140 protein-coding genes and 3 pseudogenes are annotated in these 175,780 nt (G+C 73.3%); 80 read left to right on the top strand and 63 right to left on the bottom strand.

Translation table 11 applies throughout. The annotated features are described in order from the left end of the window. The 4 genes and pseudogenes from LDL48_RS28195 to LDL48_RS28180 all read right to left on the bottom strand — a co-directional run. Positions 1-280: pseudogene (locus LDL48_RS28195) on the bottom strand (glycoside hydrolase family 11 protein); the annotation flags it as partial. A gap of 302 nt (positions 281-582) precedes the next feature. Further along, entirely contained in the window at positions 583-1,230 is a 648-nt protein-coding gene (locus LDL48_RS28190) for a DNA alkylation repair protein (protein WP_255629243.1), read from the bottom strand. Between the two features lie 210 nt (positions 1,231-1,440). Further along, positions 1,441-2,574 carry an RCC1 domain-containing protein gene (locus LDL48_RS28185; protein WP_225258253.1) on the bottom strand — a complete coding sequence of 378 codons (1,134 nt, stop codon included), beginning with the start codon at positions 2,572-2,574 and terminating at the stop codon, positions 1,441-1,443. Between the two features lie 265 nt (positions 2,575-2,839). Continuing rightward, positions 2,840-3,847 carry a CE1 family esterase gene (locus LDL48_RS28180; protein ID WP_225258252.1) on the bottom strand — a complete coding sequence of 336 codons (1,008 nt, stop codon included), beginning with the start codon at positions 3,845-3,847 and terminating at the stop codon, positions 2,840-2,842. Positions 3,848-4,002: 155 nt separating this feature from the next. Here LDL48_RS28180 and LDL48_RS28175 point away from each other — a divergent pair, with 155 nt between their 5' ends. The 3 genes from LDL48_RS28175 to LDL48_RS28165 all read left to right on the top strand — a co-directional run bounded on the left by LDL48_RS28175 (position 4,003) and on the right by LDL48_RS28165 (position 6,915). Then, on the top strand, positions 4,003-5,622 hold the full coding sequence (locus LDL48_RS28175) for a methyl-accepting chemotaxis protein (protein ID WP_225258251.1): 1,620 nt from the start codon (positions 4,003-4,005) through the stop codon (positions 5,620-5,622). Positions 5,623-5,698: 76 nt separating this feature from the next. Beyond that, entirely contained in the window at positions 5,699-6,457 is a 759-nt protein-coding gene (locus tag LDL48_RS28170; RefSeq protein ID WP_225258250.1) for a hypothetical protein, read from the top strand. Positions 6,458-6,459: 2 nt separating this feature from the next. Beyond that, positions 6,460-6,915 carry an SRPBCC family protein gene (locus LDL48_RS28165; RefSeq protein WP_225258249.1) on the top strand — a complete coding sequence of 152 codons (456 nt, stop codon included), beginning with the start codon at positions 6,460-6,462 and terminating at the stop codon, positions 6,913-6,915. A 31-nt stretch (positions 6,916-6,946) separates the two neighbouring features. Here the strand turns inward: LDL48_RS28165 and LDL48_RS28160 are convergent, their stop codons facing one another. The 5 genes from LDL48_RS28160 to LDL48_RS28140 all read right to left on the bottom strand — a co-directional run bounded on the left by LDL48_RS28160 (position 6,947) and on the right by LDL48_RS28140 (position 10,614). Then, complete coding sequence (locus tag LDL48_RS28160) at positions 6,947-7,453, bottom strand: GNAT family N-acetyltransferase (protein ID WP_225258248.1); 507 nt, start codon at positions 7,451-7,453, stop codon at positions 6,947-6,949. 64 nt (positions 7,454-7,517) lie between these two features. Next, positions 7,518-8,996, bottom strand: coding sequence for an outer membrane protein assembly factor BamB family protein (locus LDL48_RS28155; protein WP_225258247.1), 1,479 nt, complete (start codon positions 8,994-8,996; stop codon positions 7,518-7,520). Continuing rightward, complete coding sequence (locus tag LDL48_RS28150) at positions 8,986-9,510, bottom strand: SigE family RNA polymerase sigma factor (protein ID WP_225258246.1); 525 nt, start codon at positions 9,508-9,510, stop codon at positions 8,986-8,988. Before LDL48_RS28150 ends, LDL48_RS28155 begins: the two co-directional genes overlap by 11 nt. A gap of 79 nt (positions 9,511-9,589) precedes the next feature. Continuing rightward, positions 9,590-10,093, bottom strand: a complete 504-nt coding sequence (locus tag LDL48_RS28145; RefSeq protein ID WP_225258245.1) for an NUDIX domain-containing protein — start codon at positions 10,091-10,093, stop codon at positions 9,590-9,592. Between the two features lie 95 nt (positions 10,094-10,188). Further along, positions 10,189-10,614 (bottom strand): Hsp20/alpha crystallin family protein, encoded by a 426-nt coding sequence (locus LDL48_RS28140; protein ID WP_225258244.1) that lies wholly within the window; start codon positions 10,612-10,614, stop codon positions 10,189-10,191. A gap of 185 nt (positions 10,615-10,799) precedes the next feature. On the opposite strand from LDL48_RS28140, the gene LDL48_RS28135 reads away from it, so the two are divergent. The 4 genes from LDL48_RS28135 to LDL48_RS28120 all read left to right on the top strand — a co-directional run bounded on the left by LDL48_RS28135 (position 10,800) and on the right by LDL48_RS28120 (position 12,860). Further along, positions 10,800-11,264, top strand: coding sequence for a YybH family protein (locus LDL48_RS28135; RefSeq protein ID WP_225258243.1), 465 nt, complete (start codon positions 10,800-10,802; stop codon positions 11,262-11,264). A gap of 102 nt (positions 11,265-11,366) precedes the next feature. Further along, positions 11,367-11,804, top strand: a complete 438-nt coding sequence (locus LDL48_RS28130; protein WP_225258242.1) for a hypothetical protein — start codon at positions 11,367-11,369, stop codon at positions 11,802-11,804. A 16-nt stretch (positions 11,805-11,820) separates the two neighbouring features. Beyond that, the gene (locus LDL48_RS28125; RefSeq protein ID WP_225258241.1) at positions 11,821-12,405 is read left to right on the top strand and encodes an RNA polymerase sigma factor; all 585 of its coding nucleotides are present in this window, start codon (positions 11,821-11,823) and stop codon (positions 12,403-12,405) included. Then, positions 12,402-12,860, top strand: coding sequence for a hypothetical protein (locus LDL48_RS28120; protein ID WP_225258240.1), 459 nt, complete (start codon positions 12,402-12,404; stop codon positions 12,858-12,860). Before LDL48_RS28125 ends, LDL48_RS28120 begins: the two co-directional genes overlap by 4 nt. A gap of 15 nt (positions 12,861-12,875) precedes the next feature. On the opposite strand, the gene LDL48_RS28115 is transcribed toward LDL48_RS28120, so the two are convergent. The 3 genes from LDL48_RS28115 to LDL48_RS28105 all read right to left on the bottom strand — a co-directional run bounded on the left by LDL48_RS28115 (position 12,876) and on the right by LDL48_RS28105 (position 15,965). Further along, positions 12,876-13,943: a MerR family transcriptional regulator gene (locus LDL48_RS28115; RefSeq protein WP_225258239.1), complete on the bottom strand. Its 1,068-nt coding sequence runs from the start codon at positions 13,941-13,943 to the stop codon at positions 12,876-12,878. An 81-nt stretch (positions 13,944-14,024) separates the two neighbouring features. After that, positions 14,025-14,717, bottom strand: coding sequence for a TetR/AcrR family transcriptional regulator (locus tag LDL48_RS28110; protein WP_225258238.1), 693 nt, complete (start codon positions 14,715-14,717; stop codon positions 14,025-14,027). Between the two features lie 30 nt (positions 14,718-14,747). Continuing rightward, positions 14,748-15,965, bottom strand: a complete 1,218-nt coding sequence (locus LDL48_RS28105; RefSeq protein WP_225258237.1) for an FAD-dependent monooxygenase — start codon at positions 15,963-15,965, stop codon at positions 14,748-14,750. A gap of 91 nt (positions 15,966-16,056) precedes the next feature. Here LDL48_RS28105 and LDL48_RS28100 point away from each other — a divergent pair, with 91 nt between their 5' ends. Further along, positions 16,057-16,500 carry a MarR family winged helix-turn-helix transcriptional regulator gene (locus LDL48_RS28100; RefSeq protein WP_225258236.1) on the top strand — a complete coding sequence of 148 codons (444 nt, stop codon included), beginning with the start codon at positions 16,057-16,059 and terminating at the stop codon, positions 16,498-16,500. A gap of 3 nt (positions 16,501-16,503) precedes the next feature. Here LDL48_RS28100 and LDL48_RS28095 read toward each other — a convergent pair whose 3' ends face one another. Further along, on the bottom strand, positions 16,504-16,995 hold the full coding sequence (locus LDL48_RS28095) for a DinB family protein (protein WP_225258235.1): 492 nt from the start codon (positions 16,993-16,995) through the stop codon (positions 16,504-16,506). Beyond that, entirely contained in the window at positions 16,992-18,008 is a 1,017-nt protein-coding gene (locus LDL48_RS28090) for an alpha/beta fold hydrolase (RefSeq protein ID WP_225258234.1), read from the bottom strand. Before LDL48_RS28090 ends, LDL48_RS28095 begins: the two co-directional genes overlap by 4 nt. Positions 18,009-18,087: 79 nt before the next feature. Here LDL48_RS28090 and LDL48_RS28085 point away from each other — a divergent pair, with 79 nt between their 5' ends. Next, positions 18,088-18,666 (top strand): helix-turn-helix domain-containing protein, encoded by a 579-nt coding sequence (locus LDL48_RS28085; protein ID WP_225258233.1) that lies wholly within the window; start codon positions 18,088-18,090, stop codon positions 18,664-18,666. 50 nt (positions 18,667-18,716) lie between these two features. On the opposite strand, the gene larC is transcribed toward LDL48_RS28085, so the two are convergent. Genes larC through larE form a run of 3 tightly spaced genes read right to left on the bottom strand, consistent with a single transcriptional unit; the run spans position 18,717 to position 21,493 of the window. Further along, positions 18,717-19,988, bottom strand: coding sequence for a nickel pincer cofactor biosynthesis protein LarC (gene larC, locus LDL48_RS28080; protein WP_225258232.1), 1,272 nt, complete (start codon positions 19,986-19,988; stop codon positions 18,717-18,719). Between the two features lie 10 nt (positions 19,989-19,998). After that, positions 19,999-20,679, bottom strand: coding sequence for a nickel pincer cofactor biosynthesis protein LarB (gene larB / locus LDL48_RS28075; RefSeq protein ID WP_225258231.1), 681 nt, complete (start codon positions 20,677-20,679; stop codon positions 19,999-20,001). Next, positions 20,672-21,493: an ATP-dependent sacrificial sulfur transferase LarE gene (gene larE / locus LDL48_RS28070; protein ID WP_225258230.1), complete on the bottom strand. Its 822-nt coding sequence runs from the start codon at positions 21,491-21,493 to the stop codon at positions 20,672-20,674. Before larE ends, larB begins: the two co-directional genes overlap by 8 nt. A gap of 85 nt (positions 21,494-21,578) precedes the next feature. Here larE and LDL48_RS28065 point away from each other — a divergent pair, with 85 nt between their 5' ends. Then, positions 21,579-22,679 carry a LacI family DNA-binding transcriptional regulator gene (locus LDL48_RS28065; RefSeq protein ID WP_225258229.1) on the top strand — a complete coding sequence of 367 codons (1,101 nt, stop codon included), beginning with the start codon at positions 21,579-21,581 and terminating at the stop codon, positions 22,677-22,679. Here the strand turns inward: LDL48_RS28065 and LDL48_RS28060 are convergent. From LDL48_RS28060 to uidA, 3 genes are read right to left on the bottom strand one after another with little or no spacing between them, the layout of a single operon-like run. Next, on the bottom strand, positions 22,580-23,827 hold the full coding sequence (locus tag LDL48_RS28060) for a lactate racemase domain-containing protein (protein WP_225258228.1): 1,248 nt from the start codon (positions 23,825-23,827) through the stop codon (positions 22,580-22,582). The two genes, LDL48_RS28065 and LDL48_RS28060, sit on opposite strands and share 100 nt — an antisense overlap. 45 nt (positions 23,828-23,872) lie before the next feature. Continuing rightward, positions 23,873-25,258: a glucuronide transporter gene (uidB, locus tag LDL48_RS28055; protein ID WP_225258227.1), complete on the bottom strand. Its 1,386-nt coding sequence runs from the start codon at positions 25,256-25,258 to the stop codon at positions 23,873-23,875. A gap of 5 nt (positions 25,259-25,263) precedes the next feature. Then, on the bottom strand, positions 25,264-27,039 hold the full coding sequence (gene uidA, locus LDL48_RS28050) for a beta-glucuronidase (RefSeq protein WP_225258226.1): 1,776 nt from the start codon (positions 27,037-27,039) through the stop codon (positions 25,264-25,266). 158 nt (positions 27,040-27,197) lie between these two features. Here uidA and LDL48_RS28045 point away from each other — a divergent pair, with 158 nt between their 5' ends. From LDL48_RS28045 to LDL48_RS27975, 15 genes are all read left to right on the top strand, one after another. Further along, positions 27,198-27,830, top strand: a complete 633-nt coding sequence (locus LDL48_RS28045) for a cytidylate kinase-like family protein (protein WP_225258225.1) — start codon at positions 27,198-27,200, stop codon at positions 27,828-27,830. A 72-nt stretch (positions 27,831-27,902) separates the two neighbouring features. Beyond that, positions 27,903-28,517: a TetR/AcrR family transcriptional regulator gene (locus LDL48_RS28040; RefSeq protein ID WP_225258224.1), complete on the top strand. Its 615-nt coding sequence runs from the start codon at positions 27,903-27,905 to the stop codon at positions 28,515-28,517. A gap of 256 nt (positions 28,518-28,773) precedes the next feature. Beyond that, the gene (locus LDL48_RS28035) at positions 28,774-28,983 is read left to right on the top strand and encodes a hypothetical protein (protein WP_225258223.1); all 210 of its coding nucleotides are present in this window, start codon (positions 28,774-28,776) and stop codon (positions 28,981-28,983) included. 100 nt (positions 28,984-29,083) lie between these two features. Continuing rightward, positions 29,084-30,460 (top strand): glycosyltransferase family 2 protein, encoded by a 1,377-nt coding sequence (locus LDL48_RS28030; RefSeq protein WP_225258222.1) that lies wholly within the window; start codon positions 29,084-29,086, stop codon positions 30,458-30,460. After that, positions 30,461-31,480 carry an ABC transporter ATP-binding protein gene (locus LDL48_RS28025; protein ID WP_225258221.1) on the top strand — a complete coding sequence of 340 codons (1,020 nt, stop codon included), beginning with the start codon at positions 30,461-30,463 and terminating at the stop codon, positions 31,478-31,480. Continuing rightward, positions 31,477-32,271, top strand: coding sequence for an ABC transporter permease (locus LDL48_RS28020; protein WP_225258220.1), 795 nt, complete (start codon positions 31,477-31,479; stop codon positions 32,269-32,271). The genes LDL48_RS28025 and LDL48_RS28020 overlap by 4 nt, the downstream gene beginning before the upstream one ends. Position 32,272: 1 nt before the next feature. Further along, positions 32,273-33,070 carry an ABC transporter permease gene (locus LDL48_RS28015; protein WP_225258219.1) on the top strand — a complete coding sequence of 266 codons (798 nt, stop codon included), beginning with the start codon at positions 32,273-32,275 and terminating at the stop codon, positions 33,068-33,070. A 46-nt stretch (positions 33,071-33,116) separates the two neighbouring features. Beyond that, on the top strand, positions 33,117-35,531 hold the full coding sequence (locus LDL48_RS44695) for a TauD/TfdA family dioxygenase (RefSeq protein WP_225258218.1): 2,415 nt from the start codon (positions 33,117-33,119) through the stop codon (positions 35,529-35,531). After that, entirely contained in the window at positions 35,528-37,336 is a 1,809-nt protein-coding gene (locus LDL48_RS28005; protein WP_225258217.1) for a TOMM precursor leader peptide-binding protein, read from the top strand. Before LDL48_RS44695 ends, LDL48_RS28005 begins: the two co-directional genes overlap by 4 nt. Continuing rightward, positions 37,333-39,192, top strand: coding sequence for a TOMM precursor leader peptide-binding protein (locus LDL48_RS28000; protein ID WP_225258216.1), 1,860 nt, complete (start codon positions 37,333-37,335; stop codon positions 39,190-39,192). Before LDL48_RS28005 ends, LDL48_RS28000 begins: the two co-directional genes overlap by 4 nt. 141 nt (positions 39,193-39,333) lie before the next feature. Further along, positions 39,334-43,002 (top strand): nitrate reductase subunit alpha, encoded by a 3,669-nt coding sequence (locus tag LDL48_RS27995; protein WP_225258215.1) that lies wholly within the window; start codon positions 39,334-39,336, stop codon positions 43,000-43,002. Continuing rightward, positions 43,002-44,639 carry a nitrate reductase subunit beta gene (gene narH / locus LDL48_RS27990; protein ID WP_225258214.1) on the top strand — a complete coding sequence of 546 codons (1,638 nt, stop codon included), beginning with the start codon at positions 43,002-43,004 and terminating at the stop codon, positions 44,637-44,639. The genes LDL48_RS27995 and narH overlap by 1 nt, the downstream gene beginning before the upstream one ends. After that, positions 44,636-45,256 (top strand): nitrate reductase molybdenum cofactor assembly chaperone, encoded by a 621-nt coding sequence (gene narJ, locus LDL48_RS27985; protein ID WP_225258213.1) that lies wholly within the window; start codon positions 44,636-44,638, stop codon positions 45,254-45,256. Before narH ends, narJ begins: the two co-directional genes overlap by 4 nt. Beyond that, positions 45,253-46,005 carry a respiratory nitrate reductase subunit gamma gene (narI, locus tag LDL48_RS27980; RefSeq protein WP_225258212.1) on the top strand — a complete coding sequence of 251 codons (753 nt, stop codon included), beginning with the start codon at positions 45,253-45,255 and terminating at the stop codon, positions 46,003-46,005. Before narJ ends, narI begins: the two co-directional genes overlap by 4 nt. A 25-nt stretch (positions 46,006-46,030) precedes the next feature. Next, positions 46,031-47,242: an MFS transporter gene (locus LDL48_RS27975; protein WP_225258211.1), complete on the top strand. Its 1,212-nt coding sequence runs from the start codon at positions 46,031-46,033 to the stop codon at positions 47,240-47,242. A gap of 141 nt (positions 47,243-47,383) precedes the next feature. Here LDL48_RS27975 and LDL48_RS27970 read toward each other — a convergent pair whose 3' ends face one another. Continuing rightward, positions 47,384-47,680 (bottom strand): hypothetical protein, encoded by a 297-nt coding sequence (locus LDL48_RS27970; protein WP_225258210.1) that lies wholly within the window; start codon positions 47,678-47,680, stop codon positions 47,384-47,386. 280 nt (positions 47,681-47,960) lie between these two features. Between LDL48_RS27970 and LDL48_RS27965 the strand changes: the two genes are divergently transcribed. The 3 genes from LDL48_RS27965 (at position 47,961) to LDL48_RS27955 (ending at position 52,061) form a co-directional block, all read left to right on the top strand. Next, positions 47,961-50,342: a phosphoketolase family protein gene (locus LDL48_RS27965; protein WP_225258262.1), complete on the top strand. Its 2,382-nt coding sequence runs from the start codon at positions 47,961-47,963 to the stop codon at positions 50,340-50,342. 104 nt (positions 50,343-50,446) lie between these two features. Continuing rightward, entirely contained in the window at positions 50,447-51,568 is a 1,122-nt protein-coding gene (locus LDL48_RS27960) for a hypothetical protein (protein WP_225258209.1), read from the top strand. A 34-nt stretch (positions 51,569-51,602) separates the two neighbouring features. Beyond that, on the top strand, positions 51,603-52,061 hold the full coding sequence (locus tag LDL48_RS27955; RefSeq protein ID WP_225258208.1) for a winged helix DNA-binding protein: 459 nt from the start codon (positions 51,603-51,605) through the stop codon (positions 52,059-52,061). A 4-nt stretch (positions 52,062-52,065) separates the two neighbouring features. Here the strand turns inward: LDL48_RS27955 and LDL48_RS27950 are convergent, their stop codons facing one another. Further along, complete coding sequence (locus LDL48_RS27950) at positions 52,066-53,079, bottom strand: hypothetical protein (RefSeq protein ID WP_225258207.1); 1,014 nt, start codon at positions 53,077-53,079, stop codon at positions 52,066-52,068. 110 nt (positions 53,080-53,189) lie between these two features. On the opposite strand from LDL48_RS27950, the gene LDL48_RS27945 reads away from it, so the two are divergent. After that, positions 53,190-53,807, top strand: coding sequence for a TetR/AcrR family transcriptional regulator (locus tag LDL48_RS27945; RefSeq protein ID WP_225258206.1), 618 nt, complete (start codon positions 53,190-53,192; stop codon positions 53,805-53,807). Positions 53,808-53,915: 108 nt separating this feature from the next. Then, positions 53,916-54,818, top strand: a complete 903-nt coding sequence (locus LDL48_RS27940; protein ID WP_308016505.1) for an alpha/beta hydrolase family protein — start codon at positions 53,916-53,918, stop codon at positions 54,816-54,818. Positions 54,819-54,981: 163 nt separating this feature from the next. On the opposite strand, the gene LDL48_RS27935 is transcribed toward LDL48_RS27940, so the two are convergent. Beyond that, positions 54,982-57,219, bottom strand: coding sequence for a rhamnogalacturonan lyase family protein (locus LDL48_RS27935; protein ID WP_225258205.1), 2,238 nt, complete (start codon positions 57,217-57,219; stop codon positions 54,982-54,984). 284 nt (positions 57,220-57,503) lie between these two features. Here LDL48_RS27935 and LDL48_RS27930 point away from each other — a divergent pair, with 284 nt between their 5' ends. Next, a complete protein-coding gene (locus tag LDL48_RS27930; RefSeq protein ID WP_225258204.1) occupies positions 57,504-58,523 on the top strand; it encodes a LacI family DNA-binding transcriptional regulator in 1,020 nt (339 codons plus the stop codon). Positions 58,524-58,699: 176 nt separating this feature from the next. Further along, positions 58,700-60,226, top strand: coding sequence for an FG-GAP repeat domain-containing protein (locus LDL48_RS27925; RefSeq protein WP_225258203.1), 1,527 nt, complete (start codon positions 58,700-58,702; stop codon positions 60,224-60,226). Between the two features lie 10 nt (positions 60,227-60,236). Here the strand turns inward: LDL48_RS27925 and LDL48_RS27920 are convergent, their stop codons facing one another. Then, positions 60,237-61,262, bottom strand: coding sequence for an aldo/keto reductase (locus LDL48_RS27920; protein ID WP_225258202.1), 1,026 nt, complete (start codon positions 61,260-61,262; stop codon positions 60,237-60,239). Positions 61,263-61,326: 64 nt separating this feature from the next. Here LDL48_RS27920 and LDL48_RS27915 point away from each other — a divergent pair, with 64 nt between their 5' ends. Further along, positions 61,327-61,659: a PASTA domain-containing protein gene (locus LDL48_RS27915; protein WP_225258201.1), complete on the top strand. Its 333-nt coding sequence runs from the start codon at positions 61,327-61,329 to the stop codon at positions 61,657-61,659. A gap of 6 nt (positions 61,660-61,665) precedes the next feature. Here the strand turns inward: LDL48_RS27915 and LDL48_RS27910 are convergent, their stop codons facing one another. Both LDL48_RS27910 and LDL48_RS27905 read right to left on the bottom strand, forming a co-directional pair. Next, positions 61,666-64,680, bottom strand: a complete 3,015-nt coding sequence (locus LDL48_RS27910) for an FtsX-like permease family protein (protein WP_225258200.1) — start codon at positions 64,678-64,680, stop codon at positions 61,666-61,668. Continuing rightward, the gene (locus LDL48_RS27905; RefSeq protein ID WP_225258199.1) at positions 64,677-67,682 is read right to left on the bottom strand and encodes an FtsX-like permease family protein; all 3,006 of its coding nucleotides are present in this window, start codon (positions 67,680-67,682) and stop codon (positions 64,677-64,679) included. Before LDL48_RS27905 ends, LDL48_RS27910 begins: the two co-directional genes overlap by 4 nt. Before the next feature lie 169 nt (positions 67,683-67,851). Here LDL48_RS27905 and LDL48_RS27900 point away from each other — a divergent pair, with 169 nt between their 5' ends. The 6 genes from LDL48_RS27900 (at position 67,852) to LDL48_RS27875 (ending at position 75,186) form a co-directional block, all read left to right on the top strand. After that, complete coding sequence (locus LDL48_RS27900; protein WP_225258198.1) at positions 67,852-69,732, top strand: dynamin family protein; 1,881 nt, start codon at positions 67,852-67,854, stop codon at positions 69,730-69,732. A 23-nt stretch (positions 69,733-69,755) separates the two neighbouring features. Next, complete coding sequence (locus LDL48_RS27895) at positions 69,756-70,679, top strand: C39 family peptidase (protein WP_225258197.1); 924 nt, start codon at positions 69,756-69,758, stop codon at positions 70,677-70,679. Continuing rightward, complete coding sequence (locus LDL48_RS44690; RefSeq protein WP_225258196.1) at positions 70,676-71,101, top strand: nucleotide exchange factor GrpE; 426 nt, start codon at positions 70,676-70,678, stop codon at positions 71,099-71,101. Before LDL48_RS27895 ends, LDL48_RS44690 begins: the two co-directional genes overlap by 4 nt. Beyond that, positions 71,089-73,167, top strand: a complete 2,079-nt coding sequence (locus LDL48_RS27885) for an Hsp70 family protein (RefSeq protein WP_225258195.1) — start codon at positions 71,089-71,091, stop codon at positions 73,165-73,167. The genes LDL48_RS44690 and LDL48_RS27885 overlap by 13 nt, the downstream gene beginning before the upstream one ends. A gap of 76 nt (positions 73,168-73,243) precedes the next feature. Beyond that, complete coding sequence (locus LDL48_RS27880) at positions 73,244-73,717, top strand: hypothetical protein (protein WP_225258194.1); 474 nt, start codon at positions 73,244-73,246, stop codon at positions 73,715-73,717. A 2-nt stretch (positions 73,718-73,719) separates the two neighbouring features. Beyond that, the gene (locus tag LDL48_RS27875; protein WP_225258193.1) at positions 73,720-75,186 is read left to right on the top strand and encodes a dynamin family protein; all 1,467 of its coding nucleotides are present in this window, start codon (positions 73,720-73,722) and stop codon (positions 75,184-75,186) included. Positions 75,187-75,188: 2 nt separating this feature from the next. On the opposite strand, the gene LDL48_RS27870 is transcribed toward LDL48_RS27875, so the two are convergent. Beyond that, positions 75,189-75,710, bottom strand: coding sequence for an RNA polymerase sigma factor (locus LDL48_RS27870; RefSeq protein ID WP_225258192.1), 522 nt, complete (start codon positions 75,708-75,710; stop codon positions 75,189-75,191). A 158-nt stretch (positions 75,711-75,868) separates the two neighbouring features. On the opposite strand from LDL48_RS27870, the gene LDL48_RS27865 reads away from it, so the two are divergent. Together LDL48_RS27865 and LDL48_RS27860 are read left to right on the top strand one after the other, a co-directional pair. After that, complete coding sequence (locus LDL48_RS27865; RefSeq protein WP_225258191.1) at positions 75,869-76,141, top strand: hypothetical protein; 273 nt, start codon at positions 75,869-75,871, stop codon at positions 76,139-76,141. Positions 76,142-76,295: 154 nt separating this feature from the next. Continuing rightward, complete coding sequence (locus LDL48_RS27860; protein WP_225258190.1) at positions 76,296-76,877, top strand: calcium-binding protein; 582 nt, start codon at positions 76,296-76,298, stop codon at positions 76,875-76,877. Positions 76,878-76,894: 17 nt separating this feature from the next. Here LDL48_RS27860 and LDL48_RS27855 read toward each other — a convergent pair whose 3' ends face one another. Further along, complete coding sequence (locus tag LDL48_RS27855; RefSeq protein WP_225258189.1) at positions 76,895-78,088, bottom strand: sugar efflux transporter; 1,194 nt, start codon at positions 78,086-78,088, stop codon at positions 76,895-76,897. A 147-nt stretch (positions 78,089-78,235) separates the two neighbouring features. On the opposite strand from LDL48_RS27855, the gene LDL48_RS27850 reads away from it, so the two are divergent. Together LDL48_RS27850 and LDL48_RS27845 are read left to right on the top strand one after the other, a co-directional pair. After that, positions 78,236-79,078, top strand: coding sequence for an NAD(P)-dependent oxidoreductase (locus LDL48_RS27850; RefSeq protein ID WP_225258188.1), 843 nt, complete (start codon positions 78,236-78,238; stop codon positions 79,076-79,078). A 100-nt stretch (positions 79,079-79,178) separates the two neighbouring features. Continuing rightward, on the top strand, positions 79,179-80,384 hold the full coding sequence (locus LDL48_RS27845; protein ID WP_225258187.1) for a S8 family peptidase: 1,206 nt from the start codon (positions 79,179-79,181) through the stop codon (positions 80,382-80,384). Positions 80,385-80,437: 53 nt separating this feature from the next. On the opposite strand, the gene LDL48_RS27840 is transcribed toward LDL48_RS27845, so the two are convergent. The 7 genes from LDL48_RS27840 to LDL48_RS27810 form a co-directional block, all read right to left on the bottom strand. Then, the gene (locus tag LDL48_RS27840; protein ID WP_225258186.1) at positions 80,438-83,350 is read right to left on the bottom strand and encodes a fumarate reductase/succinate dehydrogenase flavoprotein subunit; all 2,913 of its coding nucleotides are present in this window, start codon (positions 83,348-83,350) and stop codon (positions 80,438-80,440) included. Beyond that, complete coding sequence (locus LDL48_RS27835) at positions 83,344-84,141, bottom strand: ABC transporter ATP-binding protein (protein WP_225258185.1); 798 nt, start codon at positions 84,139-84,141, stop codon at positions 83,344-83,346. The genes LDL48_RS27840 and LDL48_RS27835 overlap by 7 nt, the downstream gene beginning before the upstream one ends. After that, positions 84,138-84,974, bottom strand: coding sequence for an ABC transporter permease (locus LDL48_RS27830; RefSeq protein ID WP_225258184.1), 837 nt, complete (start codon positions 84,972-84,974; stop codon positions 84,138-84,140). Before LDL48_RS27830 ends, LDL48_RS27835 begins: the two co-directional genes overlap by 4 nt. Further along, positions 84,971-86,374 carry an ABC transporter substrate-binding protein gene (locus tag LDL48_RS27825; RefSeq protein WP_225258183.1) on the bottom strand — a complete coding sequence of 468 codons (1,404 nt, stop codon included), beginning with the start codon at positions 86,372-86,374 and terminating at the stop codon, positions 84,971-84,973. The genes LDL48_RS27830 and LDL48_RS27825 overlap by 4 nt, the downstream gene beginning before the upstream one ends. 8 nt (positions 86,375-86,382) lie before the next feature. After that, the gene (locus LDL48_RS27820; protein ID WP_225258182.1) at positions 86,383-86,610 is read right to left on the bottom strand and encodes a 4Fe-4S dicluster domain-containing protein; all 228 of its coding nucleotides are present in this window, start codon (positions 86,608-86,610) and stop codon (positions 86,383-86,385) included. A gap of 67 nt (positions 86,611-86,677) precedes the next feature. Continuing rightward, entirely contained in the window at positions 86,678-87,460 is a 783-nt protein-coding gene (locus LDL48_RS27815; RefSeq protein WP_225258181.1) for a GntR family transcriptional regulator, read from the bottom strand. Positions 87,461-87,642: 182 nt separating this feature from the next. Next, positions 87,643-87,933: a hypothetical protein gene (locus LDL48_RS27810; RefSeq protein ID WP_225258180.1), complete on the bottom strand. Its 291-nt coding sequence runs from the start codon at positions 87,931-87,933 to the stop codon at positions 87,643-87,645. A gap of 173 nt (positions 87,934-88,106) precedes the next feature. Here LDL48_RS27810 and LDL48_RS27805 point away from each other — a divergent pair, with 173 nt between their 5' ends. Then, positions 88,107-89,723 carry an FAD-binding oxidoreductase gene (locus LDL48_RS27805; protein ID WP_225258179.1) on the top strand — a complete coding sequence of 539 codons (1,617 nt, stop codon included), beginning with the start codon at positions 88,107-88,109 and terminating at the stop codon, positions 89,721-89,723. Positions 89,724-89,736: 13 nt separating this feature from the next. On the opposite strand, the gene LDL48_RS27800 is transcribed toward LDL48_RS27805, so the two are convergent. Next, positions 89,737-91,167 carry a serine hydrolase domain-containing protein gene (locus LDL48_RS27800; protein ID WP_225258178.1) on the bottom strand — a complete coding sequence of 477 codons (1,431 nt, stop codon included), beginning with the start codon at positions 91,165-91,167 and terminating at the stop codon, positions 89,737-89,739. Between the two features lie 78 nt (positions 91,168-91,245). On the opposite strand from LDL48_RS27800, the gene LDL48_RS27795 reads away from it, so the two are divergent. The 3 genes from LDL48_RS27795 to LDL48_RS27785 are packed head-to-tail and all read left to right on the top strand — an operon-like array spanning position 91,246 to position 93,868. Continuing rightward, on the top strand, positions 91,246-92,493 hold the full coding sequence (locus tag LDL48_RS27795; protein ID WP_225258177.1) for a sensor histidine kinase: 1,248 nt from the start codon (positions 91,246-91,248) through the stop codon (positions 92,491-92,493). After that, complete coding sequence (locus LDL48_RS27790; protein ID WP_255629171.1) at positions 92,490-93,146, top strand: response regulator; 657 nt, start codon at positions 92,490-92,492, stop codon at positions 93,144-93,146. The genes LDL48_RS27795 and LDL48_RS27790 overlap by 4 nt, the downstream gene beginning before the upstream one ends. Next, positions 93,143-93,868: a hypothetical protein gene (locus LDL48_RS27785; protein WP_225258176.1), complete on the top strand. Its 726-nt coding sequence runs from the start codon at positions 93,143-93,145 to the stop codon at positions 93,866-93,868. Before LDL48_RS27790 ends, LDL48_RS27785 begins: the two co-directional genes overlap by 4 nt. On the opposite strand, the gene LDL48_RS27780 is transcribed toward LDL48_RS27785, so the two are convergent. Further along, the gene (locus LDL48_RS27780) at positions 93,808-95,247 is read right to left on the bottom strand and encodes a glycoside hydrolase family 6 protein (protein ID WP_225258175.1); all 1,440 of its coding nucleotides are present in this window, start codon (positions 95,245-95,247) and stop codon (positions 93,808-93,810) included. The two genes, LDL48_RS27785 and LDL48_RS27780, sit on opposite strands and share 61 nt — an antisense overlap. 385 nt (positions 95,248-95,632) lie before the next feature. Here LDL48_RS27780 and LDL48_RS27775 point away from each other — a divergent pair, with 385 nt between their 5' ends. From LDL48_RS27775 to LDL48_RS27765, 3 genes are read left to right on the top strand one after another with little or no spacing between them, the layout of a single operon-like run. Then, positions 95,633-96,892 (top strand): ABC transporter substrate-binding protein, encoded by a 1,260-nt coding sequence (locus tag LDL48_RS27775; RefSeq protein ID WP_225258174.1) that lies wholly within the window; start codon positions 95,633-95,635, stop codon positions 96,890-96,892. 7 nt (positions 96,893-96,899) lie between these two features. Beyond that, positions 96,900-97,808 (top strand): carbohydrate ABC transporter permease, encoded by a 909-nt coding sequence (locus tag LDL48_RS27770; protein ID WP_225258173.1) that lies wholly within the window; start codon positions 96,900-96,902, stop codon positions 97,806-97,808. Then, positions 97,808-98,695, top strand: coding sequence for a carbohydrate ABC transporter permease (locus tag LDL48_RS27765; RefSeq protein WP_225258172.1), 888 nt, complete (start codon positions 97,808-97,810; stop codon positions 98,693-98,695). Before LDL48_RS27770 ends, LDL48_RS27765 begins: the two co-directional genes overlap by 1 nt. 3 nt (positions 98,696-98,698) lie before the next feature. On the opposite strand, the gene LDL48_RS27760 is transcribed toward LDL48_RS27765, so the two are convergent. Continuing rightward, entirely contained in the window at positions 98,699-101,860 is a 3,162-nt protein-coding gene (locus LDL48_RS27760; RefSeq protein ID WP_225258171.1) for an SMP-30/gluconolactonase/LRE family protein, read from the bottom strand. Between the two features lie 113 nt (positions 101,861-101,973). Next, positions 101,974-102,357 carry a MarR family winged helix-turn-helix transcriptional regulator gene (locus tag LDL48_RS27755; protein ID WP_225258170.1) on the bottom strand — a complete coding sequence of 128 codons (384 nt, stop codon included), beginning with the start codon at positions 102,355-102,357 and terminating at the stop codon, positions 101,974-101,976. Positions 102,358-102,457: 100 nt separating this feature from the next. Between LDL48_RS27755 and LDL48_RS27750 the strand changes: the two genes are divergently transcribed. After that, a complete protein-coding gene (locus LDL48_RS27750) occupies positions 102,458-103,921 on the top strand; it encodes an MFS transporter (protein ID WP_225258169.1) in 1,464 nt (487 codons plus the stop codon). Positions 103,922-104,413: 492 nt separating this feature from the next. Here the strand turns inward: LDL48_RS27750 and LDL48_RS27745 are convergent, their stop codons facing one another. After that, positions 104,414-105,658 (bottom strand): CobW family GTP-binding protein, encoded by a 1,245-nt coding sequence (locus LDL48_RS27745; RefSeq protein WP_225258168.1) that lies wholly within the window; start codon positions 105,656-105,658, stop codon positions 104,414-104,416. A 307-nt stretch (positions 105,659-105,965) separates the two neighbouring features. Between LDL48_RS27745 and LDL48_RS27740 the strand changes: the two genes are divergently transcribed. The 3 genes from LDL48_RS27740 to LDL48_RS27730 are packed head-to-tail and all read left to right on the top strand — an operon-like array spanning position 105,966 to position 109,618. Further along, the gene (locus tag LDL48_RS27740) at positions 105,966-107,279 is read left to right on the top strand and encodes a serpin family protein (RefSeq protein WP_225258167.1); all 1,314 of its coding nucleotides are present in this window, start codon (positions 105,966-105,968) and stop codon (positions 107,277-107,279) included. A gap of 59 nt (positions 107,280-107,338) precedes the next feature. After that, entirely contained in the window at positions 107,339-107,815 is a 477-nt protein-coding gene (locus LDL48_RS27735) for a nitroreductase family deazaflavin-dependent oxidoreductase (RefSeq protein WP_225258166.1), read from the top strand. A 60-nt stretch (positions 107,816-107,875) separates the two neighbouring features. Further along, positions 107,876-109,618, top strand: a complete 1,743-nt coding sequence (locus LDL48_RS27730; protein ID WP_225258165.1) for a protein kinase domain-containing protein — start codon at positions 107,876-107,878, stop codon at positions 109,616-109,618. A 7-nt stretch (positions 109,619-109,625) separates the two neighbouring features. Here LDL48_RS27730 and LDL48_RS27725 read toward each other — a convergent pair whose 3' ends face one another. Further along, entirely contained in the window at positions 109,626-112,673 is a 3,048-nt protein-coding gene (locus tag LDL48_RS27725) for an EAL domain-containing protein (protein WP_225258164.1), read from the bottom strand. 352 nt (positions 112,674-113,025) lie between these two features. Between LDL48_RS27725 and LDL48_RS27720 the strand changes: the two genes are divergently transcribed. The 3 genes from LDL48_RS27720 (at position 113,026) to LDL48_RS27710 (ending at position 115,007) form a co-directional block, all read left to right on the top strand. Then, complete coding sequence (locus tag LDL48_RS27720; protein ID WP_225258163.1) at positions 113,026-114,222, top strand: MFS transporter; 1,197 nt, start codon at positions 113,026-113,028, stop codon at positions 114,220-114,222. 171 nt (positions 114,223-114,393) lie between these two features. Further along, entirely contained in the window at positions 114,394-114,570 is a 177-nt protein-coding gene (locus LDL48_RS27715; protein ID WP_225258162.1) for a hypothetical protein, read from the top strand. A gap of 92 nt (positions 114,571-114,662) precedes the next feature. Then, a complete protein-coding gene (locus tag LDL48_RS27710) occupies positions 114,663-115,007 on the top strand; it encodes an STAS domain-containing protein (protein WP_225258161.1) in 345 nt (114 codons plus the stop codon). 103 nt (positions 115,008-115,110) lie between these two features. Here the strand turns inward: LDL48_RS27710 and LDL48_RS27705 are convergent, their stop codons facing one another. Next, positions 115,111-115,893 (bottom strand): bestrophin-like domain, encoded by a 783-nt coding sequence (locus LDL48_RS27705; RefSeq protein WP_225258160.1) that lies wholly within the window; start codon positions 115,891-115,893, stop codon positions 115,111-115,113. 131 nt (positions 115,894-116,024) lie between these two features. On the opposite strand from LDL48_RS27705, the gene glgX reads away from it, so the two are divergent. After that, positions 116,025-118,148: a glycogen debranching protein GlgX gene (gene glgX, locus LDL48_RS27700; RefSeq protein WP_225258159.1), complete on the top strand. Its 2,124-nt coding sequence runs from the start codon at positions 116,025-116,027 to the stop codon at positions 118,146-118,148. A 116-nt stretch (positions 118,149-118,264) separates the two neighbouring features. Next, positions 118,265-120,325, top strand: a pseudogene (locus LDL48_RS27695) (AGE family epimerase/isomerase); the annotation flags it as partial. A gap of 99 nt (positions 120,326-120,424) precedes the next feature. Here the strand turns inward: LDL48_RS27695 and LDL48_RS43750 are convergent. Beyond that, positions 120,425-120,868 carry a DUF305 domain-containing protein gene (locus LDL48_RS43750; RefSeq protein ID WP_504786079.1) on the bottom strand — a complete coding sequence of 148 codons (444 nt, stop codon included), beginning with the start codon at positions 120,866-120,868 and terminating at the stop codon, positions 120,425-120,427. A 470-nt stretch (positions 120,869-121,338) separates the two neighbouring features. Here LDL48_RS43750 and LDL48_RS43745 point away from each other — a divergent pair, with 470 nt between their 5' ends. Beyond that, a complete protein-coding gene (locus LDL48_RS43745; protein ID WP_308016504.1) occupies positions 121,339-122,049 on the top strand; it encodes a DivIVA domain-containing protein in 711 nt (236 codons plus the stop codon). A gap of 146 nt (positions 122,050-122,195) precedes the next feature. Then, a complete protein-coding gene (locus LDL48_RS27680) occupies positions 122,196-123,032 on the top strand; it encodes an LLM class F420-dependent oxidoreductase (RefSeq protein WP_225258158.1) in 837 nt (278 codons plus the stop codon). Between the two features lie 101 nt (positions 123,033-123,133). Here the strand turns inward: LDL48_RS27680 and LDL48_RS27675 are convergent, their stop codons facing one another. From LDL48_RS27675 to LDL48_RS27655, 5 genes are all read right to left on the bottom strand, one after another. Beyond that, positions 123,134-123,685: a GrpB family protein gene (locus tag LDL48_RS27675; protein WP_225258157.1), complete on the bottom strand. Its 552-nt coding sequence runs from the start codon at positions 123,683-123,685 to the stop codon at positions 123,134-123,136. A 35-nt stretch (positions 123,686-123,720) separates the two neighbouring features. Further along, positions 123,721-124,632, bottom strand: a complete 912-nt coding sequence (locus tag LDL48_RS27670) for a phytanoyl-CoA dioxygenase family protein (RefSeq protein ID WP_225258156.1) — start codon at positions 124,630-124,632, stop codon at positions 123,721-123,723. A gap of 246 nt (positions 124,633-124,878) precedes the next feature. Beyond that, entirely contained in the window at positions 124,879-125,508 is a 630-nt protein-coding gene (locus tag LDL48_RS27665; RefSeq protein ID WP_225258155.1) for a GNAT family N-acetyltransferase, read from the bottom strand. 9 nt (positions 125,509-125,517) lie between these two features. Next, complete coding sequence (locus tag LDL48_RS27660; RefSeq protein WP_225258154.1) at positions 125,518-126,537, bottom strand: hypothetical protein; 1,020 nt, start codon at positions 126,535-126,537, stop codon at positions 125,518-125,520. Between the two features lie 138 nt (positions 126,538-126,675). Beyond that, entirely contained in the window at positions 126,676-128,181 is a 1,506-nt protein-coding gene (locus LDL48_RS27655; RefSeq protein ID WP_308016503.1) for a S8 family serine peptidase, read from the bottom strand. A 140-nt stretch (positions 128,182-128,321) separates the two neighbouring features. Between LDL48_RS27655 and LDL48_RS27650 the strand changes: the two genes are divergently transcribed. From LDL48_RS27650 to LDL48_RS27625, 6 genes are all read left to right on the top strand, one after another. Beyond that, positions 128,322-129,953 (top strand): tetratricopeptide repeat-containing diguanylate cyclase, encoded by a 1,632-nt coding sequence (locus LDL48_RS27650; protein WP_225258153.1) that lies wholly within the window; start codon positions 128,322-128,324, stop codon positions 129,951-129,953. A gap of 100 nt (positions 129,954-130,053) precedes the next feature. Next, on the top strand, positions 130,054-131,766 hold the full coding sequence (locus LDL48_RS27645) for a YncE family protein (RefSeq protein ID WP_225258152.1): 1,713 nt from the start codon (positions 130,054-130,056) through the stop codon (positions 131,764-131,766). An 84-nt stretch (positions 131,767-131,850) separates the two neighbouring features. Continuing rightward, positions 131,851-133,005, top strand: coding sequence for a hypothetical protein (locus LDL48_RS27640; RefSeq protein ID WP_225258151.1), 1,155 nt, complete (start codon positions 131,851-131,853; stop codon positions 133,003-133,005). Between the two features lie 267 nt (positions 133,006-133,272). Next, positions 133,273-133,977: a hypothetical protein gene (locus LDL48_RS27635; protein ID WP_225258150.1), complete on the top strand. Its 705-nt coding sequence runs from the start codon at positions 133,273-133,275 to the stop codon at positions 133,975-133,977. Between the two features lie 219 nt (positions 133,978-134,196). Then, on the top strand, positions 134,197-138,930 hold the full coding sequence (locus LDL48_RS27630; protein ID WP_225258149.1) for a DUF6531 domain-containing protein: 4,734 nt from the start codon (positions 134,197-134,199) through the stop codon (positions 138,928-138,930). A 21-nt stretch (positions 138,931-138,951) separates the two neighbouring features. Further along, complete coding sequence (locus tag LDL48_RS27625) at positions 138,952-140,160, top strand: hypothetical protein (RefSeq protein ID WP_225258148.1); 1,209 nt, start codon at positions 138,952-138,954, stop codon at positions 140,158-140,160. 572 nt (positions 140,161-140,732) lie between these two features. Here the strand turns inward: LDL48_RS27625 and LDL48_RS27620 are convergent. Further along, a complete protein-coding gene (locus LDL48_RS27620; RefSeq protein ID WP_225258147.1) occupies positions 140,733-141,374 on the bottom strand; it encodes a TetR/AcrR family transcriptional regulator in 642 nt (213 codons plus the stop codon). Positions 141,375-141,428: 54 nt separating this feature from the next. Here LDL48_RS27620 and LDL48_RS27615 point away from each other — a divergent pair, with 54 nt between their 5' ends. Further along, positions 141,429-142,178 (top strand): class I SAM-dependent methyltransferase, encoded by a 750-nt coding sequence (locus LDL48_RS27615; protein ID WP_225258146.1) that lies wholly within the window; start codon positions 141,429-141,431, stop codon positions 142,176-142,178. 56 nt (positions 142,179-142,234) lie between these two features. Here LDL48_RS27615 and LDL48_RS27610 read toward each other — a convergent pair whose 3' ends face one another. After that, the gene (locus tag LDL48_RS27610) at positions 142,235-142,867 is read right to left on the bottom strand and encodes a DUF4360 domain-containing protein (RefSeq protein ID WP_225258145.1); all 633 of its coding nucleotides are present in this window, start codon (positions 142,865-142,867) and stop codon (positions 142,235-142,237) included. 258 nt (positions 142,868-143,125) lie between these two features. On the opposite strand from LDL48_RS27610, the gene LDL48_RS27605 reads away from it, so the two are divergent. Then, the gene (locus tag LDL48_RS27605) at positions 143,126-144,304 is read left to right on the top strand and encodes an acyl-CoA dehydrogenase family protein (protein WP_225258144.1); all 1,179 of its coding nucleotides are present in this window, start codon (positions 143,126-143,128) and stop codon (positions 144,302-144,304) included. A 46-nt stretch (positions 144,305-144,350) separates the two neighbouring features. Here LDL48_RS27605 and LDL48_RS44255 read toward each other — a convergent pair whose 3' ends face one another. From LDL48_RS44255 to LDL48_RS27565, 6 genes are all read right to left on the bottom strand, one after another. Then, positions 144,351-146,198 (bottom strand): protein kinase domain-containing protein, encoded by a 1,848-nt coding sequence (locus LDL48_RS44255; protein ID WP_308016502.1) that lies wholly within the window; start codon positions 146,196-146,198, stop codon positions 144,351-144,353. A gap of 118 nt (positions 146,199-146,316) precedes the next feature. Beyond that, on the bottom strand, positions 146,317-147,051 hold the full coding sequence (locus LDL48_RS27585; protein WP_225258143.1) for an FMN-dependent NADH-azoreductase: 735 nt from the start codon (positions 147,049-147,051) through the stop codon (positions 146,317-146,319). A 154-nt stretch (positions 147,052-147,205) separates the two neighbouring features. After that, positions 147,206-147,823 carry a TetR/AcrR family transcriptional regulator gene (locus LDL48_RS27580; protein WP_225258142.1) on the bottom strand — a complete coding sequence of 206 codons (618 nt, stop codon included), beginning with the start codon at positions 147,821-147,823 and terminating at the stop codon, positions 147,206-147,208. Continuing rightward, positions 147,816-149,759 (bottom strand): ATP-binding protein, encoded by a 1,944-nt coding sequence (locus LDL48_RS27575; protein WP_225258141.1) that lies wholly within the window; start codon positions 149,757-149,759, stop codon positions 147,816-147,818. The genes LDL48_RS27580 and LDL48_RS27575 overlap by 8 nt, the downstream gene beginning before the upstream one ends. 5 nt (positions 149,760-149,764) lie before the next feature. Beyond that, positions 149,765-151,363 carry an acyl-CoA carboxylase subunit beta gene (locus LDL48_RS27570; protein ID WP_225258140.1) on the bottom strand — a complete coding sequence of 533 codons (1,599 nt, stop codon included), beginning with the start codon at positions 151,361-151,363 and terminating at the stop codon, positions 149,765-149,767. Further along, a complete protein-coding gene (locus LDL48_RS27565; protein WP_225258139.1) occupies positions 151,360-153,045 on the bottom strand; it encodes an acyclic terpene utilization AtuA family protein in 1,686 nt (561 codons plus the stop codon). The genes LDL48_RS27570 and LDL48_RS27565 overlap by 4 nt, the downstream gene beginning before the upstream one ends. 77 nt (positions 153,046-153,122) lie before the next feature. On the opposite strand from LDL48_RS27565, the gene LDL48_RS27560 reads away from it, so the two are divergent. Together LDL48_RS27560 and LDL48_RS27555 are read left to right on the top strand one after the other, a co-directional pair. Continuing rightward, on the top strand, positions 153,123-154,271 hold the full coding sequence (locus LDL48_RS27560) for an acyl-CoA dehydrogenase family protein (RefSeq protein ID WP_225258138.1): 1,149 nt from the start codon (positions 153,123-153,125) through the stop codon (positions 154,269-154,271). A 29-nt stretch (positions 154,272-154,300) separates the two neighbouring features. After that, the gene (locus LDL48_RS27555) at positions 154,301-155,548 is read left to right on the top strand and encodes a PP2C family protein-serine/threonine phosphatase (protein ID WP_225258137.1); all 1,248 of its coding nucleotides are present in this window, start codon (positions 154,301-154,303) and stop codon (positions 155,546-155,548) included. A 46-nt stretch (positions 155,549-155,594) separates the two neighbouring features. Here LDL48_RS27555 and LDL48_RS27550 read toward each other — a convergent pair whose 3' ends face one another. The 4 genes from LDL48_RS27550 to LDL48_RS27525 all read right to left on the bottom strand — a co-directional run bounded on the left by LDL48_RS27550 (position 155,595) and on the right by LDL48_RS27525 (position 162,538). After that, positions 155,595-155,936 (bottom strand): TraR/DksA family transcriptional regulator, encoded by a 342-nt coding sequence (locus tag LDL48_RS27550; RefSeq protein ID WP_225258136.1) that lies wholly within the window; start codon positions 155,934-155,936, stop codon positions 155,595-155,597. A gap of 654 nt (positions 155,937-156,590) precedes the next feature. Next, positions 156,591-158,852, bottom strand: a complete 2,262-nt coding sequence (locus LDL48_RS27545; RefSeq protein ID WP_225258135.1) for a catalase — start codon at positions 158,850-158,852, stop codon at positions 156,591-156,593. Positions 158,853-158,987: 135 nt separating this feature from the next. Further along, positions 158,988-162,149 (bottom strand): ATP-binding protein, encoded by a 3,162-nt coding sequence (locus LDL48_RS44250; RefSeq protein ID WP_272493096.1) that lies wholly within the window; start codon positions 162,147-162,149, stop codon positions 158,988-158,990. Then, complete coding sequence (locus tag LDL48_RS27525) at positions 162,146-162,538, bottom strand: response regulator transcription factor (RefSeq protein WP_225258134.1); 393 nt, start codon at positions 162,536-162,538, stop codon at positions 162,146-162,148. The genes LDL48_RS44250 and LDL48_RS27525 overlap by 4 nt, the downstream gene beginning before the upstream one ends. 157 nt (positions 162,539-162,695) lie before the next feature. Here LDL48_RS27525 and LDL48_RS27520 point away from each other — a divergent pair, with 157 nt between their 5' ends. Both LDL48_RS27520 and LDL48_RS27515 read left to right on the top strand, forming a co-directional pair. Next, the gene (locus LDL48_RS27520; RefSeq protein ID WP_225258133.1) at positions 162,696-165,119 is read left to right on the top strand and encodes a SpoIIE family protein phosphatase; all 2,424 of its coding nucleotides are present in this window, start codon (positions 162,696-162,698) and stop codon (positions 165,117-165,119) included. A gap of 9 nt (positions 165,120-165,128) precedes the next feature. Further along, entirely contained in the window at positions 165,129-166,649 is a 1,521-nt protein-coding gene (locus LDL48_RS27515; protein WP_225258132.1) for a PP2C family protein-serine/threonine phosphatase, read from the top strand. Positions 166,650-166,676: 27 nt separating this feature from the next. Here the strand turns inward: LDL48_RS27515 and LDL48_RS27510 are convergent, their stop codons facing one another. Then, positions 166,677-167,081, bottom strand: a complete 405-nt coding sequence (locus LDL48_RS27510; protein WP_308016501.1) for an ATP-binding protein — start codon at positions 167,079-167,081, stop codon at positions 166,677-166,679. Next, a complete protein-coding gene (locus tag LDL48_RS27505) occupies positions 167,074-167,406 on the bottom strand; it encodes an STAS domain-containing protein (RefSeq protein WP_225258131.1) in 333 nt (110 codons plus the stop codon). Before LDL48_RS27505 ends, LDL48_RS27510 begins: the two co-directional genes overlap by 8 nt. A 415-nt stretch (positions 167,407-167,821) precedes the next feature. Here LDL48_RS27505 and LDL48_RS27500 point away from each other — a divergent pair, with 415 nt between their 5' ends. Genes LDL48_RS27500 through LDL48_RS27490 form a run of 3 tightly spaced genes read left to right on the top strand, consistent with a single transcriptional unit; the run spans position 167,822 to position 171,410 of the window. After that, positions 167,822-168,280 carry a (2Fe-2S)-binding protein gene (locus tag LDL48_RS27500; protein ID WP_225258256.1) on the top strand — a complete coding sequence of 153 codons (459 nt, stop codon included), beginning with the start codon at positions 167,822-167,824 and terminating at the stop codon, positions 168,278-168,280. Next, positions 168,277-169,257 (top strand): FAD binding domain-containing protein, encoded by a 981-nt coding sequence (locus tag LDL48_RS27495; RefSeq protein ID WP_225258130.1) that lies wholly within the window; start codon positions 168,277-168,279, stop codon positions 169,255-169,257. The genes LDL48_RS27500 and LDL48_RS27495 overlap by 4 nt, the downstream gene beginning before the upstream one ends. Continuing rightward, positions 169,254-171,410, top strand: coding sequence for a xanthine dehydrogenase family protein molybdopterin-binding subunit (locus tag LDL48_RS27490; RefSeq protein ID WP_225258129.1), 2,157 nt, complete (start codon positions 169,254-169,256; stop codon positions 171,408-171,410). Before LDL48_RS27495 ends, LDL48_RS27490 begins: the two co-directional genes overlap by 4 nt. On the opposite strand, the gene LDL48_RS27485 is transcribed toward LDL48_RS27490, so the two are convergent. Further along, entirely contained in the window at positions 171,385-171,672 is a 288-nt protein-coding gene (locus LDL48_RS27485; RefSeq protein ID WP_225258128.1) for a hypothetical protein, read from the bottom strand. The two genes, LDL48_RS27490 and LDL48_RS27485, sit on opposite strands and share 26 nt — an antisense overlap. A gap of 151 nt (positions 171,673-171,823) precedes the next feature. Between LDL48_RS27485 and LDL48_RS27480 the strand changes: the two genes are divergently transcribed. The 4 genes and pseudogenes from LDL48_RS27480 to LDL48_RS27460 all read left to right on the top strand — a co-directional run. Further along, positions 171,824-172,582, top strand: a complete 759-nt coding sequence (locus LDL48_RS27480) for a TetR/AcrR family transcriptional regulator (RefSeq protein WP_225258127.1) — start codon at positions 171,824-171,826, stop codon at positions 172,580-172,582. Between the two features lie 89 nt (positions 172,583-172,671). Further along, positions 172,672-174,075: a hypothetical protein gene (locus LDL48_RS27475; RefSeq protein ID WP_225258126.1), complete on the top strand. Its 1,404-nt coding sequence runs from the start codon at positions 172,672-172,674 to the stop codon at positions 174,073-174,075. Between the two features lie 74 nt (positions 174,076-174,149). Further along, positions 174,150-175,142 carry a hypothetical protein gene (locus tag LDL48_RS27470; RefSeq protein WP_225258125.1) on the top strand — a complete coding sequence of 331 codons (993 nt, stop codon included), beginning with the start codon at positions 174,150-174,152 and terminating at the stop codon, positions 175,140-175,142. Between the two features lie 382 nt (positions 175,143-175,524). Then, positions 175,525-175,780, top strand: a pseudogene (locus LDL48_RS27460) (glucuronyl esterase domain-containing protein); the annotation flags it as partial.

The following is a 175,780-nucleotide window of genomic DNA, read 5'->3' as shown; positions in this document are numbered from 1 at the left end:
TGCCGCCGACCCAGTTGTTGGTGCTCCTGCTCCACTGGCTGGTGTAGCGGCCGTTCTCGCGCAGCGTCATGCTGGCGTCGCCGCTGTCCTTCCAGAACGAGAAGTAGAACCCGTTGTGGGTACCGGTCGTGTTCGAGGAGAGCTGGCGGTCGGCCTCGGCGTGGGCGTTGCCGGCCAGCGTCACGCCGGAGACGGCGACCGCTGCGGCGCAGGCGGCGCCGATGAGCATGCGGATGCCTCTGCGGCGGCGGCCCCTCGGCGGGGCGAGGTCTTCGGTCATGTGGTGCTCCTCCTGGGGATCAGCCCCACGGGTACGACAACCCGGCCAAGTGGGGATGCCGTTGGTTGCCGTACCCGTGACGGGGTTTGGGCCATCGAGGCCGGTCGTTGCAGAGCCTGGCTCGGCGGCTGTCCTGTTGTCAACAACTTCCGGAAATGTTTCGGAAATATCGAGAGCGCACGGGGGTCGGCTTGGAGGCCATAACCGCTGCTCAGGCGCGATGTATGCATCCCGGGTGCAAACTACAGTTTTCGAAGACTCGATGGCGCCCGCAGCGGCATTGGCAGAATGTTTGCCGAAACTTACGGAGCGTCGTGCTGTCGCCGCACCATCTCGTTGATCCAGATCGGTGCGAACGGCGACGTGCAGTTCGGCGGAGTGGGGTAGTCCTTGAGCACTTCCAGGCGCTCGCCGATGTCGAGCGCGCGGGCGCGGAGCCCGGCGTGCTCGATCCCGATCTGCGCCAGGCAGTGGTTCATCGCCCACTGCAGGCGGTCCGGGGCGTCCCGCATCTCGGCCTCGATGACGTCGAGCAGGCCCGCCAGGTCGAGGCCCTCGGGCTTCTTCGCCACCCGTTCGGTGGTCAGCGCCCAGCCGGCGCTCGCCACCACCGGGTCCGGATCGGCGAACCACGCCACCCGCAGTTCCTCGGCGTGCGAGCTCTTCTTGACCACGTAGTTGACCAGCCAGTCGTGCACCTTCGGAGTGCGCGCCCCGCGCAGCATGGCGTCCAGTTCGTCCCGGGTGAACGCCTTCGGGCGGCAGATCAGCAGCGCCAACAGCTTCGCCGCGGTGTCGTCCGTCGCCCAGAGCCGGCGCGCGAGCTCCGGCTGCGTCTTCAGTCGCTTGGCGAGCGCGCGCAGACTGCCCAGGTTCACGCCGTGGTCGTCGCCGTGCCGGGCGTTCACCTCGCGCGCCTTCGGGTCCTCGAGCGCGGCCAGCTCGGCCATCACCTCGGCCACCGTCGGGTCGGTCACGGTCGTCTCCGGCACCTCGGCCTCCAGCTCCACCGGCTCGCCGTCGACCACCACGGCCCGGCGGACGTCGCGGATGCCGCCAGCCTACGAGGAAGACGAGAAAACCGCGTCGCCGACCGGCACCACCGCTGGGGGAGGAGGTGCCGGCCGACGGCGCGGCCGGGGGGACTCAGGCTTGGTTGGTCAGCTCGGCAGGCTGACCTGGGCCGGCGTGGAACGGTCGGTGGTGGTGCCGTCGCCCAGCTGTCCGGACAGGTTGTTGCCCCAGCACCACAGGTTGCCACCGCTCTGGGCACCGCAGGTGTGGTACGTGACGACGAAGCTGCCGGTCCAGCTGGTGGCCTGGCCGACCCGGACGGGAGCGGACCGGTGGGTGGTGGTGCCGTCGCCCAGCTGCCCGGCCATGTTGTTGCCCCAGCACCAGAGGCTGCCGTCGGTACGGGTCGCGCACGTCGTGCTGAAGCTCGCGTTCACCCGGGTCCAGGTGGCGACGCTGCCGGCCTGGACCGGCGTGGGCTGGAACGTGGTGTTGCCGGTACCCAGCTGCCCGTAGCCGTTGGCGCCCCAGCACCAGAGCGTGCGGTCGGTGCGCACGGCGCAGGTGTACGTGGATCCGGCGGTCACGTCGGACCACGAGGTGGCGGTCCCGACCTGCCCCGGCGTGGCGCGGTAGCTCAGGGAGCCGCCGCCGAGCTGGCCGTTGCCGTTGTTGCCCCAGCACCAGAGCGTGCCGTCGGTGCGGACGGCGCAGGTGTGCGCGTTGCCGGTGGTGACGCCCGACCAGGTGGTCGCGGTGCCGACCCGGGTCGGTGTGGTCGTGTAGTACACGCTGCCGCCGATGCCGAGCTGTCCGTGCCGGTTGAAGCCCCAGCACCACAGGCTGCCGTCGGTGCGGACCGCGCAGGTGTGACTGTCGCCGGCGCTGACGTTGGCCCAGTTGGTGGCGTCGCCGACGCGGACCGGTGCGTTGCGGTTGTCGGTGGTGCCGTCCGCGAGCTGGCCGTTGCCGTTGCTGCCCCAGCACCACAGGCTGCCGTCGGTCCGGATCGCGCAGCTGTAGCTCGTGCCGGCGTCGATGCTGGCCCAGGTGGTGGCGTCGCCGACCTGGACCGGGGTGGTGGAGGCGGTGTTGGTGCCGTTGCCGAGCTGGCCGACGCCGTTGCTGCCCCAGCACCAGAGCGTTCCGCCGGTGCGGACCGCGCAGGTGTGCGAGTAGCCGGCGGCGACGCTCGAGGGTGTCGGGGCGGCCGCTGCCGGGCCGGCGGTGAGGCCCAGGGCGGTCATCGCGATTGCGCTGCCGGCCGCCACGACGACCATGATCGCTCGCGCGGCACGCCTCCCTCGAGCGAGCAGCCGACCTTTATGAAATCTACTCATGTGTTGTCCCCAAGCGCGATCGATGCCGGACGGTGGGTGGCGTCGTTGCCCCGGGTCGCGAACGACCTACCATTTCATAGCAGCGTCTTTAGAGATTGACTAGTGGCAATGCTGAACCGGTTCAGGGTTTGACCGCTAACGACCAGGGAAAGGACCCGTTACTGCCGTAAGTATGGGTCTTTGGGAGTTGACCCAGGTCAATGCGTTACCCGTTGGGAAGGCGGAAGCGTGCGAAGAAGTCCCAGAGGGTTCGCGAGGCGTCGAGCTCGGTGCCCGGTTCGCTCGCTCCGGGCCATACGTGCCCTCCGTTGCTGATCCGGTAAAGCACCACCTCGGCCCCGCGCCGGCAGTCGGTGTACGCCAGCCGGGTCACCTGCGCGGTGACGATCGTGGCCTGCGGGCCGGACCGGCACCCGTTCAGTCGCGCCCAGGTCTGTGCGGCCACCGGTACGGAGTAGCCCCACCGGAGGTCGCCGCTGCCCGGGTAGGGGTTGACCGAGTCCTGCTGCCCGTGCCAGGTCAGCACCGGCACCGGACGCCCGGGACGGCAGTCCTCCACCTCGGGCACGCTCACGTCGTCCGGGTCGGGCCGGCCGGCCCGCAGCCCGGCGCCCGCGGCGATGGCCGCGATCCGTCCGGAGAGGTGGCAGGCCAGCGCGGACGACATCCGCCCACCGCCGGAGTGCCCGGTGGAATAGGTACGCCGCAGATCCGTGCAGAACCGCGCGGACACCACGTCGATCACCCGGCCGAGATACCGCACGTCGTCCCGGGCGTCCGGGGGCGGCAACTGACCGGCGGTGGTGGGCACGCCCGGCACGTTCCACGCCCAGCTGCCGCCGGCCGGCATCGGGTTCTGCGGCAGCGGGATCGCGCCGTCCGGCGCCGCCACGACGAAGCCGTTCTCGCCGGCCACCGCGCGCAACCCGGTGTAGTCCATCTGGCCCGCCCCGTTGCCGCTGCTGCCGTGCAGGTTGAGCACCAGCGGGACCCGGGCGGTGCCGGAGAGGGCCGCGGGTACGTGGACGAGGACCGGATAGCTCCGGCCGTCGAAGTCCACGTCGACGGTGGTGTCCCCGGCGGCCGGCGGACGGGAACAGTCGTCCGGCGCGGCACCGCGGCCGGTCGCGGACGCCGGTGCGACGAGGGCGGGGGCGATCGCCACGGCGGCGGCGACGGTCAGGGCGGCTCGGCGGAACGGGCGGTCAGGCATCATCGGCTCCCGGGGTGCTCGCGGCGCTGATCCGATTCGGCCACGGATCGGCGTAACTCTATGTCCTGATGCCCGCTCGTCGATTCCCGAGCGTGCGCGGCATCCGCCGACCTAGGCTGAGTCCCGAGCCGTTCGATGGGATGTGTGCCGTATCAATGACTGGTCTCCTGCGTGCCACCCGCCTGCGCGTACGCCTGTTCGGAGCCTTCGGACTGGTCTGTGGGCTGCTCGTGGTGGTGACGGCGTTCGGGGTGGCCGGACAGCGCCAGCAGCAACGCGCGGCGGGCAAGGCGGCGGCCGTCCAGGTCCTGAGCCGGCAGACGATGGAACTCAAGTTCCTGAACGCCGACATGAACAGCTGGGTCATCGCGTACTTCTCCAACCTGCAGGCCGGAGCCGGTACGCCGGCCCAGGTGGTGGGGCCGGGCAGCAACCGCGACGACGCGGTGAAGGCGAAGAAGGCCGCCGTGGCGGTGCTCGCCGACATGGACCTGAGTCACCTGAGCAGGACCGACCGGGAGACGTTCGACCAGCTCAAGCAGCAGTTCACCGCGGTGGACGCGGCCGAGGAGGAGATGGCCGGGTTCCTGCGCGAGGACACCAAGGCGGGCGCGGACAAGGCCATCGGCATCCTGAACAAGACCTACATCGACGGCGTACAGCAGATCAGTGCGCTGACCACCAAGCTCGCGGACTCGACCACCAGCGGCAGCGACGACGCGGTGGCCCAGGCGGACCGGTCCGCGACCCGGGGCCAGATCCTGATGGCGGCCGGTTGCGGGCTGGCCCTGCTGCTCGCGATCGTGCTGGCGTTGTTGCTGACCCGGAGCGTGACGGTGCCCGCCCGGCAGGTGGTGCACGCGCTGCGACGGCTGGCCGACCGGGACCTGACGGCGATGCTGGAGGTCCGCGGCCGGGACGAACTCGCCGAGATGTCCGAGGCGTTCAACGCCGCGGTGCGCGAGGTGCGGGGTGCACTGGGTCTGGTGTCGGCCCGCACCGAGGGGCTCACCGGGGCGTCCCGGGAACTGTCCGCGTTGTCGTTGCGGATGGGCGGCACCGCCGACGGCACCAGTTCGCAGGCGCTGCTGGTCTCGTCCGCGGCGGAGCAGGTGTCGGCCAACGTGGCCGGCATCGCGACCGCCGCCGAGCAGATGGACGCCTCGATCGGCGAGATCGCCCGGAACGCCGGAACCGCCGCCATCATCGCGGACAAGGGGGTGACCACGGCGAGCAGCACCTCGGACGCGGTCAGCAGACTCGCCCAGGCCAGCGAGGAGATCGGGGCGATCGTCAAGACGATCACCTCGATCGCCGAGCAGACCAATCTGCTCGCGCTCAACGCGACCATCGAGGCCGCCCGGGCCGGCGACGCCGGCAAGGGGTTCGCCGTGGTGGCCGGCGAGGTCAAGGATCTCGCCCTGGAGACCGCTCAGGCCACCGAGGACATCACCACCAAGATCAAGGCGATCCAGCTGACCACCGGCAACGCCACCGGGGCGATCGGTGAGATCTCCGAGGTGGTGGGCCAGATCTCGGAGATCCAGTCCACGATCGCCACGGCGGTGGAGGAACAGGCGGCGACCACCGCGGAGATCGGCCGCAGCGTCGCCGAGGTGGCCGGCGGGACGCGCCAGATCGCCGAGAACATCTCCGGCGTGGCGTCGGACGCGAGTTCCACGAGCGCCGGCGCGAACGACACCCAGCAGGCCGCCCGCGATCTCGCCGGGATGGCCGACGAACTCACCGAACTCGTCGCCACGTTCCGGGTCTGAGCAACCGCCGGGTGGGCGGCCTCGACGGACCTGCGATACCCTCCGTCGCCGGCTCACGGGGGACGCGGAGGATCTGATGAGGACCAGGACGAACAGGGTTGCCACGGTCGCGCTCGCGGCGGCGGCCGCGGTGCTGCTGACCGGCTGCCAGAACAGCGCCGACGCCGACGGGGACCCAGCCGTCCCGGCCGCGGCGTCCGCGACACCCTCGGCGGCCGACAACGGCGTCGCGGCCCTGACCGCCGACCAGATCCTGGCGCGCGCCAGGACCGCCCTGGGCGGCGCGCCGTCCTACCGGATCAACGGCACCATGAACAACGACGGTCAGCGGGCCACGCTCGACGTCACGGCCAGGGGCAGGGACCTCAGCGGTGCGATGGCGATGGGCCCGGCGAAGGTGCAGCTGCTGGCCGTCGGCGGGCAGCAGTACATGAAGCCGAACGAGCAGTTCTGGGCCCTGATGGGCGACCCGAAGAAGGCGAAGGACATCGCCAAGCTGGTGGGGGACCGGTGGGTCAAGGTCCCCGCCGACGACAAGAACCTCGCCGGACTGTTCAGCGTCGCCAGCGTCGGGGAGGTCCTGGACAACTCGGGCACGGTCACCAAGGGCCCGACGAAGAAGATCGACGGTGTCCCCGCGGTCGGCCTGGTCGACGACGGGACGGACGGCGGCACGCTGTACATCGCGACGGTCGGCGAACCGTACCCGCTGCGGATCGAGGCGCCGACGGCCGGCGACGGCCGGGTCGACTTCTCCGATTTCGGTGCGGCCATCCCGGAACTCACCGCCCCCGCGGAGGCCGACGTGATCGATTTCGTGGAACTGGCCAGGTAGTCGTGTACTCCACCCGGGCCTCGCGGACCATCCCCGCCGCACGCAGCGCGATCTACCGGGCGCTGCTCGATCCAGACGCGATCGCGAAGTGGCGCGTGCCCACCGGCATGACCAGCCGGGTGCACGAGTTCGAGGCGCGCGAGGGGGGTTCGTTCCGGGTCTCGCTCATCTATACCGCGCCGGACGGTGTCGGCAAGTCGGCGGAGTCCACCGACACCTACCACGGCCGTTTCCTCCGGCTCGTCCCGGACGAGCGGGTGGTCGAGGAGATGGAGTTCGAGACCGCGGACCCGGCGCTGCGCGGCACGATGACGGTGACCACCACGCTCGCCGACACGGCCGGCGGCACCGTCGTCACCATCCTGCACGAGGGCGTGCCGGACGCCATTGCGGCGGCGGACAACGAGGCCGGCACCGCCGAGGCACTGGCCAACCTCGCCCGGCTGGTCACCCCGTAGACCCGGCCGGTCACGCTGGAGAACGGGCCGGTCACGCCGTGGGCGAGGGACCGTCCAGGCGCAGGATCGTCTCCACGATCTCGGCGTCCCGGGCGTTCGCATACGAGAGCTCGGTGCCGACGACCACGAACCCAGCCCTCGTCAGCACCCTGATCGATCCCACGTTGTCACTGGCCGCCCGCGCGAGCAGGGGCCGGGTGCGCACCGTGCCGAGCAGCAGGGCGAGCGCCCGGCCGGCGATGCCCTGTCCCCAGCAGGCCCGGTCGATCCAGTAGGTGACCTCGGTGTCCCCGCCGACGCGGAAGCTCGCGATGCTGCCGACGAGGCGCCCACCGGCGGTTATCGCGCGCATGGTGACGTCCGGCCGGGCCCGGACCCTCGCCATGTGGGCGTCGAAGGCGGCCCGGTCGTCCGGGTCGGCGGCGGTGAAGGCGGCCATCCGGACCGACTCGGGCTCGCGCATCTGGTCGAACAGGACGTCGAGGTCTGCGTCCAGGATCGGCCGCAGCGCCACATCGTTTCCGCGTGCTGGTGGCATACGACGAGCCTGCCACCCGGGTACGACAGAAACCGGGCCGCCCCGACCGGTCCGCAGGCGCCGCCTAACCGGAGAGATCCCAGATCTGGAGCCGTTCCGGGCCGGCGCAGGCCAACCGGCCGGCGGTGTAGGCGCACTGCCAGGTCGGCTCCGCGAAGCCGCGCACCCGTACCGATCCGTCCGCCGCCGCGAGGGTGGCCACGTTCGGCGGGATCTGCCGCTGGTCCATGTGCCCCTGCAGCCCGGGCAGGTAGATCAGCGTGTCCGCGCCGGCCCAGAACAGCAGCGCGTGCCGGTCGGCCGGGCGGAGCAACTGCCGGCCAGCCGGGTCGTAGAGCGCGGAGTGGTCACCCGCGCTGCCGTCGCCGTCGCCGGTCACCAGGAGCCGGTCGTTCCGGAAGTCCATCGAGGACGATCCGGGCGGTGCGGCGGTGCGCCACACCTCCAGCCCGGTCCGGGTGTCGATCGCGGCGATCTCGGAGAAGCGGAAGGATCCCCGGGCGTTGTCGATGACGCAGATCCGGTCCGGACCGCAGGCGGCGAGCGAGGTGAAGGACCGGCCGGACGGGCCGCGGTAGACCATGCCGGCGCCGCCGTCCAGGCCGGTCACCCGGACCCGGTACGGTTCGCCCACCGCGTCGGTGCGGTCCGCGTGGAAGAGCCGGTTCTGGTACGCCAGCAGGGTGTCCTCCGGCGTGACCCCGCCGCCCACCACGGTCCGTACCCGCAGCCCGGTCCGGACGTCGCGGGCCAGCACCTTGCCGCCCGCCGTCACCTGCACCAGCCGGTCGCCGGTGTACTCGTCGGCGGACGGGCCGCCGGACCGCACCGGAACGCCGGCCACGGCCTCGCCGAGCACCAGGGTCACCGCCTCGCCGGCGCCCGGTGCGTCCCACAGGGCCCGGCCGGTGACCCAGTCCCGGGCCCGGGTGGCGCCGGTCCGGCGCGAGGTGATCACCAGCCGGTCGGCGTACCGGGTCAGCTCCTGCTCGGCGGTGTCCAGCGACAGCTGCCACCGGGTGGTGCCGGTCTCCGGGTCCAGGACGTGGATCCGTTGCCGCTGCGCGGCGTTCCGGTCCGGTGTGACGGTGACCAGGACCCCGGCCCGGTGCGCGTCGACGCCCTCGAAGTCGTCGAACGTGCCGAGCGTGCGGGCCGGCCAGGCGGGGCGTCCGGTGGTCAGGTCGATGCCCCGCACCCGGACCGTGCCGTCGGCCGTCCGCCATCCGGTGAACGCGCGGTCCGGCGTCACGCTGACCTCGGACCGGTCCGGTGTGCCGCCGAACCCGACCGGCTCGCCGACCGCGGCCAGCGGCGCCGCGGGGGCGGTAGCCACCGGCGCCCGCCGGGTGTCCGGCTGCTCGTGCCGGGTCGTCACGCCCACCCCGGCGCCGATCAGGAGGACGGTGGCCGCGGCGGCGGTGGCCGCACGGGTCCCGGTCCGGCGGTCGCCCCGCCGGCGCGCGTCCGCGGCCGTGCCGAGCGGCACCGCGTCCGCCGTGCGGCGCAGCGTCCCGAACAACTCGTCGAGGTCAGTGGGCATGCGGGGCACCTTCCGCGAGCGGGGCGGGGGAGACGGGGTCACCGAGCGATTCGGCCAGCGCGGCGCGGCCGCGGGACAGCCACGACTTGACCGTCCCGCTGCTGACGCCGGTCTCCGCGGCGATCTCCGCGACCGACCGGTCCAGCAGGTAATGCAGGGCCAGCGCCCGGCGTTGGGTGACCGGCAACGCGCGCATCGCGGACACCAGCAGCACGGTGTTCTCGGACGGTTCCGCCGACGGCTCGGCCGGGCGGTCCGCGGCGGTCCGGTGGCGCTGCACCCTGAGGCGGCGCCAGCGGTCGGTGGCCAGCCGGTTCACCACGAGCCGCAGCCACGCCTCCGGGTCCTGGTATCCGGCCAGCCGCCGCCAGCGCTGCCAGGCCCGGGCGTACGCCTCCTGCACCAGATCCGGTGCCTCGGACGCATCGCCGGTCAGGCCGTACGCGTAGCGGAGCAGGCGCCGGGACGTGTCCCGGTAGAACGCGTCGAACTGCCCGGCTCGTGTCTCGGTCATACCGGTAGACACGGGGAGCCGGCCCGCCCGGTTGCAGGTGACTCCGGGTCACCCGGTACCGGGCTCGGGCACCGGCCGGTCACCGGCCGGGATCCCGGCCGTCATGCAGATACGCGGTGGCACCGGTGCGCAGTGCGGCGCCGGCCGCGTGCAGCCGGCGGACCAGGCGCGCGATGAGCAGACGGTCCCATTCGCCGGGACCGGCCAGGCGCCACTCGCGCAGCTCGCCGGTCTGCAAGCGGACGTGCCGCTCGGCGTGCCCCGCGGTGATGCGGCCGCCGTCGAAGAGGTAGTTCGCCAGCGCGGGGCGGCCGTCGGCTTGCGGCGGGACCCAGTCCACGACCAGCAGGCGGCCGGGCCGGACGTCCAGGCCGAGTTCCTCGCCGGCCTCGCGGCGCGCGGCGTGCCAGGGGAACTCGCCCTCCGCCAGCCCGCCGCCCGGGATCTCCCAGGTGTCGTCGCGGTAGGCGGGCCGCACGAGCAGGAACCGGCCGGTGTCGTCGTGCAGGATCACGCCCGCGCCGGTGATGCTCCTCGGCAGGCCGGCGTAGTACTGCGCGGGGGGTACGTGGGCCGCGCTCATGACGCACGACGCTAACCGGTCACGTACCGGTGCGGTCCGGACGCGATCCGGTCCGGCGCCCGCGGCGTGGGCGCCGGACCGGGTTCCGCGAGGGTTCAGCCCTTGATCTGGCGGCGGCCGCCGTCGCCCGAGGCGATGCTGATCTTGCGGGGCCGGGCCCGTTCGGACACCGGGATGCGCAGCGACAGCACGCCGTCGGCGTAGGTGGCCTCGAGGTGGTCGGTGTCCAGCGTGTCGCCGAGGAACAGCTGCCGGCTGAACACGCCCATCGGACGTTCGGAGATCACGGTTTCCACGTCGTCCTTGAGCTGGCGCCGGCGCTCCGCCCGCACCGAGAGGACGTTGCGCTCCACGGTCAGGTCGATCGAGTCGGGGTCGACGCCCGGCAGGTCGAAGTAGACGTTGATCCAGTCGCCGTCGCGCTCCGCGTCGACGTGCATCACCGCGGGGCGGCTGGAGGAGCCGGCGAGTTGTTCGAACACGCGGTCGATGTCGCGGAAGGGGTCGGTACGCATCAGCATGGTCATCCTCCTTGGTGCTCCCTCACCAAAGCCTCGCCGGTAGGCCCGGCGTTGAGTCTCCTTGACTCAACTTTCTTCCATAGATAGGACGGGCGCGCGCCGATGTCAAGTGCTCTTGTTTAGAGGACACTGTTCCGTTAACCTCGCGGTGATCATCATCCATGGCAATCCGGAGGTTCCGCTCGATGACATCGCCGCAACTCGGCCTGGCCACCGTGGTCGACGACTTCGTCGCCGCCTTCAACGACAACGACCTGGACCGGGTCATGTCGTTCTTCGCGGACGACGCCGAGTACCGCCCCGGCGACGGCGCCGTGCACCGCGGCCGCGCGGCCATCCGGGCGGAGCTGGCGCCGCAGTTCGCCGGCCGGTACGGGGTGATGCGCTTCGACGTCTACGACCAGCTGGTCGACGAGCCCCGGCGGCGGGTGGCGATCCGCTGGGCCTGCCGGATCGACATCACCGGCGCGCGGGGCCGATCCGTGCCCGCCGGGCTGCGGCTGCTCGGCCGGCTGCGCTACGGCACACGGATGCGCTGGCACGGCATGGACGTGTTCCACTTCGACGCCGCCGGGGCGATGGTCGGCAAGTACTCGTACGCGAACTTCCGCATCCCGCCGATGGAGCGCGACCCGGAACCGGCGTGGTGACCGCCGGTCAGGTGTGACCCAGGTCACTTCTGGGGAGCCAACCTTCCGCCGCGCCGCGCGTCTACTCCAGCGACAACCGTCCCCGATCGCAGGAGTTCCGTGATGCGCTTGACCGCCCGTACCGCCGCATTCGCCGCCGCCGCGGCCACCGTCGCCTTGATCGGTGGGGTGTCCGCCTCGCGGGCGTTCGCGGACGAGTCGGCGGCGCCCGCCAAGCCGCCGGCAGCACCCGCCGAACGGCCGGCCGCGACGCCGGAGCCCGCCGACCCCGCAGCACCGGCGCCCGCACCGGCCACCTCCCCGGCCGCCAAGCCGGCGGCGACCGTGTCGCTCCGCCCCGGCCAGACGGCCGCGCCCCGGCCGAGGACGACGACGGCACCCCGGCCGAAGGCGACGACGGCACCCCGGCCGAAGAAGGCCGGTCCCAGGGAGACCGCGGTCCCCCGCCCCGACGCGACGGTGGACGCGCCCGCTCCGGCGCCGACCGCCACCACGGTTCGGCCGCGCCTGCTAGAGTCCCCGGCCCCGGCCCGCCGCTGACCAGACCAGGAGCGGTATGACTCTCGTCCTTCCGTTGCCCGCGCCGTTGCGGCGCTGGTGGCGGTCGGTCACGTCCGGTGGTTCCCCGGCGGTGCGCCGCACCGCCGGGGACGGGCCGCCGGCCATCAACGAGCTTTACCAGACCCGCCGGCTGAGCCTGGTCCGGCTGGCCGTGCTGATGGTCGACGACCTGCCCACCGCCGAGGACATCGTGCAGGACGTGTTCGCCGCGCTGTACCGGCGGCACGGTGCCGATCTGCGTACCGTCGACGATCCGCACGCGTACCTGACCACCGGGGTGATGAACGCGGCGCGGTCGGCGTTGCGCCGCCGGCGGAGTGCCCGGGCCTACGTGCCACCGCGCCCGGGCCGGGCACCGGCCGCGGAGGACGAGGCGCTGCTCTCCGAGGGCGACCGGGAGGTGCTCGACGCGCTCGCCACCCTGACCGCGAGGCAGCGTCAGGTGGTGGTGCTGCGGTACTGGTCGGAGTTGTCCGAGCAGGAGATCGCCGACGTGCTGCGGGTGTCCCGCGGCACCGTCAAGTCGACCGCGAGCCGGGCCCTGACCATTCTGCGCGGACTGCTGGGGGAGAGACGATGAGCACGGACGTGGAAGACCGGCTACGCCGGGCACTGCGCGCCCGGGCGGGTCAGATCACCGCGGACCGGCTGCAGCCGGCCGTGCCGCCGACGGCGACGGCCGTGCCCCGGTCCTGGCGCCGCTGGTGGGTGCCGCTGGTGGTGGCGGCCGCGCTGGCCGCGGTGTTCTTCGCGGTACGGCCGGACGGCACGCTGCCCCGCCCGGTCCCGAACCCGCCCGCGGTCCCGGTCCCGTCGGAGCCACCGGCGCCCGTGGAGCCCAGCCCCGCGCCCCCGAAGATCACCGCGACCATGCCCAGGGCCACCACGGCGTCGTCGGCACCCACCCCGTCGCAGACGACCCTGCGGCCCCGCCGGCCCCCCGCCACGGTCGACGGGGGACCGGAACCCGCGCCCGGCACCACGAGCACCGGCCGGCCCGACGGCGCGGCGCCCGCGCCCACCCCGGGCCGCTGAGGCCGTACCCCGCCGCTATCCGGCGACGAAGTCGGCGACGACGCAGGCGATGTTGTCCGGGGCGCCCGCGGCGTACGCGAGATCGATCAGCCGTTGCGCCGTCGCCTCGGGTGCGCCGCCCTCGGCGAGGGCGGTGTGCAGGTCCGGCCGGCTCACCACGGCGGACAGCCCGTCGGAACACAGCAGGTAGCGGTCGCCGGCCAGGGCGGTGCGCAGCGCCAGGTCGGCCTCGACGGGCTGGCCGCCGGCGCCGAGCGCCCGGCTGAGCAGGGCGCGCTGCGGATGGGCGGCGGCCTGATCGGGGCTGAGCTTGCCGTGGTCGACCTGGCTCTGCACCCAGGTGTGGTCCTGGGTGAGCTGCGCGAGGTCACCACCGCGCAGCAGATAGACCCGGGTGTCGCCGATGTGGACCAGGGCCAGTTGCGAGCCGCGGCGCACCACCGCGGTCAGGGTGGTGGCCGCCTGGTCGTCGTCCGGGCCGGCGGCGCGCACCGTGCGGTCGACGTCGTCGATGGTCGCGGCCAGCATGGCGAGCAGGTCGACGGCCGGCTTGTCGGCCAGTTCGAGCGCCTTGAGGGCGTTCACCGCGGCGGTGCTGGCGGCGGCGCCGGCACCGCGGGTGCCGTCGGCGACGGCCAGCAGCCGGTCGCCGGCGTAGGCGACGTCCTCGTTGCTGTCGCGCCCGAGGCCGGGGTCGCAGCGCACGGCGTACCGGACGGTCAGGGTCGGGTGGGTGTCGGACATGGTGGCGCCCTTCCTGGAGAGGTGCTCGACGAGTCGGGCGACGTGGTGCGCGCGGGTCGCCGTGTCGGCGGCGACCCGCTGCCAGTACGCGTTCACCGCGGCGGCGGCCGCATCCGGTGCCAGGCCGCACACCGTGTGGATGTCGGCCAGCGGCATGCCGATGTGGCGCAGCCGGGCGATCAGCCGGGCGTGCGCCAGCTGGTCCGGGTGGTAGAACCGGTATCCGGACTCGGCATCGACCGCGGCGGGGGTCAACAGACCCACCTCGTCGTACAGGCGCAGTGCCTTGGCCGTCAGCCGCGCCGCCCGGGCGAACGCGCCGATCGTCAGCAGCTCCACGGTGTGATCCTCCTCGTGCCGGCCGGGTGGCCGGCACGAACCACGGTGAGGCTTACCCGAGGGTGAAGGTCAAGCGCGGGATCACCGGGCCGGCGCGGGCGGGTCGCCGGTCGGGGCGCCGGGCCGGCGGACGAGCGGCAGGCCGGCGGCGGTGGCGGCCAGCATGTGGCGCAGCGTCGCCGGGAACGGCGGGAAGGCGGCGGCGATCTCGGGGTTCTCCGCGTACAGCTGGGTCAGCGCCGGCGTCGGCCGGGTGAGCGGGTAGAGCCGGGCGACGTACGCGGCCGCGGCCATCACCAGGGCGCTGCCCTCCCGCGGGGCGAGTTCCGGCCAGGCGGTGGCCAGCTGCCCGCCGATCCGGGCGTGCATGGCGAGGTTCCATTGCTTGAAGGTGCGCAGCGCCGGCACCGACGCGTTCACTTCCAGGCTGGTCATCATGTGGGTGGTGAGGTCGCAGTAGAGCGGTTCGGCGGCGAGCGTCTCGGCCAGCGCGTCGACCGCCTCGTGCATCCCGCGGGCCCGCTGCAGTCGCTCGCCCAGTGCGGCCGCCCACCGGTCTCCCTCGGTCATGGTGAGCTGAAGGTAGATCTCCTCGCGGGTGGCGAAATAACGCAACACGTTGGACTTGGCCAGACCCACGGCGGTGGCCACGTTGCCGAGGCTGACCTGCGAGACCCCGGACCGCACGGCCAGCTGGCGGGCCGCGGCGAGAATGCTCTCGCGCCGCTGGCTCTTCTGATCGGGTCGCCGGGCCCGGAGGAATCCTGGTTGCATCCCGTCCGGATAGTAACAGCACGGCGTCTGTCAACCGCCGTGCGCGGCGCCGGCGCCGGCCGGGAAGAAGTCCGGCAGGGTGATGTTGTCGGCGGGCGGGGCGGCGAGTCTGTCGGCCAGCGCGAGCCGCTGTGCCAGCGGGTTGCCGGCCAGCTTCGCCAGCGAGCGCAGGGTGCGGATGCCGGCGCGGGAGCTGGGGTACGCGATGCCCGGCGTGCCCGGCGGAAGCTTCTGCGCCCCGGCGACGTAGGGGCGCATGGTGGCCTCGAACCCGTCGAAGGCGCGGGTGTGGTCGGTCGCCGTGGCCAGCTCGGCGGCCAGCACGTACGCGCCGACCAGGGCGAGGCTGGTGCCCATGCCGCTCAGCGGCGCGGCGCAGTAGGCGGCGTCACCGACCAGGCCGATGCGCCCCTTGCTCCAGCGGGGGATCCGGACCTGTCCGACGGCGTCGAAGTAGTAGGGCGCGTCGTCCAGCCCGTCGAGGACGCGCGGGGTGACCCAGCCGGCACCGGCGAACGTCCGGCGCAGGATGCTGGTCTGGTCCCGCTGGTCGAGGTCCTCGAGGCCGCGCACGTTGGACATGAAGGCGAGCGTGGCCCGGATCGTGCCGACGTTGTCCGGCCGCAGGGTCACCTGACGCCGGCCGGTCGCGTGGAACCACCGCCAGCAGTCGTTGTCCTCGCCGGTGCGGGGGATGGTCAGGTATGCCAGGTACAGGTCGAGGTTCCTGATCCGGGCGTCCGGCAGGACCATCGACCGGGTACGGGACGTCAGGCCCTCGGCGACGACGACGATGTCGAAGGACCGCGGCGGTGCGTGCCGGAAGGTCACGTCGACGCGGTCGCCCCGGTCGTCGAGGCCGGTGATCTGGTCGCCGAACAGGTACTCGGTGCCGGGCAGCGTGCTCTGGTAGATGATCCGGGACAGTTCGCCGCGCAGGATCTCGAGTTCGGCGGTGGCGCCGTCCACCCCGCCGGCGCTCTTCGGGAAGGACGCGACGACCCGGCCCCGTTCGTCGACGACCTCGGTGCCCTGCTCGCCGGTGGCGTTCGCGAACAGCTCCTCCTCGATGCCCATCCGGCGGACGATCTCGCGGGACGCGCCCCGCACGTCGATGTTCTGACCGGCCTCGCGCAGGCCGTCGAAACGCTCGACCACGGTGGTGCGCCAGCCCGCGGCGTGCAGCCAGTAGGCCAGGGCGGGTCCGGCGATGCTGGCTCCGGAGATGAGGATGCTGGGTGCGGACATCGTGCGGACACGTCCTTTGGTAGAAGATCGGGCGACGGCCCGCATAATCTATCGCTTTATCTAGTAACTAGGCAATGGAGTGACCGAGCTCATGAGCGACCAGGTACCGGACCTGCCCGAACTGGCCGAGGCCACCATCGCGATGCAGCACCTGATCGGCGCGTCGCGGGAACTCGCCGCCCGCGCCTCGCGCGAACTGGGCATCAACGCCACCGACATGGGCGCCCTGTCCCTGCTGGAGCAGCACGGGCCGATGGGTCCCGCCGAACTGGCCACCCGCCTGGGGATCCGGACCGCATCGGTCACCGTGCTGATCGACCGCCTGGAACGCGCCGGTCACGTGGAACGCTCGGCGCATCCCCGCGACCGCCGCCGCGTCACCGTGGCGGCCACCCCGTCGGCGCACCGGGCCACCCTGGAGTTCCTCCGCCCGTCCATCCTCGCCGTCGACGAGCTCAGCCGGGCGCTCGACCCCGAGGCCCACCGCATCGTCACCGAGTTCCTCCAGCGGTCCACCCGGGCGATGCAGCGGTAGGCGTCAGCCTGCGGATGCCGCCCGGCGGCGGCTGAGGATCTGCTCCCGCAGAATGTCGGCGTGCCCGCAGTGCTGCGCCAGCTCGCTGAGCATCTGCAGATAGATGGCCCAGACCGAGCGCACCTTGCGGCCGGTGACCACCGCGTCCAGCCCGAGCGCCGCGACGTTGCGGCGCGACTCCACGCAGGCGGCCCGGTGCGCCGCCCGTACCGACTCGATCGTGTCCTGCCTGGTCAGCACGAACGAACGGGTCGGGGTGGAGGCGACGCCGAGTTCCTTGAGCGTCCGGCCGGTGATCGCGTGGTCGAAGTAGAACCGCTCCACGTAGGTGGCGTGCTTCACCAGGCCCAGCAGCGTGGTGCGGGACGGGACCAGCGACGCCCGAGCCTCGTCCTCGGTGAGCCGGTTCAGGCAGTCGTGCAGGGCCCAGCGGTGCTGGTCGAGCAGCGCGTCGAGGCGGGCCCGCAGGTCCGGGGTCCACGGCGGCTGTCTCATCGGCCCGCCAGGAACGCCAGCAGTTCCGCGGTGACGAACCCCGGGTTCTCCTCGGGCAGCCAGTGGCCGGCCTTCGGCACCTCGACCGTACGCACGATCGCGGACATCCGGGGCGCCAGCGTGGTGCGGACGAACGCACCCTGGCCCTCGGCGGTCATCAGCAGGGTCGGCACGGCGACCGGCGCGGCCGCGATGGTGTCCCGCTCGTCGGCGTCCAGCGTCCGGTACAGATTGAATCCGCCGGTGAGCACCTGCGGACGGCGGTACGTGCGGGCGTACTCGTCGATCTCCCGGCGGTCGAACGGCGACTCCGCGCCCGGTCCGCCGAAACTCGTGCCGCCGTAGGCCACCTGCGGGTAGAACAGGGCCAGGTACTCGCGAACGTCGTCGTCCACCACGGCCTCCGGGATCCGCTCCTGGGTGTGGAACGCCATGTGCCAGCTGAACGTCCGGTACTGGGCGGCGCTCAACGCCGGCCCGGGCAGCGGATAATCCAGATGCGCGTACGCGACCACGTCGTCCGGATACTGCGCGGCGTACTGGAATCCCACCCCGGCGCCCAGATCGTGGCCCACCAGCCGGATGTCGTCGAGGCCGAGCCGGTCGGCGAGCAGGCCGTGGACGTACCGTGCGAGGGTCTTCTTGTCGTATCCGCTCGGAGTGCCTTGGCTGTCACCGAGCCCCGGCAGGTCGAGCGCGTACACGGTGTACCGCTTCGCCAGCTCGGGCATGATGCCGCGCCACTCGTACCAGGACTGCGGCCAGCCGTGCAGCAGCACCAGGGGAGCCCCGGTGCCGCCGGTCACGTAGTGCATCCGGACGCCCTGCACGTCCGCGAACCGGTGCGTGAACCGGCGGTTGAACTCCGTGTCGTGCCGCGTGGCGGCGTCGAATCCGGACGCCTGGGCGGCGGCGGGCCGCACCCCGGCGGTGCCCGGGGTGCCACCGCCCGCCAGGACCACCGTCGCCGTGCCGGCCGCCAGTACCCGTCGCCATCTGCTTGTCACCATCATCGGGTGTCACCTCCGCGCCCAGCATCACGGGCGCCGCGACGGATGGGCAAAGATCTTTGCCAGATGGCAAAATGGGGCCGTGGACGACGACGAGCAGGACGTGCTGGCCGGCGTCGGGCCCCGGCTGCGGTCGCTGCGCCGGGCCCGCGGGGCCAGCCTCACCGACCTGGCCGCGGAGACCGGCCTGACCCCCAGCACGCTGTCCCGCCTGGAGAACGGCAAACGGCGCCCCACCCTGGAACAACTGCTGCCGCTGGCCCGCGCCTACCGGGTACCCCTGGACGACCTGGTCGGCGCGCGGCACACCGGGGACCCCCGGATCCACCTGCGCCCGGTCACCCACCGCGGCATGACGTTCGTGCCGCTGACCCGGCACGCGGGCGGCATCCAGGCGTACAAGGTGATCTACCCGCCGGCCTCGCAGTGGGGCCGGCCGACCCCGCGCACCCACGAGGGTTACGAGTGGTTCTACGTGATGCGCGGCGAGGTCGACTTCCGGCTCGGCGACCGCCGGTTACGGATGGGGCCGGGCGAGGCGGCCGAGTTCGACACCCGCGTCCCACACTGGATCGGCAGCGCCGTCGAGCAACCCGCCGAACTGCTCACCCTGATCGGCGTCCAGGGCGAACGGGTGCACCTCGCGCTGTCCGACGACTGACCGGCACCGGCCGGGAGCCGGCGGCGGCGCACGGTGCTGACCCGCGGGGGTCAGCCGGGGCGGACGTTCCCGGGCACCGGCGCACCCACGACGAGCCCCGCCGCCGCGGCGGCCGCCGCCGCGGCCGCGAGTACCTGCCGCTCGGACCGGCCGAGCCGGCGGGCGAGCGCGGCCACGTCGCCGAACTCCGGCATCACCTGCACGATGACGCCGTCGCGGTGGCCCAGCTTGACGGCCACCGTGCCGTCGGCCACGCCGATGTCGGCGAACGCCCGCGGCAGCACGTGCTTGCGCACCCCGGACTCGCGGACGCCGAGCGTGCTGGTGTCGCGGAAGATGCGGTCCCGCAGCGCCGCGGTCCGGTCCGGGCGGCACAGCACGCTCAGGGTGTGCGCCGGCCGGCCCTTCTTCATCACGATCGGCACCAGCCAGGCGTCCGCCGCGCCGTCCCGCAGCAGCCCGGCGAGGACCTCCGGCCACAGCCGCGGGTCGAGGTCGTCGACATTCGCCTCCAGCAGGACGGCGGACTCGGCGCGCACCGGGTCGGCCGGCGCCGGCGGCGGGACGGCGCCGACGAGGACGCGCACCACGTTGGCCCGCCCGGGGGTGTCGCGGCCACCGGCACCGACGCCGACCGTGTCGACCCGCATCGGCGGCAGGTCCTCGCAGTGCGTGGCCAGTGCCCGGATCACCGCCAGGCCCGTCGGGGTGGCCAGTTCGCCGGTACCGCCCGCGCGCACCCGCCAGCCGCGGGCCAGCTGCGCCACCGCGGGCACCGGGACCGGAAGTTCGCCGTGCGCGGTGCGGATCCGGCCGGAGCCGACCGCCACCTCGCCGGCGCTGAGGGTCGCGACGCCCAGGTCCTCCAGGGCGGCGCAGACCCCCACGATGTCGGCGAGCGAGTCCAGCGCGCCCACCTCGTGGAAGTGCACGTCGGCGGCGGCGATGCCGTGCACGTGCGCCTCGGCGTCGGCGAGCCGGGCGAAGACGGCGGTGGCCCGGTCCCGGACGCGCTCCGCGAGCCCGGCGCCGGCCAGCAGGTCCCGGATGGTCGCCCAGGTGCGCCGGGGCGCGTCGGCGATCAGCGGCTCGACGTCCACGTGGACCGCGTGCAGACCGGCCCGGGTGACCGTGGCCGGGGTGATCCGGACGGCGCCGGGCACGACCGCGTCCACGGCCCGCCGGACCGGGTCCGGGCCGGCGCCCGCGTCGAGCAGGGCGCCGAGGAGCATGTCGCCGGCCACCCCGGCGGACGCGTCGATCCACGCGTGCCGGTCACCGGTCATGCGCCGGCCGCCGGTGTGCGCGGCGATCCCTCGCACCGTTCGCCCTTCACGCGTCGGCCGCCGGTGCCGGGGCGGCGATCTGGGCGGCGAGGTGGCCGGCGCCGTACCCGTTGTCGATGTTGACCACGGCGACCCCGGGGGCGCAGGAGTTGACCATGGCGAGCAGCGCGGCCAGGCCGCCGAAGGCGGCACCGTATCCGACCGACGTGGGCAGCGCGACCACCGGCACCGCGACCAGGCCGGCGACGACGCTGGGCAGGGCGCCGTCCATGCCGGCGGCGACCACCACGACGCGGGCGCGGCGCAGGACGTCGAGCCGGGCCAGCACCCGGTGCAGGCCGGCCACGCCGACGTCGACGATCAGTTCGGTACGGCGGCCCAGGTACCGCGCCGTCTGCAGGGCTTCCCTGGCGACCGGCAGGTCGGAGGTACCGGCCGCCACCACGACCACCAGCCCGCCGGCCGGTTCCGGCGGCTCCGGGGGCCAGGCCAGCAGCGCCGCGGCGGTGTCGTGGCGGGCGTCGGGCAGCTCGCGCAGCACCGCCGCGGCGTGGTCCGGGCCGGCCCGGGTGAACAGCGTGACGACGTCCGGCCGGTCGCGGACCGCGGCGGCGATCGCGGCGACCTGCTCGGGTGTCTTGCCCGCGCAGTAGACCGCCTCGGGGTAGCCGCGCCGCGCGGTCCGGTCCAGGTCGAGGTCGGCGAAGGCGGACAGGTCGTCAGGCATGCGCGGACCGGACCAGCGGCAGGGTGAACGCGCCCGACTGCACGCCGGCCAGGTCGACGGCGGCGAAGCGGAAACCGGCCGCCACCACGGCGTCGCGGATGGCGCCGCGGACCGGGTCGGTGACGGCGCGGGGCAGGTCCGCGGCCGGTAGCTCGATGCGGGCGATCTCGCCGTGGTGGCGTACCCGTAATTCGGTGAAGCCCAGCCGGTGCAGGGCCGCCTCGGCCCGCTCGATCTGTCGCAGTTTCTCCGGGGTGACGTCGGCGAAGTGCGGGATCCGCGACGCCAGACACGGCGCGGCCGGCTTGTCGGCGCACGGCAGTCCGAGGTCGTGCGCGACGGCGCGTACCGCCGCCTTGTCGAGCCCGGCGTCGGCGAGCGGGCGCAGCACCCGGTGGGAGACGGCGGCGCGGGCGCCGGGCCGGTCCGGCCGGCGGGCGTCGTCGGCGTTCTCGCCGTACGCGACCGCGTCCAGCCGGTGCGCGGCGACCACCTCGTCGGTGATCCGGGTGAACAGTTCGTCCTTGCAGTGGAAGCACCGGTCCGGCCCGTTCGCCCGGTACGCGGCCCGGTCACCCTCGTGCGTGGTCACCTCCACCACCGGTACGCCGATGTGCCCGGCGACCCGGTGCGCGGCGGCCCGCTCGTCGGCGGCCAGGCTGGGGGAGACGCCCAGGATGGCGACGACCCGGTCGGCGCCCAGCGCCCGGGTGGCCAGCGCCAGCAGCACCGAGGAGTCGACCCCGCCGGAGAAGGCGACGCCGAGCCGGCCGATGCCGTCGAGCCGGTTCGTCACGCCTGCCGTGTCAATCATCGAAGTCCCTTCGGGGCGAGCGGTTGCCGGACGTGGTGCCGATCACTAGCGTCGGTGTGGACCGCCTCGGCTCTGGAGGTGCGGTGTGGACGATGCCGGGCCGGGCCGCGCGCCCCGGTCACCCACGATCGACGATGTCGCGAGGGCGGCGGGGGTCGCACCGTCGACCGTATCCCGTGCCTTCTCCCGGCCGGGACGGGTGAGCTTCGAGACCAGCGAGCGCATCCGCCGGGTGGCCGCCGAACTCGGATACCGCACCACCTCGCTGGCGCGGGCGTTGCCGACCGGGCCCACCTCGATGATCGCGCTGGCCATCTCGGACATCACCAACCCGTTCTACAACGAAATCATCCGGGGCGCCCAGGTGGCCGCGTCCGAGGCCGGGTACACCATTCTGCTGGCCGACACCCAGGAGTCGGGTACCCGGGAGCGCACGGCCCTGGACCGGGCGGCGGCCACCGTCGAGGGCATCGTGCTGGCCACCACCCGGATGTCCGACTCGGCGATCCGGATGACCGCGAAGCGGCGACCGGTGATCGTGCTGAACCGGGCGGTCCGCGACGTGCCGTGTGTGGTCACCGACAACCCCCGCGCCGTGCGCCGCGCGGTGGAGCACCTGGTCGAGCTGGGACACCGGCGGATCACCTACCTGGCCGGGCCGGAGGCGTCCTGGGCGGACGGCATGCGGTGGCGTTCCCTGCGCGAGTCGGCGCTGGAGCTGGAGCTGCAGGTACGCCGGATCGGACCGTTCCCGCCGACCGTGCCGGGCGGTGCCCGGGCGGCGGCGGAGTTCGCCACCCACCCGACGTCGGCCGTGATCGCGTACAACGACCTGGTCGCCATCGGGGCGATCCGGGCCCTGACGTCGATGGGCGCGGCCATCCCGCGGGACGTCAGCGTCATCGGCTTCGACAACATCTTCGCCGCGGAACTCGTCACCCCGCCGCTGACCACGGTGGCCGCGCCGCTGGGCGCGATGGGCCGCACCGCGGTGGGCAACCTGCTCGCCATCGTGCGGGGTGCCCGGCCCCGGGCCGAGGCGCCGGTGAGCCTGCCGTGCCGGCTCGTGGTGCGGGAGTCGACCGCTCAGCGCAGGCGGTACAGGACCTCGCCGGCCTGGGCCACCACCAGCGTGTCCGGGTCGGCGGCCAGCACCGCCGGATCGACCGACGCCGGATCCAGGTAGTCCAGGTTCGCCGCCCGCACCACGTCCTCGGCGATACCGGTCGCCAGGGTGACCGTGACCCGCCCGTGCTCGCCGCGCACCGGGTCGTACGTGCCGGCGCCGCGCAGGTGGGTGGAGTGCGCGAGCACGCCCCAGTGGTGGTGCGCGAACCGGTCCCACTGCTTCAGGAAGTAGTCGCGGCAGTGGTAGCCGATCTGCTCGATCTCCGGGTGCATCGCCGAGATCCGGGTGATGTGCGGGGCGTACACGATGACCTGACCGCCGTCCGCGACCACCGGCTCGACCTTGTAGAAGCCCTTGGCGCCGGTCCACATGTCGTCGTACTTGGTGGGCACCACCGAGACCACCCGGCGGACCGGGGCGTCGAGGTAGCGCACATGGGTCCGTGCGGACACGTCGGCGCACGCGGCCCAGGCGGCCTCCGGCGGTCCGAACGACGCGGCGTGCAGCTCGCCGGTGCCGGACCGGACCACCAGGCACAGTGCGAGGCGGCGGCTCGGGATCATCGACGCGGCCTGGTCGATGAGCGCCCGGACCGGGGTGATGCCGCGGGTCCCGATGATGTCGGCGCTGGTGATCAGCGCGCCCAGCCAGTGCGAGAAGTCGATGATCTCCTGGCCGGCGACGCCCGGGAAGAAGTACTTGTTGCCGCCGGAGAAGCCGACCACCTCGTGCGGGAACACCGGGCCGACCACCAGGCAGACGTCGTGGTCGACCACGGCCCGGTTGAGTGCCACCCGCACCGGCTGCTTCAGCCGGCCCTCGGACAGCTCGGCGACCCGGTCCGCGTCGATGTCGCCCAGGCCGACGAACGTCTCGGGTTTCCACCACTCGTGGTTGAGCACCGTGAAGCCGGGGTACGGGCCGCCGAGGTGGCGGGCGATCTGCGCGTCGGTCATCGCGGCGTGGGTGCCGAGCGCGAGCAGTACGGTGACCCGGGTGGCCCGGCCGTGCAGGGCCTCGTGCACCGCGGCGAGCAGCAGCGGCAACGGGCAGCTGCGGGTGGCGTCCGGCACGATCAGGCACACGCTGCGGCCGTCCAGGTCCGCGCCGGCCAGCGACCGGGCCACGAACGCGCGGACCCGCGCCTCGTCGAGAATCTCGTCCGGACCGCCGATGCGGTCCGCGTCCCGCGGCGTGTCGCTCATACCTGCACCCTGCGCCGGGACGCCCGCGGACGCAAGGCGACCGGCTCAGCGCGCCGCACGGCGGGCCTGGGTCTCGGCGACCATGGTGGCGAACGTCTGCTCGGTCAGCGGGTACCGGAAGAAGATCAGCATGCCCAGCGCGATGAACGCGACCGGGATGAAGCCGGAGGCGTACCGGATGGCGTCCAGGGCGTTCTGGTCCTGGATCGCGGCGCCGCCGACGTAGCCGCCCAGCGCGATCGCGTACGCGGCCACCGCACCGCCGACCGCCTGGCCGAGCTTGCGGGTGAAGGAGAACAGCGCGTACGTGATGCCCTCGGTGCGGACGCCGGTCTTCCATTCGCCGTACTCGACGGTGTCCGCCTCCAGCGCCCACATCAGGATGTTCACGCCGGCCGTGGAGATGCCCATGATGCCGAAGAAGGTCATCGACACCCAGGGGGTCGAAGGCGGTGACAGCGAGATGCCCACGCCGGCCAGCAGCCCGATCCCGCCGAACGACAGGAACGCCCGCTTCTTGCCGATCGCCCGGACCAGCCGGGGCATCAGCGGCGCGATGACCAGGATCGACCCGACGCTCAGCACGGTCAGCGCGGTCAGCAGGTTGGCGTTGCCGAGCACGTCGCGTGCGTAGTACACCTGCACGGTCTGCAGGGAGAACATCGCGGTGAGGAATGCCAGCGAGGCCAGGCAGAGCATGATCAGGGGTTTGTTGCCCTTGAGCGTGGTGAAGCTCTGCCGGGCGCTGACGCTGGGTACGTCGCGCTGGACTGTCTCCCGGGCGGTGGCGAACAGGAACAGGTACAGGGCGAACCCGACGACCGCGAAGACGACGGTGGTGATCAGCAGGGAGCGCTGGAAGCCGTCCGGGTCGCCCCGGTACTGCTGGATCTGCGGCGACACCACGAAGGCCAGCATGATGGTGGTGACCGCGGTGCCGATCATCCGGAAGCTGGCCAGCTTGGCGCGTTCGCCGGAGTTCTGCGTCATCGCCGCGGCCAGCGAGCCGTACGGGATGTTGACCAGGCTGTACGCCAGCCCCAGCAGGCCGTAGGTGAGGTACGCGAGCAGCAGTTTGGTGCCGTTGCCGTCGGCCAGCCCCGGCACGGTGAACGTGGCGACGCTGAGCAGCAGCACCGGCAGGCCGGCGAAGAGGAAGAACGGCCGGAACTTGCCCCACCGGGTCATCGTCTTGTCGACGACCCGGCCGGCGAAGATGTCCGCGAACCCGTCCCAGATCCGGATCACCAGGAACAGCGTGCCGGCCGCGGCGGCGCTGATTCCGACCACGTCGGTGTAGTAGATCAGCAGGAAGAACGACGTCATGGAGAACGCCAGGTTGTTCGCCGCGTCGCCCGCGGCGTACCCGAGGAACTGCAGGGCGCCCAGCTTGCGGGTGGCGGTGGCCGGCGCGGCGGTGGTGGCGGTCATGGCGCTCAGACGTCCTTGCGCCAGCGGCGGCGCAGGGCGTGCGCGGCGGCCTTGGGGTGCCGGTCGCGGGTGAAGACGCCCTTCCGGTTGCCGCCGACGCGCATGATCCCGGAGGTGGTGGCGAAGTCGGCGAAGTTCCAGACCTGCTCACCGACGACCGCGTCGATCCGGTCGAAGACCCGGTGGTTCATGTCGAGGTACGCGACCTGGTACTCCTCGCTCCACGGCTCGGCGCCCACCGAGTGCAGACCGGGGTAGGTGTCGGCGCCGTACTCGGTGATGATGATCGGTTTGTGCTCGCTCGCCCAGCCCCGCAACTCCTGCTCCCAGGCCAGCTCGGCGGCGGGCAGGTCGCCGGTGTTGACGTACCAGCCGTAGTAGCGGTTGAGCATCAGCACGTCGGCGAACTGCGACACCCGGCATTTGCCGTACGGCGCGAGCATCACGTTGACGAAGCCGACCGGCCGGCTCGGGTCCAGCTCGCGGGTCAGCTCGAACAGCGGCCGGAAGTAGTTCTCCGCGCCCTCGGTGTCGCTCTCCGGCTCGTTGGCGATCGACCACAGCACCACGCTGGGGTGGTTCTTGTCCCGGGCCACGAGTTCCCGGATGGCCTGCGCGTGCACCTCGCGGGACGCGTCGTTGACCGTGTCCGGGCTGAACGTGGTGTACCCCTGAGATCCGAAGATGCCGCCGCCCAGGCCCATGTTGAGGCCGACGGCCGCGGTCTCGTCGATGAGCACGATGCCGTGCCGGTCCGCGTAGTCGAGGACGTCCTCCGAGTACGGGTAGTGCGAGGTGCGGAACGAGTTCGCGCCGATCCACTCGAGCAACTCGAAGTCGTGCACCAGGAACGCGTCGTTGTGCCCCTTGCCGATCACCGCGAGGTCCTCGTGCTTGCCGAAACCGGTGAAGTAGAACGGTTCGCCGTTGATCAGGAACCGGTTGCCGCTGACCTTGACGGTGCGCACGCCGACGCTCTGGTGGTAGCTGTCCCGCACGGCCCCGCCGTCGCCGGTGAGCTGTACTTCGAGGTCGTAGAGGTAGCCGTCGCCGGGCGCCCACCGGTGCACGTTCGGCACGGTCAGGGTGCCGTTCGCCCCGCTGCCCTCGGCGACCTGCCGCCCGTCCGCGTCCCGCAGCACCACTCGGGTCCCGGCCGCGCCGTGCGACTCGGTGGTGTATCCGACGGTGCCGTTGGCGCCGTCCAGACCGGTCACCACGGTGACGTCGGTGAGGTGCACCGGGTCGGTCTGGTAGAGCCAGACCGACCGGTGGATGCCGGCGTAGTTGAAGAAGTCGTGCCAGTAGCGCTGCCGCTTGCCGGCCGGCGTGTCCTCGACGATGCCGGGCGGTATCGACTGGAAGCTCAGCGTGTTGTTCACCACGGCGGTGACCCGGACCGGCTCGCCGGCACGCACGTGGGCGGTGACGTCGGCCTCGAACGGCGTGTAGCCGCCCTCGTGCGAGACCACCTCGACGTCGCCGACCCAGACCGTGGCCCGGTGGGTGGCCGACTCGAAGTGCAGCACGATCCGCCGGCCGTCCCAGCCGCGCGGCACCCGCACCACGGTCTGGTACCAGACGTCGCCGAAGTATTCGCGGACCGCGGGATCGGCCACGATGTCGTTGAAGCTGGCCGGCACCGCCATCTCCCGGGCGTCCGCCAGCGGGCCGGCGAACCAGCGTGCGCCGCGGCCCGCACCGGCCGGGTCGAGGGCGAAGCTCCAGAGGCCGTCGAGGCGCTTGCGCTCACGGGTGGCGGTGTCCTGGGGTCGAAGCACGGCGGGCCTCCAAGGTCGGTGTTCGCGGGTGTTCCTCCATTGGGCGCGCCCGGATCCATCGAGGTCAACGGATTGCCATCTCTTGCCTACGCCTTGTACTGCGACCCGGCGCGGCGCACGATGGGGACGGCCGCAATGCCCCGCCGGTAGGAGGTCGCGTGTCACCGTCGACGCCTCAACCCGACCGCGCGACCCGGCCGGTCGTGACGATCTTCGAGTCCTACGGCTCCGGCGCGGACGAGGTCGGCCCGCGGGTGGCCGAGGCGCTCGGGGTGGCCTTCCACGCCCAGGCGTTCTCGTCGGAGCAGCTGGAGGAGCCCGCCGAGCGGGCCGACGAGGGCCTGCTGTCCCGGGTCCTGACCGCGATGGGCGGGTCGTACGCCGCACTGGACGGGCCGGCCGTGGCGATGGCCCAGCGGGACGACCACGAGCTGGTCCTGCGCAACACCCGCTGGGTCACCGACGCGGCCCGCGCGGGGGCGGTGATCGTCGGCCGCAACGGGGCGATGATCCTGGCCGGGTGGCCGGAGGCGCTGCACGTGCGGCTGGACGCGGCGGTGCCGTGGCGGGTCGGGCGGGCGGCGCGGGCCGCCGGGATCACCCCGGACCGGGCCGCCCGGCGGCAGCGCCGCGAGGACGAGCTGCGGGCGGACATGTCGATCCGGCTGTACGGCTGGGATCCGCGCGTGCCGACCGGGTACGACCTGGTGCTGAACACCGGCACGCTGGGCGTGGACGCCTGTGCCGACGTCATCGTGCAGGCCGGCCGGGTGAAGGCGCGCGCCGCCTGACCGCGCCTCCCGCAGCCGCGTTCGCCGGGCCGGTAGGCTGCAAGGGTTCGGCCGCCGGGATGAGGGGGACGGGTGAAGGAAGGCGCTCAGGCCCGTCCGGGAGGGCGTACCGCCCGGACCCGGGACGCGGTGCTGGCCGCGACGCTGGCGGAGATGTCCGAGCACGGGTACGGCGGGCTCAGCGTCGAGGCGGTGGCGGAGCGGGCCGGAGTGCACAAGACCACGGTGTACCGGCGCTGGGCCACCAAGGCGAGTCTTGTCGTCGACGCCGTGTCGGTGTTCGCGCAGTCGTCGGTCGGGGTCCCGGACACGGGCGATTTTGCCGAGGATCTCCGTCTGCTGGCCCAGGCGATCCGCTTGGCCCTGTCCGGCCGCGACGGTGGCGGGGTGGTCCGGGCGCTGTTCAGCGGCGCGAGCGAGGCGCCCGAGGTGCGGGCGCTGCTGCACCGCTTCTGGGCCGTCCGCCTGTCCCAGGTGCGGCCGATCGTCGAGCGCGCCCTCGCGCGGGGCGAGCTGCCGGCCGGCACCGACCCGGACGAGGTGTTCAAGCATCTCTGCGCCCCGCTGTACTCGCGGCTGCTGGTGACCGCCGAGCCGATCACGCCCGACGCCGCCGACCGTGCCGCGGCCGCGGCTTACCTCGTGGCCCGCGCGGGCATCCTCGTCCTGCCGCCGGTGGCGCCCTGAGCCGCCCGCGCGCTTCATGCAACTGCTAGTTGCGTTAGGGATCCACCTCGCCTAGTCTTGCGGGGCGGGTGGCGCGGTGCGTCCGTCCGATCCGGACGGTTTGCGTGCGCATTATGGGAATCGGAAGAAATGGTGGGTCGTCGACGCCATTAATTCGGGGGTCGATTGCCATTTCCGGTCGGTGTGACCGGCCGATTCTGCACCATTAGACCGCGAATTCTCACCCGGACCATACCGTCCGACAATGGAGGTACGCATGCCCATGAATTCTGTCCTGGATCTGTCCGGCCTGGACCTGGACGACGTCGAGATCGTCGACGACAACGAGAACCAGGATCTCGGCACGGTCGGCGCGCCGAACTCGGTGTCCTACGTGAACTCCGGCGCCAACGGCCGCAACTGCGCCGGTGGCGGCGGGTGCGGGCTGGGCCGCCCGGCCGGCGGCGGAATGTGCGTGTGCCACTGACCGTGGCAGGCGCTTGACCGGCCAACCAGACCGGTCACGGGTCCGGCATCGCATGCCGCGGTGCCGGACCCGTGCCGGGCGACAGCACAGGGAGACATAGATGACGGCGACGCACACGGGCACGGACGCTCCGCCGCCGGCGCTCAGCGTGGTCATTCCGACGTTCGAGGACGCGCAGAGCCTGGAACTGACGCTGCGGTCCCTCGGACGGCAGACTCTGCCCGCCGACCGGTTCGAAGTCATCGTGGCTCGCGACGGTGGATCCGGCGACGACTACAGCGCCGTGAGCGACTTCGCGGCGGGACTGAATGTGCAATTCGTCGAATTGCCGGAGCAGGGCGGGCGGTCGGCCGCTCGCAATGCCGGCATCCGGCGGGCGCAGGCGGCGACGGTCCTGTTCCTGGACAGCGATTCGTACGCCTCCCCGAGTCTGCTGGAACGACATTTGGCGTTCCACGAGGCGGCCACGGCGCCGGGCGTCCTGATCGGCCGGCGCAACGAGCTCGGCCTGGCGCACCTGCCCGCGGTGCTGACCGGCCGGCGGATCAGCGAGAGCGCCCACTGGCGTGCGCACGACGGTGGCGACCTACGGTTCCCGGCCGGAGAGCCGTTCGGCACGCACTGGCTCGGCGCGGCCTGGCTGTTCGCCTTCGGGCACAACGTGTCCGCGCCGCGCGCGGTGGTGACCGCGATCGGCGGGTTCGACGAGACCTTCGGGCTCCGCTGGGGCTGGGAGGACATCGAGATGTTCTACCGGGTCGACCGGTATCTCGGGCCGGAGAAGCGGGCCTTCCGGTACGACGCCGAGGCGCTCTGCTACCACCTGCCGCACTACCGGGACATCTACCAGATGTGGCAAGACTACGCGGGCAACGACGACGTGATCCGGGCCAAGTACCCGACTGTCGACTGGGAGTTCGTCGGCATGTCCGATCCGTTCGAGTCCGCCGAGCGGATCGCGCACTACCGGGCCGCCATCGCGGACTGCGTGTCCCGCGAGGCGTGCCGGATCGGCCCCGCCTGGCAGTGGTTGCACCCGCAGCTCGGCGGTGACCGAGCGCTGTGGATCGGCACCGGCAGCGCCGACGCGCCACTCGGCGACAAGTCGGTGACGTTCGACTACGCCGCCCCCGCCGGGGAGACCAACCACCACCTGATCGGGATGAAGCCGCCGATCCCGCCGGACAGCCTGGACGCCGTGGTCAGCGTCGACTTCTGGCGGTACCTGCACTGGCAGGACCTGTGCCTGTTCCTGTCCAGCGCCGCCCGCCTGAGCCCGGAGATCTTCCTGGTCAGCACGGACACCACGCTGTCCGCCGGTGCGCCGCAGACCGCCGCGGAACTGCGTTACCTGGCGCGGACCCTGCGCCGCAGCTTCGACGTGACCGTGCTCGGCGGCGAGGAGCCGGCGGCGCCCCGCGCACTGCGGTTGCGTCCCCGGCCGCGCCCGGGCACCCCCGGCGACGGGGCCGAGTAGGTGACGGTGATCGAGGCCCGGGGCCTGACGAAGGTGTTCCGGCGCGCCGACAAGCCGCCCGGCCTGGCCGCCTCCGTGCGGCACCTGGTCCGGCCCCGGTACGCCGAGCACACCGCGGTCGCCGGCATCGACCTGAGCATCGGGGCCGGTGAGGCGGTGGCGTACGTCGGCCCGAACGGAGCCGGCAAGTCCACCACGGTCAAGATGCTCACCGGCATCGTGCACCCGACGGCCGGCGAAATCCGGGTCTGCGGCCTGGACCCGCACCGCAACCGGCACGCCAACGCCCGCAACATCGGCGTGCTCTTCGGTCAGCGCACGCAGCTGTGGTGGGACCTGCCGGTACGCGACTCGCTCGCCCTGCTGCGCGACATCTACCGCATCCCGGAGCGGCGGTACCGCGCCCGGCTGGACGAACTCGAACCGGTGCTGGGACTGGCCGGCCTGCTGCCGGTGCTGGCCCGCAAGCTGTCGCTGGGCCAGCGCATGCGCGCCGACCTGGCCGCCGCCCTGCTGCACGATCCGCGGGTCGTCTACCTCGACGAACCGACGATCGGCCTGGATGTCACGGCCCGCGACGCGATGCGCGGTTTCCTGCGGGACCTGCGCCGCACCGGCACCACCTTGATGATCACCACGCACGACCTCGGCGACATCGAGGAGGTCTGCGACCGCATCGTCATCCTGGACGCCGGGCGCATCATCTACGACGGTCCGGTCACCGCCATCAAGGACCGGCTGGCCCGCGACCGCGCCGTGCACTTCACGCTGGCCGACGCCTGCCCCGGCGTGGACCTGTCCACCGACCTGCCCGGCTCCCGGACCGTCGCCGGGGAGGACGAACGGCGGGTGTCGGTGGTGTTCGACCGGTTCGTGCACGGCGCCGGGGACGTGCTGGCGGCGATGGCACGGCACGCGCGGGTGGTGGACCTCAGCATCGACGAGCCGTCGATCGACGACGTGGTCCGCCGGGTCTACGCCGGGGCGATCGGCGACGCCCTGCCGGACCGCGTCCGATGAGGGCACACCACCGTACGCTGACCCGCCTGGCCTGGGGCACCGTGCTCGCCTACCGCGCGGATTTCGTCCTGCAACTGCTGGGCGTGGCGGTGCAGACCGTCGCGGTGATCGCGGTGTGGCGGGTGGTGACGGCCGGCGGCACCGGCTCGGCGGCCGGGCTGACCTGGGACCAGCTCAAGGCGTACCTGCTGATCGCGTTCGCCACCGGCACGTTGATGTCCGGGTTCACCGACTGGCAGCTGGCGGAACGGGTGCTCAGCGGCAACGTCGCGCTCGAGCTGGTGAAACCGGTGGACTATCAGCTGGCCCGGTTCGCCGAGGCCCTCGGGTACGTGGCCGGGGAGGTCGTGGTCGTGCTCGCCATGGGCACGGTCCTGCTGGTCGCGTTCGGCGGGGTGCCGGTGCCCGGGGGAGCGCAGGCGGTGCTGTTCCTGATCAGCCTCCTGGCGGTGATCCCGCTCAAGTTCGGGCTGATCTACCTGAGCGGGATGGCCTGCTTCTGGACCGAGAGCTACTACGGCGTGGGCGTGGCGCGGGTCGCCGTCACCAACATCCTGAGCGGGGCCCTGGTGCCGATCGCGCTGTACCCGGACTGGTTGCAGGCGCTGTGCCGGCTGTCGCCCTTCCCCGGCATCGTGTCCACGCCGGCGCTGGTGTTCCTCGGCGAGGTGGGCGTGGCCGAGGCGGTACGCCTGATCGCCTGGCAGTTCGTCTGGATCGCGGTGCTGTGGCTGGGCGCCCGCACGGTGTGGCGGCTCGCCGTCACCCGCTTCTCGGCGCACGGCGGCTGAGATGCGTGAAGCCGCCGCCCTCGCGCGGATCTACCTGCGGATGCTGCTCGGCTACGTGCGCGCGGTGCTGGAGTACCGCACCGACGCGCTGATCCTGGTGCTCGCCTCGGTGCTCACCCAGCTCGCCGGGATCGTCTTCCTGACCACCGTCTTCGCGCAGGTGCCCGCGCTCGGCGACTGGCAGCGCTGGGAGGTGATCTGGATCTTCGCGATGGTGGTGCTCGCCGAGGGCATCGGCTCGCTGTGCTTCGAGGGCACCTGGCATCTCGCGTTATACATCAACCTGGGTGGACTCGACTACCTGATGGTGCGCCCGTACCCGGTGGCGTTGCAGGTGATGGGATCGACGCTGGGACCGAACGGGTTCAGCAACGCGGTGCTCGGCCTCGCCCTGCTCGGGGTGGCGGCCACCCGGGTCGACGTGGACTGGGGACCGGTGACCGTCGGGTGGGCGGTGCTGCTGATGCTCAGCGGGGTCCTGGTCAAGCTGGCGATCAGCCTGGCCAGCAACACGACGGCGTTCTGGCTGCGGAGTCCGTCCAGCTCACCGGCCGGCACCGTGCACACGCTCGGCGACCTGGCGCGGTATCCGATCACGGTGTATAGCACCGGGGTCCGGGCCGTGCTCGTGGTGATCCCGTTGGCGTTCGTCGGCTACTTCCCGGCGGCGAGCCTGTTCGGCAAGGGCACCGCGGGCACGATCGGCGCGTTCACCCCGCTGGTGGCCGCCGCCTGCATCGCCGGCGCCTGGGCCTACTTCCGCGCCGGCATGCGCCGCTACGACAGCGTGGGGAACTGACGTGGCGGCCGGCGGACCCGCAGCCGTCCGACGGTACGAGGCGGCCGTGGCCGCTCACCCGCCGGTGCGCGTGCCGGGCAACCCGGCGCCGGCGAAGCGTTATCCGGGCAGCCGCAGGGTGCCGCTGGAGTGGCCCGGCCCGGGCCGGCCGCCGCTCGCCGGGAACGAACTCGGACGGTTGAGCGCCATGCTGCTGGGCTTCGGGCCGACCCGGGTGGAGGAGGTGACCGAGGCCGCCGTCGCGGTCATCACCGGCCGCCCGGTGTCCGGCCCCGACGCCTACCGCCCGATCGGCAACCCGCTGCGCCGGGGCGTGCCCTCCGGTGGCGCCTTCCACCCGGGTGAGGTCTATCTGGCCTGGCAGGGCAGCCCGGCCCTGGCCGCCGGACTCTACCACTACGACCCGGTCCACCACGGTCTCGAGCTGCTGCGGGCGGGTGCTCCCGGGCCGCGTCTGGCCGCCGCGCTGGGCCGGCGGCGGGACTGCCACCACGTGCTGCTCGCCTGCCGGCCGTGGAAGAACGGCGACAAGTATCCCTTCGGCTACCGGCTGTCCGCGATGGACGTCGGCGCACTGGTCGCACAGGCCGAGGCCGGCGGAGCGGCCGGCGCGGTGCACGTCGCGTTCGACAGCGCCGCGGTGGACGCCCTGCTCGGGCTCGACCGCGCGGTGGAGAGCGTCTACGCCGTGGTGGAGCTGTCCGCGACCGGGCCGCCGGCGGCCACCCCCCTGGACACCACGGCACCGGTGCCGCCGGCGTGGGGGCTGGACCACGACCGGCGTACGGCCGGGACGGTGCACCCCGACGCGGTCGCCCTGCACCGGGCCGCCCTGCACCGGGCCGCCCTCGCCGGCCGCCCTCCGGTCCGTCCGGAGCCCGCACCGGACGACGGCACCGTGACGCCGGTCGTGCTGCCGCTTCCCGTACCGGCGGCGGCGGACCCGGACGAGGCCGTGACGGCGCGCCGGTCGGCCGGGGCGATGCGGCCCGGACTGCGGCCGGACCAACTCGCCGGCGTGCTCGCCCGGATCGCCCGGTCCGGCTCGCTGGAACGGGCGGCACCCGAGCACCTGCGACTCGCGCTGTGGTGCGCCGTGAGCCGGGTGGACGGTCTGCCGGCGGGCGCGTACCGGTACGAACCCGGGTCGCACACCCTGCGGGCGGCCGGCCCGGGACGCCCGGTCGCGCGGGAACTGGCGGACGCCACCACCGGCATCGCCACCCGGCTGCTGACCGCGGGCGCCACGATCTACGCGGTCGCCGGGCCGGGCGCCGACCCGTCCGCCCAGGACCCGTGGAGCTACCGGTTGCTGCATCTGCTGTGCGGCGCGTTCGTACAGCGGGCCGGCCTGGCCGCGGCGGGTGTCGGTGCCGCCGCCCGCCCGGTGCTCAGCTTCGTACCGTCCGCGGTGCACGCCCTGCTCGGGCTGGACGCCGGGCACACCGTGGTGATGCAGGTGCACCTCGGCGTACCCGGCCGGTGTCCCGGGATGTTGTCAGCCAGGCTCGTCGGACCGGACCGGGCCGGTCCGGCGTGCGGAGAGGAGAGCGACATGGACACTAGTCCGATTCCGGTCCTCGTCGACCACTCACCCCGGGCGGTCCTCGACGGGGTGGCCGCGCACGGCGCCGTGCTGGTGCGCGGCGGGCCCGCTCCCCGGGAGAGCTTCCACGCCATCGGCGACGCCCTGATGGACCCGTTGCGGTACGAGAACCCGTTCCGGGCCGAACGCGAGGTGGTCGACGGCGACACCACCACGACCACGGTGACGTCGGGCACCCGGGCGATCGCGCTGCACCGGGAGTCGTCGTATCTGCCCGGCGCGCCGGACCTGCTCACCTTCCACTGTGTACGACCGGCGGCGGCCGGCGGGGAGACCACCCTGTGCGACGGCGTCGCCCTGCTGGCCGCGCTGGAACCGGGCCTGCGCGACGACGCGCGGAACCTGCGCCTGGTGTGGGAGACGCGGATCGACACCGAGCAGTGGCAGGCGATGACCGCCGGCACCGACCCGGCGGAGGCGGTCCGGCAGGTCCGGCAGTGGCGCGACCACCTGCCGCCGTGGCAGACGATCGACGCCGACGTCACGGACGGCGTCATGACCATCGCCTTCGGCACGGCGTGCACTCCGCCGACGATGTTCGGCGGCGTGCCGTCGTTCTGCAACTCGCTCCTGATCACCGATCCGCGCGACGGCGAGTACGCCGAAGGGCGGCTGCGGGTCGGATCGGCCGACGGCGGCCCGGTGCCCGCCCGCCTGCTGACCGAGGTCCGGCGGGTGGCGGAGTCGCTGACCCGGGCCGTGCCGTGGCGCGCAGGCGACACCGTGGTGGTGGACAACACCCGGTACCTGCACGGCCGGCGGTCCTTCGACGACCCCGGCCGGTCGGTGCTCGTCCGGATGGGATACCTGCGGCCGGAATGGCTGCCGGCGCCGGCCGGGCCGGTGGCCGGATGAGACCGAAGCTGCGCGACGACTGCACCTACCTGGCCGTCGAGGACGGCGTGTACCTGGAGGCGGCGACCGGGTCGGCACGCCTCACCGGCCGTGCCGCGTTCGGGCTGGTGGACCGGTTGGCGCCGCACCTGACCGGTGAGCGCACCCTGGACGCGCTGACCGCCGGACTGCCCGGCCCGCACCGGCGTGCGGTCACCGACCTGGTCGCCGAACTGCTGCGCCGCGGGCTCGCCCGCGACGTCGACACCGACCCACCGCACGGGCTCACGACCGCCGAGCTGGACCGGTACGCCGACGAGATCGCCTTCGCCGAGCACGTCGGGAACGCACCGGTCAGCCGGTTCGAGGCGTTTCGCACCAGCCGGGTGCTGCTGGTCGGGGCCGGGCACGCCATGGCGGCGCTGGTGCAGTCGCTGCTGTCGCTCGGACTGCGGGCACCCACCGTCGCGGTGACCGGTGAACCGGCCGGCGACCCGGACGATCTCCGGCGAGTCCTGCACCGGTGCCGGGACCGAGATCCCGGCCTGGAGCTGAATCACCTGACGGAACCGGACCGGCTCTGGCACGGCGCGCCGGCCGGGCGGATGCTCGCCGGGTACGACGCGGTGCTGCACTGCACGGACCGGCCGATGCACGTCCGGGCGCGGGCGCTGACCCGGGCCGGCCGGGCCGCCGGGGTGCCGGTCCTGCACGCGCTGCCGCTGGCCGGAGACGGCTGGATCGGCCCGGTGGGCGCCGGAGCCTGCTGGGAATGCGCGTGGTGGAACCTGCGCGGTGCGATGATCCCGGGCGACCCGGCGTGGCGCGAGTCAGCGGCCGACGACCCGGACCGCCCGGTGCCGGACCTGTCCGGGCCGCTCGCCGCGGTGCTCGGCACCAAGCTGGGCTTCGCCTACTTCCGCCGCGCCATCGGCGTACCCGAGCCGGCGGCCCGCATCACCCGGCTGGACCTGCGGTCCGCGATGACCACCGAGCACACCGTCGTCGCCCACCACCGGTGCCCGGACTGCGGCGGCGGTGACGACGCGGATGCTCCGCCGTCCGGTCCGGAGGAGTTCTCCCGGGCGGCGGCGGCGCTGGTGGACGACCGGCTGGGACCGTTGCTGCGGCTCGGCACCGGGAACCACGCCCAGCTGCCGCTGAACGTCGTCGATGCCGTCCTGCCCGACGTCACCGGGACCGGCCGGGGGACCCGGGTGGTCACGGCGGTGGGCGCTAGCCGGGCCGAGGCGTTGCGCCGGGCCGCGGTGGTGGCGCTGGAGTCGATCGCCGTCGCGGTCGATGCGGAGCCCGGCCTGCGGCCGGCGGCGGTGGCCGGCGGCTTCAGCTGGGCCGAGGCGCAGGGCCGTGCGCTGCTCCGGCTGCGGTCCGGCCGGGCCCGGCCACCGCGCGGCGGGCCGGGCGACGCCGGGTGGCCTACCGGCACCTGGCCGGAACCGGCCCGCCGGCTGGCCGACCGGGCGGCCGTCCTCGGCACCGAGCTGTACGCGTGGAGCGACCGCTCCAGCATCCCGACCGTCTTCGTCGGCGGCGCCGGCACCTGGCTCGCCCACTGCTGCTCGGTGGACACCGACAGCGCCCTGACGGCCGCGACCCAGGCGGCGCTGGCCGCCCTGACCGGCCGGACCGCCCCGGGTTGCGACGTAGGCGTCGAACCCGGCGTGGTGTCCGGATGGCCGGACCTGCTTCCGCAGCTGCTGGCCGGGCCGGGCGAGCCGGTGCTGCTGCGGCGGTGCGACGGCGGGCCGGCGCTCCGGTCCGTCCTGCCGTACGTCGCCGCGGTCGTGCCGGGAGGCCCGGCATGACCGCGCTGCGGGTGCGGGGTGACGGACCGCTCGCCGGCGTGTTGCGTGCCGCCCTGGCCGACATGGTCGCCGCCGGGGACGGCCCGGCCCTGGACGTGGTGGTGCGGCACGATGACGATCCGTCCACGCCGGACAGCAGCGGCCGGCGCCTGGTGGTGTCGATCGCACCGGACCGGGTCCGGGTGGGTCCCCTCGTCGCCGGCGGACCGGGTTGCGACCGGTGCGTGCAGACCCGGGAACGGCAGAACCGTGCGGTGCGTGAGCCGCACGAGCGGGAGCCGGGCCGGCCGGTGCGCGCCGGGCACCGCACGCCGATCGGCGGCCCGGTGCGCGAGGTCGTCGCGGCACTGGTGCGCGACGAGGTCCGGGCGGTCCGGGACGGCGACCCGCCCCGGACGGCGGGCGCGGTGCTGGACGTCACCGTTGCGACGGTGCGGATCAGCCGGCACACCTTCCTGCCCGACCCGTGCTGCCCGGTGTGCGGCACGCTGCCGGACGACACCGCCGAGGCCGGCCGGATGGTCCTGAATGGACGGCCCAGGCCGGAACCGGGCGGCTACCGGGCCCGCGACCTGGCGGCGGAGACTCCGGAACTGCTGCGCACCCTGGTGGACGCGAAGACCGGGGCGATCGCCTCGGTGTACGTGCGCCACCACGATCCGATGGTGGTGGCCGAGGCGCTGTGCGGACCGGTGTGCTGCACCGAGTTCTCCGGCTTCGCCCGTACCTTCGGGTACCCGCAGAGCGTCGCGGTCGCGGTCGCCGAGGCACTGGAGCGGCTCGGCGGCATGCGGACCCGGGCGCGGCGGACCACCGTCCGGTCCTCGTTCCACGACCTGGGCTCAGACCGGGCGATCGACCCGTCGACCCTGGGCCTGCCTGCCGCCCCGCCGGACAAGCATGCCGTCCGGTACCACCCCGACCTGCCGCTGGAGTGGGTCCACGCCTATTCGTTCCGGCGCGACGGCCCGGTGCTGGTGCCGGAGTCGCTGGCCTACTTCGGCTCCCACGCGACCGGATTCGGCGGTGAATGCTCGAACGGCTGTGCCATCGGCGGCTCCCTGGAGGAGGCGATCCTGCACGGCATCTTCGAGGTGGCCGAGCGGGACGCCTTCCTGTCGGCCTGGCTGACCCGGCGCCCGGCGCGCCGGGTGGATCCGCGCACCAGTTCCCGCACCGACACCCGAATGCTGGTCTCCTGGCTGGAAGACAGCACCGGCGGGCGACTGCGGGTGTTCGACATCACCATGCCGGAGCGGCTGCCGGTGCTGTGGCTCATGCTGGTCGACCCCGACGACCGCGCCGGTGAGCCGAAGGTGCTGTGCGGTGCGGGCGCCCACCTGGACCCCGAGCGGGCGCTGTACTCCGGGCTGGTGGAACTGGCGGCCGGCGCGGACACCTTCCGGGCCGGATTCGATCCGCGCCGTGCCGACGAACTGTTCGACCACCCGGAGCTCGTGCACAAGATGGACGATCACGCGGTGCTCGCCGCCGCCCGGCGGAGCTGGCCGCGCTTCGGCTTCCTCGACCACGACGGCGACCCGGCCGCCATGGCGGAGGCGTTCCCGCCGGCCGAGCGGCACCGGCCCGCGGCGACCCTGCGCGACGATCTGCTCGACGTGGCGGGACGCTACCCGGACGTCGTGGTGGTCGACCAGACCGCGCTGGAGCACACCGCGGTGGGGCTGCACAGCGTGAAGGTGCTCGTGCCGGGAACCGTGCCGATGGCGTTCGGCCATGGCAACCGCCGGGTGGGCGATCTCGACCGGTTGCTGCACCTGCCGGTGCGGCTCGGGTACCGCCGGGACCCGCTGCGCTCGGACGACCTCAACCCCTTCCCGCACCCCTTTCCGTAGACCGGGTCGATTCGGGACCTTCGGCCCAGGCGCCGGGGCCAGTTTCGTAGTGGAGTGGGGACACCTGCTTGTTTCGGTTGCGTGAACGCGCGCCCGGCGGCAAGGTGGCGATAACGGTCATTAACCATGAAACGAGGTCAGATGGCGAGCGCGACCGAGAGCGCGGGACGGGCCCTACTGGCGGTCGGCGGGCTGGTGCGCCGGGCGGAGGTGTCCGGCGACGGCCGCACCCTGCACCAGATCGGCGGGCGGGAGGCGGACAGCTTCTACCGCGACCGGTGGTCGTACGACAAGGTGGTGCGGTCGACCCACGGGGTGAACTGCACCGGGTCGTGCTCGTGGAAGGTGTACGTCAAGGACGGCATCATCACCTGGGAACAGCAGCAGACCGACTACCCGTCGGTCGGCGCGGACCGCCCGGAGTACGAGCCCCGCGGCTGTCCCCGGGGCGCCGCGTTCTCCTGGTACACCTACTCGCCGACCCGGGTGCGGTACCCGTACGCCCGGGGCGTGCTGGTGGAGATGTACCGGGAGGCCAAGGCGCGCCTGGGCGGTGACCCGGTCGCCGCGTGGGCCGACATCCAGGCCGACCCGGTGCGCCGGCGCCGCTACCAGCAGGCCCGGGGCAAGGGCGGGCTGGTGCGGGTCACCTGGGACGAGGCACAGGAGATCGTCGCCGCCGCGCACGTGCACACGATCGGCACGCACGGCCCGGACCGGGTCGCCGGTTTCTCGCCGATCCCGGCGATGTCGATGGTCTCGCACGCCACCGGCGCCCGGTTCCTGTCGCTGATCGGCGCGTCGATGCTGTCGTTCTACGACTGGTACGCCGACCTGCCGGTCGCCTCGCCACAGATGTTCGGCGACCAGACCGACGTGCCCGAGTCGGGCGACTGGTGGGACGCCTCCTACCTGGTGATGTGGGGCTCCAACGTCCCGGTCACCCGGACCCCGGACGCGCACTGGATGGCCGAGGCCCGGTACCGCGGCCAGAAGGTCGTGGTGGTGTCGCCGGACTACGCCGACAACGTCAAGTTCGCCGACGAGTGGCTGCCCGCGCAGCCGGGCACCGACGGCGCCCTGGCGATGGCGATGGGCCACGTGATTCTCAAGGAGTTCTTCGTCGACCGGACGACGCCCCGGTTCGCCGACTACGTGTCGCGCTACACGGATCTGCCGTACCTGGTGGCGCTGGAGCCGGTCGAGGGCGGCGGATACCGGCCGGGCAAGTTCGTCACCTCCGCCGACCTGGGTGCCACGGACGCCGAGGCCGCCTTCCGGCCGGTGCTGTGGGACAGCGCCACCGACGCGCCGGCGGTGCCCAACGGCTCGCTCGGCGACCGGTTCGGCCCGGCCGGCGTCGGCAGGTGGAACCTCGACCTCGGCGACATCGTGCCCCGGCTCAGCTGCGCCGGCGGCGACGGGGTCCCGATCTCGCTGCCCCGCTTCGACAACGACAATCCCGAGCTGATGCTTCGCGGGGTGCCCACCGCACGGGTCGGCACCACGCTGGTCACCACGGTCCTCGACCTGATGCTCGCCCAGTACGGCGTCGCCCGGCCGGGGCTGCCCGGCACCTGGCCGACCGGCTACGACGACGCCGCGGTGCCGTACACGCCGGCCTGGCAGGAGCCGATCACCGGCGTACCCGCGGCGGCGGTGGCGCGGATCGGCCGGGAGTTCGCCGACAACGCCGACCGGTCCGGCGGCCGGTCGATGATCCTGATGGGGGCCGGTACGAACCACTGGTTCCACTCCGACACCACCTACCGGGCCATGCTCACGCTCACCACGCTGACCGGCTGCCAGGGTGTGAACGGCGGCGGCTGGGCGCACTACGTCGGGCAGGAGAAGTGCCGCCCGGTGACCGGCTGGGCGCACCTGGCGTTCGGGCTGGACTGGTCCCGGCCGCCGCGGCAGATGATCGGCACCGCCTTCTGGTACACCCACACCGACCAGTGGCGCTACGACCAGTACGGCGCGGACGTGCTGGCCTCGCCGCTGGCCAAGGGCGAGTTCACCGGCCGGCACACCGCCGACCTGCTGGCCAAGTCCGCCCGGCTGGGGTGGATGCCGTCGATGCCGACGTTCGACCGCAACCCGCTGGACGTGGCCGACGAGGCGCTCGCCGCCGCCCCGGACGATCCGGCCGGGCACGTGGCGCGGGAACTGGCCGACGGGCGGCTCGGGTTCGCCTGCACCGACCCGGACGCGGAGCAGAACTGGCCCCGGGTGCTCACGGTGTGGCGGGCGAACCTGCTCGGCTCCTCGGCGAAGGGCAACGAGTACTTCCTGCGGCACCTGCTCGGCACCGACGCGTCGCTGCGCGCGGCCGAGGCGCCGCCGGAGAAACGCCCGCGGGACGTGGTGTGGCACGACGAGGCACCCGAGGGCAAGCTGGACCTGCTGCTGTCGCTGGACTTCCGGATGACCTCCACCACGCTGTTCTCCGACGTGGTCCTGCCCGCCGCGACCTGGTACGAGAAGCACGACCTGAACACCACGGACATGCATCCGTTCATCCACGCGTTCACCCCGGCGATCAGCCCGCCGTGGCAGACCCGCACCGACTTCGACGCGTTCCACGGCATCGCGAAGGTCTTCTCCGAGCTGGCCGGCCCGCGCCTCGGCGTCCGCCGGGATCTGGTCGCGGCGCCGCTGCTGCACGACACCCCGGACGCGATGGCGACCCCCGGCGGGGTGGTCCGCGACTGGCGGACCGGCGAGGTCCCGGCGGTGCCGGGCCGGACCATGCCGAAGTTCGTCGTGGTCGAACGCGACTACGGCGCCGTCGCCGCGAAGCTGGCGTCGCTGGGACCACTGCTCGACCGGCTCGGCACCACCACCAAGGCGGTCACCGTCGACGTCAACCCGGAGGTCGAGTTCCTCAAGAAGATCAACGGCACGGTACGTGGCGGCGTCGCCGACGGCCGGCCCCGACTGGACACCGACATCCGGGCCTGCGAGGCGATCCTGGCGCTCTCCGGCACCACCAACGGCCGGGTCGCCACCGCGGGCTTCGAGTTCCTGGAGCGGCGCACCGGGCAACGGCTCGCCGACCTGTCCGCCGAGCACGAGGGCAAGCAGATCCGGTTCGCCGACTGTCAGGCGCGCCCGGTGCCGGTGATCACCAGCCCGGAGTGGTCCGGCAGCGAGCACGGCGGCCGGCGGTACTCGCCGTTCACCATCAACACCGAACGGCTCAAGCCCTGGCACACCCTGACCGGGCGGCAGCACTTCTATCTCGACCACGACTGGATCCAGGAACTGGGCGAAGAACTGCCGGTGTTCCGGCCACCGCTGGACATGCACAAGCTGTTCGGCGAGCCGCGGCTCGGCGCCAAGGGCGAGCTGGAACTGACGGTGCGCTATTTGACCCCGCACTCGAAGTGGTCCATCCACTCCGAGTACCAGGACAACCTGATCATGCTGACGCTGTCCCGCGGCGGACCGACGATGTGGATGAGCGAGAAGGACGCCGCCACGATCGGGGTGACCGACAACGAATGGATCGAGGCGGTCAACCGCAACGGCGTGGTGGTGTGCCGGGCCGTCGTGACGCACAAGATGCCCGCGGGCACGGTCTACCTGTACCACGCCCAGGAACGGGTGATCGACGTGCCGAAGTCGGAGACCAACGGCCGGCGCGGCGGCATCCACAACTCGCTGACCCGGCTGCTCCTCAAGCCCAGCCACCTGATCGGCGGGTACGCCCAGCTGTCGTTCGCGTTCAACTACCTCGGCCCGACCGGTAACCAGCGCGACGAGGTCACCGTGATCCGCCGCCGATCGCAGGAGGTCGAGTACTGATGCGCGTGATGGCCCAGATGTCGATGGTGATGAACCTCGACAAGTGCATCGGCTGCCACACCTGCTCGGTGACGTGCAAGCAGGCGTGGACCAACCGCTCCGGCGTGGAGTACGTGTGGTTCAACAACGTCGAGTCGCGCCCCGGGCAGGGTTATCCGCGGACGTACCAGGATCAGGAGAAGTGGCAGGGCGGGTGGACCCGGACCCGGACCGGACGGCTGAAGCCGAAGGCCGGCGGCCGGCTGAAGAAGCTCCTCAGCATCTTCGCCAACCCGAAGCTGCCGGCCATGCAGGACTACTACGAGCCCTGGACGTACGACTACGAGCACCTGCTCACCGCGCCGGCCGGCGACGACACCCCGGTGGCCCGGCCCAAGTCCCTGCTGACTGGCGAGGACACGAAGGTGACCTGGTCGGCGAACTGGGACGACTCACTGGCCGGGGGCAACGAGATCGCGGCCGGCGACCCGGTGCTGCGGCAACTGTCCGAACAGGTGCGCCAGGAGTACGAGAAGGCGTTCCTGTTCTTCCTGCCACGCATCTGCGAGCACTGCCTCAACCCGTCCTGCGCCGCGTCCTGCCCGTCCGGAGCCATCTACAAGCGGGCCGAGGACGGCATCGTGCTGGTCGACCAGGACCGCTGTCGTGGCTGGCGGATGTGCGTGACCGGCTGCCCGTACAAGAAGGTGTACTTCAACCACCGCACCGGCAAGGCCGAGAAGTGCACGTTCTGCTTCCCGCGCATCGAGATCGGGCAGCCCACCATCTGCTCGGAGACCTGCGTGGGTCGGCTGCGCTACCTCGGGCTGGTGCTCTACGACGCCGATGCCGTCGGCCGGGCCGCGGCGGTCAAGGACGAACACGCCCTGTTCGAGGCGCAGAAGTCGGTCTTCCTCGACCCGCACGACCCGGCGGTGATCGCCGCCGCCCGGGCCGCGGACATCCCGGAGGACTGGATCGCCGCGGCGCAGCGGTCGCCGATCTGGGACCTGATCATGAAGTACGAGGTGGCGCTCCCGCTGCACCCGGAGTACCGCACCATGCCGATGGTCTGGTACATCCCGCCGCTGTCACCGGTGGTCGACATCCTGCGCGACACCGGCCATGACGGCGAGGACGTGGGCAACCTGTTCGGTGCGGTGGAGGCTCTGCGGATCCCGGTCGACTACCTGGCCGGGCTGTTCACCGCCGGCGACCCCGCACCGGTGACCGCGGTGCTGCGACGGCTCGCCGCGATGCGCGCGTACCAGCGCCGGATCAACCTCGGCGAGGACCGCGACGAGTCGATCGCCGCCGCGGTCGGCATGACCGGCGAGCAGATGGACGACATGTTCCGGTTGCTGGCCATCGCCAAGTACGAGGAGCGCTACGTGATCCCGGCCGCCCACGCCGAGGACGCCCATCACCTCGAACAACTCGCCACCGATTGCAGCCTGGAAGGCGGCCCGTTCGGGGAGTCCTCGGGCGCGCCCACCCCGATCTCGATCGAGAACCTGCACATGCTGCGCGACCGGCAGACCGCGGACTCGGTCGCCGCACCCGACGACAAAGAGGCCCGGGTCAATCTCCTCAACTGGGACGGCAAGGGCCGCCCCGAGGGACTGTTCCCGCCCAAGAAGGACGGAGCGAACTCGTGAGCACGCCGACCTGGCGGCCGGTCGCGGCCCGCGCGGCCTCGCTGCTGCTGCGTTATCCGGACGCGGCGGCGCTCTCCGTGCTGCCGACCCTGACCGCGGCGCTCGGCGAGTTGCCGGCACCGGTGGCCGAGCCGCTGCGGGAAGTGGCCGGGTACCGGGCGAAGCACGACCCGACCTCGCTGGCCGCGAGCTACGTCGAGCTGTTCGACTTCCGCCGCCGCTGCTGCCTGCACCTGACCTACTACACCGCCGGCGACACCCGGCGGCGCGGGGAGGCGCTGGTGCTGTTCGCCGGGGCGTACCGGGACGCCGGGGTGCGGGTGGTCGACGGCGAACTGCCGGACTACCTGCCGGCGGTGCTGGACCTGGCCGCGCTCGACGACGGCGGCTGGCGGCTGCTGCGGGAGAACCGGGTCGGGCTGGAGCTGCTCTCCCGGGCGCTGGAGGCGCAGAGCTCGGTGTACCGCAACGTGCTGGACGCGGTGACCGCGATGCTGCCACCCGCCGAGCCCGGCGACATCGCGGCCGCCCTGCGGCTGGCCCGGACCGGTCCACCGGTCGAGCAGGTCGGCCTGGAACCGTTCGGGCTGGTCGACACCACCGGAGGCCGGCGATGAACGTCCTGCTCTGGGTCGTCTTCCCCTACCTGTGCATCGCCATCCTGGTCGGCGGGCTGATCTGGCGGTACCGCTACGACAAGTTCGGCTGGACCACGCGCTCGTCGCAGCTGTACGAGAGCGCCGTGCTGCGCTGGGGCAGCCCGATGTTCCACTTCGGCGTCCTGATGGTCCTGATCGGACACATCGGCGGGCTGATCGTCCCGAAGGCGTGGACCGAGGCGGTCGGGATCACCGAGCACGCCTATCACCTGACGGCCGTGTTCGTCGGCACCGTCGCCGGGTTCTGCACGCTGATCGGCATGGCCATCCTGATCGCCCGCCGCCGCCTGACCGGACCGGTGTTCGCGGCCACCACCAAGAACGACAAGGCCATGTACCTGGTCCTCGCCTCGGTGATCGTCCTGGGTCTGTGGTCCACCCTGCGGGCCAACGTCTCCGGCGACGGCTACGACTACCGGGAGACCATCTCGCCCTGGTTCCGGTCGCTGTTCTACCTCAGCCCGGACCCCGAGATCATGGCCGGCGTCCCGCTCGGCTTTCAGATCCACATCATCGCCGCCTTCGCGCTCTTCGCGTTCTGGCCCTTCACCCGCCTGGTGCACGCCTTCAGCGCGCCGGTGGGCTACCTGACCCGGCCGTACGTGCCCTACCGCAGCCGGGACCCGCGACCGGGGCTGCGCAGGTCCCGGCCCGGCTGGGAGGGACCACCGAGGCTGCCCACCCGTTCCGGCCGCGACCGTGGCTGACCGGACCGAACCCCGAGGAACCGCGATGACCACACCTGCAGACGCGCCCGCCGGCGCGGCGGTGCGACCGGGCGCCACCCGCAACCTGATCCTGGCGACCGTCGGGTTCACCGTGAACTTCTGGGCCTGGGCGCTGCTCGGCCCGCTGGGACCGGGCGTGAAGGAACGCCTGGGCCTCAGCTTCGCCGCCCAGTCGTTGCTGGTGGCGGTGCCGGTGCTGGTCGGCTCGCTGGGCCGGATCCCGGTCGGCGCGCTCACCGACCGGTACGGCGCCCGGGTCATGTTCCCGATCGTCAGCCTCGCCACCATCGTCCCGGTGCTCACGCTGACCGTGGTGTCGTCGTACCCGGCGCTGATCGTCACCGGCTTCTTCCTCGGCCTCGGCGGCACCACGTTCGCGGTCGGGGTGCCGCTCGTGTCCGGGTGGTTTCCGCCGGCCCGCAAGGGCTTCGCCATCGGCGTCTTCGGTGTCGGCATGGGCGGGACCGCGATCGCCAACTTCACCACCGTGAAACTGGCCGACACGTTCGGCGAGAACACCCCGTTCCTGCTCGTGGCAGCGTTGCTTGCCGGGTACGCGGTGGTCGCCTTCCTGCTGATTCGGGACGCACCGGGCCGCCAGCGTCCGGCCGGGTCGGCGTGGGCCCGGCTCGCCGAGGTCGGCCGGCTCGCCGTGACCTGGCAGATGTGCTTCCTGTACGCGGTCGGCTTCGGTGGTTTCGTCGCGTTCAGCGTCTACCTGCCGGCGTACCTGCGGGAGGCGTACGGCCTGACCGCGAACGACGCCGCCCTGCGGACCGCCGGTTTCGTCGTCCTCGCGGTCATCGCCCGGCCGGTCGGCGGATGGCTGTCCGACCGGCTGCACCCGGTGCCGGTGCTGGTCTGGTGCTTCGCCGGGACCGCGTTCTTCGCCGTGGTGCAGGCGTTCCGGCCGCCCCTGGTGCCGGTCGCCACGATCGCCTTCCTGGCCATGGCCGGGCTGCTGGGAGCGGCCAGCGGCGCCGTGTTCGCACTGGTCGGCAAGGTCGCGCCGGCTGGTCAGGTGGGCAGCGTCACCGGCGTGGTCGGTGCCGCCGGTGGACTCGGCGGGTTCGTCCCGCCGCTGATCATGGGCTGGGTGTACGGCGTGGAGAACTCGTACGCGATCGGTCTCATGCTGCTGTCCGACGTCGCGCTCGCGGCCGCCGTGTACACCGCGGTCAAGATGAGCGGCCTCCGCCGTCCCGCCCCCGCCTGACGGGGCGCCTGCTCGTCGTGCCGGACGCCCGGCACAGCCGGACCGCGATCGAGGACGCCGGGGTCCGGCTCGCCGTCGCCGTACCCGGATGATTCCGCGCGGCCGGGGCCGACCGCCGAGACGTCCCGGCCGCGCGGAGACTCAGCGCTGCACGACCAGCCGCCGCGCCCGCAGCAGCCGCGCCCACCACGGGCGGGGCGTGCCGTCGCGCAGCGGTGGCGCGCCGGTGCGCTTCAGGCTGACCCAGCCGCCCGGCCCCATGCTGACCGAGCCGATCGCCGGCGGGCGCCGCAGCGCCACCGCGGCCGACGCCGCGACGGCGGACACCGCCACCGTGGCCAGCGCGGCCAACCCCAGCCGGGTCAGGTCCACCGCCGGCCGGCACCCGGTCTCCTCGACCGCGTGGCCGCCCGGCCGCACCGCCAGTCCGGTCGTCATCACGTACCCCCTGTCCGCCGTTTCCGGCTGCCGGGTCGTCCCCTTCCGTGGTACCGCCGTGCCGGTCCCGGCCGGTAGGGCCGTCCGGCCCGGCACCCGGGCGGGGGCCGAAGGTCCCGCCGGAACGGGCCGGGCAGCCCGGCATCGACGTCATTGGCCCCCTGTCACCGGTGATCGGCCCGGCATAGCCTGAACTGGCCAGGCAAGCAGTCGCCACACGGAAGGAACGACCGTGACCGCAGTATCGGAAAGCCAGGCCGGCGCCCACGACGACGAACGGGTGCGGGCACTCGCCACTCCGGACGACACGGAGATCGGGCAGCTGGACGCGTGGTGGCGGGCGAACAACTACCTCACCATCGGCCAGATCTACCTCGGTGGAAATCCGCTGTTGCGCGAGCCGCTGACGCCGGAACACATCAAGCCGCGGCTGCTCGGCCACTGGGGCACCAGCCCGGGCCTGTCGTTCGTCTACGCCCACGTGTCCCGGCTGATCCGGCACACCGGGCAGCAGGCCATCTACCTGGCCGGTCCCGGGCACGGCGGCCCGGCGCTGGTGGCCGCGGGCTACCTGGAGGGTACCTACAGCGAGGTCTATCCGGCGGTGTCCCAGGACGAGGCCGGGATGCTGCGGCTGTTCCGGCAGTTCTCCAGCCCCGGCGGCATCCCCAGCCACGTGTCGGTGACCACGCCCGGCTCCATCCACGAGGGTGGAGAGCTGGGCTACGTGCTGGTACACGCGTTCGGGGCGGTGATGGACAACCCCGACCTGCTGTCGATCGCGGTGGTCGGTGACGGCGAGGCGGAGACCGGCCCGCTGGAGGGTTCCTGGAAGGGCGTCTCGTTCCTCAACCCGGCCCGCGACGGTGCGGTGCTGCCGATCCTGCACCTGAACGGTGCGAAGATCGCCGGTCCCACCGTGCTGGCGCGCAAGGACCGGGCCGAGGTGCGGTCCCTGCTGGAAGGCCACGGGTACGACATCATCGAGGTCGAGGGCGACGACCTGCCCGGCATGCACCACCGGTTCGCCGCGGCGCTGGCCCAGGCGTGGGGCCGGATCCGGGACATCCAGCGCTCTGCCCGGGGCGGGGACTGGGACGGCACCCGGCCGCGCTGGCCGCTGATCATCCTGCGTACCCCGAAGGGCTGGACCGGCCCGGCCGAGGTGGACGGTGTGGTGGTCACCGGCACATGGCGGTCGCACCAGGTCCCGCTGTCCGGCGTGCGTGACAACCCGGAGCACCTGGCCCTGCTGGAACAGTGGCTGCGGTCGTACCGTCCGGAGGAGCTGTTCGACGCCGACGGCGCACCGACCGAGCTGGTGCGTGCGCTGGCGCCCGAGGGTGATCTGCGGATGAGCGCCAGCCCGCACGCCAACGGCGGCGTGCTGACCCGTGACCTGGACCTGCCGGACTTCCGCGACTACGCGCTGGACGTGCCGAAGCCGGCCGAGGTGCGCGCCGAGTCGACCCGCAGGCTGGGTGACCTGATGCGCGACATCTACGCCCGCAACCCGGACCGGTTCCGGTTGTTCAGTCCGGACGAGACGAACAGCAACCGGCTCGGCTCGGTGTTCGAGGTGTCCGACCGGGCCTTCATGGAACAGGTACGGCCCGGCGACGTGGCGATCGGCCGGGACGGCCGGGTGATGGAGGTGCTCTCCGAGCACAACTGCCACGGCTGGCTGGAGGGTTACACGCTGACCGGGCGGCACGGCATGTTCGCCACGTACGAGGCGTTCGCCATGGTGAGCGCGTCGCAGACGGTGCAGCACGGCAAGTGGCTGCAGGAGGCCGGGCATCTGCCGTGGCGGGCGCCGGTGCCCAGCCTGAACGTGCTGCTCACCTCGACCGCGTGGCGCAACGACCACAACGGCTTCTCGCACCAGGGACCCGGCCTGATCCAGGTGGTGCTGACCCAGCGCGGCGACGTCGCCCGGGTCTATCTGCCGCCGGACGCCAACACGCTGCTGTCGGTGGCCGACCACTGCTTCCGGTCCCGGTCGTACATCAATCTGATCGTGATCGACAAGCAGCCGCAGCTGCAGTGGCTGACCATGGACGAGGCGGTCGAGCACTGCGCCAAGGGCGCGGGGGTGTGGGAGTGGGCCGGCACCGACGACGGCACCGCCGACCCGGACATCGTGCTGGCCTGTGCCGGTGACGTGGTGACCATGGAGACCGTGGCGGCCGCGCAGATCCTCAAGGAGAAGCTGCCCGGGCTGAAGGTGCGGGTGGTCAACGTGGTCGACCTGATGACGCTGGTCCGGCCCAAGGACCACCCACACGGGATGAGCTCGACGTACTTCACCGAGCTGTTCACCGACACCGTGGACGTGGTGTTCTCGTTCCACGGCTACCCGGGCGCGATCCATCAGCTGGTGCACGGGCGGCCGGACGCGGACCGGTTCCGGGTGCGCGGCTTCATCGAGCAGGGCACCACCACGACGCCGTTCGACATGACGGTGCGGAACAAGGCGTCCCGCTACCACCTGGTGCTGGACGCGATCAACAACGCCAAGCGGCTGCCCCGTGGCGCCGCCGAGCTGAAGCAGTGGTGTGAGCGGCAGCTGGCCGGCCACGAGGAGTACATCGTCGAACACCTCGAGGACATGCCGGAGGTGCGGGACTGGTCGCTCGGCGACTGGGCGGCCCGCGGCTGATCCGGCGCGGCGGCGAGTCGCGGATGCGACAGGTCACCGGCCGAACCGATGCGGTGCGGCCGGTGACCAACCGGGTGACAGCTCAGCTATCCGGAGGGTACGAGATGCGCATCCACAGGCTCGGAGTCATCCTGACCGCCGCCACCCTGGCGCTCGCCACCGCCGTTCCCGCAGCGGCGGTGGCGCCACCGGTCGACACCGGGCAGCTGGTCCGGTTGGACTCGCTGGGCGGGGTCGGATCGTTCGGCACCGCCATGAACCAGCGCGGCGACATCATCGGCGAGAGCGTCGACGCCGCGGACAACTACCGGGTCGTGGTGTGGTGGCACGGCCGGCGTACCCCCACGGCTCTCGACGTCGAGGGCGTGCGGGCCGGCGCGATCAACGAGAAGGGCCACGTCGTCGGGTACGTCGAGGGCGGCCTGTTCCTCTGGCGCGCCGGCGCGGTCACCTATCTGCGCCGCGCCGCCGTGGCCTCGTTCGAGGGCGTCGTCATCAACGACCGGGATCAGGTCGCCGGTACCGCGAACGACCGGAACGACGCCTTCCGCGCCTTCCGGTGGGATCGCGACCGCCTGACGATGCTGCCGACCCCCGCGGGGATGAACAGCCGAGTCGTGGACATCAACAACCGCGGCCAGGTCGTCGGCACGATCACCCGGCCCGGCACCTCCACCGAGCGGGCGGTGCTGTGGGAGCGCGGCCGGATGACCGAGCTGGGCACCCTGGGCGGCGACGGCAGCGTTCCCACGGCGATCAACGATCGCGGCCAGGTGAGCGGCTTCAGCACCGTCGCCGGATCGTCCGACGACCGTCCGTTCCTCTGGCAGCACGGTCGGATGACCGACCTGCTGGTGGGCACGGAGGCCACCGCCGGCCGGGTGTGGGGCCTCAACCGGGCCGGGACGATGACCGGGTACGCCCGTTTCGGCGACGACTCGCGGCCGGTGCTCTGGCGGGACGGCCGCATGGTCGTCATCGGCCTGCCCGGTCACGTGGGCAGCGGCTCGTTCCTCAACGACCGTGGTGACGTGGCCGGGCACACCTGGGCGGATCCGCAGAGCACCGCCGTGCCGTTCCGCTGGCGTGACGGGCACACCACGTTGTTCCCCGAGCCGGTCAGCGACATCGCGATCCGGGTCGTCGGGCTGGACCGGCACGGCCGCATCGGGGTGGACCAGGAGACGTCGCAGTTCGGCAACCTCGTGCTGCGCTCGGTCGCTTGACCTCAACCGCGATCGAGGTTCTACCGTCGCTGCCATGACGATGCAGGAGCTGTCCGACGCCGAGCTCGCCGCGCAGCCGGCCGCGTACTGGACCGGCGTGGCCTACCAGGCGCTGATCGCGTTCACCCGCGCCGAGCAGGCCAGGGCGGGCTTCAGCCAGCCGCAGTTCTGGCTGCTGCGCAACCTGTCCGCGAACGACATCTCGGCCGACGGCCGCGGCATGACCGTCGGCGAGCTCGAACAGGCGATGAGCACGTACCTCCGCGCCGAGGACGACCTCGGCGCCGAGGCGGAGGTGTTGCGGGAGCGCGGCCTGCTCCGCCGCGACGACGCGGGCCGGTGGTGGATCACCGGAGCGGGGGAGGAGGCGCGGACCGAGTGGAAGAAGTACGGCCCGGCGATCCGCGACCGGATCCATCGGGGCATCGACGACGCCGACTACGTCACGGCGCTGAAGGTGCTCCGGCGGATGATCGAGAACACCACCCCCTGACGGGCTAACCGTCGATCAGGCGGAGCAGGACGGCACCGTGGTCGGCGCCGTACTTGGCGGTGTAGAAGGCCATCACCCGGTCCCGCTTGTCCGGGGTGGCGTCGGCCAGGACGTACCTCTTGTGGCCGTTTCCCTCCATCGACACCTCGTGGTCGGGGTGGAAGGCGTGCGACAGGGCGGCGGGATGGACGTTGACCCAGTGTTCGCCGTCGTGCACCACGTAGCGCAGATCGTGCTCCGCGGCCTCGTCGCGCACCGTGAACCGCAGGCGCATCCGGTAGTGGTCGGCAATCCGCATCAGGCCGGTGCCGTTCCACCGGTTCTCGAACGATTCGAGTGCCAGTTCGCCGAGGTCGCCCTGCACCCGGACCTCGCGCTGGGAACTGTCGCTCACCCGCCGGTCGCGGAACAGGCCGTAGGTCAGCCAGTCGTCGATCCGGTAGAAGGCGTGCGCCGGGCCGACCGAGCTGACCCGGACCTGGAGGAGTTCGCGGTGCAGTGCCGGGAGGTCGTTGAGGACGGCGTCGAGTCGTTCGATGTTCTGGCGCATCAGCACGATGGCGTCGGTGGGCGCCACCTGGCGGGCGCGCTCGGCGGCGTCCGGGGAGGACGGGTCGGTCAGCATGATCCGGAAGCGCACACCCCGGTCGAGGGCGTCGCGGACGGCGGCCACGAAGGCGGTCTCGTACTGGCTCTCCAGCAGGCCGGTCCAGTGCTTCCAGATGTCGACGCGGTCCTCGGCCTTCTCGACCCGCCTGATCACCTCCCAGTAGTCCAGGCGGTTCCGCCGGCGCACCGCGTTGCGGCTGAGGATGAGGATCAGCGGTTGCAGCACCAGCGCGGCGAGGACCAGATCCAGCAGGTTCGCGCCCATGTTGATCCGCAGGTCCGTGCTGAAACCGTCGACCTGGCGCACCGGGTACAGCAGCAGAAACGCGGCGACGAGCAACATCGCTCCGATGCCCGCGTACAGATAGGAGAGCCAGTATCTGCTGCGTGCCCGCCTCCGTCGTGCCATGGCGTTCATGGTTGCAGCAGTCGATCGATCGACCAAGACGAAAGTGTGCGGGGCCGGAGGCCGTAAAGTGGTTAAGCGGAACACTCTTTCAGAAAAGCGGTGGGAGCCTCGTGACCGAAGACCCGATCGAAGCGGCGGCCGGGCGTACCCCCGCACGTGGTGACCGGCGGGTGCGCGTCGACGCGCAGCGCAACATCGACGCGCTGCTCGAAGCGGCCAAGGCGGTCTTCGGCACCTCGGGGGTGGACGCGCCGGTCCGCGAGATCGCGGCCCGGGCCGGGGTCGGCGTGGGTACCTTCTACCGGCACTTCCCGCTGCGCTCCGACCTCGTCACGGCGGTGTTCCGGCGCGAGGTGGACGCGACCGCCGACGCCGCCCCCGCGTTGGCCGCGGAGTACGAACCGGGCGAGGCGTTGAGCCGGTGGATCTACCGGTTCACCGATTTCATCGCGACCAAGCGTGGCCTGGCCGCCGCTCTGCACTCGGGCGATCCGGCGTTCAACGTTCTGCCGGACTACTTCATGCAGCGGCTCGGCCCGGCTCTGGGCGGGCTGCTCGACGCCGCCGTGGAGGCGGGTGCGGTGCGGCCGGGGGTGAGCCCGAAGGACCTGCTGTACGCCGTCAGCAACCTGTGCGCCTCCGGCGACGAGGGCGGCGACCACGGTCGGCGCATGGTCGCGCTGCTGATCGACGGCCTGAAGTACGGCGCCGGGAAGCCGGCTCCCTGACCGGCCGGGGCTGTTGCCTCCGCCACACGCCTTGCTAAGCGGAACGTCTTTCCATATCTTTGTGGAACAACGTTCCGCTTGAGGTGTCCACCGTCAGGAGCAATCGCCATGCCCACTCCCGTGATCTCCCTGCGCCCGGTGCTGCTGCCCGCCCCCGGCCGTGGCGCGGACCTGCACGTCCGGGTGTCCGCCCCGGCGACCGGCGGCGAGCTGCCGATCATCGTCTTCGCGCACGGCTTCGGCGCGTCGATGGACGAGTACGACCCGCTGGTCGGCTACTGGGCCGCGCACGGCTTCGTGGTGATCCAGCCGACCCACCTCGACTCCCGCACCCTGGGCCTCGCGCCCGACGACCCACGCCAACCGGAGATCTGGCGCATCCGGATCGACGACCTGAAGCGCGTCCTCGACCAGCTGGACCTGATCGAGGAGTCCGTTCCCGGCCTGGCCGGACGGCTCGACCGGAGCCGGATCGCCGCGGCCGGCCACTCCTGGGGCGGGCAGACCGCGAGCACGCTGCTGGGCGCCCGGGTCCTCGGCGCCGACGGCGTGCCGGGGGAGGACCTGAGTGACCCGCGGATCTCCGCGGGCGTGCTGCTCGCCACGGCCGGTACCGGCGGCGCCGACCTCACCCCGTTCGCCGCCGAGCACTTCCCGTTCATGAGTCCGAGCTTCGCCGGCATGACCACGCCGGCCCTGGTGGTCGCCGGGGACAAGGATCAGTCCGCGCTCTCGGTTCGCGGGCCGGACTGGTTCACCGACCCGTACCACCTGAGCCCGGGCCCGAAGAGCCTGCTCACCCTCTCCGGTGCGGAGCATTCGCTGGGCGGGATCAACGGGTACGCCGTCACGTCGACGACCGACGAGAGCCCCGAACGGGTCGACCTGATCCGGCGGCTCGCCACGGCGTACCTGCGCAGCGTCTGGTATTCCACGGACCGTGGCTGGGCCGCGGCGAGCGCCGAACTGGTGGACGGCCCCGATTCGCAGGCCCGGATCGAATCCAAGTGAGCACCGGTACGGCGCGGCATCGGGGTGGCTCCCGGACGGACTACCGGTCTCCTACGACCGGCCGGGACGGCACCCCGGCCACGTGGGCAGCCGCGGGCGCGGAAATCCGGGAGCGGCTGTCGCCACCCGATGCGGCGGGCAGCCGCTCCCGGGGTACCGAGGTTCAGCGCAGGTAGATGTTCGGTTGCGGCGGTGTGGTCATGCCGTCGCCGAGGAAGAAGCTCGGGTGCGGCGGCTGGTTGTAGGCGGTGTTCTGCCAGGCGACGGCCACCCGGTACTGGGCGTCGTGCAGCAGGGTGTGGATCCGCCGGGTGGTCGGGGTGGGAGTGGCGTAGATGCGCAGCGCGGCGTTGTCGTCGCGGGGCAGGATGATTTCTTCGCGCCAGTCCCCGAAGAGATCACCGGACAGCGACGGAGTGGCCTTCGTGCCGTTGACGGAGTGGGCGCCGGAGCCGGTGAGTAGGCGGGTGTTCCCGCCGGTGCCGTACTTGTCGACGTGGTTGCCGTCCAACAGTTCCCGTACCGGGTCGGCGTCCCACCAGGCCAGGAAGTTGGCGGTGCCGGGACTGCGCCCGGCGTTGCCGCCGGAGCCGTTGAACAGGCTGGTCAAGCCGGTTCCGACACCCCAGAACTCGCCGCCGGGGCTGCCCGCGTGAATGTCACCGGCGGCCCCGCGGGCGGGACCCTCGCAGCCACAGGTGTTGGCCCGCTGGAAGATGGTCGCGCCGTTGTTGGCGTCGCGGAGGGTGGCCGCGGTGCCGCCGCTCTCGTGGATCTGCCAGATCTCCTGGCCCGGACGGCTCGGTACGAAGTCGCTGACGTGCAGGGCATCGCCGTGCGGATGAGTCGCGTACCGGCCGGTGCCGTTGGCGTTGACGGTCATGCCGCCGTAGATGATCTCGTCGGTGCCGTTGCGGTCGACGTCGGCGATGGACAATGAGTGGGTGCCGCGGCCGGTCCACTGGCTGCCGGCGGTGCGGGAGTCGAATTTCCAGCGCAGCCGCAGGGCGCCGTCCCGGAAGTCCCACGCCGCGATCGCGCTCCGGGCGTAGTAGCCGCGACCCATGACGACGGTCGGACGCCGGCCGTCCAGGTAGGCCGTACCGGACAGGAACCGGTCGCCGCGGTTGCCGTAGTTGTCCCCCCAGTCGCTGATGTTGCCCCGGGCCGGCTCGAACGCCACCGTCGACATGGCGGCGCCGGTGAGCCCGTTGAACATGGTCAGGTACTCCGGCCCGGTGATGATGTAGCCGGACGAGTTGCGGTGGTCGGCGTTGCGGTCACCGATCACCTGTCCGGTGCCGGAGACGGTACCGTCACCGGTCTTGACCGCCATCTCGGCCCGGCCGTCGCCGTCATAGTCGTACACCTGGAACTGGGTGTAGTGGGCGCCGGCCCGGATGTTGCGGCCCAGGTCGACGCGCCACAGGCGGGTGCCGTCGAGACGGTACGCATCGAGGTAGACGTTGCTGGTGGTACCCGACTGCGAGTTGTCCTTCTGGTCGGCCGGATCCCACTTCAAGAAGAGCTCGTACTGGCCGTCGCCGTCGACGTCGCCCACGCTGGCGTCGCCGGCCGTGTAACTGCCGCCCGGCCGCGAGATCGGCACGTCGAGGTAGGTGCCCCCGGCGAAGCGCAGCGACGGTTCGGAGGGGACCTGCTCCACACCGTCGACGACGGCACGCACGGTGTACGACGCGTCGGCGGGTGCGCCATCGTCCAGGAGGTTCGTGGAGTTCGTGATCGGCGCGGAGTTCACCCGGGTGGCGCCCCGGTACACGTTGAAGCCGATGGTGGCGGGTTCGGTGCCGAGCAGCCGCCAGGAGAGCAGATTCCCGGCTCCGGAGCGGACGCTGACCAGCCCGCGGTTGAGGTCCTCCAGCTGCCGTCCGGATCCCGATGGCGGCGTCGGCGGTTCGGACGGGGGCGGGCCGGAGGGCGGCGGATCCGACGGCGAGGGCTCGCCGGTGGGCGGCGCCGCCTGCCCGGTGCAGGCCGTACCGTTCAGGGCGAAGCCGTTCGGCGCCGGGTTGCTGCCGGCCCAGGAGCCGTTGAAACCGAATGCCACCCGGGCATTCGTCGCGAGGCCGGCGTTGTGGCCGACATTCCGCGCCGTGACCTGGCTTCCGCTCTGCGTGACACTTGCCTCCCACGCCTGCGTGACGGTCTGGCCGGCGTCGTACGCCCAGGTGACCGACCAGCCGTCGACCGGATCGCCGAGGTTCGTGAGCGTGACGCCGGCGCCGAAGCCGCCCGGCCACTGATTCGTGACCGTGTAGTCGACTCGGCACCCGGCGGCAGCCGCGCCGGCGGCCACCGCGGTGAGGACGCCGGCGCCGGCGACTCCGGCGGCAAGGGTGGTGGACAGCAGCGCAACGCGCCACCTCGATCGAGGGAACATTCCTACTCCAATGCATGGCGGAGCTGCCTCCGTCACGGAGGCATGCGGTGTGGATCGGTCGATCACGCCCTCGGCTCGAAAGGGGGATCGCTGCGCCGCGAAGCTCGCGTGGCTGAAAGCTTTCAATGCCGCGGCGCCAAGAACCCCCGCTGTTGCTCGAACAGCGGAGACGGAACGCCCATGCCGCCGACCCAGAGGTCGGTGCCCATGGCTGGCGCGTTCCCCACCGTACTGAAGTCCATCGATGGATTCAAGTCTTCCGCACCGGGCTATAGTGACCATCGATGCCAGCACCGGTACGCCGTCGAAACGGCATTCGCGAGGTCGCCGCGGCGGCCGGTGTCGCGGTCGGCACGGTTTCCAACGTGCTCAACAGCCCGGGCCTGGTGGCCGACGAGACCCGTGAACGCGTCGAGCGGGTCATGCAGGAACTCGGCTTCGTCCGTAACGGGCTGGCCCGCCAATTGCGGGAAGGACGTGCCAGCACGGTCGGCGCCGTGATCCTGGACATCGCCAACCCGTTCTTCACCGAGGCCGCCCGCGGGATCGAGGACCGCCTCGCCGAGGCGGAGTGCATGCTCATTCTGTGCAGCTCCGACCAGCGCCCGGAGCGCGAGACCCGCTACCTGCAGATGCTCGAGGAGCACGGCGTACGCGGCATGCTGGTGACCCCGGTCCAGGTGGACGTCGAGCCGCTGCTCGCCATCCAGCGCCGCGGCGTACCCGTGGTCCTGATGGACTGCCCGAGCCCGGCCGAGGAAATCTGCTCGGTCTCGATCGATGACGAGCTAGGCGGCGAACTGGCCGCCTCGCACCTGGTCGGCCGGGGACATCGACGGATCCTCTTCCTGAACGGGCCGCTGCGCACCCCGCAGTGCGCGGCCCGCAGTCGCGGGGCGCAACGGGCGCTGCGCCGGGCCGGACTGGAGCCGTCGCAGCACCTGTTCGAGGTGGTGCTGCCGCGGGCCGGTACCGACCAGGCCGAGTCGACGCTGGATCAGGTGCTCACCCTGCCGGCGCCACCGACCGCCATCATGTGCGTCAGTGACCTGGTGGCCCTGGGTGTGATGCGGCTTCTCCGCAGGCGCGGCATCAGGGTGCCGGACGACATCGCCGTGGTCGGGTACGACGACGTGCCGTTCGCCGCCGAGCTCGCCACGTCGCTGACCACGGTCCGGCAGCCGATGTACGACCTCGGGCGGGCCGCCGCCGGTTTGTTGCTGGCCGAGTCGGACCATCGCACACCGCCGGGCGGCCGCCGGCAGGTGTACCGGCCCGAGCTGATCGTCCGCGAGTCCGCCTGACCGGGCGGCCGGCCACCGTGTCCACTGTGTGCGCGCTGCGCGTTCGGCCGCGATCGGCGACTTCTCAGGCAGCTGCCAGCCGAATCGACTTTCCCACCGGAGCGACATGTGGCAGATTCGGGGCAGCGCGGAGCGGCATTCGGGGAGATCGATCACATGGCACCAAGGGATGCGTCGTGAGACGCACCGTTCTGACGACCGTGACGTTCGTTGCCGGCTCCCTTCTCCTCGCCGTTCCGGCGCAGGCCGGCGTTCCCGTGGACGCGGTGCGGACCAGGGTGGCCGCGTCGGCGATCCGGACCGTGCCGTGCCAGCCCGGTGGCGTCTCGGCGGCCGACAAGTCGATCGCGACGGCGCTGCGGCCGGTGATGAACGGCCGGCGGCTCGGTTCCGCCGTGACCGGTTACAACATCTCGTGCGCGCGGGCGATCGTGGACGCCGTGCGGGCCCGCGGGCTGGACCAGCGGGCGGCCATGATCGCGGTGACCACGGCGATCGCCGAGAGCACCCTGCACAACTACGTCGTCGCCGTCGACCACGACAGCCTCGGCCTCTTCCAGCAGCGCCCGTCGATGGGCTGGGGCCGGCCCGAGCAGGTCGTCGATCCCGGCTACGCGACCGGCAAGTTCCTGGACGCGATGATCCGCAAGTTCCCGGGCGACGGCTGGCGGACCGCCGAGGTGGGACCGGTCTGCCAGCGGGTCCAGGGTTCGGCCTTCCCGGCGGCGTACCAGCCGGAGGCACACGACGCCCAACTCGTCGTGAACCGGCTGTGGGCGCAGGAGGCCAACCCCGTCGCCACCCCGTCGGTGCCGAACGCGGCGCCGACGACACCGGCGAAGGCGACCGGGCCGTTCCAGCGCTCGCTGCTGGTGACCGGGACCGGGCAGGGCCCGGCCGACGCCCGGCACGACGTGTCGACGGCCGACTGGAACGGCGACCGCCGCCCCGACCTGGTGGTGGTGCAACGTTCCGGCACCCGCAGCGGCCGCACCGAGCTCTACATCCTGGACGGGATGACGAACTTCAAGCGCCTGCTGCTGCACACCGGCACCGCGCTGGCGCCGACCGACGACCGGCACGCGTTCGCGCTGGCCGACTGGAACGGCGACAGCCGGCTGGACCTGGTGGTGACGCAGCGGTCCGGCACCGCCAGCGGCCGGACCGAACTGCGGGTGGTGGACGGCGCGTCCGGCTTCCAGCGCTACCTGCTGGAGACCCACACCGTGCTCGGCCTGACCGACCACCGCTACGCATTCTCGGTGGCGGACTGGAACGCGGACGGCCGGCTGGACCTGGTGGCGGTGCAGAAGTCCGGCACCCAGAGCCGGCGCACCGAGGTGCGGGTGGTGGACGGCGCGTCCGGCTTCCAGCGGTACCTGGTGGAGACCGGCACCAAGCTCGGGCCGACGGACCACCGCTTCGCGTACTCGGTGGCGGACTGGAACGCGGACGGCCGGCTGGACCTGGTGGCGGTGCAGAAGTCCGGCACGGCGAGCCGGCAGACCGAGGTGCGGGTCCTGGACGGCGCGTCGAAGTTCCGGCGCTACCTGCTGCAGGCCCGTACGGCGCTGGGGCCCACCGACGACCGGTACGACGTGTCCACCGCGAACTGGAACGGCGACCAGCGGCCGGATCTCGTGGTGGTGCAGAAGTCGGGCACCGCCAGCGGTCAGGCCGAGGCGCGCATCCTGGCCGGTTAGCGGCCCGTTCTCACCGCTCGGTCAGGCTCTGCATGGCCTCGTTGTAGCGGGCACCGGCCACGCCCAGCCGCGTCGCCGCCTCGTCGAGTTCGGCGAGGTCGGCGGCGGGCAGCCGGAGCCGGGCGGCGCCGATGTTCTCGGCGAGGCGTTCCCGCCGCCGGGTGCCGGGGATCGGCACGATCGACGGCCGGCGGGCCAGCAGCCAGGCGAGGGCGACCTGCGCCGGGGTGGCGTCGTGCGCCCCGGCCACCCGCGCCACCAGGTCGATGAGCGCCTGGTTGGCCGCCCGGTTCTCCGCGGTGAAGCGCGGAATCGTGGCGCGGATGTCGTCGGCGCCGAACTCGGTGGCGGTGTCCACGGTGCCGGTGAGAAAGCCCTTGCCCAGCGGGCTGAACGGCACCAGCCCGATGCCGAGTTCGTCGAGCGCCGGCAGGATCTCGGCCTCGATGTCGCGGGTCCACAGCGAGTACTCGCTCTGCAGCGCGGTGACCGGATGGACGGCGTGCGCGCGGCGGATCGTCCCGGCGCCCGCCTCGGACAGGCCGAAGTGGGCGACCTTGCCGGCCCGGACCAGTTCGGCGACGGTCCCGGCGACGTCCTCGATCGGCACGGCGGGATCGACCCGGTGCTGGTAGAACAGGTCGATCCGGTCGACCCGCAGGCGCCGCAGCGAAGCGTCCGCCACCCGCCGGATCTGCTCCGGCCGGCTGTCCAGGCCGACGGACCGGCCGTCCCGGACGTCCCAGCCGAACTTGGTGGCGATGACCACCCGGTCGCGCAGCGGCTCCAGGGCCTCGCCGACGAGTTCCTCGTTGACGTACGGACCGTAGACCTCGGCGGTGTCGAAGAACGTGACACCCTGCTCCACCGCGCCGCGCAGGACACCGATCATCGCGTCCCGGTCGCCCGGGTTGGGCCCGTAGCTCTGGCTCATCCCCATGCAGCCCAGACCGAGCGCCGACACCCGCAGTCCCTGTCCCAGCGTGCGGATCTCCATGCTGTTGACCTCCGTCGGCCGGCCGAGTGGCCGTCCCATCCTCGCACCCGCCGCCGCCGATCGCCGGGAGCTGCCTCGGCCGGCGCGGTGTTAGCCTCGGACGATGGGGCGGGGCCGGGCGAAGGCACAGCAGACCCGGACGGCACGGTTGGACACCGTGGTCGTTCCGGACCTGCTGGGGCTGACCGCGCCCGAGGCGGCCGGGCTGGGTGAGCGGGCCGGCCTGCGGGTGCTGGGTCCCGACGGCGACGCCGCATCGCCGGCCGAACTGCAGGGTCCGGTCGTCCGCCAGCGGCCGGAGCCCGGAGTGGTGACCCGGCGGGGCTCGGTGGTCGTGGTGCGGACCGCCGGCCCGGGCGGCGACGGCGGCGTGCGCGAGCCGCGCCGGCCGGTCCCGCCGACCCGGGAGGACCGCGCCGCCGCCGACCCGGCCTGACCGTCCTTACCGGACCTCCCGCCGGATCCGCCGGCCGGCCGCGTACGCGACCGCCGCCAGCGCCAGGAACACCAGCAGGGCCACCCCGGCCATCACCGGCACCCGCGGCCAGCCCGGAAAGGGCAGCGGCGGCGGGTCCAGGCCGGCGAGGGGCAGCGTCCACCCGGTGATCCACCACAGCAGCGCCGTGATCGGCAGCCCGGCGAGCACGGCCGCGGCCGCCAGCACCGGGTACGTCCACAGCGTCGCCCGCGCCACCGCGCGCCGGCTCAGGCCCTGCACCCGCAACGCGGTCAGGTCGGTGACCCGGCGACCGCGGTCGACCGCGGCGACCATGATCAGTGCGCCCGCGGCCAGGGCCGCCGCCAGCGCGCCGGCCAGCACGAAGAAGCCGAGGGCGAGCGCCGGGCCCTGCTGGTCGAGCTGGCGGCGCACCTGATCGGCGCGCACGTCGCGGGCCACCACCAGGCCCCGGGCGGCCAGCCGGTCCCGGATGTCCGCGGGGGCGTCCGCGGACAGCCACACCTGCGGCTCCGCGGTCTGCCCGAGCTTGACCGCGAGCCGGTCCGCGTACTCCAGATCCACCAGTACCGCGTCGGTGCCGGCCCGGGGCACCGCGGGCAACCCGGCCACCCTGGTCACCGGCACCGGGCCGCCGTCGAATCCGGTGACGGTCGCGCCGGCGAACCCGCCCGCCGCGACCAGCGGCAGCGGGACCGGCGCGTCCGTCGGCCGGACCCATCCGCCGTCGGGCAGCCCGCCCGGCGCGTCGACGTCGACGCGCAGGCCGCGCGGGTCGGCGGCCAGCCGGAGGCCGTCGGGGACCCGCCAGCGGGCCGGGTCGCGCAACGCCTCGGCCGGCAGCGCCGCGGCGACCGGGTTGATCGTCCCGATCCCGGTGATGGTGAGCCGGCCGGTCAGCCCGGTCGTGCCGTCCACCGCGCTCAGCCTGATGCCCTTGAGGCGGCAACCGTCCCGGCAGGCCGGCACGCGTTGCCGGTACTGCTTGGTGCCGTTGTCCAGCGTGCCGAGCTCTACCGTGGCGTCGCCCTGGCCGGTGACCGACGACAGCGCGGCGGAGATCCAGAGCTGCTTGTTCTCGGGGATCCCGCTGCTGGTCACGTCCAGACTGAGGTCGCGGCCGGGCAGAATCACCGACGGTGGCACCGATCCGCGCAGGGCCTGTGCGGTGGTCCGAGCCGCGGGTGCGCCGGCCGGCCAGTTCGCCACCCGGGCCAACCGGACGCTGTCCACCGCCAGGCCGGGCGGCTCGCCGGGCCCGCCCGGCAGCGAGACCACGGCCATCGCGTACGTGCCCTCGGGATCGGCCGCGCGCACCGCGGTCAGCAACTCGGCCCGCCCGACCGGTTCCACCGACAGCACCCGGTCGGCGCCGGTGCCGACCGTGGCCTGCACGGCCCGGCCCTGGGCCGCCACGTCCACCGCGCAGGCGGCGTAGCCGATCACCGCGACCGCGCCGACGAGCAGCGCGAACAGGCGGCCGGCTCCGGCTCGGCGGGCGACCGGGAACGCCGCCAGTGCCACGTCCGGCCGGCCGCGGCGCAGGGCCCGGGCGGCGTACCGGGTCACCAGCGGCAGCAGGGCCCGGGCGGCCAGCGCCGCCAGCGCGAGCGCGATCAGCGCCGGAGCGAACCGGCCGAGACCGGTCAGGTCCCCGCCGGAGAGCAGCAGTTGCGCACCGGCGACCACCGCGAGCAGTACGACGACCCCCTCGGCGGCCAGTTCCCGCGCCGCGCCGCCCAGCACGGACGATCGGCGTAACAGGTCCGCCACCGGGGTGAACATCTGGCGGCGCTGGGCCAGCAGCGCGGCGAGCACGGCGGCACCGGCGGCGATCGGGGCGTACCGCAGGGAATCCAGGCCGGCGGCCCGGTCGCCGCCGGGGAACCACCAGGCCGTCATCGCGTTCACCAGGAGCTGACCGACCAGGCAACCGGCGACGGCGCCGACCGTGATGGCGACCAGGCTCTCGCCGGTGGCCAGCCACCACCGGGTCCATCGGTGCGTCCCCCGCAACGCCACCACGGCCAGTTCCGGCCGGCGGCCCTCGGTGCCGTAGCCGACCGTCAGGAAAATGGTCAGGCAGGCGAGCAACACCAGCGGTACGGCGACGACGGGCACGATCTCGCGGGTCGCCGCCCGCCCGGACTGGATGCGGTCGAGCAGGGCCGGGATGCCGCTCTCCACCCCGATGCCCTGACCGAGAATGCCGGCGTCGTCGCGCAGCCGGGTCAGGCCCGCCCGGAGGTTCTCCAGGTTGTCCACCCGCAGGGCGGCCCGGCCGGCCACCCCGTCGACCGACACCACCGTGCGGCCGTGGTCCATCGCCGCCAGCGTGGCCGCGGTGGCGAACACCGGCTCGCCCGGCCGGTCACCGGGGTCACCGGCGAAGTAGCCGTGCGCGCCCCAGTACGCCGCCTGCGGGTCCGGCACCCGGTAGACACCCGCGACGGTGAGCGGCTTCGGCACGCCTTCCGGCCGGTACACCGCGTTGCCCGGGTCCGTGCTCAACTGGGCGAACGTCAGGGTGATGCGCTGCCCGGCGACCAGCCGTAACCGCCGCGCGGTCTGCGTACCGACGACGACCTCGCCCGCGCCGATCAGGCACCGGCCGCTGACCATCTCCAGGTGCGCGCACACGTCCTGGCGGTAGGTGAACCGGGACCGGAAACGCGGGTCCGGCTCGATGCCCAGGGTCGGGTACTCGGCGGCGTACACGTAGGCGAATCCGGGTAGGTCGATCAGCGCCCCGGCGATGTCGGCGAAGCTGGCAGTGGTGCCGTCGGACGGCCCGGAGCGGCCGTCCTCGATGCCGCGCACGAGGAACGCCCGTTCCTCCGGCCCGGCGGTGGCGAGCTGACCGGCGGACACGGCCTCGTCCGCGGCCGACAGGTACGCCGGCGCGGAGACCGCGGCCGCCACCGCGAACATGGCCAGCAGTCCCAGCGTGACGGCCTGCCCGCGGCGGGTCCGCACCATGGCGAGCACCAGAGCGATCATGAACGGCCTCCCCGGAGCCGGCGGACCAGCGGCAGCACGGACAACGCCCAGGTGGCGGCCAGCAGCACCAGCGCGACCAGGCCGGCTCCGGCGAGCGCGGCAGCGGTGAGCGCCCCGGCCGGCTCGATCACCCGCCAGCCGTCGGTGAACACCGGCGGTGCCACGCCGAGGTCCCGCGCGACGAACGCGGCGAGCAGCCCGCCGGCCAGCCCGGCGGCGAGCAGCCCGCCGAGGCCGGCGAAGGCGGCGGTGACCGCGACGCGCCCGGGCAGGCCCTGCAGCCGCAGGACGCGGAACTGCTCGACCTGGCCGCCCCGGTCCACGGCCGCCGCGACCGCGACCACCGCGGCCGCCAGCAGCAGCGCGACGCCGCCGCTGAGCAGCGCGAACCACGCCGACACCGCCGGTCCCTGCTCGGCCAGGCGGTCGGTCCGGGTGCCCACGGACTCGTCGGTCACCACGGCCAGCCCGGCGGCGGTCAGCGCCTTCACCACGGCCCGTGGGGCGTCGGCGGAGAGCCACACCTGGTCCGTGCCGCCCAGCGTGGCGTCGCCGCCTACCCGGCGAACCGCGTCCAGGTCCACCAGGACGCCCTGCTCGCCGAGCACCGGCAGCACCCGCGGAGTGCCGATCACCCGCGCCGGCGCGGTGGCCAGCGCGGGCAGGGACGCGTCGCCGAACCGCCAGTCGTCCGGCGGCGGCCCGGCCAGGACGAGCGGCAGCGGCAGCACCGCGTCCACCGTGTGCACCCGGTAACCGGGCGTCCCGGACTGGTTGGTGGTGGGCGCCACGGCCATGGTCAGCGTGCCGTTGCGGGTCACCACGTTCGCCGCCGTCCCGATCGAGTCGGCGCGCCAGCGGCCGATGTCGCCGAGCCCGGCGGCGTCCACCACGGTGCCCGCAGGGTCCTGCTGGGTCAGGCCCCGCAGCACGACCCGGGCCCCCGCCCGCGGTGGGCCGGTCCGGCCGTCGGCACCGGGTGGGCGGACCAGTTCCCAGCGCACCAGCCGGCACCCGGGCGCCTGCGTGCATCCGCGCACCGGCGCCGAGACGGTGTGCCGGCCGGGCCGGATCGGGCCGAGGGTCACCGGCACCACCGCCCCGCTGGTCTCGTGCTGCAGCACCACGGTGACGGCCACCGGTTGCCGGCCCCGGTTGTCGGCGGTCATCTCCAGGCCGGCGCCGGTGATCAGCGGCAGGGCCGCGGACGGGGGGACGGCCGTGGCGGCGGCGAGCGCGCCGACCGGTCCGTACTCCGGGCGCCAGCCGGCCACCGCGGCCAGCCGGGCGCTGTCCACCGCCAGCACCGGCGGCGTCACGGCCGTGTCGACCACGGCCGCCATCGCGTACCGGCCGCCGGGGTCGGCCCGGCGCACCGCGGACAGCAGCGCGGTGCGGTTGTCGGCGTCGACGGTGAGTACCCGCGCGGCGCCCAGCTCCACGACGCCGCGGTCGTGGGCCGAGGTCCGGGTCGCGGACCAGCCCCCGGCCGCGGTGGCGAACACCGCCACGGCCACCACGACCAGCGCCAGCACCCGGTCGGTGCCGGGCTGCCGGGACACCTGCACCGCGGCGAAGCCGGACCGCAGCCGGCCGGTACGCAGCGCGACGCTGCCCATCCGGTCCGCGAGCCGGCCCAGCAGCCGGGCCAGCAGCAGCGCGACGGCGAGGGCCACCAGCGCCGGCGCGACGAGCGCCAGACCGCTGTCCGGCCCGCCCGAGCGGGCCTGGTACACGGCGGCCACCGCGACCGCGAGCAACGCCAGATCCACCACGTCGGCCCGCCAGTCCCGCCGCCGTGGTGGCACCCGGCGCAGCAGCGTGGCGACCGGCTGCCGCAACACCACGGCCTCCACCGCGGTCAGCACCACCAGCGCGCCGGCCAGCACCGCCAGCGCGGCGGCGGCGGACAGGGCGAACGCCAGCCGGCGGTCCTCCGGCACCGCCACCGGGCCGGCCGCCGCCCGGGCGGCCAGCCATCCGGCCGGCGCCCCCAGCAGCACGCCGGCGGCCAGCGGGACCAGGTGCTGGCCCACGGTCAGCGCCAGCACCCCGCCGCGGGAGCTGCCCCGCAGCTTCAGCAGCGCGGCGTCCCCGCGCCGGTCCCGGACGGTGTACCGGCCGGCCAGCCCGATCGCGAACCAGGCCAGCAGCAGCACCTGGACGAGCGCGACGAGCACGCCGAGCCGGATCGTGGCACGGTCGCCGCGGATCGTCTCGAGCAGCGGACCCGTCGGGTTCACCAGATTCATCTGCCGGGCACCCAGCCGGGCGGCTGCCGTCCGCAGCTGCGGCATCAGCTGCTCGCCGCGGGCGCCGCGCAGCAGCGCCTCCGGCACGTCGGCGTCGTACGTCACCGTCGGTCCCCACAGCTGGCGATCCGTGAAGGTCTCGATCGGGGTGAACAACGGGTCCAGGTCGTCGCCGGTCCGGAACAACGGGTTGCTCCAGTAGGCGCCACCCGGGTCGGCGAGCTGGTAGCGGGCGACGATGCGGAGCGGCAACGGCGGCCCGGCCGGCCCGGCCCGCAGCACGATCCGGTCGCCGACGTCCAGGCCGAGCTGCTGCGCGGCGTTCTGGCTCATCGCCACCTCGCCGTCGGCGGCCGGACAGGTACCGGTCAGCCGCACGTGCGCACAGAAATCGGCCCGGAAGCCGAGCGCCAGGTCCGGGTCGTCGCCGGTGCCGAGGGCCGCGGTCATGGTCTCCGTCATGCCGAGGACCGGCGTGGCGTCGGGGACCGGCAGCAGGCCGCGTACCTCGTCGGCGAACGTGTCGAGGGAGGCCTGCGGACTACCGTCGGTGTTCACGATCTGCCGCACCGACACCAGGCGCTGGGCGGCGGGCGCGGCGGCGGCGACCGCCGCGGCGGCCCGCTCCGGCGCCGCGGTGGCGTACCACGGGCCGGCCGCCGCCACGGCGGCGGCCAGCGCGGCCAGGACCATGACGGTCAACACCTGCGCGGTACGGGTGCGGACAGCGCGGAGGATCAGCGACAGCATCTGCCCACTCCGATCGAGATCATGAGGGGACGGTAGCGCTCCCACGGCCGCCGGACCGCCCCGGCGCGGCGGGACGGCCCGATGTGCTCCCGAGCCGGAACATTCCTGCCTTCTCCCGCATCGAACCCGTGCGCGGGCGCACCCGGCCCGGCTGGAGGAGGCAACGACCGTGACCGACGACAACCCGACCGGCCCGGACCGGGCGGCGGCGCCCCGGCTCGACGCCCGGCAGGCGCAGGCGGTCTTCGGGGCCGTGCGGCTGCTCACCGCGCACGACGCCCGTCCGGCGGCCGACCTGGTGCTGGCCCGGCTCCGATCGCCCGGACGCCGGCGCCCGGCCGTGGTGGTCGTCGGCGAGGTGAAGCGGGGCAAGAGCTCGCTGGTCAATGCGCTCGCCGGGGAACCGGGGCGGTCGCCGGTCGGCGTGGACGTCACCACCGCGGCGTTCATCCGCATCGTCCCGGCGTCCGCCCGCCGGCCGGCCGGCTCGGCCCGGGTGTTCGCCGCCGACGGCACCCCGATGGCGGTGGCCGCGGGTGACGTGGCCGGCTGGGTGACGGTGGGCGGGGCGAGCCGGGCGGACCCGGACGCGCCGATCGTCGTCGGCGCGGAGGTGGCGGTCGCCGCGTCACTGCTGCCCGAGTTGTCGCTCATCGACACCCCGGGGGTCGGCGGGCTCGACGGCGGCCACGCCACCCTGGCCGCCGGGGTCGCCGCCAAGGCGAGCGTGCTGCTGTTCGTCAGCGACGCCGGGCAGCCGCTCACCGCGCCGGAACTCGCCTTCCTGGCCCGGGCCGCGGCCACCACGGAAACCGTGGTGTTCGCCATGACGAAGATCGACATGTACCCGGCCGGCTGGCGCGAGGTGCTGGCCGAGAACCGGGAACTGCTGCGGCGGCACGCTCCCCGGTTCGCCGGTGCCGAGGTCGTGCCGGTGTCCAGCACCCTCGCGGCGGAGGCGGCCCGGTTGCCGGACGGCGAGCTGCGCCGGGCGATGACCACCGCGAGCGGGGTGCACCGGCTCGCGGACGTGCTCAACGCCCACGCCGCCGACCGCGACCGGCTGGTCGTCGCCAACGCGGCCCGCATCGCCCGCACCGGACTCGACCAGGTGGCGGTGCAGCTGCGGGTGCGGCGGTCGGCGGCCGCCGGGGACGCCGCGGACCGGGCCGAGCTGGCCGCCGAACGCGAGCGGCTCGCCGAGCTGCGGGACCGGCAGCAGCGCTGGACCCTCGACCTGGAACGCGACCTCGGCGGCCTGCGCCGGGGCGTGGTCGACGACGTGACCGGCCGGCTGACCGACCTGCGTCACCGCTGGGAGCGGCGCTTCGACTCGGAGCGGCGGCTGCTGGTGCCGGCCGTCGCCAAGGAGACGATGGCGCAGATCTGCAGCGAGCTGCAGGCCGTCGTGGCGGAGGTGGCGGGCGGCTTCGACCGGCGCCTGCGCACGCTGGTCGCCGACTCGTACGGGCTGACCGCCGAGGCCGTCCCGGCCGACGTGGGCCGCGAGCTGGTCGACACCAGGCCACGCCCGCGCGAGCACACCCGTACGCTCACCGGCCTGCTCGATCCCTCGCTCGCGGCCACCGCCTTCTTCGGTGCCGGCATGGCCGCCCAACTGCCCATCGCGGCGGTGGCCGGGCTGGCGCTGCTCAACCCGGTCGTGGTCGGCGGCGCCTGGCTCGCCGTCAACGTCGCGTACCGGGCCGTGCGGGCCGGGCGTACCCAGATGCGCACCTGGCTGGCCGAGACGGTGAACGCCATGCAGGCCGACCTGGTCGCCGCGGCCGACACCGCGCTGCGCGAGGCCAAGCCGGACCTCGTCCTCGGCATCCGGCGGTTCCTGGCGGACGCGATCGCCGGGGTGGACGCGGCCCTGCGCGAGGCGGACCGGGCCGCCGTGGCCGACGACAGCGAGCGCCGCCGGCGGATCGAGGCCCTGGACCGGCACCTCGCCGCGGTCGCCGCCGCACAGGAGGCGCTGGACGGAATTCTGCGGGTCCCGGGAACATCCGATCTCGCCGCCGCCTCCAAGCCCGCGACACCCTGACCGCGGGACGCGAGGAGAGCGGCATGAGCGACATCGACCCCACCGACAGCACCGCGGGCGGCCCGGCGGTGGCCGCCGACCTCGACCACGACGGCGTGGACGACGTCCAGGTCGAGCTGCTGCCCGACGACACGTACCACGTGCAGCTCGACGTCGACGGCGACCAGCTGGCCGACCAGGAGGCGGTGCTGGACCGGGCCCGGCTCGACGAACTGCTGCCCGGTGCGTCCGACGCGCTGGACGAGCTCGGCGCGGCGGAACCGACCGCGGAGACCCCGGCTCCCGGCGGCGGCCTCGTCGGTGACCCGGTCGGCGACGCCGAGCACTGGTTCCAGCAGGCGCTCAACGGCTTCTGCGCGCCGGCCAGCGTGGCCCAGATCGTCAGTGAGTACAGCGGCGTGCACTTCCCGGACGAGTCGGCGTTCGTCCGGCTCGCCAGCGAGCAGGGACTGTTCAGCGTCGGCATGGACGGGGTGCCGGGGATGACGCCGGAGAACACGCTGGCCCTGCTGGAGTCGGCCGGCGTACCGGCGAGCGTGCAGGTGGGCACGCCCGCCGACCTGGTGCAGTACCTCGACGAGGGCCGGGGCATCCTGCTCTTCATCGACAGCGGCGAGGTCTGGACCGGCGAGGCCGTCGAGGACGACAGGTACGACCACGCGGTCGTCCTCACCGGCATCGACACCGAGCGCGGCGTGGCCATCCTGTCCGACCCGGGCAGCCCCGACGGCAACCTCGAGGAGGTGCCGCTGGACGTGTTCGCGGACGCCTGGGCCGACTCCCAGTACACCATGATCGTCTGCGACGAGCCGCCCGCGGGCGACCCGGGCGCGGAGGTCGTCGCCGCCGCGGGCGAGCGCCCGGCCGGCCAGATCGAGCGGGCCACCACCGCGGTGCTGCGCGGTCCGTGGGCGCTGCTGCCCGTGACGCTGCCGGCCGCACGGTGAGGAACGTCGGCGCGGCGCTCGCCGCGTGGCCGTGGGTGGCGGCGTCGGTCGCGGTGGTGCTCGCGGCGGCCGCCGCCGGGTACGTCGCGGGCCGCCGCACCGCCGCGCCGAACGGGTCGGCCGCCCCGTCCGCGCCCGGCGCCGCGCCCGCCCTGGTCCGGGGCGTCATCGCGGCGCACGACCTGGCGGCCGGTGCCGACGCCGTGCAGGCGCAGCTCGAACGGGTGCTGAGCTCGGCCGGGGTGCACCGCATCCCGGTCGCCGGCGGGGCGGCGTTCGACGCGCCCCGGCACCACGCGGTCGGCACCGAGCCGGCGACGGGGGAGCGCATCGACCGGTGCGTGGCCCGGGAGATCAGAGCGGGCTGGCAGACGGGTGCGCAGGTGGTGCGCCCGGCGGAGGTGATCGTGTGGAAGCGGTGAACGGCTGGCGGCTCGCCGTCGACATCGGAACGTCGAACACGGCGGCCGCGGTGCAGCTCGGCACCGGCCCGCCGCGCCCGGTGCGGCTCTCCGAACAGGCCGACCAGATGCCCTCCGGCGTGCTGGCCGGTCCGACCGGATTCGTGGTCGGCGTGGAGGCGCAACGGGCGGCCCGGATCGATCCGGCGGCGTTCGAGCCCAACCCGAAGCGCCGGGTCGGCGAGGGCGAGATCCTGCTGGACGGCCGGGAGGTCGCCGTCGCGGAGGCGCTCGCCGCCGTGCTGCGCCATGTCGCGGGGCGCGCGGGCCGCATCGCGGGCGGTACCCGGCCGGCGGAGGTGCTGCTGACGTACCCGGAGCAGTGGCAGGAGCCGCGCCGCCGGGTACTGCTGGCCGCGGCCCGCGCGGCGGGCCTCGCCGCGGAACCGCGACTGGTCTCCGAGCCGGTCGCGGCGGCCAGCCACTACGCGACGCAGACGGCGGTGCCGCCGGGCGCGGTGGTGGCGGTGTTCGACTTCGGCGGCGGCACCTGCGACGTCGCGGTGCTGCGCGCGGGCGCCGTGCCGGGGGCGCCGTTCACCGTGCTCGCCACCGACGGCATCGATCCGCTCGGCGGCGAGGACATCGACGACCTGCTCGCGGCGTGGACCCGCGGGCAACTGCGCGAGGCCGGGCACGGCGAGGTCGTGGACGCGCTCGACGACCCGGCCGCGCTCGCCGACCGGCTGACGTTCCGGGACCAGGTGCGCGCCGCGAAACAGGCGCTCACCGACTACGAGCAGACCAGGATTCCGGTCGCCGCGGGGGACCGGCAGGCGGTCGTCACGATCACGGCGGAGGAGTTCGACCGGCTGATCGCCCCGAAGATCGACGCGGCGGTCGAACTGACCCGCCGCACGCTGGACCGGGCCGGCGTCACCGGCCCCGCCCTGCACGCCCTCTATCTGACCGGCGGGTCCTCGCACCTGCGGCTGGTGCAACGCCGCCTGCTCGACCTGATCGGACGGCCCCCGGCGACCCTGGAGGACCCGAAGCTGGTGGTCGCGCTCGGCGCCCTCGCCACCCCGGCGATGGCCGCCGCGCAGCCGCCACCGCAGCAGCCACCGCCACCGCCACCGCAGCCGCCACAGCAGCCGCCGCCACCGCAGCCGCCGCAGCCGGTGCCGCATCCGCAGCCCCAGCCGGTGCCGCATCCGCAGCCCCAGCCGGTGCCGCATCCGCAGCCCCAACCGGTGCCGCCGCAACCGATCCCGGTGCCGCAGCCGCCCTTCCCGGTCCCGTCGCCGGACGGCCAACCGGCCGGCGGAACCGCCCGGACGGCCCGGTGGCCCGTCGCGATCGGCATCGGCGTGCTCTGCTTCCTGGTGCTCTGCGGGGGGATCGGCGCGGTGCTCCTGCGCAACGCCGGCGACGACGGCACCGGCGCGTCGGGCGGATCCGGCCCGAAGAGCCCGGGCACCTCGACCGCCCCGGCGCCCGGCAGCACCCCGCCGGCCGGGGGCGGCACCACCCCACCGGCCGGCGGTGGCACCTCCGTACCGACCGGCGGCGGCACGTCGGGACCGGCGCAGTCCGCCGACTGCGCCGCCGGCCTGCCGGCCGCGGAGTGCCGGCTGGCGCGGCGCCTGCCACCGGACTTCGCCAAGATCGACACCTGTGTGCGGGACGGCGTCAAGGATCCGGGCGAGGTGGCGATCGTCCGCTGCGCCACGCCGGCCGCGGCGCAGGTCGGCACCAACCCGGCGTTCGAGGTCTGGGCGACGCAGTTCACCACGGCGCAGGCGATGACGGCCACGCTGAACGTGACGATCGGCGAGCACGGCCTGACGAACGTGACCGCCGGATGCGACGCCGGCAACTCCTACGGACGCGGCCCGTGGGTCCTCACCGCGGACCAGAGCCGGACCATGGGCCAGCTGCTCTGCTATCCCAGCGAGGGCTACGGAAAGCTGATCTGGACCTACGACAGCGAGGCGATCCTCATCGTCGCCAGCGCGCACCGCGAGGACATCCCAGGACTGGTCGCCTGGTGGAGCAGTGCGGACCGGTCGGCGGCACTGAAATGAACCGCCGGACCGGGAACATCCCGTCGTACCGGCGCATCGAAGACCTGAAACAGCGGCGAGGCAAGGGGCACAGGCGATGAGCGAGATGTACTTCACCGACACCAACGGCGACGGCGTGGGCGACGTGGGCCAGGCGGACACCAACGGCAACGGCGTGGCGGACAGCTTTCAGGTCGACGCCAACTTCGACGGCTACGCGGAGATCCTGTCGCAGGACGTCGACGAGAACGGGCTGATCGACAACATCCAGATCGACACCAATCTGGACGGCGTCGTGGACACCGCGGGCGTGGACGTCAACGGCGACACGGTGCTGGACCTGGTGGCGAACCCGGCGACCGGCGGGCAGTTCGTGACGCCGACCGCGCCCGCCCCCGGCCCCAACCCCGGGCTCGGTGACCCGTCGATCATCGGTGGCGGCGGGCACGACCCGCTGATCGACCTCATCCCGTTCGCCACCCCGGGACAGGTGGACCAGATCAACGACATCTTCGACAGCCGCAACGACGCGATCGAGAACATCCTCGACTCGGACGATGACGACGACTGACCGTGACACCGCTGGGACATGACCCGCAGGCCCGTTCGGCGCTGATCCGGCGTACCGAACGGGCCTGCGACGACGTGTGCGCACTGGTCGGCGAGCGGGACGCGGACACCGTCGCCGCGGTCCGCCGGGCGCTCGCCGAGCCGTTGCGGGTGGCGGTGGTGGGCCGGGTCAAGGCCGGCAAGTCGACGCTGGTGAACGCTCTGGTCGGGCGGCGCATCGCACCGACCGCGGCGGGGGAGTGCACCCGGGTCGTGACCTGGTACCGCTACGGCGCACCGGACCGGGCCGAGCTGGTCCTGACCGACGGCCGGCGGCGTACCCTGCGGATCGACGGCGGGCTGCCCGAGGACCTCGGCGTGCCGGCGGAGGACGTGGACCACCTGGAGGTGCACCTGCAGGCGGGCGCGCTGCGCGAGATGACCGTGATCGACACCCCGGGCCTGGCCACCGCGACCACGGAGAACGAGACCGCCACCCGGCGGGCGATCGTCGGCGCGGACGCACTCACCGCCAACAGCCGGTCCGCGGCGACCCAGGCGGACGCGGTGCTGTTCCTGGTCCGCGACGCCGAGCGCGCCGACGAGGTGGCGTTCCTGCGTGACTTCCTGGCCGCCTCCGGCGAGTTGGGCGCGTCCGCGGTGAACGCGGTCGGCGTGCTGTCCCACGCGGACGTCTTCGGGTCCGGCCCGTGGGACGGCGCCGATCCGGTCGACCTCGCCGCCGACCGGGCGCGGCGCCTCGCCGTCGACCGGGCCGCCGAGGTGAGCGACGTACGCCCGGTGGCCGCGCTGCTCGCCGAGACCGCTCGCACCGGGCGGCTGCGCGAGGCCGACGCCCGCACGCTCGCCGGGCTGGCCGGGGTGGAGGCGGCAAGGCTGCGGCTGTGGGAACAGCTGGGCCCGCCGGACGGCGTGCCGCCCGCGACGATGACCCGCCTGTTCGAGCTGCTCGGCCCGTACGGCATGGCCACCGGGCGGAGCGTCGGCGGTGGCGCGGAACCGTTGCTGCGCTGGCTCGAGGACCGTTCCGGGCTGGCCGAGCTGGAGGCGCTGATCCGCCGCCGGTTCCTGCTGCGCGCGGACGTGCTGAAGGCGGACCACGCGCTGGAGGTCCTCGACCGGCTCGCCGCGGGACTGCCCGTACCGCAGGACGCGGCGGTCCGGGCGGCGGTCGAGGAGGCCCGGCTGGCGCCGGAGCTGCACCCGCTGCGGGAGGTGCGGGCGCTGAGCCTGCTGACCCGGACCGCACCGGACAGCCCGCTGGTGGCGACGCTGACCGCGCTGACCGAGGGCACCGACGACGCCGCCCGGCTGGGCCCGCACCCGGGCGGAGATCCGGCGGCGTACGCGAGGAGGCTGGCCGCGCAGGCGCAGGCCCGGATCACCGCCGCGGGCGGCCCGGCCGAGGCAGAGGCGGCGCGTACGGCGGCCCGGTCGTACCTGTTGCTGGCCCGGCGGCTCGCGTCGTGAGGTCAGCCGTCGGTACCGAGCGCGTCCGCCATCGCGGTGCGGGCGCGGTTCAGCCGGCTCTTCACGGTCTGCACACCGATCTGCTGATGGGTGGCGATCTCCTGGTACGACAGGCCGCCGAACTCGCGCAGCACCAGCGCCACCCGGAAGTCCTCGGGCAGGGTGCGCAGTGCGGCCTCGATCCGGTCGGACTCGGCGAACCGGTCGTACAGGTCCGCCGGCGCGGCCTCGGGGCGCCCGGCCGGCAACTCGTCCATCACCACGTCCCGGCGGCGGCGGACCACGGCCAGCGAGGCGTTGGCGGCGATCCGGTGCAGCCAGGTGCCGAAGCGGGACTCGCCCCGGAACCGGCCGAGGTTCTGCCAGGCGGCGACGAGCGCGTCCTGCAGCGCGTCCTCGGCGTCGTGGCTGTTGCCGGTGATCCGGTAGCACACCGCCCAGGTGCGCTGGGCGTGGTCGTTGACGAGCCGTTCGAAGGCGGCGGCCTCGCCTCGCCGGGCGCGGTCCAGGAGCCGGGACTCCACGCCATCGGGCTCCGCGGCGGCGTCCGGAAACGCGATGACGGCGACTCCCTCCGGGACGGAACAGTTCTGGCTATATCACCGTAAAAGATGTCATTCGGGTGCCGGGCTGGTTCGGCGAACGTCACCCACGCAGCCCGCCGGACGAGGAGGATGAGTAGATGACGCTGTCGATGGACGACGTGCCGGCGCTGCCGGCCGACGTTCGCCTGCGCGTGCTCGCGACGGCACTCGACCCGCACGCCCCGCCTGTGCCGGACACGCTCGTGCCGGCCGACACCGTGGACCTGGAGGCGGTGCCGGAGGCGGTGCCGGTCCTCGACGAGCCCTGGCCGGATCAACCGGGTGAACTCCCGCTCGACACACCGGAGCTGTACCCGCTCGATCACGACGACCCGGTGGACGATCCCTGGTCGGGCGACCCGGCGCTCTAGCCCGGCCCGGCCCGGCGCGGCCCGTCCGGCCGGCGTCGCGGGGGCGCGAGCCGGGATGACGAACCGGTGCCGGATCGATGAACGTCGTTGCGATGCTGGGCGGGTCGTGGCCGCCCACCGGAGTGGCGGTCGCCGTCAGAGGGGACCAGCATCCATGTCAGAGCCCAGTGCCGCACCCGCCGCCACGCCGTCGCACCGCCCGTCCCGGCGGCGGGCACCGGTCATCTCCGCCCTGGCGATCGCGGCCGCGGCGGCGCTCGCCTTCGCCGCTCCCGCACAGGCCGGCTCCGGCCCGGCCGACGCGGCGCCGCACTGCACCGTCACCGGCACGGCGGGCGACGACACCCTGACCGGCACCGACGGTGACGACATCATCTGTGGCCTCGGCGGCGCCGACGTCGTCCTCGGCCGGGGCGGCGACGACACCGTCCACGGCGGCGACGGTGACGACATCATCGTCGCCGGCGACGGTGACGACACGGTCCGCGGCGGCGCCGGTGACGACACCCTGGACGGTGGCTACGGCAACGACACCCTCAGCGGCGGCGACGGCGACGACGCCATCGCCGACATCGCCGGCAACGACAAGCTCAGCGGCGGGGACGGCGACGACATCCTGGTCGCGGGCGACGGCGACGACCTCGTGGACGGCGGCGACGGCACCGACATCGCGAACGGCGGCGAGGGCACCGACACCTGTGTCGACAGCGAGAACACCGCCCGCTGCGACCCGTAGCCGGGGCGGCGTGGACGTTACGCCGGCTGAGCCGCGTGGTCGTTGCGGACCGCCAGCAGGATCGCCAGGCCGACCAGGCAGAGCGCCGCGCTCGTCCCGTACGCGAGCCGGATGTCGAACCGCTGCGCCATCCCGAACAGTGGTCCGGCGAGCATCGCCCCGATCGGGAAGGTGTTGGTGAACAGAGTGGTGGCCCGGCCCGGGAACTGCGGCAGCATGTCCTGCACGTAGGAGATGCCGAGGCCGGACACCGCCGCGATGAAGAGCGCGTTGAGCAGCTGGGCGGCGAACAGCATGCCGAGCCCGTTCGCGGCCGTCGCCACCGCGTAGTACAGCACCCCGCAGACGGCGCCGCCGAGCACCATCGGGCGCAACGGGAACCGGGTGCTGAGCAGGCCCAGGCTCAGGATCAGCGGGATCTCCAGCGCGGCGCACAGCCCCAGGACCAGGCCGGCGTCGCCGACGTCGCCGCCCAGCTTCTCCGCGGTGAGGAACGGCATGGCCTGCGCGCCGAGCGTGAGCGGGGCCTGGAGCAGGACGAAGGCGGCGGCGGTCCACCACAGTGTCCCGCGGGACGACGCCGGCAGCGGCGCCTCCTCCGGGCCGGGCGCCGGCACCTCCACCTCGTCCAGGCGGAAGATCACCACCAGCGCGGCGACCGCGTAGAGCGCCGCGGCGATGCCGTAGACCACCCGGAAGCCGCCCGCCTCGACCAGGAACGCGGCCAGCGGCGGGCCGCCCACCCAGGCCGCCGACACGACCGTACGCAGGGTGCTGGTGCCCATCGCGGCCTGGTCCGGCGCGTCCCGGATCAGCCACTGCCGGGCGTACGCCAGGGTCTGCGGGAACACCGTGCCGGCCAGCGCGATGGCGGTCACCGCGAGCCCCAGCAGGATCCAGTAGTCGCGGACCACGGCGCTGGCCGAGCACCCCACCACGCCGGTCAGCGACGCGATGATCATGAGCCGCCGGCGGACCGGGCCCCGGTCGGACAGCCGCCCCATCACGATCGACGCGACCACACCGGACAGCGGCGCCAGTACCAGGAACAACGTCACCCGCGCGGGCCCGGCGTGCACCTCCGTGCTCAGGAACAACGACAGGAACGGCATGGTCATCGCGAACGCCAGGCCGACCGCCAGCAGCCCCAGGATCAGCGGAAACAGCATCACCACGAGGCGTTGCCGGGCGGGAGTCCGTACGTGCACCATGCCCGGCACGCTACGGCGAAGGCGGTCCCGCCGCTCGCTGTTTACCGGTCCGCGTGGGCCGCGTCACGGGTACCGGCCGGCGCCGCCTGGTAGACCTGGTGCGGTCCGGAAGCAGTCGCTGAGCCGGTGGGCGGAAGAGGTCGTCAGATGCGTGTTGCGGTTCTCGGGGCGGGCGTGATGGGTGCCGGGATGGTCCGGTCGCTGCGGCGGGCCGGTCACGACGTCGCGGTGTGGAACCGCACGCCGGCGAAGGCGGCGGATCTCGCCTCGGTGGGCGCGGTCCCGGCGCCGGACGTGACCGCCGCGGTGACCGGCGCGGACGCGGTGATCTCGATGCTGTTCGACGCGGAGGCGACGCTGGCCGTCAAGGCCGACCTCACCGCCGCGCTGGCCGACGGCGCGGTGTGGATCCAGAGCGCCACCGTGGGCGTCGCCGGGATCGGCGCGGTCGCGGAGGGGGTGCCCGCCATCGTCGACGCGCCGGTGCTGGGCACCCGTAAGCCCGCCGACGACGGCACCCTGGTGGTGCTGGCGTCCGGCGATCCGGCGCTGCTGGAGCGCTGCCGGCCGGTGTTCGACGCGATCGGCTCGCGGACCGTGGTGGCCGGCGACACCGTGGGCCCGGCCAGCGCGCTCAAGCTGGCCTGCAACTCCTGGGTCGCGCTGGCGATGGCCGGGATCGGGCAGTCGGTGCAGCTCGCCCGCGCCCTGGGCGTCGACCCGCGGTTGTTCCTGTCGGCCATCGACGGCGGCCCGACCGGGATGCCCTACGCCCAGGTCAAGGGGCAGGCCGTGCTGGCCGGTGACTATGCGACGTCGTTCGCCGTCGACGGGGTGGTCAAGGACGTGGGGCTGATGGTGGACGCCGCCGCGCAGGTCGGCTTCCCGACCGGGCTGCTGGACGCGCTGCGGGCGCTCTACGCCGAGGCCTCGGCGGCCGGTCACGGGGACGCCGACATGGCCGCGGTGGCCGAGTCGTTCCGGCGGTAGCTTCCCCGGCCGCGCCGGCTTGCATAGGCTGGTGTCGATTGATGCCGGCCGTGCACGGGGCCACGGGGGCCTCGGCCGGCGTCCGGAGGAGGAACGGGGAATGCTGCACCACGTCCGACGTACCATCGTGTCCACATTGGCCGCGGTCGTCGTGGCCGGAGCCGTCGTCGGCGGCCCGGCTCTCGCCGCACCACCGGTCGACGTCATCCGCAACGCCGGCGGGCCCAGTGCCGTGCCGGACAGCTACATCGTCGTGCTGAAGGACGGCGCGAAGACCGGTCCCACCCGGGCCGCGGCGGCCGACGCCGCGCTGGCCGGCCGCTACGACGCCGCCGCCGTGCACAGCTACACCAGCGCTCTGCGCGGCTTCTCGGTCCGCGCGTCGCAGGCCGCGGCGCGGCGCCTGGCCGCCGATCCGGCGGTCGCCTACGTGGAACAGAACCAGTGGGTACGCGCCGACGACACGCAGACCAACCCGCCCTGGGGACTGGACCGGGTGGATCAGCGCAACCTGCCGCTGAGCGCCTCGTACACCTACCCGGCGGACGGCGGGCAAGGGGTGCGCATCTACATCGTGGACACCGGAATCCGGGTCACCCACCAGGACTTCGGCGGGCGTGCCGTGCAGGGCGTGGACCTGGTCGACGGCGGTCCCGCCGATGACTGCCACGGCCACGGCTCACACGTGGCGGGTACGGCCGGCGGCGCCACCTTCGGCGTCGCCAAGCGGGCCACCCTGGTCGCGGTGCGGGTGCTGGACTGCGACGGCCGGGGCGACGTGGCGCGGACGCTGGCCGGGGTCGACTGGATCACCGCGAACGCGGTCAAGCCGGCCGTGGTCAACATGAGCCTCGGCTACCTGGACGAATCCGGACCCGCGGCGCTGGAGGCGGCCGTCGCCCGGTCCATCGGCACCGGCCTGACCTACGCGGTCTCGGCCGGCAACATGAACGGCGACGCGTGCGCGCAGGTGCCGGCCCGGGTGCCGGCCGCGATCACGGTGTCGGCCTCGGAGCCGAGCGACAGCACCTGGCCCAGTTCCAACGAGGGGCCGTGCACCGACCTGTTCGCGCCCGGCCTGAACGTGAACTCGGCGCACTACACCAGCGACACCGTGGTCTGGACGCGCAGCGGCACGTCGATGGCGTCGCCGCATGTGGCGGGCGCGGCCGCGTTGATCCTGGGGCCGAACCCGGCCCGCACGCCGCAGCAGGTGCGGGACGAGATCGTCGCCCGGGCCACTCCGGGCGTGCTGCGGTGGGTCACGCCGGACACGGTCAACCTGCTGCTCTACGTCGGACCGTGACCCGGTGCCGGCCGCCCCGCCGGGCATGACGGCGGCGGGGCGGCCGGCACCGGTCAGCCGGGGACGGGCTGCGCCGCGGCGTGGCCGGCGAGTGCCCGCCGGGCGTACGCGCGGACGTCGGCGTCCGGATCCGCCGCGGTCGCGGCCAGGGCCGCCCGTACCTCGGCGCGGTCGGCCCAGCCGGACAGCGCCCGCACCGCGGCCCGCCGGACGTCCAGATTCCGGTCCCGGGTGGCGGCGGCGAGCGGCCGCACGGCGATCTCCGGGGCGGCGCCGCCCAGGGCCTTCGCGGCGCCCTCGCGCACCTGCCAGGCCGGATCGGCGAGCGCGTCGATCGCCGGACCGGCCAGCGCGGGCGGACAGCCGATCTGCCCGGCCGCCTGCAGCGCCGCGGCCCGGACCAGCGGGTCACGGTCGCCGGCCAGCAGAACCAGGACCGCCGCCCCGCCCGCACCGCCGTCCGCACCGCCGTCCGCACCGCGGGCAGTGCCGTCCAGGCCGCGGGCAGTGCGGTCCGCGCCGCGGGCAGTGCCGTCCAGGCCGCGGGCAGTGCGGTCCGCGCCGCGGGCAGTGCCGTCCAGGCCGCGGGCAGTGCCGTCCGGGCCGCGGGCAGTGCCGTCCGGGCCGGAGGCGGCGCCGTCGACCCGGCCGCCGGCCGCACCGACGGTGCCGACGCCGTGGGCGACCGCGACCCGGACCTCGCGGGACCGGTCGGCCGCCGCGGATGCCAGCCCGGCCACGTCGTCGACCCGTACCAGCCCGCGCACCGCCATCAGGCGCACCGCCACGTCGGGGTCGGCGATCGCGGCGCGGAAGTGGGCGGTGCCACCGGCGCCGGTGATCCGCTGCAGTTCCACCGCCACCTCCCGGACCGCCGGATCCGGGTTGGCCGCGGCCTGCTCCAGCCGTCCCGCCAGCGCGGCGCCCGCGGGCAGCACGTCGGCCAGTTCGCGCAGCCCGGTCACCGCCGCCGCGCGTACCCCCGGGTCGGCGTCGGCGAGCGCGTCCACCAGCGCGTCGGCCACGCCGGTCGGCGCCGCCTCGGTCAACGTGGCCACGGCGGTGCGGCGCACGTCCGGGTCCGGGTCGCCGAGGTACGGCGCGAACGCGGCCAGCGTGCCCTCCTGCTCGGCCAGCGCCAGCACGGCGACGATCCGGCCGGTCGCCGGCCCGCCCGCCCGGGCCACGTCACGCCGTTCGGCCGGGCCGGTGGCGGCCACCCCGAACCGGCGCGGCTCGGCGACCACGGTCTCGGCCGGCCCGGCCGCCGGGTGGAAGTCGTCCACCTCGACCAGGTAGCCGGCCACCGGGCGCTTGACGAACTCCATCTCTCCGTCGCCGCGTCGCCGCAGGTTGAGGTGGTACAGCCAGGCGTCGTCGTCGCGCTCGGGATGGTCGGTCCGGTCGTGGTACAGCCCCCAGCGGCTCTCCGTGCGCACCAGCGACGCCCGCGCCGCCATCTCGGCGCAGTCCCGGATGAACGTCACCTCGGCGCAGCGCATCAACTCGTGCGGGGTACGCGCACCCATCGCCGCGATCTCACCGGCCATCCGCTGGAACGTCTCCACCGCGATCTCCAGGCTCGCCGCGGACTTCGGCGGTGCCACGTAGTCGTTGACGAACCGGCGCAGCTTGTACTCGACCTGCGGCTGCGGCGGGCCGTCCGGATGCCGCAGCGGCCGGTAGATCAGCTCGTGGGCGGCGGCGATCTGGTCCTCCGGAAGCGGCCCCGGCGCGGCCGGGTGCCCGGCGGCGTGGGTGCCGGCCAGGTCGCCGAACACGAACGCGCCGATCATGTAGTTGTGCGGTACGCAGGCCAGGTCGCCGGCCGCGTACAGGCCCGGAACGGTGGTGGCGCCGTGCTCGTCCACCCACACCCCGGACGCGGAATGGCCGCCGCAGAGGCCGATCTCGGAGATGTGCATCTCCACGTCGTGCGTGCGGTAGTCGTGCCCCCGCCCGGCGTGGAACGTGCCGCGGGTGGGGCGTTCCGTGCTGTGCAGGATGCCCTCCAGCTGACCGATGGTCTCCTCGGGCAGGTGGGACAGCTTCAGATAGATCGGGCCCCGGTCGGACTCCAGTTCCCGGGCCACCTCCGCCATCATCTGGCCGGACCAGTAGTCGCAGTCGACGAAGCGTTCGCCGCGGTTGTTGACCTGGTAGCCGCCGAACGGGTTGGCCACGTACGCGCACGCCGGCCCGTTGTAGTCCTTGATCAGCGGGTTGATCTGGAAGCACTCGATGCCGGACAGTTCCGCGCCGGCGTGGTACGCCATCGCGTACCCGTCGCCGGCGTTGGTCGGGTTCTCGTAGGTGCCGTAGAGGTAGCCGCTGGCCGGCAGGCCCAGCCGCCCGCACGCCCCGGTGGCCAGGATCACCGCACCCGCGGACACGGTGACGAACTCGCCGCTGCGGGTGTCGAACCCGGCCACGCCCACCGCCCGGCCGTCGGAGGTGAGGACGCGGACCGGCATCACCCGGTTCTCGATCTGGATCTTCTCCCGCATCTCCCGGCGGCGCAGCACCCGGTACAGCACCTTCTTGACGTCCCGGCCCTCCGGCATCGGCAGCACGTACCGCCCGGAGCGGTGCACCTGGCGCACCGCGTACTCGCCGTACTCGTCCTTCTCGAACTTGACGCCGTAGCGTTCCAGGCGCTGCACCATGTCGAAGCCGCGGGTCGCGGTCTGGTAGACGGTGCGCTGGTTGACGATGCCGTCGTTGGCGCGGGTGATCTCCCGGACGTAGTCCTCGGGCGTGGCCTTGCCCGGGATCACCGCGTTGTTGACGCCGTCCATGCCCATCGCCAGGGCGCCGGAGTGCCGCACGTGGGCCTTCTCCAGCAGCAGCACCCGGGCGCCGTGCTCGGCGGCCGACAGTGCGGCCATGGTGCCGGCGGTGCCGCCGCCCACGACGAGAACGTCGCAGCTCAGCTCGCGCCGGTCGGTGGGTTCGGGGGTCAGCACGGGCCACTCCTGTCGTCGGCGCCGAGAGCGGCGAGGATCGTGCCGCGGGCGGCCCGGACCACCGGGGTGCCGCGGGTGGCGGGGTCGCGCGGCTGCGGTACGTCCACCACGGTGTGCGCGCCGTCCGCACCCAGCACGGCGATCCGGTCGCCGATGAACAGCGCCTCGTCGACGTCGTGGGTCACGAACACCACGGTGGCCGGGGTGCCGCGCAGGACCTCGACGAGGAGGCGCTGCATCGCCGCCCGGGTCTGTGCGTCCAGCGCGCCGAACGGCTCGTCCATCAGGATCGCCCGGGGACCGCCGGCCAGCGTCCGGGCCAGTTGTACCCGCTGCCGCATCCCGCCGGACAGGTACGCCGGCAGCCGGTGCTCCTGCCCGGCGAGCCCGACCCGGGCCAGCCACGAGTCGGCCCGGGACCGGCGGTCCGCGCGGGCCACCCGCCGGATGGACAGCGGCAGCTCGACGTTGCGCCGGGCGGTACGCCACGGCAGCAGGGCGTCGTCCTGGAAGACCAGGGCACGGTCCGGCGACGGCCCGGTGATCGGGGCCCGATCCGCCGCGATCCGGCCCGCGGCGACCGGCAGCAGCCCGGCGAGCGCCCGCAGCAGCGTGGACTTGCCGCACCCGGACGGGCCGACCACCACCAGGATCTCGCCCGGAGCGGCGTCCAGCGTCAGGTCGCGGATCACCGGTGCGCCGTCGGGATAGGCGAGGCTGACCCGGTCCAGGGACAGGTGCAGGCCGTTCCGCCGGGCGGCCGGTGCCGCGGAGACGTCGGTGAGTGTCATCGGTGGCCTCCGGTCCGGCGGGCCGGCAGCCAGTGCGTCACGCGCCGGCCGAGCAGTTCCACGGCGGCCGCGGTGCCCCAGCCGAGCACGCCGATGGTCACCATCCCGACCAGCACGGCGGGATAGTCCACAATGGTGTACGCGTGCCAGGTGCGGTAGCCGACCCCGAAGTCACCCGAGATCATCTCGGCGGAGATAACGCAGATCCAGGAAACGCCCATCCCCACCGACAGCCCGCCGAACACGCCGGGCAGCGCACCCGGCAGGACCACGCTGGACAGCACCCGCCATCGGCCCCCGCCCATGGTGCGGACCGCGTCCTCCCACACCGTCGGCAGCGCCCGGACCGCGTGCCGGGTACTCACCAGGATCGGGAAGAAGGCGGCGGTGAACGTGATGAACACGATGCCCTCCTCGTTGCGCGGGAAGAGCAGGATGGCCACCGGCACCAGCGCGATCGCCGGGATCGGGCGCATCACCTCGAAGAGCGGCTGCAGCACGTCGGACAGCAGCCAGGACCGGGCCACCGCGATGCCGGCGGCCACCCCGGCCACGGCGGCCAGTGTGAAGCCGGTCAGGATGCGGACCAGGCTCTGCGCGATGTCCTGGTAGTACACCGGATCGCGGACGGCGCGGGCGAGTTCCCCGGCGACCGCCACCGGGGTGGGCAGCCGGTCGAACCGGACCCACAGCGTGACGTCGGCGGCGGTGAGCCACTGCCAGAGCAGCAGCGCGCCGGCCAGCGACCCGATGCGTACCGCCCAGCGCAGCGCGTGCGGGCGCCGCCCGGGAAGAGGCACCGCGGCGGGCGCCGCGACGGATACGGTGCTCACGCGGCGTTCACCGCCTCGGCGTACGGGACCACGGTGGCACCCGGGTGCGCGGCGAGGTAGCGCTGGGCGGCGGCGGTGCTGAGGAACGGCCGGAACGCGGCGCCGTCGCGTACCCACACGCTCTTCTCCGCGAACCAGCGGGTGCCGGTGCCGGCGTCCGGCACGTACGCGGCGCGGATCTGCTGGCCGGCGGCCTGCGCGGCCTTCACCGCACGCAGCAGGCAGAGCGGGTCGGCGGCGGGGCGGGTGCCGTCGGCGAGCCACAGTTCGCCGGCCAGCGCCGGGTCGGTGACCGGCTTCCGGCAGACCGCGTCGGCGCCGGTCAGCGCGGCCTTGTTGGTGGTGGCGGCCAGGTCGGTGGCGTACCCGTTGCCGTAGACCTCGCGCAGGTAGCTGTCGTCGACGAAGGCGGCGAGGTCGACCTGCTGAAGCACGCCGATCGACTTGAGGAACGGCACGTCCTTCTCCAGCGCGGAGCGCAGCTGCGGCTTGAGCGTGGGGTCGAACGTGGCGATGCCGTTGGCGCCGTTGTAGAGGTAGACCACCTCGGGCGGAAGCCCGGTCTCCCGGGCCACAATCTCGGCCGCCTCCCGCGGCTGCTCCCAGAGCAGCCGGTTGGCGTCGATCTGGGCCTGCAGGAACGCCTTCACCACGTCGCGGTTGGCGGTGGCGTACTTCTCCCGGACCACGGTGCCGTGCAGGGTGGGCACGCCGAGTTCGCCGCCGTCGTAGAGCACCTTGGCGTTGCCCTGGTGCACCAGCAGCCCCGGCCAGGCGACGAACTGCGACAGCGCGGCGACGTTGCCGGACTGCAGGGCGGACGCGCCGACCGGCGGTTGCTGGTTCTCCACCTTGACGTCGCGCTCCGGGTCCAGCCCGCTCTTGCGCAGCGCCTGGACGAGCAGCCCGTGACCGGCCGAGCCGGAACTCGCGGAGACCACCTTTCCCTTCAGGTCCCCGAGGGTACGGACGGCCGAGTCCGGCGCCACGACCACCGTGTTCAGCGCCCCGCGCAGGTTGTACCCGGTGACCGCCACCAGCTTGGTCCGGGTGTCCGGCGACTGCTGGCCGCGGGCCGCGTTGATCAGCAGCGGGTAGTCGCCCATCGACCCGATGTCGATCTTGCCGGCCATCATCTGCGCGGTGATCGGCGCGCCGGTGTCGTAGTCCTGCCACTTGACGGCGTACTTCTTGCCGGTGCTCTTGCCCAGTTCGGCGAGGCGCTTCTCGAAGAAGCCCTGCGCGCGCAGCAGCGTGCCGGCGGTCACCGTGTTGATGGTCTTCGACTGATACCCGACGACGACCGGCTCGGCGCCCGCCTCGGCGGCCTGACCGGCCACGGTGCAGCCGCTCAGGGCGGTGACCAGAACGACGAGGGGTACGGTGCGGCGTGTTCGCATGACGGACCTCACCTGATCAGGAACGGCATGTTGACGGTGACGGCGCCGGTCGGGCAGCGGGCCGCGCAGGGGCCGCAGTACCAGCACTCGTCGACGTGCATGTACGCCTTGCTCGTCTCCGGGTCGATCGCGAGCGAGTCGAGCGGGCACATGTCGACGCACAGCGTGCAGCCGTCGATGCAGAGGCTCTCGTCGATCGTCACCGGGACGTCGACCCGCTGGTGAACCAGGGCCATGGTGTCTCCTGTCGGAAAAGGGCAGGGTGGGACCGGCGCCGCTGGGACGGCGCCGCAGGAACGGGTGCTAGTAGCCGATGACGCGGGGCAGCGGTGCGCCGCGTTGCAGCCGGCCGTGCATGGTCAGCCGGTCGCCCCGGAAGCGGATCCACTCCAGGTCGACCGGGCGGCCGTCGGCGAGATGGGTGAGCCGCTCCACCATGAGCAGGGCGGCCCGGGGTGGCGCGTCGAGCAGGGCGGCCGAGTGCGGGTCCGCGTTGACCGCCTCGAAGGAGATGTCCGCGGTGCCGAGCGGCCGGCCGGCGACCCGTTCGATCAGCACGAAGATGTCCTGACCGGCGAGGTCCTCGGCGAGCAGGGGCTCACCGATGTCGCGGGGCAGGTAGGTGAGGTCCAGCGAGAGCGGTACGCCGTCCAGGCGCCGCAGCCGTTCCAGGTAGACCACGGGTTCATCGCCGGGTACGCCGAGCCGTTGCGCCACCGGGGCGGGTGGACGGGTGAGCGCGGCGGTCCGTACGTCGTTGGTGATCTCGCCCTGGGTGTGCAGCGTCTCGCCGAGTCCCATCAGCCGGTGCAGGCCGTGCGCGTATTTCGCGCTGACCACGGTGGTGCCGATTCCGGGGGAGCGTTCCACCAGTCCCTCGTCCGCGAGCAGCGCCATCGCCTCGCGCACGGTGTTGCGGGAGACGTCGAAGTCCGCACAGAGCTGGGCCTCGCGGGGCAGCTGCCGCTGCGGGAAGGACCCGGCGAGCACCTGATGGCGGAGCACGTCGGCGACCTGCCGGGCCCGGTCGGCGCGCCGGCGCCGGGCCCGGTCCAGGTTGCCGGTGTCGCCGGGGCGTGGCGCCATCCTGGTCCCTCCCTTCCCGGCCGAGCCGCTCCTGCGAACCATACAAAGCTCATAGGAGATGGGGAAGGTGCGCCGGCCTCCGCCACCCGCGCGGAGCGTGTGCAGGGCCCCGGATCTGCGGAAACCCGGCCGGGGCCGGGCGTTACGCCACCTCCGGCGTCCGCATGCTGGAACGGGACGTGCTACTCGGTGTCCTCCGCGGCGGCGAAGTCGTGGACCTCGATCAGATGCGCGGCCTGCGCGAACGGCACCGTCGCCTTGATCAGGACCGCCTCGCGGGTGCCCTGCGGGCCGCGGAACGAGACCGTCTCGAACCGGGTCCGGTAGACCACGTCCGGGCAGCACACCCAGGCGTCGCCGGGGCGCGGCAGCGACGGCCACGGCACCGGGCCGGACCAGGTGAGGAAGGCGGGCGTCTCCGGGCCGGGATAGGACACCGTGACGTGGATGGTGACCGTGTCGGCGACGTTCACAGTGCCCTCCTGCAGTCGGGTGTCCAGGCTCCCACGCCGGGGGAGTCCATCGACGGACTTCGTGTCCGCCGGCCGGTGGGTCCGGGTCCACCGTCCGGTGGGGACGTGATTCAGCCGCCGGCCCGGAAGGACGGCGGATGCCCGCCCGGTCGCGTCGCTGGCACGGTGCGGGGATGGGTGACGTGGAGCGCAATCAGGTGAGTCGTCGGGCGCTGCTCGCGGGCGCGGGCGCGGTGGCGGGGGCCGGCTGGGCGGCGGGGACGCCCGGTCCCGCGGCCGGGGCCGGGCCGCCGGCGTTCGGGCCGGTGCGGATCCGGCCGGGCGACCCGCGGTACGAGAGCCTGCTGCGCGGCAACAACTTCCGGTTCGCCGGCCGGCCGGACGAGATCCGGGTGGTCGCCTCGACCGATCAGGTGGTACGCGCGGTGGCCGACGCGGTGCGGGCCGGTCGGCGGGTCGCGGTGCGCAGCGGCGGCCACTGCTTCGAGAACTTCACCGCCGACCCGGCGGTGCGGACGCTGCTCGACGTCTCGCCGATGGACGCGGTCGGCTACGACGCCGGCATGCGGGCGTTCGCGGTGCAGCCGGGGGCCACACTCGGCCAGGTGTACCGGACGCTGTTCCAGGGCTGGGGCGTGACGATCCCCGGGGGCGGCTGTCCGGGCGTGGGCGCCGGCGGGCACTTCGCCGGCGGCGGGTACGGGCCGCTGTCCCGCCGGTACGGCTCGGTGGTGGACCATCTGTACGCCGTGGAGGTGGTGGTGGTCGACCGGGACGGCACCGCCCGGGCCGTGGTCGCCACCCGGGAGCCGGACGATCCGCACCGCGACCTGTGGTGGGCGCACACCGGCGGTGGCGGCGGCAACTTCGGCGTGGTCACCCGCTACTGGCTGCGTACCCCCGGCGCCACCGGCGACCCGTCCCGGCTGCTGCCGGCGTCACCGCAGCGGATGCTGGAGAGCGTGGTGGCCCTGCCCTGGGAGGGCACGGGCGAGCCGGCGTTCGGCACGCTGGTGCGCAACTTCGGCCGCTGGCACGAGCAGCACAGCGCCCCGGGCGTCCCGGCCGCCGACCTCTACGGGCTCTTCCTGCTGTCGCACCGCAGCGCCGGATACGTCACGCTGGTCGCGCAGATCGACGCCGACCGCCCCGGCGCGGACGGCCTGGTCACCGACTTCGAGTCCGTGGTCACCGCCGGTGCCGGTGTCGCACCGATCTTCACCGCCCGGCGGACGATGCCGTGGCTGCACCGGATGACCTGGCCGGGCACGGGGGAGTCCGGCGACGCGGCGACCCGCCGCTACAAGATCAAGGCCGGCTATCTGCGCCGGTCGCCGGCCGACCGGCAGATCGCCGCGGTGCACCGTCATCTGACGAACGACACCGGCGGCCCGGACTCCGGCATGCTGCTGATCGGGTACGGCGGCCAGGTGCGCGCGGTGCCGCCGGGGGACACCGCGATCGCCCAGCGCGACGTGGTGATGAAGGCGGTCTACCAGACCACCTGGGCGGACGAGGCCGACGACGCCGCCCGGCTGTCCTGGATCCGGGCGTTCTACCGCGACGTGTACGCCGACACCGGCGGCGTCCCGGTGCCCGGCGACGTCGACGACGGCTCGTACATCAACTACCCGGACGCCGACCTCGCCGATCCGAGGTGGAACACCTCGGGGGTGCCGGCGCACACGCTGTACTACAAGGACAACTACCCGCGCCTGCAGCGGGTCAAGGCCCGCTGGGACCCGCGCGGGGTCTTCCGCCATGCGCTGTCGGTCGAGCCGCCGGCCTGAACCGCCCGGCCCGCTACCGGACGTCGGGCCGGGTCATCAGCGGCGACCTCAGGTGCAACGTCAGGTCGGGTCCGGTCATCGGCACCAGGTTCCACGTCGCCGTCGCCGTCCCCGCGCCGGCGTCGACCCGCAGCCGGACCCGGTGCGGGGTGGTGATGAGGTAGAGGTCGGCGACGAACGTGCCGCCCTGCCACGCGCCGGTCGCCACGACCGGGCGGCCCAGCGGCGCGCTCTCCCGCCACTCGCCGTGGCCCACCGCGACGGCCGGCGTCGGCCCGAGCCGCACCAGCCACCCACCGTCCGCCGGGTCGACGGTCACCGCGGTGCCGCCGGGCAGGGCCGAACCCTCGGCGGAGGCGTCGAGGCTCGCCCGGGCGGAACGCTCCGGTGCGGCCGAACCGGGCACCGGCGCGAGCGACAGCCGGCGCAGACGCTCGGCGAGCGCCTCGTCGTCCCGCGCGCTTCCCGCCCGGTCCAGGCCGGGCAGCAGACAGTCCCACACCGGGCCGAGCACCGCCTCACCCTGCGGCACCGCGCTGGTCACCACCACCACCAGATCGTGCGACGGTACGACCAGACAGAACTGGCCGTAGGCGCCGTCACCGCGGTAACCGTGCCGGGACATCCAGAACTGGTATCCGTACCCGCACAGCGAATCGGGGTTCTCCGACCAGCCCTCGATCTGCTGGGTCCCGATCTGCCGGGTGGTCGCGAGTTCGACCCATTCGCGCGGCACGAGTTGCCGGTCGCCCCACCGGCCGCCGCGCAGCAGCAGCTCGCCGAAGGCGGCGACGGCCTCGGTGGTGAGGTGGAGTCCGTGAAATCCGAACGCGGCCCCACTGCCCACCCGGTCCCATTCGGCGTGGTCGACGCCCATCGGCGTGAAGAGGCGGTCGTCAAGGAACTCCGGCAGGCCCCGGCCGGTGACCCGTTCCACCATCCGGGCCAGGACGAAGGTGGTCGGATTGTCGTACGCGTGCCAGGTGCCCTCGGGTTCCGGGAACGGCACCCGCAGGAAGCCCTTCACCAGGTCGTCCGGTTGCCGTCGCCAGGCCTCGTCGAGGCTGTCGGTGCGGTGCCCGGTCGTCATGGACAGCAGGTGGTGCACGGTGAGGCGGCGACCCTGCTCTGCGATGTCGGCCGGCACGTGGTCGGGCAGCACGTCCACCACCCGGTCGTCCAGCGCGAGCAGCCCGTCGGCGACGGCCAGTCCCACGGCCATCGCGGTGAACGATTTGGTCACCGAGTACAGCAGGTGCGGGCGGTCGGCCGAATAGGGCGCCCACCAGCCCTCGGCGACGACGTGGCCGTGGCGGACGACCATGAGGGAGTGACACTCGACGGACTGCGCTTCGAGCCGGTCCAGCAGTGCGGCGACCGCGCGCGACGACAGCCCCGAGGCGGCCGGTGTGGATCGCGGCAGGAGGAGGCGGGGAGCAGGCATTCCGGCACGGTAACAAGACGGGTTCATCGATCCGGAGGGAATTCACCTACGCTGAACAGCGGGACGGGAGGAGCGCGGGTGGACGGTGCCGGGGCGGGCCGGTCGTCGGTGGTGACCGGCGTCGTGCCGTACACCCTCCTGGCGGTCCTGGCGGTGGTCACGGTGGCCGTCCGGCGTTCGTTCGGCCAGTCCCCGGTGCCCGAGCTGGTCCTGTGCGCGCTGGCCGCGGCGTGGATTCTCGGGGTCTACACGCTACGGCCCGGCTGGCGGAGCAGTCCCCGGGTGATGACGGTGTTCTGCGCCGTCCTGCTCGGGATCTTCGCCGTCCTGGTGGCGCGGGCCCCGTGGTTCGGGTTCTTCTCGCCGGCCGCCTACGTCTTCGCGTTCCGGGTCCTGCCCTGGCCGGGGCGGCAGGCCGGGGTCGCCGCGGTGGCGATCGTGGCGGGCACCGCCCAGGCGTACGCCGTGGACCGGAGCACGGCGGTCGGGCTGCTGACCTATGCCGCCGTCCTGGCCGCGAACGTGATCCCGATGTGCAGCTTCGCCTGGTTCGCCCGGCGCGGCGAGCTGCGCAACGAGGAGCGGATGCGGGCGCTGGACGAGGCGCGCGACGCGAACCGCCGGCTGCGGGCGGCGTCGGCGGAGAACGCGGCCCTGCAGGAGCAGCTGGTGGCGCAGGCCCGGGCGGCCGGCGTGCACGACGAACGGCAGCGGATGGCCCGGGAGATCCACGACACCCTGGCGCAGGGACTCACCGGCATCATCAGCCAGCTCCGTGCGGCCGAGCACGCCGGCGACGATCCGGCGGAGTGGCGCCGGCACGTGGCCGTGGCGACCGGACTGGCCCGGGAGAGCCTGTCCGAGGCGCGGCGGTCGGTGCACGCGCTGCGTCCCGAGCCGCTGCGGACGGCCCGGCTCGGTGAGGCGCTGGCCGGCGTGGCCGGCCGCTGGTCGGCGCTGCACGCGATCCCGGTGCGGGTCACCACCACCGGCACCGCGCGGCCCCTGCGGCCGGAGGCCGAGGTGGCCCTGCTCCGGGCCGCCCAGGAGGCGCTGGCCAACGTGGCCAAGCACGCCCGGGCGACCCGGGTCGGCGTGACCCTGTCCTACCTGGACCAGGAGGTGGCGCTGGACGTGCGGGACGACGGCGGCGGCTTCGACCCGGCCCGGCTGGGTCCCCGGGCCACCGGCCCCGGGTTCGGCCTGGTCGCGATGCGGCAACGGATCGAGGGCCTGGCCGGGACACTGCAGGTCGAGTCGGAACCCGGCACCGGCACCGGCATCTCCGCCCGCGTCCCCGCCGCCCGGGCCGGATCCTCCGGATGAACCGCCCCGGCCCGGTGATCCGGTTGCTCGTCGTCGACGACCACCCGGTGGTCCGGGACGGGTTGAGCAGCATGTTCGCGCGCGAACCGGAGTTCGCCGTAGTGGGCGAGGCGACCGGCGGGAACGAGGCGGTCCGGCTCGCCGGGACGCTGCGTCCGGACGTGATCCTGATGGATCTGCGCATGCCCGGCGGGGACGGCGTCTCCGCGATCCGGGAGCTGGTCGCGCGCGGCGGCGGCGCGCACGTGCTGGTGCTCACCACGTACGACACCGACAGCCACGTCCTGCCCGCGATCGAGGCGGGCGCCACCGGTTACCTGCTCAAGGACGCACCCCGGGACGAACTGCTGCGGGCGGTCCGGGCCACGGCCCGGGGCGAGGCGGTGCTCGCGCCGTCGGCGGCGGCGCTGCTGATGAGCCGGGTGCGCTCGCCCGCCCCGGGGCCGCTCAGCGAGCGGGAACTCGACGTGCTCCGGTTGGTGGCGGCCGGCGCCACCAACCGGGAGGCGGCGGCGCAGCTGTTCATCACCGAGGCGACGGTCAAGTCCCACCTGCTCAACATCTACGGCAAGCTGGGCGTCGGCGACCGGGCCGCCGCGGTCACCGAGGCGTTCCATCGCCGGCTGCTCGTCCCCCGTACCGATGCCAGGTGAGGAAGATCGTGACGCACCATCCCGGCCACCGGCCGCCGTCACCGGAGGGCCGTGACGACCCGGCCCTGCTACGGGCGCAGATCCTGACCGCGGAACACTGGAGTCTGCTCACCACCCGGAGCGCCGTCTGGCAGGAGATCTTCAGCCGGACCGGTACGTTCCTCACCATCCTCTCCGCCACCGTGGTCGCGCTGTCCCTGGTGGTGCAGGCCTCCGGCTTCGACGACAGCTTCCGCATCGTCGCGCTGATCGTGCTGCCGCTCGTGCTGTTCGTCGGCCTCGCGACGTTCCTCCGGCTGGTGGAGGCGGACATCGAGGACGCCTGGCTGGTGATCGGCATGAACCGGGTGCGGCGCGGCTATCTGGAACTCGCGCCCGACCTGGAGCGTTTCCTCGTCACCGGGCACCACGACGACGAGGAGGGCATGCTGCAGACCTACAGCTTCCGGCGACGGGTCGGTGTCGGTCACCTGCTGGCCGGCTCACCGGTGGTCGTCGGCACCATCGAGGCGCTGGTCGGCGGCGTCTTCGGCGCGATTGTCGGGGACGCGCTCGGCGCGGCGGTCCCGATCCAGGTGGGGATCGGGGTGGCCGTGGCGCTCGGCGTCGCCACGGCTCTGGGCACGCTGTTCTACCGCCGGGTCCGCCGGTTCCGCCGCGGCTACCGGCCCCGTTTCCCGGCGCCCGGAGAGCCGGCCGGGGGAGACGCCACCGGTGGGTAGGCGTTGGCCACCAGCTGGACGAACTGTTCGCGGTGCCAGCCACCGGCCGGCGGGGCGCCCGGCAGCGCGTTGCTGCGCCAGGCCGAGCCGCGGCAGCACGGCACCGAGGTGTTCGGGTCGCAGTACTGCTCGTAGTGCTCCGGGCGGGGCGCTCCCGCGGGCACCTCGCCCCAGCCGTCCGACTCGCCGGGCGGCTTGATCCACGCGTACGCGTGCAGGCCCGGCACGGTGCCGGCGGCGGGCCGGGCGCCCAGGCCGGCGCCGGCCTGGTTGCACCAGTGGTAGCTGCGGGTGAGGCGCCGGTCCATCCGGCTCTCGTTGGCGTACGTGTCGACGCTGGTCGACCGGCTCGGCGCGGTGGGCCGGGCCGGTCCGCCCCACCCGTTGCGGGAGGTGTCCGTCAGGATGCCGACCCGTTCGTCGAACCCGCGGGCGACGAGTGCGGCCCGGATCGCCGTGGTGTAGTCGGTCTCGTCGGCGTACAGGGTCCAGTCGTAGAACCGGGTCCACCGCAGCGAGGCGCCGGCGATCGTCGCGGTGAGGTCGATGAAGGGTTCGTCGTCCGGCACGTAGTCGGCGACGTTGCTGGCGAACCCGTCGACGCCGCCGAGCCCGGCCGGGGTGCGCGCGGCGATCGCGACCAGCCGATCCAGCAACTCGATCTGGGTCACCTCCCAGCCCAGCGTGGCGGCGCTGCCGATGTCCAGGTAGGTGTACACGGTGCGGACGGCCTGCAGCCGCTCGAGCGCGTACGCGATGCCGTCCGCGTAGGCGCCGGTCCGCTCCGCCTCCTCGCAGTCCTGGTGCGCGTCGGGGAACGGGCCGGTGAACCGGATCAGCCGCGAGATGGATTCCGGTTCCACCACCGCGGCGATCCGCAGGCCGGCGTACTCGGGGGCGGCGAGGGTGGCGGCGATCGGGTCGACGTACTCGGTGCGGTAGCGGGCCAGGCCGTCGTCGGTGATGCGTAGCTCGCTGCCGGCGCGCCGGCCGCACTCGCGGTTGGGCAGGTTGTGCAGCACCAGCGTGAGCACCACCGGCCGGCCCTCGCGGGACTGCTGGGCGACCGCCGCGTCGAGGTGCCGGCGCAGCCCGCCGACCTCGGAGATGGACCGGAGCCAGACCGCGGTGGGCTGGTCGGCCACGGCGGTCATCCGGGCCGCGGCGACCGGGTCGGCCGTGCCGGCGGCGGTCTCCATCACCCGGGCCGCCCAGTCGGCGTTGCGGTAGCCGGCCGCTCCGGCGTACGGATTCTCGGCCCGCTCGGTCGCCCGGGGTGACGGTTGTCCGCCGGACCGTGCGTTCGCGGGTGCCGGCGCCGAGGCGGCGACCATGACGGCGGCCGCGAGCAGCGCGGTCGACAGACGTGGCATTACCATCCCCCATCCATAGACATCAATGGCTTAGCTTAGTCTCAAAAGTCGTTGTTCGGCAATCACTCCATTACGGGGCGTGATATGAGATGGTGATTCCGCGGAACTCGGTGCCGTATATCGGACTGTTCGGCACCGGAAAACCCTCCGGAGTGGCAGCGTTCTCTCGCGTCGCGACGTGGGCCGGAGGGGTGGAGGTGGGGATGCGATGGGATGGCGGTGGAGCGGCCGGCGAACTTCTCGGGCTCGTCACCTTCCGTCACCAGCCGTTACTACGCCGAACGGCCCTTTTTCCTGGACCAACACCCCGTGGTGGTTCCAGTGGCGGTGGCGGACGGTGTTGACTAGGTCGCATATGTCGTCAGAGCGGTACGTGGAAAGGCAACTCTTAGTGGTAAGTCGACGCCTGAGAGTGTTCCTCTGCACCTTCGTCGCGCTCGTTCTCCCGGCGCCGCTGGCCGGTTGCGGTGACTCCGACGACGGCCGGATACGGCTCACCGTGGGCACCTTCGGCGAGTTCGGGTACGACCAGCTGTACCGCGAGTACGAGGCCGCGAATCCCGGCATCCGCATCGTGGAGCGGGTCACCCGCGCCGAGGACCACCACAAGAACCTGGCCGCGCACCTGGCCACCAACACCGGCGCGGCGGACGTCGAGGCGGTCGAGGAGGGCTGGCTGGGCCAGTTCACCGCGGCCCCGAACCGGTTCATCGACCTCAACACGTACGGGGCCGCCACGCTCAAGTCCGGCTGGCCGGACTGGAAGTGGAACTTCGGCACGTCGGCCGACGGCCGGGTGATCGGTCTCGGCACCGACGTCGGCGGCATGGCGATGTGCTACCGCCGCGACCTGTTCACCCGGGCCGGACTGCCGGTCGACCGGACCGAGGTCGCCAAGCTCTGGCCGAGCTGGGAGAAGTACATCGAGACCGGTGCCCGGTTCAAGCAGCAGGTGCCGGACGTCGGCTGGATGGACGGCCCGACCTCGATGTTCCGCTCGGTGCTGGGCCAGCAGGAGGTCGGCCTCTACGACGGCCCGGACTCGATCGTGGTCGGCACGAATCCCAGCGTCAAGAAGGCCTGGGACCTGTCCGCGCAGGCCCTGGAGCGGGGACTGTCGGCCCGGCTGGTGGCGTTCAGCTCGGACTGGAACGCCGGCCTGGCCCAGGGCAGTTTCGCCACCCTGGCATGTCCGTCCTGGATGATGACGCTGATCCAGGAGCAGGCCCGCAACGCCGCCGGCCAGTGGGACGTGGCGACGGTCCCGGGCGGCGGCGGCAACTGGGGCGGCTCCTGGCTGACCGTGCCGAAGCAGACCGAACACCCGGCCGAGGCCGCCGCGCTGGCCGTCTGGCTCACCGCGCCCCAGCAGCAGGCCGCGGTGTTCCGGGCCAGCGGCAACTTCCCGTCCACGGTGAGCCTGTACAAGGACCCGGTGATCAAGGACTTCCGGAACCCGTTCTTCAACAACGCGCCGGTCGGCCGGTTCTTCGCCACCTCGGTGACCCGACTCGAACCGCAGTACATCGGCCCGCGCACCGGCGAGATCGCCACCCGGATCATCAACGGCCTCAGCCGGGTCGAGCAGGGCCGGGACACCCCCGACGAATCCTGGCGCAAAGTGCTGCGCGAGGTTGAGGTCCTGAGTTAGGAGAGGCGTGGCTCGTCGTCGTCGTAGTCGTTACCACCGGTTGGACGTCAAGGCTTCGCCGTACCTCTACGTTCTTCCGTTCTTCCTGCTGTTCGGGGTGTTCGGGGCCTTTCCGCTGATCTACACCGCCTGGGTGTCCTTCTTCGACTGGGACTTCCTGGCCGAGACGCACCAGTGGATCGGCCTGGACAACTACTGGCGGCTGTTCAGCGACTACACCTTCTGGAACGCGGTGCTCAACACCGCCCAGATCCTGGTGCTGTCGATGGTGCCGCAGCTGCTGCTGGCGTTGCTGCTCGCGTACGCGCTGAACCAGCGACTGCGCTCGCCGCGGTTCTGGCAGATGAGCGCCCTGCTGCCGAACATCACCAGCGTGGTGGCCGTGACGATCATCTTCGGGCAGTTGTTCGGCCGCGACTACGGGATGATCAACTGGTTCCTGGGCCTGTTCGAGCTCGGCAAGATCGACTGGCAGGCCGGGCAGGCGTCCTCGCAGATCGCCATCGCCACGATGATCGTCTGGCGCTGGACCGGCTACACGGCCCTCATCTACCTGGCCGCCATGCAGGCGGTGCCCAAGGACCTGTACGCCGCCGCGTCCCTGGACGGCGCCACCTCGTTCCAGCAGTTCCGCATGATCACCGTGCCGGCGATCCGGCCGACGATCGTGTTCACCGTGATCATCTCCACCATCGCCGGCATGCAGGTGCTGGCCGAGCCCCTGCTCTTCGGCGGCGGATCGATCTCCGGCGGCTCGGACCGGCAGTTCCAGACGCTGTCGCTCTACCTGTACGAGGTGGGCTTCAACCGCTGGGAGTTCGGCTACGCCTCGGCCGCCTCCTGGCTGATGTTCGCGCTGATCGTGATCGCCGCGTCGATCAACTACCTGTTCCTCGGCCGGATCCGGAGGCACTGATGGCCGTCGTCTCGCCCCCACGCCGGACCGCCACGCCGGCGCGGCGCCCGTCCCGGCGCCGCGGTTTCCTGCGCCACCAGCCCAGCCGGCTCACCTATCTCAGCCTGCTGGCGCTGGTGTTCTTCTCGGCGTTCCCGTTCTACTACTCGATCGTCGTGGCGTCGCACGACAACTCGGTGGTCGCGCAGATGCCGCCGCCGCTGTTCCCCGGCGGCAACCTGTTCGACAACATCGAACGCGCGTTCGGCACCGGGCTGATGACCCGGGCACTGGTGAACAGCTTCCTGGTCTCCGGCACCATCACGATCAGCGTGGTCTTCTTCTCGACGCTCGCCGGGTTCGCGTTCGCCAAGCTCCGGTTCCGCGGGCGCAACGTGCTGCTGCTGATCATCATCGGCACGATGATGGTCCCCACCCAGATCGCGATCATCCCGCTCTACCTGCTGATGGCCAAGTTCCAGCTGGTCGGCACGCTGCCCGCGGTCATCGTGCCGTCGATGGTCAGCGGCTTCGGGGTGTTCTTCATGACGCAGTACCTGCGGACCGCCGTACCGACCACGCTGATCGAGGCGGCCCGGGCGGACGGCTGCACCACGGCCGGCGTGCTCTGGTACGTGGTCCGCCCGGCCGCCCGCCCGGCCGCGGCGGTGCTCGCCACCCTGACGTTCATGAACTCGTGGAACGACTTCTTCTGGCCGCTGGTGGCGCTCAACCCGGACGACCCGACCGTGCAGGTGGCGTTGTCGTCCCTGTCCAGCGGCTACGCCGGGGACTTCTCCCTGGCCTTCGCCGGTGCCTTCATCGCCACCATCCCGCTGCTGCTGGTCTTCTTCTTCCTGGGCCGCCGGATCATCACCGGCATCATGCAGGGCACCCCGAACCGCTGACCGCTAGTACGGCAGGCCCGGCACGTTCAGGTCGATCCGGTAGACGCCGTAGTCGCCCCACGTGCCGGACGTGACGAACAGCGTCCGGCCGTCGGGTCCGCCGAACGCCGCGTTGGTCGCGTTGGTGCCGGCCGCAACCGTGCCCAGCGTCCGGCCGTCCGGTGCCAGCACGTGCACCCGGCCCTCGGTGTGCGACGTCCAGTACAGGTTGCCGGCGCAGTCGACCGTGGCACCGTCCCCGCTGGGCACGGTGGCGAACACGGCGCGCTCCCCGGTGCTGCCGTCGGCCAGCACCGGGTACCGGTACACGGTGTTCCCGGCGGCCACGTAGAGCGTCTTCTCGTCGGGCGACAGGACGATGCCGTTCGGCTGGGTGAGCGTGCCGTCGACCAGGGTGACGGCACCGTCGTGGACCCGGTACACGCCGGTCCGGCCGCCCATCTCGTCGGTGCGGTTACCGCGCTGGTACGTGGGGTCGGTGAAGTAGACGGTCCCGTCGGAGCGGGTGGTCAGGTCGTTCGGCGACTGGAACCGGTGGCCCTCGAACGTCTCGGCCACCGCGGTCCGGCCGCCGCCGGTGAGGTCGTACGCGGACACGCTGCGCTGGTCGTGGGTCGCGGCGAGCAGGGTGCCGCCGTCCGCACCGCGGGCCAGGCCGTTGCTGCCGCCGGCGGCCGCGAACACCGAGAACGTGCCGGGCAGCGTCAGGGCCCGGATCACCGAGGGCTGCACGCCCTGTGCCCCGGACGCGGGCTGCATGTCGGACACCAGCAACCGGTTCTGCTCGGCGACCCACACCGGCCCCTCGAGGAAGTTGAACCGGCCCGGGATGCGGGTGGCGGTCGACGTCTCCGCCGGCAGCGGGTCTCCGTAGACGGTGCCCGGGGTGCACGCCGCCGTGGCCGGAGTGGCCGCCCGCGGCGCGGCCTGGAACCGTGCCGTGTAGGTCGTCGCGGTCGTCGGCGCGGTCAGCACGTGGCTCTGCGCGCCGTCGTCGGACCACTCATCGAACGTGTACACGTCGTCGCCGACCGTCTGCGGCGTCACGGCACTCACCGAGTTCGCCGAGTTCTGGATCACGGTCCGGGTGAACGGCGTCCGCTGCGCGGTGCTGCCGACGGACACCTGCAGCCCGGGCGGGTCGCTGACGAAGGTGAGTTCCACGGTCTTCGGATCGAGCCGGGTACGGCTGACGTGCCGCAGCCCACCGGCGTCGGTGGCGGTCAGCACGAGTTCCAGGTACGACGGGTACTCGTGGTCCGGGGCGGTGAACGAACCGCCGGCCACCCCGTCCCAGGTCTGCGCCACGTGCTCGTGGCAGTTGTCCAGTGTGTAGCAGTGGTGCTGGACCAGCTGCCAGCGCAGCGCCGAGGGCGGCAGCTCGCCCTGTTCCCGGTCGGTGGCCCGGCCGGCGAAGCTGAGCGTGTCGCCCACCCGCCAGGTGGTGCCGGCCTCCGGGCTGTCGATCCTCGCGGTGGGCGCGGAGTTGCCCACCTGGATGTCGGCGGTCGCGGTCGCGGTGTTGCCGTCGTCGTCGGTCACCCGGAGCCGGGCGGTGTACGTGCCCTCCTCGACGTAGGTGTGCGTCGCGGTGGCGGTGCTGGCGTCGACCGTCCCGTCGTCGGTGAAGTCCCAGGCGTAGCTCAGCTCACCGGCCTCGGGGTCGGTGGACTTCGTGCCGTCGAAGCGGACCTCCAGGGGTGCGTCGCCGGCGGTCGGCGTCGCGGACGCCACGGCGGTCGGCGCCGCGCCGGTGAACGCGATCCGCCGGATGGTGCCGGCCGGGTCGACGTACACGAGGTCGCCGTCCGGTCCGATCGCCAGGTCGACGGGGTGGGCCGGGGCGGCGGCGAAGGTCCGCAGGTTGTCCGGGTCCGGCGCGCCGCCGGGGGAGTCCGGCAGCATCGCCCAGATGCAGTTGCGGGTGTAGTCGGCCAGGAACGCCGCACCCCCGTACTCGGCGGGGTAGGCGCCCCCGCCGGCCGGGTAGAACGCGACGCCGGACCAGGCCGAGCCGCCGCTGGGGCAGGGCTCGCCGGGCACCACCTTGTCGGTGTGCCGGAAGTGGTAGAACGGGTCGGTCTGGCCGCCGTCGGTGTAGAGGCTCTCGCAGAGGTCGAGGTTGGCGCCGTCGTACCCCGCCTGCGGGTCCGGTCCCTCGTAGCAGGGCCAGCCGAAGTTGGTGGTCCGGGTGGGGTCGGTGACGACGTTGATCTCCTCGGCGGTGTTCCAGCCGACGTCGGCCAGCCACACCTCGTCGGTGCCCGGCCGGATGTCGAAGCGGAACGGGTTGCGCAGGCCGTAGGCGACGATGCGGCGGGTGTTGGGGTCGGTGCTGTCGGCGGCCGGGTTGTCGGTGGCGGCCGCGCCGGTCTCCGGGTCCAGGCGCAGCAGCGCGCCGTTGAGGTCGGTCGGATCGGCCGGGGTACGCACGTCCTGCGACCGCAGCGCACCACCCTCGGCGGTCGGCGGGGTCATCGTGTCGGCCGGCGGGTCGCCACACGGGTTGCGGTACGCCGCGTTCCGGCCGACCTGGCCGTAGTCGACGACGTCGGAGCTGGCCCCGTCGCCGTGCGTGACGTACAGCGCGCCGTCCCGGCCGAAGCGCAGGTCGCCGACCGAGTGGCTGGGCAGCTGCTGGCACCATCCCTCGACCAGGACCTGCTCGTCACCGGTGGCGACGTCGCCGTCGGCCCGCAGCCGGGACAGCCGCGAGGTGGCCACGCACCGGCCGGAGCTGATGCCGCCCACGGACGCGCAGGAGTCGTTCCAGTACGGCGCGGTCTCCCCGGGCGGTGCGTCGAGGGTGTAGAGCACGTACACCCAGGGTTGGGCGGGGAACTCCGGGTGCAGGGCCAGGCCGAGCAGGCCCCGGTCGTGCAGGTTCAGCACGGTGGGCCGCAGGTCCGCGAACACGGTGGCGGTGTCGTCGTCCAGGCTGTCGAAGACCTTGATCCGGCCGGCCTTCTCGGCCACGAAGACCCGGCCGTCCGGGGCGAACTCGATGTTCATCGGCTGGTCGAGCCCGGTCTGGACGACCTGTTCGGTGAAGCCGGCCGGCAGCGTCACGGCGGACGCCGGACCGGCGGTGGCGATCGACACGGCGCCGGCGCCGGCGAGCGTGACAAGGAGGGCGGCCGACGCGGCCCACCGGCGAACGGACATGCGGAACTCTCCCGACCTTGATGCATCGACGGCGGCAAATATAGCCGATCAATGTGGCCGCCCCGGGCGGCCGGTCGGAGATCGGGGCGGCGGTGCGGTTCGCGTTCGGCCGGTCAGGCGGCGGAGGCGTCGAGGTGCTCCGCGAGGATCGCGCGGTGGGTGACCCGGGCGTCGGCGTGCCGTCGCAGGCCGTCCTCGGTCACCGTGACGAAGACCCCGCGGCGGTCGTCCTCGCAGAGGGTGCGGCGGACCAGGCCGCCCTTCTCCAGCCGGGCCACGGTGCGGGACAGCGCGCTCTGGCTGAGGTACATGTCCGCGGCAAGATCCTGCATGCGGCGCTTCTCACAGGAGACGGCGACGAGCCGGTCGAGCGTCTCGAACTCACCCATGGTGAGGCCGTGCGCGTCCTGCAGAGCGCGCTCGAGCTGCGCGGCGACCGCGTTGTAGCTGGCCAGAAGCGTCCGCCAGCGGTTCAGCAGGGCCGGCTCGGAGGTCATGTGCCGCATCCTAGTCCGCCGCGACGGTAGATGCACCTGAATTATTTGCACACGCATACTATGCGTCGACAACTAATGCAGACGCATATAAGTTCGCCGCGTGACTATCCCAGAAGTCGTCGACGCGACGGCGACCCGTACCGCTCCGGCCGTTCCGGCACCCGCCACCCACCAGCACGAACAGCGGTGGACCCCGCGCCTGTGGGGCGTCCTGGCGGTGCTCTGCGGCGTGCTGTTCCTCGACGGACTCGACGTCTCCATGGTCGGCGTCGCGCTGCCGTCCATCGGTGCCGAACTCGGCCTCTCCACCACGTCACTGCAATGGATCGTCAACGGCTACGTGCTCGGCTACGGCGGCCTGCTGCTGCTCGGCGGGCGTACCGCGGACCTGCTCGGGCGCCGCACCGTCTTCCTCACCGCGCTCGGCGTCTTCGCCGCGGCGTCGCTGGTCGGCGGGCTCGTCGACGACGGCGGCCTGCTCATCGCCACCCGCTTCGTCAAGGGCCTCGCCGCCGCGTTCACCGCACCGACCGCGCTGTCCATCCTGACCACCACGTTCCGCGAGGGCCCCGCCCGCAACCGCGCCCTGGCGGTGTTCTCCGTCTTCGGCGCGAGCGGCTACTCCTCCGGACTGATCCTCGGCGGCCTGTTCACCAGCGTCGGCTGGCGGTGGACGTTCCTCATCCCGGTGCCGCTGGCACTGGCCGCGCTGGTCGCCGGCATCGCGCTGATCCCCCGGGACCGTCCGGCCGCCGACGGCGGGCACGACCTGGTCGGCGCGGCCACGCTCACCGCCGGAATGCTGCTGGCGGTGTACACCGTGGTGTCCGCGCCGGACCGCGGCTGGCTCGACCCGGTCACCCTGGGCTCCGCCGCCGCGGCCGTCGCGCTGCTGGCCGCGTTCCTGGTCACCGAGAGCCGGATCGCACACCCGCTGATCCGGCTCGGCATCCTGCGGATCGGCACGGTCGTGCGCGCCAACCTCAGCATGGTCGCGCTGTTCGGCTCGTACCTCAGCTTCCAGTTCATGATGACGCTCTACCTGCAGAACGTCCTCGGCTGGTCCCCGCTGAAGATGGCCCTCGCGCTGCTGCCCGCCGGGCTGCTGGTGGCGTTCGGCTCGCCGTTCGTCGGCCGCCTCATCGACCGGTACGGAACCCCGCGCCTGCTGATCAGCTCGATGACGTCGCTGGTGCTGGGATACGCGTGGTTCCTGCTCACCGCGGGCGACGCGCCGAGCTACCTGGTGACCGTGCTGCCCACCATGCTGCTGCTCGGCGGCGGGTTCGCGTTCGGCTTCAGCTCGATCATGGCCCAGGCGACGCACGGCATCGCCGACTCCGAGCAGGGCCTGGCCTCCGGCCTGGTGCACACCTCCGGACAGGTCGGCGCCGCGCTGGTCCTCGCGGTCCTCACCGCCCTGATCGCCGACGACACACCCACCGGCGTCGCCGACTTCAGCCAGTTCCACCCCGGAGTCAACCTGGTCACCGGTGTGGCGGTGGTCGGACTGCTGCTCAACGTGATCCCGCTGCTCGGTGCGGTGCGGGGGCGGCACCGCTGACCTGCGGGCGCGGCGGGGCGTACGCCGGCCGGCCGGGTGCGCCCCGCACCGCACCGGAGAGGCGGGGCGTGCACCACGGCTGTTACGAGCCCCGCATAGCAGCGCTGGTGTGCCACTGGAGCGCTCCAGTGGCACACCAGCGTCGTCTCGGGCGCGCTATAACGACGGTGGCGTTCCACTGATTGATCAGCGGGTGGTGCGCGCCTCCCTGATAGATCTTGGAGGCTTGCTCTGATCTTGGCGCGCAGACGCCCTCCAGCGGACGCCCCGACACCCACATCCACTCCCGGCTCCGAGATCCGCGCCGCGTGGGCGCCCGGAGCCGCACCTCACCACTCACCCGAGCGCCCTCGCCGAGATCGCCTCAGTGGAACACCACGGTCGTTATCGGGTGCTCATACCGACGCTGGTGTACCACTGGTGCGCTCCAGTGGAACAACAACAACAACACCACCACCACCACCACCACCACCACCACCGTCGCGGCTGCGCCTAGGCGGGCGTGCCGGCCGGTCCGAAGAGGCCCGCGAACGGGTCCAGCAGGGCGGCCCACGCCGCGAACCCGTCGGCGAGTTCGGCGTCGGTGAGCAGGCAGCCGGTCAGCCGCGCCGTGACCGTGCCGGCGTCCAGGCGCAGGCCGATCAGGGCGAGGACGGTACGCCGGTCACCGTAGTACGGGTCCCAGTCCAGGTCGGCGGCCAGCCGCCGCAGGTCGCTCGCCTCGTCCCACGCCTCGGCCGGCTGGGCGGCGAGCCAGTGCCCGAGGCCGGTCAGCCGGATGCCGCCACCGGCGGACTCCCAGCCGATCACGGTGTCCGGCTGGCTGGCGATCCACAGGTGACCGCGCCCGCGCAGCGACTCGCCGGTCAGGTCGTCCAGCACGGCGTGCAGGCGGCCCGGGTGGAACGGGCGGCGGGACCGGAACAGCACCGAGTTGGCGCCGTGGTCGCCGCCGGGGTCGTCGATGCCGATGGGGAAGCCGGCGAGGGCGCGGCCGAGGATGCCCGGGGTCTCCGGGTCGTGCCGGCCGGTGCGGCGCAGGCGGGCGGCGAGGGCGGTGCAGTCGATGGTCTCGGTGTCGCCGACGCGCAGGTGGGTGGCCCACGGCGCGAGGCGGTGCAGCAGCGCGGTGAGCCGGGCGTCGTCGAGGACGTCGTACTGCGGGCGGCCCCAGACCACGATGGTGTCGGCGTACTCGACCTGGCGGGCCACCACGTCGGCGACGCCGCGGCGGTCCCCGTCGGCGGCGTGCAGGTCGCGGTCGCGCAGGTCGTCGGTGCTGCTGATGTCGTCGAGGAAGCCGGCCGCCTCGACCACGGTGACGTAGGAGTCGAAGCGCAGTGTCTCGGCCGCGCCGGCGTGCCGGCAGGCGGTGGCCAGCGCTTCCGGCTCGATCACCGGCGGCAGGGCGAGCAGCAGGTCGCTGTCCGGTCGTTGCCGGGCCAGCCGGATCAGCGTGGGCAGCACGTCCTCGTGGAGGGTGCAGGACACGCAGCCGTGGACCAGTTCGACGGCCTCGTTCTCCAGGACGGCGTCGGCGCTGCGCACGGTCCGGCGTACCAGGCCGTCCCGGATCCGGCGCACGTCGTGGGAGACCAGCAGGAGCCGCCGGTCGGTCACCAGCAGGCTGCGCCCGACGGCGGCGGTGGCCTCGGCGGAGAACCCGGCGAGGACGGTGACCCGGGGACGCCGGTCCACCGGCGCCGCCGGCGAGCTGGTGCGGGTGGGCGAACTCATGACTGGCCTCGGTTGGTCATCACCGGGCCACCGTACAACGAAAATCATTTCCAACAAAGCATGCCGGGTCGGCTTCGCCGCCGAAAGTTCCGGAGTTCGGCGGGCCGGCGGCGCGCCGGATCGGCTACCCCGTATGCGTGCCGGCGGGCCGCGACCGCGGGCCGTCCGGCGCGGCTCCAAAAGTTTCGGAAATCTTCCGGTAGTCAGGGTTCGTTAGTAAAGAACATTGGTGAACATCGATAGATTTCGGGCGTGCGGGCAGGCCCGCCCCTGGTGTGTCCACCCCGGACGGTCCTACTGTCGCTGCATGGTGTCGCGTAGATCGGTTCTGCTCACGGTGCCCCTCGGTGCCGCCGCCCTCACTGCCGCCCCGCACCAGTCACCGGCGCTGCAGCCGGTCGGACTGTCCGGCGGCCTCGCCCCGTCCGATCCGCCCGAACCGGTACGCGTGCCTCCCGAGCCGGCGTCGGCCGAACCCGCCGTGGCCGCGGTGCGGAGCTTCACCGCCGACCTCTACCGGAAGCTGGCCTCGTCCGGGGCGGGCAGCAACGTGGTGTGCGCGCCGTTCTCGGTCGCGCTCGCGCTCGCGATGACCCGGGCCGGCGCGGTCGCCACCACGGCGGACGAGATGGACGCCGTGCTGCACGCGCCGGAACCGCGCCCAGGCGCGCTCGACTCCGGGCTCAACACCGTCGACCAGCTCCTCATCGCCGGCCACCGGGACGGCGACGGGCAGAAGCGTCCGCTGCTGACCACCGCGAACGCCCTGTGGACCCGGCTCGACGTGGACCCGAAGCCGGCCTTCCTGGAGACCCTGGCCGGCTACTACGGTGCCGCCGAGCATCCGGTGGACTTCGAGTCCGCGCCGGAGGCGGCCCGCGAGGAGATCAACGCCTGGGTGTCCGACCGGACCAACGCGCGGATCCCGGAGCTGCTGGCGTTCGGCGCGGTACGGTCCGACACCAGCCTGGTCCTCACCAACGCGATCTACCTCAAGGCCGCCTGGACGTACCCGTTCCCGCTCGCGTCCACCAGGCCGGCGCCGTTCACCCGCGACGACGGCCAGGTCGTCGAGGTGCCGATGATGGCCGGGCCGTTCAACCGGATGGGCTACCTCGAGGGCGACGGCTGGCGCGCGGTCAACGTGCCGTACGAGGGTGCCCCGCTGGCCATGGCCATCGTGATGCCGACCTCCGGTGACCTCGCCGGGCTGGAGGCCAAACTGGACGGAGCCTGGCTCGGGTCCCTGCTGCGCGGGTTCCGGTACGAGGACGTCCTGTTGCGGCTGCCCCGATGGACCGTCCGGCAGCCGGCCGAGCTGCGCGCCCCCCTGTCCGAGCTCGGCATGCCCACCGCGTTCACGGACCGGGCCGACTTCTCCGGCCTGACCGGGGACAACCTGTGCATCGACAACGTGGTGCACCAGACGTTCATCGGGGTGGACGAGAAGGGCACCGAGGCGGCCGCCGCGACGGCCGTGATCGTCCGGCCGCCGTCCATCCCGCAGGGTCCCAGCTTCTTCGCCGACCGGCCGTTCCTGTACATCATCAACGAGCAGTCCAGCGGGCTGCCGCTGTTCATCGGCCGGGTCCACGACCCGCTGTCCACCGGTCCCGCCTGAGCCGTCGGCACGGTCCGGCGGGTCGCCGGACCGTGCCGATGATCGGGCACACTGTCCCGATGCCGTCGGTGCTCCGTTTCGCGACCAGGCTCGCCAGCCGCACGTGGTTCCCCAGGGTGGTGCGCCGCCTGGTGCCGGTCGACCGGTGGGTGTACCAGCGGACCCGGGGCCGGTTCTCGCCGCTGGGCGGCCGGTGGCTGCTGCCGCTGATGCAGCTGACCACGGTGGGTGCGCGCAGCGGCCTGCCGCGGCGGCACATGCTGCTGTACGGCCGCGACGGGGCCGACCTGGTGGTGATCGACACGAACTGGGGCGATCCGGCGCGCCCGGCGTGGTCGGCGAACCTGATCCGGCACCCGGAGGCCACCGTGCACCTCGGCGCCGAGGAGTTCCGGGTCCGGGCGAGCGTGGTGACCGGCGCCGAGCGGGACCGCCTCTGGGCGATCCTGGTGGCCATCTGGCCGGCGTACCCGGCCTACACCGAGCGGGTCGGCGACCGGGACATCCGCATCTTCCGGCTGACCCGACAGCCGTGATCGGCACCGTAGTACTGTTCGACCGATGTTCAGCGACCCGACCGGCGAACGGGTTCCCTGATGCGGGGACCGTTGCGGCCGACCGACCCGCGCCGGCTCGGCGTCTACCGCCTGGAGAGCCGCCTGGGCGAGGGCGGAATGGGCACGGTCTACCTGGGCCGCGACCCCGCGTCCCGGCCGGTGGCGATCAAGGTCATCAAGCGGGAGTACGCGTACGAGGACGAGTTCCGGGCCCGGTTCCGCAGCGAGGTCACCCGGGCCCGGCAGGTACCGCCGTTCTGCACCGCCGAGCTCCTCGACGCCGACGCCGAGCACGAGACCCCGTACCTGGTCGTCGAGTACGTGGACGGCCCCAGCCTGGCCGAGGTCGTCGCCGACCAGGGGCCGCTGACCGGCGGCAACCTGTACAGCGTGGCGGTCGGGGTGGCGACCGCCCTGGCCGCGATCCACGGCGCCGGCGTCATCCACCGTGACCTGAAGCCGCGCAACGTGCTGTTCTCGCTGGGTACGCCCAAGGTGATCGACTTCGGCATCGCGCGGGCGTTCGAGGCGACCAGCCAGCACACCGGCACCGACCAGATGGTGGGGACCGTCGCCTACATGGCACCGGAGCGCTTCGACAACGGCTCCGGCCCGCCGGTCGGCCCCGCGGCGGACGTGTTCGCCTGGGGCGCCGTGGTCACCTACGCCGGCACCGGCCGTACCCCGTTCGCCGGTGACTCGCCGGTGGCGACGGCCGCGACCATCCTCACCCAGCCACCGAACCTGCGTGGCCTGCCGGAACCGCTGCGCGGCCTGGTCGCGCGGACGCTCGACAAGCGCCCGGAGAACCGGCCCACCGCGCAGGAACTGCTCGACCTGCTGCTCGCCGCGGGTGCGGTCGGCGCGCCGGCGGCCGACGGCCTGGCCGGCCGCCCGGAACTGCGCCGGGTGGCCCGGGCCGCACAGCATTCCGCGGCGCGGACGGCACCGGAGATCGGGCCGGCCGCGCCGGCGCGGCACAGCGCCGGCGTCGGCTCGCGGCGGTGGCGGCGGACCGCACCGGTTCTCGCCGCGGTGGCCCTGCTCGGCACCGCGCTGGCCGCCGCGCTGGCGTTCACGCCGACGCGGGACCTGCTGCTGGGGGCAGACGCGGAACCGGGGGCGGGGCGGGCCGCCGCGCCGTCGGCCGCGGCTTCGGCGCCCTCCGCCGTACCACCGTCCGGCGGCAGCGTGCCGCCCACCCGGAGCGCCGCACCGCCCGGGACGGGCCGGACCACCGCCCCGCCGTCCGGCGACGAGCAGACCGGCGGCCGGGCCGAACCCGACGACGGGCCGGTCGAGGTCACCGCCGCGCCCGGGGCTCCGTCGCCCCGGCGGTGCCGCAGCGCGGACACCCGCGTGACGGTGATCGCGCAGAGCGACAATCCGACCGCGCCCGGCACCCAGAAGGCGATCGTCTCGGTGGTGAACGAGTCGGATTCCGCCTGCCGGGTCGAGGGCCGCGTCCACGTCGGCCTGTACAACGCCGCGGACGAGCGGGTGCGGGTGCCGACCCGGTCCGTCGACGAACCGGACAAGGCGGCCGACATGGTGCTCAGGCCGGGCGGGGGAGCGTTCCAGGGCATCAAGTGGGAGGCCTGCGACCGGGACACTTCGGACTGCCCGGTCGGCAACACGTTGCGCGGCAGCCTGGAGGAGTCGGCGACCGGGGTGGTCGCCGCGCTGGAGGGCTTCCCGCCGCCCACCCGCAGCGACATCACGATGAGTTCGCTGCGGCTCGGCACGCTGCAGCCGAGCGCGCACGGCACCGTCGCCTGGTGAGCGCCGGTCAGCGGCTGCGGCGGGCCTCGAGGTAGGCGGTGAACGCGTCGGCCGGCACCGGCCGGGAGTACAGGTAGCCCTGGCCGTGGGTGCAGCCGAGGTCGCGCACCGCCTCGAGCTCCGCGGGCTCCTCGATGCCCTCGGCGACGATGTCCAGGTTCAGGTTGCGGCCCATCGTGACGATCGTCCGGACCAGTTCCTTGCTGCGCGGGCTGGTGGTCAGCTGGGAGATGAAGGAACGGTCGATCTTCAGCGCGTCGAAGGACAGGTCCTGGAGGGCCTGCAGTGACGAGTACCCGGTGCCGAAGTCGTCGATGTGGATCTGGATGCCCATGCCGCTCAGCGTGGTCAGCATCTCCGCGGCCAGCTTCACGTCGTACATGATGACGCCCTCGGTGATCTCCAGCACCAGGCCGCCGGGGTCGACGGCGCCGGCGTCGAGGCAGCGACGGACGTCGTCGATCAGCCGGCTGTGCCAGAACTGCCGGTTCGACACGTTGACGCTCATCCGGAACGACCGGCCGCCCACCTCGCCGCGCCACTCCCGCGCCTGCCGGCAGGCCTCCTGCATCACCCAGTTGCCCAGTCGCAGGCTCAGGTGGCTCTCCTCGGCCACGGACAGGAACTCGCCCGGTGCCAGCAGCCCCCGGGTCGGGTGCTGCCAGCGGATCAGCGCCTCGGCGCCGCTCACCCGGCCGGTGCTCAATTCGACGATCGGCTGGTAGTAGAGCCGTAGTTCGTCGTTGTCGAGCGCGTGCCGCAGGTCGCCCTGGATCTGCAGCCGGTTGACGGCCGACTCGTGCATGGACGGCGCGAACACGGCGTGCGCCCGCTTGCCCCGGGACTTGGCGTAGTACATCGCCGCGTCGGCGTCGCGCATCACCGCCTGGGTGTCGGCGTAGCCGTCCGCGCCGGGAGCGATGCCGATGCTCGCCGAGACCATGACGTCCGTGCCGGCCAGGTGGTACGGCGCGGACAACATCTCCTGCAGCCGTTCCGCCAGGGCCGGCGGCGCTTGCGGGTTCTCGAAGTCCTCGATCAGGACGGCGAACTCGTCGCCGCCGAGGCGCGCCGCGGTGTCGGTGGGCCGCAGGTTCACCACCAGGCGCCGGGCCACCTCCTGCAGCAACAGATCGCCCGCCTCGTGCCCGAGGCTGTCGTTGACCAGCTTGAAGCCGTCCAGGTCCAGCAGCAGCACGGCGTAGCAGTTGGCCGGGCGCCGGGCCGCCCGGGCCATCGCGACGGTCAGCCGGTCCCGGAAGTGCGCCCGGTTCGGCAGGCCGGTCAGCTCGTCGTACAGGGCCGCGCGGCGCAGGTACTCCTCCTGCTCGCGCATGGTGTTGAGGACGGCGTCGTGCTCCAGGGCGACGCTGAGCAACGCCGCCCACTGGTTCATCGTCTCCCGGCCCTCGGCGAGGGTGGCCTCGATGGGGCCGACCAGCGCCAGCATGCCCCAGTCGGCGCTGCCCACCTTCAGGTGCGCGATGTAGAGCATGTCGCCGGCCGCGATGTCCGCCATGGCGGTCACGTCGGCCGGGGGGAAGAGCTCGACGGCGGTGCTGCCGCCGGTGACGTGGCCGTCGGCGGCGCGGTCGAAGGTGGTGATGACGTCCAGGCAGGACTGGTCGGCCCGGCCGGAACGGACCGGCCAGAGCCCCAGGCAGCCGCCCCTGATGTCGGTGGTGCGCAGCCAGTCCAGCGACCGCGGGTCCCGCTCCTGGCTGCGCAGCAGTTGCATGCTCACCAGGTACTGGGTGCCGAGCGCGGACATCGTCGACTTGGCGTACGCGGCCTGCAGCGAGGACTGCGCCTGGGCCAGCTGCACGAAGATCTGGTAGATCGCGTCCTCTACCCGCCGGGTCACCACGGTGTCCTCGGTCGTGCCGGTGGCGACCTGCAGGGACCGGCCGTGGTCGCGGATCAGCCGCATCACGGTGACCACGCTCTCGTAGCTGTCCACCCGATCCGAGATCGGCAACAGCGCACGCCGCAACTCGAGGCCGGACATGGTCCGGCTGCCGGCCACCGCGTCGCGGAGCGCGACGGTGATGCTCTTGGCCGAGAAGGCGAGTTCCGCGGAGCGTACGCCCTGGTGTACCTCCGGCGCGGCGAGCTCCAGCTCGGCGCAGATGGTGGCGAGCAGTTCCTCGGTGTCCCGGACGGTGCGGGGCGCGTCGGAGTTGATGGTGGTGAGCGACAGCGGCCCGGGGCAGCCACAGGACTCGCGGACCACCAGGGTGGTCGGGACCCGGTGCCGCTCGGCCGGCACCGCCTCGCCGTCCAGCAGCCGGCTGAGCAGGTCGACGGCGAGCGCGCCGACCTCGCCGAGCGGCTGCCGGACCGTGGTGAGGCTGGGCGTCAGGTACGCGGTGCCGGGCAGGTCGTCGAAGCCGATCACCGCCTGGTCGGTGGGCAGGTCGCAGCCGGCCTCGGTCAACGTCCGCATCAGTCCGATCGCGTTCGGGTCGTTGCCGACGACGACCGCGGTCGACGGCAGCCCGGCCGCCAGCATGGCGCGGGCCGCCAGCTCGCCGCCGGACTCCTGCATGTCACCGGTGTCGAAGAGCAGGCTGGGGTCGGGGGTGATGCCGTACGCGAGCAACGTCTCCGCGTACGCCTCGTGCCGCTCCCGGATGTCCTGTTGAATGACGTGGCCGGCGAAGGCGATCCGGCGGTGCCCGTGTTCCAGCAGGTGTGCGGTGGCCGCGCGGACACCGGAATGGTTGTCCGGGAAGACCGTCGGGCAGCGCAGGTCGGCCGGATCGTCGCTGATGATCACGACCGGGCGGCCCTGGTCCTTGGCGGCCTGCAGATAGCGGGTGTTCGCCGCATTCAGAAAGACGATGAATCCGTGTACGTGTTCCCAAGCCACCCGGTGATGGAATGGTGGTGGTTCCGCGTAGTCGGTGGAATAGGTGCCGGCGTCGAGCGTCTGGATCGCCACGAGCCGGCCGTTCACCGCCGCGACCCTCGGCATGATTCCGCCCAGGAGCCCGCCGAAATACGTGCCGCCGAACCATGGCGAGAGGACGCCGATGGCCGGTCCCTGCGTCATGGTCGAGTCCCCTCCGGCGCCGCGCTGAACGGCAGCGCGGCCCGCCCGTCCGGAACCGCCGTGCCGTAACAGATCGTAATGGTGGAAAAGCCGTCCGCGCTTGGGCTTGGGCGCACCGGCAGATCTGTCTTTTCCGCGCGGGCGATGGTAGCGGACCACCTCCGCCGAATGGCGAGTTCCCGGAAACCGCACCGGATTACCTGGGGTCGGCATAACATCGCGGGGGAGTCTGCCGGACATGCTCCCGGAAATCTCAGGCCTATGCCAAATCGTGACGTGACGGATCCGCAGTGGACGGTCGGGCCGGCGCCGCCGAGATGAATGTTGATCGCCGCCGTCGTAGCGTGGCCGGATGATCGACGCCAGGCGACGGACCCGCGGGAGCACGGGCGGGGGACCGGTGCTGGCCGCGCTCTCCCTGTCGACGTTCCTCTACGTGACCACCGAGACGCTGCCGATCGGACTGCTGCCGCAGATGGCCCAGGGCGTCGGCGTCCCGGTCTCCGCCGTCGGCCTGCTGGTCACCGCGTACGCCCTGGTCGTGGTGGTCGCGACCATCCCGCTGACCCGCCTCACCCGGCGGGTCGCCCGGCGCCGGTTGCTGATCGCCCTGCTCGGGCTGTACGCCCTGGCCACGGCGGCGTCCGCGCTGGCCTCCAACTATCCGGCGCTGCTCGGCGCCCGGGTCGGGGTCGCGCTGACCCAGGCGGTCTTCTGGGCGGTGGTCACCCCGGCCGCGGCGGCCCTGTTCCCGGCCGACCGGCGCGGCCGGGTGGTCTCGGTCCTGTTCGCGGGCAGTTCCCTGGCGCCGCTGGTCGGTGTGCCGGCCGGTACCTGGCTCGGGCAGCAGACCGGATGGCGGGTGTCGTTCCTCGTGCTCAGCGGCCTCGGGCTGGTCATCCTGGCGGTCGTCGCCCGGCTCATGCCGGACGTCCCGGCCGGCCAGAACGGCGCCGACCACGGCACCGCGCCGGACCGCGGCCGGTACCGGGTGCTGGTGGTGACCACGACGCTCGCGGTGACCGGGGCGTTCGCCTCGTTCACGTACATCACCCCGTTCCTGACCGAGGTGACCGGCTTCGCCGAGTCGTCGGTCGGGCCGGTGCTGCTGGCGCGCGGCGTCGCCGGACTGGCCGGGGTCGTCCTCGCCGGCCTGCTGGTCGACCGGCACGGCTGGTCCACCATGACCGTGCTGATCGGCGTCCAGGCCGGCGCGCTGGCGGGCCAGTTCGTGTTCGCGACGTCGACGTGGGCGACGGTCGTCGCCACCTCGGTGTCCAGCCTCGCCCTGGCCGGGATGGCCGCCGCGCTCGGCGGCCGGGTTCTGCAGGTGGCGCCGCGCAGCACCGACATGGCCGCGGCCGGCACCTCGACGGCGTTCAACGTCGGCATCATGGCCGGCGCCCTGGTGGGCAGCGTGCTGCTGAGCGGCGGCGTCCGCACCACCGCGCTGGCCGGCGCGGTGCTCAGCCTGGTCGCCTTCGGCGTCGCCTTGACCGAACCCACGATGGGCCGGCGCGCCGGCCGGCTGACGCGACGCTCCGGGTAAGCGACGGTTAAGTGGCGCTCGACTGAATACCTGGTGAGCGGGCCGCACCCGGCTCGCCGGCCCCGGCCGGCGGCCGGACGATGGGGGTGTGACCGTCGGCTGCCGGCCGGCGGCTCATCGCCCGGCCGGTGCTCGCCGCCGGCCGGGACACCGCCGACTGAGGGAGCCGCCGTGCTGCTCGCCGAGATCGCCGTCCTGCTCTCCTTCGGCGCCGCCACCTGGCTGGCCCAGGACCGGATGCTGACCGCCCACCCCGCCCGCAACCGCCGGGTGACCGCCGTGGCGTTGACGGTCAGCGTCGCCGCCGCCGTCGCCGTGCTCGTGGCCGCCGTCGTGACCCGCCCGTGACCAGGTGAACTCTCCGGCCGGGTGGTCGACGGGGCATCGGCACCGCCCTATTCTGACGGTCCGGATAACGGCGGGTTGCCGAAGGAGGTGCGATGTCTGTCGAACCGGTCACCGTGACCACCGGCCCGGATGACACCGTGACCATCCGGCCCCTCGGGGACCTGAGTGCCGAGCATGCCGTCGGGCTCCGCGGCACGCTGGTGCACGCGGTCCGGCGCCTCCGCCCGTCCCGGCTGGTCGTCGATCTGCGTGCGGTGTCCCACCTCGACTCGATCAGCCTCGGCACGGTCGCCGCCGCCTGCCATCTCGGCGACGACCACCACGTCGCGGTGTTCATCGAGAACCCCTCGGCCACCATCGCGAGCCAGCTCACCGCCGCGGGGGTCGCGGCGCACCGGCTCCGGAACGCGGCGGCCGGCGCGGTCCCTCCCGGCTGACCACGGTCCGGCTCCGGCGGTCCGGGCCGAGCGTGGCCCGTACGCGGACGGCGGGTGGACACCCGGCTGCCCGGTCACGGCCGGTTCACGCGGCCGCGGGACCCTACCGGCGCAGGTCCTCGATCGCGTGCTCGTACGCGGTGGGCGTGACCGCGAACGAGCCGTAGTACGGGTAGTTCATCTGGATGACGAGGAACAGGTTCGTCGCGATCACCGCGCTGGACAGGGCGAGCAGGATGCGCCGCAGGACGCCGTCGTCGAGGCCGAACAGCAGGCACATGCCAAGGATCGCGGCCGTGGAGATCAGCACTCCGAGCCACATCACCTGCGACATGCGCTGGTCGTCCGCCAGGGCGTCGGAGTCGAGGTGGTACTCCTCGGCCTGGCCGATCCGCTCGATCGCCTCCAGCACGAACGACCGCTGGGCCTCCGTGGTGGGCCGCAGGGCGCCGACGGTGGTGGCGAGGCGGTCGAGGTCGGCGGTGCGCTGCCGCTCGGTGCCCTGCGCGTGCCGGCTGTGCCAGTCGGCGACCAGGTCCGTCTCGTACCGGATGATCTCGTCGGTGATGGTCTGCTGGGTCTCGGGGCCGAAGACGGCGCTGGTCGGCACCAGGGCGGTCAGCGTCACCGCCTCGTCCCGGACGGTCTTCTCCGCGGCGGTGTAGGCCTCCCAGAGGGAGACCACGCACAGGCCGATGATGATCGCGTACGCCACCCCGACGATCGAGACGATGACGCCGGTGACCTCGTTGTGCGGGCCCAGCCGGCGGTGCGGCATGGTCCGGTGGATCAGGACGTCCAGGGCCAGCGTGAGCGCCGGCAGGCCGACGATCAGCACGGTGGCGACCAGCCACGCGGGCACGTCCCGCACGAGCCACAGTTCCACAGGTGCTCCGATTCCCCGACGGTCACCTCACGGTAGGGGGCGGGTGGGGCGTTCTCCGGCCGAATGCGGCAATCCGCGTCCGGAACGTGAACGCGTTGCTACGTTCGCCATTGGCCACCGAGGAGGTCACGATGAGCCTGCAGGCAGCGGAACCGGTGCTGGCACCCGCCGACGCCGGCCCTCCACCGCACCACACCGAGCGGGGCGCGTCGCATCCCCTCGGCGCGCATCCGAACGCCGACGGCGTCAACTTCGCCGTCTTCTCCGAACACGCCGGCGGGATGCAGCTGCTGCTCTTCGAGCGCCACGACTCCCCGGTGCCGTACCAGATCATCACGCTCGACCCGGAGCGGAACCGCACGTTCGCGATCTGGCACGTGCAGGTCCAGGGCCTGCGCGCGCCCGCGTTCTACGGGCTGCGGGTGTTCGGGCCGCAGGACGGTCCGGGACTGCGGTTCGACCCGGACAAGGTGCTGATCGACCCGTACGCGCGGGGGATCGACCGGACGCTGTGGAACCGCGGCGCCGCGTGCCGGCCCGGCGACAACGCCGCGACGTCGCTGCGCTCGGTGGTGGTGTCCACCGGCGACTACGACTGGGCCGGTGACGAGCCGTTGCGCCGCCCGATGGAGGACCTCGTCATCTACGAGACCCACGTGGGCGGGTTCACCCGCTCGCCGTCCGCCGGGGTGGCGCGGCCGGGCACGTTCGCCGGCCTGGTGGAGAAGATCCCGTACCTGCGGGAGCTCGGGGTCACCGCGGTGGAACTGCTGCCGGTCTTCGACTTCGACGACAGCGAGGCGCGCACGGTCGACGGTCACCGCCTCACCAACTACTGGGGCTACAGCACGGCGGCCTTCTTCGCGCCGCACGCCGGGTACTGCGTCGGCCCGGAGGCCGGCGGGCACCTGCGGGAGTTCCGCGACATGGTGAAGGCGCTGCACGCGGCCGGCATCGAGGTGCTCCTGGACGTGGTCTTCAACCACACCGACGAAGGCAACCACCTCGGGCCGCTGTTCTCGTTCGCCGGGCTGGACAACCCCAACTACTACTACCTCGACCCGGCCGACCCGCGGTACTACTACGACTACTCGGGCTGCGGCAACACGCTGATGGCGAATCACCCGATCGTCACCAAGATGATCGTGGAGTGCCTGGAGTTCTGGGTCCGGGAGATGCACGTCGACGGCTTCCGGTTCGACGAGGCCGCGGTACTCACCCGCGGGATACACGGCGAGGTGCTGGACGAGCCGCCGGTGGTGTGGCAGATCGAACTGTCCGACACGCTGGCCGACACGAAGATCATCGCTGAGGCGTGGGACGCGGCCGGCGCGTACGAGGTGGGCCGGTATCCCGGGTACCGCTGGGCCGAGTGGAACGGCCGGTACCGCGACACCATGCGCCGGTTCGTCCGCGGCGAGCCGGGCCTCACCGGTGACGTGGCGGACCGGTTCACCGGCAGCGCCGACCTGTACCAGAGTCGCGGGCACCGGCCGACCAACAGCATCAACTTCATCACCTGCCACGACGGCTTCACGCTGGCCGACCTGGTGTCCTACGACCAGAAACACAACGAGGCCAACGGCGAGGGGAACCGGGACGGCAACGACGACAACCTGAGCTGGAACTGCGGCGTCGAGGGCGACACCGACGATCCGGCCGTCCGGGCGCTGCGGGACCGGCAGATGAAGAACTTCGCCTGCCTGCTGCTGCTCTCCCGGGGCGTGCCCATGCTGGTCGCCGGCGACGAGATCGGCCGCACCCAGCACGGCAACAACAACGCCTACTGCCAGGACAACGAGATCGGCTGGCTGGACTGGTCGCTGACCGGCACGAACGCGGACCTGCTGGCGTTCTGGCAGCGGCTGATCGCGTTCCGGCGTACCCATCGCACGCTGCGGCAGCCGACGTTCTACACCGGGCTGGCGGTCGACGGCGGCACGCCGGACCTCACCTGGCACGGCACCCGGCTGTCCACACCGGACTGGACCGACCCGGACGCCCGGACCCTGGCGTGCACGCTCGGCGGTCTCGACGGCGATCCCGACCTGCACGTCATCGCGAACATGTACTGGGACCCGCTGGACTTCGAGCTGCCGGCCCTGCCCGGCCGCCGGTGGACGCGGGCGATCGACACGTCGCTGCCCGCGGGCGCCGACCTCACCGCGCCCGGCACCGAGCCGGACGTGGACACCGCGACCTATCCCGCATCGGGGCGCAGCGTCGTCGTCCTGGTGTCCCGCCCCAGCCGCTGAGCGCGCTGAGCGGCCTGACGGAAGAAGGCTCTGTGCCCAACACACTGGATTTCACGTTCTCCGACCTCATCGCCGGCTACGTGATCGGCTCGGACCCGGAGCACGGGCGGTTCGAGATGAACACCTCCGACGGGCGCCCGTTCGTCGTGCAGCTCACCCCGACCACCACCGCGGAGATGCTGCGCAACCTCGGTGACGCGTACCTGGACGCCACCGGCCAGCTGCCGGCGATGCTGGAGCACGGCCGGCTGCTGCACGTCTACGGCGTGTTCTACCCGGCCGACTCGGAAGCGGGCACCGCGTTCGAGGCCAAGCACGTGCTGTTGTTCGGCAAGGCGGCCGACGAGTTCAAGTTCGAGTCGCCGAGCTGGTGGGGCCAGCAGGTCCGCAAGCTCGCCGACTTCTATCTGGACAGCGAGTTCGGCCCCGGTTCGACCACGTTCGACTATCGCGGCTACCGCACCGACCTGAGCATGGAGGGCACCAAGACCGCCGCGGCGCGGCAGGAGACCGACACCATCTCCCGTCTGGTGTACGGCCTGGCGACCGCGTACCTGATGTCCGGCAACCGGCGGTACCGGGACGCGGCCGTGGCCGGTGCCGACTATCTCGTCGAGAACCTGTGCTTCGTGGACCGCACCGAGCAGATCGCGTACTGGTACCACGCGCTGGTGCTCGCGCCGGACGGCACCCAGCGCAAGGTCTTCGCCTCCGAGTTCGGCGACGACTTCGACGCCATCCCGTGCTACGAACAGGTCTACGCGCTGGCGGGGCTCACCCAGGTCTTCCGGATCACCGGCGATCCGAAGCTGCGCGAGATCATCGACCTGACCATCAACCTGTTCCACCGGCACTTCGAGGACAAGACCTCCTATCCCGACGGTACGCCGAGGCGCGGCTACTACTCGCACATCGACCCGGTGACGCTCGACCCGCTGAGCCCCGCGCTGGACGACGGGATCCGGACCAACTCCGACCGCAAGAACTGGAACTCGGTCGGCGACCACATCCCCGCGTACCTCATCAATCTGTTCCTGGCCACCGGCGAGACGAGGTACGCCGACGAGCTGGAGTCGCTCTGCGACCAGATCACCGAGCACTTCCCGGACTACGACAGCAGCCCGTTCGTGCAGGAGAAGTTCTTCGGCGACTGGAGCCCGGACCGGCACTACGGCCAGCAGCAGGACCGCGCCATCGTCGGCCACAACCTGAAGATCGCCTGGAACCTGACCCGGGTGAACAGCCTGCGGCCGAAGGCGGAGTACGTGGCGTTCGCCCGGAAGATCGCCGAGCTGATGCCGGCCGTCGGCATGGACGCCCAGCGCGGCGGCTGGTACGACATGATGGAACGGCACACCGGGCCGGGCGAGCGTTTCCACCGGGTGGTGTGGCACGACCGTAAGGCGTGGTGGCAGCAGGAGCAGGGCATCCTGGCCTACCAGATCCTCAACGCGGTGTTCGACGAACCGCTCTACGCCAAGTACGCCCGGGAGAGTTCCGCCTTCTACAACGCGTGGATGCTCGACACCGCGGCCGGCGGCGTCTTCTTCAACGTGCTGGCCAACGGCAACCCGTTCATCCTGGGTGGCGAGCGCAGCAAGGGTTCCCACTCGATGGCCATGTACCACAGCGCCGAGCTGGGCTACCTCGCCGCGGTCTACGCCAACCTGGAGACCCGCCGGCAGCCGATGGACCTGTTCTTCACGCCGGAACCGGGTGCGTTCGGCGGGGTGCTGCGGGTCGCTCCGGACCTGCTGCCGCCGAAGGCCGTCAAGATCATGCAGGTCTGGGTGAACGGCCACGAGCACGCCGACTTCGACGCCGACGCGCTGACCGTCACGCTGCCGCACAGCACCGAGGCCCCGGAGGTACGGGTCCGCCTGGTCGCCGCCGACTGCACGTTCAGCGCGGACACGCTCGAGGTGTCGGGCGGGGTGGCCCGGATCGCGCTGGCCGGCTCGCTCAGCGCCCAGCGCCTGAACGTGCTGCGCGAGCAGATCGAGAGCACGCTGGACGGTGGCGCCCGGACCGTCGTCCTGGAGGCGGACGGACTCGTCTACCTGGACCCGGAGGCGGTCCGCTACCTCGCGATGGCCAAGCAGCACCGCGACTTCCGGCTGGCGGTCACCGGGGCGCGCGGGCAGGTCGCCGAGGAACTGGCCGCCAGCGAACTGGACCAGGAACTCGTGGCGGTGGGCCCCCCCCGCCACCGGGCCCCCCCGCCCGCCCCCGCGCCGGCCCCCCCGCGGGGGGGGGCCGCCCCGCGGCCGTCCGGGCTATTTCGCGCCCAGCAGCGAGCGCATCTGGGTGATCTCCGCGGCCTGTTCCCGTTCGACCGCCTCGGCGAGCGCCTTCGCGGAGGGGTTGAGGCCCTGCTGCCGCTGGGCCGCCGCCATGGTGATCGCGCCCTGGTGATGGCGGATCATCATCTCCAGGAACATCCGGTCGAAGTCGGCGCCGGTGGCGGCGGTGAACGCCGCCATCTCGTCGGCGGTCATCATGCCGGGCATCGGCCCGGTGCCGCCCATGTCGCCGTGCGACTCTCCGGCCGGCATGGACGCGCCGGGGGCGGCCCAGTCGGACAGCCAGCTGGTCATCTCGTCGATCTCCGGCTCCTGCGCGCCCTTGATCCGGGTGGCGAGCGCCTTGACCTTCGGGTCGGTCGCCTTCGTCTCGGCGGCCGCGGCCATCTCCAGCGCCTGCTGGTGGTGCGGGATCATCGCCTGGGCGAACGTGATGTCGGCCTGGTTGTGCTGGGAACCGGGCGGAGTCGACGCGGCCGCGGCCGGCGCGGCCGCGGCGCCGTGGTCGCCGTCCGCACCACCGTGGCCGGTGCCGCCGCAGGCCCCGACGAGGGCCAGGGCGACGGCGGTGGTGGTGAGCCGTGCGATGCGCGACAGGAACGGGCTGTGGTGGACCTCGGCGTGACTCATCGCGGTCATCGTAGCGAGCCGTCCGCGGCCCGGCGGCGCGGTCGTCTCGTATGCTGTCGGCGTGGCCAAGCTGTCGCCGCGGCGGGCAGCCTGCCCTCGGCGGCCACCGCCGGCCGGCCCGGTGCGCCGGGGACCCGGTCCGGCCCGCCCGGCGGCGACTTGCGGTGACTTCGCATCATCGGACCTGAGGCGGCGCACCTCGTCCATTGCGTAGGCTTCGGGCCGCACGCCGCAGTCGCACAGAGTTTCCAGGGAGCATGATGCCGTTAACCCCAGCTGACATCCACAACATGGCCTTCAAGAAGCCGCCGCTCGGCAAGCGCGGCTACGACGAGGAGGAGGTCGACGCGTTCCTCGACGAGGTCGAGAACCAGCTGATCCGGCTGCTCGAGGAGAACGAGGTGCTCCGCGGCCAGATGCAGCACGGCGGCGGTGGCGGCGCCGGCGGCGCCGGCGCGTCCTCGGCCATGGCGATGAACGCCGAGTTCGCCGCGGTCAGCGCCCAGTTGGAGCGCGTGCAGCAGGCCCGCGCGCAGGCCGAACAGAACGCCCGCAGCCTACAGGCCCAGCTCGGACAGGCGCGCAACGCCGCCGCCTCGGGCCCGGCCCTCTCCGGTGACGACGACGGTGGCGCGGGCGTGCTGATGATGGCGCAGCGGACCGCGGACGACCACATGCACGACGCCCGCCAGGAGTCCGAGGCGCTGCTGTCGGCCGCCCGCGAGAAGTCGGCGCAGATCACCCGCGAGGCGCAGCAGAAGGCCGGCGCGATGGAGGGTGACGCACGTCGCAACCACACCGAGTCGATGACCGGCCTGGCCGCCAAGCGGGCCGCGCTGGTGGACGAACTCGACCGGCTGGGCCAGCTCGCGGAGAGCTACCGGGCCGCGCTGGGCGGGCACCTGACCCAGCAGCTGCAGGAGCTGGACGGCACCACCCAGGCACCGGCGGGCCGCCAGCTCGGCTGAGCCGCCGCGGTGGCCGGCGTGGCCGTCCCGATCGGACCGGCACTCCCGGGCGGGTCGCGGCACGGCCGGTCCGGTGGGGCATATCGGGTCGCGGTCTGGGCACTCTTGCCGGGGACGGCAACGACCCACGACCTTCTGGAGGGACCGTGACGGAGCACCCCGAACTCGGCCGGATCGGCGTCTGGACCGCCGGGACGCCCGGTGTGGACCTGGCCCGCGGCCTGGACGACCTGGGCTACGGCACGATCTGGATCGGCGCCTCGCCGGGCGGTGCGCTGGACGGGGTCGAACGCACCCTGGCCGCGACGGAACGGCTGACCGTGGCGACCGGGATCGTGAACATCTGGCAGGACGACCCGGCGACCGTCGCGGCGTCCTACCACCGGCTGGCCGAGGCGTACCCGGGGCGGTTCCTGCTCGGGGTCGGCGCCGGGCACCCCGAGGCGATCAGCCGGTACACCAAGCCCTACGAGGCGCTGGTGGGTTACCTGGACGGGCTGGACACCGGCGGCGTGCCGCCGCGTCACCGGGTACTGGCCGCGCTCGGGCCCAGGGTGCTGCGGCTCGCCGCCGACCGGACCGCCGGCGCACATCCGTACCTGGTGCCGCCGGAGCACACCCGGTTCGCCCGTGACCTGCTCGGCCCGGACGTGCTGCTGGCGCCCGAGCAGCACGTCGTCCTGGAGACCGACCCGGACCGGGCCCGCGCGCTCGCCCGGCAGGCGCTGTCGATGTACCTGAAGCTCAGCAACTACACCAGCAACTGGCGCCGCTTCGGCTTCACCGACGAGGACATCGCGGGCGGCGGGAGCGACCGGCTGGTCGAGGCGCTGGTCGCCATGGGCGACGCCGGGACGGTGGCGTCCCGGGTCACCGCGCAGCTGGAGGCCGGCGCGGACCACGTCTGCATCCAGTACATCGCGCCGGACGGTACCGACCTGCTGCCCGGCTTCGCCGACCTGGCCGGCCACCTGATCGGCTGACCCGGACCGGCCCGGTCCGCGGCGGCCCGGTCCGCGGCGGCTTGGTCCGCGGCGGCTTGGTCCGCGGCGGCTTGGTCCGCGGCGGCTTGGTCCGCGGCGGCTCAGTCCGCGGCGGGCGGGCTCAGCCGGTGCAGCAGGTCCTCGATGAACGGTGCCTTGCCCGCCCGGTAACGCGGCCGGTCGTGCGGGTCGGCCGCGGCCAGGGCGGCCTTCACCCGGGCGTACGCGGCGGCGTCGGCGGGGTGGGAGCGCAGGTGGTCCCGGAAGGCCAGCAACGGCGGCCACCGGGACGAACGCGCCTCGAAGACGTGCAGATGATGGGTACGCCAGGCGACGTCGGGAAAGCAGAACGACCACTTGCGAGCCGCGGCGTCGCCCGGCTCGGGAGCGTGCGCCCACCCGACCGCCGCCATGGCGGGGACCACATCGGCGCCGTGGTCCCGCACTCGGGCGAGCATGTCGATGATCGGTTTGGCGGGCAGGCCCGGTACCGCCGTGCTTCCCACGTGCTCGACCGGGCCGACCAGCCACTGCCGCAACGCCGCTTCCAGCCGGAGCCGTTCCCGCTCGAAGGCGGCGGGCCAGTCCTCCCGGTACGGCACTATCGCGATGGGGTCCCGGCGCGGCGCCGGGTGCGCATGGTGCTCCGCCATGCGCCCATCCTAGGGAGGCGGCTGGTCCGTCCGGGTCAGCGCAACCAGGGGACGGAACGGTCGAGCAGGCCGCGCTCCCGCAACTCGCGGCGCAGCGGGATCTCCTCGTCGACGTACCCGTCGGCCTTGACACCCCAGTAGTTGAAAGCGTCCGGCGAGTCGCCGAGCAGTTGCTTCTGCACCGGGGTGCGGTTGTTCCACCAGTCGCTGGTCCGGTCGATCGGCATGTGGTCCAGGGGACGGATCCACCGGTACGTGTAGCCGACGAACAGGATCTTGCGGGTCACCACGCTGGTGTTGACGGACCGGGAGTGCCACAGGCGACGGTCGAAGATGAAGGCGTCGCCGGGGTTGGCGGTGACCTCCATCGCGCCGCGCGGGGGCGGCTGCGGCTTCGACGTGTCCGCGGGGCGTTCCAGCGTGTTGTTCAGGTGGCTGCCCGGGATCACCATGGTGGCACCGCGGCCGGTCCGCGACAGGTCGGACAGCACGTAGCCGACCTTGAGCGAGAACATCGGGCGCGGCTGCGTCGGGTCCATCGTCTCCGGGTCGGAGTTCTGCCGGTAGCCGTCCTGGTGCCAGCCCCAGTTCGGCGGCTCCTCGTCCGGCACCGGCGGCGTGACGTCCAGGTGGTTGTGGTGGGTGTGGATGTTCCAGCCGGCCATGCCCCACACGTGCGGGAAGACGGTGGGCACGGTGAGCAGGTCGGCGAACTCCTCGTCGCGGGTCAGGAAGCCGAGCAGGTGCAGGGCGCCGTTGTCCTTCACCCGGCCGGCGGCACGCTCCTCGGCGTACACCCGGTCGACGGCCGCTTCGAGGCGCTCCCGATGGGATTCGCTCAACGCATTCCGGACCATGACGAAACCGTGCTCGAGGAACTCGGTGCGTTGCTCGGCGGTGAGGGGTTCGTACCCATTCAGTGTGGCGAGATTACCGTTCGATTGCACAGCTGGGCTCGATTCACATTAGGCGCTCGTCAAGGGCTCTACACGGTAGACGTAGCGCGCGACCTCGGCGTTGCATGCAAAACGAAAACATCCGGCATTCGCCCGGAATAATTCGTGGAGCGATCCGGCGGGCACGGAATGTACTTATCCGAGTCGGCGTTCTTGACAAAGTCAGATAAGGTGTCGGCCCGCCATTGTTTTCACATCGGCCTTAATAGCGTGGTGCGGCAATTGGGATATGGCCGGCTATCGATCCCGGCTCGCCCGGTCACCGGCCATCCGGCGGGGGTGGCCGTCCCGCCGGTCTGTCCCGCCGGGCGCCGGGCGGTCGTGGTCGGGGACGGGCCCGGCCGCACCGGTCCGGGCCGTGCCCTTGGCCATGATCACGGTGGCCTCGCCGATGCCCGGCCCGATGACCCGCCATCCCTCCGAGGCGTAGAGCCGCCGGGCCGGATCGGCGGCGTCCGACGTGGTCATGAGGAGCAGCCGCTCGTGGTCCCGCCCGTCGACGACCGCCCGCATCAGGCGCCGGCCGATGCCCGCGCCCCGCGCGCCGGCGAGCACGCCGAGGCTGACCAGCTCGAAGTGCCCGCCCAGCCAGGCGTCGGCGACGTCGGGCGCCAGCACGGCGCGGGCGTTGTCGGTCCACCACTGGCCGTCCGCGCCGACGTAGCCGTAGGCGAAGCCGACCAGGACGTCGCCGTCGTAGGCGCGCGCCAGCCGGAAGCCGGCCCGGACGCGGTGCTTCTCCCACACCGCCGCGCACCAGGTGTCGAACGTGGCGTAGTCGCCGAAGACCGGCTGGTACACGTCCCAGATCGAGGCGCCGTCCTCGGCCGTGGCCGAGTCGTCAATGCGGAAGCGCGGTGCAGCCATGGCTGTGTTCTAGCGCACGTCCGGAGGTCGTGTCGAGCGGCCCCGCCGGGCCCGGTGGCGCCGGGCGGCCAGGGCGGCGCCGCCACCCAGCGCGAGCAGCGCCAGGCCGCCGAGCACGGTGGACCCCCGCGGCGGCGGCCGGACCGTCGACTCCGGAGTGTCCGGCGGTGCGGGCGCGGCGTCCGGCGGTGCGGGCGGGGCGTCCGGCGGTGCGGGCAGGGCGTCCGGCGGTGCGGGCAGGGCGTCCGGCGGGACGGGCGGGGCCTCCGCGTCCGGTTCGTGGCGCTCCCGTTCGGGCCAGGGCAGCGCGAGCAGGTGGATGATCACCACGAACGTCGGCAGCATCACCGAGACCAGCGTCGCGGTGAGATAGACCACCGGCCTGGCGCCGGCGCTCCAGTAACTGGTCTCCAGCACGGTCAACAGCCCGAACGACAGCGCACACACCAGGACGTACGCGATGGCGACGTACGCGGCCAGCCCGGCACTGCGCCGGCTCCAGTGGCGCAGCCGGCGGGCCAGGAAGACGTGCGCCACGATCACGCCCACGATGACGACCAGGCCGGTGGTCAGCAGGGTGTCGATCCACCGGAACTGCCCGGCCGGCCGGACGTCCCGCAGGTAGTCCCGGGCCGTCGCGTTGAGCTGCGCCACCACGATGAACGCGAGCACGTACACGATGACCCGGGTGACCCGGAACGGCGTCGAACTGGTCCGGTCGAGCGAGTACAGGAGCCAGGAGACGCCCACGAACAGGCTCAGTGCGCCGTACCCCAGCAGACCGGCGGCCACCATGGTCTCGGTCCACGCCCGGACGCAGGTCCGCTCGCCGGCGACCACGCTGAAGAAGAAGCCGTCCAGCGCGAACGTGAAGAAGCCGGCCAGGAACATGGTCAGCGCCTCCGCCGGCCGCCGGACCGGTGCCGCCTGACGCTCCAGCATCACCACGATCCCGGCGAAGACCAGACCGGCGACCACCCCGGCCAGCTGGGAGTGCGAGGCGGCCGAGCCGATCGGACTCCAGTCCACCGAGTCACACGCTGCCGGCGCCACCGCCAACTCCCCCTGGTCCCGTGCCGCCGCGGGCGACGGCAGCCGTGTCAGGAACTATGCACCAGGGAGAGTGGACGGTGGGGGCCGGCCCGGCACCCACCGTCCAGTGTCACCTCAGCTTCCGGTCTTCCACTCGCCGTTCCAGCTGGCGCCGGACCAGGCCCGCCCGGACCACGCGCGTCCCGACCAGGCCCGGCCGGACCAGGCCCGGCCGGCCCAGGAGGCGGTTCCGTGGGTGAGGCTCCAGCCGTCACCGGTCCAGGCCACGCCCATCCACCTGCCGCCGGACCAGGCGGTCCGGTTGGCGCTCGCCCGGGACCACAGCGCGGTGCTGAACGGGTTGCCGAAGATGTCCTTCTCGCCGGCCAGCACGACGCCGTCCAGCGTGACGTGGCTGTCGCCGCGGGCCGACTCCAGCGTGCCGAGGCCGGTGGACGCCGGGAAGGCCTGGGTGGCGGTGAGCGGGGCCGGCCAGGCCAGCGCCTGGGAGAGCATCAGGCGTCCGGCGCCGGCACCGGCGTCGGCGTCGTTCAGCCGCCAGGCCGAGGCCCGGCTGACCGCCTTGACCTGGTCCGGCCGCAGCAACGGCCGGGCCTGCAGCAGCCGGGCGACGGCCGCCGAGGTGATGGCCGCGGCCTGGGACGTACCGCTGCCCTTGAACTGGCTCGTGCCGACCCGGGCGGACGGGTAGCGCTCGTCGACGAACGACCCGGGCACCCGCAGCGAGACCACGGAACGGCCCGGTGCGACGACGTCGACGCGCCGGCCCGGGTTGCCCCGGCTGGAGTAGTCGCTGACCGTGTCGTCGTAGGTCGCCGTGGTGCCCTTGTCGTCCACCGCGCCGACCGCCACCACGTACGGGTCGAACGCGGGGTTCACCAGGTTCGGCGCCCCGGTGCCGTTGTTGCCGGCGGCCACCACGACCACGATCCCGGCCTTCCACGCCTGTTCCACCGCGAACGCCAGCGGGTTGGTGCGGTAGTTCTGCGTGCCGGACGTGCCGTACGCCAGGTTGAGCACCCGGATCGGGTTGGCCGGGTCGTCGTTGCGGTGCTCGACCACCCAGTCGATCGCGGCCAGGACCTGGACCACGTCGACGGCGCCGTCGCGGGCGGCCACCTTGATCGAGGTCAGCTTCGCGTCCGGGGCGATGCCGCGGAAGCCGGTCAGCGGGTCCCTGCCGACCATGATCCCGGCCAGGTGCGTGCCGTGGCCGAACCGGTCCACGTACCGGGTGGCCGGGTCCTGGCTCTCGAAGGACAGGTCGGGGCCGTTGACCACGTTGCCGGACGTCAGCCCGGGCACCCGGGCCACCCCGGTGTCGATCATGGCGATGCCGACGCCCTTGCCGGTGTACTGCCGGCTCCAGCTCCCGTCGGCGCCGATCATCTGACCGGCCTGGGTCAGCGTCGTGCCCTGGCTGACCCGGTTGTCCCATCCCCACATCGAGCCGGCGGACTGCCACACCCCCGGCGCGCCGGCGTCCGGCCCGGCGGCAACCGGTACGCCGCCGGCGGCGGTGCCCACGGAGGCGGCGATGGCCAGCCCGGTGAACGCGGACAGGCCGACGGCCGCCCGGCGGAACCGTACTCCTAGCCGTCCCGATGCAGGTCGTTTCACAACCCTCACTCCTCGCCTATGCTCGCCACCGGGCCGCAACTCCTCAGGACCCAGTTGGGAACGACCATCGGCCCGGGCCCCGGTCGGATGAGCGTCGGGCGGTTCAAGGTCGGCTCAAGGCAGTCTCAGGAGTCGGACGAGTGCTGCACTCCCGCCGGGGAGCTGCCGATCTGAACGACGTGCACCCGTCGACCGACACCGTCGCCGCCGTGACCGGTTCGCCGGGCGGCCCGTTCTTCGGTGCGCCCACCTCCGCCGAGCTGGACGAGCTGGAGAACCACCAGGGACACGACATCGACGTCATCCTGGCCCGCGCCACCCGGGCGGCCGAGGCGGCCGAGCGGATCGGCGACACCGTGCTCGGTCACCGGGCGCGGCTGGTGCAGGCCGACATGCTGCAGCGCGAGGGCGACGCCGGGCAGGCGGCGCGTACCTTCCTGGCGATCCACCGCTGGGCCAAGGAGCACGACGTGCGGCCACTGCTGGCCCGCAGTCACTTCCACCTCGCGCTGACCTACCACTACCTCGGTGACCACTCGGCCAGCCTGGAACACGCGCTGTCCTCGGTCGAAATGCTCGAGGACGCGGCGCCCGCCGGGCTGCGCATCATCTACCTGGTCCGCCTCGCCAACTCGCTGGCCGAGAGCGGGTCGGTGGAGGCGGCGCGGGAACGGTACCGGCAGGCGGAACGGCTGGCCGTGGACATCGGCGACCCCACCCGGCAGCTGATGATCCTGAACAACCTGGCCTACACCGAACTGGAGGCCGGCGAGGCGGACGAGGCGGCCGCCATCATGCACCGGATGTACGCGGTGGCCCGGGTGCTCGGCCGCCCGTTCCTGGTGGTGGAGCGGGACACCATCGCCAACATCCAGATCAGCCTGGGCCGGTTCGCCGAGGCGGAGGAGACCCTGCAGGCGGTGTACGACGCGCCGCGCTGGTTCGAGGTGCACGACTTCGCGGACGCCGCGCTGACCCTGGCCCTGGCGCAGCGGCGGCTCGGCGCGCTCGACCGGGCACAGGCCAGCCTGGACAAGTGCCGCGCGCTCTGCGACGACCAGGCGCTGGCCGGGGTGCGGGTGCGGGCGATGGCCGAGCAGGCGGAGCTGTACGCCGCCCGGGACGACCACCGCGAGGCGTTCGAGGAGTACAAGCGGTTCCACGCCGCCAGCGAGGAGCTGCGGTCGATGCAGCAGGAGGCGCGGGCGCGTACCCGGCAGGCGATGTTCGAGACCGCCGAGGCGCGCCGGGACGCCGAGCGGTACCGCGAACAGGCCCGCCGCGACCCGCTCACCGGGCTGTACAACCGCCGCCACGTGGACGAACGGCTGCCGCAGGCGATCGCGCACGCGCTGCAGAGCGGCGAGCCGCTCACCGTCGCCCTGGTCGACCTGGACCACTTCAAGAACATCAACGACACGCTGTCGCACGACGTCGGGGACCGGGTGCTCGTGGCGGTGGCCGACCTGCTCGCCTCGCACCTCGACCAGACGCTCGGCGACGGCCTGGCCGCCCGCCTGGGCGGCGAGGAGTTCCTGGTGGTCCTCCCGGGCGTCGGCGCGGACGCGGCGTCCCGGCTGGACGCGCTGCGCCGCGCGGTGGCGGCGTACCCCTGGGCGGACGTGACCGGCGCCCTGCCGGTGACGGTCAGCATCGGGGCCGCGACGACCGGGGCGGCGGACGGCGACACGCAGGGAGCGCTGCTCGCCGAGGCGGACCGCCGGATGTACGTGGCGAAGCGCGCCGGCCGCAACCGGGTCGTGGTGGCCTGAGCCCGCGGGAGCGGTTCCGCTCCCGTCCCGGCTGGTGCCAATTTCGCCCGGCCGCTTCCATCGAGCCCTCTCGTTACCGCATGCTGATCGAGGGGCCACGATGAGTGAACTGCCACGGCATCTGCTGACCGCGATCGGAAGCCCGGATCGCGACGCTCGCCTCATCGGCGTGGGCGAGCTGGCTCAGCTCGCGACCAGCGCCGATCTCGCCGTGGCGGCCGCCGCCCGGTACGCACTCACCCGGCTCGCGGAGGACGACAGCCGTAGCGTCGCCGCCGCGGCGACCGCGGCGCTCGGGCGCACCACGATCCGGCTGAACCCGGACCACCTGGACTTCGGCCAGGTGCCGCCGGACACCCCGGCCCTGGCCGCGGACGTGCTGGTGGTCGGCCCGCCGCTGGCCGTCGCGGACGCCACGGTCTCGGTGTCCGGGCCGGGCCTGCGCGCCCAGCTGGACGGCGACCGGCTGCACGTCTGGTGGCAACCGCGTTCGGACTGGCTGGACGGGGCGGTCGCGGTGCGCGGCCCGGCCGGCTGGGCCGAGGTGCGGGTGACCGGCCAGGTGGCGGCGGCCGAACCGGCGTCGCGGGCGGCCCTCGAGGCGCAGCTCCGGGCCGAGGGCGAGATCGGCAGCCCGCACGCGGCGCGCGTCACCGTGCTGTCCGTGCCGCCTCCGCGGCGGCGGGCCGGCCGGGCCTCGGTGCTGGTCGCCGGCCTGGCGGTGCTCGCGGTGCTGGGCGGCGCGGGCGTCGCCGTGGCGGTGACCGGCGGCCTGGACCGGGACCGCGCGCCGACCGCCGCGCCCGCGCCGCCGGCGCCCGTGCCGGCGACCGGCGCGCCGTCCGCGCCGGTGACCGCGGCGCCCGCGCCGAGCACCGTCGCCCGCGTTCCGCTCACGCTCCGGGTGGCCAGTACCGCCCGGCCGGCCGTGGTCGGCACGGTGCGGGTGGGCAACGAACCGGAGGGCGTCGCCGTGTCGCCGGACGGCCGGACCGTGTACGTGGCCAACCAGGGTTCCCGCATCCTGTCCGTGGTCGACGCGGCCAGCCGGCGGGTCACCCCGGTACGGCTGCGCAACACGCCCCGGTTCGTCGCCACGTCCCGGGACGGCCGGCTGGTCTTCGCGTCGATGTACGAGGACGACAAGTCGGGCAGCGGCGTCGCCGTGGTGGACGCGGCCTCCCGCCGGGTGCTGCGCTACCTGGCCACCGGCGTGCAGCCGTACACCCTGGCGGTGGGTCCGGACAACCGGCTCTGGGTGCCCATCCACAGCCGGCGGCGGGTCGAGATCTACACCGCCGGCGACCAGCGCGCGGACGGCCGGGTCGAGGTGCCGCCCAACCCGCACGCGGTCGCGTTCTCGGCGCGGCACCAGCGCGCGTTCACCGCCAACCACGAGTCGAACGCGGTCTCGGTGATCGACATGCGCACCGACCGGCTGCTGAAATCCATCCCGGTGAGCCGGTCCCCGCACAGCGTCGCGGTCTCGCCGGACGGCCGCACCGTGCTGGTGGCGGGGTACCAGGCGAACACCGCGGACCTGATCGACGCGGCCACGCTGCGGCGCACCGGGCCGTTCCGGATCGGCGACCAGCCGCAGAGCGTGGCGTTCGCCGGGGACAGCAGGCACGCGTACGTGGTGAACGAGGGCGGCGACTCGGTGTCCGTGCTGAACGGGCGGACCGGGGCGGTGACCGCGACGGTCCGGGTGGGCCGCAGTCCGCGTACCCTCGCGGTCTCGCCGGACGGGCGCCTGGCCTACGTGTCCAACGGCGGCGACGACACGGTCTCGGTCCTGCGGATCGCCGGGTGAGCGCGGTTCCGCGCGACGGTTCCCTCACCTATCATCAGATTGTGATTGGCCGATACACGAAGCGTCACGACGGTCGGTGAAGCGATGACCGCCGCGGGCTGGATCGCGCTGGCGATCACCGTGTTCGGTGCCTTCAGCTACGCCGCCGCGTCGATCCTGCAGGCGGTCGCCGCCCGCCGCAGCTCCGGTACGGTCCAGACCCTGCGCCACCCGCTGTACCTGCTCGGCATCGGCTGTGACGTGCTGGCCTGGGTGGGTTCGATGATCGCCCTCCGCGAGCTGGCGGTCTACCTGGTCGAGTCGGTCCTGGCCGGCTCGCTGGCGGTGACCGTGGTGGCCGCCCGGTTCGTCCTCAGGTCGCGGTTGCGCCGGCGCGACGTGGTCGCCGTGGTGGTCTCCATCGGCGCGCTGGCCACCCTGGCCCTGTCGGCCGGGCCACAGGACAGCGTCCCGACCTCCGACGGGCTCCGGCTGTGGTTCTGCGGCGCCGCGGTCGCCGCCGTGGTGACCGCCTGGGGTGCGGCCAGGGTCGCCCCGCCCGGGATCATCGCGGCCCTGGCGGGACTCTGCCTCGGCGGCGCGGCCCTGGTCGGGCGGGCGCTGCCGATGCCGCCCGCCGGGGACTGGACGGTGACCGCCCTGGCCGTGCTCACCGAGCCGCTCGTCGCGGCGCTGCTCACCTTCGCCGCCACCGGCATGCTGCTGTACGCCCACGCGCTCCAGCACGGCCAGGTCGGCCCGGTCACCGCGGTGCACTGGACCGCGGAGGTGGTCGCGCCGTCCGCCGTCGCACTGCTGATCCTCGGCGACACCGTCCGTCCCGGCTGGGAACTCGCCGCCGCGGTCGCCGGTCTGGTCACCGTCGGTGCCGCCGTGGTGCTGGCCACCGCGCCGGCCACCCACGCCACCGCCCGGCCCGGGGAGATCGCACCGGCGACCACCCGGCCGGCGCTCCCGTCCGCGGCCCGGCCGGCTCCGGTCCGGCGCACCGAGCGGGTGATCTGGTGGGGTCCGCCGCCGATCTGGATCCCGCCGAAGCGGACCGTCGAGACCCTCACCGGCCGGCCGCTGCGCCAGCTCACCGCGGACGGCCCGCACGCCGTGCCGCCCGGCTGGACCGGTCCGCAGCCGGCCGACGCGGTGCCGGCCGAGCTGGCGCCCGCGCCGCCCCGGCCGGCCCGGCAGCTGCTGCCGGAGCCGGACGCCGCCGTCCGTCTTCCGCTCCGCTACACGCCTTAGCGGACCGGGACGCCTTGGTGGACCGGGACTCCTTAGTGGACCGGGACGCTTTAGGTGGACCGGGACTCCTTAGTGGACCGGGACGCTTAAGGGGACCGGGGACACCGACGCGCCCCGTCCGCCCGCCGAGTCAACCGCACTGTCGGCCATCCGCCTTTGCCGCATGCCGCAAACCCCGACCCTGGCGGGCCGCGGCGCCGGGCCGATGTACTGAGCGGCGATGCCGCGTCCGTTCCGGAGACGTGGCCGCCGTCCGGGGGAGCCGCCATGCACCTGCCCACCCGATCCCGCGCGTCCGCCGCCGCGCTCGCCGCGGCGCTGCTCGTGGCGCTGTCGCCGGCGCCGGCGCAGGGCGCCGCCCGGCCGTACGCCGCGATCGATCTCGGCACGCTGGGCGGCGCGACGAGCGCCGCGTTCGCGATGAACGACGCCGGGCAGGTGGTCGGCATCAGCCAGACCGCGGCCGGGCAGGCACACGCCTTCCTCTGGTCCGCGGGCCGGATGACCGACCTCGGCACGCTGCCCGGCGGCACCTACTCGGTCGCGGTCGACATCAACGCCGGCGGCCTGGTGGTCGGCAACGCCTCGGACGCCGCCGGGGTGCAGCACGCCGTCGCCTGGGACCGCGGCCGGATCATCGACCTGGGCCATCTGGGCGGCGGCGACGGATCGGTCGTCGCGGTCAACGACCGCGGGCAGGAGGAGCACGCGTTCCGGTGGCACGACGGCGTCATGCAGGACCTGGGCACCCTGGGCGGTCCGGGCAGCCGGGCCACCGCGATCAACGACCGGGGCGCCGTGGTCGGGTTCGCCGCGGTGGCCGATCAGGTGAACCGCCCGTTCCTCTGGCGGGCCGGGGTGATGACCGACCTGACCGGGCGCGGGCTGACCGCCGACGACGACCTGTCCGACATCAACGACCGCGGTGAGCTGGCCGGCACCCGCTCGGGTCGCGCCATGCTGTTCCGGTGACGCCTCCTTTCGTCATCTGAGAAGGATCTCGAATCAGCAGACGCTTCCACGCCGCGACCGTCCACTAAGGTCATTCGCGACCGACCGGGTCCAGGCAGTGCGCATGCCGGACCTCTCTGACACGCCGGACCTTTCTGACACGTCGGCATCGGCCGGTCGTCACCGGTCTTCTTACGCCACGCCGCAGGCGTGGATTCTCTGATCGCTACGGGGGCGTTCATGAAATCGAAAGTGTCGTGGGTCGCGGTCTGCGTGGCCCTGTTGCTGGTCGGTGGCGTCACGCCGGCCCTCGCCCGGCAGGCGCCGGTGCTGACCCGGCCCGTCGCCGAACTGTTCGGCAACCATCCCGGCTACGGCTACGCCGGTTCCGGCGTGCACACCGCCACCGGCAACTACAGCGGATCGTGGTCGGACCTGTCCATGCCGGTCGGACTGCTCTCCTGGTCCCGCACGTACAACTCGCTCAGCACCGCCGACGGCCCGCTCGGCACCGGCTGGTCGGTGTCGTTCGGCGCGCGGCTGGTGGAGGCGCCGGACGGCTCGGTCGCGTTCCACGGCGACGATGGCCGGGTGCTGACGTTCACGCCGGACGGCAGCGGTGGCTACCGCAGGCCGCAGGACCTCGAGGCCGTGCTGTCCAGGACCGCGGACGGGCTGTTCTCGCTGCGCTACTCGGCCGGCGGGCAGACCTGGTCGTTCGACTCCGGCGGTCGGCTCGCCCGGCGCACCGGCGAGGGCGAGTCCGTCACGGTGGTCCGCGACGACCAGGGCCGGGCCGTGTCGGTGACCCACTCCGCCGGCTACCGGCTGGAACTGACGTACGCGCCGGACGGCCCGCTGGTCGCGGTGGCCGCCGGTGACGGCCGGACGGTGCGCTACGGCTACTCCGCGGACGGCGCGCTGACGTCGGTGACCGCGGCGGACGGCACGGTCACCCGGTACACCTACGACGGCGACGCGCGGCTCCGCGAGATCGAGGACGCTGAGGAACGCCGCGTGCTCGCGAACACCTATGACGGCGACGGGCGGGTCCGGCGCCAGGACCTGAGCTCCGGCGGGGCCGAGTTCGGGTACGACCCGGAGGCCGGCACCACGACCGTGACGAACACGACCACCGGCGCCCGGACCACGTACCGGTACGACGCCGCCGGCCGGTTGATCGGGGTCACCGACGCCGCCGGCAACGAGGCCGTGCAGCAGTTCGACGCCGAGGGCCGGCTCGTCGCGAGCACCACCGCCGGCGGCCTGCGCACCACGATCGCCTACGACCCGCAGGGCAACATCGTCCGGCAGGAGACCGGCGGCGCGGCGACCGCGATGACGTACGACCCGCAGAACCGGGTGACCACCGTGACGGACCCGTCGGGCGCGGTCACCCGGCTGTCGTACACCGGGGACAGCCAGATCCCCACGGAGGTGCGGGACGCGGCCGGCGGGATCACCCGGGTGAAGGTCGCCGACGGACTCGTCACCGAGACCGTGGACCCGGGCGGGGCCAGGACGAGCTTCGCGTACGACGACGGCCGGCGGCTGACCGGCGTGACCGATCCGCTCGGCGGCACCACCCGGTACGAGTACGACCAGGCCGGTCGGCGGGTCGCCACGGTCACGCCGACCGGCCGGGTCACCCGGGACACCCGCGACGCGCTCGGCCGGGTCACCGCCACCACCCAGCCGTCCGGTGCCCGCAGCACCTACCGCTACTCCGGCACCGGCCGGCTGCTGGCCGTCACCGACCCGGCCGGCGCGGTCACCGCACACGAGTACGACGCCGCCGGCCAGCGGATCGCCACCATCGACCCGCTGGACCGCAGGACCACCTACACCCGGGACGGCGACGGGCGCCTGCTGACCGCCACCGACCCGGCCGGCGGTGTCGACCGCTTCACCTACGACGCGCTGGGCCGGCAGTCCTCGGTGACCCACCGGACCGGTGCGGTGACCCGCTACGCGTACGACGCCGAGGGCCGGGTGACCGAGGTGCAGGAGGCGGCCGGCACGACCGTCACCGGTCACGACGCCCGCGGCAACGTCACCACGACGACGGACGCGCTCGGCCGGGTCACCCGCTACGTGTACGACGCGATGAACCGGCTGGTCGGCCGCACCGATCCCACCGGCGCCACCGAGCGGTACGGGTACGACGCGGCCGGCCGGCTCGTCTCGACGACCGACCCCACCGGCCACACCACCCGGTACGAGTACGACGCCGCCGGGCGGCGCACCGCCGTGATCGACCCGCTGGGCAACCGGACCCGGTACGGCTACGACGCCGCCGGCCGGCTGGTGCGGACCACCGACCCGCTCGGCGGCGTGCTGCGGTACGAGTACGACGCGGACGGCCGGCGGATCTCCGAGACCACCCCGGCCGGCCTGGTCACCCGGTTCCGCTACGACGCCGACGGCCGGCCGACCCACATCACCGACCCGCGTGGCGGGGTGACCCGGCTGGAGTACACCGAACGCGGCGAGCAGACTGCGACGATCAAGCCGGACGGCGCCGTCCACCGGCTGCGTTACGACGCGGCCGGGCAGCTCGTCTCCACCACCGACGCCAACGGCGGCGTGACCAGGTACACCTACACCGCCGCCGGTGATCTGGCCACGCTGACCGACGCCAAGGGCGCCCGGCGCACGTTCGCCAGTGTGGACGGTGGCCGGGAACGCAGCTTCACCGACGCGCTGGGCCGGACCACCCGGCGGACCTACGACGACGCGGGCAACGTCACCAGCGTGGTCGAGCCGTCCGGCCTGACCACCCGTTCCGAGTACAACGGCGCCCGGGAACTGGTGCGCCGGATCGGCACGGACGGCAGCGTGGTGGCCTACACCTACGACGGCGCGGGCCGGCGGGCCACCATGACGGACCGCACCGGCACCACCCGGTACGCCTACGACGCGGCCGGCCGGCTGCTGAGCGCGACCGAGCCGGACGGCAAACGGCAGCAGATGACGTACGACGCGGCGGGCCGGCAGACCTCGCTGCAGTACCCGGACGGATTGCGGGTTTCCTATCGCCACGACGCCAACGGCAACCTGACCGGCCTGGACTCCGCGCCCGGCAACGCCCGGTTCACGCTCGACCCGGACGGCCGGCTGCTGACCGAGAAACTGCCCGAGCAGTGGGAGCGGCGCTACCGGTACAACGGCGGCCTGCTGGTCCGCTTCGAGGAGCTGCGCTCCGGCCGGCACCACCGGGACGTCCGGCTCACCCGCGACTCGGACGGACTGGTCACCGCGCAGGCGGACGGCGACGACGTGGTCGAGTACCGCTACGACGCGGCGGACCAGCTGACCGCGGTGCGCGACGACTCGGGGGAGATCCTCCGGGCCGGCTACGACGAGGTGGGCAACCGGACCTCGATCGAACGCAAGGGCGTGCCGACCCGGCTCTCCTACGACGCCGCCGACCAGCTCGTCCGCACCGAAACCGGTGACCACCGCGTCGACCACCGGTACGACGACGCCGGTCGCCTGATCGAGCAGTCCGACGGCCGGCAGCGCCAGACCATCGCGTACGACGGTTTCGGGTTGCCGGCGGTCTCCACCTACACCGAGGGCCGGCAGACCGAAACCCGGCGGGCCACCTACAACGGCGACAACCTGCTGGTGCGGCTGGACACCTCGGCCCGGGACTCCGCCCTGCGGGAGACCTCGCCGACGGCCGCGGTGCGGTACCGGTGGAGCCTCACCGACGACGTCCCGGAGATCCTGGAGCAGCGCACGGAGGGCGGGCACAGCGCGGCGGCCGCGGCGAGCGGCGGATGCGGTGCCGAGGCCGACTTCGTGTACGGGTACGACCGCGTCATGGCCACCAACCGGTGCGGTGCGGCGGTCTTCGCCCAGGACGTGTTCGGCTCGACCGTCCGCACGGACGAGACGGCCGCGTGGGCCAGGGCCGGCGGGTACGACGCGTTCGGTCAGCCGGCCGGTGGCGACCACGACCCGTTCGCGTCCGGCGGCCGGTTCGAGCAGCCGACGTTCGGGTACCGGGGCGAGCTGGTTCTGGGTTCGTCGGTCTACCTGCGGGCCCGGGTGTACGACACCACGACCGGCCGGTTCACCGCCCGCGATCCGCTGTCCACCCAGCTGGGGCAGACCGATGTGGTGAGCCCGTACGCGTACGCCAACAACAGCCCGCTCGACTACGTCGACCCGACCGGGGAGATCGCGGTCGGCATCGGCAGCATCATCGGGTCGCTGGTGCCGGCGCTGCTCGCGGCGCTCAGCGGCGGCTGGGACTGCCCGGATCCTGGCAACTCCGTCGACTCACACGTCAAATGCTTCCAGGGCATCCCGTTCAAGACCCGCGGCGAGTACGACGGCAAGGAGTGGGCGCTGAACGGCGCCGTCGGGCCGCTGTCCGAACTGTGGTTCAACCAGAAGCAGGAGTACGCGGCCCGCGCCTTCGTCGTGAACTACTTCAGCAACAAGATGAACTCGTTCTGGGAGGAGGCGTGGGACTGGGACTGGAACGACTTCGGGGTCAACCCGCACGTCGACTGGGAGGTGCGCCTCCGGGAGAACGGCTTCCAGCGCGGCCCGGAGGGACCGAACGGCGCCTTCATCTGGGCCCAGCCCATGAAGATCGACCTCGTCATCAAGGAGCGGTACATCTACGAGGTCAAGCGGTGGGAGAACGGCAAGTGGGTCCAGCGGGTCCGGGAACAACTCGACGAGTACACGGCGGCCGGTGCGCAGTGGGGCGTCACCTGGGAACTCGGGACCGAGCTGCAGGACTGGGCCGACGGGTTCGAGGCCTTCCAACGCAAGGGCCTCTTCGGCCGGGAGGAGGCCAATGTGGTCATCTGGGGTGACGCACCCGGGCATGTCTACTTCGACGAGGAGAAGAACGTCGGTGACGACGAACGCGCCAAGATAAAGGCGAAGAAGAAGGGCGGCAAAGGCAAGTCCGGCGGCGGTAAGGGCGGCAGACCGCCGAAGGTGCGGTAACCGGAAGTGGGGGAGCGGTCGATGGGCACCACCGTGGACCCGGACGTGGTCGCCGGTCTCGTACCCGAGGCCACGATGATCGTCCAGGCCCGGTCGCCGGCCGCTCCCGATCGGTTGCTCGCCGCGATGCGTACGGCCGCGGCGGACCTCCGGGAGCTGCACGAGGCGATGTCCGTCGGGCCGGTCGTTCCGCTGCCGGGCGGGCCGGTGGTCGTCGTCGAGGTCGGCACCACGCCGCCGGCCCTGCTGCGCGCCGTTCCGGACCTGGTCGTCCGGCGGCTGGACGAGGCCGGGGTGCGCGACGCCCGCCTCGTCCAGCAGCCGAGCGCCACCCCTCGATATCTGCCGCTGCGAGCGCTGGCACCGGCGGCCCGAACCGTGCTGCACCACCGGCCGGCGACCCCGGCCGGCCCGAGCGACCCGGGCGCACCGGGCAATGCAGCCGGGGGCGGAGCAGCCTGGCTGGGTGGGTCGGCCGGCCCGAGCGATCCGGGCGCGCTGGGTCAACCAGCCGGGCCGGGCGGAGCAGCCGGGCCGGGCGGGTTGCTCGAAGTCGCCGGCGCCTGGTTGTTGGGCGAACATCGACCGGCGGACAGCCTGGTGGCGATGGCGTCGTCGGTCGCGGTCGACGTCGAACCCGGCGCGCTCGTCCCGGCGCTCGCCCCGGTGCTGGCGGCCGGCGCGACGGCGGTGGCGGTGAGCACGAACTTCGCCGGCCGGGTCGCCGCGGCGGTGGTCGGCACCGGCGCCGATCCGGCCGGCTCGGCCGCGTTCACCATGGCCGCCGGGGACGCCGAGGTGGCCGGCGCCCTGCGGCGGCAGCGCGAGGTGCTGCTCCGGTACGCCGACCGGGTCGTCTGGGCCGGCGTCACCGCGGAACCGGACGCCGACGATCTGCTGTTCCTCCGCTGGCGCGATCGGGGCTCCCCGCCGGACCGGCCGTCCGTCGACCGGCTGGCCGAGGTCGCGGTGCCCGACGCCATGTGGTGCCAGATCCTCTCGCCCGGCCACCTGGCGCGGCTGGGCGGACCGCCACCCGGTGCGACCGAGGTGGCCCCGGACCGCTTCGTGCTCACCCTCGGCGAGCCGGAGCAGTGGCTGCCCGGCCATCCGGACCGGGAGGTGCTCCGCCGCCGTGGCCGTGACCTGCTGGCGGATTGCCTGCTCTCCCCGGCCGCGGCCACCGCCCTGACCCGCGAGCGGGTCCGCGCCGCGGCCGGACTGCGCTGAGCGGCCGTCGCCACCCGCGGTCCACTGGCGTACGGCGCCATCGACCCGCTCCCACCGAGCGGTGGCGTCCGACCGGCGGAACTCTCGCCACACCCAAGAAAATCTACGCCGTCATGACTAGACTTTCTGGGTAAGGGCGATTAGCGTTTCTCGGGTCGGAAGCGAAGAGTCAACAAAGACGCGGACGCACCGCCCGATGGAGGGCGAAGGAGCAGGGCCGAGGCACGTTCAGGGCTCCGCTCGCTGCGCCGCACGTGTCGGGGCCATGAAGTCGCGTGGGGTTCCGGCGCCGGCGAAGCAGATGGTGAAGAGTTCGGGAAGTCGGAGGAAAGGGAGGGTCGCACACCGTTGGATCGCCCGCTGCCGGCCGCTGTGACGGGCCGGGCGCGGACACCGCAGTCTCCATCGAACGAGAGGTGGTCTCCGGTCACGCTTATGATCCTCGCGCCCCCGCCCCCGGGTGGGACGGCGCGGAAACGACAAGCCGGCGTACCGCCGGCGGATGGTGTTCTGATCCACAGCCCTCGGGCCCCGGTGCGAAAGCGCCGGGGCCCTCGTCGTGGACCGTACGATCAGGCCGGTCGGTCCGGCTCGCGCTCGATGCCGGCCAGCACCGAGGCCACCACCTTGCGCACGGCCGGGGTGTCCGGGGGCGTGTTCTCGCCGGCGACGAAGAGCAGGTGCACGCCCCCGATCAGCATGACCCCGAGCGTGTCGGCGTCGGCCTCCGCCGCGATGCGGCCCAGCTCGCGCTCCGCCGAGAGGTACGCCCCGATCATCACCGCCGCGTCGGTCAGCACCGGAACGCCGGCCGGCCAGGTCCGCCGCAGCCGGGTCCGCAGTTCGTCCCGGACGGTGACGAGCCCGACCATCGCCACGGCCACCGACCCGAACAGGGCGGTGAGCGCCTCGGTGAGATTCCCGGCGACGGTGCCGGTGCCGGCGGAGTCCCGCAGCGCGGCGGCCTGCTCATCCATCCGGGCGACGTTGTCCAGGACGAACTCGGCGAGGAATTCGTCGAAGTCGGTGAAGTGCCGGTGCAGGACACCCTTGGCGCAGCCCGCCTCGGTGGTGACCGCCCGGCTGGTCAGCGCGCCCGGACCGTCGCGGAGCAGGATGCGGGCGGCCGCGTCGAACAGCTGCCGGCGTACGTCGCGGATGGCCACCCCGGTCGGCACCGTGAGCACCTCCTGGTCGAGTGGGCGCGCGCCCACTAAGGTGGGCGTATGCCCACTCTACCGCCCGAGCGAAGCCCGCAGTTTCAGCAGGTGGCCGAGTCATTCGGCACCGATCCCGAACGCTACGACCGCGCCCGCCCGCGCTATCCCGACGCCCTGGTCGCGCGGGTGGCCGCCGCCGGCCGCGAGGTGCTCGACGTCGGCTGCGGCACCGGCATCGCGGCCCGCCAGTTCCAGGCGGCCGGATGCACCGTGCTCGGCATCGACCCCGACCCGCGGATGACCGAATTCGCCGACCGCACCGGGGTGCCGGTCGAGGTGGCGACGTTCGAGTCCTGGGAACCGGCCGGCCGGACGTTCGACGTCGTCGTCGCCGGGACGGCCTGGCACTGGGTCGACCCGGTCGCCGGTCCGGCCAAGGCGGCCCAGGTGCTGCGGCCGGGCGGACGGCTGGCCGCGTTCTGGCACGCGGTCGACCCGCCGCCGGACGTGACGGACGCCTTCACCGCGGTCTACCGGCAGGTGCTGCCGGACCTGCCGTTCCCGATCGGGCCCAGGAGCCATGGCGCCGACGCCTACCAGCCGCTGTTCACCCGTGCCGCGGACGGGATGCGGGGGACCGGCGCGTTCGGCGAGCCGGAGCAGTGGCGGTTCGACTCGGCGCGGACCTACACCCGCGACGAGTGGCTGGACCAGCTGCCCACGTCCGGGGCGCTCACCCGGCTCGCGCCCGACCGGCTGGCGGAGTTGCTGAACGGCATCGGGTCCGCCATCGACGCGCTGGGCGGCCGGTTCACCACGGCGCAGGCCACGGTGGCGGTCACCGCGGTGCGGGCCTGACCCGGAGCCGGACGGGGGTACGCCCGGCTCCGGACCGGGAGATCAGCGGAGACCGGTCAGCACGGTACGGCGGTGAGGTGCACCGTCGCGCGCCGCACCGTGATCGTGCTGGCCTGTTCCGCCGCGGAGGCGGCGGTGAAGCGCACCTGGCTGTTCACGTTCACCGAACTCGACTGCCCGCACGGCGCGGCGCCCAGCGGCGCCAGTGCCGCGGCGTCGTGGACGTGGGTGTCGGTCGACGCGCCCGCGGTGGTGTAGTGCTTCGCCGGGACCACCGTGGTGTCCGCGGCGGTCTCGCTGTAGTAGTACGCGGCCAGCTGCTCGGCGTCCGTGCCGGCGACCAGATCGGTGGCGAGGTCGTACGTCGCCTCGGAGACCGTGTAGGTGTAACCCTCGGCGGGCGTGACGCTGATGTTGACGGCGCAGTTCTTGCGCCGGTCGGGCAGCGTGCTCGATCCGCCGACGCGCGCCGTGAAGCGGGTGAAGTCGAGTACCACCTTGCCGCCGCCCACCGTCACGCCGACCCCGTCGCCCTGACCGGGGCAGCCCGTGCCGTTCATCACCACCTCGTCGAAGGACAGGGTGGGCGCGGGGGGCGGGGTGGGGATGGGGGGCGGCGTGGTGGGGTCCGCGGCGGCGACGCCCGGGGTGAGCGCGGTGGCCACAGCCGTGGCGGTGACGACGCTCATGACGGCGCCACTCCACGCTGAGATGCTTCGCATACTTCGCTCCAATCCGTTGTGGACCATGCGCCGCATATCCTGGCATTGCCCCGTAACGCTCCGCAGACGCGAGTAACCGGTCGGTAAGGGGCATTTGCGCTGCGTGCGGGCCGTCGGCGTACCGTGATCATGGTGTCCGGGTCTGCCTCATCGGCCCTGGCCGATGCCCCTCCGCGCCGCCCGCCGGGCGGTTGCCCGCCGCCTAGCGACAAGATAGGAACACGGGTGCTGCTGACCACGCCTGAGGACGCGATCCGGGCCGCCCACCGGGTGGCCGACGTCTGGGCGCCGGGCGTCCTCGCCCGCGACCGGGCCGGCGCCGCCGTGGTGCCGCACGACGAACTGCGCGCCCTCGACACGTCGGGCCTGCTCGGAATCACCGTGCCGGCGCGCTTCGGCGGCCCGGGACTCGGCCCGTCCACCCTCGCCGAGGTCGTCCGGACCCTGGCCGCGGTCGACCCGGCACTCGCCCAGGTGCCGCAGGGCCACTACCTGATGGTGGACGTGCTCGCGGTGTGCGGCCCGGAGACCGCCCGCAACCGGCTCTACGCCGACGTGCTGGCCGGCCGGCGGCTCGGCAACGCGCTCGCCGAACGCGGCGGCCGGCACGCTCAGGACCTCACCACCCGGCTGACCGGATCGCGGGTGACCGGGACCAAGTACTACTGCACCGGCGCGCTCACCGCGGCGTGGATCGCGGTGAGCGCACTCGACGACGACGCGCGGCTCCGGCTCGCGTTCGTGGCCCGCGACGCCGCCGGCCTGACCGTCGACACCGACTGGAACGTGATGGGTCAGCGCGCCACGATCAGCGGCACCACCACGTTCGACGCGGTGGACGTGGACCCGGACCTCGTCGTCGACTACGCCGGGGCGTACGCCGTACCCCAGCAACTCGGCGCCCGGGCGCAGCTCGTGCACGCCGCCATCGAGGTCGGCATCGCCGGTGGCGCGCTGCGCGACACCCGGGAGTACCTGCGCACCCGGGCCCGCCCCGCCACCGAGGCGGTCCGCTACGGCGCCGCGGACGTGGCCGGCGATCCGCACGTGCTGCACCGGTACGGCAGGCTGGACGTCCGGGTCCGGGCGGCCGAGGCGTTGCTCGCCCGGGCCGCCGCCGACCTCGACGAGATCGGCCTGGTCCCGGCGGACGCCGCGGCGGCGGCCCGCGGTTCCCTGTCGGTGGCGGCGGCCAAGGCGTTCGGCAGCGAGGTGGCCGTCGAAGCGGGATCGGAGCTGTTCGCGCTGGCCGGCGCGAGCGCCGCGGACGAGCGCTGGGACCTGCACCGGCACTGGCGGAACGCCCGCACGCACAGCGTCCACGACCCGGTGGACTGGAAATACCACCACATCGGCGGGTACGAGGTCGGCGGCGTCCTGCCACCCAGCCACGGCCAGCTCTGACGTTCCCGGCGCGGCCGGGTGTCCCGGTGGGTGCGAGCGCCGCCACTCAGGACAGCGGCAGCTTCCAGCGCTGCGCGGCCTTGCCGGTGCACGGCTGGATCGTCAGGGCCGGCCCGCCCTTCTTCTTCGGCAGGATGCCGAGGCAGCGGTCCGCGACGGCGTTGAACAGCGCGCCGTCGGCCTGCGGTACCCACAGCTGCGCGCCACTGTTGTTGCAGTCCCAGAGCTGGATCCGGTAGTTGATGTCGGCGCCGCCGTTCCCGCCGGTGTCCAGGCACCGGGTCAGATCCGAGACCGTCCACATGAGTACGCCCTGCCGGGTGATCCGCCACTGCTGGCCGGCCGACTCGTCACACGCCCGGGCCTCCACCTTGGCGCCGTTGACGGTGCTCTTGGGCAGGTGGATGCAGCGGCCGTCGTTGCTCGTGACGGTCTTCACCGGCGGCGACCTGGTGGGCTTCGGGCGGGGCTTGCGGCTCGTCCGGGTCGGCGTCGGGGTCGGCTTCGACTTCGACGGCTTCACCCGGGTCGGGGTGGGCGCGGCCGAGGGCATCGACGGCCACGCGGCCGGGGCGGCCACCGGATCGACGAACTGCCGCCCGTCGCCGGTATCACGCAGCCGAAGGGCGGCGGCCGCACCGCCGGCGAACAACAGGAGCGCCGCCACGGCGAGCGCCGCCACCACCGGCATCCGGCGGCTGGCCGACCCGCGCGCCGGTCCGCTCGCCGGCCCGTCGGTCCGGGTCGGCGGTCCGGTCCCCGCCGACCGCACCGGACCGGCCGGAGGCGCCGTGCCCCCACCACCCCCAGCGCGGCCCCTACCGCCCGCGGCGCTCCCGCTGATTGCGGCGCTCCCCCCGACCGCGGCGCTTCCGCCCCCTGTGGCGTTGCCGCGGGGTGCCGGGGTGCCGCCTCCTGGGGCGTTCCCACGGGTCGCCGCGTTCCCGCCGCTTCCGGGGGTCGCGGCGCCCGGCCGCATCCCGGGAACGGGCGACGGCGCGGCCGGCGTCGGCGGGCGGCTCGGCGACTGGTGCGGCGCGGGCGGCACCGACGGCGGAAGCGGCATCAGCGGCCGCGCCGCCTCCCCGGTGCGCCGGCTGCGGTAACTCTCGATGATCTGCTGGGGCGTGGGCCGCCGCGCCGGCTCGGTGGACACGCAGGCGCGGATGAGTTCGGCCAGGCCGGGGTCGACGCCGGCCAGGTCGATGTCCGCCTGGAGCAGCCGGAAGTAGATCGCCTCGGCGCGGCCGCTGCCGTACGGCTTCCGGCCGGTGGCCGCGTGCGCGATGGTGGCGCCGAGCGCGAACACGTCCGCCGCCGGGGTGAGTTCGTCGTCCTCGGTGAGGAGTTCGGGCGCGAGGTATCCGGGGGTGCCGACCACGATGTCGGTCTGGGTCAGCCGGGTGTCCGCGGGTCCCCGGGCCAGACCGAAGTCGATGAGCTGCGGTCCGGTGGTGGAGAGGATGACGTTCTGCGGTTTGAGGTCGCGGTGGCAGATGCCGTGCGCGTGGATGTCGGCGAGGCCCTCGGCGAGGCTGGCGATCAGCCACAGGCAGTCGTCGACGCTCATCGGGCCGTGCGCGCCGACGGTCGCCGCGAGCGTCGGGCCGGGAATGAATTCGGTGGCCATCCAGTACGGCGGTTCGGCCAGTTCGCTGTCGATCAGCGCGGCGGTGTACGCGCTGCGGATGGTCCGGAGCGTGTTCACCTCGCGCTGGAACCGGGACAGCGTGTCCGGATCGGTGAGCAGGTGCGTGCTGATCATCTTGACCGCGGCCAGTCGTCCGCCGGGGGAGCGCCCGAGGTAGACCGTACCCATGCCACCGTTTCCCAGCCGGCCCTCAAGCTCGTAGCGCCCGACCTGGGTCGGGTCGCTCGGCAGGATTGGTTGCACGGTCCGTTCCTCTCGCAATCCGTCGGCTCGGTCGAGCGGATTGTAGGGAGCGGACGCCGGACCGGATGCTCTTACCGATGTCGATGGATTGTGTGCTCTGAGCAGAGCCGGAGCCGGTTCAGCGCTGTTCGGAGCGGGCCTGGAGCGATTCGGCGGGGCCGGTTTCCCGCAGCTGGTCGCCGAACTTTGCCTCTTTTCGCCTCGCCGGAAGGGGCTCCCGGCCCAACGCCAGCCGGTCCGCGAGTACGCGAGCCTCGTCCAGGCCGGCCCGGACGGCCTCCTCGCGCCGGGCCGGGTCCAGGTCCGTCGGTTGCACGTTGACGAAGGTGATGTCGGTGATCCCGACGAAGCCGAAGATCGCTCGAAGGTACGGCTCCTGCAGGTCGTACGCGTGCATCGGGCTGCCGGGCGAGTAGTCGCCGCCCCGTGACGTGACGCAGACCAGCGTCTTGCCCGCGCAGAGGCCGACGGGGACACCGGCGTCGTCGTAGGCGAACAGGTAGCCCGGCTGCACGATGGCGTCGAGGTAGTACTTGAGGGCGTACGGGATGCCGAAGTTCCACATCGGTGCGGAGATCAGGCAGATGTCGGCCCGGCGGAACTGGTTGATCAGCGTCTCGACGGTCCGCCAGGGCGCGGCGCGGGACCCCTCGATCGGGCGGCCGCGCATCAGGTCGTACTTGGCGTCGATGTTCTCTCCGGCCACCACCGGCAGGTCGTCGGCGAACAGGTCCAGCGTCTCGATCTCGAGGTCCGGCCGGTCCGCCCGCAGCTGATCCAGGAACGGACCGGAGACCCGCAGGGTGGTGGACGCCGACGAACGCGGCGTGGCAACGACATGAAGCAGCAACATCAAACCCTCCCCGAACCGACAGCGCCCGAATCATCCCCCTTTAAAACGACTAATCGGGCATACGACACGCGGCGAGTGGTGGTGGGAGCAGATGCCGCATCGCACCGACAGGTCCGGCGCCACAAGTCCAGGATCGACGGGGGAGGGCGGGGTGTCAGCGGGGCGGGCGGACGGGGGGTGGGAGGGTGCTGGCCAGCTGGTGGGACCAGGCGCGGATGACGCGGGCGCGGCGGCGGGAGTCGTCGGTGAGCACGTCGGCCAGGGCCAGCCCGCGGGCCAGGTCCAGGGTCGCCTGGATCAGGCTGCGCATGGCCGGGTCGGTGTCGTCCACCCCGAGCAGGCGGACCGCGCGGCGGTGGGCGTCGCGGGCGAAGCGCCGTTCCAGCGGCACCACCGCGGAACGCAGGTCCGGGTCCGCGGCGGCCACCGTCCACACCTGCAGCGCGGCCCGGAACGGTTCCCCGCCGATCGCCTCGACCAGGCCGGTCACCACGGCGTGCACCCGCTCCGGACCGGAGCCCTCGGGCTCGGGCAGCGCATCCAGCATCGCGCCCCGCTCCGCGAACGCGTGCTCCAGAGCGGCGATGATCAGGGCTTCCCGGGTACGAAAGTGGTGCTGCACCGCGCCCCGGCTGATGCCCGCCTCGGCGGCGATGAAGGCCACCGTGGAGACCTCCCAGCCGTGCCGGGCCAGGCACCGGACCGCGGTCTCCAACAGCCGCCGGCGGGTGGCGCGCGACCGGTCCTGCCGCGGCGCCGAGACGTCAGCCACCGCCGGCGACCACGGCCAGCGGGGTGCCCTGGGCGACCTGTTGTCCGACGGTGACCGGCAGCTCGGCCACCGTGCCGGCCGCCGGGGCGTGCACCACGTGCTCCATCTTCATGGCCTCCAGCCAGATCAACGGCTGACCGGCCGTTACGGTGTCGCCGGTCCGCACCGCCACCCGCACCACGGTGCCGGGCATCGGCGCCACCAGCGCGCCGGCCGGCAACCGGGCCGGCGGGCCGGGGAAGCGCGGCACCCGGCGCAGCTCGACCGAGCCCTGCGCGCCGTCCACCACCACCCGGTCGTCGTACCGGGCGACCGTCCACCCCCGGCGTACCCCGTCGAGGTCCAGCACGACCGACGCGGCGGTGGCCTCGACCAGGCCGGTCCCGGTCCGGCCGTCCACCTCCAGGCCGGCGCGGCCGAACCGGTAGCGCACCGGGAACTCGCGCTCGCCGACGGCGTAGGTGCGGCTGCGGTACCCGACCGGGATGTTGCGGAACCCGGCCGCCGGGTGGCCCACCGTCGCGGCGTCGGACAGCGCCGCGACCAGGGCGGCGACGGCCGGGTCCGGCGCGCTGCCGGCGGTCAGCTCGGCCGGGGGGTGGGCCGTGTAGAAGCCGGTGTCGGCGGTGCCGGCCAGGAAGTCGGGGTGCAGCAGGCTCGCCACCAGCAGGTCCCGGTTGGTGGGCAGGCCGTGGACGCGGGCCCGGCGCAGGGCGGCGGCGAGCTGCCGGGCCGCGGACTCGCGGGTGGGCGCGTACGCGACGACCTTGGCGAGCAGGGCGTCGTAGTGGGTGCCGACCACGCTGCCGTCCTCGACGCCGGAGTCGAGGCGGATCCCGTCCGCGGGTGGCCGGTCGAACCGCGCCCGGACCCCGGGCACGTCGAACGCGAGGACGGTGCCGGTCTGCGGGCGCCAGTCGTCGGTGGGGCTCTCGGCGTACAGGCGGGCCTCGACTGCGTGGCCGGTCATCGCCGGCTCGGGGCCGGTCAGCGGGCGGCCCGCGGCGACGTCGAGCTGCCCGGCGACCAGGTCGACGCCGGTGACGCATTCGGTGACCGGGTGTTCGACCTGCAGGCGGGTGTTCATCTCCAAGAACCAGAAGTCGCCGCGCTCGTCGGCGAGGAACTCCACGGTCCCGGCGCCGCGGTAGCCGACCGCGGTCGCGGCGAGCCGGCCCGCGGCGAGCAGCCGGTCCCGCAGGTCGCCACCGAGCCGGTCGACCAGCGGTGCGGGCGCCTCCTCGATGACCTTCTGGTGGCGCCGCTGCAGCGAGCACTCGCGCTCGCCCAGCGCCCACACGGTGCCGTGGGCGTCCGCCAGGATCTGCACCTCGACGTGGTGGCCGGACTCCAGGTACCGCTCGCAGAAGACGGTGGGATCGCCGAACGCGGCGGCGGCCTCGCGGGCGGCGGACGCCACGGCGTCGGGCAGTTCGGCGAGGGTACGGACCACGCGCATGCCCCGCCCGCCGCCCCCGGCCGACGCCTTGACCAGCACCGGCAACTCGGCCTCGGTGACCGTGGCCGGGTCCAGCAGGGCGAGTACGGGCACCCCGGCGGCGGCCATCCGGCGCTTGGACTCGACCTTGGAGCCCATCGCCTGGATCGCCTCGGGGCCGGGGCCGATCCAGGTCAGGCCGGCGTCCCGGACGGCCCGGGCGAAGCCGGCGTGCTCGGCGAGGAAGCCGTACCCGGGGTGGATCGCACCGGCGCCGGTGCGGCGGGCGGCGGCGAGGATGAGGTCGCCGCGCAGGTACGTCTCGGCGGACGTGGCGCCGGGCAGGCGTACCGCGCTGTCCGCCTCCCGCACGTGCGGGCTGCCCGCGTCGGCGTCGGCGAAGACGGCCACCGTGGCCAGGCCGCGCCGCCGGCAGGTGGCGAAGATCCGGCGGGCGATCTCGCCCCGGTTGGCTACCAGAACGGTGTCGAAGGTCAACGGGATCACATCCGGAAGACGCCGTAGGCGTCGGTGCCCCGGACCGGCGCGGTGTGGATGGCGGACAGCGCGATGCCGAGCACGTCGCGGGTGTCCCGGGGGTCGATGATGCCGTCGTCGTAGACCAGTCCGGACAGGACCATCGGCATCGCCTCCGCGGAGATCTGCTGTTCGATCGCGTGCCGGACGGCCTGCGCGCCGTCTTCCTGGAACGGCCTGCCCTGGGCCAGCGCGGACGCCTTGGACACCAGGTAGGTGACGTCGGCGAGCTGCTGCGCGCCCATCACCGCGGACCGGGCGCTGGGCCAGGCGAAGACGAAGCGCGGATCGTACGCCCGGCCGCACATGCCGTAGTGGCCGGCGCCGTACGAGTTGCCGATCAGCAGCGACAGGTGCGGGACGGTGGAGTTGGACACCGCGTTGATCATCAGGGCGCCGTGCTTGATGATCCCGCCCTGCTCGTACTCCTTGCCGACCATGAACCCGGTGGTGTTGTGCAGGAACAGCAGCGGCGTGTGCGACCGGTTGGCCAGCTGGATGAACTGGGCCGCCTTCTGCGCCTCGGCGCTGAACAGCACGCCGCGGGCGTTGGCCAGGATGCCGACCGGATAGCCGTACAGCTCGGCCCAGCCGGTCACCAGCGAGTCGCCGTAGCGGGGTTTCACCTCGTCGAAGTCGCTGTCGTCGACGATCCGCGCGATCACCTCCCGGGGATCGAACGGCGACTTCAGGTCCGGCGGCACGATCGCCAGCAGGTCGTCGGCGGGGTAGCGCGGCGGCTTCGGTGCGGCGGTCGCCGGGCCGGACGCCTTGCGCCAGTTCAGGCGCGCGACGATCCGCCGGCCGATCCGGATCGCGTCCGGCTCGTCCACCGCGTAGTGGTCGGCCAGGCCGGACACCCGGGCGTGCATCTCGGCGCCGCCCAGCGACTCGTCGTCGGACTCCTCACCGGTGGCGGCCCTGACCAGCGGCGGGCCGGCCAGGAACACCTTGGACCGCCGTTCGATCATCACCACGTGGTCGCTCATCCCGGGCAGGTAGGCGCCGCCGGCCGTGGAGTTGCCGAAGACCACCGCGATCGTCGGGATCCCGGCGGCGGACAGCCGGGTGAGGTCGCGGAAGACCGCGCCGCCCGGGATGAACACCTCCTTCTGGGTGGGCAGGTCGGCGCCGCCGGACTCGACGAGCGCGATCAGCGGCAACCGGTTCTGCGCCGCGATCTCGTGCATCCGCAGCGTCTTGCGCAGCGACCACGGGTTGCTGGCGCCGCCCTTCACCGTGGGGTCGTTGCCGATCACCAGGCACTCCACCCCGCTGACCACGCCGATCCCGGCGACCACGCTGCCGCCGGTGGGAAACGGGGACCCGTAGCCGGCCAGCGCGGCCAGTTCCAGGAACGGCGAGTCCAGGTCGAGCAGGAGCTCGATCCGTTCCCGGACGGTCAGCTTGCCGCGGGCGTGGTGCCGGGCGACGGCCTTCTCTCCGCCGCCGGCCACCGCCGTGGCGTGCTCGGCGGCGACCTCGTCGAGCGCGTCCAGCATGGCCTGCCGGGCGGCTGCGGCGGCCGGGCCGTCCGGGTCGAGCGCGGTGGGCAGCACGGTCACGGTCGCTCCAGGGCGTCGGGGATCGCCACGTGCCGGGACCGCAGCCATTCGCCGAGTCCCTTGGCCTGCGGGTCGAACCGGGCGTGATAGGCCACGCCGAGGCCGAGCAGGCCCTCGATGACCACGTTCACGGCCCGGATGTTCGGCAGCCGGGTGATCCGGACCGGCCGGTCGGCGGCCTCGGGCAGCAGGTCGCGGACGGTGTCCTCGGTGATCAGCGCGGCCAGCCACCGGTACGCCGCGTCGTCGCGTACCCACAGCCCCACGTTGGCGTTCCCGCCCTTGTCGCCGGAGCGGGCCCCGGCCAGCGTGCCCAGCGGCAGCCGGCGGGCCGGTCCCGGGTCACCGGTCGCCGGGTCGCCGGGCGGCGGACCGGGCAGCGGTTCCAGCCGGCGGGTGACCGGCGGCGGGTCGATCCGCTCCACCGTCCCGTCGGCCCGCACCACCTCGTGCGCCGGGACGGCCTGCGGCACGTACCCCGCGGTGAACACGCCGTAGGGATGGGCCCGGCCCGGCGGTGCCGTGCTGAAGAAGCCGGGGTACGACGACAGCGCGACCTCCACCGCGGCCTCGCTGAACGCCCGGCCCACCACCGTCTCGTCGGCGTCCCGGGCGACCACGGTGAGCAGCGCGGACGCCTGCTCCTGGGTGGGCGCGTCCGGGGTGTCCAGCCGGGCCAGGGTCCAGGTGACCTCGGCCGGTACGGTCCGGCAGGCGGCGGTGAACTGGCGCCGGAACAGCTCCGCCTTGGCCTCGACGTCCAGCCCGGTCAGCACCACGGTGACGGCGTTGCGGTAGCCGCCGATCGAGGTGCACGAGACCTTCACCTCGGGCGGCGGGGGCTCACCGCGTACCCCGGTGATCCGCACCCGGTCCGGCCCGTCCGGCCGCAGCGAGATCGTGTCGAGCCGGGTGGTGACGTCCGGGCCGGCGTAGCGGGCGTCGTCCACCTCGTACACCAGCTGGGCGGTCACCGTGCCGACCGTGACCGCGCCACCGGTGCCGGGATGCTTGGTGATGACGCTGGAGCCGTCGGCGTGGATCTCGGCGATCGGGAAACCCGGCCGCACCGGGTCGCGGATCTCGCCGAAGAACGCGTAGTTCCCGCCGGTGGCCTGGGCGCCGCACTCGATCACGTGCCCGGCCACGGTGGCGCCGGCCAGCGCGTCGAGGTCGGTGCGGTCCCAGCCGAAGTGGGCGACGGCCGGCCCGACCACCAGCGAGGCGTCGGTCACCCGTCCGGTCACCACGACGTCGGCGCCGGACTCGAGGGCGCGGGCGATGCCGAAGGCGCCGAGGTACGCGTGCGCGCCGAGCGGCGAGCCCAGGCCGAGCGGGCCGGCCCGCTCGGTCAGGTCGTCGCCGCGCACCAGGGCGATGCGGGACGTCAGGCCCAGGTCGCGGATCGCCGCCACCAGCCCTTCCGGGTTCACGCCGCCGGCGTTGGCCACGATCCGCACCCCGCGTTCCAGCGCCTGGTGCAGGCCGTCGCGCAGCTGGGCGAGGAACGTCCTGGCGTAGCCGGTCGCCGGGTCGGACCGGCGGTCGCGGGCCAGGATGAGCATGGTCAGCTCGGCCAGGTAGTCGCCGGTCAGCACGTCCAGGTCGCCGCCGGTGAGCATCTCCCGCATCGCCGCGAACCGGTCGCCGTAGAACCCGGAGCAGTTGCCGACCCGAAGCATCCCGTGACGGTGGCACAGCCCGGGAAAACAAGCAAGCTTGCTTGTTTTGCCGGGGACGGGTTCGCTAGCGTCGATGGATGCGCCTCACCGAGGACCACCGGGCACTCGCCGAAACCGTGCGGCGGTTCGTCGACACCGAGGTCAACCCGTTCGTCGACGAGTGGGAGGCGGCCGGGCGGGTGCCGCTGCACGACCTGTTCGGCAAGGCCGCGGCGCTGGGCCTGCTCGGCCTCGAGTACGACGAGGCGTACGGCGGCGAGGGCGCCGACCCCAGCTTCCAGCTGGCCGCCGCCGAGGAGTACGGGCGGATCCACGCCAGCGGCGTCGGAATGGCCATCGGCGTCCAGGCGATGATGGCCACGCCGTCGCTGCACGAGTTCGGCTCGGACGAGCTGAAGCAGCGCTACCTCGCGCCGGCCGTCGCGGGCACCGCGGTCACCGCGGTCGCGGTCACCGAGCCGGACACCGGCTCCGACGTCGCCCGGCTGGCCACCCGGGCGGTCCGGGACGGCGGCGACTGGGTCATCACCGGCCGCAAGGTCTACATCACCAACGGGGCCCAGGCCAACTGGCTCTGCCTGCTGGCGCGCACCTCGGACGAGGGCGGATACCGCGGGATGTCGCAGATCGTGGTGCCCACCGACCGGCCCGGGTTCCACGTCGCGCGCACCTTCGACAAGCTCGGCAACCGCTGCTCGGACACCGCCGAACTGGTGCTGGACGAGGTGCGGGTCCCGGTCGCCAACACCATCGGCGAGGTAGGACGCGGCTTCCAGCAGCAGATGCGGCAGTTCGTCACCGAGCGGATGTTCGCCGCGTACACCACCGTCGGCACCTGTCAGTACGCCCTGGACCGGACCCGGGAGTACGTCCGCGACCGCACCGTCTTCGGCCGGCCGCTCGCCGACCGGCAGTACGTCGCGTTCCGGCTAACCGAGTTGCAGGCCGAGGTGGAGCTGCTGCGCAGCCACAACCTGATCACCTGCGAGGCGCTGATGGCCGGCGAGGACATCACCCGGTACGCCACGGTGGCGAAGCTGAAGGCGGGCCGGCTGGTCCGCGAGGTGGCCGACTGGTGCCTGCAGTTCCACGGCGGCATGGGCTACCTGGAGGAGACCTGGACCGCCCGGATGCTCCGCGACACCCGGCTCATCTCGATCGGTGCGGGCGCCGACGAGGTGATGCTGCAGATCCTGGCCCGCCTCGACGGCCTGCCGGCGGAGTGATCCCTCGTACCATCGGGTATGCCTTGATCGTGAGCACGCTGGAATCACTGCGCCATCTGTTGCGGCAGTCGCACCACGCCCGTCCCGAGGACCTGCCCGAGATGGCGATGCGTGCCGCCCGGCTGGTCGACGCCCGGGCCATGGTGATCTATCTGGTCGACCACCAGCAGCGCGAGCTGATCCCGCTGCTCGGCGGGTCCGCGCCGGAGCGCCGGTGCTTCGGCATCGACGGCACCCTGGCCGGGCGGGCGTTCAGCATGATCACCACGTGCCTCAGCGAGGCCGAGCCCGACGGGCCCCGGCTGTGGGCGCCACTGCTCAACGGCGCCGAACGGATGGGCGTACTCGAGGTGGTCTTCGACGGCCCGGTCCCGGACCAGGCGGCCGACGACTGTGCCCTGGTGGCGTCGCTGCTGGCGGAACTGGTGGTGACGCGCAGCCTGTACAGCGACACGATCGAACGCCTGCGCCGCCGGGAGCCGATGCAACTGGCCGCGGAGATGCTCCGGGCCCAGCTGCCGCCGCTGTCGTTCTCCACCGGGCACCTGATGATCAGCGGCGTGCTGGAACCCAGCTACGACGTCGGCGGCGACGCCTTCGACTACGCCGTCAACGGCGACACCGCCCACCTGGCGCTGTTCGACGCGGCCGGGCACGGCTCGGCCGGCGGGACCCGCGCGGTGATGCTGGCGTCGCTGGCGCTCGGCGCCTACCGCAACGCCCGGCGCGCCGGGCTGGGCCTGATCGACACCTACCACCACATCGACAACGCGGTCCGCGCCCACGACCGGGCCGGAATGATCACCGCGGTCTTCGCCGAGCTGGACCAGGTCACCGGAGCGCTGCGGGTGATCTCCGCGGGCCATCCGAGCGGGATCGTGCTGCGCCAGGGCAAGGTGGTGAAGGTGCTGCCCAGCCCGACCGCCCTGCCGGTGTCGCTGGGTGACCGGCGGCCTCCGGTGGTGGTGGAGGAGGCCCTGGAGCCCGGCGACCGGCTGCTGCTCTACACCGACGGCATCACCGAGGCACGGTCGCCCGACGGCGAGGAGTTCGGCGTCGAGCGCCTGGTCGAGTTCACCACCAAGGCCCTGGCCGACCAGTTGTCGGCGCCGGAAACGATGCGGCGGCTGGTCCACGCGGTGCTGGACTACCAGGACGACCGGCTCCAGGACGACGCCACCGTGCTGCTCGCCGAGTGGCGCAGCCCGGCACCGACGCCGTCGGACACCGAGGTGTTCACGTCGTCCGCGCGCGAGCCGCTCACCATCGAGGAGTGAACCCGGCCCCGGCATCGTCGCGAGCGTGAACCGGCGGCCGCCGGCGTCAGGTGCAGCCGACGCAGGTGCGTGCGGTCGGCCGCGCCTCGAGCCGCGCCGCCGGGATCGGCCGCCCGCACTGTTCGCACACGCCGTAACCGCCCGCATCGAGCCGCTGCATCGCGACCTCCAGCTCGCCGATCCGCCGGCGGGTCGCGTCCAGCACCGCGGTCAGCTGCGCCCGCTCGTACGCGATCGTGGTGCCCTCGGGGTCGTGCTCGTCGTCGGCGTTGGACGACCGGGACGCCTCGAACAGGCTCCGCAGATCGGCCTCGAGCGTGCCGGCCTCGTCCCGCGCCCGCTCCCACAGTCGCCGCAGCGTGTCACGGGTCCCGACGTCCCTGCTCACGACCCCACCCTACGCCCGTCTTCTTGCAGATCTTGGACTTGCGATGGGAGCTCGGCACCTACCGCGCCCGAGCGGCACTCTCGTCGTCGGCGGTGGAGCGCTGTGCGGATCTCCGGCATCTACCGCGCCCGAACTGCGCACCCTTCGCCCGCGGTGGAGCGCTGTGGGGATTTCCGGCACCTACCGCGCCCGAACTGCACACCCCCCGCCCGCGGCGGAGCGCTGTGCGGATATCTGGCACCCACCGCACCCCAGCTCCACCCACCTCGCCAGGGCCCCAGCATTGCGCGGATGTGCGGCACTGCACGAGCGGCGCGGACCTGCGACCGCCCGGCTAACGGGCGAAAGTCGAGGTGGAACAAAGGCCGCGTCGCACCGACAAATCCGGCACCACAACTCCAAGATCGGCGGGGCGGGGGCGGGGGTGATGACTTGGTGGAGCGGGAGCCGTGCAAGGTCCGGTGCGGCCCGGGGTGGCCCGGACACCGCACCGCCGCGGGCCGGGGTGGCCCGGACACCGCACCGCCGCGCTCGGGCGTCAGGCCACCGCACCGCCGCGGTCCGGCGTCAGGCCACCGCACCGCCGCGGTCCGGCGTCAGGCCACCGCACCGCGGCGGTCCGGCGTCAGGCCGCCGCACCGCCGCGGTCCGGCGTCAGGCCACGGACGCCGGGAACCGTTCCCAAACCCGGTGCGCCGCCAGCAACTGCTGCACGGCCGCGAACGCCTCCGTACCGGAGTCCGCCGTGACCACGCCCGGCGTGCCGCTCACCCCGGCCTGCTGCAGCACGGTGACGCCGGCGCCCCACGCGCCGATCGCCTTGGCGTGCCGCCAGCACTCCTCGACCAGCAGCAGCACCCGGGGATCCACGGTGGCCGGACCGGCCGCACCGGCCTTGGCGTCGCGGGCCGGCAGCGCGTCCGGCGCAGGCACCGGGGCGCCGGCGAGCAGCACCGCGTCGAACTCCACCGACCGGCCGGTGGCGAACGTCCGCTGCACCGGCAGGTCGCCCACCAGACCGCCGTGCGGGGCGATCAGCAGCGGCACCAGACCGGCCGCGAACACCTCGCGGCGGACCGCGCGGACGCCGTCGAGGTCGCCGTCCGGGTCGACGACGATCCCGATGATCCGGCCGTCGGCCGGCCACTCGCGGCCGATCTGGGACAGCACCGGGCTGGGCGCGACGTCGGCCAGCGGCACGGTCGGCTCCGGCGCGGGCAGGCCCAGTCCGGTGGCGACCTCCGCGCACAGCACCGGGTCGACGTTGGCGAGGCACTGCAGCTGCCGTTCCTTGACGGCCTGCTCATAGCACTTGCCGAGCTCGAACGTGTAGGCCCGGATGATGTGCTCGCGCTCCACCGGCGACATGCTCAGCCAGAACAGGCGGACCTGGCTGTAGTGGTCGTCGAAGGAGGCCGGGTTCGCCCGTACCTTGGGCGCCTCGGTCACCGTGACCGGCACGTCCAGGAACGCGTTCTCCGCGTCGCCGGCCGGGAACGGGTTGCCGCCGTCGAGCGAGTTCGGCCGGTACGGCGCCACCCCGGCGTGCACCGCGTGCTGGTGGAAGCCGTCGCGCAGCATGTCGTTGACCGCGGCGTGCGGGCGGTTGACCGGGATCTGCGAGTAGTTCGGGCCGCCGAGCCGGGTGAGCTGGGTGTCCACGTAGGAGAACAGCCGGCCCTGCAACAGCGGGTCGTTCGTCACGTCGATGCCCGGCGGCAGGTGGCCGAGGTGGAACGCGACCTGCTCGGTCTCGGCGAAGAAGTTGGTCGGCGTCCGGTTCAGCACCAGCCGGCCGACCGGCTGCACCGGCGCGAGTTCCTCCGGCACGATCTTTGTCGGGTCCAGCAGGTCGATCCCGGCGAAGGTTTCCTCGTCGGTGTCCGGGAACACCTGGATGCCGAGCTCCCACTCGGGGAACGCGCCGGCCTCGATCGCGTCGTACAGGTCGCGGCGGTGGAAGTCCGGGTCGATGCCGCCGAGCAGCTGCGCCTCCTCCCAGTCCAGGGAGTGCACGCCGAGCTTGGGCTTCCAGTGGAACTTCGCCAGCGCGGTCTCCCCGGCCGCGTTGACCAGCCGGAAGGTGTGGACGCCGAAACCCTCCATCGTCCGGTACGAGCGCGGGATGCCGCGGTCGGACATGTTCCAGATGGTGTGGTGCTGCGCCTCGGTGTGCAGCGAGACGAAGTCCCAGAAGGTGTCGTGGGCGCTCTGTGCCTGCGGGATCTCCCGGTCCGGGTGCGGCTTGCCGGCGTGGATGATGTCCGGGAACTTGATCGCGTCCTGGATGAAGAAGACCGGGATGTTGTTGCCGACCAGGTCGAAGGTGCCCTCGTCGGTGTAGAACTTGGTGGCGAAGCCGCGGGTGTCGCGCACCGTGTCGGCCGATCCGCGGGAGCCCAGGACGGTGGAGAACCGGACGAACACGTCGGTCTCCGCGCCCTTTTTCAGGAAGCCGGCCCGGGTGACGCCCTCCGCGGTGCCGTAGGCGGTGAACACGCCGTGCGCACCGGCGCCGCGGGCGTGCACCACGCGTTCGGGGATGCGCTCGTGGTCGAAGTGGGTGATCTTCTCCCGGAGGTGGTGGTCCTGGAGCAGCACCGGGCCGCGCGGCCCGGCCTTCAGCGAGTGGTCGGTGTCGCGCAGTCGTGCGCCCTGCGCGGTGGTGAGGTAGGCGCCCTGCTGGCCCTTCGCGGTGCCGGGGACGCCGGTCTCCGCGCCGGTCGGGGTGCGGGTCGCCGGGGCGCCCTGCTCCTTCTTGGGCGGCAGCGGGTCGTGGGGCGCGGTCGGTTCCGCGAGGGGCGCCGGGGCGCTGCCCGGCGCGCCGGGGACCGTGGCGCCGACGGCGTCGGCGACCTTCTCGGCCGCGGCCTCGACGACGTCCTTGACCACCTTGACGGGCTTGCGGGCATCCATATGAGCGGGTTCCTCCAGGTAAGAGTAAAACTGCTCTCATCGGCTACCCGCGTGTCCGGGCGGCAAACGCCGCGCCGAGATCGGCATCCGGGCCGGCGGCGGTGAGTCCCTGGTGAAGCACCTGACCGGGGGTCGTCACTCCGGCCGGTGGGGCACCGGCGCGGACGGTTCCCGCCGGTTCTCGGCGTCCGCGACCAGGGCGGGAAGGCCGCGGTCCGGCGTGACGGCGGTCCATCCCACCGACGCGGCGGTGCCGGCGAACCGCAGCTCGGTGTGGATGCGGGCGATGACGGTCTCGGCGTCGGCCTCGTTGCAGTCCGGAAGCAGCAACCCCAGTTCGTCCTCGTCGATCCGGGCGATGATGTCGCCGTCCCGGACGGCGCGCCGTACCGCGGTGGCGGTGTCCCGCACGTAGGCCGCCCGGCCGTCGTCGTCGAAGGCCCACAGTTCGTCGAGGCGCAGCACGGCGATCACGGTGGGGTCGGCGAGGCGCGCGTAGCGGGCCTGGGCATGGGCGATCAGCCGGTGCCAGGCCCGCCGGTTCGGCAGGCCGGTGTCCCGGTCCGATTCGGTGCTCAGTTCCTCCAGCAGCAACGCCTTCGCGGCGCGGTCCCGGCTCCGCTCGATGGCCAGCACCGCGGTGAGCAGGCGGCCGAGCAGGGCGAGCAGGGGCTCGGCGGCGGCCATCCGCGGATCGCCGGGACGCGCGTGCGGGTCCAGACCGCAGATCGCCCCGAACAGGGCGCCGTCCGGATCGTTGATGACCGCGCCGGCGTACGTACCGATGTCGAGGTTCTCGTTCACCCGGGACTGGGCGTACGCCGGGACCGCCTGGGCGTCCAGGGCGACCGCGGGGGCGTGCCCGGCGGCCATGTGCACGCAGAAGCTGTCCTCCCACGGGTGGCTCTCGCCCTGCCGCAGGCCGTACCCGTTGTCCGCGTCCAGGTAGAGGTAGGTCTGCCGGCCGTTCGCCACCCGGGTGACCGCCCAGAACGCCAGCGGCAGCTGGTCGTGCAGGTAGTCCAGCACCAGGCGGGCGGCGTGGTCGAAGCCGGCGCCCGGAGCCGGCGCGGGCAGCCCGGCCTCCGGCGGCTCCGGCGCCGGGACGTCCTCGACCGGCCGGTCCGGGCCGCCCGCGTCCGGTACGCCGGGCGGGTGCTCGCGCTCCGGGGTGGCCGCTTCGGCCGCGGCCGGTGCGTCGGCCGGAAGCGTGAAGACGAACCGGGAGCCCGGGCCGTCGGGGTTGTCGTCAGCCCGGATGGTGCCGCCGTGCCGTTCCACGATCCGTTTGCAGATGCCCAGGCCGAGGCCGGTGCCGGTGTAGCCGGCGGAGCGGTGGGCGCGGTGGAAGTTGTCGAAGATGTTGTGGTGCTGCCCGGCCGGGATGCCGATGCCGTTGTCGGTGACGGTCACCGTGACCACGCCGCCGCCGTCCTCGCCGTCGCCGCCGTCGCCGCCGTCGCTGGTGTCGCTGGTGATGCTGATGGCGGAGGTGACCCCGGGGGCGGTGTACTTGATCGCGTTGCTGACGAGGTTGTCGAGCAGCTGGCGCACCAGCACCGGGTCGGCGTACACGGTGTGCAGCTCCCCGACGTGGAACTCCGGTGCCGGGATGCCGTGGCTCTGTGCCTGGTCGACGCGGGCGGCAACGATGTCGGCGACCACCTCACCGAGGTCCACCTCGGCGGGGGCGATCTCCGCGTCCCGGGCGGTGGTGTACCCGAGCAGGTCGTTGATCAGGTTGCGCATCCGGATCGCGGACCGCTTGATCCGGACCACGGCGTCCGCCGCCTCCTCCGCGGCCGGATGCCCGGGCGTCTCCGCGAAGACCTCGGTGAGCGCCTCGGTCCAGCCCTCGATGGTGGCGAGCGGGTTGAGCAGGTCGTGGGCGACGACGCCGGCGAACGAGGCGAGTTCGTCGCGGTGCCGCCGTTCCGCGGTGACGTCGTGGAAGACCGTGACCGCGTACCGGGTGTCCAGGTCGTCGGTGAGGGCGGTGGAGCTGACGCTCAGGACCCGTCCGTCGGGCACGCCCGGGTTGCGGACGAAGATGTCCATGCCGTGCACGTCCCGGCCGGCGAGGGCGCGGCGGTACGGCATCTCCTCCGGCGCCAGCGGGGACCCGTCCGGGTGGAACAGCCCGTAGAAGCCCGGCTGGGCGAAGCTGCCGGACGTGCTGACCACGCCACCGAGCAGGTCCCGGACGGCGGGGTTGCGCAGCAGGAAGCGGCCCTGATCGTCGACGACGGTGAGCCCCTCGGCCATCGAGTCGACGATCGTGCCGAGCAGGGTGGCCTGCCGGGTGGCGGCCTGCTGGGCCTCGCGGAGCCCCTCGATCAGCGAGGCGCGCTCCTCGGCGAGGGCCACCCGTTCGTCCCGGCTCAGCGCGAGCACCAGCCCGATCACCGTGATCATGCCGACGAACACCTGGGCCACCAGGGCCCGGGCGGGATGCGACGCGATGTGCGCGAAGACGCCGTCGCCGTGCAGGGTGAACAGCACGGCGGCCGAGCCGAACGCGACGTCGTGCACGATCACGAAGCCGGTGTGCAGCCGCAGGGCGGCCCACACGGTCATGGCGATGACCGTGAACGCGAGCGGCAGGTTGTGGTCGAGGCCGAACACGGCCAGGTACGACGCCGCGGACAGCGCCGTGACGGCGACGTACTCGGCGCGGGTCCGGCCGGGCAGCGCGGCCCAGCGGGCCCGGAGCGGGACCCGGGCGCCGTCGCCCCGGCGGCTCAGATGGGTGTACACCACGTATCCGAGGCGGATGCCGGCGACGCCGATCAGCAGCACGCTCACCGTGTTGCGGGTCAGCCACACCGCGGCGGCGGACCACGAGTAGGCGCCGTTGACCAGCCAGATCCCGGTCGGGCCGATCAGCGTGCCGCACAGCGTGCTGACGAACGCCACGGCGATCACCCGCCACAGGTCGTGCAGCCGGGCCAGGGGCCGGTCCCCGCCGCCGCCCCACAGGTGCGGCAGCCACCGGGCGAAGAGGAACGTGAAGACGTACGCCTGCACCAGGTTCGCCACCACGAAGAACACCGTGAGCCGCCCGGGCGCCCCGGTGGCCAGGTTGACGGCGACCGTCACCAGGGTCAGCGCCAGCGCGTCGACGCCCCGCCACCGCGACGAGCGCTGGGCCAGGAACCAGACCGCGGAGATGCCCGCGGCCGGCCACACCAGGCTCAGGTTCGTACTGTCCATGACGGTGAGGCGGCCGGCATAGGTGGCGAGCAGGTAGAGCCCGGCGAACGCGAGGGTGCGGACCAGGGAGGTGCGCAGGCTCATGGATCGGTCCTGGGCGCGACGGCGGTGCCGGCCCGCCCGAGCAACTGCTGCACGCCGGCGGCCAGTTCGGCCGCGGTGAAGGGCTTCGCCACCAGGGGTACGCGGGCGGTACGTGCCCGGCCCGCGACGTCGGCGCTCCACAGCACGGTCAGAAACAGCGCCGGCATGTCCGGGCCGAGCTCGCGCAGCCGGTCCAGCACGTCGAAGCCGTCCATGCCGGGCATGTCGATGTCCAGGATCACCGCGTCCGGCAGGCCGTGCTCGGCCACCACGACCAGGGCCTCCGGTCCGCCACCGGCGGCCAGCACCTGATGCCCGTCCCGTTCCAGGCGCTTCACCACCAGGTCCCGGATGTCCCGTTCGTCGTCGACCACCAGCAACCGTGCCATTCCGACACCTCCATGACACCCATCGGCGCCCCGGCGGATCTGATGAGCGCCAGGCCGGCCGGGGCCGTCGCGCGCGCCCCACATCCAAGGGGTGAGCGCGGTCCACCTGGACCGGTTGTCCGGTTACGCTGTCCGCGACGGCGTTGCAGGGGGTGTCGTGAGCGGTAACCGGCCGGGCGCCGCACCGACGGACGACGTGCAGGTGCTGCTGGACGCGGACCCGCACGGGTGCGCGCTGGCCTCGGCGATACGCGCCGCCGACGGCAGCATCGTCGACTTCCGGCTGGACTACCTGAACTCCGCGGGCGTCCGGTTCCTCGGCCGGCCGGCCGACGAACTTCTCGGCCGCACCTACCGCGAACTGTGGCCGGACACGATCACCGACGGCACGTTGCCGTTCTACATCCGGGCCGTGCAGGACCGGGTCCCGGCGGTGCGCACCGTGTACTACGACCGGGCCAGCGTGGCCGGGCACTTCGAGTTCCGGATCGTGCCGTTCGGCGACGGGTTCCTGGCCCGGTTCGTCGATCTGACCAAGCTCACCGTGGGTTCGCAGACCGAGGGCGGGGCCCGGCTCTACGAGGCGCTGGACGCGGCGTTCGACGGCTTCGCGCTGCTGCGCGCGGTGCACGACGACGGCGGCGCGATCGCCGACTTCACCCGGGTGTACGTCAACCAGATCGGCGCCAAGCTGGCCGGCAGCTCGGCGGAGGAGCTGATCGGGCGCCGCGTCCGGGCCGACTCGGACACCCTGGAGCCGGGCCTGTTCGAGCAGCTCCGCGCGGTCGCCGAGAGCGGCGAGGTGTGGCAGCAGCAGATCGCCCCGCCGTCCTCGGGACAGGTGTGGGAACTCCGGGCCGTCCGGGTGGAACAGGACTTCGTCGCGGTCTCCTACCGCGAGATCACCGAACAGGTCCGGCAACAGCAGCAGCTCGCCCGCAACGCCGAGCAGATCCGCGCCGCCGCGGAGCGCACCGCGGCGCTGCAGGCGGTCACCGCGGCGCTGGTGGCGGCCAGCACCCCGGAGGAGGTGTACGCCGCGATGGGCGCCGTGGTGCGTCCCTCGGCCGGCGGGCACGGCATCGCGGTGCTGCTGGTGGAGCGGGGCCGGTTGGTGCTGCGCTACCACGCCGGGTACGAGCAGCACGTGGTCGCCCAGCTCGCCGACCTCCCGCTGTCCCACCCGTACCCCGCGGCCCAGGTCAGCCGCACCGGCGAGCCGCGGTACCTCACCTCGGCGGAGGACTTCGCCCGGGCCCAGCCCGACCCGGCCACCGCGGTCTCCGGCGGCGGGCGGGCCGCCTGGGCCTTCCTGCCGTTGAGCACCGCCGGGCAGGTCCTCGGCGCGCTGGTGATCGGCTACCGGGAGCCCCGGGAGTTCGACGACGACGAGCGGGCCAACCTGACGGCGTTCAGCCGGCTGGGCGCGCAGGCGCTGCAGCGGGCGCTGCTGTTCCAGTCCCAGCTGTCGATCGCCGCGGACCTGCAACGGGCGCTGCTGCCCGCGGTCCTGCCGGAGCTCGCCGGTGCCCGGCACGCGGTGCGCTATCTGCCCTGGACCCGCGGCGCGGACGTCGGCGGCGACTGGTACGACGTCATCCACCTGGGCCCGGACACCGCCGCGATCGTGATCGGCGACGTCGCCGGCCACAGCCCGCAGGCGGCGGCCACGATGGGACAGCTGCGCAACGCCCTGCGCGCCTACGCGGTGGACGGGCACACCCCGTCGCAGGTGATGCACCGCGCCAACCGGCTCCTGCTGCGGCTGCAACCGGACGCCATGGCCACCTGCTGCTATCTGGAACTGCATCTGGCCGAGGGCACCGCGACCGCGGTCCTGGCCGGGCATCCGCCGCCCGTGCTGCGGGCCGGCGGGCGGGCCGGGCTGCTCGATCTGCGCGTCGGGCCGCCGCTCGGACTCCGGGACGCCCGTTTCGCCGACACCACCGTCCTGCTGCCCACCGGCAGCACGCTCGTGCTGTACACCGACGGCCTGGTGGAGGACCGCCGCTGCCCGCTCGACCAGGGCCTGGCCGACCTGTGCACCGCGGTGCGCACCGCGCCGACCGACGAGCCGCGGGCGATGGTGGAGCACATCCTGCGGGCCGGTGTCGGGCCCAGTCCGCGCGGCGACGACGCGGCGCTGCTCGCGATCACCGTGGACGCGGAGCTGCCGGCCGGCCCGCGCACCGCCCGGCGCCGCTTCCACGGCGACGCGGTCAGCGCGTCCGCGGCCCGTCGCTTCGCCGCCGACGTCCTCACCGCCTGGCACCAGGAACCGCTCCGCGCGGACGCCTGCCTGCTGCTGGACGAGCTCGTCGCGAACGCGGTGCAGCACACGTCCGGCGACGTGGTGGTCCGGATCGCGCTCGGCGAGCGTCTCCGCGTCGACGTCCACGACGAGAGCAACCGGCAGCCGGACCTGCGGCCCGCCGACGACACCAGCGAGCGGTACCGCGGCCTGCGGATCGTCGAGCGGCTGTCGGCCGGCTGGGGGACCGCGCCGCGGCCCGGCGGCGGCAAGACGGTCTGGTTCGAGCTGCCGGTGCCCGCGCCGCCCGGCCGGCCGTCACCCCGGTAGGCTCCGGGCATGGCGCCGCTGGAGGAGACGTCGACGACGGCGACGGTCCGGCAGGTACTGGCGGCGATCCCGGCCGGCTGTTCGTGGCTGCTGCCGGTGCACGGCGTGGACGGTGAGATCGTCGACTTCCGGATCGCGGCGGCCAGCGGCGAGGCGTACGACATCCACGGCCGCGGCACCCGCCGGGTGAACAGCCGGCTCAGCGAGTTGTACCCCAGCATGGTCGGCGGCCCGCTGTGGCAGATGTACCAGCGGGTGATGGCCGGCGGCGAGCCCGGCCGGATGCCCGACTTCCGGTACGAGGAGAAGCGTTCCGGCGTGGTGGCCGAGTCCCAGTTCGACGTCAGCGTGCACCGGGTGCTCGGCGGCCTGCTGGTCTGGTGGCAACGGGTCGACGAGTACCAGCGCCGCCAGGAGAACACCGAGTTGCTGGCCAGCCTGGCCTGGACCGAGTACGACCTGACCACCGGCGCCAGCGAGTGGTCGCCCGGGATGTACCGGATCTTCGAGCGCGATCCGTCGCTGGGCCCGATGCCGCGGGCCGAACAGGGCGCGGCCGTGCTCGCCGAGGACCGCGGGATCGCCGAGACCGCCTGGCAGACGCTGGACAGCGGGGCGAAATCGGACGTGACGGTCCGGTTCCACATCGGCGGGTCGGTGAAGCACCTGCGGATCCTGTCCGACGTGGCCCGGGACGGCGACGGCGCACCGGTGAAGATCTACGCCGTGGTGCAGGACGTCACGGCGCGCGAGGAGTCCCGCACCGCCATCGAGCGGCTCAGCGAACAGCTGCGTACCCGGACGATGACCGCGCTGGCCGAGCACCGGCTGGCCGGGCAGCTGCAGAACCTGATCCAGCCGGTGCCGCGGGAGCCGTTCCGCCTGGCCGGGCTGGAGGCGATGGTCAGCTACACGCCGGCCGCGAGTGCCGTGAAGGTCGGCGGGGACTGGTACCACGCCGACACGCTGCCCGACGGCCAGGTCGTCCTGGCGGTCGGCGACGTCGCCGGGCACGGCCTGGAGGCGGCCAGCGGGATGGCGCACCTGCGGTTCTCGCTGATCGGGTGGCTGTCCATCGGGATCCGGGACCCCGGCACGCTGATCCGGCACATGAACCGGCTCTGCGTGCAACTGGCGATCACCGGCACCGCGGTGGTGGCGCTGTACGACCCGGCCGCCCGGTCGCTGTCCTGGGCGCGGGCCGGCCACATGCCGCCCCTGCTGGGCCGGGCCGGCCGCAGCGCCGAGCTGGACCGGCCGGTGGGCCTGCTGCTGGGTGCGGACGCCGAGGCGGCGTACCCGGTGGTCGTCGCGTCGCTCGGCACCGGGGACCTGGTGCTCTTCTACACCGACGGGCTGGTGGAGCGGCTGCCGAGCGGTCCCGCCGACCTGCTGGACCGGGTGATGGCCACGTTGTCGTCGGCGTCCGCGGACTCCGGCGAGCAGACCCTGACGCGGCTGCGGGACTCGTTGGACACGCCCAGCCCGGACGACGACACCTGCCTGCTGGCGGTCCGCGTGCTGCCCTGACCACCGGTCAGAGGTGCAGTCCGCCGGTCAGAGGTGCAGCCGGATCCGCACCAGCGTGCCCTCCGGAACGGCGAACGCGGCGACCTCGTCGCAGACCTGCTCGACGATGGCCAGCCCCCGGCCGCGCAGCGCATCGGAGGCGGGCATGTGCCGGCCGAAGTCCCGCATCGGCCCGCCGTCGACGACGTCGCAGATGAGCTGGCTGTCCTCGGACCACACCCGCACGTGGCCACCGCCGGTGGTGTGCTGCAACGTGTTGGTCGCCAGTTCGGTGACCGCCAGGGTGAGCAGGTCGGCCCGCTCCTCCGGCAGGCCCAGCGCCGACGCACGCGCCGCCACGAACCCGCGCAGCGTCCGCAGATCGTCCGGCTCGGTGTACGACATCGCGTCCGGGCCGGCGACGGTCGGTGCGGGTTCCGGCGGGCTACCCACGGTGGTCCCCTCCGTGGTCCGGGGCGCCCAGCAGCTCGCCGACCCCGGTGAGATCCAGGACCCGGGCGACCGTGCCGACCGCGTTGACGACGTGCAGCCGCCGGCCGGCGCGCACCGCCGCGTGATGGGCGGTGACCAGGCCGTGCACGCCGCTGGAGTCCAGGAAGGTCAGTGCCGCCATGTCGACGACCACGACGTTCGCCTGCTCGACCGCGCCCAGCAGCGCCATGGTGAGCTCGTCCCGGCCGGAGAGGTCGCAGTCGCCGACGAGTGTCACCACCGCCGTGTCGCGGTCGGCTGACGTCTTCGCCGCGAAGCGTGCCATCGGCTCGTTGCGCCCCTTCTGGGTAGCGGCCTGTGCGGCACATCGAGTCGTCTGAGATCGCGCCACCGGCAGCGATATTAAACCAGGCGAGCGGTCCTGGGCGCGCTCTGCCTGAATAGCGCCCCTAGCGCATTCCCGGTAACACCGCTAACGTGATGCTCGTCGGTCCTATCGCTACTCCAATCTCGATAGCGACGCTATTTCGTCCCGGGCCGGCTCCGACGAGAGAAGAGAGACGGGCATGTCCGAGGAGGAGCCGGTGCCGGTGCGGCGCCGGACCGTACTGAAGGTGGCGACCGCGGCCGGCACCGCCGCGGCGGCGGGCGCGGCCGTGCCGGTGACCGGTGCCGCGGAGGGTGCCACGGCGCCGGCGGCGACGGTCCCGCCCACGGTGCCGGCCGGGGCATCGGTGGAGATCACCCTCTCGGTCAACGGTGCCCGGCGGCGGGTGGCCGTGGAGCCCCGGGTGACGCTGCTGGACGCGCTACGCGACCGGATCGGCCTGACCGGTACGAAGAAGGGCTGCGACCGCGGCGAATGCGGGGCGTGCACGGTGCTGGCCGACGGCGAGCGGATCAAGTCGTGCCTCACGCTCGCGGTGATGCGGCAGGGCAGCCGGATCACCACGGTGGAAGGGCTGGCCCGGGGCGACGACCTGCACCCGGTCCAGGCCGCGTTCATCCGGCACGACGCGTTCCAGTGTGGCGGGTGCACGCCCGGCCAGATCATGTCGGCGGTGGCCTGTATCGCCGAGGGGCACGACGGGTCCGACGACGAGGTCCGGGAATGGATGAGCGGCAACCTCTGCCGGTGCGCGGCGTACCAGAACATCGTCGCGGCCGTCCGGGACGCCGGCCGGGAGATGCGCGGATGAGAGCGTTCGGATACACCGCCCCCGCCGACCCGGCCACCGCGGTCCGGCTCGCCGCCCAGCCCGGCACCACCTACGTCGCCGGCGGCACCGACCTGCTCAACCTGATGCGCGACGGCGCCGAGGACCACGAACATCTGGTCGACATCAACCGGCTGGACCTCGCCGCGGTCACCGCGGACGACGCCGGCCTGCACGTCGGCGGGCTGGCCCGGATGCGGCAGGTGGCCGAGGACCGCCGGGTGCGTACCGGATTTCCGGTGCTGTCGCAGGCGCTGCTGGCCTCCGCGTCGCCGCAGGTCCGCATCATGGCGTCGATCGGCGGCAACCTGTTGCAGCGCACCCGCTGCGGCTACTTCCGCGATCCCGGGTCGGCGTGCAACAAGCGGGTGCCGGGAAGCGGCTGCCCGGCCGTCGAGGGACAGAACCGGATGCACGCCGTCCTGGGCGGCAGCCCGCACTGCATCGCGACGCATCCGTCCGACCTGGCGGTGGCCCTGCTCGCGCTGGACGCGGTGGTGCGGGTGCTCGGCCCGGACGGCGCCCGGCAGATCCCGGTCGGCGAGCTGTACCGGGAGCCGGGCGACACCCCGCACCTGGAGAACACGTTGCGGCCCGGCGAGCTGATCACCGCGGTCGACGTACCCGGCGGGCCGCTGGCGCAACGGTCCCGGTACCGGAAACTGCGCGACCGGGCGACGTTCGAGTTCGCGGTCGTCTCGGTGGCCGCCGCCGTGCACCTGCGGGGCGGACGGGTGCGGGACGTACGGCTGGCCTTCGGGGGCATCGGCACCCGGCCGTGGCGCTCGCCGGAGGCGGAGGACGCGCTGCGCGGCCGGGCACTGACCGCGGTCGCGGTGGCGGAGGCCGGCCGGGCGCTGGTGCGCGGCGCGCAACCGCGGCAGCACAACGCCTTCAAGGTCGAACTGGTACAGCGGGCGCTGACCGGCGCCCTCCACGAGTGGGGAGCGCTGCGGTGAGCAGACTGGTGGGACGCGACGTCGCCCGGGTCGAGGGCCGGGCGAAGGTAACCGGGGCCGCCCGGTACGCGGCGGACCAGCCGGTGGCCGGTGTGCTGCGCGGGTTCCTGGTGCTGAGCACGGTCGCCCGCGGCGAGGTGACCCGGATCGACACCGGCGAGGCGCGCGGCGGGCCCGGCGTGGTGGCCGTCTACACGCACCGGGACATGCCCCGGCTCGCCGTGCCGGAAGGCTTCTACGTCAAGGGTTTCCTGCCCATGCAGGACGCCCGGGTGTACCACAACGGCCAGCCGGTGGCCCTCGTCGTCGCGGAGACGTTCGAACAGGCCCGGGACGCGGCCGCCCGGGTCCGCGTCGAGTACCGCGCGGAGACCCCGGTGACCGCGCTCGCCGACGCGGCCGGCCAGGCGTACCTGCCGCCACCGTTCCACGGCGAGCCGAACGAGGTCATCCGCGGCGACACCGGTGCGGCGCTCGCCGCGGCGCCGGTCCGGCTCGACGTCGAGTACCGCGCCCCGGCCCACCACCACAACCCGATCGAGCCGCACGCCACCACCGCGGTGTGGGACGACGGCCGGCTGACGGTGTACGAGTCGGCGCAGGGCGTCAACGCGACCCGGCAGATGCTGGCCGCCGCGCTCGGCGTACCCCCGGCGAACGTGCGGGTGATCTCGGAGTACCTCGGTGGCGGTTTCGGCGCGAAGGGCCTGGTCTGGCCGCACACCCTGCTCAACGCCGCGGTGGCCCGGGAGATCGGCCGGCCGGTCCGGACGGTCCTCACCCGGGCCCAGATGTACACGTCGAACGGTCACCGCGCCGAGTTCCACCAGCGGCTGCGGATCGGCGCCACCCGGCGCGGCGTGCTGACCGGGATCGAGCACACCAGCACCGCCCAGCTGAGCCGCACCGACCAGTCGGTCTTCAACAGCAGCATCGCCACCCACACCCTGTACGCCTGCCCGAACGTCCACGTCCGGCAGCTGGGCGCCGACCTGGACCTGCCCACGTCCAGCTTCATGCGGTCGCCGGAGCTGGCGGCACAGTTCGGGCTGGAGACCGCGCTGGACGAGCTGAGCCACCGGACCGGCGTCGACCCGGTGGACCTGCGCCTGCGCAACCACGCCGACGCCGGGCCGGGCAAACACCTCGCCGAGTGCTACCGGATGGGTGCCGCCGAGTTCGGCTGGCGCCGCCGGGAGCGCCGGCCCGGCGCCACCCGGGACGGCGACGAGTACGTCGGCTGGGGGATGGCCACCGAGACGCACACGTACGGCAACTTCGAGGCCAGCGCCCGGGTCACCGTCGGCACCGACGGCCGGGTGCAGGTGGCGGTGGCCACGCAGGAGATCGGCACCGGTACGTACACCGTGCTCTCCCAGGTCGCGGCGGACGCGGTCGGCGTACCCCTGGACCGGGTGACCACCCGGATCGGCGACACCGACCTGCCGCCGGCCGGACTGTCCGTCGCCTCGTCCACGATGCCGAGCGTGATCCCCTCGGTGGACCGTGCCGGGCAGGACGCCCGCGCCGCGGTGATCCGGCTGGCCGTCGCGGACAGCCGGTCACCGCTGCACGGCGTCCCGCCGGAACGGGTGGTGACCGACCGGGGCCGGCTCGTCGACTCCGCGGACCCGTCCCGGTCGGACACCTACCGGGCCGTGGTCGGCCGGCACGGCCGCGCCGTCCCGGCCACCGCCGCCGTGCGGAACACCCCCGGGCACACCTACGGCGCCGTGTTCGTCGAGGTCCGGGTGCACCACCGGTACGGCCGGGTACGGGTCACCCGGGTCGTCGGCGCGTACGACCCCGGCCGGGTGCTGAACCGGCGGACCCTGCGCGGTCAGGTGATCGGCGGAGTCACCTGGGGCATCGGGTACGCGCTCACCGAGCACACCGTGGTGGACCGGGCGACCGGCCGGGTGGTGAACCCGAACCTGTCGACCTATCTGGTCCCGGTCAACGCCGACGCACCGCCCAGCGTGACGGCGCTCTTCGTCGACCAGCCGGACCCGGGCAGCGCGGCGATGGGCGCCAAGGGCTTCGGCGAGACCCCGATGACCGGGGTGCCCGCCGCGATCGGCAACGCCATCTTCCACGCCACCGGCCGGCGCCTGCGCGAGGTCCCGTTCACCCAGGACAAGCTGCTGCTCTAACGCCGTCGCCGGCGGTAGCCCGACGGGCGCAGGCCGCGGTCAGCCCGATCTGCCCGGGCACGTAGCGGCTGCCGCGCCAGCCCCGGTCACCGTGCGACTCCATCCAGGTGTCACCTTCGGTGACCAGAACGACATGCTGATCGGGTACGGGCGGCATCCGCATGTCGTCCATCTCCGCCTCGTCCTGGAACTCCCGGATCAGCAGCGAACGCCACCGGGCGTCGTGCCAGCTGCAGAAGAGGCGCCGGGCGAAGGGCGTCATGTCGTTCTCGAGTGCCTGGTACAAAGCGCGTCCCCGCGGTGCCGTGACGGTCCCGACCGAGTCTGTCGGCCGTACCCGCCCAGGTCAATGCGGTGATCGGTGCCGCACCCGCCGCCGGAGGCCGCCCGCTCCCGGCCGTTATATTGCTGAGATGACCGGTACCAGCACCCGCGACCGCATCGTCGAGGCCGCGGCGGCCCTGTTGACCCAGGGCGGGCGGGAGGCGGTGTCGACCCGGGCCGTCTGCGCCGCCGCCCAGGTCCAGGCGCCGGCCATCTACCGGTTCTTCGGCGACAAGCAGGGCCTGCTGGACGCGGTCGCCCGGTACGGACTGGAGGCGTACCTCAGTGACAAGAAGTCGCTGGAGCAGACCGCCGACCCGGTGAACGACCTGCGCCGCGGATGGGACCTGCACATCGGGTTCGGCCTGGCGCAACCGGCCTTCTACACGCTGATCTACGGCGACCCCCGGCCGGGCGCCGACTCACCGGCCGCCGCGGAGGCGTCCGCGATCCTGGCCGCGCTGGTCCGGCGCGTCGCCCAGGCCGGCCGGCTCCGGGTCAACGAGGAACGCGCCGTCCAACTGGTGCACTCGGCCGGGCGGGGCCTCACCCTCACCCTGATCGGCATGCCACCGGACCGGCGCGACCCGGAGCTGTCCACCATCGCGCGGGAGTCGGTGCTCGCCACGGTGACCACCGGCGTACCGGAGAGCGGCGCGGACACCGGTCCGGTGAGTGCCGCGGTGGCGCTGCGGGCGACGCTGCCGGAGGCGACCGTGCTGACCGCGAACGAACGGGCCCTGCTGGCGGACTGGCTGGAGCGCATCGCCACCGCCGGCACCCCGGTGCCCGCGTCGTCCGGTGCCGGCACCCGGGCCGCGGCCAGGGGACGGCCCGCCGTTTCCTGACCTGCTGTCACCTTGGCGACACAGGCGAACCGCAGTGGGTGGTGGCCGGACCAACCGGTTGACCGAAACCACCGAGATGCGGAGCCGATATGAACCGCTCGCCCGTCCACCGCACCAGCCGTCCCCGCTTCGCCGACAGCCGTTACCGTAGCGCCACACCGATCGCCGTCGCCGTGGCGGTGGCCGCGGCGGTCGCCATGGCGGTCGCCGCGGCCGGGCCGCCACCGGCCTCGGCCGGGACGGTGACCACCCGGTCCGCCGCCACCCCGGGCGACACGTCCCCGCCGCAGCTGAGGGACCTGCGGTTCTCCCGCTCCGCGGCGCAGGTCCGCGGACTGGCCGTGGTACCGGTGACCGTGTCCGTCCGCCTCACCGACGTGTCCGGAATCAGCGAGATCCCGTCCGCCATGACGCCGTCCCCGCACCTCACGCTCGGCCCCGTGCCGGGCTGGCGGCAGGAGGTGCGACCGGTGCTGACCCGGACCTCCGGAACCGCCCGGGACGGGGTCTGGAGCGCGACCGTCCAGGTGCCGTCCACCTGGCACGGCACCGTGCGGGTCACCTCGGTCGGCGCCGAGGACGAGGCGGGCAACGTGCTCGCCGACGCCCTCACCCCGGCGCGGTCCCCGGCGTTGCGGGTCACCGGCACCCACCGGCCCGCCCTGACGTTCCACTACGCGCTGCTGCCCGGCGGCGGCTTCCGCATCCACGGCCGCGCGTACTACACCGACACCGGCCGGCCACTGCGCCGGACGCCGCTCGCCACCGCGTACGAAAGCGGGTGTGATCTCGACGGCGGCGCGCGGAACACGATCGTGACCGACGCCCGCGGCCGCTACCAGCAGCTCTTCCCCGCCGGGGAACCCGGCGGCTGGGCCTGCGTCGCGCTGGTCCGGGACGCCCCGGCCCCGCAGCGCCCCACCGTGCTCGACTACCACGTCGGCTCGGCACCGCGGCCGGCCATTCCGGACGCGGCACTGCTCCAACCGGCGGATCTCGGCGGCGCCACACCGCAACCGTTCGCCGACGGAGACCGGTCCGCGCTGCTCCCGCCGCAGCCGTGCACCGGCGCCACCTATCCGAGCGCGGCGCTGCGCCGCGCGGGCCGCTCGGTCAGCGCGCTCGTCGGGGTGGACGGCCGGGCCAACAGCGTGCTCGAACACGTCGCCACGTACCGCTCCGACGGTGCGCGACGGTACCTGCGCGAACTCCGCCGGGGACTGGCCGCCTGCACCGGGCCGGACCATCAGGAGGCGCGCTGGACGGTCCTCGCCACGGGTGTCGCCGGCGACGAGTCCCTGCTGCTCGAGCGCCGGGTCCACCTCGATTACGCGGAGAGCTACCACCATTCCTATGTGGTGGTCGCGCGGGTCGGCCGGGTCCTCGTGGTGGTGGCCGACGTCGGCTGGGAGACCACCGGCGGAAACCGCGCGTTCGCCCGCCGGCTGGGCACCAGAGCGGTCCAGCGCGCCGCGGTCCTGAACCGGGACTGAGCCGGACGGGGCGGCAGCGGGTATCGATGTTCGTTACTGTGCGCATCGTCTTGTCGCCGGCTGGGGAGAATGCGATGTGCACAGCGCGGATCGCGGCGGGCGCCCTCGTGGTGCTCCTGCTCGCGGGCTGCGGCCAGTCCGGCGGTCGTACCCCACGGTTCGTCTCGCCGGCCGCCTCCGGCACGGCCATTAAGGGCCCGGCCACGGCCACCGCTGCCGCCACCGCCGCCGCCGGATGGCCGCGCGGCCTGGTCACCACGACCTACGGGCGGCCCCAGCCCTTCCTGAGCGTGTCCGACCCGGGCACCGGCCAGGAACGGCTCCGGGTGCACCTGCCCAAGGTCAAGGAGCACTACTGGGCCCGGACGTCGTTCTCGGCGGACTGGTCCCGGCTGGCCTGGACCACCGGCAAGGGCCCGGTCACGCTGCACGTGGCGGAACTGCGCGGCACGACGTACGTCGAGACGGCCAGCTGGACCCTGCCGGGCAGCAAGCGGGGTCGCAGCACGGCGATGTCCGCGACGTTCCACGGTGGTACGTCACGGGTGTGGAGCGGCTGGTTCGCCGGCGATTCCGCGGCGCGGCTGTTCTCCGTGGACGCCCGCACGCCCGGTGCGCGGCCCCGCCGGGAGAGGGGCCAGACGCTCCGCCTGGACTCCCGCGGCCGGCCGGCCGCGGAGAAGACGGTCACGGTGACCGGCCGGCCCGGCTGGGGCGGCGTGCTGCACCGTACGGCGGCCGAGGCCCTCTACGCCGTCGTGCAGAGCGTCTACACCTGCGACGTCCGGGTCACCGCCACGGTCCTGGCCTGCTGGGGCCGGGGCGACTACGGCGCGATCGCCACCCTGACCGCGCACGGCACCGGCGGCCGGGTCACCATGCGCAAGTTGGCCCCGGCCTCGATGGGGAGCCCGGTCGACATGGTGGCCGCACCGGACGGCCGCACCCTGATGTTCGCCGTGCCCAAGAAGGGCTGGTACGCGGCGCCGGTGGACGGTTCCGCCTCGCCGCAGCGACGGTTCGCCCGCCTCGGCATCGGATACGCCCTGCCGGTCGACTGGATCTGACCCGCGCTGTCCCGGGGTTCGGCATTGCCACACACGGCCGGTCGGTCTCCGCTCGAGCGGCGGGGCCGGCGGGAGCCGTGTCGCTGATTGCCTCGGCCCAGGTCGGCGATGGCTTCGGTTCGCGCGCGGCCGGTGCTGGTCGGCGCCGTAGCGGCGGAGGCGTTGCGCCGCGGCCGGCCCGGGCGGAGCCGGGTCCGGACGCTGACGGGCGGTTCACCTGAGGGGACAACGGGCCGCACCCATGGATTGACACTTTTCAATGTTGTGCCTAACACTGGTGCGGTCAGAATGGAAACGTTTCCACGCTCGGGACCTGCTGGAACTTTCGGTGCTGGTTCGGGTGGCGTTTCCGTTTCCTTGGGTGTCGGAGGGGAGGGCCCTGGTGTCCACCTACGTGGGTCGCTCGAAGTTGCGGGTTGCGGTCGTGGCGGCGGTGTCGGTGTCGGTGTTGGCGGTCGGGGCGGTGGCGACGTTCGGGCCGCGTTCGGCGTCCGCGCGGGCTGCGGTGGTGGCGGCCGCGGGGGTGGAGGACGAGGGTGCGAACTGTGTGGTGCCGGAGCCCGGTGGTGCGGTGTCGAATGCGCGGTTGCCGGATCCGTTCCTGCGGATGAACGGCACGCGGATCACCTCGACGGGGG

Source organism: Jidongwangia harbinensis (assembly GCF_020216025.1).
Taxonomy (GTDB): Bacteria; Actinomycetota; Actinomycetes; order Mycobacteriales; family Micromonosporaceae; genus Actinoplanes; species Actinoplanes harbinensis.
Note: the sequence above shows the minus strand (reverse complement) of the source record. Positions and strands in the feature narration are given on the sequence as shown.

Coding starts and splice junctions, on each gene's coding strand:
- LDL48_RS28190 (WP_255629243.1), bottom strand. CDS start 1,230: ATGGCCGAGCTGGCCGCGCTCGAGGACCCGAAGGCGCGCGAGGTGAAC.
- LDL48_RS28185 (WP_225258253.1), bottom strand. CDS start 2,574: ATGGTCGTCGTGGCGGCCGGCAGCGCAATCGCGATGACCGCCCTGGGC.
- LDL48_RS28180 (WP_225258252.1), bottom strand. CDS start 3,847: ATGCCTGACCGCCCGTTCCGCCGAGCCGCCCTGACCGTCGCCGCCGCC.
- LDL48_RS28175 (WP_225258251.1), top strand. CDS start 4,003: ATGACTGGTCTCCTGCGTGCCACCCGCCTGCGCGTACGCCTGTTCGGA.
- LDL48_RS28170 (WP_225258250.1), top strand. CDS start 5,699: ATGAGGACCAGGACGAACAGGGTTGCCACGGTCGCGCTCGCGGCGGCG.
- LDL48_RS28160 (WP_225258248.1), bottom strand. CDS start 7,453: ATGCCACCAGCACGCGGAAACGATGTGGCGCTGCGGCCGATCCTGGAC.
- LDL48_RS28155 (WP_225258247.1), bottom strand. CDS start 8,996: ATGCCCACTGACCTCGACGAGTTGTTCGGGACGCTGCGCCGCACGGCG.
- LDL48_RS28150 (WP_225258246.1), bottom strand. CDS start 9,510: ATGACCGAGACACGAGCCGGGCAGTTCGACGCGTTCTACCGGGACACG.
- LDL48_RS28145 (WP_225258245.1), bottom strand. CDS start 10,093: ATGAGCGCGGCCCACGTACCCCCCGCGCAGTACTACGCCGGCCTGCCG.
- LDL48_RS28140 (WP_225258244.1), bottom strand. CDS start 10,614: ATGCTGATGCGTACCGACCCCTTCCGCGACATCGACCGCGTGTTCGAA.
- LDL48_RS28135 (WP_225258243.1), top strand. CDS start 10,800: ATGACATCGCCGCAACTCGGCCTGGCCACCGTGGTCGACGACTTCGTC.
- LDL48_RS28130 (WP_225258242.1), top strand. CDS start 11,367: ATGCGCTTGACCGCCCGTACCGCCGCATTCGCCGCCGCCGCGGCCACC.
- LDL48_RS28125 (WP_225258241.1), top strand. CDS start 11,821: ATGACTCTCGTCCTTCCGTTGCCCGCGCCGTTGCGGCGCTGGTGGCGG.
- LDL48_RS28120 (WP_225258240.1), top strand. CDS start 12,402: ATGAGCACGGACGTGGAAGACCGGCTACGCCGGGCACTGCGCGCCCGG.
- LDL48_RS28110 (WP_225258238.1), bottom strand. CDS start 14,717: ATGCAACCAGGATTCCTCCGGGCCCGGCGACCCGATCAGAAGAGCCAG.
- LDL48_RS28105 (WP_225258237.1), bottom strand. CDS start 15,965: ATGTCCGCACCCAGCATCCTCATCTCCGGAGCCAGCATCGCCGGACCC.
- LDL48_RS28100 (WP_225258236.1), top strand. CDS start 16,057: ATGAGCGACCAGGTACCGGACCTGCCCGAACTGGCCGAGGCCACCATC.
- LDL48_RS28095 (WP_225258235.1), bottom strand. CDS start 16,995: ATGAGACAGCCGCCGTGGACCCCGGACCTGCGGGCCCGCCTCGACGCG.
- LDL48_RS28090 (WP_225258234.1), bottom strand. CDS start 18,008: ATGATGGTGACAAGCAGATGGCGACGGGTACTGGCGGCCGGCACGGCG.
- larB (WP_225258231.1), bottom strand. CDS start 20,679: ATGCCTGACGACCTGTCCGCCTTCGCCGACCTCGACCTGGACCGGACC.
- larE (WP_225258230.1), bottom strand. CDS start 21,493: ATGATTGACACGGCAGGCGTGACGAACCGGCTCGACGGCATCGGCCGG.
- LDL48_RS28060 (WP_225258228.1), bottom strand. CDS start 23,827: ATGAGCGACACGCCGCGGGACGCGGACCGCATCGGCGGTCCGGACGAG.
- uidB (WP_225258227.1), bottom strand. CDS start 25,258: ATGACCGCCACCACCGCCGCGCCGGCCACCGCCACCCGCAAGCTGGGC.
- LDL48_RS28035 (WP_225258223.1), top strand. CDS start 28,774: ATGCCCATGAATTCTGTCCTGGATCTGTCCGGCCTGGACCTGGACGAC.
- LDL48_RS28030 (WP_225258222.1), top strand. CDS start 29,084: ATGACGGCGACGCACACGGGCACGGACGCTCCGCCGCCGGCGCTCAGC.
- LDL48_RS28020 (WP_225258220.1), top strand. CDS start 31,477: ATGAGGGCACACCACCGTACGCTGACCCGCCTGGCCTGGGGCACCGTG.
- LDL48_RS28015 (WP_225258219.1), top strand. CDS start 32,273: ATGCGTGAAGCCGCCGCCCTCGCGCGGATCTACCTGCGGATGCTGCTC.
- LDL48_RS28005 (WP_225258217.1), top strand. CDS start 35,528: ATGAGACCGAAGCTGCGCGACGACTGCACCTACCTGGCCGTCGAGGAC.
- LDL48_RS28000 (WP_225258216.1), top strand. CDS start 37,333: ATGACCGCGCTGCGGGTGCGGGGTGACGGACCGCTCGCCGGCGTGTTG.
- LDL48_RS27995 (WP_225258215.1), top strand. CDS start 39,334: ATGGCGAGCGCGACCGAGAGCGCGGGACGGGCCCTACTGGCGGTCGGC.
- narH (WP_225258214.1), top strand. CDS start 43,002: ATGCGCGTGATGGCCCAGATGTCGATGGTGATGAACCTCGACAAGTGC.
- narI (WP_225258212.1), top strand. CDS start 45,253: ATGAACGTCCTGCTCTGGGTCGTCTTCCCCTACCTGTGCATCGCCATC.
- LDL48_RS27975 (WP_225258211.1), top strand. CDS start 46,031: ATGACCACACCTGCAGACGCGCCCGCCGGCGCGGCGGTGCGACCGGGC.
- LDL48_RS27970 (WP_225258210.1), bottom strand. CDS start 47,680: ATGACGACCGGACTGGCGGTGCGGCCGGGCGGCCACGCGGTCGAGGAG.
- LDL48_RS27960 (WP_225258209.1), top strand. CDS start 50,447: ATGCGCATCCACAGGCTCGGAGTCATCCTGACCGCCGCCACCCTGGCG.
- LDL48_RS27955 (WP_225258208.1), top strand. CDS start 51,603: ATGACGATGCAGGAGCTGTCCGACGCCGAGCTCGCCGCGCAGCCGGCC.
- LDL48_RS27950 (WP_225258207.1), bottom strand. CDS start 53,079: ATGGCACGACGGAGGCGGGCACGCAGCAGATACTGGCTCTCCTATCTG.
- LDL48_RS27940 (WP_308016505.1), top strand. CDS start 53,916: ATGCCCACTCCCGTGATCTCCCTGCGCCCGGTGCTGCTGCCCGCCCCC.
- LDL48_RS27935 (WP_225258205.1), bottom strand. CDS start 57,219: ATGTTCCCTCGATCGAGGTGGCGCGTTGCGCTGCTGTCCACCACCCTT.
- LDL48_RS27930 (WP_225258204.1), top strand. CDS start 57,504: ATGCCAGCACCGGTACGCCGTCGAAACGGCATTCGCGAGGTCGCCGCG.
- LDL48_RS27920 (WP_225258202.1), bottom strand. CDS start 61,262: ATGGGACGGCCACTCGGCCGGCCGACGGAGGTCAACAGCATGGAGATC.
- LDL48_RS27915 (WP_225258201.1), top strand. CDS start 61,327: ATGGGGCGGGGCCGGGCGAAGGCACAGCAGACCCGGACGGCACGGTTG.
- LDL48_RS27910 (WP_225258200.1), bottom strand. CDS start 64,680: ATGATCGCTCTGGTGCTCGCCATGGTGCGGACCCGCCGCGGGCAGGCC.
- LDL48_RS27905 (WP_225258199.1), bottom strand. CDS start 67,682: ATGCTGTCGCTGATCCTCCGCGCTGTCCGCACCCGTACCGCGCAGGTG.
- LDL48_RS27895 (WP_225258197.1), top strand. CDS start 69,756: ATGAGCGACATCGACCCCACCGACAGCACCGCGGGCGGCCCGGCGGTG.
- LDL48_RS27880 (WP_225258194.1), top strand. CDS start 73,244: ATGAGCGAGATGTACTTCACCGACACCAACGGCGACGGCGTGGGCGAC.
- LDL48_RS27865 (WP_225258191.1), top strand. CDS start 75,869: ATGACGCTGTCGATGGACGACGTGCCGGCGCTGCCGGCCGACGTTCGC.
- LDL48_RS27860 (WP_225258190.1), top strand. CDS start 76,296: ATGTCAGAGCCCAGTGCCGCACCCGCCGCCACGCCGTCGCACCGCCCG.
- LDL48_RS27855 (WP_225258189.1), bottom strand. CDS start 78,088: ATGGTGCACGTACGGACTCCCGCCCGGCAACGCCTCGTGGTGATGCTG.
- LDL48_RS27850 (WP_225258188.1), top strand. CDS start 78,236: ATGCGTGTTGCGGTTCTCGGGGCGGGCGTGATGGGTGCCGGGATGGTC.
- LDL48_RS27845 (WP_225258187.1), top strand. CDS start 79,179: ATGCTGCACCACGTCCGACGTACCATCGTGTCCACATTGGCCGCGGTC.
- LDL48_RS27835 (WP_225258185.1), bottom strand. CDS start 84,141: ATGACACTCACCGACGTCTCCGCGGCACCGGCCGCCCGGCGGAACGGC.
- LDL48_RS27825 (WP_225258183.1), bottom strand. CDS start 86,374: ATGCGAACACGCCGCACCGTACCCCTCGTCGTTCTGGTCACCGCCCTG.
- LDL48_RS27820 (WP_225258182.1), bottom strand. CDS start 86,610: ATGGCCCTGGTTCACCAGCGGGTCGACGTCCCGGTGACGATCGACGAG.
- LDL48_RS27815 (WP_225258181.1), bottom strand. CDS start 87,460: ATGGCGCCACGCCCCGGCGACACCGGCAACCTGGACCGGGCCCGGCGC.
- LDL48_RS27805 (WP_225258179.1), top strand. CDS start 88,107: ATGGGTGACGTGGAGCGCAATCAGGTGAGTCGTCGGGCGCTGCTCGCG.
- LDL48_RS27800 (WP_225258178.1), bottom strand. CDS start 91,167: ATGCCTGCTCCCCGCCTCCTCCTGCCGCGATCCACACCGGCCGCCTCG.
- LDL48_RS27790 (WP_255629171.1), top strand. CDS start 92,490: ATGAACCGCCCCGGCCCGGTGATCCGGTTGCTCGTCGTCGACGACCAC.
- LDL48_RS27780 (WP_225258175.1), bottom strand. CDS start 95,247: ATGGTAATGCCACGTCTGTCGACCGCGCTGCTCGCGGCCGCCGTCATG.
- LDL48_RS27765 (WP_225258172.1), top strand. CDS start 97,808: ATGGCCGTCGTCTCGCCCCCACGCCGGACCGCCACGCCGGCGCGGCGC.
- LDL48_RS27760 (WP_225258171.1), bottom strand. CDS start 101,860: ATGTCCGTTCGCCGGTGGGCCGCGTCGGCCGCCCTCCTTGTCACGCTC.
- LDL48_RS27755 (WP_225258170.1), bottom strand. CDS start 102,357: ATGACCTCCGAGCCGGCCCTGCTGAACCGCTGGCGGACGCTTCTGGCC.
- LDL48_RS27745 (WP_225258168.1), bottom strand. CDS start 105,658: ATGAGTTCGCCCACCCGCACCAGCTCGCCGGCGGCGCCGGTGGACCGG.
- LDL48_RS27740 (WP_225258167.1), top strand. CDS start 105,966: ATGGTGTCGCGTAGATCGGTTCTGCTCACGGTGCCCCTCGGTGCCGCC.
- LDL48_RS27735 (WP_225258166.1), top strand. CDS start 107,339: ATGCCGTCGGTGCTCCGTTTCGCGACCAGGCTCGCCAGCCGCACGTGG.
- LDL48_RS27730 (WP_225258165.1), top strand. CDS start 107,876: ATGCGGGGACCGTTGCGGCCGACCGACCCGCGCCGGCTCGGCGTCTAC.
- LDL48_RS27725 (WP_225258164.1), bottom strand. CDS start 112,673: ATGACGCAGGGACCGGCCATCGGCGTCCTCTCGCCATGGTTCGGCGGC.
- LDL48_RS27720 (WP_225258163.1), top strand. CDS start 113,026: ATGATCGACGCCAGGCGACGGACCCGCGGGAGCACGGGCGGGGGACCG.
- LDL48_RS27710 (WP_225258161.1), top strand. CDS start 114,663: ATGTCTGTCGAACCGGTCACCGTGACCACCGGCCCGGATGACACCGTG.
- glgX (WP_225258159.1), top strand. CDS start 116,025: ATGAGCCTGCAGGCAGCGGAACCGGTGCTGGCACCCGCCGACGCCGGC.
- LDL48_RS43750 (WP_504786079.1), bottom strand. CDS start 120,868: ATGATCCCGCACCACCAGCAGGCGCTGGAGATGGCCGCGGCCGCCGAG.
- LDL48_RS43745 (WP_308016504.1), top strand. CDS start 121,339: ATGATGCCGTTAACCCCAGCTGACATCCACAACATGGCCTTCAAGAAG.
- LDL48_RS27675 (WP_225258157.1), bottom strand. CDS start 123,685: ATGGCGGAGCACCATGCGCACCCGGCGCCGCGCCGGGACCCCATCGCG.
- LDL48_RS27665 (WP_225258155.1), bottom strand. CDS start 125,508: ATGGCTGCACCGCGCTTCCGCATTGACGACTCGGCCACGGCCGAGGAC.
- LDL48_RS27645 (WP_225258152.1), top strand. CDS start 130,054: ATGAGTGAACTGCCACGGCATCTGCTGACCGCGATCGGAAGCCCGGAT.
- LDL48_RS27640 (WP_225258151.1), top strand. CDS start 131,851: ATGACCGCCGCGGGCTGGATCGCGCTGGCGATCACCGTGTTCGGTGCC.
- LDL48_RS27635 (WP_225258150.1), top strand. CDS start 133,273: ATGCACCTGCCCACCCGATCCCGCGCGTCCGCCGCCGCGCTCGCCGCG.
- LDL48_RS27630 (WP_225258149.1), top strand. CDS start 134,197: ATGAAATCGAAAGTGTCGTGGGTCGCGGTCTGCGTGGCCCTGTTGCTG.
- LDL48_RS27625 (WP_225258148.1), top strand. CDS start 138,952: ATGGGCACCACCGTGGACCCGGACGTGGTCGCCGGTCTCGTACCCGAG.
- LDL48_RS27610 (WP_225258145.1), bottom strand. CDS start 142,867: ATGAGCGTCGTCACCGCCACGGCTGTGGCCACCGCGCTCACCCCGGGC.
- LDL48_RS27585 (WP_225258143.1), bottom strand. CDS start 147,051: ATGTTGCTGCTTCATGTCGTTGCCACGCCGCGTTCGTCGGCGTCCACC.
- LDL48_RS27565 (WP_225258139.1), bottom strand. CDS start 153,045: ATGCTTCGGGTCGGCAACTGCTCCGGGTTCTACGGCGACCGGTTCGCG.
- LDL48_RS27560 (WP_225258138.1), top strand. CDS start 153,123: ATGCGCCTCACCGAGGACCACCGGGCACTCGCCGAAACCGTGCGGCGG.
- LDL48_RS27545 (WP_225258135.1), bottom strand. CDS start 158,852: ATGGATGCCCGCAAGCCCGTCAAGGTGGTCAAGGACGTCGTCGAGGCC.
- LDL48_RS44250 (WP_272493096.1), bottom strand. CDS start 162,149: ATGAGCCTGCGCACCTCCCTGGTCCGCACCCTCGCGTTCGCCGGGCTC.
- LDL48_RS27525 (WP_225258134.1), bottom strand. CDS start 162,538: ATGGCACGGTTGCTGGTGGTCGACGACGAACGGGACATCCGGGACCTG.
- LDL48_RS27515 (WP_225258132.1), top strand. CDS start 165,129: ATGGCGCCGCTGGAGGAGACGTCGACGACGGCGACGGTCCGGCAGGTA.
- LDL48_RS27505 (WP_225258131.1), bottom strand. CDS start 167,406: ATGGCACGCTTCGCGGCGAAGACGTCAGCCGACCGCGACACGGCGGTG.
- LDL48_RS27495 (WP_225258130.1), top strand. CDS start 168,277: ATGAGAGCGTTCGGATACACCGCCCCCGCCGACCCGGCCACCGCGGTC.
- LDL48_RS27485 (WP_225258128.1), bottom strand. CDS start 171,672: ATGACGCCCTTCGCCCGGCGCCTCTTCTGCAGCTGGCACGACGCCCGG.
- LDL48_RS27480 (WP_225258127.1), top strand. CDS start 171,824: ATGACCGGTACCAGCACCCGCGACCGCATCGTCGAGGCCGCGGCGGCC.
- LDL48_RS27475 (WP_225258126.1), top strand. CDS start 172,672: ATGAACCGCTCGCCCGTCCACCGCACCAGCCGTCCCCGCTTCGCCGAC.
- LDL48_RS27470 (WP_225258125.1), top strand. CDS start 174,150: ATGTGCACAGCGCGGATCGCGGCGGGCGCCCTCGTGGTGCTCCTGCTC.